The following is a 230,686-nucleotide window of genomic DNA, read 5'->3' as shown; positions in this document are numbered from 1 at the left end:
GAGCGAGCGATGTAGACATCGCCAGAAGCTGTAAGAAACAGAGTTTCTAGGTTTGAGCAAGCAATTTTAATTGGCTTTAATGGTTGAGGGCTAGTAGGCCAGAAATTGAATATAAATTGCCGACTGTATTGTAATGTAAGTGCCTGAGGAGTGTTCACTTCCAATTGTTCCCTCCAAGGGATGAAACCACATCCGAACCATCTTCCAGATGAAAAATAGAAACTTGAATCAGGTCCAGCACTAATATCTGTTGTTAATGAATAGTCTGAATAGCGCTTTTGGTTGTCATGATAAGCTTGACTAAGATTCTTTATTGAACGCTCGCGGTGATTAAGTTCAACAGAGAGTGCTGCACTGCTGCGAAGGGCTATTGCTATGAATTTAGTCGCAGTATCGTAGTCAAGATAATTAAAAGCAAGATAAATTAATATCTCCAAAGGGAGTTTAAGTAAAATATGTGTATTTTGTTCTGAGACTAAATGAGAGCGGGGCATTTATATTATTCTAATCAAAAATTAAAAAGTGCGAAATATTATCATAGTGGATTATGGGGAATCAATTAAACCCGAGATAGGATATCTCATCGGGGTAACAGTTATTGAAAATTCGGTCCGCATTTGCGCTGCTTCTTAGAAAACCCGGATTACTTCGCAGTACCCGGGTAACATAGGAAATAGCAATTATTCAGATTTGGAATGTCCTAAACTAAGGACGGAGGGTAACATCTCTCGTATTTGCTCGACGGGTTGTTTTACTTTTGCCATTAAAAGCTCTCGGAAATGAACGTCTGTTGCAAAATAACGAATTGCTCCTTCCACGCCCTTATACACTCCAACATCAAGCTCTCGTCGCTCGACGCTAGCCTTTAGATCCTGAAGACGATTGAGATCAACATCGGATTTAGGCGATGAGAAGAGAGAATAAGCATAGGAGAAACCACTCCAAATAGAGCTTTTAGTTTCTTCTGCTGCAGTTATTTTTTTCCATACCAATATAAACTCAGTTGTACATAAGGGAGCCATTAATTTAATCATACGTTGAATATTGGGATTAGAGAGTATTGCTGTATTATCTGTTGCCCCATCATATTCTGGTTGATTTTTTTTCAAGCACCAGTTGTAAATAACTTTCATTTCATCAAGTTGGTTATGGAAATCTGCAAGACTGAAATTTTGAAGAATATAGCCTGCAGCCCCACAATAAAGAAACATACTTAGAAAGTAATTGGCAAACTCAGGAATTGGCAAAAGAAATCCTGCAAGCCAGGTGCCACCCCAAGCTGTTAAACCAGTACTCATTCCTTGAAAAAGATACATTAGATTTGCATTGTACTCGAAATCATTAATATATTTTTTAAGTGCAGCTTGTTGTTCCTCATCATTTAAGTTAAATGGCTTGGAAGTTAATGTTTTTAAAGCATCAGCTCGGTCTTTTTTTGCTCTTTCAACTGCGGTCATTCCATCAACAGTAAGTTTGCCCACGATACTCTCCTTGAAATAATTACAATAAAAACCCTATTCATCCTACCTGAAAAAACAGGATTTATGCTATTGCTTTTTATAAAAAATATATTTACCGCAAATAATCTATGCGATATTGTTTATGAATCATAAGTATCAATATATTATTGTAATGTTCCTATGAATTTTCAGCTTTTGAATTGTGTATTTTATTAAGAAAAATACACTAAAAATAAAAACAGGTAATACGTTTAAACCTATGGGAATTATTTTTATTTGACAAATCAACTGATTATAACTAATCTTTGAATTGTGCAATGCAACATAAGGAGATGCGAATGAAACCCGAATTTTTTGAGCCAAAAATGTTTAACAATTTAGAGGGGCCAATGCAAAAACTAATGGAACTCAATGTTAAAATGATGCAAAACTTATCCTTAATGAAGCCAATGGATTTATTAAGCTTGAAGAAACCAGAAGATATTTTTGAACGAAATATGGAGCTATTTATCCAAAATAGTAATATGACTCTGAATTATATGAGAGAAACGTTCAATATCCTTGAGCATCATTGGTTCAATGTACCTCGAAATATGGATCAAAGCACTAAAAAAGCAATGAACGAAGCTTCATCTGCCATGAAAAAAAGTATAAAAAAAGCAACTACTACGGCTAAGACTGCTGCAAAAAAGGCTGCATCTACTGCTAAAAAAGCATCACCTGCTGCTAAAAAAGCATCACCTGCTGCTAAAAAAGCATCACCTGTTGCTAAAAAAGCGTCACCTGCTGCTAAAAAAGCGTCACCTGCTGCTAAAAAAGCGTCACCTGCTGCTAAAAAAGCGTCACCTGCTGCTAAAAAAGCAAGCCTTAAAAAGAGTTCTAAAGCAGCCGCACCAGGCAAAACATCTGCTGCTTCAAAGGGAAAAGCAGAGGTTAAAAGTGCTCCAGCAAAACCAACTATGATGCACTCTAACGTACCCACCAATCAGAATGCTCCAAAACCGAGTATGACTACTGATAGCGGTATGCCTAAAACGGGTGGTATGTCTGAAAAAAGAGGTGCTATCAAAGACCTCGGCATTCAAAATATGAATAAAAATAATCCGATGTCAAACGAATTCCGCAAATAGCAATTGAATCTTCTAAAGCCTCCTTCCCTGGGGGCTTTAAAATTATCAAAACCACATCAATACTGAGGTATTGACATATTAATCAACTTACAGAATATTCTATTGGCTATTCCTCTCTATTAAAACGGATAACTAAGGAATTAGAAACGCAGGATCCCAAATTATCAGAAGAGGTTAAAGAAGGACTTAGAAATAAATTTAAAGCCGAAGCTAAAGGTGTCACTCGTAGTTCAGCTTATACTAGTTATAGAGCAGGGCCTGGACCTTTCAGGGTTGAGAAATTTGAAAAAAGACTGGAAAAAATTTACAGGGGCTGATGCAAATATATTTCAAAAAGCTGCAAAAAAATTCACGCAATTCTTTAAAGATGATAATACATCAATAGGCCCCCCTTAGATTAAATGAGCTTGTACAGGCAACCTCCAAAATTACTTCTTAAGTTCAGTGCTTGTGACTTTACAATAAAGACGTGACTATTTTACAAGAAAGTTGATCGCCGGCTTTGTTGAAAGCCCACATCTCCCTTGGGTTTGGATTTCATCTTTAAAATATTTAATAAAAAATGTTTTTGTCAGTTTGGGATTTTTTATATTTTTCCTGATAAATTCTATTTCAAAACCACATTTTTTATAAAAATCAGGAGATTGGAATGCACTGGTTACCAAATTTATATTGTTAAAACCTTTTCCTTGAAATTGCTCTTCAAGTGCATGCAGCAGCATTCTCCCATACCCTTTATTACGATGGTGTTGATGCACCCACATATCATCAATATAAATCTCGGCAAATGCAGTAAATGCATTCAGCACACCATATATCTCTTGATTTTTCCCTCTTAAAACAAGACAGAAAGGTTTATAATTCACATCAATTCCATGAGTGGTCTCATAAGCCACAAGATCCTCTCTCATTATTTCTTCTACATCATGAGGTAGAGAATCATAAAACTCTATCATGGTATTTCGATTCTTTTGCATGGGTTAACTCATTATTTACGATACTATGTTTGGATTAAAATTTGGTAACATAGTGTGTAGTTCTTTTGCCAGGGAGTATAGCAGCAAGTCATTTCCTTGAGCAGCCCCCAATTGTATTGATACCGGAAGTTGATTATGCATCATAACAGGAAGCGTCATTGCGGGTAGGCCCGCTTGATTAAATACCGAAGTAAATGGAGAAAACTCTACGTTTTTTTGTAAATAGCTCTCGAATGCATCATCAGTTCTTAATTCATTTATAAATAAAGGCAGTTGAGCTAAAGCTGGGGTTAATATTACATCATTTTGAGTGAGCAAGTGATGTAATGGCTGAGTAAGTTGGTATAACCTGCTTTTTGCAATGAGATATTCATATGAAGTAAGGGCTTGTCCACGTTGATAAAATTCCCAGGTAACTGGTTCGAGCTCTTCAGGGGTTGCTCTCCTTCCTAATTGAATTTCTTGAAACTTAATCACAGTATATGTATTTGCTGCAATAAGAGTAATTACACAATCACCAATCGCATTAAGATCCAGCGCTAAGTATTTCTTCTGAATTGTATGGCCTGCTTTTTTAAAGAGCTCTTCAACTTTGCTTACTGCTTCAAGGCAAGGTATTGCAACAGGTACCGATGCGAAAATTCCCTCTAAGTAAAGAATATTCAATGATCTTTTATCAGCGGGAAGAGGACGCACACGGAATTGATCCGCTAATTGAGTAAATAATACTTCTGAATCTCTAAGAGAGCGTGTTAAGACAAAGTTTACAGCTAAACCAGACCATAATTCATTAGTCAAAGGGCCTGTTGGCGTTAAACCCGCGCTCGGTTTAAATCCTAATAATCCGCAACACGCAGCAGGGATTCGAATAGAACCACCCCCATCGCTTGCTGTGGCAACAGGGGCAATACCTGCTGCAACTGCAGCTGCTGAACCACCAGAAGAGCCTCCAGAGGTTCTATTGGGGTCATAAGGATTACGGCAGGGGCCCAATAAAACAGATTCTGTAACATAAGAGAGACCCAGTTCTGGCGTATTTGTTTTTGCAATAGGTATAAAACCTAATGAAAGCATTTTATTCACGAAATCACTGGTAAACGGGGCAATATTCCTAGCAAAAAAACGAGATCCTTCTGTACTGCGTATTCCTGTAATGGAATGTCCCAAATCTTTAATTAATAAAGGAACGCCATAATAGGGCTCGTTGCCACTAAGTTTTGCGAGACATTTTTTTGCGAAATCAGAGCAATCAGTAACAATTGCATTGAGGGCAGGGTTGACTTCCTGTATTCGTAAAAGAGCACAATTCATGGCTTCATCAGGGCTTATTTCACCTGTTTTGATTCTTTTTGCCAGCTCAATCCCGTCACACTGAAGATATTCGTTTAATAACATTAAGTACCTGCTTCATTGAAAATCCAGGAACAAAAAAAATTGCTCCTGGATTGAAATCAGACAACTCTTATTCTTCATGACATTTTTTAAATTTTTCTGCCATTCTTTCTTTCACTTTGTTCATTTTATTTTGTAGCTCTGTTTTTTGTTCTGGCTTAAGGACTGCATATATTTGATTTTTTGCTGCTACCTTAGCTTTAATCATATCACCAATCAGTTTTGTTTTTTTATCAATTAAACCGTCAACTGTGGATTGATCCATAGATGCGGATTCAGCTTGTTGATTGATTTGTTTACTTAAATCCTTCATTTGCTCTGCATTATTTTTCATTGTTGTTTTAAGTTGTTCTAAGATGGGTTCTATTTTAGATTTTTGGCTTTCATCAAGTTTGAGCGACTCAACCATGCTTTTCAGTCCTTCTCTACATTCACCGGAATGAGCTAAGACTAGTGGACTGAGCGCTATAGTAATTGCAAATGCAGCAGTCTGTACCATTTTTTTATACATGATGTTTCCCTTCATAGTGTTAAATCATAATTTAGTATAGATGTTCTATATGATTTTTGGGAAAATATTTTTATAATAAATGAGATTGATACACCTTCGGGAGTTAAAAGAAACAGACAAAAAAGCTTCTGATTTTTGCCTGCTTTCTTTCACTTAAAACATTTAGGAATAGATATCGGTATTTCAGTCTCTACGTTTCTACAGCGTCTAAACTCACATTATCAACAGCATATGAATGCGCCCCTGTTCCAGCAAATCTGCCTTTATCGACAATAAGATAAACATCACGAATAGGGCGTCCTTCTAACCAACACTCCAAAATTTCACGCGTCCCCGCAGCATACCGCGCTTGTGCAGATAGAGAACTTCCAGAAACATGTGGGGTCATACCATGATGAGGCATTGTTCGCCATGGATGGTCTTTTGGGGCGGGTTGTGGAAACCATACATCCCCTGCATAGCCAGCAAGTTGACCATTTTCACATGCTTTCACCACTGCTTCGCGATCACATATTTTCCCTCGAGCAGTGTTGATTAAATAAGATCCTCGCTTCATTTTATTAATCAAGTGTTCATCAAATAAATTTTCAGTTTCTGGAGTTAAAGGGCAATTTATAGTAACTACATCACACGTTTGTACCAGTGATTCAACATGATGATGGAAAACAAGACCTAATTCTTTTTCGGTTTTTTCAGGTAAGCGATGGCGATCTGTATAATGCAACTTCACATCAAAAGGTTTTAAACGTTTCATCACTGCCAAGCCAATTCGTCCACATGCAATAGAACCTACTGTCATTCCCTCCAGATCGTAGGAGCGTACAACGCAGTCAGCAATATTCCATCCTTTTTGAATAACCCATTGATTAGACGGCAGATAATTGCGTACCAAAGAAAGGATCATCATGACCACATGCTCCGCGACACTGATACTGTTTGAATAGGTTACTTCAGCTACTGTAATGTTATTTTCTTTTGCTGCTTGCAAGTCCACATGATCAGAACCAATACCTGCGGTAATTACCAATTTTAATTTTTTTGCTTTAGCAATTCGTTCAGAGGTTAAATATGCTGGCCAAAAGGGTTGAGAAATAACAACATCAGCATCAAGTAATTCTTTTTCAAAAACTGAATTTGGACCTTCCTTATCTGAGGTCACCACAAATTGATGTCCCTGTGCCTCAAGAAACTGACGTAATCCCAACTCACCAGATACGGAACCAAGTAAAGCACCTGGTTTAAAATCAAGAGTCCTAGGTGTAGGTGTATTTTGTCCATCAGGGTAGTGTTCTATTTTGGGAAGCGAATCCCGTGCATAGTATTTTGGATACCCATTAATTGGATCAGCATAGAGAACACAAAGAATTTTAGCCATACATTTTTCCTTAAATAAAATGGTTAAATTGAGTTTCAACGTTCAAGTCTCTAGCACGTGCAAGCGATACAAATGATAGAAACACTAAATTTAGCCTTGAAGGTCCTAATCAATACTAATCTTCGGCTTAAGATAATGAATTTATTCTGTTAATTTGTAAACTATTATCGCTAAATAAATTTTTTTGATGATGCTGCTGCATGAAAAAAGGCTCATAGCCTAGGAGCTTATGAGCCTCTCATATAATCATTGCTGATTAGGGAACATACTGTTTTTCTTGCTCCAGATCAGGACGCTCACCCTTTATTTCTAATCCTGGATACTCCTTTTTTAGTACTGCAATAGCCTCTTGCGCAAACTCCGGACTGATGGTAATTTTCAATCTCTCTGAATGTAATTGACCAATTGATTCTACAGAAAATTGCTTACCGTTTTCAAATGTATGCTTCTTTTTACTTTGATCGCCGCAAATTGCTACAAGTGCATGATATCCAAAAATCATATCTCCATTTTTCTCTAATGTTCCATCTCTCATAATTAAAGAACCATTACCTTGCAGTTCCACGGTTGTTTTATATTTCATGATTGCCTCACTATATGACCTACTTGAATATTATTTTAGCACTTTAAAAAATAAATTAGGCTTATTTTTCGGCAAAAGACTTTATTTTGGACAAAATATGAATTTAAGACGTTGATTTTTATTAAAAACTGATGAACAACAAAAAAATAGTGCTGAAAAATTTTGTTGCAAATAATTTCAGATAAGAACGGATAATGGTCAAGTAAATCAGGGTGAGATACAATATCTTATTGATTTGAATAAAAAATCTAAGAGTGAATATATCTATGGTGTATGTTAATAATCTAAGAAAAGGGCGTTCAGGTCTTCGTTTATGAGTGAAATTTTACACGCTAATATCAAGATCGAATTTGCAAATACTTTACGAGGTCTTGCAGCATTATTTGTTCTACTCTCTCATTTTTTAAGTACTTTTTGGTATAAGAGGGACTCTATTGCTTATCTGATTCATGCACCCTTACTCTCTCCCGAAACACATGCAACCCCGTTTTATGTAGTATGGCTTAACCTGTTTCCGCTATTTGATTGGGGAGCTTATGGAGTAGGTTTATTTTTTATTATCAGTGGTTTTGTTATTCCTTTTTCACTCCAAAGAGCAAATAGCGTAGGTTTTTGCGTCAATCGTTTCTTTCGTATTATTCCGACCTACGTAATAGGATTTAGTATTACTTTATTCGCTCTTTTTTTATGCGGAAAATATTTTTTATCGGTTTGGCCTTATTCCTTTCAGGAAGTATTAATACACTATATTCCTGGAGCTCGAGATATTCTTGAGTCAAGAAATATAGATATAATTATATGGACTCTTGAAGTAGAAATGAAATTTTATCTTATTGTAGCTTTATCAATGAATTGGTTTCGCAATGACTCACTCAAGGTTTTTTTTATTCCCGCAGTTTTATTTCTAGTTAGTTGTTACATGTCGCACATGCTCCCCATGTGGGCGATAAAAAATTTACCTGCCTTTATCAGAGCAGAAATTTATATGATGTCATCGCCATATATTATTTTTATGTTTATTGGTGTAACGTTCCACTATTTATACTGCCATAAAATTGCAACCGATACAGGATATTTTTTAATAGGCATTTTTTTTATCAGCTTTTGCATTGCATGGTGGGTTGGACCTTATTCAGAAAACTTGATATTGGCTTGGAGTTACGCTTTTTCTTTACTGACTTTTATGTTTGCCTACACATTTCCTCATTTTTTTAAAGCAAATCCCATAGTTAATTTTTTAGCTGATATTAGTTATCCTTTGTATGTCGTGCATAGTATTGCAGGATATGTTGCTCTTCGGGTGATGCTCGATATGAATTTTAAAATTTCGACTGCACTTGCTTTGGTTTGTATTGGCTCTCTATTGTTGTCTTGGCTTCTACATGTATTTATTGAGCGGCCTACACAGAAGTTGGGACGAAAATATGCTACAAAACCAACTACGCATTCTTTAAAGTTATTGCGCTTAAAACAATCATGAGAATTAACCTAGGAATTTTATGCCAGCTTACGAAACCATTTTAAGCAAACAAGAGAAAAAATGGCTTTTAGACCGACGCGTCACAAGACTCTCTGACGATAAAGAGGTTCAAATATATCCCATGGGAGCTGAGCGTTATTTATCATCCGCTTTGGCTGAGCACCAAAAAAATCGATATGATATTCGAGCCGATATTGAAGGAAAAAATGTCTTGATCATTCCTGGATATGGGAACAGTAGTTTTTTATTTGCATTAGCTGGTGCAAAATCAATTACTGCCTATGACAAAGATCCCATTACGGTTGCCTGGATGAAAGCATTTAAAAAGTATTACCTTTATCGTGAATACGATGCCCAAGGAAATCCATTGCCATCAATTGGTGAATTATTTGCTGCACTTACATGCTGGTATCCACCGCTTGTGACTCTATCTAGCGGAAAATTGGCTCATTTTTTGTTCTGGGTCATTCATCCTAATTCATTAAGACGTGCTTATATCCATTACATGGTGTCGCTGGTTCAACGTGCTATTCAATCTAAAACCCAAAGTAATTTTGAATTGGATAAAAACATCCAGTTTCATGTGGGCACTGTAGATAATATACTTATGAGTGATAAAAAGCAGACTTTTGACACTGCTTTTGTTCCTTATCTTTTAGGTGTTGAAAATGGGATAGAAAAAGAAAAAGATATAGGTCACTTTATGGAACAATTAGTCAAAATTGTTCCTGATGGACATATACTGGTTACCCCGTCTAGAGATATTAAAGAGCATTACATTATGGGGAAAAGTTATTTTGTAACAACAGGCTATCCAGATATTCAAGCAATTCCTGAATTAAAAAAGTATGTTATTGGAGAGGATAAACACTGGTTTCGTACTCAAGGCTTGGCATTATTTGGCCCCCCCCGCTAATTTTGACTTCCCCATCCTCGATAAGGAGCGTGTCTGGAGGATTCTTGACGTGCTCCGAGCTATTGCGCAAAAACATAATAGTAGTGTCGTTGGGATTTCATTAGCATGGTTGCTCACATGACCTGCTGTAACCTCTGTAATTATTGGTGCCAAACGCATAGAACAATTAGAAGATTTAGCAGCCCTGACATTAAAATTATCTGCGGATGAAATAAAAGAGTTAGATGAAGTAAGTGCCTTACCTCCTGAATATCCAGGTTGGATGCTTCCTTTCCAAGCTTTAGATCGATTGGACCCATCAGTACATCGTTTTGATGAATTCAATAAAAAATAATTCCAGTGTTCAGAGTTCTAACAGTAGGGCTCCAAAAATAAATCTATTTTGAGAATAAAAATGTCCCCAAAAAGGATCTTTTTAAATTTTCTTATTTTTTTGTGTACATCTGCAGCGATCTTATTTCATTTAGTAAAAACTTGATGTTGTGGTATGAAGAACAAATCATTTGATATTGAAGAAATGAGGCAGCTTGCAAAGCCACCAGAATATTCTAAATAAGCTATCTTTTTAGAAGATAGGGCATTTGCAGACAATTAAGTAATAGCTGATATAAAAATAGTATTTTAGATCATGCCGATTTTATTGGCATGATTCCTAGACCTGCTGTAAGCGCGAAAATCTGAAGCAATTTGATTAACTACTGCAACTTCATTTGATGATCATCAGGAACTTCACTATCTCTTAAATTATTAAGCACTGTTTTCATTAGGCCTACTTGATGATACGTTGTATCAATTGATAATGGATTCACCACATTCCAGTTTCCTGCAAGCAAGTTGCTAAAATCTAATGTACAAAGGAGATAAAGGCAATTAAGTAATGAACTAATTACGTCTTTCGCGCCGCTCTGTTTTTGCAACTCTACTGTGGTATTTGCGTCTGATAGTATGGCTTTACATGATTCTGCAAACGTTTCTCTTGTAATCTGAGAGTCTTTGGCAAGATAATTTTCTTTCTCTATCTTCAACTTTTTATGAAGTGTGTATAATTCGTCACTTAATGGTTTATCTTTCTGTTCCAGATCTTGGGCTTCTTCAAATAGCTGTTGTAAATAAGCGTTAAATCCTACTATATCTAAGAGATCATTTCTTAAAATGCGCTCACTTTTTATTGAGTGAAAATTAGAATCAATTAAAGATAGCCAATGGACGTTAGCTGAATTATTTAAAATCATATCAGGGGTCTCATCCACGTTTTCGTCATTCTCAGGAGGTTGGCCATCGTGATAAACCTTTAAGGTTATAGGGGTATCATAGCGAATTTCCACACGACCTACTTCATCAATAGGCACTCGTACCTCGTGTTGAAGACTACAGTGCATTAAGAAAAGGGTTTCTTCTGTTCCCCACCTGTAATTAGTATTTAAATGGTCAATATAGGCATGAAGATTTCTTGAGCCATTTTGCGTAAAGAACGCCACAGTCATCTCACCTATCACCTCTTCTAGATGTTGTTTTGCAAGACGGATATATGTTCCAAATTCATCAAAATTTTCAGGTCGTGGATTCCCAGAAAGCCATGCATTAAAGACCTCAATAATAGTTCCGTAGTTTTCGACCATAAAACGCTCCATTTCATCACACATATGTGGTTGCTTTTTCTTTCTTGGTCTTTTTTCCGCTTCCAGATCTTTTTCTACTTCATCCAGATCTTTTTCTACTTCATCCAGATCTTTTTCTACTTCATCCAGGCCTTTTTCTACTTCATCCAGGCCTTTTTCTACTTCATCGTTTTCATCTACACCCACATTTTTGACCGTAAATATTTCTGCCTCTGTATAATCTTCATCATCAAAATTATTTGATTGAAACAGCAAATAAGCAGAAGGATGGTTGTTTTGCTCAAGCATTTTTTTGAAGAGATAGATCATCGCATAATTAGTTGCAGCAAATAACGATGAACCTTTTGGATTATCTTCAAAATTTCGCAAAGTCGAATTTGCAGCAAATTGCCTTAATGCAGGGCCAAGTATGGGCTCAATTATTCTTTTTATATGAGCGGATGTAAAAGGCTTATTTTTTTCACTTTCCAATAAATAAAAAAGTTTTGCTTTTTCTTCAGCACCTAATCCCAGCCTGGTAAATATTTTATCCGCTGTTTCTCTATTTCCATTTTTACGCAAATAATACATCAGCGATATACCATAAGCATAATACAGGCAGTTTCCATCGCTGCTGTTATCCACAGTGTTAAATTGAGCTCGGGACATAAATTTAGCTTGAGACATAATAAATACTTCTCGTTATCTATATGCTTAAGTATAAAATGATAACATAATAAGTGTTATCAACATGAGCATTTTATATAATTATTCATCTTTATTTAACATATTAGAATTAAATAAGAACTTATTGATTAATTATACATCAATCTCTGGAAATAGGGAATCCTTTAAGAAGCGTCTTATGAATGGCTCCGATGTTCTATAATATTTTGTTGCATAAAGAAATTAATTTATTTGATGTATAAGACAAGGATTACTTCAGTTTTTCATTCTTTTTTCCCGTATTACATGTTTTGCCATTAACAACATATGTTGTCCTAATTTTCTTTTTCTAACTTTTATGCCATAAATTAAAACGAAGCGAGCAATTTAACCAAAACATGATCTCCTTACAGTTACGGTTTTATGAAGAGTTAAATGATTTTATTCCTCCAGAGAGGCGCAAAGTGTGCTTTGTTCATAGCGTAGCTCAAAAAACTTCAATTAAGGACTTAATCGAATCTCTTGGGGTTCCACATACTGAAATTGAAGTAATCTTAGTTAATGGAAAATCCGTTGATTTTAACTACTTGGTTCAAGACCAGGATTATATTTCCGTATATCCGGTTTTCGAAACCTTTGATGTGAGTGAATTGATTCGACTTCGACCACAGGCTTTAAGAACGTCTCGCTTTATTCTCGATGTGCATCTTGGAAAACTTGCTCGTTATTTGCGTTTACTTGGATTTGATGTGGTTTATGAAAACAATTTAACTGATGAAATCATAATCCAGCGGAGTAAAAAAGAACACCGAATTGTGTTAACACGGGATATAGGTATTTTGAAAAATAAAAGCATCACCCATGGTCACTGGATGCACAATACCAATCCAGAAAAACAAGTGGAAGAGGTTTTAATGCGATTCCAATTAAGCAACCAGTGCAAACCATTTACTCGTTGTCTCACGTGTAATGGGTTACTAAAAAAAGTTGATCAATCAAAAATTATTAAGGATGTTCCTAAATTAGCAAAAAAAATACTATTCAACTTTTATGCAGTGTCAAGCCTGTAAAAAAATTTATTGGGAAGGCTCACACTATATTAAATTAAAAAATTGGATTATAAAAATTTTACATCATTGAGAAAATGAACAATTTACACATCAATTAAGAATGCAACGTGTCAGTTTTTTTGTACTTCGACTCCCCTCTATACATGTCTTGAACCCTTACTTACGCGCCAAATATTATCTCTTTGGTTTCAATTTAATCAGCCCTTAATAAATTTCGTTTAGAATGGGACGCACTGAGGAATCTTTTCCAGGAGGTTTAATAAAAAATAGTGATATAACATTATGTTTAGAAATATTTCATTTTTCGGATTTGGAAAAAAATCAGCTTTTAGCACGCCTTCAATTTATAGCGATTACAAATTATTAACAGAGATTGATGTACCCGCAACTGGTGTAGTATGGCATCGAATTCATGGGGAAGCCCCGGAGGTAGTTGGCAAAGAAGGTTTTGGTGGTAGAGAAGATTTCCCTACAGATAATTTAAAATCTTATATAGCATTCAATACAGCATTCGGTGGATTTGGTGGAACAGTCAGCGCTGACAAAGCCATTGAGTTTGCTAAAAAAGGGGCGAATAATTCAAAAAATTATCTTTATTCTTCTGTAAATCCTAATGTAAAAATTAGCATACCAGCCTTTATTCGAGAAACAACGGATGAACTTTCAGAGTCAGCTACTGCTTCAAAAATAAATGAAATGGAAGTTATGGTACTAAAAGATGTAGCTCCAGAATTCATTTTTTATGCTACCGATGATCTTGAAAAATTTGCTCGAGGTGAAGAAGTAGAAAACTTAATGCATCGTATTAATCCCGAACTACCCCGCACCTATAAAAGCAGCGATGTAGTTACACCTTCATCTATCTTATTGCACTTGGCAAAAACTGGATGCACGACCATTATTGCAGAGGGGATAAAGAAGCAAGTATTTAATATGAAGGACATGTTGCAACTTGCGAAACAGCCAGAATATGCTGCATTATCTGAGTACTTAGAAGATGAATCACTTACAGAACACTTTGGCACATTACAAGCAAGCACTATGTAATTAATAAACCTGACTATAATCTGCTACGGCAGTCACACTAGAGAACTTGATGTTTACGAAAGCTGTCGAGAAAATGGATTTAGATAAATAAAAATGCTTTCGTTAAACATACGTTTTGATAATTAGTAGAAAATCATGAAAAAAACAGTTGAAGTTCTTCCTTATGACCCTCTATGGCCTGAGCTGTTTATAGCTGAGGCTCATCAAATAAAGCAAGCACTAGGTGCAAATTGCATTGAAATCCACCATATTGGTTCTACTTCGGTACCAGGATTAAGTGCAAAACCTATTATTGATATTCTTCCTGTTGTTGAGAATATTTTACTGGTAGATAAAGCATTAGAATCTATGGAAAAAATTGGATATGCAACAATGGGTGAGTATGGCATTCCTTTTCGTCGTTATTTTCAAAAAGGGGCAACCAAAAGAACTCACAATGTTCATGTTTTTGAAAAGGGAAACTCGGAAATTGAAAGGCATTTGTATTTCCGTGATTGGATGAGATCTCATCCCCATGATCGCGATGCTTATGCCACCCTGAAAATAGCTTTGGCAAAACAGTTTCCTAATGATATTAATTCCTATTGTCTGGGGAAAGAGGAGTTTATTTCCAATATTGATGTTAAAACTGGTTTTACCAAACTTCGTATTGTCAAAGCCTTAACAAACCGCGAATGGCAATCGGCACGTACTTTTCGGCAAAAGTATTTCTTTGATAAAGTACCCATTTCAGATCCCTATACATGGACGTTCGAGCATAAAGACCATATACATTTTATTCTTTACCAAGGAGCGGAGCGGGTTGGCTATGCCCATATTCAATTATGGCCAAATCAAAGAGCAGCACTTAGAATTTTTGTTATTGATGAAGCATGTCGTAATAAAGGTTTAGGCGGGTATTTTTTGAATATCATTGAAAAGTGGTTAAAAAATACAGGAGTTCTCCAGCTACACATCCAATCCTCGCCAGAAGCCTTAAATTTTTATCTTCATTATCAGTATGTCAATATACCTTTTGATGATCCTGATCGTCATGAACGTGATCCACGAGATATTGAGCTTGGTAAGATGTTACGATTATCAAATTGATAACAATAAAAATGCAAAAAATTATCATGAATCCCTATTCATTGCTAAACTAAATAAATAACAAATCACTTAAACGCAAATAGCATGATAAATCATCAAATTGAAACATTTTTCCAATCAAAAGCTTTTGCTGTAATTGGCGCATCATCGAATCGAGAAAAATATGGAAATAAAGTTTTGCGATGTTATATGGCGAATGGTAAAAAAGTTTATCCTGTAAACCCTAAAGAAGATTCAATTGAAGGAATAAAGGTAATACATTCAGTAAGTGAATTGCCAAATGATATTGAAAGTATTTCTATTATAACCCCGCCTGCTGTTACTGAAAAAATCGTTGAAGAAGCGATTAAAAAAGGAGTTAAGAATATTTGGATGCAACCCGGAGCAGAGAGCAACTCAGCCATTCAGAACTGCAAACAGCATAAAATCAATATCATCGCTGAAGGGCCTTGTATTTTAGTCGTTTTAAATTATACAGAGCACTAGAATTTGTTCGATCATTCAATTTATATTTAAAGAAATCGTTTGGTCATTTTATGGATAATCATTTAAAGGCTGTAGTTATGAGGGACAAATATGTACATGTGGCTTGAACTCTTAGTAATGTTGATTCTTATCTTAATCTCAGCACAATTATTTTCTAATGCGCTAGAGCATTTTGGTGAAAGATTGGATATTTCAGCCGGTGTCACGGGCTCAATATTCGCAGCTGTATCTACCGCACTTCCAGAAACTACGGTACCAATCTTGGCAATAATTGCTGGAACCGCCGATCGACAAGTTAATGAAGAAATTAGTGTAGGAGCAATTTTAGGCGCTCCCTTAATGTTATCCACTTTGTCAACCTTTATTATGGCTTCTTCAGTAATTAAAAAGCGAGGGATTAATGGATGGATCACTCCAGAAATTACCGGCTTTAAACGGGATATGAATTTTTTCTTAATGGCATTCACACTTGCTGCTTTAGCAATGTTTCTCCCCTTAGAGCCAAATCACTCTATCCGTATTTTATTTTGCATCATACTTATTTTTCTATATTTTCTTTATATACTGCTAACGTTCAGTGCTTCTAAAGCTTTGGTAGAAAACGGCCATGCAGTAATAACAAATGAACCTTTATTGATAACCAAACTGGGCTTAAAAAACAATCTCAAAACAATTTTAATCCAATTAATTTTGGGTTTAATCCTATTGGTATTTAGTGCAAAGGGATTCATTCATGGAGTACAAGGAGCTGCAAACTTTATCGGTATACCTGTGTTGCTCTTATCACTACTAATCATTCCCATTGCAACAGAATTACCCGAAAAAGTGAATAGCGTGATATGGGTAAGAAAAGGTCAAGATACTCTTGGTTTTGGCAATATCACCGGTGCAATGGTCTTTCAGGGCACTTTACTTCCTGCATTAGGAATACTTTTAACACCTTGGGCGCCATCTAGAATTGTACTCACCGGTATTCTAGTAACTTACATTGCTTCGGCATGGCTAAGGTTCAATATTTCAGCAGATGGAATTAAGATTAAGGCTCTGTTTTTTAATGGAATTTTTTACTTAACCTATCTAGGGATAGTGCTTTCATAAATATGCCATGCGATAAACTGAAATATGCTGCTGCACCACGTTTTTAATGGGTTGTAAGCTCGTCTAATAAACACAATAATAAGGGACTGATCCTAAATTCTTTGAGTAAACGGAGTGGATGCTTTATGAAATTTGATGTTGTTGTCCTTGGAGGGGGAATTATTGGAGTATCCGTTGCAATTCATTTGCAAAGGCGAGGGCGGTCAGTGGCATTAGTCGATGCGAAGTCCCCAGGAAGTGAAACCTCATATGGCAATGCAGGGTTAATTCAGCGTGAAGGGGTGTATCCTTATGCATTTCCAAGAGATATTTTCTCTTTAATTAAATATGCATTAAATAGCTCTCCTGATGTCAGATATCACCCAAAAGCAATTTTGAGGCTTGCGCCGTTTCTATGGAAATACTGGGTTAATTCTCATTCATTACGTCATGCAGAGATTGCTCGTTCCTATGCAAATTTGATTCAACACAGTATAACGGAACATCATTTTCTAGCCGAGGCTGCAGGAGTAAAACACTTATTTCGTTCCGGCGGATGGCTCAAAGTATTCCGAACCGCAAAAAAGCAAGATATTGAAACACGATTTGCTGAAAAGTGTAAAACTGAGTACGGCATTCAGTTTGAAGCTCTTGACCCGAATTCATTAAGTCAAATGGAGCCCGATCTGGATAAATCATTACTGGGGGCTCTTCAATATGTCGATTCTGAAACGGTAAGTGATCCCGGAGCACTGGTTGCCGCGTATGCCAATTATTTTGAACATCTTGGGGGTCGCTTTTTTTTCGGAGATGCATTCTCTTTATCCAATCAATGGACAGTCAAAACGGAGCAGGGCCAGATCAAGGCGGATTCTGCCGTGGTTGCGTTAGGACCTTGGTCAGATATTTTATGCTCTCAACTAGGATATCACTTTCCGCTAGCAGTGAAACGTGGGTATCATATGCATTATGGTATAAGACAAAACACACAACTCAATCACCCAGTACTCGATGTTGAGAATGGATTCCTGTTGGCTCCAATGACTCGCGGAATTCGGCTTACTACCGGGGCGGAATTTGCACGGCTTGATTCACAGAAAACCCCAGTACAGCTTGATCTGGTAGAGCCTATTGCACGCACGCTTTTTCCAATTACCACACGACTTGATGAATATCCCTGGATGGGATGCAGACCCTGTACACCCGATATGCTTCCAATTATCGGACAAGCGCCTCGACATAAAGGGCTATGGTTCGCATTCGGACATGCACATCACGGTTTGACTCTCGGGCCAGTTACGGGACGTTTGCTCGCGGAAATGGTAACAGAAGGGGACTTAATCACCGACCCATTACCGTTTAGAGCAAACCGATTTACTTTGTGAGGAAGGTTTCAGAATGGCTCACGAAATCAAGGTATTAGATTACTCTAATACCTATTAAAAGTGTTCCTAATTTGAGGGATTAATTGCAGGGGAAGCAGTGGAGCCTGTTTTATAGACTTTTTCTACAGAAGACTTAAACATACTATTGGTTATTACGCTAATTTCAGTAGATTTGCGGCTCCCAGGCATAGTTTGAGTTAATCCATCCGCTTCTGGTGCGAGATCGTCTTCTGATGTGGATTCGAGCAGCTGTTTAAGATCATCCCGAGTAAAACCATCTATACCATATTTGTTCGTCTCACCTGCTATCCTACCCAATCTTTTTTGTGCTTTGACCAAACTTTCGAATTTGTATCTACTCACTGTCATATCCTCATTTTCAATTTTAACGCATAAATTACGCCCGGAGTTGTACAATAATTAACCCAACAATTGTGCAATTATCAATCTTAAACTCACATTAAATTACCGCGGCCTTTTTGAAAAACTATGGACTAATTCAAAAAATCAGGCCAAGATTTGGAAATTTAAGTAATATGATTAAGTACTTATGGCGTTACAACATCAATGTAGACCCTGGAGTTAGCGAGTGGGAGAGATAATGAGTGATCCAGTAAACATTATTACTGATTTTAAAGAAAATGAAGTTATTTCTAAAATCATTTATGGAAATTTAAAAAAATTTAATGAGTCGATCATCGGCGGTTATGAAGCAAAACCTTTTATTATCTACGCAAAAAACGATACCTCTGAAATTCTTGGGGGTATTAAAGGAGATGTATTTGGTACGTTATGTAGAGTATTTACCGTCTGGATCCACGAAAAACAGCGCCGTAAAGGACTAGGTCGAGAACTCTTTATGACACTCGATGATTTTGCAAAGGGAAACAATTGCAAAATGATCCAACTTGATACCGCGGAATTCCAAGCAAAAGGGTTTTATGAGAAACTGGGTTACCAAGTGATAGCCACATTGCCAGATAATTTTATGGGTTATACCAGCTATATTTTAAGGAAATATTTGACTCAGGCGAGGCAATGCTAAGAAATAATATTTTTAATAAAAACTTAAACTTAGATAATCTGGATTTGGAATATTTTCCTAATGGCTTAGCTAACTTCGACTTTTTAGAATGTATCAGTTTTTATAACAACCGATTGAAAGAGCTGCCTGCCGAGCTATGGTCAATAAAATCATTGCGGCATTTAAATGCATCAGCAAATGAGATCACCTTCATACCCAAAGAAATTGAACGTCTGGAAAATTTACATATTTTAGATATGAATGGGAATAAATTATCTGCCTTGCCCGAAAGCTTATATCAAATTCCATTATCCAAGTACTTATATATGGCAGATAATAGGTTTTCAGCGATTCCAGAAGTGGTTACCAAGTTAAATCAATTAAACTATTTAAATTTTTCGGGTAATAAAATAACACAATTACCTGAAAATATTGGCTGCTTGGAGAGTCTCATTGAGCTTCGAGTTTATCATAATTTAATTGGCGAGATCCCTTATTCGATAGGGCAGTGTAATCAACTGAGAGAACTGCATTGTATGAAAAACCAGATTAGAAGGCTTCCTGATGAAATGGGCAATTTATCAGAATTAAGAATTCTTGATTGTTCTGATAATCAGATTGAAAAAATTCCCGACAGACTGGGTTTATTAAAATCACTTAAGATTCTAAACTTCCGTAATAATCATTTAAATTCACTTGCTGATGAGATTGGCAGCTTATCTGATCTCCTTTATTTGGACTTAAGAAATAATAACTTGAAAGAACTTCCTATGAGTTTACTTAAGCTGAAGCAATTAGAAAAATTAGATTTAAGGTGTAATAAATATTTGAAATATCCAAACTGGTTAGTTGAATTGGAAAAAAATGGTTGCATCATTTTGCATTAGTTATGCCCCATAAAATCCTAACTCCAATAATCTGCCTACTGATTAATCTAAGTTGTCTTTTGAAGAAACTGAAAATATTCATTAAAGACATGGACAATTTGTTTCGGATTTTCAATCCAGGGAAAATGCCCAGCATCTTTAATAGCATGAAAAATAATATTTTTCCGGATAAATTTTCTTGAATTCATGAAAAATTTTAAGGGAATAATTCGATCGTGCTCTCCAGCAAGTATTAATGTAGGAATCTTTTGGGGCACCCATTTTGCCTTGTACGTTGAATCAAAATATTTTCCAGACCACTCACACGTCTTATAATTAAATGGCAGTGTTTCTAAAAGCGATATTCCTTTTTGCAAACCTTTTTTTGTAAATGAATAAGGAGCTGCCGCAATTGTTACTTGCTTTAAAAGGGAGTTACTTGGTTTTTTAGCATATTGTTCTTGTAATTCTTGGGCTTGGCTTATTGGTTGCGTTTGAACATACTCCATGAATTCCTTTTGCCACGCTGCATCAGGGGCGGAGTCCATTAAAACCAACCCAACAATTTTTTTTTCAAGATTTGGTGTTGCCAATACATACATTCCACCAGTTGAATGTGCTACTAAAATGACATTATCTAATGTACTAACCACTTCATATAGCGCATCAGACCAATGCGAAAAATACTCCTCATCATTCGATGTTTTATTCGATCCGTCTCCTGGAAGATCAAGATGCCAAAGTGTTCCAGGTAGTTTTAAAATTTGAGTTAACATACCTAGTGATTCTGATCCTAAACCCGGTCCACCAGGAAGAAATAACCAATTAAAATGTGCACCTTCTGTTGACTTAATCAATTGTAGACGTGCGCTTAAACTGGTCCAAAGAGATGTTTTTATTTTGTTGGTCATTTCCAAGTAAACTTTTTTAAAATACAATAAGAAATATAATATAAGTTCTTTACACAGTGAATGCACGTTCAAAGTCAATCCAATAAAGAAAACCTTTATGAGCATAAACATTGAGCAAATACTACCGGAGCAAGCTGCAACTTTATGTGAGCAAATTACAAAAGATTTACCTGAATACTTTGGTTTACCAGAATGCAATGAACACTATATTGAAGGAGTCTACTCGCATATTAACTTTGCTGCGAAAACTGATGATAAGTATGTAGGACTTCTTAGTCTTGATTTCCCATATCCCAATACCAGTTCGATTTATTGGATGGCAGTATTTTCTCAATGGCAGGGCAAAAATATAGGCTCAATGCTTATAAATAATGCAACCAGGTATGCCAAAAAGCAAAAAGCATCGACGATGACAGTTGAGACATTATCCCCCCAAGAATCAGATGAAAATTATCTTAAAACCTATCATTTTTATGAAAAGCAAGGATTTCAGCCTTTATTTAATCTCAAACCAGAGGGATATATTTGGAATATGGTCTATATGGTTAAGTATTTGTATTAAAGGATTGAATTGATATCTCCATAATTACATCATCAGCATGATTTTTCGAATTACGCCAAGCATGGATACAAATGGAAGAGAACAATTCCTTCAAGGATTGCAATGAATATAACTTATGATAAATTTGAAACACCTTAGGTGACTACAGTTACTTCCAAAGTACCTAATAAAAAAAAGATTTATTTAAAATGAGTAAAAAATGAAAATTGTCATTAAAGTCGGAACTCAAAGCATTTTATCAAGTGATGGAACGCCATTTGAACCTATCATGCTCCATTTAGTTGAACAGATTGTTGCGCTACAAAAAGCTAGCCATCAAGTTGTATTAGTAAGCTCAGGTGCGGTTGCTTCAGGTCGAAAAGTCGCAAGCCAATTTCTTGGCCGTCAGTATGGGAGTTCGATAGGAGAAAAACAAGTTCTAGCGTCATTGGGCCAATATGAACTGATGCATGTTTACGCATCGATGTTAAAAGAGCATAACATGCTTGCATCTCAACTGTTGCTTACGAAACAAGATTTTCAAACAAGGCAGCACTATTTGAATATTTCAAGATTACTTCATGAAATTCTAGGCAATAAGAAGATTGTCCCTATTATCAATGAGAATGATAGCGTAGCTATTGAAGAGCTAATGTTTACTGATAACGATGAGTTATCAGGCCTTATAGCCGCAATGATAAACGCTGATAAACTAATTATTTTGAGTAATGTTGAAGGTGTTTATACAAAGCATCCTAATGAAACGGGCTCCGAATTAATTTCAACTATTGATCCCAAAAGTACTTGGCCTGAAGTTTCTGCTATAAAAAGTCTTCATGGCCGAGGGGGAATGATTAGCAAACTTGGAACAGCCCGAAAAATGTCAAATCTTGGCATAACAACTCACATAGCCAGTATCAATCATTCTTCAGTAATTATGCGCATTCTCAATGATGAAGCTTTGGGAACAACCATTCTTCCCACTAAGAAAAGATCTAATATAAAAAGATGGATTGCTTATAGTGAAAAAAAGACAGGATCAATTACTATAAATTCCTGTTTAGTAAAAATTATAAAAGAAAACAAGCGAATTATAAGTATCTTACCCGTTGGGATAGAAAAATTTAGTGGCGAGTTTAAGCGAGGCGATCTTATAGAAATACTGACTCCAGATAATGAAAAAATAGGGATTGGCCTTGCAAAGTACGATGCGATTAAATTAAATGAATATTTAGGTCACTCATCAAAACCGGAATTTATTCATTATGATCATTTACATATTTTTTAAGGTATTTTCATGATTGAAGAAATCACTAACCAGCTTAATGCAACTAAAAAAGCCAGTTATAGCTTAAGATTTATTGGTGAAGAAAAACAGAACAAAATATTATTAGAGCTTGCTCATCGATTACGAAATTCTGTCAATAAAATAATTGATGAAAATAAAAAAGACTTGGAATTGATTCGTGAAGAAGATCCTAAGTACGATCGCTTGCTCTTATCTAAAGAACGAATTGAAACGATGGCTGCTGACATTGCAACAGTAGCTTCTTTACCCCATTCAATGACAAAGATTTTGGATCAAAAAAAACTTCCTAATGGCTTAGTCATTCAAAAAGTTTCTGTTCCATTAGGGGTTGTTGCTATTATTTATGAATCACGACCTAATGTAACCATCGATGCTTTTGCTTTATGCTTTAAAACAGGTAATGCGTGTGTTTTGAAAGGTGGAAAAGAAGCCTATCATACTAATCTATTTTTAGTTTCATTGATACACCAAGTCCTGCATGATCATGGTCTCAATGAAGCACTTGTTTATTTATTACCCTTAGAGCGAGAAGCGACTCATATTCTTTTGAAAGCCAATGACTTCGTGGATGTTTGTATTCCAAGGGGAAGTCAGTCATTAATAAATTTTGTACGTGAAAATGCAAGAATACCTTTTATTGAAACAGGTGCTGGTATTGTCCATATTTATTTCGATCAGAGTGGCGATATAGAGAAAGGTCGTTTAATCATTGATAATGCAAAAACAAGAAGAGTTAGTGTTTGCAATGCTCTCGATATATTGGTTATTCATAAAGATCGATTGGTTGATTTACCATTAATAGTAAAATCACTTAGTAACAAACAGGTTGAAATTTTTGCAGATAAGTTGAGTTATCAGGCAATTAAATCTTTTTATCCTGAAAAATTACTCCACAAAGCGACAGCTGATGATTTTGGTCGGGAATTTTTATCCTATAAAATGGCAATAAAAACAGTTGCGTCAGTAGAGGAGGCAGTTAATCATATTATTGATTACAGTTCAGGTCATAGCGAAGCGATTATTGCCGAAGATCAAGCCACTATTAGTTATTTTCTAGAACATATTGATGTTGCTGCTGTTTATGTCAATGCTTCGACGGCATTTACTGATGGTGGACAATTTGGAATGGGCGCTGAAATAGGAATTAGTACGCAAAAATTGCACGCTCGCGGACCTATGTCTTTAGACGCTTTAACAAGTTATAAATGGGTTGTCTTTGGTGAAGGTCATATCAGATCTTAATTTATTGAAGTTTTGAATCAATAATAAGATTTGATTTTTGTAATATCAGCGGGAATCTTTGATATAAACCCCTTAAGTCTGATTATCAAAATAATCAGACTTAACTCCATTTGGCCCGCTAGGATAAATTTGTATGCACCCCTGATTCTATTTAATGACCCTTTATCCTTAGGATCTTAACCTTTCAGAAAAAATGATATCCTTCTTAGATACTCTAGTTCCCCTTCTTGTTAGTTTCAATGCTACTAGATAGTTCAAACCTCGATGAAAAAAAACAGAACCATCAAAAATCTCTATTAATTGAGTGTAAAAAATACTTTGAGGTTATTCATAGTTGACCAAGCTTGCGAATACAGGCTTACTTTGACGAAATTATATTATATATATACAAATTGATTTCATTTTGTTAAAATCCTGGCTCTTAAAAACTAACTAATACTATGCCTTCTTCTAACCCCATCCCATTGCAAAGTCATAAAAATATCCTTCTATTGGCTCTATTAATTGCTGTGTTAATTTACCTTTTAGAAGGGCCATTAGCGTCGGGGGCTTTTCTTTCGACGATAACAATAACTGCTATTCAGAGTAGGAAAAAATGGGATTCTCTACTTAGAAAAGCAGTAGAAGCAGAAGATAGCTCTGCTTTATCTGAATTAAAAAAACAGCAAATAGAGCTAACCTTTGAGCAAAAATTAAAAATGCTTTGTAACGCATATCATCTTGACAAAAAGGAGTTCATCTACTGGCTTGAACAACAACAATTTAAAGTTAGCATATCCGAGATTTTCTCTATTTTTAAGCAAAATAAGGACAAAAATTTTTTACGACTTTGTATCGAAAGATTCTCTTCCTTGCCATCGCAAGCCTCCCTAAGAATCGTGTTAAAAGAGCTTCTCGTTAGCAATGACCATATTCCTATTGACAGTTTATTGAATATCTATCCCAAGGAGGTTCTTAAAGGACTAAGTAAACTCTCTCAATATAGAAAAGAATTATTAGATTTTATTGTTAGGAATAAACATTGGCTAACAAAAAATAGCGATATTGTATGGGGGATTTTTCCTAATCTTTCCTCACCATTTCCATATGATCTATATAGAATATGTTATCCAGAGGATAGGAGAGAGGTTGCAATCCTTTTATATGAACTCAAAAAATCTCAACCTAATAAAGCATTTTGCTTAATATTAGTGGATGAACTGGACACAAATATAACTGCCATTACTGACTTAGAAAAAATAATTAAAAAGGCACTTAAGAATAAACAGGAAGAGATCGCGATATATTTGATCAATAGAATGGGACCTATTTTAAAGAGAACACCAGAATTAGCTAATTCTTTATTATTCGAAAATGTCCGTAATCCGATGATAGCGGAATTACTCATCGCGAATGGAGCTGATGTTAATTCTATGAAGGATGGAGTTAGTGTAGGAGAGCGTGCTATTAGCTGGCCCAGAAAAAGGCGAGAGAGTCAAAATGCACTTAACCTTTTACTAAAGCACAGAATCAATCTGGCTCAGGAAGTAAACGATAAACCACACACCGCTACCCGCATGACTTTGTTAGGATTTTTGCCTTTTACGAATTTAAAGATTAAATCTAGCTTAGAACCAGAACTGCATAAGGCAGTGGAAGCAAATCGTTATCAAAAATTCATAAGTCTTTTTTTAGAAATACCTGGAGAAAGCCGTTCAAATGAAAACCTATGTCATCATTCTTACATGCAAGATTCCTATGTTTTTTGGAATTTTTTATTAAATTTATACTTTAAGATGGAGGGGCAACCACATGGAGTTGCTCCTGCTTCAAAAAATCAATTTTTAGATTGCTTGAATAATTGCTTAAAAAGACTCTATACCAAAGAAGGTGATTTTGACTCGGTAATTACTTATGACTGTTATCAACAATTTCAGCCAGTCGTACTTCCCGTCATCCTTTCGGGACGGTCGCATATTGCAACCGTAGGATTTATGAAAGTTTCACCTAATTTTCACGTAAGTGTTGAAGCAGATCGTAGTGACGAAAGGCACGATTTTTCAGTGTTTATAAGTCGTCCTCATGACCCTGCCCAATTCAGCAAATATACTGCTACTTATTCTAGGCCTCTCCCGATTGCATTCTGGCAAACTCATAGCTCTCCATCTATCTTTTATAAAGATTTAGCTCCTCAAACAGGAGCCTTTTGTCCAGCTATATCGGCAAAACATGCGTTCTTTATTGCTCATTTTTTATCTGTTGTTAAACAACAAATAGCTGGATTAGAGGAATCCACAATTGAGCGTAAATTATCCGAGATTTTGAACAATAGCTATAAAGTGACTACTGAGTGGTTCAATCAATTTTTTATCTCGGTCAAAAGAATGTTGCTAGAGGGTTATCAGCAACTTGACTCTAAATACATTAATTATGATTTTTTAGCTTTAGCTGAAAAGGCAACAAATATGGAAGAAGAAAAATTAATTTCTGAGCAGTCTCCATTAAGTATAAAATTGAGTTAAAGAATTCACTCGCCCCACCCTTCTGTTAACCAATCGGAAATCAATAAAATTATTGAGGAAGATGTCAACAAAGTTATGAAGGCCTTGGGAAAATAAGGAGAATATGATGAATCTTTGTTTGATTTACGTTCAAATATCATACAAGGTGAAATTTATCCGCTATGCTTCTTATTTTTCATAATACATTTTTTAGATACCGTTGCCATACACTCAATCTCAACACGTGCATTTAATGCGAGTCCAGTGGCACCAAATGCACTCCGGGCTGGGTACTCTCCATTCTCAAAATAAGAAGCATAGATTTCATTCATAATAGGCCACTCACTCATATCTGCCATCATTACGGTACATTTAAAAACATTGCTTAAAGAAGAACAATTGGCCGTCAATATTTGTTTTATATTTTCCATTGCTTGACGAGTCTCAGGTTCAACTCCTCCTTCCACTAGCGGAGGCTCACCTGGTTTTACACTTCCAGTTTGTCCAGAGAGATATAAAATGTCGCCAACTTTTTTTACATTGGAAAATGGAGGATTAGCTGCTTGGGCAACAGACAGTAATAAAGCTAATAAAAAATATAATGTACCTTTCATTTAAAAATCCTTTTATTTAAAAGAATCATACATGCTTTGTATGCATAGAGTTTACTATTGGCAAATTTTGCATTGTTATCTTATCTGTAATATTTAAGTCATCGTAAATCGCTTGACTAAGTCAAGTAAATGTAAAATGACTACTGGTTAATGCAATCACCTCACTGGTCATCCGAAATAAAAATACACGCGGAATCATAGAGCATCTGCAGTAAAGACGCGGAAAATTATAGGCCACCAATGTTAGTACAATGCCCACTAAAAGACAAGCCATCGGGGACGAAACGCCGATTTCTCAAAAAGAGTTTCGGCAAGCGCATTCCATTGCTTGTCACACCCCAAAGTAAGGTGGTTCAGATATTTGGATAGCAAAATATCAACCTACGAGCATGTTGAATTAACCTCAAGTTTGCTTAATGAATTTCTCTATCTTTAAATTCCTGATAACCAAAACCAGCCAAGAGTGTTTGTACCGCGGTTTTGCCCATTTCTTCTTTTGGACAAAAGTCCATAGCCACAGCAAAACCTATCTCTTTCATTGATTCATTCCACAGAGGCTCGTTATTTAAAATAGGTTTTATCTTTCCAATAAGAGAGTCCAAAAACGTATCATCTACCGAAAGCAATTGCTGTTTTTGGGGATTTTTGATCAGCATTTCTTTTATCGTTACATAAAGTGCGTAGTTTAATATGTATAAAGCAAATTCCTGTGACTCGTTTTCTTCATCCAGACAAATCTTCTGCTCTGGATTGTAAAAATGAGTGAAACGATAATTATCGGGATAAAATTCATGTTCAATAAAGTCCGTTTGTTGTGAATAACTTACTTCGCTGCGAAAAATGAAGTACTGTTCGCTCTGGGAATGAAGAGCGGAAATTTTAAAGCAACCTTGAAAAATACAAGGTTGTTGATCCCAAATAGTAACCAATATTAATGTTTCAATATTTATATCAATACTACTCATTTCTAATATTTTATTTCCAAATCTAAAATTAAAAAAATGCAACTTTAAAAGGGATTTTTATACATCGTATCCTTTTATATTTAGCATTTCACTATCAATTTAGTCTTCATTAATTGGCACGACTTGTTGTATTTTACCACTGAAGCGTGCACCCAAGGTTAAAATATTAGGAAATTGTTTGATTATAGGTAACAATAAAAATCGAGTCCGGGGGTTCATCATGGCTAATTGTGCAAAAAATGAAGCAGCATGGATACGACCGCTAAAATATTTACGCCATTGTTTCGTATAATATGCACCAGCATCATCAAAATAATTCATCCCTTTTAGATTGTTCCGTTTAAATTTAATGAAACAGTGTGCAAGTAACCATGCAGATTGCATGGCCATACTAATTCCTTCAGCTACAATAGGATGTGCTTCACCGGCACTATTACCAACGAAAAAAACACCATCCTGATAACAGTTACGCATGCCAGGTTTAATTGGTCCCGCGGCCAGCCAGCTTCCCTCGCGCTCAGCACACCGAAGCACTTCCCTAACCCCGCGACATTGCTCCAATAGGTATTCATAAACTGTCTCCCCTGCTTGTATACCTGGATTTTTCAAGCGCAAATTATGCAAAACATCACGACGAATGCAACACGAAAGCGTTACTTTTTGCTCCGTACTATGAACCATTCCGCCATATCCACCAGGGAACGCCAGTAAAGGCATCAGATTAATAGGTAAATTGGAATTTTTAAAATGTGCTTTAAATGCCAATAGATCAGAGGGCTTATGTATTTTATCTTCAGATTGGCCAATTCGTTTTTCCCATGAGCCATTTGCAACTACAACCAGAGAAGCTATTATCTCTATTGTTTTATTATTTTCTTTTACAGAACAGATAAATGATCCCTCTGTAGAACGATGTAATGACAGTGCTTCACAAGGTTGCCAAACATGGACTCCCTTTAATTTGGCTTTATTCATAAGTTCTGTATCAAGATACTCTCTGGCGAGCGCCCTTCCCCATAAATTTTTTGATGTTTTAGATGGTGGCATATTCGCAGTTAATCTCACATCTGCAGCGTATAAGCCGACTTTTTGTATGTCAGGACCACCATGTGTCAAATAGAACTCTTCCATTCCAAGTTTTTGCAGTAGAGATAAGCTTGAAACGGATATAAATTCACCACAGACCTTTCTACGAGGAAATTCTTTTTTTTCGACCAGCCCAACTGACCAACCTGCTTCAGCAAGTAATAATGCAGTAGTTACGCCGGAAGGCCCTCCTCCAATGATAAGCGCATCCAGAGTCATAGGTTTTAATCCATACTATTTTAAAATAAGAATACTCCACCAAAATGGGAAGCGCCATTTGATTTGATAATTTTTAATGCGTGCTTGTTGCAATAAAAACTCTAATTCTTTTCTGGTAAAACTCTTTTGAATCGAAAGCAAACCATCATGGGTGATAAGTCGGTTACGAAATAAAGGGCTGACCATTTTATAAAGCCAATAAGCAATAAAATTGCGATGCAGATCATTGATTATCACAGCCTTACGCGTTGTCTCTTGGGCTTTGATTAAGAGCGTGATTAGTTCCTCATCATCCAGATGGTGACAAACCAAATTGAGCAAAATGATATCTATATTTTCATTGATTTCGAGTTCTGGCTGCAGCTGCAAATGAAACTCGACCAAGGTACTTCCATTCTTTAGTTGCCATTCCTGTGCTTCTTTTTCTGCGAGTTTAATCGCTTCTGTAGAAATATCTAACCCCAACATACGCATGTTAGGGTAATATTTACTAAGATTTAGTAAGAATAAGCCACCGCCACATCCAACATCCGTCAATACTGAATTAGAGGGAAATTGTTGAAGCAAGGTGACTGTACTTTTAAAAATACCCATCAACTTATTAATTTTAAATAATTTTTTTAGAGATTGTGTGTATTCTTGGGGTGTATAAAAATCAGGACCTAGATCAATGATTTCCTTTTCCTTTGATCGTATTTTAAATTGGGTCATTTCATTTTGATAATTAATAAATTTTTATTTTGCATTGTATACTTAAATATTGCAATTAATGCTTTAATGCTTTAAATAAATTCGTAAGCGATAGCAAATTTGTTTATATTGAAGGAGATATTTTAAAAAAGGGAAAAAATGCAATCAAAAATTACTGCAATTGGAATAGCAACCCCTCCATTTATGCGAACACAAGATGAGATCGCGGATCTTATTTCTATAGGATTTCATCTTGATGTACTACAAAAAAAAGTGTTGAAAAGAATTTATAGATCCTCCGGAATTGAAACCCGATATAGTGTATTAACAGACTATTGTAAACAACCAGGAGAATTTGAATTTTTTCCTAATACTCCAAATGAAAATTTTCCATCCACCTCACAACGAATGAATTTATATAAGGATAATGCCCTTAATTTAGCCATAATTTCCATCGAAAATTGCTTAAATAGTATTGAGTTTGACAGGAGAAAAATTACTCATTTAATTACAGTCAGTTGTACAGGGATGTATGCTCCAGGAATTGACATTGAAATTGTACAAAAACTTAATCTATCCACATCTGTAAAACGCACGGCAATTAATTTTATGGGCTGCTATGGAGCATTTAATGGTTTAAAAGTAGCCGATGCATTTTGTCAAACAGAACCCAACTCCAATGTACTTTTAGTATGCGTCGAGCTTTGTACAATACATTTTCAAGATACCTTTAATATAGAGAATATCATTTCAAACGCTATTTTTGCTGATGGAGCCGCAGCAGCCTTGATTCAGGGACAAACCAATTTACCCAAATGTTTTAATATAGAGTCCTTTTATTGTGATTTAGTCCCACAAACCAGCCAGGATATGGCATGGACCATTACAGACTATGGATTTGACATCATATTAAGCTCATACGTACCTGAAGCAATTGAATCTGGCATTTTGATGTTTACGGAAAAACTGTTAAAGCAATCTAATTATTCTTTTAATGATATAGATTATTACGCAATTCACCCAGGTGGTATCAAGATTCTACAAGCCTGTGAAAAAGCCTTAAAGATTACCTCTCAAGACAATCAACATTCTTACGATGTATTAAGAAACTATGGGAATATGTCCTCGGCAACAGTATTATTTGTTTTAAAAAATATTTGGAATAAGTTAAATAGACAGGATGAGGCGAAGCATATTTTTAGTTGTGCTTTTGGACCGGGCTTAACCTTAGAATCCATGATGCTGAAAATACAGTATAATTAGTTTTTATTCAAAATACCTCCATCTAAATCGTCTGAAAAAGATAAGAGAGAGTTCAATGACAGCCCAGAAGCTATGGAGTCTATTTGTTTTAATCTGTTTTTTCATCTATAGCTACTCAGGTTATACCAAGTCAAATAGCATTCAATTTTTCTATTCAAACAACAACCAAATTATGGATATTAAAACTGCTTATCAGCGCTTAACCGGTAAAGTGCAGCATGAACTCAAAAAAATGCCATTCGCATATTACAACAGCAGCATATGGAATTAGGCGAATTTAAAAATGCGCTTGGAACATATATCATGCAAGGGACCCAACAGTTTACGGCAGAAAATGCCGAATTTTTTTTTGTTTCGCCATTACAGAAACTGTCTCTCCCAAAAACCATTTTCATCGCTTCAATTTTAGCAAAGCAACTTGATCAGGAAAGTGTCGCTGTTTTTATTCCAAACAATACACACACCACTTCTCATATTAAGCTCATTTTTATTTGCAATAATCTCCCCATTATTGAGGTGGCTCAGTTAATTCATAAGCTCCCTGCTTCATTTACTCAGACATTTACCCTGAACTTAAAGCATATACATTCTGGTTTTGATTCAGCTGAAGTACACTCCTCAATCGAATGGCTTGGTAGTAATCTCAATAGTTCGGTGATTAAAAATATTTTTCCTTGCGATAAAGTACTATCTAATCATGGTGAAGCATCCATGGTTTTTAATACAGGGAAATATCAGAAGTTGTAAAAAAAGATATCGAAAAAATTCAAATAGATAATTATTCAAACATCTATTCAAGCTTGCATATGCTATTTTTTTGACTATTCCTATTAAATAGCCATTGAATTAAATTATAAGTTCATTTCTTAGCTTTGCTGTTGATGTTACATATTGGTTTGTTACAAATGATTTTTAACTTTTTGAGGAGAAAAATCATGAAAAAAATAGTATCAATTTTATTTTTAACAGCTGCTTGTTCTTCAGTCTATGCTTTGAGCACTATAAGCACTATTGTTTCATCTTCCGGCGGTTCAGGAACAAGTACCAGTGTCACGGGAACGAACACCGGAGTTAGCACGGGAACGAACACCGGAGTTAGCACGGGAACGAACACCGGAGTTAGCACGGGAACGAACACCGGAGTTAGCACGGGAACGAACACCGGAGTTAGCACGGGAACGAACACCGGGGTTAGCACGGGAACGAACACCGGGGTTAGCACGGGAACGAACACCAATAGCAGTACGAGTACAGATTTGAATAATGGCACTAACACTGGTAGTGGTACTGATAATACAAGTACTACCTATTAAATTGCTGGTGAGGGAAATAGTGTAACTCGGGGAAAATTGCAAACCTCCCCGAGTTACAATATCTCTATTTCGATGTATGAAATAGGATGTTCTTTCTTCTGATAGGCATTGACATATTAACCCTGCGGTTTTTCATCTTTGCTTATATTTTCATGATATTGTAAAGCACAGTCAGGACGGCAATGTTCTTTATATTTTTGATAAATAGTAGAAAAGATCTCATTTTCCATATTATTCTTAAAATATTCAATTGCATCCTCATCACCATAATGTACTGCAAGATCAAGCCAATCAAAGCCAGCCTGCCAATCACGCTTTAATGATTTAGGGAGCTCTACCTCAATATCATCATCCATTTCTTGTTTTAAGGTTTTAAGATCAGCAAAACCAATAAGTGCCAGTTCAAATTGAGCACTCGTGTAACGCTGTTTCCCTGGAGAAATCTCTATAATTCGCTTTGCTGTGATTAAGGTATTTTGTATATACTCATTAAAAGTAATACGTTGTTTAGCAGGTTTAAAAAATCGTTTCATTTTGAATTTAAAAAAAAGAATTAATTATGTACACAACATTTTCAATTGTAAAACACTTTTTGTTCAAATTTACTATAAAAGAAACTACCCAACATTTTTAGGGAGATAAACGTGACAAAAAAAGTATGTGTTATTGTTGGAGTTGGGCCAGGAAACGGTGCTGCGTTCGCATCTCGTTTTTCCAAAGAAGGTTACCACTTGGCTTTATTAGCACGTTCCAAAACCTTTACTAATGAGCTCGCAGATAAACTGGGAAATGCATACTCTTACGAATGCGATGTGGGCCATAGTGATTCCGTAGAGAAAACTTTTAAGCAAATTCAACAGGATTTAGGAGCAATCGATGTCATCGTCTACAACGCAGGCTTAGGCTTATGGGGCAATATAGAAGAAATTAAGCCCAAAGATTTTGAAGCAAGTTGGCGTGTGAATGCATTAGGGTTACTGCTCGTGAGTCAGTGTGTCATCCCAAAAATGAAGCAAAATGGCCGCGGCAAACTGATTATCATTGGTGCAACTGCGTCAAAACGTGGAGCGGTTAAAACTGCAGCATTTGCACCAGCTAAAGCAGCACAGCGAAGTCTTGCAGAATCAATGGCTAAATATTTAGGCCCCATGGGAATTCATGTTGCTCTGGTTATTATTGACGGTATTGTTGATCTGCCTAAGGCCAGAGAATATATGCCAAATAAACCTGATAGTTTTTTTGTTAAATCAGATGATGTTGCAGATACGGTATTTTGGTTAACACAACAAGCTCCTTCTACTTGGTCATTTGAAGTAGAGATTCGTCCTTTTGGTGAAGCTTGGTAGTGCATGGGCAAAAAAAAATTGCCAATTTTTATAGGCTATTTATCCGTATTCTTTTGCACTGGCTTCTGCCTCATGATTTTCTATCTACTCGTATTATTTGTTGCTGATTATAAAATTGTACGAGACGAATAATGGCGGTTATCGTCACCAGTAAAGTAAATAAGCAAGCAAGAAAAATAAATGCATGGGGCCATATCATCATAGCAATAAAAAAAGAAAACGCTTCAGCACGCTCCATAAGACCGGGACTATAATGAAAACTTTTTTGAGATTGATTCTCTGTAAAAATACCAACTACTAAAAAACTGGTGATGCATAAAAGCATACTGCCTAACATCAACATACACCAGAATCCTCGCTCTTGAGGCGCAACAAACCATAAGGCTAAAACAACCACAAATTCTACTAATCGATCGATCATAATATCTAATACCGATCCCCAATTTGATGCCTGCTGATTAAAACGTGCTAATGTCCCATCTAACGTATCGCAATATCCAGATAAAAGCAGTAAGCAAATTGCCACAATTTCTTGATGAGTGATTAAAGCAGGGAGAATAAGCATACCTAATAAACCTGATAGCAAAGTAATTTGATTGGGAGTTATATGATGTTGCAAATGATTTGCTATTGGATCAACCAATATTTGCTGATAATGCTTCCTTACATACTGTTCAATCATAATTATCCCAATTTTTGTAACCATCGAACTAATGTTCGTGTTTTATTAGAAAATAATTTAGGAGTATAAAACGCTCCAGCAACCCGTTTACTTATTTCACTTAATGTAGGATATGGAATGATTGAATCTGTAAAAGTACGTAATGTCTTTCGTTCCCGTATTGCCATAACCCAAGGTAAAATAAGTTCTCCTGCATGAGGACCTACAATAGTTACACCTAAAATTTTTGCTTTTTTATCGGTAATAATTTTAATTTTACCCTGTATATTTCGTTCTGTTTGCGCGCGATCATTATCAACAAAAGACCATTCAGTAATTTTAAGATCCGGGTGTTTTAATGCATCCGCTGCAAGCATCCCTACATGCGCTAATTCCGGTTGGGTATAAGTAACCCAGGGAACTGCCCGATAATCAACTTTAGCTGGTATTTTGAATGCAAGATGACGCAGAACAATTCCTGCCTGGTATTCTGCCATATGGGTAAATTGATAGGTACCTATCACATCTCCAAGGGCATAAATTTTTTTATTGGTGGTTTGCAAACGCTTATTAACTTCAATACCTTTAGATGTATATTTTATCTGAGCTTTATCCAAATCCAGGTCGGCAACATTAGCTTGGCGTCCGGTAGCGATCAGCAAATGGCTCCCAGTAATTTCTATATGCTCCTTTTGATAGCTAAAAGATACAGTAATCCTGGAGTTCGAATGAGATTTTATCCGCAATTCTTTAATTTGCTCATAAATGGAAATATTCATCGCCTCCAATTGACTACGGACTACCTCAACACAATCAGCATCATCTTTTGGAAGAATCTTTAATTCCTCTAAAAGCGTCACCTCAGACTCGAGCATGGCAAAAGCTTGAGCTAACTCACAACCGATTGGTCCGCCGCCAACTACAATTAAGTGTTTTGGTTTTTCTTTTATAGAAAATATTGTTTCATTAGTAAGGTAAGACACTTTATCCAATCCTGGAATAGGAGGTATTAAGGGAGAAGATCCCGTTGCAATTACAAAGTACTTACTTTGAATCACTATATCTCCTACTTGTAACGTATTAATGCTCAAGAATTTCCCAGCATCTTGTATTACTTTTACGCCCAAAGCTTCAAAACGCTGTACAGAATCATGTTCAGCAATATTGGCAATGACTTGATGCACGTGGTTCATTACTTGATGAAAATTAATAGTCAACTCTTTACACTTTATTCCTAAAGATTCCGCGTGCTTTGCATAATAAAAAGCTTTCGCTGCAGCCAATAAAGATTTGGATGGAACACAGCCATAATTCAAGCAATCCCCACCCATTTTATTCGATTCAAGTAACGCAACCTTGAGGCCCAATTGAGCACAACCCGACGCAAGGCTCAAACCAGCTGCCCCACCGCCAATAATGGTCAAATCATAGTTTATGATCTTATTTTTATTGGTACTTTTCTGTTTATGAGGGCTATGAGTAAAAAATTTATAGATCGGTGCTATTAGAGAAAGAGCAGCTAATGCCAATAAAGATCCCAATATTTGCGGCTCAAAAATAATATGAAGGTTAGGAGTTTGATTTGCAGCAAATACATGACTTAATCCATTGCCGACCATTACATAAACTACAGTTCCAGGAATGATGCCAATCAGTGTTGCCCCTATAAAAGTTTTAATATTGACATCCAAAAGCGCAGGCACAATGTTAACGACCCAAAAAGGAAATAAAGGAATTAAACGCAAAGTAAGTAGATAAGAAAAAGCATTGTGCTGAAATCCTTCCCGCATGCGGCCTACCCACCCTGATGCCCTTTGAGCCAACCACTCACCTAAAGAGGTACGGACAGCCAAAAAAATAAGCGTGGCTCCTATTGTAGCACTGATGACGACAAAAATAGTTCCCCAAAACACTCCAAATAAAAAACCACCAATCAAAGTAAGATAAATCGCTCCAGGTATAGAAATTGCAACAGACAATGTATAACACGCAATAAAAAGGAAGGAAGCTAAAAAATAATGTTTGGTAGTCCATGAAGCGAGTAAGGCACGATTTTCTTTTAATGCTTCAAAACTTAAATATTTATCGAGGCGAAAGCTGAAAAAAAGGATCAATAATCCAAGCAGAATAGTTAAAGGTAACCAATGACGAACACTTATTTTTTTCATGAATGCTTTCCTTAGCACACCGCCTCTTACGTAGCCTGCAGCGTGATATTACTGCCAAATGACTATCGACCTCTATCTTACGTTCCGCGGTTTATCCGCGGAATCCAGGAATCCCACGAAACCACTGGAACCGGGAACAATCGCAGAGCTTAGAAAAGACACTTAATTTCTTTACTTATTGGTATGAAACAAATGCATAACCCGAAACTATTCGAATCATTACATTGCCCAGTTTCTGCCACGCCCAGGTTCTAACATCTATAAAATTTCTTTATAATAATATATACCTTTTATCTATTTAAGCCACGGTCTAATCAACTATCCAATTGAATATTAATATCCCGTGCATCGGATTGACCATGATCATCCACGATTCTAACAACAAATTTTCCAGGCTTTGCTTTCCATAAATAAGGCTCACCGGCTTTAGTTTTTGCTATAAATGTTTCATTGATAAACCAGTATACATGAGCAACACCGGCGTCAGTCACTGCAGTAAGGGGAATGGTATTATTTTGTTGCGAATCAACACGAACAATATAGCTTATACCATTTTGTGGTGAAGTAATATGTGGATGAATACCAGGATTGCCAGATAAGATGCAATCAGGTTCATAAAATGGTGGGACATGCCTTTGTATGCCGGCCTTCTTAAAAATGCTCAACAAATCAGAGGGCCAAAACTCGAAAATTTCAAAACGTGTATTTTCATCAATATGACACGTTCGTAAACCTGTTTTACTATTAATAGCGACTTCTCGGTAAATTGTATCGGCAGTTATTGGGGATTTTCCAGGAATAAACCAGCTCCACTCAGTATCCTGGCAATAACGCGTAGGCAACATTCCGGAAGCTTTACATACCTCTACTTTTTTCAGATTCATCTGTTCAGGGTGTTTTTCTAAAGCATGTATTGGACCTCGCTCATGTTTTAATGCGTCAACCAATTCAAAAAATAAGGGGGCAGCAATGTCTTTGCCAATAAATGCAGGATTCGCTTTATTATCAAAATTTCCTATCCATACTGATAATACATAAGGACCAAATACTCCAACTGTCCATGCATCACGATAACCTGATGAAGTTCCAGTTTTCCAAGCCACTGGCAAACGAGACCATGCTTTGGAAACATCATCCAGGCGAGGTGTATTTTTTAGCATATCTAATACAAGATAGCTTGCCTCTGGACTTAGCAAACGAATACCTTTAGGTTTTATTTCATTTTTTAATGTTCGAATAGGATACCAAATCCCATCATTAGCTAACATGGCGTATAGACCAACAAGCTCCTTCATTGTTAATTCCACACCTCCCAAACTCAATGACAATCCATAATACGACTCAGATCGTAATTGACTGATTTGAGCCTTTTCCAATAACTGATGCAATGTTGGATTAGTTAATTGGCTGGCAAGATAAATTGCGGGAATATTCCGGCTCAAGACTAGAGCATCTCTGGCTTTAATGGGCCCCATAAACTCATAATCAAAATTCTCCGGGTTATAACCATTAAAACCATGAGGGACATCTTTTAAAACAGTATCAGGGTGAATTAACCCTTGATCCAATGCCAGTCCATAGATAAATGGCTTCAATGTAGAGCCAGGCGAGCGTTTCGTTTCTGAGCCATTAATTTGTCCACTAATATTTTGATTGAAAAAATCGGCCGATCCTAACATTCCTTTAATGCCCATATCTCGAGTATCTATGAGTAAAACAGCTGCATTATTTACTCCTATGCCTTTTTTTCTAGCGAGATAATGATGTGTAATCCGCTCAATAATTATTTGGATACGAGAATCCAATGTTGTATCAATGCTTTGCTTTTTCGTTTTTGAATCAGACAAAATTTCGTTTGTAAAATGTGGTGCATCAAAAGGAAGCATATGCGTATTTTGCATTACCAAAGGTAAAGCAAACATGCCTTTTTTATTGAAGTCTTCTGGATGTTTATTTAACCATCTTCCTAATAAGTGCTCCCTAATTTTTTTTAATTCTTTATTATTAGGAGTTCTTTTACCAGGATTTTGCGGAATGATGCTTAACGTCAAAGATTGTGGCAGCGTAATTTTATTTACAGATGTACCAAAATAAACCAAACTTGCAGCCCCTACTCCTTCAACATTTCCGCCATAAGGTGCCAAATTTAGATAGGCTTCCAAAATTTCCTTTTTGCTGTAGTGCATTTCAATTTGTATGGCACGAATAATTTGTAATAACTTCCCTGATATTTTTTTTGAATTCATTCCATAGCGCATCCGGGCAACTTGCATGGTAATTGTTGAGGCACCTATTCTCCGTGATTGTGCTCCATAAGTTTGCCATACTGCTTTTAGTGTTGCCCAAGGATTAATACCATAATGCCAATAAAAGTATTGATCTTCTTGTAATAAAGTTGCTTCAATAAGCTGCTTAGATATCTGCGATAGAGGAGTAAATAGTCGATATTTCTCATCCTTGCTTAATGTCAACCTTAAAAGCTTATGATGCTCATCGTAAACCGCTTTAGAAAAGCTTGTCCCTTCTAATAATATAGGTTTGGGTAAAAAAAATAATATTAAATAGGCACTGACAAGGAGTGTAATAAGAATTATGCTTAGTTTTTTAAATATTTTGTTCATAGTCGCTATTATGCACTAAATAGAATAAAATATACGCAAAAAATTTTCTCCCAATTCACCATCTGAGATAAATGATGACTAAAAACCCGCTCTCTTTATTACTCAAAGCATTTTCATCTGTATTTGGCAAATTAAATTGGCGTAGTCCGCCATGGGTGAATTACTTATGCACTAAATCAAAATCGTCTCCCAAAATGTTTTGGGGAAGCGGTCTTTTCATCTTTCTCATTTTAATTGCCGCAGGCTATTCTGTCTATTGGTATAAAAATTTACCAAAACCAATTTATACCACTGCCCAAATTACAGTTCCAGATATAACACCGAATACTGAAGAACAATTAGTTCCTAACAATTTAATTATTGATTTTGGGATAAAAAATAACGGCTTTATCAATCAATCAGTCGCCCCACTGAGCCAAGTCGGGAAAACCATAACTGAAGGCATAGAAATGACTCCTGAAATGCCTGGGACATGGACGTGGAATTCCGACAGCCAATTAGTCTTTACACCTTCAGAAGATTGGCCTGCAGGACAAAAATTTACAATTCATTTTGCTCCTGAGTTCTTTGCCCCCAGTGCAAATATGGAAAGCAATGTATATTCTTTTTCCACCCATCCTTTTATTGGAAAAATCACTGAATTTAAGCTTTATCAAGATCCAGTCCATGCTGAAATAAGAAATGCCGTAGCCACAGTAGAGTTTAATTATCCAGTTAATCCTAAAAGCTTGGAAAAAAACACCTCGTTAGCATATCAAACAAAATCGGGTTCAGCGGGTGAAAAACTTCCAATTACGTTTACTTATGATAAAAATAAACGTGTTGCTTACCTGAATTCTGAAACAGTAAAAATAAACGATGTAGCCCGTTATTTACGTTTAACCTTAGACAAAAACGTTACTTCATCTACGGATTCTAACCATTTGCAACACGAATTATCAAAAAATCTGTTGATCCCTAGTGCGCAGGATTTTCTTAAAGTGATTTCTGCTTCTGCCGCAATTGTTCGCAATGATAGAGATAGGCCTGAGCAAGTCCTTACTGTCGAAACTTCGCTGGGAATAAAAGAGAATGAATTTAATAGGTCAGTACATGTTTTTTTATTGCCCAAAGATCGCCCAGCAACTGTAGCTGAAGCTGCCAAAGAAAATTATCAATGGCAAAATCCAGGAGAAGTGACCCAAACAGTCCTTTCTCTAGCCTCACCCTTGACAAAAGAAGCCATTCCCACTGAGCAAAATTATTCCACACTGCACAGCTTTAAATTTAAAGCTGACACTCCTCGATATCTATACATTAAAATTGATAAAGGATTGCAAGGTTTTGGCGATTTTACTTTAGGGAATGATTATGCAGCAGTGATTCCTGTCCCAGCGATACCTAGAGAGATCGGGTTCTTACATAAAGGTTCGCTGCTTGCTTTAAGCGGTGAGAAAAAGCTTTCTGTACTGGTTCGAGGCGTCCCGGCAGTGAAGTTCGATTTCGCACGCGTATTGCCTGAAAATATCAACCAATTAATAACTCAAACCCAAGGGGATTTTAATAATCCCTATTTTATTAATCCCACATTTAATCAACAAAATATCAGCCAAATCTCTTCAGAGATTCAAGAGTTTGATATTTCGGATTTAGCAAAGCAGCAATATACTGCACTTGATTTCAGCAAGTATCTGACCATGAATACGAATACTCTTGGCCCACAAGGATTATTTTTATTACAAGCTACTGGCTGGGATGTCCCGAACAAAACTGCATTGGATGTAAAAGCAAGCCGTATGATATTGATTACTGATCTGGCTTTGTTAGTAAAAGATAATCAAGACGGTAGCCACGATGTATTCGTAAATTCCATAACCCAAGGAACTCCAGTTGCAAATACAATAGTAACTATTTTAGGTAAAAATGGGTTGCCCATTTTATCACGTACCAGTGATGCCCAAGGGCGTGTTAGTTTCCCGCCTTTAAAAGACTTTGTTGACGATAGAGAGCCTACTGTGTATTTGGCCCAATTGAATAATGACGTTTCATTTATTCCGTTCAACAATGCCAATCGACAATTAAATTTCTCTAAGTTTGACATTGGTGGTCTTTATACTACCAATCAAGAATTACATAGTTTAAGCGCGTATCTTTTCTCAGATAGAGGAATTTACAGACCAGGAGATGCCGTTCATGTCGGTATGATAGTCAAGCAAGCTTATGCCCAGCCACAACCAGGAGGATTACCTCTGCAGGTAACTGTAGTTGATTCAAGAGGGACAACAATTAAAGACGAAAAAATTACGCTCAATGATCTCGGCTACATGGACCTTGATTTCACAACAAGCGCCAATTCTCCTACTGGTCAGTACATGATTAATTTGTATTTAGTAAAAGATGGATACCCTCAAAACTTTCTGGGTTCTACTACGATTCGCGTTTCTGAGTTTTTACCTGATAGGATGCGAATCACGAGCAGCCTGTCACCAAAGCCATATGCTGGCTGGAGCTCACCGTCTGGGTTAAAAGGTGAAGTAAATCTCTGGAATTTATATGGGGCTCCTGCTGCCGATAGAAAAGTTAGCGCTAAAATCCTGTTAGTACCACAAAAAGTGGAATTCGATAAATATCCTGACTATAGCTTTGTTGACCCTTTGTTGGATCCCAAAAAACCACCCAAAGTGTTCACTGAAACACTTAATGATGCTGTAACAAATGATAATGGCGAGGCAGAGTTTGATTTAAATCTTCACCGTTTTGAACAGGCAACTTATCAACTAACATTTTTTGCTGAGGGTTTTGAGTCTGAAGGCGGTCGTAGTGTAACAACTCAAACCAAAACCTTGATCAGTCCTCTACCCTTTTTTGTAGGATACAAACCTGATGGTGACTTATCATTTATTAAGCAAAACAGTGCCAGAAGTGTTAATTATATTGCTATTAATCCTGAATTGAATAAAGAAAAAGTAGAGGAATTAAAGATCCAGCTGGTTTCATTACATCCAGTCACAACTCTAGTTAAAAAAGCTGATGGTACTTATCAATATCAATCAGTTATTCAATCTACAATAGTTAGCACCACCCCATTGAGTATTTCGGAGCAAGGAACTGATTACACTTTGCCCACAGACCAAATTGGTGATTTTTCATTAAGCATCCTTGGGAAAGATAATACAGTACTGAATCAGTTAAAATTCAGTGTCGTAGGTGCAAGCCAACAACCTTTAGCTAAGAACGCTGAATTATCGATTAAACTCAATAAAACTAAATACCAGGCTAATGAGGATATCGAAATACAAATCACTGCTCCCTATACCGGCTCAGGTTTAATCACAATAGAACGTGATAAGGTTTATGCATCACAATGGTTTAAAACAGAGACAACTAATTCGGTACAAACCATTCATATACCTGCTGATTTTCAAGGGGATGGATACATCAATGTCGCCTTTATACGCGATTGGAGCTCCCCTGAAATCTTCATAAGTCCACTCAGTTATAGTGTTGCTCCATTTACTGTCAACCATGAGAACCATAACATAAAAATTGATCTGCAAACCGCAGCAGTCTCACGTCCAGGCGAACCGTTCACTATAGATTATCATACGGATAAGCCCGGCAAAATTATTGTCTTTGCAGTGGATGAAGGCATTCTACAAGTTGCACGCTATGAAACCCCAGATCCTTTATCTTTCTTCTTCCAAAAGCATGCTCTTGAGGTTTTGACTCAACAAACTGTAGATCAAATCATGCCGAAATTTATTCAAGACCGGGAGCTTTCTGCGATTGGAGGAGATGGCGGTGAAGAAGGAATGGCAAGTCGGCTTAATCCTTTTAAACGAAAAACTGAATTACCCGTAGCTTATTGGTCTGGAGTTATTGATACCGATTCAAACAATCGTCAATTAGTATATCAAGTTCCTGATTACTTTAATGGAACATTGCGTGTCATGGCAGTAGCAGTATCACCTGATTCAGTAGGTTCGCGTGAAGCATCTGCTGAAATTCGTGGTGATTTCATTATTAATCCCAATGTTCCAACATTTGTTGCGCCAGGTGATGAATTTCAAATATCTGCATCTGTAGCAAATAACATTAAAGGTTCTGGGGAGAATGCACTGATTAATATACATTTAAAAGCTTCTCCTGAAATCGAAATTATCGGCTCACCAACCCAAGCTCTGGAAATTGCTGAAGGCCACGAACAAACAGTTCATTTTAAATTAAAAGCCAAATCACTTTTAGGGGCAGCCAAGTTAAACTTTAAAGCCAGTTTAGGAGATAAAGCCAGTACAATGAGTGCGACACTCAGTGTCAGGCCCGCTACACCTCTTAGCACCTACATCAATAGTGGCAAATCAGCAGAAGCTCAAAAAACTTTAGATATTATGCAAACATTCTATCCAGAGTATCGTAAAGTAACAGCAACTCTTTCTACTAGCCCGATGATTCTGGTATTTGGTTTACAACGTTATCTGGATAATTATCCTTACGGTTGTACCGAACAATTAACAAGTAAAGCCCTCCCCTTGTTGGCAATGAACAATCAAACTGGTTTTGGTGAAGAAACGAAACAAGTTCATGAAAAAGTAAATGCTGCAATTCAAATGCTGAGTCAACGGCAAATGTCTAATGGCGGATTTAGTTATTGGCCAGGGCTAAGTGATAATCAGGCTAATGATTTTGCATCGGTTTATGCAATGCATTTCCTGACCGAGGCGAAAAACCAAGGGTTTAATGTCCCTAGTGATCTGTTCTTTAATGGTATTAACTATCTTAAAACCTTAGCAGGTCAAAATGTAGCGGATATGGATGCAGCAAGAGTTCAAGCTTATGCCATTTATATTTTAACCCGCAATGAAGTAGTAACAACCAATTATCTGGCGAACCTGCAATTGTACCTGGAAAAAGATAAAACAAAAGTATGGCAAACAGACATTACCACAGCGTATATTGCTGCTTCCTATCAGTTACTACAAAGTCATGATGAAGCAAATCAATTAATTGGTTTGTACAAGCCACAAAATAAGCAGGCTTATGTCACTGATTTTTATAGTAGTGCGATTGCTGATGCTCAGTACTTATATCTTGTCGCCAAACATTTCCCTAATTTGTTGCCACAGGTAGGTGATGAACTGCTGAAGCGCTTAATTCAGGCTATCAATGATAATGAAATCAATACCGTGTTATCCGGATTTACTAGCTTGGCTTTAGGAGCATATCATCCGAATCTGCCCAGTGAGTCAACATCAGCTTTGTCAATGACAAAAATCATGGCCAATAATAAGGAAATCAATGTCCCTTCTACAAATCCAAACTACCAAAAAACTGATATTGATCCTGATGTCCAAAAAATACGCTTTAACAATCCTGATAAAAAAACATTTTTCTATCAACTTATGCAATCAGGTTTTAATCGCACAAGTGCAAAAGCTCCATTAAAACAAGGATTAGAAATCTTCCGAGAATATAAAGATGCGAAAGGAAATGTGATTCATTCAACAACCTTGGGTAGTGAAATTGAAGTACATATTCAAATTCGTGCATTAGGTAGTGATTATTTATCGAATATTGCTATTGAAGATCTATTGCCTGGTGGTTTTGAAGTGGTAAACGACTCTGTAAAAAATAATACAATGGATTTTGTCGATGTGCGCGAGGATAGAGTCAATTTCTTTGGTGGGGTTGAGTCTGCTGCCAAAGAAATAGTTTATAAAATCAAAGCAGTAAATATAGGAAAATACATTGTTCCACCAGCTTATGCAGAAGCCATGTACAATCCGAATACGAAAGCACAAGGTGTTCCCTCAGAAATTACAGTTACTGAAACACCATAATACTTTCAGTATCAGTTTAGCAAATGATGCTTGATTGCAAGCAACTGTTTCTTGGGCATCTCTTCGTCTACGCCCCACGGCTTGTCCGCGGGGTTCATTATTTTAGCGAAGAGCTTCTGGATCACACAACCCCGCGAAAAAGTAGTGATAGACGGAACGTTAGATAAGAGCTGGCTGCTTTTCAGAGACGTGTCTAATATTCAGTACCAGAGTCGTTGTGGCATTCAGATAACGGTAAAAACTCTGTTCTATCTCCAAGGCCATGCTATTTTTTATAAAAATCGGAATCAAAGCGCCTAAAAAATGGTAGCAATAATAAAAACTTTAGCGGATTTAATTGCATTTATAAATGGATCTGTTTAGATTTAGCACTTCCGTAAATAACGCACACAAATCGTTTGATGTGGCCAGATAAGAATTGTTTCTATTTGAATGGTGTATTTCATGAATAATTTAAAAAAAGGCATTAGTAGGTTAATCTTTATGGGAAGATGGCTGCAGCTTCCGCTCTATTTTGGCCTTATTTTAATACTGGCTGTTTATGTTTATCGCTTTATTCATGAACTGTTTGAGCTGGTAATTCATCTCAACAAGATTAATGATACGCTCATCATGTTAGGTGTGCTCGATCTGATTGATGTGGTTATGATTGCAAATCTTCTGATTATGGTAGTTATGGGAGGATATGAAACTTTTATCTCTCCTCTTGCTCTGGACTCCCATCCAGATCAACCTGAATGGCTTGATCATCTTGATGCGGGCGCTATGAAAGTGAAACTTGCTCTTTCATTAATTGGAATATCCTCGATTCACTTGTTAAGAACATTTATTGATCCAAATAAACTCAGTAACTTTTCTGTAATGTGGCAAGTAATAATTCATTTGACCTTGCTCATTTCAGCTTTGGCAATTGCATTTACTAATAAAATGCTTGTACAAAGTAAAACGCATTAAAGGTTGGACCTGCATGTATGCAAAGCAAATCTTAATTCACGTGGTACGCATCAAATTCTTTATATAGCGAAAGTGCATTTATAGATAAATGCTTTTTCCAGTTCTAAATCATGTACTTTTGCCTAAAGTACCTCTAAAAAAATATGTTGAAAATATTTTTCTGCTGCGTTCCTTGGGCAAACCAAACTCCCTTTATTCAAAAAGATATAGAATGGATCTTAAGCTTTTTGACAAAAGACTCTAAAGGCATCATGCGATTGATATGCGTTCTTTTTCAATACCGCTGTAAATTCAAGTATATTAAAACATGCATCACTGAGCACTTCCTTTAACTCCTCTTCCTCATAGAGTGATAAAAATTTCTTAAAATCCCCCTCATAACGAGTATCTTTTTCTAGTACCTCACCTTCGCCTTTTTTAATAGTAAGATAGAAACAGCCTTTTTCCTTTAAAATAAAATGAATTTTATCGAGTACCTTAGGGAAAGATTTTTTGGCAATATGTCCCAATGAGCAGGCAGCCCATGCACCATCAAAAGATAATGAAGGTAAAGTAATTGATTCAATATCCATTAGGTGGAACTCTGCACAAGGTGCAGTACGTTTGGCAATCTCAAGTAAGTTTTCACAATAATCAATTCCCAAAACACGTGCACCTTTATTTGTAAAAAGAACTGCATCTCTTCCAGAACCACAGCCTATATCAATAATGTGCGGATGAGGCGGCAGTAATTCAATAAACTTTTCTATGGATGCAAGAGGAGCAAGTTCCGCCACACGATGCGCAAACACTTCAGCTGTTGCTTCATAACTCGCTTTGGTAATTTCTTTATTTGATAGCATCTCAGAATGCATTTTTACTCCTAAATTCACGCCTCTAGATAGATAGCTAATCATAGCAAAATTAATGAGCAGAATAATAGAATTCATTTTACGTTTCACCATTGTTCAGAATTTGCACAGAGTTTAATATTTTGTTAATGTTTGATCTTTATACTATCAATCAAAGTGAATTTGATAAACAGGGTATGGATGCCTCGTATGCTGTCTAAAATATGAGGTTATAAGATGCAATCTAAAAGCGAACCGTCTAAAAAAGAACCGTGTAAAAAAGAAGTAGAATATCAAATTAGTGTTTGTGTAAAAGATACAAATCAAGAAAACGGACCTGGGCATGTATCAGCCCTACTTATTAAGAAAAAAGGGAATTCAACTACTATTTCTCACACAAGTTTTTTTCCAGGCCCCTTTGGAAGTGTGATCAATGGATTAACTTTGGGCTCTGTACCTGTTAAAGGACAATTAGCACCAGATCATGTACAAGACATACAAGAAGCCGACCATGTTTTAGTGGCCTCTGTATCTAAAGAACAATATAAAAGTGCAAAAAAAGGACAACAAGAATTTCATCAGCAAGTAGAGACTGGTCAACGCGCCTACTCTGTTTTTGGCAAATCAAATCCAATAGCAAAAGGCTTGAATAGACTGGCTAACGGGTGTAAAGGTGCGCAGTTAATTACAGAAAAACATTTGAAAACCAGTGGGTCTCTTGCCCCAGAAGATATGTGTGGTGTCCCTGTATTTGATGATGATCATCCAAAATTTGAAAAAGTACGACTAGATAACTGCTCAAGTTCAGTTTCACTTGTAGTGAAAAAAGGCGGATTTGTTGATTTTAAGAATCCCAAGATACCATCTTTTTTTACTTCTGAGCTAGAAAAAAATGGTTTCCAAAAAGTAGATAAAGTGGACTTTGCGAAGAAACTTGAGATTAAGTTATAAAAATCACAGGGTGTACGTTGTATTTAATAAGATTAGATATGGCGTACAATCCATTGTTTGATTAAAAAATTAATAACTTGTTATAATCTATATGCTGTATAAGTAATTTCTCAAAGTAAAAGGATTGATATGTTTTCATTTTTAAAATCTAAAAAAAATAACGGAATTACTCCTACCGCTTCAAATTCAACTCCCAATCTTGATACTCCTGATTTACAAGAAAAAAAATCCCCTGAAACCGGAAAAGATACTTGGGTATTTATTTGGAATATGACCTCTGAGAAAGTGGGTCACGCAGCGATACAAGTAGGTGGATCTAAGCCAAAAATGAAAAACGAGGATCCGGGGGAATATGCAAGCATTCATCCCGATAAAATTCCATCCACAGGATTAACCTCAGTATTACCCTTACCAGCACACATTGCTACCAATTTATCTGAAGACATGCAAACATTAGGTGCTGCAGCGCCTATTTCTGTTACTGATATAGGTGAACCAATAAAGATAATACCTAAAGATACAGGTCCCCTACCCCCTGATCATGTTTATCATTATAAAAATCTGAACGCATCCGAAATGCATAAGCACATTGAGCAAGCTCATAAAAAAGTAAAAACGGGTAAGATGGGTTATCAGTTATTTCCAAATGTGAATCTCCTTGGACTTTTGAAAGACAGTTCCGCATTTATCGCCCAAGACCCCATTGATATCGAAATGCATCGAAGGGCATCTGAGAAAAAAACAAATAACCATGAGGTACATAATTGTACTTCATTTGTTACTGAAACGTTAAATAAGGGTGGATTGCCTGTCAAATCCTCAAAGACAAAACCTTGGGGAGTGACTCCGAATGGTTTATCTGATGAAATGGAAAATAACATGCCTAAAATTTAGGACTGTTTCCATTTCTACTATGGGTATGCTGCATGCTGTGCTTGGGTACTCGAAAATCAGGCTATTTTGACTCAGTAAAAGAACTTACCATGCGCTAAGTTAATTTTTAGAATATTAGGAACACACTGCATTAAAGTGCCTTTTCATTATTCGACTTTAATCGTGCAACATCATAAATAGTAATGGGTGACTGAACTCCTTTAACCTTTACCCGAAGATGTCCGTTAACCTCGATGTCTTTTGCAACTTCCTGATAAGTGGATTCGGAAATCAGTATCTGTCCTCCAAGACTTAGATCTTGAATTCGTGATGATAAATTCACTGGCGCTCCTATTGCACTATATTGCATTCGCTTCCTGGAGCCAATATTCCCAACTACAGCCAAGCCTGTATTAAGCCCTACGCCCATCTCGATATGCGGTAAATGTATTTTACTGTTGGTATGATTCAGTTTTTTTAATACCTTTTGCATTTCCAAAGCACAAGCTACTGCACGAAGTGAGTCATTTCCAGAGGAATATGGCGCACCAAAAATAGCCATGATGGCATCGCCAATATATGCATCAACAACGCCTTGATGCTTTTCGATTACAGGAACCATTTTACTGAAATAAGAGTTTAGAAGCGAAACAAGAGTTTCACCAGGAATTGATTCAGATAAAGGCGTAAAATTTCTTAAGTCACTAAACATAATGGTTATTTTATTTTCATATCCGCCTAATTTTTGATGATGAGGGGACTCAAGAATTGTATTGACTACTTCATCAGACATATAAAAGCTAAATATCTTATGAATTAACTTATTACGTGTTTCAAGTTGTTTTTTTACTTTTTTCAATACAAGATTGGTCTTTCGTAGGGTTAACTCATCTTTGATTATATTGGCCAAGCTTAATAAAAGTTCTAGTTGTCTTGAATCAAGCTCTTTTGGAGAGGTATCAGCCAAGCAAAAGGTACCTACATTATAGCCCTGGGGATCAGTCAAAGGAACGCCCGCATAAAACCGAAGATATGGATCTTGTTGTACGAAAGGACTATTTGCAAATCGTTTATCATGAAGCAAGTCATTAATGATTAAGGGATCATCCTTTTTTATTGTCTCATTACAAAAAGAAATCCGTCGTGGTATTTGTTTTAAATTTAAGCCATGAAGCGCTTTGAACCATTGTCTTTCTTCATTAAGAAAAGAGATAAAGCAAATGGGAATATTAAATAAATCAATCGCAAGCCGCACCAATCGCTCGTAGCTTTCTTCAGGATCTGTATCCATAATTTTCAATGATTGAAGTGCATCGAGTCTTTTCTGCTCTAACAGGTGGGAGGTTTCAATTTTTTTGGCTTTCATAATAGCTCGCTTATCCTGGCCTTCTAAATTAGCAAGAAAAACTAATAGCCAAGTATCCTTCATATATAGTCATTATAGATTAAATAAGCCGCTTCTTTTGCATCACGATTAACTCATGGTATTCTTTGTTTACTTTATGCTCTCTTGGCTTATAAAAATGTTTACATTAAAAAATGAAAAGATGCTCGCCAAACAATTAAGCAAGGTTGATGCGCATGGCAAGTATGCGCCATTTCCGGGAGTTACAGTAATATCGGCCTGCTATCCCAAGCAAAAGGAGTTTTGTGAAACGATATATCAATTCTTAGTAAATAATCCACTGATCGTGCATCATTTTTTACCCCTACCCGCAAAAAGTTATCACATGACTACAATGAGCCTGGAAACAGAACAACAAATAGGAAGCTCATGGAGTCAATTTATAACTAATAATTTGCCTCACTATAAAAGAATCCAGCAAGCACTACAGAAAAACCCTCTTTGTCCTTCAATTGAAAAAATGGAAGTCAGCATTGGCAGAACCATTTCACTCACTTTATCTTTACCAAAAGAACAAGAAGCACAAATTAAGAAAATAGCCACATTTTTAAATATCGAAGAAACAATACCTAAAGTTTTCCATATTACATTAGCTTATTCACGTTTCAAGAGAGCACCATACATAGAAATTTCAGAACAATTGCAGGCAGAAATTACCAAAGAACTCAATAAAATAATTGGAAAAATTAAATTTCCATTGGAAATTGCAGAATACACGCTTTGCTATTTTAATGACATGACCGCGTTCCCCTTATGGGATGCAGAAAATAACCCGTTTACCCAAACGCAATCGCCGCAACACGATCTACGTTTCATACAAGAAGATGGAACAGTTACAGATGAACGCCAAGAACATGATCACGAGACACTGCTTACCATTTAAGTCATTATTTCAGTTGAAATAAACATTTTGATCTTATATTGTTGCTTCTTAATCATGCATGAATTAGGGAGTTTTCATGAAAAACCATTCAGGGATATTTAGGTTAAGTGATTATAAGATTCTTGATTATCTGATTGAGCATATTGATTTGGAAATAGACCTTTCTAAAAAACCTGTTCAATCAAAAGCTTTATTGACTATTAAACCCAATCCAAAATCCAAATCTTATTCTACTGATTTGGAATTGGATGGCGAAAATATGATATTAGAATCCATTTCACTCGATGGCAAAAAGCTATCTCTAGAAGAATACGAAATAACAAAAGATTCTTTAATTATCAAAAATCTTCCTCAGGATCGGGCGTTTACACTCGAAACAACAACCCGTTTGGGTGAAAACACCGATTTATTTGGTTTATACGAAACAGAAGGAACCATTTTGGTGAAAGCTGAAACTGAAGGACTTCGCCGCGTTCTCTACTGCCATGACCGTCCTGATAATTTAGCTACCTACAAAACAACAATTATTGCTAAAAAAGAAGACTACCCTGTATTACTTTCCAATGGTTCACTAGCTGAGCAAAACGATCTAGGTGAAGGACTTCACTCTGTAACCTGGGTAGATAAAGTTCCTAAACCCAGTTATCTATTTGCATTAGTTGCTGGAAAGCTGCAAAAATCAGTAGCTTATTTCAAAACACGTTCAAAACGTGAATTGCCAATTGAATTTTATGTCCCTCCTGCAGCGACAGCAAAATGTGATTTCGCTAAAGAAGTTTTAAAAGAGGCGATGCGTTGGGAAGAGGAAACCTTTGACCTCGAATGTGAGCTGCCCCAGCATATGGTAGCCGGTGTTGATAAGTATGCCTCAGGTGCTTCTGAGCCGACAGGCTTAAATTTATTCAATACTGCAAACTTATTTACTACCCCTGAAACCCGGACTGATACTGATTTTTTACGAGTTTTGGAAGTGGTTGCCCATGAATACTTTCATTATTGGTCAGGTGATCGCGTTACGATTCGAGAATGGTTTAACTTGCCCTTTAAAGAAGGATTAACCACATTTAGGGCTGCAATGTTTCGTGAACGTTTATTTGGTACTGATTTAATTCGGATACTGGATGGTAAAAACCTTGATGAACGTGCTCCACGACAAGATACCTATACCAATGTTAGAAGCCTTTATACACCTGCAGCTTATGAAAAAAGTGCGGATATTTTTCGTATGATGATGCTTTTCCTTGGTGAAGAAGCGTTCTATAGGGGAATGCACCAATTTCTAAAAGAGAATGATGGCGGCGCAGTAACTTTAGAAGATGTATTGCGGTCATTAAGTAAATCAACAAAAAACGATATGAGTTCCTTTTTATATTGGTTTACTGAATCTGGTATTCCACAAATAACAGTTACTGATGAATATGATGCAGAAGCAAAACGTTATACTTTAAAGTTTAAAACTATAGACAGAAAAGAAAGACCCATACCCATTGTTGTTGGATTACTGAATAATAAAGGTCAGGAGATTCAAGGCGATACCATGATAATGGTTGATAAATCGAACATGGAGTTTCATTTTGATCATGTTGATACACGTCCTGTCCCTTCTTTATTACGTAGTTTTTCTGCTCCTGTAACTCTTGATTTTGCATACAATGCAGAACAATTACTGCTACTAATGCAACATGATAGTAATATCTATAACCGCTGCGAAGCAGCAAATAAACTGATCACCCAAAAGGTCAAGGATTATTGTTCAGGGAAGAGTATGACCCTTACGCATGAGTTTTTTAACGTATACCGAAGTATACTTAATGAGAAAAATTCTTCTTTAAACTATTGGTTACTTGCCGAACTCATAGCCATACCATCAGAAGAGGTCTTATTTTCCAGTATGCAAAATCAGGATTTTGAAAAAATAGCAGAAGCACGTCAATTGATTCAAAATCAACTAGCTAAAGAATTAAAAGAAGATCTTGTGCGCATACAAAAAAATCTGGATACACTGCCTATATCTCAGAGTTCCCCTTTTAAGTCGTTTGATATCTTATCTGCGGGTGCACGACGTTTAAGACAAGTTTGTCACGCTTTTTTGGTTTCGATACAGTCCGAAAAAACGGAGCAACAGTTAATTGAGCAATTCGCTAACTCATTAGGTAAAAATATGACTGACTGCATCTCAGCACTCAACCTGTTGCTAAGTAATAACTGCAGTCAATCAGGTAGATTATTGGCATCATTTTATGAGCTTTGGCAAAACGATCCAAGCGCTGTTAATTATTGGTTTAGTGTTCAGGCAGCAGCCCATTCAGAACATGTAGTAGAATTAGTAAAACAATTAATGCTACATCCTGCCTTTGATTTGTCTAATCCCAATAAGGTGAATGCTTTATTAGGAACATTCATTAAAAATCCTTACGGATTCCATTCTATATCAGGAAAAGGATATCAGTTAATTGTCGATGCAATTCTGAAATTAGAAAAAATCAATCCAACGTTGGCTGCGAATTTGACAGAAAAATTCAATAGTTGGGATAAATATGATGAGAAAAGACAAAAGCTGATGTTAAGCCAATTGGAATTTATGAGTACAAATGCCGCAACTGCTGATGTGAGAAACATGGCAAAAAAGGAGTTAGAGAAGAGGAAGCTTGATCGACCTCTTCTCATGCAACAAATGTTCTTTGGAACTCTTTCTCTGACAGATTCAGAAATTTTGGATAAAAAAGAAGAAAAAACTTATTCTTGCTATTAAAAACTATGATTTTCGCTGACACAAGATGAACAAAACTTGAGTGATTAAAAAGGCCGTAAGCTCCTGTTTAACATACGCTTTGCTCGTTCGAGCAAAGCGTATGCGTTCACTAACAACTTAACGGCCTGCATTAAGATTCATTCTACATCCTTTCATCTGCCTACCCTATCGTGCTCTTCCCCTCCCGGGTTCCAGCATTCCTTGACGGGCAGGGGATGTCTGAATTTGACCTTTAATATATACGCCAGCCGGTTTTAAGTTGCTGTCAACCCATGCACCACTAGCACACGTGTTGGTTTTCCAAATAGCCCCGGAACGGTAGTCATCTGAATAGTTCCAGTTAGCCCAGCTAATCTTTTTAACTGCCATCAGTTGCATATAACGATCTGACATAACGAAATCATTAGCTCCGTCTCCTGTATATGTTTGAGTACCGAATTCTGTAACGAAAATCGGTAATACCTGTGATGCACTATCTAAAGCACTCAGATAATTCTCGCGGTGTGACGCTGCATAAAAATGGAATGCATACATGATGTTAGAGAACTGCACTGGATTATTAACTATTTCCTGATAAGAGCTGCCATCCGACACACCAAGAGAACTCCATCCACGTGTACCGATAATGATGGGCGCTTTGGGATCAATTGCCCTAATTACAGGAATAATTTCATTGGCATAACTTTTAATGGTATTCCACCCTACTCCATTAGGTTCATTGGCAATTTCATAAAGAATATTATTTTTATTCTTATGGATGCTAGCAATATCTGTAAAGAATTTTTTAGCCGAGTTCAAATTATAATTAGGATCGCCGGGGTTTAATATATGCCAATCAACGATGACATAAACGCCACGTTCAGATGCTTCATCAATCAATTGACTGACATCATTGGTGAATTTAGTCGGGTTAGTCTCATATCCCCCTTCCTGAACATATAAAGAGAGCCGGATTACATTTGCTTTAAAATTATTGGTTAAGAAATCCAAGGAAGCAGGAGTGGCACATTGGGCAAACCATTGTAAACCATGAGTACTCATTCCTTTTAATTGAATGGCAGTGCCATGTTCATTACATAATTTGGTGCCACAAACAGTTAATTGTCCATTCAAGCCTACCGGTGTATTGGCATCGATCGGTACCATGGTAATTGTTTCTACGGCACTGGCTGTTGCAGTCAACGGCTGTGGAGAAAAGTTAATGGAATACCCACTAACCGCCTCAGCAGCAAATGTATAAATAACCCCATCGGTTAACTGCACAGTACTTGACCCATTGCCATTATTTAAATCAATCACCTTAGAAATAACATTGGAACCATCATTAGGTGTCATGACGACCGTCAAAGTATTTAAATGAGCTGGTGCACCACTAACGTTAATAGTAACCGTATCTTGAACCACCTGAACGCACTGATAAGTTAAATTCGTGCTTGGGGTTGTTGCAGAACTGGCGACGAGACTTGTTGGTGAAAAACTGGGAACACAGTTATAGCCATTATAATTGATTGATGGTGTGGAAAAAGTATAAGCTTCTCCCTCTTTTAAATGAGGAACTGTAGTTAATGTATTCCAGGTTAAGGGCTGCGTCACGGAGCTACCAGTTTGGCTCTGTGTAATCAAAGCGGTTGGATTACTCCCATAACCGGACAGTTCGCTAGGTAAAGCCTGTAAATTAATTGCTAATTTTCCAGTCGGCTGCATCAAGGTGTAATTTACAGCAGCATTCACCGTTTGATTCGCGGTTAGAGTAAACGTACTTGGAACGGCACTACCCTGATAAATATCACCATTACTTCCAGAGACACTCTCTGGAGCAAGTGAATAATTACCAGCAGCCAATCCTGTAAGCGTTGTCGCCGTAGCCCAGGGTAATTGTATATTATTAATTATCTGCCCATTGAATGATAAATGAACCAAAGCATAATTTTGGGAAACATTCGCGGGTTTGGAAGAAGCATTATTAAGGATTAGAATACCTGATTCAATCACTGAGCCCGTGTAAACATTAACGCTACTCTCTATGTGGTTATCCGAACTGACACCGTATTTGATTTGAAATGAACTACCTACCGGTAATTTAGAATTGGCGCCAGGATAAGATGGAAAATGTAAAGTAAATGTCGCCAAAAAAGCGCCATCAGTTTGTAGCTGCGAGGCAATATTTAAAGCATTATCGGGATAAGATAACGGCGAAAAATCACCCCAAAATGATGTGGAAATCGACGTTTTGCTTTTAAATGTAATCGTCGAATTTTGGAAATCTACCGCCTGGCTGCAGTTATTGGTCAACTTCAAAGTGACTGTTTTCCAATGCTGATCGCCGATAGCACTAAATTGCGAAGTAATACATGCTGTTGGTTGTGCCATTGCCGCCATTTTAACTGGCTGGGCAATAACTCCCTGCGTTATTGTTATAAACGAGATCAAACCCAGCAGAGGGTATTTCATGTTGTTGTTTCCTTTCTTTACCATGATTAATTGGGAAAACTACAGCATTGAAAAAATCTGAGTTTGAAGATTTTTCCATTTCCCAAAATATACCAAAAAAGCTAGAATGTAAAATTTAATTAACTGATTATTAACAATAAAAAATAAAGAGGTCAGGTTAAGAACTGCACAGAACCCTATCCCTTTTTTCTCTAGGTTCCAAGTTTATGAATCGATATTGTTTTTTTGATGTCCCTATAATTTTAAAAGAACCTCGGCGCAACACTCTGAAGCAGTCTTCTTACTCAAACCCAGTTCTTCTTTACTCCGTGCTTCCTGCCGTTTTTCGGTAAAAAAAGCCGCCATATTGCGTGAAAAATACTTTTCTGGGAGATAAGCTTTTCCAAAGTGAGTATAAGCAGGTTTTCCTTCCAATATGCCTTGATTTAATAAAGCGCCAGGTACAGCCTGGGTAACACGATCGGCTGCTGCAGACGCCTCATTACCACTGACATTCACCCGTATAAATACGTGTTTAAACTCCGCATTAGTAGCTGTTAACTCTGGTTTTTTAAGTTTTGCAAATAAGTCATCAGTCAAAATAATTTTAAATTGATTCTTACATGCATCTTGATGTTCTTTATAAACTGCAAGTAGTTCAATTAAATAAGCATCAAGATTTTCAATGCCGGGATGAAGGCCAAGACGAACATCAATATTGGGATGCTGGGGGAGTGCATCGAGTACACAATTTAAAAAAGTACTATCAACAGAAACAGGTTGGGTAGTACTGCTTACAAAAGCAAAAGATTTGTCTTCAGCAATTTGCAAGTTTTTTCTTGTTTTACCTGACCTATCTTGTTCTGCTTTTAAGATTTTTGCCAATTCTTCATCACTTGCAGCTGCTGGAGGTTTGGCTGCAAAAGCATTATCAATACTCAGATGTCCAATAATGTGCAATTTACTTTTGTCTATAACTCCAAAATCAATTGCTGCTTGGCTTAATGGCAATACCCACCGGATGTTAGATTTGTTCTTTAAAGTAGATAAATGATCCCATAACTTATGATTATCAGGCTTAAACATAAATTCATAAGCCATAAGTACAGGAATATCTTCTAGTGCTGCAGCGATTTGGAACGGAATGTTACTGCTTACCGACGGGATGCCGCAATAGACTTGATCAATCTTTTCCTTTTGTAAATATTTCATTAGGTTATCGAGCTGTTCTTTACTACAAAAACCCTCCGTTAAAGATTTGCTTTCATCGGCAAGTAGCTCTGGCAATGTTATCTTAGTCGTCTTTAATGTCGAATTAAAACTCGCTATACGATCTTGGGCTGTTTTAGTTAATGAAATTAGAAGAATCTCATGTTGACCATGAGCCTCTATCGCTTTAATCGAGCTTAATGCTAAATCCGTATCCCCAGCACTACTAATAAAAAAAGCCAATTTCATGAAATACATCCAAATTAAGTAATTAAATGGACAATGATAGCAAAAATAAAACTAAAAGTCCGTCACCTTTTTCGGCATAACGCTCAATTGCATGTTAAACGTTTCGCCAACGAATCGGCTCTCTATGTAAATTCTATTTAGATCATATTTATAATCGACTGATAAAAATATTAAAGGAGGGATTTACTATCATTTGATTTCTTTGTTAAAAAACCAAGTGCTTTTGCTATTTTCTTATTCAAAAAACGTTTGGGCAATAACCTCGGTAGTATCCAGTCGGAGAAGAGATTAGGAACTAGAACATAACGTGTTTTGGGATGAGGATGAGATAAGATCAGATATACAAGTTCTCCTACTTTTTTTGCGGGTAAAGCAGATTGAGCAACCTTATAGTAAATATAACTTTTAAATTTAAGTAGAGACTTCATATAAACTGATTGACGCAGTTTCTCCTCACTCACTTGATCCTCATTCTTATGCCAAATCTCTGTATTAACCATTCCTGGGCCAACAAGCACTACATCAATGCCGTACATCATCAATTCAATGCGTAACGTATCTGAGAATGCTTCTAAGCCATGTTTTGAAATGGAATAGGGACCAAAAAATGGTTTACAGATTTTACCCGAAACAGAACCTATATTAATGATTTTCCCTGGGGAGCCTTTCAGATTCTTATCCGCACCAAGCAAGGGTAAAAAAGCTTGGGTTACCTGAATTTGTCCAATAACATTTACCTCAAATTGACGACGAAATTCCTCAATCGGCACTTCCATTAATGGACCTACAACAGCAACCCCTGCATTATTAACCAATCCCCATAGTGTTTTTCCCTGTAATTTTTCACCTACTTCTTGTGCTGCACGTCTCACTGCAATTTCATCAGTTATATCAAAAATAAGAGGAGAAAAAAGTGGGCCGAGTTCATAAGTTACACGGAGTGCATCTTTTTGATTACGCACACTGCCGAAAACTTGAATGCCATGCACAATCAATTCCTTTGCAATGGCATATCCAATTCCTGATGAAACACCAGTAACCACTACAGATCGCATTCTAAGCTCCTTGCATACTCATCAAAATCAAATCCATTTCATCGTGTTGACAATTTCATCCCCATCCTACGTGGCGCGACTTGTGTTCGCGGCATCCAGCCTCTCTTACTCAACGGCAAATCTCTTCATATAGATCACCCATTCTGGATTAAGATCCCCAATCAAATTTAACTTCTACTGCCTGCAACAATTTTGGAAAAGTTTTTCACGCTGAGCAGCTTCTACATAGGTTTCATGAACTCCATATAATAAACCAATTTATGTAATACTTGGCTGTAAATCCTGGAATTATGTTAAATTAAATCTGAAGCTGAACCGGCATATAGTGTACCATTCTGCTAACTTGCCATAATATAGATGTAAAATGATTTCATCTCGCTTCCTTGTTTTGAGTAGCATATTGGACTCAATATGATGATATCACTTAAGTTGCGCTGATTACATAGGCAGCCAAATATAGGAACATGGCATAGATTAGAGTAATATCCTTAGGTTTATTTTTAACTTTGACCATCTCATGGATGCCGCGAACAAGTCGCGGCACGTAGGCGGTGGGGATAAATAAAAATAACTGTACTATTCATGCTCAGGATGCACCACAAAAATACCTGGTGCATTTCTTAAATATTCGTTGTAGTCCATTCCATAACCAAATATATAATGATCTTCTACTTGTAAACCTACAAAATCAGCTTTCCGCAATCCGTTAGGAACACGTTTTCGATATTTATCAACCAAAACAGCGCTGTATACCTTTTCTGCTCCCAAAGTTTTCATAGCATCAATAATAGCTGCCAATGTAACACCTCCATCCAGGATATCATCGACAACAAGAACCGTTCTTCCTTTCAAATTAGCTGACGGCTTCACTTTCCAAACAATCTCTCCACCTGTGATATCACCTCGATAACGAGTTGCGTGGACATAGTCTACTTCCAATGGAAAGTCCAAGCGGGGTAGTAAATTACCTAGAAGGACTAAGCCCCCTACCATTACACAGACAAGTACTGGATTTTGATCTTGCAATTCCTTATGTATATTAATTGCCATTCGATCAAGAGCGGCTTCAACTTCATTAGTAGTAAACAAGCAAGTTGATTTTTCGTAAACTTCTTTGATTTTATCTGGAATAGTCATTGTAAATCCTCGGGACTAAGGAGTGGGTTATAGGGGAACATTCATTTAATCTTTTATTTTTCCTGTTCCAGGAAAAGGACTAACTTTACTTCCATAGCCCGGATTATCTTTTACTTTAGCTGTTCCTTGTTTTGTGACTTCATCAATACGGTATATTGAATGCATGGGAATAAATGTCCGCTTTACTCCATTAAACTCAAGCTTTAATCGCTCTTCAGAGGGATCTACAACCAATGCAGTTTGCTCACCAAACACCAGTTCTTCAACTTCGAGAAATCCAAAAATATCACTTTCTTTGACAGAACGTGCATAAATCTCATAAATTGCTTCTTGATTGGCAAAAGTGATTCTGAATATCGTTTTTTTATTCATAAAATTAAACCTGTTCTTATGGCGAAACAAAGTATACAAAAACAATGGGTATCTATTCAAATTAAATTGGTATGAATTGCTTTATAACTCGCATTTCATGTCATAAATGCTAATCTTTAAACTATTAGGGTTTGTTGGTATTCATACCCTGTTCAAATTTAGTTAATGAGGAAATGTATCATGTCACAAAATAAACAGGAACAAGCTCCTATCCAATTAGGTAAAATGATTTTTTTTCAAAATCTGGTTCCCGGTTTGCAAGAATCTCCATTAGTTAATCGCTTTAGGTCAGAATGTCTTGATAAAGAAAATGATGAATCGCTTAAAAAGCAACGTGAAGCCTTGCTCATGGAATTCCCACCTATTCTTTCTTTTGTGAGTAAAAAACAAAAAGAGCAATTTTATGAACAGGAAGCGATGAACTGTAAACAATTTTGTTGTGGCGGAATGACACCTATTAGTTCTTCATTTGTGAGCGATATTATTTTTACACCTAAAGACGACTATGTATTTTCTCCGGGGAATGGTCAGCTTTATGAAGGAAGCCAAAAAGCGATTGGTAACACCATAAAAGAAGATATGAATCAAGAACAATTCGGCAGCCCAAGCCAAAAAGCCTTAATGGATGGCTTAGCCGGCTTTGATAAAACCGTTACCGAACGAACCCGATCATCAGCTACTGTTGAAATAGAATCTCCCTCGTTAACAGAAGTTAAAAGCCCTAATCCATTTGATATGACATTCAAACCCAAGGATCAGTAAGAACAATCGTGGGGAAAACATCCTGATTTGATGTGCTCCTCTACTTCGGTACTCGAAAATCAGGCGAGATTGACTCAAACTAGTGAATTGAAGACAAACCCTAATATCTATTATTTTTTATTTTATCGGATGAATGCAGTTCATGGCTTTGAGAAGAAAAAATAACCGGTTGCAATGGCGCTTCATAATCTTTTATTGACTCATCGGGGTTAATGTTCAGGTTGGGTTCTATAATTTGATACTTTTGGGCAATGTAACAGTAAAAACCAGAAGGAAAAGGCCAAAGCATCTTGCCTATTTCATCCAGAAAAGTAAATTTTTTAATTAATGATGAATTATTTACTGGAGGTATATAGCAAAAACTGCTAAGAGAATGCTGTCTATAACCTCTTTGCAAAAAGATTCGATTTAAATTGAAGGGAGTACGCATTTTAACCTTTTGATCACTATAGCAATGCAACAGCCCGATTTTCATTGCTCCTCCCCAAAGACTCCAGGGATTAATGCTTAACAAAATAACAAAACCCATGGGATTAAGAACGCGATCGATCTCGTCAATCAAACTAAAACTGTTAGCAAAAGGTTCCAATGTGAGGGGGGCTACAATACAATCCACACTGTTGCGATCCAGTGGAAGTTGGTTTAAAGCACATTTAATGTGAATTTTATTGGCTAAAGAAAAAGGAGATGCAATCCATTTATGGACATAATTAAATTTTTTTAACCAAATATTATCACCGCAATTACCTAATTGCAGCAGTGTCTTGCCATGTAGATTCTTGCTTTCAAGTTCAAGATTAACTAAAAATTCATGCGCAGCAAAAAGCCCCAGGGGCGATTGAAACCATTTATTCAGGGCGCGATATTGTTTTAATTGCCGTTCAATCAACAAAATAATACCTTTAAAATAGTTAATCCTGAATTAAACTACAATACAACGAGTTTCACATACATACAATCCATTTTTTGAGTTTAAATAGCTTAGAATTTCTAAATAAAAGAATTTGAGATCATTGTATTACATAAACCCCTTCGGTCTAAAATGAAAAAATAACACGATAGAAATTCTGATGTGCATAAAACACGTGATTTTATGCATTAGATTAACTATAGTTACTATTATGCTCAAAAGCTGATTGGAACTTATGTTAGGAAGCAATGAATTCAAATTACATGGGATAGGACAGTTGTTTGTTCTTGAAAAGCTTTTGGATAAAACAGAGGCGCTTGAATTCTGCAAGAATGCTTCCGCGGAAAAAATATCCTTAGTTCAATACCTTGTCAAAAATAACATTTTATCAGCCACACAAATTGCATTTACAGCAGCACATAATTTCGGCGTTCCTATGCTTGATTTGGACTGTATTGATATCGATTCCATACCTATCAATTTGGTCAATGAAAAGCTAATTCGTCGCCACTCCATGGTTCCTTTATTTTATCGTGGAAATAATTTATATCTTGCAACAGAAGACCCAAGCAAACAAGCTTCTTTAAAAGAAATCCAATTCCATACCGGACTCAATACCCATGCAATTATAGTTGAAGCAGATAAACTTAGCACATTAATTGATCATTTACTTACAGTACAAGAAACTCAGGGCTTATCTGAATTTGTTGGGGATACTACTGAATTTGATGGAATTATTATTAATGAGGAAGAAGACCATGAAACAAGTATTGCTCCCTCAATAACAGAAGATGCTCCTATAGTTAAATTCGTTAATAAAATACTTCTTGATGCGATTAAACAAGGAGCTTCAGACATCCATTTTGAACCCTATGAAAAAGAATATCGTATACGGTATCGACAAGATGGTATTTTGCATGAAATCGCAACGCCTCCTGGAAGCTTATCCACACGCATTACCGCACGAATAAAAATCATGTCCAGTCTGGATATTTCAGAAAGACGAATTCCACAAGATGGTGGTTTTAAGATGAAAATATCCAAAACCCGATCCATTGATTTTCGTGTAAGCACCTGCCCTACTACTTCAGGTGAAAAAGTCGTGATGCGGATATTAGATCCAGGTTCAGCAAAATTGGGTATTGAAGCCTTAGGTTTCAGTTCACTTCAAAAAGAACAATTTGTCCATGCAATTGAACGTCCCCAAGGAATGATCCTGGTCACTGGACCAACAGGCAGTGGTAAAACCGTGACCTTATACACTGCATTGAATATCCTCAATACTAAAGAAGTAAATATTTCCACTGCTGAAGACCCTGTTGAAATTAAAGTACCAGGAATCAATCAGGTTAATATCAATCCCAAAGCGGGACTCACTTTTTCCAATGCATTACGGTCATTTTTACGGCAAGACCCTGACATCATAATGGTTGGGGAAATACGTGATTTGGAAACAGCTGAAATAGCAGTTAAAGCCGCACAAACAGGACATTTGGTACTCTCAACGTTACATACGAATAGCGCTGCTGATACATTAAACCGTTTGGTCAATATGGGACTCGCAACCTTTAATGTCGCAAGCTCAGTAACGCTTATTATCGCACAACGCTTAGCCCGAAAACTATGTGAACATTGTAAAGTCTTAAGAGATGATTTCAACAAACCGGGTTTGTTGGAATTAGGCTTTGCAGAAGCTGATTTAAAGGAAATTAAATTATATAAAGCTGGAGGATGCGCCAAGTGTACCAATGGATACCGTGGGAGAATAGGATTGTTTGAGGTATTGCCTATGACTAAAAAACTGGGTCAAATCATCATGTCGGGAGGAAATTCTTTGGATATATTAAGAATTGCCAAAGAAGAAGGCATGATTACTATTTATCAATCGGGACTTGAGAAAGTGAAACAAGGCATTACCACTATAGAGGAAGTCAATCGGGTAACCGTTGATTAACCACGAAAAAATGAAAAAAAATGCCAATACTACTTTAACCTTTCATTACACAGGCGTTAATAAAGCGGCTCAAAAAATAAATGGGGATATTGAAGCCAGAAGTCTTGCTTTAGCTAAAGTTGAGTTGCGCAGACAAGGAATTACCGTTAATAAAATTGCTAAAAAACGTGCACCTCTTGTCAGTTTAAAGAGCAAAAAAGTGAAGTCTGGAGATATTACGGTATTTAGTCGTCAATTAGCGACAATGATTGAATCTGGGATACCTTTAGTGCAATCCTTTGATATCGTTGCGAAAGGACAATCGAATAAACGGTTTAAAGAATTAATTGAACATATTAAAAGTGATGTTGAAACAGGATTAACACTTTCTGAGGCACTGAAGAAATATCCTGCACATTTTAATGATTTATTCTGCAATTTAGTGGAAGCTGGTGAAAAATCAGGCTCTCTTGATATTATGTTGGATAAGATCGCTACGTATAAAGAAAAAATAGAAACAATAAAAAAGAAAATTAAAAAAGCTTTAACCTATCCTATGGCGGTAATGGTTGTTGCTTTCATCGTTACAATTGGCTTACTTATGTTCGTTGTCCCACAATTTGAGTCTTTATTTAAGGGCTTTGGCGCGGAGTTGCCTGCTATGACTCAAGCAGTTGTGAGTATGTCAAAATTTGTCCAATCCTATTGGTATTTAATTTTTGGAGCCTTGGCTGGTGGTATATATGCGTTTATTTATGCATTAAAACACTCGCCTCAATTTGCGCAAAGTGTTGATAAAACGTTGTTAAAACTACCTGTAATAGGTCCTATTATTGAGAAAGCTGCGATCGCTCGTTTTGCAAGGACGCTATCAATTACTTTTGCTGCTGGCTTGCCTCTAGTTGAGGCACTTAAATCTGTAGCAGGCGCTACAGGAAACATTATTTTTGCTAAAGCCACTGACACAATTAGGGAAGAGGTATCTACAGGTCAACAAATGAATAAGGCGATGGAGAATACCCAATTATTTCCAAATATGGTGGTCCAGATGGTTTCAATTGGTGAGGAATCAGGTTCATTAGAGAAAATGTTAAGTAAGGTTGCTGATTTTTATGAAGAAGATGTTGATAACGCAGTCGACTCACTCAGCAGTTTATTAGAACCTGTTATTATGAGTATTTTAGGTATCTTGGTAGGCGGACTTGTCGTTGCAATGTATCTGCCTATCTTTAAACTGGGAACGGCAATATAAATACTTACATTTTTCAGCAGGATCATTGAATGATAAACGACCTCATCACGAATCATATTTGGTTTATGTACACTGCAATCGCTCTATTTTCGCTTGCGGTGGGCAGTTTACTTAATGTTATTATTTACCGCCTGCCTATTATGTTGGAAGGAGAATGGAAGCAGCAATACAATGATTTGATTGGAATCAAGGAAGACACGCAACAACCAATTAATTTATTTTTTCCAAGATCATTTTGCCCATCGTGTAACACAACAGTTAAGGCTTGGCAAAATATTCCAATTTTAAGTTATTTGTTTTTACGTGGACGCTGCTACCAATGCAAAGCCCCTATTTCTATTCGCTATCCTTTAATTGAATTAATCACAATGCTCCTGTCATTATATGCGAGTTGGCATTTTGGTTTCACGGTACAATTGATTTTTGCGTTGATTGCGATTTGGATTTTAATTTGCTTAATTTTCATTGACTTAGATCATCAAATTTTACCTGACTGCCTCACTTTAAGTTTATTATGGATAGGCCTTATTGCAAATACCGAAAATCTCTTCACTCCTTTGCCTCAAGCGGTACTAAGTGCTGCAGGAGCTTATATGGGATTATGGATGTTTATTAAAATATTTTATTTATTCACGGGTAAAATTGGTATGGGCAATGGCGATTTTAAATTGTTTGCTGCATTTGGAGCTTGGTTTGGTTGGATATTTTTACCATTAATTCTCCTTCTTTCTTCAATTAGTGGTACAATTATTGGCCTATTGTATTTACGTTTACACGATAAATCCAAAGATACCACGATTCCTTTCGGCCCTTTTTTATGCATAAGCGGACTCATTTCTTTATTTTGGGGCCATTATATAGTGAATTGGTACTTGCGTTTTTGGATATAAATTGAACAACGGGACTCATAAATGCCCTATCAAGTTATTTTATTTGACCTCGATGATACGCTAATCGATTTTGCTTATTCCCAACGGATGGGTTTAAAAAATATTTATAAAAAATTTTACTCCACAATTGAATACGCTATTTTTGAGCAGATTTATAAGGAAATTAACAATCATCTATGGAGCCACGTTGGGGCTAAAGAAAACACACTCAGGCCTAGCGAAGTGAGATTGCTACGATTTGTGCAATTAAATCAAAAACTTTCGTGCACTGCATCTGCGGAAGAGGTAGCAAATGAGTACGATATCAACCTTTGTATCCATGCTCATTGGATACCTAATGTGAAAACCGCCATTGAATTTTTACATCAAAAAGGACATATTTTAGGTATTATTACTAATGGTTTTGTCGAAGTTCAGGGAAAAAAACAGCATCGGCTGCAGTTAAATGATTGGTTTGATTGTTATATTGTTTCTGATGAGGTCGGTGTAGCAAAACCCAATGTAGAAATTTTTAATATTGCCGTGCAGGAAATTTCGAACAGGCGCAAACAATCTATTGAGAAGCATTCGATGTTAATGGTAGGCGACTCCATTATTAATGACGGTTATGGAGCAAGAGATTTTGGCATCGATTACTGCTTTGTTAATACCCAAGCATTAAATGGTGTATCCTCAGAGACTCCTATTAAATACAGCATTAGCTCTGTTGCCCATTTACCTGCTTGCATAGGCTATAAAACTGAATACATCCATTTTTTAAAATCATACAAACGTGAAGAGGTGACTTAATCACATAATAGTAAAAAGATGGAGTTAAAAAATGGAACAATTGAACATAGAGCAAATTAGAAATGAAACTCCTGGATGCGAGCATGTTTTGCATTTTAATAATGCAGGAGCCGCATTACCTCCCCTACCCGTTCTCCAAGCAATGAAAAATCATCTTGATTTAGAAGCTGCAATTGGAGGGTATGAAGCAGCGCAATACGCTTTAGATAAAACACAGAAATTTTATGAAACTGCCGCACATTTGATTCATTGCCTGCCAGAAGAAATCGCTTTTCTTGAAAATGCAACTCGGGCATGGGATATGGCTTTTTACAGTTTTAAATTTAATCCAGGAGATAAAATACTTACGTGCATTTCCGAATATGCAAGCAATTATTTAGCCTTTTTACATCGGGCAAAGCATACAGGGGTTACCATTGAAATAATTCAAAATGACCCGTCTGGCCAACTGGATCTGGAAGATCTCAAAAGAAAAATAGATCATCATGTCAAATTAATTGCCATAACCCACATACCAACGCAAGGAGGTTTAATTAATCCTGCCGTAGAGGTAGGTAAAATAGCCAATGCCCACCACATTCCTTATCTTCTTGATACTACGCAATCTTTAGGACAACTACCCGTTAATGTACAGGAAATAGGCTGTGATTTTCTATGTGCAACCGGTCGAAAATTTTTGCGTGGTCCTAGAGGGACTGGCTTTTTATATGCAAAAAAAGAAATTTTAGAACGCTGCGATCCTCCCTTTATTGATTTACACTCTGCGCGGTGGGTGGCGGATAATGACTATATAATAAGACCTGATGCATTACGATTTGAAACATGGGAACAAAATATTGCAGCAAAAATTGGGCTTGGAACTGCTATTGAATATGCTTTAGAACTTGGCTTACCTTTAATTTGGCAACGCATCAACTATTTGGCAACTCAACTACGCCAAAACTTGTGTACCATTAATTCAATAAAATTACATGACTTGGGTACGCATCAATGCGGTATCGTCACGTTTACCTCTTTGGCAAAAGAACCACATGAAATTCAAAAACACTTAGCCAGCAAACACATTAATATTTCAGTATCGTTGCAAGAATATGCCCGACTTGATCTGGCGAAAAGAAATTTACCTGCTTTGGTGCGTGCCTCAGTACACTATTACAATACTGAAACTGAAATTGATATTTTTTGCTTAGAGCTTCGCAAGTTCTTGAGCTCATAGCAAAAATACTTAGCTCTCACGCTTAATACTTTAAAATATTGGTAAATATTAATTTCAGCATTTACAATCTAAATATAATTGAAACAAAATAAAGAATGTTTTTATTTAGCTCACATTAAGCTAAAGGATTGATATGGAAATTAGTTTAATCGTATTTGCTGCGCCTATATTTTTGATTTTAATAGGTATTGAATGGACCTTTGCCTATTATAAAAAATCAAATGTATATCAATTCAATGATTCTATTAATAATTTCACTACGGGTATATTTGAGGAAATTGCCGCTCTGCCGGTAAGAGGGCTAATAATATTCGGGTATTATTATTTATACGAGCACTTCGCTTTTTTTTCTATTAACCCTCATTCGATTAGTTCCTGGCTTATGCTGTGGCTTAGTGCTGATTTTTGTTATTACTGGTATCATCGGGCAAGTCACCGGTGTAATTTTTTTTGGATAGGACATTCTGTTCATCACCAAAGTGAATGTTTTAATCTATCGGTCGCATTAAGACAGGGGTATTGGCAAACGCTAACGTCTTGGATTTTTTATCTGCCCCTGGCCTTAATTGGTTTTCCAACTTGGATGTTTGTCATAGTTTCCTCGTTAAATACTATTTATCAATTTTGGATCCATACCGAATCGATTAACCGAATGGGATGGTTTGAAAAAATATTTAACACACCTTCTCATCATAGAGTACATCACGGTAAAAACCCACAATATATAGATAAAAACTACGCAGGAAGTTTAATTATTTGGGATAAACTTTTTGGAACCTTCGAACCAGAAAATGCTCCTGTAGAATACGGAGTAACCGAGCCCTTAGACTCATGGAATCCCTTTTATGCCAATATTAAAGTGATTAAAGATGTAGTGTATTATGGAAAAAATCTAAAGAAACTGGATGTAATTAAAGCGTTTTTTATGCCTCCAGAATGGATAATTCATCATCTGCAAAACCAAAATCAACACCTCCCAAAAAGAATTGTTAATGCCAAAAACAGAACATCTCCTAAGCTCTATATGCTATTAAACATAGCACTTGCAATCAGTTTATATGCTTATCTCTCATTTACATTCACATCAAGCGCTTTAAGTTCTTGGTTTATTGGAGTATTTATTCTATTTACTCTTTATATACTTGGCTCAATCGCCAATGGCAAACAGAAAATCTTAATTCCTGAGTTGATACGCTCAATTTTAGCCTTATCTATTCTTATCCTGTTAGGAAGTAATTTGTTTTTTTCTTTGGGTTTGACGCTATTATTTTTACTGGTTAATCTTTACTTGTTTCATTATAAATTTCTCAAGAATCAACCGCATATTTCCTCTATATCAGCTTAAATAAAGACTAATTCGCTTGAATCAACCCGGGTTCGGGTTTTATATACTATACTAAAAACAGATAATAAATTATTTAACTTTTCGTTTTCCCTGCGGTCAATTCGTAGTTCGACGTAGTGATTATGAAGTACTTTTCTGCTTGGTAAAGTACTTTATTTACGAAGAAAAACTAATACAACTATTATTTTGGGAGACCTTTATGAGAGTTGGCGAATACTGTAACCGGAATGTAGTTGTTATCAACGGCAATGAATCAGTAAAAAATGCTGCAGAACTCATGCGCTCCTATCATGTTGGTGACTTGATTTTACTTGAAGAACAAAAGAACAAAAAAGTACCCATAGGCATCGTTACTGATCGTGATTTGGTTATTGAAGTCATGGCAGCAGGAGTGAAGCCTGACTCATTGTTAGTCCGAGATATTCTCACAGAACCTTTTACCTATGTCTATGAAAATGACAGTCTTTTTGATGCGCTTGAAATGATGCATTCAAAAAAAATCCGCCGCTTACCAGTTGTTGATAATGATAAAACCCTCATAGGTATAATTACTCTGGATGATTTTATTGAAATTCTGGCTGAAACAATGGTCAACGTAGTTGATGTGGTTAAGCTTCAACAAAAAAAAGAAGCAAGACAAAGAACATAGCTTTAAAAACGATATTGATGTATACGATATAAGGAGCACACAATGAAGAATTCAGTACATTTTCCTATACAAATAGTATTTAATAATCTAAGGCACTCTCAAGCTATTGAGGATAATGCACGCAAACATGCCGAAAAATTAGGGAAGTATTTTGATGGAATTATAAATTGTAATGTAAGTATTGAAACACATAAGCATCATAATAAAGGGAAAATTTATCATGTACGTATTGATCTTATGGTTCCCAATGCAGAGTTGGTAGTCAATCGAGATCTTGCAGAAAATCATGCTCATGAAGACGTATATGTTGCAATAAGAGATAAATTTCTTGCTATGACACGTCAACTTAAAAAATACGTTCATAAACAACGGGGTGAAGTAAAACATCACGAACAACCTCCTGAGGGATTTATTCGCGAAATCGCCCCTATTGCTGACTATGGTTTTATTGAAACAATTGATGGTCGAAGACTTCGTTTTACCAGTAAAAGTGTCATCGACTATGATTTTAATAAATTGGAGGTTGGAAAAAGAGTTTCTTTTGTTGAAGCAAAAAGTAATGATGGCCCGGCCGCAAGTACTGTGTATGTAGAATAAATAACGTTTGATGAAAAAGACTCATTGTCTTTTTCATCAGCATCGTATCTGATAGATCTTTAATTCATCCTATCTAAATTTTAAAATCCTCCCTGTAGGGATATACTGGTTACATCGAATAAGAAATAAAGCGAAAATTTAATATGTCATTCATCCAATTATCAAGGCATGGAACAACTCCTTTTGAACGTCTTTTGGGGCACGCTCCTGAGATACTGAATCAATGGGAGAAATTGGAGGCCGCTTTTTGTCAAAGTAAGACATTCGAAGCTGATTTTTTAGAGCAAGTGAGACGGGTCCTAGCCTTTAATAATCAATGTCATTATTGTATGGCAAAGGCGGGACCACCTGATCAAAACCCAAAAGGTGAGCGCCTCATTGAAGCATTAAGGTTTGCAAATCTATTTTCAATAGCTCATGAGTCTGTCGATAAAAACGAGATAACACGATTAAAAAATTTTTTTTCTGAAGCTGAAATTGCGGAATTAATCGCTTTTTGCAGTTTCATTTCTGCCGCCCAAAAATTGGGCGCAGCCTTAGGTCTTCAGGCCATGACCTATTATGGAGAACTCTGATAATAAACAATTAAAAAACATATAATTAGTTAGTTTATGGCATGTATTATAGCAGAAAAGTAGGCTGGTTGTTCAGATCTTGGATACCAAGCTAATGAAATAGGATTAAGGTACGATTTACCCTCATTAATAACAAGTAGCTCCCCTGACTTAATATAGGAAGCAGCAAACTCTTTGGAAAGAACACCATAACCCAATTCATTAATAAATAATTGCGCAATACTTTCTGTATTATTGATAAAATGTCGCTCTGTTTGAATGTATTTTAATAATTTATATTTTTTCAAATAAGAAAAAGTCATTTGGTCGTCTTGTCCGAAATCAATTATTTTTTCATTCGAGATTATATCAATTAACTTACGATGCTCCCATTGCACCGAGCAGACCAATAAATAGTGTTCTGGTTGTAACGGTTTGCTTACCATTTCCTGGGTCACTTGTTCTGGGGATAAAATAACTAGATCAAAGGCTCCAGACTTGAGCTGATGACTTATATCCATATGGTCATCAATTAGAAATGTCATATGTAACTTAGGAAATTCTTTCATTATTTCCTTACATTGAGGAATAATGCGTGAGCGCATTACACTTGCTGGACCTGCAATTTTGATCCGCAAATTCGATAAAGTTCCAGCTCCCTGAATACTTGTTAATACAGCACTGCTCATTTCTGTTACACGTTGACAATAACGATGCAACTGCTCTCCCTCTGCAGTTAATAGCATACCGCGTCGACTACGAATAAATAATGTGGTCTTTAGCTTTTGCTCTAACTGACGTAACCGCTGAGTGACTGCTGTTTGGGTTAGAAAAAGCGATTCTGCAGCAGCATGCACTGTACCCTCACGAACAATTGCTTCAAAAGCTACTAATTGCGGATCAAGTAATATCAAAATTATTTATCAATTTATTAAAATAATGAATTATACATATCAAAAAACTCAAATTACAATAACGGCTTAAACTAGTGGAGATTTAAAATGCCTCAATTGAGCTATGCTACGTGTTATGATTATGAAAAGGCTAAAGCTGTAATTTTTGGTGTCAATACCCAAAGCGCTGGGACCGCCCCTACCTTTTCCGGTACATCAACTCAAGACGAATTTTCAGCAGATTTTATTCGTAGAGTGGATAATCGCTTGTACTCCTTTCCAGAAAATTTCAAACCAGGAGATGAACTGTTGGATGCAGGAAATCTGGAAGTAGCAAACCATAACTTAGCAAATGAAATAGAAATTGTATCAACCCATTTTTATAAATTAATAAAAAACAACAAAAAACCCATTTGTCTGGGTGGCGATCATGTAATTAAATATGCTGCACTCAAAGCCTTAGATCAAGCAATACCTGGTGAGTATGGGGTAATCTATCTTGATGCGCATCCTGATTGTGAAGCGCAAGACATACTCTCATACAGCTCTATATTACATCATGGTTTCCTACTGCCCTCATTAATTCCTCGTCAAATTATGTTATTGGGTATCCGGCAATTTACTGAAAGTGAGGTGTCTGGGTTATCCCGTTATCATCCCGACATAGGTATTATCATGGGGAGCGAATTTTGCAATACCAATATGGAAATAATGGCTCAAAAAATTATCACTCAATTTTATGGACTTAAATACCTCTATTTTTCTATTGATCTTGATGGGTTAAATCCTGCATGTGCACCCGCAGTAGAAAGTCCTTATCCTGGAGGTCCTGATGTTAATCAGATCATTTGCTTACTGCATCTCCTCCAGCACCATTTTACTTTTATTGGAATGGATATAAGTGAACTGATTCCATCGCTGGATCGCAGTCATAGCACGGCATTATCAGCAGCACGAATCTTAAAGGAATTTTATAGTGTTATTTAGAACATACCACCATCGATTCCAAGCACTTTTCCAGTAATGTAAGATGCCTTATCTGAAGCCAAAAAGACAATGCTTTGAGCCACTTCTTCAGGATGACCTGCCCGTTTTAAAGGCACCATTTCAAGAAAAGCGGCTTTATTTTCCTCAGTGCCTGTAAAACGCTCGAACATATCCGTACTAATTGGACCAGGAGCTACTGCGTTGACTCGAACATTGCCTGCAGCTGCTTCGAGCGCAGCAACTTTTGTAAATCCTTCAACCGCATGTTTCGAGGCACAATAAATTGATGCCCCAGGCACCCCCTTTTGACCGGCGATGGATGAGAGATTAATGATACATCCAGAGCCTTGCGACATCATCGCTTTGAGCTCATACTTAATGCATAAAAAAACGCCAAATACATTTGTATCAAAAATGGAATGATAATTTTCTATGGTCTGCTCTATAAATGGCCCAGTTATTCCTTCTGTTCCTGCATTATTAACAGCTACATCCAAATGACCAAAACGTTTTACTGTGTCATCTATAAGCGCTTTCACTTCATCATCGTAACGTACATCAGTCCGAATAAATACCACATCTACGCCAAGCGTGCGCAGTTCCTTTGCTAAAGACTCCCCAACTTCTTGTTTACGTCCAGAAATTACAATATTTGCACCTTCATGGGCAAAAGCAAAAGCAACTGCTTTACCAATTCCAGTAAGAGCCCCTGTAATAAGAACAGTCTTTTTTTCCATTATTAATTCCCTTTATTGGTCAGCATTATAATTTTATTCAGTATAGTACAAACTCTATTTACCATACTATTATTTTTAACTGCATAGGACTCGTTTCCCATGAGCTCATAATGGTAAGATCGCCTCTTTTAACAAAATTTAGGCATCCGAACTTATGGAAAAAAAAATTGCTGCTGTGTATGTGTCCAAACCTGAGTTTCTTTCCCTTCTTTCAGAAGAATTGGACGATGTTTTATATAAAACAGAAGATTTAATTTTTTCATCCCATAAAAGACTGGATGTATGCTTTGCACAAGATATTTGGTTAGAACCACAAAAAGTAAGTTTTCAATCCATTTCAGAAGCAGTAAGAATTTTGCGCCAAGCTGGGAAATTCTGGTACTTACATCCTATTTCTCATATAAGACGTTCTCGATTAATCGAAGAGCAATTGCGTAAGCTTCCCCCGCTCGAACGTCATTTTCCTTTTGAGTCTGAAATTCCGTCAATAGGTGCCTTTGCTCTGTTAGATAATAATACATTGATTTATAGTGTAAAACGTCAGAAAAAATGGCCTCAAGGAAAATGCTATTTTATCGAAGATAAAATAAATCCTCCCAATCGGGCTTACTTAAAACTTTGGGAGGCGCTCACGCTTTTAGGAAAATATCCCAAACCAGGCGATGAAGCCCTGGATTTAGGGGCTTCACCAGGAGGATGGACTTATGTTATGCACTCATTAGGCGCGTCCGTAACTGCTGTTGATAAAGCGTTATTAGATCCTAAAATTGCACAATTACCCCGCGTTACTTCCTTGCAACAAAGTGCTTTTGCTCTCGAACCAGCGCAATTGGAACAAAACTATGATTGGGTTTTATCTGATGTAGCCTGCTATCCCGATCGCGCTTATGCACTCATTATGAAATGGATAGAGTCTGGGAAGGCAAAACAAATGATTTTTACCATAAAATTGCAAGGTAAAATTGAGTTATCTACACTAAAGCAATTTCAAAAAATACCCAACTCTTTTCTCACCAACATGTTTTATAACAAACATGAGGCAACATTTGTTTATCCTTTCGTGCAGGCTCATGAAGAGTCACATGTGGTCATTAAGTGAAACTGGGGCAGAGATACCTTCCTTAACTGGCCTGTTTCCCTGCACCTAAAATAATGAGTTATTTATACACTATAAACGACAGTTTTTTTTGATTCCTGCAAACTCTCAACAGTCTCAGCAACTTTTTCCAAATCTTTACCTGGATCAACATAGCTAAAATGGGGATGGTCATATGCCTTGATAGTATTTAAAAAAGAAATAACATGATCCTCTTTATCTATTTTAAGTTTTTTCAATGCATACTTGAGTGTATCAGGATGCTCTGTACATTTTGAAGACATTGATGGGGCAAATAAAATTTGTTCACTCTCACTCCACTTATCATCACTAATAACTGCAGTTTCTGGAATTAACTTTGGGAGTTGTGACAAAATATAATATAAATGAGAGTAATTTGTGTGCGACACTAGAACAAATTTAACACCATCATGTTCCTCTAAAAATCCTTTAAACTTTGCTACTCGATCTAAGGATGCTTTATCCAGAGTGCACATGGAGTTAAAAATCTTACTGAATTCAGTAAATGTCATATTCACTTGAAAATGTTCATTGAATTTATCACAAAATTGCTTGAGGGTTATTTCTCCCACTCTTAAAGGCGCCAAATTATCAGCCATCCATTTCCAAACAATCTCACCAGAAACATCTTCTTTTTTCTGTGTTTTAAACCATTCCTGAAATCCTAACTTTAACAAATCCAGTTTTGAAGAAATGAATTGCCCTAAAGAAAATACTGCAATAATCATAGTTACTCCGCCAATTTTTAAGACAGGAGATGATTTATCACAAGTGAGTAATGAACACAATAAACTTTACTGCTAAGACATATTAACACCAATATAGACAGCACATTGTTCTTGCCCCAAATACACTTCAAAATCTGTCTCATATACCCTGGAAATATCGGATTGAGTATCAAAAAAATGCCAAATTGCTTGCCAGGTTTCGATGATTGCTTTGGGCATTGGACCTGAGTTTTTAAAAACAAGATAATTCCCTTTATTTATAATGACAGTATAAAAAGAATTTATTATTTCCGAATTCCTAGTCTCAATTCCAGCAGTTACGGTATAAAACCCTTTAGTATTTGATTCATAATTAGAATATACCCCATAGATCGGTGAATCAGGTTTGTTCATGGCTATTTGTGAAGCATAAAATTTTTGCCAAAGAGTTGGTAATTTTGCTGTTTGAGGATTAAATTCATTGGCATTTTTGGTTCGTTCGCATAATCCTGATACTTGAAACACTTCGACTTTAATAAGTTCTGGTGTAATTTGCATTATAATACTCTCTCTTGTTAGGTTATAACCATTGAGTCTGCATGGCAGACTATAATTAACTTATCGTGTTCACTCATCTGAATTAATCCATACCGCAATTGATAACCCCAATTTTTATTATTTCTGGTGAAATCAAGATAATTGAGTAAAGGAGCAATGGGTATTTCAAGCGCTTTAGCCCAATGTACATGGCGCCGGAAAGGACGAAAATCTGGATTCGTTGTGACTTGATATGGCTCACCAGGGCTAACAATTCCTATAGCTGTAAACGAGCGCAAAGTGTCTTTGCCCTGAAAACTGGTTGTTGGTGAGTAATAAATAATAACGTCATTTGGTTTTATTCGCTTTAATGGCGCAAGCTTGCCATGACAAACTTGCATAACACCTATGTATTTGCCTAAACGAACATGTTCTACACAAGCTACAGCGAGCCAATTTTTACTCATCATTCTTTATCAATTCATTAAATGAGTTACAAGTTTAATCCAGCTTAGTGACAGTTTCTGTCAGTAGAGGGAGTATCACATGCTGATTTCTTCAATGAGTTTTAATGAATCGGATGAAAGTTCAAATGAATCCAAATCTAAATCTTCTTTCATATGCTGCTGATTGCTTGTACCCGTCAAAGGCACTATCCCAATTTGCAATGCAAATCGAAAAATAATTTGGGGTATTGATTTCTTATATTGTTTAGCCAGTTCATAAATCGTGTTAGACAGTAAATAAGATTGATTTGCTGTCAATAAGGAAAATCCCTGATAAAGTATGTCATGCTTTTTGCAAAATAATCGGATTGAGTAATCCCAGTGACTGCTTGCAAAACATCGATTTTGCACCAGTGAGGGCTTGATAACAGCTGCATTATAAAGAGTTTCCAATTGTTTCAGATCCACATTTGAAATACCAAGCAACCTGATTTTTCCTTCATAATACAACTGCTCCATAGCGTTCCAAATATCTAAATCATCTTGTACAAACCCAGAATTATAGGTGGGTCCATGGAGAATATACGAATCAATATAATCTGTTTGCAAGTGCTCTAAAGAACTTAAAAACGACTGTCTCACCTGATTTTCATAAGAAGCTTTTTCATCGTAAGGTTTGTTGTGATCTTGACTATGAGCTGGAGTAAACTTTGTTTGCAAAAATAAATCACTACGACTTTTCCCTGTATTTTTTAAGAATTGCTGGATCCCAAGTCCAACACCCTCTTCAAAATAATGTTTCAGTTGATTTGCTGTATCAATTCCAATAAATCCGTTTTCCAATGCCTGAAGAGTTAGTATTTGGGTTTTCTCTTTTTTCCAGGCAGTACCATATATAAAAGGTGGAACGCTAACATGATTCAGGTTATGTTTAAATGCTTCAAGCATGATATTGGCCAATAAATGTATGATGATAAGAATAGTTTTATAGTATTCTTTTACAAATAAATCAATTAGTACTCACCTAATAAAAACAAGGAGTAGTCATGAATATTACGTTGATTGGTCTAGGCAAAATGGGTTCAGTTTTAGCTCAACGATTATTAGCAGCCGATTTTAATTTAACTGTATTTAATCGTACAGCCGAAAAAATGATACCGTTAGTTAAAGCGGGCGCTAAAGGAGCAAACACCATTGAAGACGCTGTAAAAGATGCAAAAATTATTATTACTTGCCTTCTTGATGATCATGCAGTTTTAGAAACTACTAAAAGTTTTATTCCTAAGTTGCATCCTGAGGCTATTCATGTGGGCACATCGACTATATTGCCGGAAACATCAAAAAAATTAAGTGAGTTGCATAAAAAGCAAGGCAGTATCTACCTTGCTGCGAATGTTTTAGGTGTTCCAAAAGTGGCTGCACGGGGCGAACTCACTACGCTTGTTGCAGGTCAGAAAGAAATAATTGAACAATGTAAATCCGTATTTGCCGCATACTCCATCAAAGTAATTTCTGTAGGTTCACAACCTTTTCAAGCAAATGTAATTAAAATATGCATGAATTATTTTCTTGTAACCGCAATAGAAGCTATGGGAGAGCTCTATGCATTTGCTGAAAAAAGCGAAGTTGATACATCTATTCTTAATACATTGTTTCATTCTGTATTTGCTCACCCCGCCTTTCAACTTTATGTCGATAAAATCAAAGAACGTGACTTTGATGATGTAAATTTTGATATGAAAGGAGGGTTGAAAGACTTAAATTTATTTCAACAAGCTTTTACTCAGGTAGGAGTTGTTCCTGATATAGCCAACATTATCAAAGATAAATTTATTATCGCCGTAGCTCATCATATGGAAAACAAAGATTGGAGCGGAATCACTGAAATAACACGTTTGCAATCGAATATTTAATACCAACCTTATGGCTCCTCCAATGAAAATATATAATGTAGCCTGGGTACAGCGCAGCGGAACCCGGGATCTTGGCTTGATTACTTCTCGATCCCGGGTTCCGCTGCGCTGCAATAAACGTCCATTTAATGAGGCTTGTTTATAGTCAGTGCCTTCCATTTTTTTAAAAGGGTTTGGCGACGTTCAGGATAATTCGTTTCTGTGAGATTTAATTCAATAATGCGATCTGTTCGAAAATGTCGAAAATCCTGCCTTAGCTCGCACCATGTAATAAGAATACGGACCTGATCAAAAAATCCCAGAGCCAATGGCCAAATCATTCGTTGTGACGCGTTTTCATTGACATCCTGGTAGGTCAATTGAAGTTTCTTCTCCAATCGTATTGCTTTTCGAATCAAAATTAAATCAGAATCCTTGCTTTCAGCGATGTGTCCCGGAGCAATAAGGAGTCCAGAGATTTCTAACTGTTCACGCAATTCATTTGGAAGCACCGCTGCGATTTTAGCCAGGGCATTTTGTGCTGCAGATTTAAGTTGGGTGTCTGTTCTATCCGCAACCCAACGTGAGCCAAGAACTATAGCTTCGATTTCATCCGCAGTAAACATGAGCGGAGGGAGAGTAAATCCTGAGCGTAAAACATATCCCATACCCGCTTCTCCCTCAATTGGAGCTCCCTGCCCTTTCAACGTTGAAATATCGCGATACAAAGTACGAAGGCTAATCCCTAATTCTTGCGCAAGAGATACTCCGCTTACTGGAAAACGATGACATCTTAATAGCTGAATTAAATCCAATAATCGTTCAGTTCGTGACATTATTATTGCAGCGAACCTGCAGGAATCGAATTTTTATCAGCAACATCATCGTTCAATACTTCTTCAGAATTGAATTTTTGTATGATGTTATCCGCTATTTCTTTTGCTTTTGTGTAGAGTGAAGAGGTAACATAATTCATGGGTAAATCACTAAGCTCAGCCAAATAGGACTTGGCTGCGGTTAAACTTGTCAATCCAGCTGAGCTTAAGATTGAATTGACAGACTGACCTTGATAAGCATTATTAATCATGGCATCAGAGAATGGCATTAGTTTTTCTGCGACGAGTAAATTCAATAAAGCTTCTTTATAGTTATCAGCCTTATAATAGATGAGACAACAAAGTAAATAGCCTGGCGTCCAGTATAACGCTGCAAGTTGTGTTGCATAAATCAAAGCCTCAGCTAGTTTATTCCTCTGAAAAGCATTTTTATACAAAGCATTAAGCGCTGGGAAATAACCAAGTTGCGCAGCACATTTCAAATAAGCAGGAGCATATGACATGTAGATGGGATTCCCTGATGATTGATGAAAGTTACATTGAGCATAAATAAAAATTCCTTTGAGTAATTCAAAAGTATGTAATGTTACTTGTGGTTTATACTCATGAGTTTTTGCTCGCACTTCAGCTTTTTTATCATTTTCATCTACGGGGTTATGGGCATGACCGCATAAACGCCATCGTTCATTCCAAAAGGGGATTAGCTCTGACTGTTTGCATAAGGCATCAAGTTTTGGATAAGTAAAAGTCGCTCTGATTAATAAACCCAAATCAATATTTTCAATTAGGCTTACCAGAGTTGATGTAGCTGGGGCAACAGACATCTTGCTAGGCTGAAGTTGCTCAATTAATACCAACAAAGGATTCAGAGTCCTAAGCTCTTCTTTATTTAGCTTTAAAAACTCAGTGAACGGCATATAATTCATAACATACCTTTGCGTTTAAATTCCATCGATTATAAAAAAAAGGGATATTTATTTCCAGATTGTTTGTAATTTTTACCTGAATAAATAAATATCTCTTTATGCAAATTGGATCAATATCCAATTATATAGTTTGCACTGTAATGAGAGATGGACTTGTTTCTTCAACTTTATTTCTGCTCGCTAGGGCTTCTGATTTTTTAACAATAACAGGTAAACTGATATTTTCGTCAACCCTTGGAAGAAATCGCATCGCCTCGCTAAATGAGTCCTTTTTAACTGAAGGGGTCTTTTGGGAATGAGGTTTATTAAAAAATCCAAATAACTGGCTTTTCTTGAGTGACTCAACTGTTTCAGGTAAAAAAGCATTGTCCTCAATTTTATTCACTTTTTCTCTTTTGGGCTCGGTTGGAATTTCTTCGACTGTTATTTTAGGCGCGCTAATTGGAGCTCTTGCGTCTATTGCTTCAGGCTTATTAATTTTTTGGGTCATCATCTGACAACGCTCAGGATTTGGTAGTGAGCCAAAATGCTCATGGAGAAACTCTTCAAATCGTTTTGGTGATAAGCCAAAATCTGTATTCGAGCGCTCTTTTATCAGATCTTCAACGGCTTTATTTATCTTTTCAGGAGGAACACCAAGGTAGTTAACTGTAAAAAAGACCGCAAGTTGAGTTGCATTCATCACATTGACATTAAGACTGGATACAATAGCTTTTCCTGTAACTGGATCTTGAGAAATTGGCATATAGTTTGTCAATGCACATACAGACGAAACAACTCCACCGATAGTAATAGGTACCTGACCGCTTCGAGGCAAAAAGCTAGAAACAGTTGGAGCCGCTTCAGCAGTTGGAGCAGTTGAATCACTTGGCACAGTTGGACCAGTTTTACTTTTATTATAATATGTACCCTGCGCTGCCCCGATAATAAATAAATCATTTTTTGCAGTAGACCATCCTAATTTACAACTTTCTTTAGTACCTGTAACATGATTTTTATCGAAATAAGGAATGATTTCTTCTTTAAGGCTGTCACTTAGAATTTCCGGAAGTCCACCTAACTCATAAGGTTCTTGCCCAATACAATTGAACAGATAATCCACTGTAAAGTTATATTTCGGCGGTTCATTTTCTTTTTCCGAAACACCAATCAAAAGTTTCCCTTCCTCCCCATTTTCACCATGAACATAAGAAATAGAGGTGATCGATCCCTTCAGTTGGACTGATCGACTGTTCACTATAATTGCATTAACTCGGGGACCTGCCTCGATTGCTAATTCAAAACCACTTCGGCCCACCCAGGCTACTGGTTTCGCAGTAAGAGCAGCCACTTCCATTGCCCATGCAGCAGTTGCACCTCCTCCATAAACAAGAACAGTTTTATCTTTGCACTTTTCAACGACCGGTGTAAGAATATCGGTATAGTTTAAAACCTTGGCTTGTGCATCTGGTGAACTCAAACCTTTTTTTAAATTTTCTTCAAGTGTTCTTGCAGGACCAGCCCCAGTTGCAACGATAATTTTATCTACAGGAAAAGAGTGGCCACTAGCAGTTTCTATTTTTAAATGACCATTATCTTTTGATCTATCGATTCTTTTCACGCGTTCTTTGTCGGCAATGAATACCTCTTTTCCTTGAGTGTGCAGCGAGTCTACTGTCGCTTTCTCCAACTCGATCAATCTGGACTGATAATTATGGGAGTGTACATAAGCTGAACTAGGTTGGTGTGGTAAGATTCCATGTGTTTGATCATGTTCAGCAGGATCAATAAATTCGTAACTAGGCTCATGTGGCATAGCGAAAATATGATGAGGTTGAGCTAATCTGTGCGCTGCTATACCCCAGTAACCGCGATCGCCTAATACCAAAACATGAGAATACTCTTTTCCTATATCTTGTGTATAGAGATAGGTCAGTGCAGCAGTGCCTCCACCTATGACGGCTAATATCTTGCCCGTTTTAGCAGACGTCTGAAACTCATCTATAGAGCCTATTATTTTGCTGTTTGTGTTACCTGCCTTACTATCTTTTAAAACAGTAGGTTTGTCAGTAGAAAGAAGGGATTTAATTTGTTCTTTACTTTGCATATATACTATCCTAGAAAACAAGGAATGCACAAAATAAATACATTTTGACATAAAATTATTAACAAATTATTAAGTCAATCTCTTTTATGTGAATTTTTGTCTGATGTGTTTATCATGGAACAATGAAGTGGTTAAAAATAGAAAATCCAGTGCATGACAAGTAGATTACGAATGCTGTTCAGAAGATTGCTATAAAAATTCGCAAAATAATTTCGATATCTCTGGTATCAATTCACATCTCCTCTATTTTCCTTATAACGCTAATGGTATTGTACAAGTCTATAAAACTTAGGACTGCATTAAGTTCATCAAGCTTATCTTAAGGGAAGACGAGATGATAAAAAATGTTCATGAGATACAGATGAAAAAGTATCATTTTATTACTTTATTATACCTTACTTCACTTTTACTCTCTTTTCCTGCATCCGCAATAAATAAAGTCATTAATTTAGATATTGCTTATAAAACAGTCTATTTCGCTAATAGGCCCGCTAAAGCGATTGCTGTAAACAATCAAATACCTGCACCTACCTTACATTTTAAAGAAGGGGATCAGGTAACGATTAATGTGTACAACCACCTCGATAAAGGAACGGCCATACATTGGCATGGTGTCTTGGTTCCTTGGCAAATGGATGGTGTAGAAGGTGTATCTCAAACTGAAATTCCACCGGGTGGTGTTTTTCACTATCAATTTACTTTAAAGCAATCCGGTACTTATTGGTACCATGCCCACGCGGGCTTACAAGAGCAACAGGGTTTGTATGGAGCATTTTTGATTGATCCCAAGAAACCATCTCCTTATGCTTATACTAAAGATTATGTGATTGTTTTATCAGATTGGATTAATACCAAACCCGAGCATGTTTTAGCCAATCTTAAAAAAGATGGGGATTATTATGCTCCTCGCTTTCCACTACAACCATCGCTGGTAAAATTTATTCATGATTATCAAAAAGCATCTAAAAAAGAACGACAAAGCCTTCTTGATGATTATAAAAGCATGCAACAAATGCGTATGAGTCTTTATGATATAAGTGATGTCGCTTTCGATGCGTTTTTAATGAATGGTCATCCTAACGCAGATCCATGGACCGCACCCGTGAAAGTAGGTGATGTCGTTCGCTTGCGCTTTATTGATGCAGGTAGCAGTACGATTTTCCGAGTCAAAATACCTGGTTCGATAATGAGAGTCGTGCAAGCTGATGGAAACGATGTAAAGCCCTATTCCCTTAAAGAATTAACAATTTCACCTGCTGAGACCTATGATGTTTTAGTTAAAATAGAAAAAAATGAGCCCTACATTATTTATGCAGGTTCAAAAGATACTGTAGGAACTGTCTATGGTGCTTTAAAAACAGGAGCAAATCAAAGCGTTGACTACAGTCAAGTAAAACCATTCCCAGAACCCATTCCGGTCACAAGAGAAATGATGAATATTATGATGGGTGGCATGCATCACGGCACTCTACCTATGACGCAAAAAGGGCAAAATACAGCAAAATCTTCAATGAAACCAATGCAGTCCATGAAAATGGACCATAGAATGCATAAGAATCACTCCATGAATATGAAAATGGACCATAATATGAATATGAGTCATTCCATGAGCATGAAAATGGACCATAGTATGAATATGAGTCATTCCATGAACATGAAAATGCCCACTGAGCCCACTCGATTTAAAGATACCATAGCCCCTTCTGATTCATCCTATATGACTTCACTGGAAACAAATTATCGTGATTTAACTGCCGCAATCCCAACCAATAATCCCAATAAACCTGTAGAAGGAGTAATTAATTTGGAATTATTTGGCTACATGGGCCAATTTATTTGGTTTATTAATGGAGTTCCTGGTTATAAGGCGAAGCCCATACACTTAAAACCTGGCAAACGGTATCGTTTTGTATTTACAAATACATCCATGATGCATCACCCAATGCACATTCATGGCCATTGGTTTATTCTACGCACGGGAAAGGATGCCTTTGATCCTTTGAAACATACACTTGATGTTCCCCCTGGAGGTACCATAACTGCTGATGTAGACACTGATGCAAGCGGCCAATGGTTCTTCCATTGCCATATGCTTTATCACATGATGACTGGAATGAATCGAGTCTTTCAATATACAACCATAGTTGAAATCGCTGAACACAAAGCCAAACCAGAAGACATTGAGAAAAATACTGATTATTATAACCGCCCCATTATACGGGTCGATGAAGCAATGAGGCCGATTAATTTGCATTTACTAAAGCATCCCATGGCCCATGGAGGAGGTTTTTGGTTTGCAACTTTAGTCGATGTAAGTGCCGATCCTTTGCATAATGCGCAACAGCTTACTTACAAGGGTATGTATGGTCCTGACTACAATAAATTAGAATTATTCATCAATGACGCTGAAATTTATAAGGACACAGTCGAAAACGCTGATGTTGATATATTTTACTGGCATCTAATCAGTCAATTTTGGGCAGTAAAAGGGGGTGTGAACTATTTTAATCAACCTGCCACGCGACCTTATTGGCAAGCAGGCCTTGGTCTTGAAGGGTTAATGCCATTTTTTATTGATACAGATATAAGAACTTATTTTTATGGTGGCAGCGCTAAATTTGATATTGAGTTATCGCGGGATACCCAAATTACCAATAATTTCTTGATCAGAGCAGGTATTCGCAGCATTTTAGCAACCAAAACGGTAGTTAACGCCCAAATTGGCAGTGGCTTGAATCAAATGCGTTATACTGTAAGGCCCTATTACCGTCTTATCCCCGGTATCAATTTATATGTTGAATATGAAAATGAGCATGATTACGGTGCATTTAAAACCCTTGAAGATACAAGTACTTCTCCAGATATCTCCAATACAGTTTCATTAGGAGCCTCTTTCCTCTTTTAATTCTCAGTCTCTTAGCTCAAGTAAAGAATCTTGGGAGAGAGACATATTTAGCTGAAAATAGCTTTTCGGTGAATTGTGTAGAAGATTGAGAGCAGCTAAACTACGTTTAAAAAATTGGAACTATGGATGTCTACATTGAGGAATACACAAGGAATACTCATTGAAACTACAAATAAATTATTTGATGTGTTCAGTAAGTTTATCCTGTTGCTTATTATCGTATGTATTTTTGTTCCCTTCTCCCCCAAAATGCCAGCTCCGGGAATTGACCCTTCATGGGCACTGGGTTTAAATCAAGCAGTTGCTCAAGGGTTAGCTTTCGGCAAAGAGATAATATTTACTCTAGGCCCTTATTCATCTCTTTATACAAAAACCTATCACCCAGCAACTGATTTTTTGATGATTACTGGATGTCTTTACTTAGCTCTATCCTACTGGGTATATCTCCTTTTTTTAATGAAACCAAGTCGATGGTACTGGACTCTAATTTATTGTGTGCCTTTTTTAGGTATGATGTATGCTCGAGATTCTCTATTTTTTTCTTACCCCTTACTTGCAGGATTAGTCAGCTTTAAGATCCTCTTTTTTTTAAAGAATAAAATTGAAAATCATTATCTTTTTGTATTTACTTTTTTTCTATTTGCCCCATTTGGCTTAATGACATTAATCAAAGGCTCAATGCTCATTATTTGCCTTCTTACGCTTATTATTTGCTTTATCTTTTTTCTTGCGCACAATAAAAAAGAACTGGCTTTGAGTTGCCTGGTCGCCCCTGCAGTTTCAACCGTTATATTTTGGCTTGTAGCAGGACAACCTTTATCCTCTTTACCTAAGTATCTCACCAGTTCCTTCTTTATTGCATCAGGATTTACTGAAGCAATGTCTTCCGATGGAAATATAAATGAGGTCATTTTCTATTTGCTTACTTGTTTATTAATTTTCTTAGCCATTTCATGGCGGAAACAAATGCCACGAGGAACAAAAATATTCTTACTGAGCATGTATTTTGTTTTTTTATTTGTTTCTTTTAAAACAGGTTTTACGCGTCATTCTGGCCATGCATTTATACCTGGAACCTCTATCTTGCTTGCAGGCCTTTTTTTACTCTTTATTTTTAATTCATGGCCCAGTTATTTACTTATTTTTGTATCATTAAGCAGCTGGTATTATATTAATAGTCAGTATACCCACATATCAATTCACGATAATTTCATTTCTACTTACTCCACTGCCTGGCATGGTTTAAAAAGCAGAATACAAGACCCTTACTGGCTAGAAAAGAACTTTACTTTCACGATGAATTTCTTGCGGGAGCAAGCCGGCTTCCCCATTTTACAGGGAACTACTGACATTTACTCATACAATCAAACCTACCTAATATCCTCACAAAATATTTGGTCGCCGCGTCCAATCTTTCAGAGTTACTCGGTGTTCAGTCGAGGCTTAGCTGAAGACAATAAAAAACATCTTCAAGGAGAACATAAACCCGATAATATCATTTTTAAGATTGAACCCATTGACCAACGAATTCCCTCACTGGAGGATGGTGCAAGCTGGCCCTTATTACTAACTGCTTATCAGCCCACTCATTCAACTAATCATTTTTTGTTTCTCCGTAAAAAGGATCATCCTCATCACACAAACCTCACTTTATTAAAAAGAGAGTCCCATGTCCTTGGGGAACAAGTTGATATACCCGACAAACAGCTGCTGTTTGCTGAAATTGAATTAAAACCAACGGTATTGGGGGTTGTGGCAGCTATTCTCTTTAAACCACAACAATTGCAAATCACTCTGAAGTTAGGCAATGGCACCTCAAACCACTACCGTCTTGTTTCCAACATGGCTAAATCAACTTTTCTGCTCTCACCCCTTATTGAAAATACTGTTGAATTCTCATTACTTTATAAGGAAAATAATAAATTAGAGACAAAAAGAGTAAGATCCATGGTTATTACCACATGTCAGAGAAACAATTGGCATTGGAATAATACTTATGCCATCAATTTTAAGCATATTCCTGCCCATTAAGGAAATATATTCAAGAGAAAAGCCCTCTCATGAGAGGGCTAGGATTTACTCGTCTCCATACTGAATCAAAGTAGCCAAGGCTCATTTATTTGTGTAAAGAATACCCTTCATCAAGCCAGCCTTGTAAACCGGTTTCCAATGAGGAAACATTCGTGTAGCCCATTTTTTGTAAGTTGTCTGCAACCAGTGCACTTCGAAAACCGCCACTACAATACACAATCACTTGAGTATTCAAATCAGGAATTTTCTTTTCAATATCTCGTTCAATAACGCCTTTACTTAAGTGCATTGCAGTTGAAATATAACCTGTTTCCCATTCATTCATCTCGCGCACATCAACAAGCTGCATGGACTCATGGCGATCAATTTTTTCTTTTAATTTTTTGGGGGCTATTTCTTTAATATGTTTTTTTGCTTCTGTTACCAATGCTAAAAATCCCTGTGAATGTTGTTTCATTTGCTTCTCCTGGCGCTTTAGTTATATCACATTATCAATTTCCAGAAACTGGTCATTATGATAAACAACTTAATTATTAGGATGGGTTACTTGCGGATTCGTTTAAACCAACTTTTTAACTCAGGCCAAAAAGCAATTACACTTATAATAAGGGTAAACAAAATAACCGCAACTACCATTTGAACAACAGGAAACTTCAGTTCCTCACGTCCCACAAACCAACTTGCAATAGCTCCTGATATCACAAAAAACAATCTTAAAAGCCCCTGAAGCATACATCATTCTCCAAATAATTCATGTGCTTAAAATTACACTCCATGTAAGTTTAAAATATTATTCATTTGTCTTAATAAGCCTCAAAAACTCTGTTTTAAGAATGTTTGAAAAATTGATTCATTTTTATTATTTTTTTCTTCGTACGTATAATAAAGCCATAACACATGATGCTTTACGCGATAATTCATCACTGCCTCGGCTGGTCAGAATAATAGGAACATGGGCTCCTAATACCATACCAGCAGCTTCAATATGGGATAAATAAGTCATTTGTTTGTAAAGCATATTACCTGACTCAACATCAGGGACTACTAAAATGTCCGCATTACCAGCAACTGGTGAAAAAATACCTTTTTCACGTGCTGAATCCATAGAAATAGCATTATCAAATGCTAATGGACCATCTAAGATACCCCCAGTTATCTGACCACGCTCCGCCATTTTACATAGAGCAGTAGCATCAAGTGTAGATGGAATTTTTTCATTTACAGTTTCCACTGCTGAAAGAATTGCAACATTAGGAGTACCTAATTCGAGTGCATGGAAAAGATCAATTGCATTTTGCACTATGTCACGCTTCTCACTGAGATTGGGGAATAGATTGATTGCCGCATCGGTTAAAAAAATAGGCTTTGGATAATTCGGTACTTCGAGAGAGAATACATGGCTCATACGGCGCCCAGTGCGCAAACCATTTTCCTTGGCGACAATTGGCTTCATCAATTCTTCGGTATGAAGTTTGCCTTTCATTATCGCCTCAACTTTTTGTGTTATAGCCAATTTTACTGCTTTTTCTGCTGCTTCAGTGCTGTGTTCTGTTGCAATGAGTTCATATGACGAAATATCAATATTGGCTTCTTTTGCAGCATCAAGAATCTTTTGCTTCGGACCAATAAGAACAGGAATAATTAAACCCTCTTCGGCAGAAGCAATTGCACCTTTAAGTGACAATACATCTACAGGATGTACTACAGCTGTTTTAAGGGGTTTTAGTGAGTTTTTTGCATTAATTAAGCGATGATACCAATGCTCCCGTCTTGGTTTCAGCTCTACTGTGGATAGCTCGATACGTTTTCTCTTTATTTTAATTGTTGGTGCAATAACTGTTGCAAGGCCACGAATCACTATTTTTCCCAATTGATTGACACACTTACAATCAAGCTCAACAATATTGTTTTTTGGTATTTTCTTCACCACTTCCAGTGTTACGGTAATTGTATCGCCAGGACTCACTGGATGTTCAAATTTTAAAGTTTGATCTAAATAAATGGTTCCAGGCCCAGGTAGTTCAGTTCCTAAAACAGTAGATAAAAGTGATGCCCCCCACATTCCATGAGCAATAATTTTATGAAACATGTGACTTTTAGCATATTCTGCATCAACATGTTCCGGGTTCACATCCCCTGACACGATAGCAAAAAGCTCAATATCTTCTAGGGTTAATGTGCGTATGAGTTGCGCTGATTTGCCGATTTTAAGCTCGTCAAAGACATGATTTTCAATATAGCTCATCTGTTTGCCTGCACTATGTAAAAGTTGATGCAACAATTTAAAAAAATTATTGCATTTAAATGAAAGGAGCGTGCCTCATATTTGGCTTGAGGCACAATTTACAGATTTATTTTATATGTTCGATTTTTATGTCTCGAGATTTTCCCTTAGCTTCTGCTTTTTTAGGCAGATCAATCCAAAGCATTCCTTTTTTGAAAGTAGCCTTAGTCTTATCAATATCTACTGTAGAAGGTAATGAGACCGAGCGTTCATATTTACCATAACCAATTTCTCGAGAAATATATTTTTTATTTTCATTTTTTTTAGAAGTAGATTTTTCACCTGTAATCGTAAGTACATTCCCGCTAAAAGACACTTTTATGTCTTTTTCATCCATACCGGGCATTTCCATTTGAATGGTAAAATGATCCTTATCCTCAACAACATCCATTGACGGCATAAGATTCAGACTCTCAAATTGTGATAAATTCTTATTTGACGCAAACACATCATAAAAATCATGAAATGCTTTATCAATTTCCTGTTGAAGATTTAAAAAAGGATTATGGGGATTTTCGATTAAAAAAGGGCTTCCTTTTTTCCATTTTAGTAGCGTATTCATGGTATGCTCCGTCGAATGTAATTTTTATCCATTAATAAAATTTGAAAATACACCAACGTATAGTTTGATATACAAAAGTAAATTGTCAAGTCAAATCATTTCCAATATTTAGTCTACATTATAATCAATATAATTTTATTTTATTGTTCAAAATGATTTAAGGAAGAGATGATTATGATGCATGCTATGGTTATGGAAAAATCAGGACAAAATTTAATCTATAAGGAAGTAAAAAAACCTGAACCCAAAGAAAATGAAGTGCTCATTAAAGTGCGAACCTGCGGTATTTGTCGAACGGATCTTCACGTTGTCGATGGAGAACTAAATAATCCCAAACTACCTCTTATTCCCGGTCATCAAATCGTAGGCATCATTGAAAAAGTTGGTGCTTCAGTCAGTCAGTTTGCAATTGGACAGCGAATCGGAGTTCCCTGGTTAGGTGGAAGTTGTCAAAAATGTGCATTTTGTTTATCAGGGCGTGAAAACTTATGTGATGAGGCTCGTTTTACGGGTTATCAAATTGATGGCGGATTTGCAGAATATTGTGTGGCAAACCACCAATTTTGTTTTCCTATACCCGATGGTTATTCCGACGATCAAGCCGCCCCTCTTTTCTGTGCTGGATTAATTGGGTATCGCGCTTTAATGAAAACAAACAAGGCCAAACATTTGGGATTATATGGTTTTGGCGCAGCAGCTCATATTCTTATTCAGGTAGCACAAAAACAAGATCGAAAGATATATGCCTTTACCAGTCCAGGAGACAGACAAGCCCAGGAATTTGCTTACAAATTAGGTGCAACTTGGGCAGGTGACTCAGATAAGCCCTCGCCAAATTTACTGGATGCCGCAATCATTTTTGCTCCTGTAGGGGCTCTTGTTCCTCTTGCTCTTCGTAACACAATCAAAGGTGGAGTCGTAGTCTGCGCTGGAATCCATATGAGCGACATCCCTAGTTTTCCTTATAGTATTCTTTGGGGGGAGCGAACTCTATGTTCTGTCGCGAACCTTACCAGAAAGGATGGCGAAGAGTTTTTGTCATTAGCTCCGAAAATCCCCGTTAAAACGGAAGTTCATACGTATCCATTAGCTGAAGTGAATCAAGCACTTGCAGATCTACGTCACGGACGGTTTACTGGAGCAGCAGTTATTACGCTCTAAAACGAGTTCTGGCTAAGGAATGAATAGAATCGATGTAGGTTGAAGCAGAGTGTAGCGCCCTTCAATCAAAATATCATTCGACTTAAAAAACAGACATATTTCTTGATTTGATTGATAAGATTTGGGACTATCCAAATGCAGTGCTCTCTATTTTTTATTAAAGGGAATTATTATGTTTCAACAAGCAATAGTGCGAAAACCATCACCTAATTTGATTCATGGGTTAACCTCTACAACGGAGTTAGGTCAACCTGACTATTCAAAAGCTCTGAACCAACATCAACATTACATTAATACATTGATCCAGTGTGGTCTAGAAGTAACTGTTTTACCTGTAGCAGATACGTTCCCTGATTCATGTTTTGTTGAAGATGCTGCACTTCTTACAGATCGATTCGCACTGCTTACGCGCCCTGGAGCCCTATCAAGACAAGGAGAGGTTAATCTAATTGAACCATGTATCCAAACCTTTTATAAAGAACGAATCCATATAATAGAAGCTCCTGGAACATTGGAAGCAGGAGATGTCTTGCAAGTTGAAGATCATTTTTATATAGGTATTTCACAACGTACCAACAGAGAGGGGGCAAGCCAACTGTCTGCCTTGCTGACTCAGTATGGCTATAAAAGTACATTCGTAGAACTTAAAAAATTTCTGCATTTAAAAACAGGAATTTCCTATCTGGGTAATGGATGCTTGCTGGTCCATGGTGAATTAGTGAATCATTCTGCTTTTACCTCATATGAACAATTAATTGTTGAGGAAAGTGAAGCTTATGCAGCCAATTGCATTAGAGTTAATAACAGCGTCATTATGCCTCAAGGTTTCCCTCGATCCATAGAAATGGTTCGGAGTTCAGGTTTTCAAATTAGCCTCGTAGATGTGAGTGAGTTTCGTAAAATTGATGGTGGTTTAAGCTGTTTATCATTGAGATTCTAATGAATAAAAAGCTGACCATTTTTAGTTTGACCCTAATGACTGTCGGCTCAGTAGACAGCATTCGTAATTTGCCTGCTGCAGCATTAGTTGGCACAGAAATTTTTTGGTATTTTGGTCTGGCATTTTTTTTCTTTTTATTACCCAGTGCCATTGTTTCAGGATGGTTTTCCTCTAAGTCTCATGAAGGAATTTATGGGTGGGTAAAAAATAGTCTGGGCAGAAAACCGGGCTTTATCGCCATTTGGTTTCAATGGATGCAAAACATTCTTATTTACCCTACATTTTTCAGCTTTATAGCAGGGACATTTTTGTTTTGCATTGACCCCAGTCTTATTGGAAATAAAACGCTTCTTTTTATTATGATCAATCTTCTTATTTGGTGCTTAACTTGGATTAACATAAAAGGACTTCATTTATCCAATCGATTAACAGTTTTTTGCTCCATAGTTGGACTTTTACTTCCATTCCTTTTAATTTTGGGTATAGGACTTATTTGGATCATTTACCATCCTCAATCCCTAAAACTTATCACACCTTCTCATCAAGATTCATGGGCTTCTTTAACCGCAATCATTCTTTCTTTTTGCGGTATTGAAATTGCTTGTGTTCATGCTCAAGATTGCAAACCCGGTGCTTTGCCTAAAGCCATTGCAATCTCGGTGATTATTATTTTTGTTACAATGCTTTTTGGCTCATTAACTTTAGCGTTATTGCTTTCCCCGCAGCAACTGAATTTTATTAGCGGCATACCTGAGTTATTTCAAGTTTTTTTTACCCAAATCCAATTTGCAAAACTGAGTTTGGTTGTCAATTTCTTAATCGTTCTCGGGTGTATTGGTTGCGCGAATAACTGGCTTATTGCGCCCCTTAAAGGTCTTTTATTTGCGAGCAATGAACTCGATAACTCAACAAATCAATCTTCTACTAAATTCCTGGTTATGCAAGCATGTGGTGTATCCCTTATTAGTACTTTTTTTTTGCTATTTCCCAGTATTAATACCTCCTATTGGTTCATGATTACTCTGGCCACACAAATGTATTTATTTATGTATGGACTCCTGTTTGCAGGGGCAATACGTTTAGCATGGAAAGAAAAAAAGCAGTTTTATAAGTTCATTATTTTATTTTCTATTATGGGTTTTATTGGGATCATCATTTCGCTTACAGTAAGTTTTACCCCCCCTGCTTCATTAAAATATGGATCACTACTTCAGTATGATTCATTAATTATTGGGTGTTTGGTGTTTATTACTCTCTTATCTATTTTATGGAAGAAACTTCTTTTTCAAAGGGATATAGAAAAATCGCTGGAAAATGCAACCAGCTTTCGCTAATTATGTATCAATAAATTAACATCTTGATTTCTCTGGTTATTACTAAAGCAAGTGCTTTACTTTAAGTTCAAAAAAGTTTATAATTTGAACAGGCTTATATACTGGAGTTCCTCGTGGCAACTACATCCTCACCCACTCAATCTTCCCCAATGGCGTTGACTTCAAGCCAGCTTGAACAATGGTTTGCAAACATAGAAAAAGGCAATAGGTCCACTACAGAAACAACTTCTTCTTTAGCAGCTCAATTTCTTGCTCGTTTTGGACTAAAAGATGCCGCCCAGGTACTTGAATTTCTTAAAACAGCTGGCGGTAACGAAACCATAAATATGATCGCTCAAGAAATCATGAAAGAAGAGGCACAAATTCAATTTATCAGGGAAAAAAATGCAGAAGAACTGCTCCGTCAGCAAAGTTTACTTTTCCTTCTTATGTCATTAATTGCTAAGAGTAAAGCACAAACAGAACATGTGAGCGAACAAACACAACAACAAATCGATCAAAAGCTTAAGGAAGCAAGAGCCGAAGGGAAAAAAGGCAACAACTCCATTGCTACGAATATGGTTGACGCCAACATACGTGCCAATAAGATTCAAGAGCTTGATAAAGAGCTAAGAAAATTAGAAGAAGACTTACTTGAAGTAGAAGCAGAGTTAGAAGCCCTTGAAGAAGAAGTGTTGTTAATGGAAGAAAATCATGCTTATCTCACGGACGATCTGGATCAGCTTAACGCCTATCTGCTAGTACCTCTATTCAATAATCAGCCAATGACTCACTATGTTGCCCATGCAAATCAACAAATAGCAAGCTTGACAACACAACTTGCCGCTCTTAGAGTACAGCAAACAGCACTAATTCCTCCCACTTCACGTGATACCACAGAAGTACAGCTGACTAAAGAACGTATTGATAGAAGAATTCGCATGTTGGAAGATCGGCTTTCCTTTCATCAAACTCAACTCCAGCAGCCTCCTCAGACTTCTGAACAATTATTCCAACAATTACTTGAGCGGGTCAGGGTTCGATTAAATGAACCGGAACAGATACATGAATCACCCACATACCATGCACGTGAAATAGAAGCTTTAAGATTACAAGAACGCGGCTTTTCCCAAGCGCTGCAAGTTTTGAGAAATGAAAAAATTCTTCTTAACCCAGAGGGGAGGCAGGTTTACGATTTCAGTGAGGCGGAACACATTATAGATCCGCGTCATATGTCTCGTTTTCGACGGTATGGAGATTCATATGCCTATTTTTCGGAAGATATAACTCCTGAACGCCAATTAAGTGAAGATGACTGGTTGCAAGCAAAGCTAAACTATGAGCAGTCGCGATCTAATATTTGTACCGTTAACTTTTTCTACAACGATCAAATGAAACGTGATGTAGAATCAATTAGAGAACGAACACACTCTTGCCAAAGTCGTGCACAAGCGTTGCTGAATCGCATAGATCAAGTTCAAACAACTAAATTGCAACTTCTGCCAGAAAAAACACCCTTTAGCATGACGCCAAAACCACAACCCAAAAGCAGTTATTCACTCATGTTAGAGCGTTTAGTACCATCTCAGGCTCCGGCTCCACGTCCACAAGATATTCTCAACGCGCGTCATGAACTTGAGGCAGTAGTTCCACCGGAGAGAAAAGGTGCATTAGAAGAACTAATCAATGAAGTCAGACCTGGTGAAATTATGGCTCCAGAGAGAAGATATAGTTGGTTCAACAAATTCAGAATGCTAATGCCTGATATTCCAGTGCCAGAAGAAGATTCAAAGTTAAAATATAAAAAGTAATCCCAGTTGAGTCCACCATGTTCAGATTAATCCGAGGCATTGATGTCTCGGATACCATTCATTTATTCTTATGTTGTAATCTCAATCAACCAATACATTCTTACTTTGTCAGTGGTTACTCCCTTCTTTTTTGATAATTTATTTGACACGAATTAATACTAATTGGTATCATCAGGATAATTAACAATTTATCTCTCACTCTGCAATATATATGAACAATAACTCGAGACATCCAATTTTTTTAAGCAGCTCTGCTGGGTTGGTGCGTGCTATTGTTTCTATCGTTTCAGTTGTAGTGGTGGTCGTGGTGTTCCTCTCCTCGCCCTAGAGTCGCGTCTTTGATTGTTCAGCTTCTCTAGGGAGAAGGCCGAATAATCAAGTGATACGATTTAACAATATTGAGGAGATTCACCATGGGAAATGCACTTGATGCAGACGCATCGCAGCAACAAAAAACAATAACCTACCGCGCTCTTTTTATCATTAGTTTATGCGCTGCATTTTTATTTTATAAGTACATCCTCCAAAATTTTCCAAGTGTAATGCCTCAACAATTGATGGATACATTTAATCTACAGGGATTAGGTCTTGGTGTTTTATCCGGAGCTTATTTCTGGACTTATCTCATCGTACCTTTATTTGTAGGAATCGTTCTCGATCGCTACGGCACACGATGGGTTACCACAGGAGCAATTTTTTGTTGTGCCTTTGGAATTTATATTTTTTCTCAGGCTCAGGAATTAAACACCGCTATTTGGGGGCGTACCTTGACCGGGGTTGGCGTTTCTTTTGCTTCCATCGCCTATTTCAAATTAGCGGCAGTATGGTTTCCCAAAAAACATTATGCACTACTAACCTCATTACTTGTTACGGCCGCAATGGTCGGAGCAATTTTTGGACAAATGCCGCTCGCATGGTTGATTAGTCAGGTAGGATGGAGGACCAGTTTAGTTTATATGGCCTGGATGGGTATCATACTGGCCTTCTTGTTCTTTTTTATTGTTAAAGACAAACCTTCTTTCTCCATTGAGTCTTTAGAATCCAATACTCGGCATGCTTCTAAAAACCCACATTTATGGCAAGATATTTTATTAATTGTAAAAAATAAACAAAACTGGTTGTTAACAGGATATAGTGGTTTGGCATTTTCTCCCATAGTTATTTTTTGTGGTTTATGGGGGAATCCCTTTTTACAAAAAGCGTATCATTTAGATAAATTAGTTGCCCCATCTCTTATTTCTTTAGTATTTGTGGGACTGGCAATTGCATGCCCCGTATTTGCTTTATTTATTAATCGCATACAAAATCGCTGTGCGTTTATATTTTACAGCACAATAATTTCTGCTTTATCTATTAGTTTGGTCATTTATGCCCACCCCATGCCCATTTGGCTATTGAGCGTATTACTTTTTCTATTTGGTTTTAGTTTGGGAGCATTTCCAATAGTTTTTGTAATCGGGAAAGAATCCAATCCATTATATCTGGCTGGTACAGTAACCTCTTTAATCAATGCAAGTGACGCCTTCCTGGATGCAATTACTGAACCTGCAATAGGGAAACTTCTCGATACATTTAGTAATGTAGATGTCTCTCACGATTTTTCTCTATTTAGTTATCATATTGGCTTGGCTGTTTTACCTTTATACCAAATCATCGGTGCATTTTTGATGAGGTGGGTTAAAGATGAATATCGTGCAGTTCATTAAAAAAGGGTTCATTAAGCCTTAATTGAGGCTTAATGAACCCTCAATGATTTCTACGCTTTCAGCATGAACATATACCCAGGCAAATACACCTGAAGCTAACTTTACTTTGACTCGTTTATAATCTTCAACCTCGTAAGAATCTGCTTTCTTTAACTCTTCGATACTCACATCAAATACCATCCCTTCTATGCTGTCTGTAAATTTTCCAGTATATGTAATAATGGGGTGTTCCTCTTCACCGCTTGTAGCAATCACATCCACATCTTTAATTTTTATTTTAGACATGCCGAATCCGGGAAGAACATCTGCTGTTCCATGTAATTTTCGTCCAAAATTACTCAGCTGCACTGCATCATAACGTAACGTGCCATAGGAAAATAATTTTTCAGTATTCATTACTTCTACTCATCAAAATAATTAGCGATTATCCAGATTTTTTTAGCAATGACAAGACGGAGAAGAACATACGGAGTAAGCACATCTATTTTTGTCTACTTGCCCTGCTTCATGCACGCATCCAGCGGATCGCGGATAAATACTTAACCACCACAAATGTTAATTCTGAGTTATCCCCTTAAAATCTGAATAATATAGGGTATTGGATTTGCATTATCATTCGTTAAAACTATTTATTTTAGTTATAAGATTGATGGAGGTATTCTCTTCTACGTTAGATTTAAAAAAAGTAGCCCCTGTATCTTGCAAACGATTCAGAAGACGACTTAAATCGTCCTGCAAAATACATGGTGTTTCCTTGATTAAGGGCAACCATCGTTTGTCGTCCAGCGAAAAAACTCTGTTTGGCCCCAAACCATCACGAACCATTTGGTAAATTAAATTTTCAAGAAAACGTGCACCTAAAGTATCACAAGTTTTGCTCTTGATTAATTCATTAATTTTTACAGAGCAATTGAAAAGCGCAGAAGATACTCTTTCCCTTTTTTCTGTATTGGCAATTTTGGCTGTTATTAAACTTTGAGCATCAGTAATATTAAAGAAGCTATATTCTACCCCTAATTCATTTTTAAACCCTTCTTTATCATCATAATATGAAGCGATTGTTTCGCCACGAACAAAAAAACCAGTGTTTTGACATAATTCAGCTACCGCAGGTTCAGCCGTAAATAGCTCTACTTTTTTTACACGATTTTCTTGCAGAATATCTGTGAGAATTTTTTGCAAAGCTTGAGTAGCTTCTGCCTGATGTTCCGGCATATGGAGCTGGATTGACATGAAGCCAATGTGTCGAATTACAGAGTTATCCGGTTCAACATCAAGAGTTAGTAAGGGTTTTTCTTGAAAATAGGCAGTATATTGACTGTTCACCCGTTTAACTGTAATAGCGTTGTTATTTGCCGACTGCAATGGTGGAATAACTTCCTCATATTTTAAGCTTGGTAATTTAGAAGCGGCTTTAACTAATTCATCATCCAAAAAACGACAAATATAGCGCTCAATGAGATAAAAATTCCCCTCGTTATTGCGCCGCTGCAACCAATCAGGAAAAACAGCTTCCTCAGAAAAATCTTTGTCTGCTATATGAAAAGCTGCTAAATTTCCACCACTTTGAGTCAACTGTATTCTTTTAATACCTGCTAAACGCACGATTTTTTCAAATTCCTGATAAAAGAATTTTGCATATCCTTTGCCCTGATAATCCTTGTCAATGCCCATTGAGCAATATTCTGCGATATGTTGATGCTGATTTTTACCAAACTTAATTCGTCTTACTCCAACAATTTTCTCTACATCATCGATTTTATCAATAAGCACATAGATATCGCTCGTTTTTGCCATATGCGCATAATGCGACCTAAACTCTTCTTGGGTCTGCTTGGTGAAGGACATCCATTGGATAACGTGATCTTGCATCCATATTTTCCATATCGCCTCATAATCATCGGGTTCAGCTTTACGAATATAGGGGTGCGGCATATTTTTTCTCATTAACCATGACATAAATATTCATTTATTATATCAAGCGGCATTGAATTGATCAATTTTTAGTCATTTTGCACCTTGTATTTTGGTTTCTTAAAGGGAGCTGCCATGAATGAATAGAAAGGTGTTAGAATGAATAATAAGACAATACCATAAAAAATAACCTCTTGACCTGAGCCTATAATAGCAAATAAAACATAAACACAAGCTAAAATAAAAATAACCATCGCTTTGATAAAGTCACTCTTTGTATCCGTTTTTTTAAATTGGCGAAAGGACACCATAGCAGCAACGGTAGTGTAAAGATAGGGGACTAAAATACATAGATTAGACAAGGTGACAAGCAAGGTAAACTGAGAAGTCAGCAGTTTGGAGTAGTTCATTCCCAATAAAATCGTCATAATTAACGATGAAATAATAATTGACCAATAAGGCGTCTGATATCGCGATAATTTTGCAAGAAAACTTGGTAATAACCCATCTCTTGCTGTCGCCATAGCGGCCTGACTTGTAATGAATAAAAAACCAATAATTGTACATAAACAGGAAATAATAGCTGCTAAAGCAAAGATTTGATTTGTTAACTCACCAAAAATCACCCTACCTGCTGCAGCAAAAGGGGCTGGGTTATTCACTAAAAATTTCGACGAAAACATCCCCATAATTGCTATTGTACTTAATATGTAAATAAGTGCAGTAATAAAAGTTCCTAGCACGGTAGCCCGATAAATAGTTCTTTCTGGGTTTTTAACATTTTCTGCAGGAATTGTAGCTGACTCCAATCCTGCAAAAGCAAAAAAAGTTAACATAGCAACATTAGCTAATGTAGTAATATTAGACTGTCCTGAAACATTAAAATCAGAAAGATTAGCGACTTGCACATGAAATAAACCTGCAATTGAAACAAGCACAATAGGAACTAATTTAATAATTGTGGTGGCAACCTGAACAATCTTGACTTCCTTTATACCAATAATATTAAGTAAAGCTATGCACCAAATAATTGCGCTCCCAACTAGAAATGCTAAAAAATGATTAGCCTGAATTGCCGGCCAAAAGATAGTAAGATAGGCCAATAGAGCAACAACAGTGGCTGCGTCACCAATGATATTACCCAGTAAATAAGCAATGCTGACTTGATATCCAGCAAAATCACCTAACTGATGTCGACAATAAGCATAGAGACCTCCGACTAAAGGCATCCGCTGACTTAATTTACCAAAAATGATTGCTAATAAAATAGAACCCAAAGCGGTAATTACCCAACCTAACAGGCTTATACTGCCAAAAGATGCAAGAGAAGATGGCAAAAGAAAAATTCCAGATCCAACCATATTGCCAATAACAAGTGAAGTACTAGCGGGTAACCCCAATATACGTCGTTGTTCCATCTTATCCTCATTTATGATTTATTTTAAATAAAGTTAGTTGCGCAACTAGTTTGCTTTTACTCAAGACTTAGAATTCGCAATTTTGTCATAGATCCATGTCAAACGACCGCATATAATCCCATTAAATGCTCAAAATTTAATTAATGATTTTTATTTTGATGCATCCTTGAGCTTGCTACGACTTTATTACGGCCCATTTTTTTTGCTTGATAAAGTGCTTCATCAGCTTTTGATATTAAGTCATCTATTTTTTTACCATCATAGGGATAAAAGGCAATTCCAATTGATATGGTAACCGAAATAGGTTTTTCCTGATTGATTTCAACTGAAAACTTTTCAATAGATTCACGAATTGCTTCTGCTTTTGATTTGGCCGCATCCATGTTAGCAATTCGTAAAAAAATCATAAATTCTTCACCACCCCAGCGGGATATTAAATCATCTTGTCGACATATTTGACGTATTTTTGCGGCAAACTCAAGAAGAACCTGGTCGCCTACCAAGTGGCCATAGGTATCATTTACTTTTTTAAAATAATCAATATCAATTAATAAAAGAGCAAATGTGAATGGATGATTTTTAGTTTTTAAAATTTCTTTTTGCAAGTACTCTTCAAAAAAGCGTCGGTTATAGACACCAGTTAGACTATCTTGAGTGGATTGGGTTTTTAGAACATCACGCAGCTTAATATTGTATATACTTAATGCAGACTGTTCGGAGATAATTTGTGCCAACGCAATCAATCGTTGGTTATCTGTATTTAAGCCAAATTCAACATAAAATAATCCTAGCATTTCATTTTGCGCAAATAAAGGCAAACAGACATAGCTTATAGGTTTTTTTTCACCTTTTTTAATATGGTTACACAAAACACCTTCCGTTGTATCAGAAATATAATAAGATTGATGTCGTAGTAAAGAGAGGCAATCCTTAGGTATAAAAAGGAATAAATTAGAAACCGGTTCCCCCCAGCTCAGTACCCTGCTAATCAGGTTTAAATTGTCTGAAGAAATAAGATAAACAATCCCCGAAGTTCCTGATAAAATTCGCTTACTGTAATTTTTAATTATTTCAATCGCATCGTCCATAGAAAGACTTGATTGCAATAAACTCATTAGCTCTTTCAATAACTCCAGCTCTTTATTTTGAATTTCAAGACTTTTAACTACATTTTCCAGTTCTACTTTAGACTCTTCAAGTTTTCTTTCATTATGAATACGTTGATGAACATTGATTGCAAAATGGCTCACACCAATAAGTTCGCCCTCCGAATCATGGATAGGATTGTAATGTATTTCAAAATCTAGCCCTTCATATCGTTTGTCTTTAAATGACTCAATTACTGTGAATCCAGTACCTTTCATTGCTCTTTCCCAAAGCGACATAACTTTTGTTTGATTTTCAACACTCATTTTCTGTAAAAGCGATCTGAAATTCATACCAATTTCCAAATCAACTTTAAAAATACGATAAACTTCACATTTATACATTGTATTAAATGCAATAAAATCATAATTCAAATCAATTGCGGCAACCAAATCACTGCTTCCTTCAATAATTCCTTGCAAACGCTCGCGTGCATTTGCGAGTTCAGTTTGCGTTCGTTTTAATTTTTCAGAGTTCCCCTTTATAAACTGCAGTGTATGAATTAAAAATCCAGAAAGCAGAGCCATAACTATTCCAATGATCAAGATCATAGTGGGAAAAAAGGAAGTAATAACCTGATTTTGAAGGGCAATGGAAGGCCAAAGAATGATCCTCCACTTTTGTCCATATAAGGGAAGTGTAATACTGTGTTTCCAACTTTTGTAAAGCTTATGATCTCGAGGGGCATTGGTATATAAAAGCCCGGAAGTATCATAGATACTCAAATTATATCCTTGAATATCCATTTTTTTTAAAATATCTTTTAAAAATGCCGTTGTATTTAGAATCCCCACCATAAATCCCTGGAAATAGTTTTCTTTCAGCATGGGGCTAAATAGTAAAATCACTTTGTTTCCCTCAACCAAATCAAACTGGGAGCTTATTTGTAACTCGTTTTTTGCTACACTTTTTAGCATTTCCCCACGTCGATCAGGATTATTAAAAAGCCCATATTCTTTTATGAATTCATTACCTTCTTCGGGAACTATCCAACGTATCGTATATTTGTTATCAACCCATCCGATTGCTCTGTAACCCGGCTGATCATGAATATAGCGCATCAGATCCGCTCGCCATTCACTTTCAGGGGTAATTTGCCGATGTAGCCAACGATAAGTAATTCTTGAAAATGAAGAAGCGAGCTCTGCTGTATGCGACTCAACCACATCCTCTACATTTTCAACTTTCAACTGTAATAACATATTTAACGAGTTTTCCTGATTTTTTTTAGTGAACTGCCATCCCAAAACAGTGATGTTTAAAATCACGAAAACTGTTATTAAAGGAAGGGATACGAATGAATGCTTTACATTCTTTGAATTAATATAGGAAATGATTGCCAAACTTAAAAAGATCAAACCCAAAGAAGTATAAATTGAAATCCTCATCCATCGTCCAACGCCAAAATGTGTTGCGAACTCAATAAAGTGATTGGTAGTTGCAATAAATCCTAAACTTAAGGTAAAAAAAACACCCAATAAACACAACCAAAGCCAGTAATTGGAAAAATGAAATGAAATAATGAGGAAACACAGAGCAATAATTATAAAACTTAAAGCAATACTTGATGCCATATTGCCTGGGTAGTTATGAGAATCCAGTGAAAAGACTTTCATAAAGAATGTATCAATCCCTAGATTAACCTTTAAAATGTACTCACATAGAATAACCCCGGAAAATAATAAAAGAATACTACTTAAGACTCGGCTAAATTGAATAAATCTCCTATTTAAACAAATTAATGATGAGCCTGCCAAAATAAAGCCAAAAGCCGTAGTCGGCCTCATAAAGATATATCCAGGAAACTCAACTGATAAATGAGCATTGAAATACCTGATGAATAAATCAAAAATACCAGTAAGAAAACAGATTATCCCAGTTAAATTCGTGAAAGCTTTATAATATGTGCTTTTCATCCATACTCTTTTCCTTGGCTATAAATTTAGTATAAGCCAGAAAACGATATGATTAAAACACCTATTTTATTAGGTACTTAAAGGTACAATATTGAGGTTTTAGCTAGGGCTCGCCTCTAAACTGTATTCATCTAAAGCTAATAATATTTTTTCCTCAAGTGACTTGGCTTTTACTAGAGGTTTATTCACTCCGTTGACAATAATGGAAAAAATGAAGGTCTTGTCATGTGGATTAATGATAAAACCAGATAATGAAGAGATATCATGCATTGAACCCGTTTTGGCATAAACTTTTTTCTCGAGCATGGTTTTCTTCATTCTATCCTTTAGAGTTCCTGAAACACCTGCTTGCGGTAAGGCTTTAAAGAAAATAGTTTTCATATTTTTATCATGATAAAGGTCATTAAGCAAAATCACCATTTGTTCTGGAGTCACCAAATTGTAGCGCGTTCCTTCACCATCAACGATTTCCATTTGCGACAAATCCAGATGCGTATGCTCAGATAATATTTTTTTAATAGCATATGCTCCTTCTTTATGAGTTCCTTTTCCAGTTAAAGTAAAGCCTAATTTTTTAGTAAGGCTGTTTGCATAAAGATTATCGGACTGTTGCAGCATATGCATAATCAATTTACTGAGCGTTTTTGATTGAAAGCTGGCAACAAAATGAGTATCCGTTGGCGATACTCCTGAAATAATTTTTCCTTTCAAAATAATACTATTTTTATCGAAAGTTTTTTGGATCACTTGTTTGGCAAATAACAAAGGAGCAGGAATAGCAAGCTCTATTAATTTGGGGTTTTTATCCTGCATCTTGCAGCCATATAAGCGAATAGTATTATTAGGTTTCACTTCAAGATTCAGGCTGCAATGCTCCTTTTCCTCTTCTTTACTCACTGTGACCACTTCATTAACAAGCGTCAGTGCTTTAGGCTGGTTTTTCTTTAGTGTGATCGTTACAGGTTTGTCTAATTCTTTTGCACTAATCAATTCATAGGCTACTTTGTTTTCATTTAATATTGCCGCTGTATCTGGAGCAGCATAATACCATCCTAAATCATCATACGATGTACCACTTGGATAATATGGAGCCTGGTATTGTGAGCTATCAATTATCACATTTCCTTTTATCGTGTTCGAATTATTTTTTTTCAAATTAAGCAATAAAGAAGCTAAATTATCTACCGTAAAAGACGGTGAACCGGTAAAATGAATATAATAATCGTGTTCTTTTTGAGAAAGCGTTGTTCTAAAACGATAGTCTGGCTTTAATTGATACAGCGCTGCTGCTGCAGTAAGCAACTTCATGCCGCTGGCTGGAGCAAGTAATTTATCTGCATTTCGACTGTAAACCACTTTCCCTGTCTCTGCTTCTTTAATGACAATACCAACGGTTGCATGAGGCAATTTCTGCGCAATAATCCCATCTATTTTCTCTGAAAGCGTTTGAGAACTTCCTATTTGACTCATGAAAAGAGCGGCAAAGAAACATAAATAATTAGAATAGCACACGGCATTTATCCTAAAAAGAAACATAAAACATAGCTTTACCCATTCAGAACCGAAGTGCAACCCCTAATTTCCCTAATTAAAGTATTTTGACCCACATCAGTTATCTGGATTCCGCCTTATTTTCCTTAAGAAAACTTACCTGATATGAGAATATAAGGATGCTTATCTTTATCCAACCAATGAAGTAGTTTTAATAGATGGGGTTCATCCATAGCAATGCATCCATAAGTTCCAGAATGAATTGATCGCCATAAATGTATAAAAATAGCACTTCCTGCTCCGGGGATTACAGGATTCATGTTGTAATTAACTATCGCACCTATTCTATATGCATCAATGAGCATCGTTTCATAACTTTTGGCGTTTGTATTTCCTTTTACCCAGGTATTATAACCACTATGGGATACATCATCTATAAATTTATCATCAGCAGTAATGTATTTAAAATCCATTTTAAGTGCTAGAGGCTCTGATCCAAAAGCATCGCCCAAAGGGTATAAACCAGCAGGTGTCTTCATATCACCTTCCCTTTTCTCTCCTAAAGGAGCTACTCCACTCTTACCTACTACTGCTGGAAAAGAGCTCCATACTTGCTTCCATGCATGACCATGTTTTTTACAAGCAGTTACCTCAGCTTCAAAACCTTTTATATGATTTACCAGAATCACTTGGGATGAACAATCAGGAAGATTTTGTAAATGAGCAACCATACAAAGGTCAGTAGAACTTTTAGCTATTGGTAGATATCGATAAATTAAAAAGACAAGTAATACCAAAAAAATATATGCTAACTTAGATTTTATCATTTTATAAAATTGAATGAGGGCCATCAGGTTTTATAAAGCTTCGTGAAAACGCTTCCGGTGTAGTGCTTCTAGTACTAAGCTCATCAAGATAAATCATCTTAAAGTAAGATTTATTCGCCAGCGAACTTACATCTGGATTTTCCGGATAATACTTAAGCAACGGAAAAAACAATGATTGTCCAATGATATAACGTTTATCTTTGGTTTCAGGAGAAAGTCCCCAAACATTCTGATAGGTCATTGCAGCCATTTCATGATTGTTTATGGACTTATTCCCTAAGTAAAGCATCACATGACCACCAATGTAAATAAGTGTCATCAGGGGATGTCCTTGTACTTTCAAGGCGCTGATTCGTTCATCAACTGTATTTTGGGTGAGATCAATACCCGAAGCTATTTTTGCCTGTTGAGCCGAATTTCGCGGTAGCCAAATACCAAACGGAGTAAATATACTCTTTAATTCTTGTGAGCAATCATTAAAAAAATAAGCCCCTCCCCATCCATAAGGACGGTTTAGTAATTGTTTCATAATATTAGCCATATTTTTTTTCGAGGCTTCAAGAGGCATCAGACTTGCAGATTGCGATTTCACAAATCCAGTTTGAATCACTGCTTGATGATGTGCATTTTTTATTGGGATCAAGATAGAAATATAATTTTCATTACGATTAAGAAGTGGAAATACTGCACCTATATAGCCTGCAAATTGAAAATTCTGATGTTGATTCACGATGCTTGCTTCTGTTTCAGTGATTGCCACAAGGCCCTTTTTAGCGGTGCGCTTCCACTCTTCAATAAATCCGCCTGAAGCATAAGCAATATCGGAACTTTTTACCCAGGCAAAGTAAGCATCTGGGGTTAGTACTAATGACCAAGATTTATCGTGTGAGACAGTGAAAACATAGAGGGGGGTTCCCGCCCAAACAACTGATTCTTGTAAATTATCGAACGGGAAACCTTGGCCCGGCATAGTGAAGTGAAAGAAGTCCGGAGCATGATCCGGAAGCGCACGTGCAAAAGTATTATTTACTGCAATAGCTCGATTCCTTTCGTTAAATCTTAATCCCTCAATGGCAGGTAAATCCATATTGTTTTTGATATGATTTAGCCAGACTGCATCATGTTCTTTAAAATTTTCCGCAAAGTGACGCTCTTCATCGGATTTATTTTGGTTGTCATATTCGTCTAATAATTCCAGCTCAATTTTTTTAACTACAGGGAGAACGGAATTTACCATCTTCTCGTTCCAAGGAGAAAGCCCTTCACCATGATCAGAATAATAATGATTATAGAATTGTTGCAGTTGCTCCTCTTGATACTCTCGCTTTAACAGAGGAGTATCATAGTCGTTACTGTCTGAGGGAAAATAATCATTGATATTTTGGGAATAAGATTTTATCGAAAAATCATAAATTGGCACTTCAGTTGCAAAAGAAACTGATAGAAAGCAAATCCCTAAAAATAAAAAAACTCGCTTGCTTAAATCTCTGAAGTCAAATAATCCCAAGCACATAAAAAAATCCAACAAAACCCAAATTCCGAGCAATTATATCATTAAATAACCTTTATGTAAGAATTTTATCCTCTAAAACTTTAGTCGACTCCTCTAATATAGAGGTAACATGCTCATGTCGCATGGGACTGAGTAATCGTTGGGACGAAGTGAGAATAAAAATACTCAAGGGCAGCAAACTTAAGAGATCAAAAGGAAACTTTAAAATACCTATACCCCCAAAAACACCTATATAGGAAACAATAAGTACGGTAACCATATAAAATAAAAACCAGTATAAAAGCGCGCTATTATCCCAGGAGTTTTTACGATGATAAACACAATAAATCAGAATACCCATAAGTAAGGCAATATCCAACTTCCATATAATTGAAAACCCACACCAATACAGCATTAAATTACAAAAATAAAATGCGATATGCGAACAAACTATCGCTCCTGAAAGTCTAAAAGGTCTTGGGGTTAATGGCTGTAATTTCCGCATCGCCAAGAGACATATGGGCCCAATACTGTAAGAAAGAATACTAGCAGAAGAGAGAAAGGCGACTAACTTCTGCCATCCAGGAAAAGGAAGAAAAGATAACATTCCAACTAATAAGTTTGCATAAAGAGTTACATAAGGAATTTTATGACGATTTACCTTTAAAAAGATTTTGGGTAAATGATCATTTAAGGCCATTCCATATAAAATTCTGGAAGTTGCCGCTGTATAAACCAGAGTTGTCCCAAAAGGAGAAAAAGCAGCATCAATCATCAGTAATGTTGCCACTACACCTAGACCTAAAAGTAATGTCAAGCCCACTAAAGGCCCGCTATCTCCTGGGTAACTTAAGGCATGCCAGCCCTGAGCTACATACTTCTGAGGCATTGCAGCGATGAAACTCAATTCCAACATGAAATACAAAACAAATCCAATCAGCACAGCACCTAAAATAGCAATAGGAATATTTCGTTGTGGATTTTTTACTTCTCCTGCCAGCACCAAACCGTTTTGAAATCCAGTAAAAGCAAAAGCAATACCCCCAGCAGAAAGTGCCGTAAAAATATTTACCCAACTGTCTTTATCAGACAAACTAATTTTGACATTATCCATGGTCGGTGCGACATGCAGCAATGAAACAATCGCAATACCTGGTAATATGAATTTAATAATGCTTGCATATTTATTGCATTCAACAAGCAATTTAATTCCATAAGAGTTCAATATGACGACGAAAAGCATGATACCCATTGCTGCAACATAACCATATCCTGAAAGAGTGAATGTTGTTGAATCTTTGGCAATTAATATTGGGAAAAAATGACTTGAATATTGCAGAATTGCTTGTATTTCTATTGGGGTCATAACAACATAAGACAGCCAAGATGTCCACGCGAATAAAAAACCAACCTCTTTTCCATGGGTAAAAGTTGGATAATTAGACATGCCTCCAGAAATTGGAAACATTGTACCCAGTTCACATAGCGGCAGAGCAATAAAAATCATAAAAACAGCAGCAATAATCCAAGAAATCAATGAATTGCTGCCCGCCATTTGCGCACTAATAAACGGGCTAAACAACCACCCCGATCCAATCATTCCCCCTGCAGAAACGATAAGAATGTTAGTCGTTGAAATATCGCGTTTTAACATGAAAAAACCCTTTGATTAGGCGTTACTTTTATTTAGCCAGAAAGTGGTTAATTATACAAGTTTAATAAATCCATAGGTGCAAACACCCTTAAAATTTTTTTTACAAGTGAATTCAGCTATTTCTAATTGACTGTATTGTAAGCACAAAGAAGAGGTTTTTAGCGATTTTTATGCTCTATTGCTTCAATTTCCTTGATAACCTCCTCACCCTCTACATCGGTTTTAGTATTAAACCAGGAATCTAAAATTTCTTTTGCTAAGTCCTGAGTTAACAGCCGGTTGGATAAAGCCAAAACATTCGCCCGATTCCATATTCTTGCACCTTTTGCCGTTTGGGCATCCGTACATAAAGCGGCTCTTATACCAGGTATTTTATTTGCTACAATTGAAATCCCCGTTCCGGTCCAGCAAAAGAAAATGCCTTCGTCACATTCGCCTTGGCGAATTGCCTCAGCGGCAATTTGAGCTGTTTGAATCCACGATTCATTTTGTCGTGATTTAATTGCACCAAATGGAATAACCTCATGCCCTAAGCGCTTTAGTTCTTCCACAATATAATCATTAACGGGATAGAGTGCATCGCTGCATACTGCGATTTTCATCAACTTACTGCTCCTTTCATAATAAAAAAATCAAATTCCCATATAACTTATATTAAGAATTCACCCAGACTAAAAACTCACTACTGAATACCAAACCAACCTCCGGTATCGCCCCCTGCCCAACATGTGTTATTTTGACAGTCCTTAAATTTCTCGGAGCAGAGCAGTTTGAATTTGTCTGCCTTACTGATGTCCATTCCCTTATAACCTTCAGGCTGGCAAATTCGTGCTACATATTCTCCCCTTACACGAATTTGTCCCATTACGTAAATATCATCAGCAACAGGATAAATACCATGGTTATTATGCGAATAGCATGCGATATAGCATCCAGGAGCCAGGGTGTAGCTGTTATCTGTTGGTAAAAGAGCACGTTCTGAACCGGGATAAGGGTGATTAATGACTCCTTTATTCCCTAAAATATAAACAGGGAAAGGGGATGGTAACAAGGATTTATTTTCATCTGAATTCACCATGGGTGCGGTAAGTGCTAGAGTTTGTGTAGCCAATAAGAATCCAATACTACTTAATAGTATTTTTTTCATTTTTGATTTCCTTAAAGGTTAGCTATTTAAAGTATAGGCAAATAAAACAATTTCCCAGTTTTAAGTTTAATGTCCCTCTTTAGCAAAAAACAAAATGATTCGCGATAAAGTTTATTTCGACAGATTTTCAATTCCATTAAAATCAATGTCATAAGTTGATGCAGGATAAAACCCCTTCTTCACTCTGATTGCTCTACAAAGCACATTAAGCATCATCAATGTACTTTTTAATCTAAGCCAAGGATAAGCTTTATGCTTCAGTACATCATGTGCTCTTAGATAATCTTTAATAAATTGACGTGGATTTTTGGATATATATTTCAAACAATGAAGCATCATTCCTTGACCCAGCATGTAAGGCTGCATATGTTGCATATTGGGTATATCATATTGCCTTTGGCCACTTAGAATACTATGCCAATCAATTTTATCTGTAAGTAAATGAAAACCGCTGGTTACTCTTGGGTTACATTCTAATACATAAGCTTTATCATTCACCAAAATAAAATCAAAGGCAATTTGGCCGCTGAATTGCAACCGTTTGCAAAAAGTCTTAATAAATTCAGTGATTGGTTTAATTTCCGCAGGCTCAAAATAAATTCCAGTTGAACGACCCGCTTGATATTTAGAGTGATAGCACGACTGAATCAGTACTTCACCTTGATGGGTGATAGCATAAGCACTGTATTCTTTTCCTTGAATAAATTGTTGCGCAATATAAGGCTCATTAATAGTAAGCTCTGAAATGATTTTTTGCGAAGGTTTAATCAGCGAACCAAAACGAGAAAAAACCGGCTTTAAAACAAACACTCCATCCTTAGGAAGAATGTGTTTATCCTTATCAGTACTTATTAACCAACCTTGAGGTGCGATCAAACCATACTCCCTGACAAGTTGATTAAACGTATATTTATTATGTAATTGATTCAAGCGCTCAAAAGGCTCGCATAACAACTTAGTATGCGTAGATAATTCTTCATGGCCCTGGCTTATATAAAAAATCTCTTCACAAGAAGGAATAAGCAGATCAATTTTATATTGAATCACTATTTCTTTAATTGCTTTTAAAAATGCAGTCAAATCATGATTCGGTTTAGGAATAACGAAATGCTTTTTTACTCCTTTGACAAATCGTGCAAGTGGATAAAGCATACTCTCAGCACTATAAACCTGATATCCCTGATTAATGAGACTACGCATAATATCCATAGTAGCAGGCGCCCTACCTCCAGTAACTAAAATGTTCATTTACCTATTCCTTAAAAACCAAGTACCCACTTTTAAAATCATGCAATTACTAAGAACAAAATTTTCTGCTTGCCTTAAATAATTTTTGAAACATGCACATAAAAACTATGCGGTGTTGCACTAACTAATTGTCGTTCCAATCCATTAGTAAAAGAAAAAATGGGACTCAGCAGAAATCATTATAAGCATTTCATTAATCATGTAATGCATTTTCAGGGAGTCGCCTCCCATCCGCCAAAAATAACATGATTATCAATAACTTCAAGGGGTAATGATAATACGCCTGCAAATAATTGACGGGTTGGGGTTAATAAATCATCATGCTAAGAAAGGTCGATTCAAAACTAGGTTTTGTTAGTTTTTTATAATCGACTTTCCCATTAACAGTGAGAAGGGTGGCATAAAGCAAGCTTAAGAGATTTTTTGAGCAATAATTACACTTAAAGGCCATTTTAAATGGCCACATGCTGCTCCTCACCCTATCCAGCTGCTTGGATAGCTGTAGTTTAACAAGCAAAAAGCAGATAGAAAAATGCGCGACATTCGCCCGAGCATTGCTTTTACTGTATACCCAAGGCTATAAGGTGCATAGAATTTAATATTTATGATGATTTTCTACGCTGCATAATTTGTGAAAAAAACTCAGGTTTATTGAGACCCATGGATGCAAAAATTTGAGGCACTCTATCCCATGATCCCTCTTCCTCAATGCTTGCGACAATTAACTCAAAACCAGTTTTCTTATCTGCTTCCAATCCCCAACCATTAATGAAACTAAGTCCTCTTAATCGTTTTGCAGCAATATGATTTAATGCGATTGCGGCTAATAAATAAGCATGCGCTTCTTCAAAAAGCTGATTACATTTTTTCAAATTAGCTTCGCTTTTAAAAACACCTTCTTTTTCCAAATTCTGTCTGAATTTAGCTTCCTCAAGAATCATTTGCCCTAATTGATAATTCGCTTCTGCATTATCAAGCATTGCCGCTGCTCTGTAACATTCCATGTACATAAGGTGTGCAAAAGGAAACTTTTTATTTCCTTTCAATTTGTTGTAAATAGCTGCCAATTCGAAATAATAGGCAATTTCTTTTTTGAGCATCTCATCTCCGGGTTGATTATTTACCCGATTCGCTTGCATGGCTTTTATTTTCTTAACAATTCTTCTAATTTGCCAACGTTTTAAATAGGCCATAAACTCTCCTGCCACTTATTATGATGTTGATTGGATAAGATATTGTAATAAAAAAATCACGATTACAATGAGGATCATTAAACCAAGAATTTTTAGTCCAAAACCAGCGGACTCTTTTATTTCTTTACTAATTTGTTTGCTGGGAGGATTTTCTGCCTCTCCCTCCACATTCAATTCAGACTTATAAAGATTGTTATCAATATAATTGGATACAAAATAGGAAACCAGCCCAGTTATCACGCAGGGAACAAAAAATATTAACCAAACTATAAGTTTGCTTGCCCCCACAGTATAGTTATAATCATCCTGCAATGAACTCAGCATGGTCAAAACCATATCCGGAACATTATAGTTCAATCCCCAAACAAGATAAGGCAAAATATATAAACTATAAAAAAACAAGCCCAGGGAAAGAACCAAGCAAATCATGCCTAAAATATAGAGCTTACTATTACTGCCGAATCGATCTTGTTCCATATTACCCTTAAAATATCCTTTTCTTTAATTTAAGATAGCAGATGGATTTAAATAAGTACACTTACTGGTGATATTAACTAATTCATTTTAAAATAGAATATAGAACATTTTTCTTATAAGGCAACCCATGAAACGTTATGTTTTTATGATCTCTGATGGTACAGGGATTACCGCTGAAACTTTAGGCCATAGTTTGATTACTCAATTTGAAAATACAAAATTTGAACGACTCACGATTCCCTATGTTGATTCTTTAAAAAAAGCAGAACATGCCCTTCTACAAATTAACCAGGCCTTTGAAGAACATAGAATCAAACCACTAGTATTTATGACGTTAATTGATCCCGAAATCAGAAATTACTTTAAAAAAGCAAATGCTCGCGTATTTGACTTATTTAGTACTTTTATTGGTCCCATGGAAGAAGAACTTAATGAAAAATCTTCTTATACAGTTGGAAGAACTCATGGTGTGGGTAACAGTAAACTTTATTTGCATCGACTTGAAGCAATAGACTTTGCTTTATCTCATGATGATGGCGTGAAAACTCGCGGTTATGACAAAGCAGATATTATTCTCATTGGTGTTTCACGTTGCGGAAAAACACCCAGCTGCTTGTATATGGCACTTCAATATGGAATTTTGGCTGCTAATTATCCTTTTACTGAAGAAGATATTATTGGCTTTAGATTACCTGAGGTTTTAAAACCTTATAAACATAAACTGTTTGGATTAACCATTGATCCTCAGCGCCTCCAACAAATCAGAGCGGAACGTAGACCCCATAGTAAATATGCTTCACCAGAACAATGTCGCTTGGAAGTAAATGAAGTTGAAGCCATGTACCAAAAGGAAAAAATTCCTTATATTAATTCGACAAAATATTCTATTGAGGAAATATCAACAAAAATACTGGCCGCGTCAGGTTTACACCGTAAAATATAGGAAAGTGTGAGAATAATTTTGCTGTTACATCATATAACACTATTTACGTATCGCGCTTTATGCACAATACGTAGTAGCGCCCGCAGCGCTCTTATATCACAATTCATTAAAATATTAACTAATTAGCAGTACTAGGAAAATCCGCATCACAATCATAGCGGCTATCATTAGCTAAAAAAGTTTTGCAACTTTGACGAATGGTATATTTTACAGTAGTGGCATCAGGTACAGCCGCATTTTGCTTAGAATACATTTGCCAAATAATAACTCCGTCACTGTCTTTTTGCTGCTCGAGGATTTCATCAACCAATTGATTTGTCAGTTGCAGTTGACCACTAATATTTTTTGGAAAGGCTGGTTGATTTACTTCGAAACCAAATTGTATTTTTGCGTTAATATGATATTTGGCCGGTAAAAAAGTCACTTTTCCGATGCTATCAATTGTTAACTTGGGTTTGCTAACCATTTCTGCTTTCAGCCAATTGGTATAATCTTTCATATACGCACTGACCTGGCCAGGTAAATCCAAAGGCCCATTAGCATAGGGAGCACATTCAGCTGGATTATCTCCGCATAAGTCATAGGTCATCAAACCCAGGCTATCAAAGCGCGACACTATTGCTTCATCTTTATTCGCAAGGTTATACCATAACCCTTTCAAATTCCCTCTCCACCAAAGCCCACCCTTGGTATATATCTCAGGATATGTGTCTCCAGTTACAAAACCTGTGATGGGACGAGCACCCACCGGAGGTGCAGCTGTAGCAAATTTGAGATATTTTGCTCCAGGGTCATCCATTATTGCACGCAAAATTGCATCTACTTTATCAATTGTTTTAGGCATAACAGAAGAAGAACCCGAGCCTATCCCATACTTCATGAGATTTGTATATGTTGGCCCCCCTGCATTCAGTATGCTTTGTGCAATATCTGTTGACCATTCACCATTTGCACTAGGTCCCCAAGAAACTGCATATTGATCAGCATGCCAAAACTCTTCATAGTCAAAATCAATCCCATCTACCCCTAAATCATTCGCTAATTTGACTAGATTTGCATAGGAAGTTTTTGCTTTGGACGCCTGTTCCCTTTCGGGGTCATTTGGGTCAGGAAACCAATCGTAAAAAACTTGATTTATGCTTGAGGATGCAGGTCCACACGCCCCATGCGCTTCCGCAAAATTACAACTGTAATTCCAACCGCCTACGGAAAGGAATGTTTGAATATTTTTCTCTTCGGATAATTTGATTGCCGCTTTTAACTGATTAAAAGCATGAGCACCTTTGCCATCATGATCCGTAAAATAACCAAGTATGCCGGTTTTAGCGAGATTTCCAGTCTGATAATCGATCAATGATGGTCTAACAAATGAAAAAATAACACGATTAAAATTCGGTTTTTTGAGTTTAAGCAAATCGTTAACATACTGCTGAAGCTGCTTAGAATTATCAATAAGCAAATATACAGAAACAATTTTTTCATTCGCAGCAGGACTGGCTTGCACTACAGAAAATGAACTATCGAGCATCCATAGGGTACATAACACAGAGAGACATGTTTGTTTTAATTTCATTGCTTCTCCCTAGCTACTTATTCGCCACCTGATTAAATTATATACATTTAATGGAGATAAGCAAACGGCCGAACATACGTAGGGGAATCCGGAGATTAGTAATCCAGCAGTCCACTACGTTGCTCAGACCATTGGAGAACTACGATACAACCCACAGTTGCATAAAATCATGCACTTTCATTGCTGCAAGTGTATTTGTATCACTCATTGCCTGCATGATTCGTTCGGCATGTTCTCCAGAAAACTGGGTACTTAAGTTCTTCTTAAATTTGGATAATAGAACAGGAATGCCTTCTTCACGCCTGCGTTTGTGACCAATCGGGTACTCTACGGTAATCAAATCACTTTCAGTACCATCCTTGAAAACTATTTTGATGCTGTTTGCAATTGAACGCTTTTCTGGATCAAGGTAATCACGAGAAAAACGCTCATTTTCAGTAACATGCATTTTTTCGCGTAGTAAGTCTATTCTGGGATCTGCTGCAACATCATTTTCATAATGTTCGGCTTTTAAATCTCCAAACAATAAGCCTATAGCAACCATATACTGTAAACAATGATCCCGATCGGCAGGATTATGCAGCGCACCTTGTTTACTAATAATTCGAATTGCCGACTCATGGGTTACTAAATCAATTCGTGCTATATCATCAAATCTGTGTTTCACAATAGGATGCAACACCACAGCACATTCAACCGCAGTTTGTGCATGAAACTCAGCAGGATAAGATAACTTAAACAAAACGTTTTCCATCACATAACTGCCGTAAGGACGCTGAAATTTAAATATTTTTTTATCAAAAAGAACATCATAGAAACCCCAGGTTGGAGCACTTAATGCGCTTGGATAACCCATTTCTCCTGTTTGAGCAATTAATGCTAAACGCACTGCTCTTGAAGTGGCATCCCCAGCCGCCCATGATTTTCTTGATCCCGCATTAGGTGCATGCCTATACGTTCGCAAACTTTGACCATCTACAAAAACTTGAGATAAAGTTCTTAACATCATGTCTTTATCAGCGCCAAAAAGCTGGGCTGCAACAGCAGCACTGGCAACTTTCACTAAAAAGACATGATCCAACCCTACTCGGTTAAAACTGTTTTCCAAAGCGAGGCAACCTTGAATTTCATGTGCCTTAATCATAGCGGTAAGCACATCTTGCATTAAAATTGGCGCATTACCCTTGGCGTAATTTTGTCGGGACATATAATCTGCTACAGCAAGGATAGCACCTAAATTATCAGAAGGATGTCCCCACTCTGCCGCAAGCCAGGTATCATTGAAATCCAGCCAGCGTATCATAGCACCTATATTGAAGGCTGCCTGTACTGGATCTAATTCATATGCTGTGCCTGGAACTCGTGCCCCACCTGAAAGAGTAGCACCAGGAACAACCGGACCTAGGAGCTTGGTACATTCAGCAAAATTTAATGCCAAAATACCACAACCTAGTGTATCCATAAGGCATAAACGTGCTGTCTCATAAGCTAAAGCGCTATCAATTTTCTTGTTTAGCACGTAATCCGCAATATCAATCATCACCTGATCGTAATCAGGTTTAATATTATCTTCTACATAGCTGTGCATAATAACCTCTTGTATTTATTTATCTGGGTACTGTTGCTCATCAGATTTACTTGCTCAATGAGAACACTATATCGTTAACCAGTTTACACGTGCTCTGCACTTGCATTAAATTAATTTCTTATCCTACCTCCTGCGACTTGTTCGTGAACCGTCTACCATTCCAGCTCTACTCCGACTTCCCGCGGCTTGTCCGCGGGATCCAGAAGATCTTCGCGAAAACACTGGACCCCGCGGACAAGCCCTGAACGATCGTCAGTTTTTTTAAATTTATCATGTACCACTTAAGTTTCTCTACGTACTGCTTTAAATTTCTCTACGTACCGCGCTTATGCCTGAGAGATGGTCACTTTTTGTGACCATCTCTCAGGGACAAGCCGCGGGGCGTAGGCAGAGATCAAGAGACAGCGGCTTTTTTGTGGGACATGGGTGACGCTTGGTCCCTTAATACAGTGTCGCTGTGCTCATAAATTAAGCAATTACCCTCTCGTCTCAATAGCTGGGAATTTTTGAGGTTCAGGCCCAGTATATTCAGAAGTAGGTCGAATCAACTTATTATTCTCTCTTTGTTCAAATACATGTGCTGACCATCCTGTAATACGCGACATAACAAAAACTGGTGTGAATAAGAATGTAGGAATGCCACAATAGTGGTATGCCGAAGCACTATAAAAATCTAGATTTGGAAATAATTTTTTTTCATTCCACATGACTTCTTCAATGCGTTCTGAAATATGATATAAAAGAAGATCATCCTTGTCCTCACCCAAACGGAATGACCATTTTTTGATAATATCAGAACGTGGATCACTGGTCGTATAGACCCGATGTCCGAAACCCATAATGAGTGCTTTATTAAGCAACATTTTCCTTAGCTCAGTTTCAGCTTGATCGGGACTTTCAAAACGTTCTATAAGCTCCATCGCCGCTTCATTAGCCCCTCCATGCAAAGGACCTCTTAAAGTACCAATAGCACTTGTAATCGCAGAATAAAAATCAGCCAATGTTGCAGCGGTAACTCGTGCAGCAAAGGTTGAAGCATTAAATTCATGCTCAGCATATAAAATCAATGATACATTCATCATTTGAGCTTCTAATTTGCTTGGCTTACGCCCATGTAATAATGCAAGAAAATGTGCCCCGGTTGTTTGTTCATCACTTAAGCCAGAAATTTCTTTATTATGAAAATGCCATGCATACCAGTAGCACATTATTCCTGGGAATAAAGCAAGTAATCTATCTGCGATGTCATATTGCTGTGAAAAACTATCTTCTGGTTCGATTGTTCCCAAGAATGAACAGCCCGTTCTCAGCACATCCATCGGATGTGTGTTTTTAGGAATTAGTTTAAGTACGGTCTTTAACGTATCGGGTAATGTTCTAAGACTAACCAGCTTTTTTGTATATTCATCCAATTCTTTTTGGGTAGGTAATCGCCCATAAAGTAATAAATAAGCTACCTCCTCAAAAGTAGCATACTCTGCTAAATCATCAATTGAGTAGCCTCTATAATTCAAACCTTTACCTGCTAGTCCAACTGTACAAATTGCTGATTGGCCAGCAACTACACCGGCTAAACCGCCGCTTTTAACACTCATTGTCTTCCTCCATCAATTGGTCTAGTTTTTGTTCGTATTGATAATAACCAAGTACTTCATAAAGTTCTTCCCGGGTCTGCATTTTATCGACCATGGATTGTTGCGTTCCATCTTGAAGAATTGCTCTATAGGTATTTAACGCTGATTGAGACATAGCTCTAAATGCACTCAATGGGTACAAAATTAGCGATACACCCACGTGTTTCAGTTCTTCGCGATTAAATAAAGGGGTTTTGCCGAACTCAGTAATATTCGCCAATACAGGCACAGGAATTGCCTGAGTAAATGTTTGATACTCCTCCAGACGAGTCATCGCCTCAGGAAATATCATATCAGCCCCTAATTCGACGCAAAGCAATGCTCTTTCTATAGCTGCATTCATTCCTTCAACAGCATAGGCATCCGTTCTTGCCATGATGACAAAATCAGGATCCTGACGTGCATCAACTGCTGATTTAATCCGATCACCCATTTCTTGCAAAGACACAATAGCTTTATTGGGTCTGTGGCCACATCGTTTTGCCAGTACCTGATCTTCAATATGAATGGCCGCTACACCTGTTTTCTCCATAAGCTTTATGGTTCTAGCGATATTAAACGCATGGCCCCATCCTGTATCCACGTCAACAAGCAGTGGTAAAGGACAAGCTTCGGTAATTCGGCGCGCATCCTCAAGAACTTGTGATAGATTGGTCATGCCAAGATCGGGTATACCATAAGAGGCATTCGCAACACCAGCTCCTGAAAGATATATTGCCTTAGCTCCAGAAAATTGCGCGAGCATAGCAGAATAAGCATTTATGGTTCCCAATATGGGTAGTGGTTTATTTTCTTTGACTGTCTGTTTGAAGGCTTTGCCCATGGAACTCGCCATTAGCTGTCACTCCTTGATCTTAATATGATATAAACTAACGTAGTCTGAGTGCAGAGAAGCAGAACTTGAATTCCCTGTGTGGATTCAAGTATTTTACTTCGCTCAAACTACAGGTTTAATATTATGCTCTAATGAGAATTTCATCTCAATCGATTTTAATATCACCCCGAATTATATTTTTACGTAAGAAACGCGCGGGTGATAAAGCATAATGTAAATTTCTAGGCAAACAGCTCATTTCGTGATTGATTACCGAGGCGAGCCATTCTGCGCACAAGGGAATTGTTGTAAGGCCTCGAGAACCAAAGCCAGCACAGGCATAAAGTCCAGGATAATACGGCCCGGGTTGAGCTATCCAACGTTTTGCATTCGTTTCCAATCGAGCAAATTGCTCCACAAATTGTTCTGCTTCTGCAATTTTTCCAACTAAAGGAAGATAATCAGGAGTTGATGCCCTGACCCCTGCCCAATGAGTACTGACCTCATCAGACCATAAAATCTCTGGAGCCAATTGTTTAAGCTTAGCCAAATTACTCCGATCGTCGTGGGACTTTATTTGGGATTCTGCTGATTTTAACTCATAGGTAGCACCTAAGTGATGAATCCCCTGTATTGCAGGAAGCACATGCCCCTGACCACATAAGGGCAATTTTAAACAAGCGCTTTGTTCTGTTGATAAAATTGCTGTCATTTGTCCCCGAATGGGTTTAACAGGCAAATGCTTTGTCTCTTTAAACGAATTGATTTTATGACCATTAGCTAAAATGAGAACATCCGTTTCCAAATCATTCACCAACCATCGCCTATCAAAAATCAATTGGTTTATTACCGTATCAGTCAATAAGGAAATTCCTTCCGAATTAATTAAAAATTGACATAATTCTGGAGAGTTAATCCATCCTGATAGAGGAATATACAGACCGGGCTTATCTAACGAAAATCCTGCTAATTGCGAAGCCTGTTCTACATCTACGAGTGTACCTAACTCTGGATAATGAGCCAGCCAAGAACGTAAGCTGGATTGAGCCGCTTTTTCCTTATCAGAATAAGAAAGTAATAAAGAACCATTTAACTCACCAATTTTTGTTTGCTTTAAGATGTATTGATAAGTTCGTACTGCATATAAAAATGCAGCTAACATAAATTGAGTCAAAGGAGAACTATAAGCAGATAGTTTAGGAAATAAAACCGCTTGCTGATTTGCTGATCCACCCCTCCCTATTTGACTTAATTCATCAATAATTGTTACCTTCCACCCTCGCTTATTAAGAGCATGTGCTGTAAAACAACCTGCCAGGCCAGCACCTATAATCACAGCTGATTTACTGGGGTGTTTTTCCGCTTTCCCTACATGCCACGGAGTGTGACGTTTTGCAGCATTTAGTGGTGATATTTTAACTAAACGAGCGCAAACCATATGACGTTTTGGTCCAAACCCTTTTCTTTTTTTAACAATAAATCCATGCTGGCTTAAACTTGTTTTAACCGAACCGGAAGCTGTATAAGTTGCTAAGGTTGTTCCTTCTTTAGACAACATGGCAATTACTTTCATTAAAGCATCAGACCACATACTTTGATTTTTGGCTGGAGCAAAACCATCAAGAAACCATGCGTCAATAAAAGCTGTTCTGAGTTGACTCTCAAGCAAAGGCTCGCCACAAATTAATAGCTGTTCATAGCATTCCAGTGCATCTCCTAACATTAATGTCAAAGTCACTCTACCGTCACAAAATGAAAGATGGTGATATCCGGGAGTTAATACAGGATAACTTGCTATAAATTGCTGGGCTTGCTTTTCCAATTGTGGCCAGAAAGCAAGACTTTTCGTTATGTCTGCAAGAGACAAAGGATACTTTTCACAGGAAATAAAATGTAATTGACATGACTTAGGAGCATATTGTTCCCACAAATTCCAACTTACAAGGAAATTCAAGCCAATTCCAAAACCAGTTTCTGCTATGGTAAATCGTTGCGGCTCATCAGTGGAAAAAGATTGCCAACGCTTGGTTAAGTCATTTCCATCAATGAATACATAAAGTGCTTGATCAATCCCACCTTCGGAAGAGTGATAAATATCATCATATTGTGTCGAGAAAGGCAAAGTTCCATGCCACTCCAACTCTGCCTTATTAATCGGTACAAAAAAATTACTCACATACAACCACTCGATTCGTAGCCATCCCTTTGGCTTCTTGTAATTCAGTTGGCTTTTTTTCCTGGATTAACTCCCGTAGCTTGGGAACCATGACAAAAAGGACAATTGAAGATCCAATTGCAAATAAACCTAACATTAAAAACACGTGGCTGTAACCATCATTAGTTATTAGAGGTGAAACACTCTCTTGTCCTTCAATCATCATGTTTGAACTGTAGCTCGACAAGGCCGCACCCACGCCCGTATTTAACATCCACATTCCCATCATCACACCTTGTAATGATGGAGGCGCTAAATATCCTATCATAGCATAACCAATAGGGGATATTAAAAGTTCACCAATGCTCTGCAAAGTATAACTCAAAACAATCCAACCGGGATTCACTAACCCTTCATAATTGGCATAAGCGATACCAATAGGTAATATTGCAAAAGCAATACCAATAAAAAGCAATGCCAATGCAAATTGAGTAGGAATATTAATTTGTACCCCATTTTTGCGCATCTTATGCAGCAAAATGCCTAATAATGGCCCTCCAATAACAATAGCTACTGTATTAATATTTTGGAACCATTGCGGTGGAATTACCCAGCTTGCATAATCACGCTGTACATTATGGTCAATAAAGACCGTAAGACCCATGGGTGCTATTTGATAAAGCATCCAAAAGACAGTCCCCACAATCATAAGTACAGCAAAAGCAACTATTTTATCTCGTGCTTCTTTTGATGGTTGTTGTCTTGCCAAATACAAAATTACACCCAGCATTACTATTCCTGTTACCAATACCAATTTTTTAGCCCAATCTGCATATTGAAGCATTTCGCTTAAAAGGAATGGGAGTATCATTATCAGAAGAATACCTAAAAGAATGGCTTTTTTTTGAGACATCTTGTCTTTTCTAGAAAAAATCGTTTCTTTATCTGATAATTGCTGCCAACAATACAAACAAATAATTAATGCAATCAAATTCCCCAAGCTACTAAGAAGGAAAAGTCGTTCATAATTCTGAGTAAGCTGAAATAATCCACTTAAACTAAAGCCCACAAAAAAACCAATATTCATACCCGCATAATTCATGAGAAATGCTGTTTCACGCCGAGTATCCTCTGGAGTGAAACGTTGAGTTAGCATGCAATTTAAACACGTAACATTCAAGCCAGAACCCGTTAAGAAAGCCGCCAAGCCATAATAAAGAAATGAAATATCACCAAATGACAATAGGATACAACCTATGATTTGCGCCACCATCCCTGCGCAAAACAATGCGCGATTAGAAAGCAAACGCCCTCCCCAAAAACCACCAAGCAAATGCAAACCGTAATTAAAAGCAATAAAAACACCCATGATGCTGTTCGCACTACTGATTTGAAGCCCTAACCGCCCTTCCATGTACAAAACAAGCGTTGAATAAAGAACACTGAAGCTTAACGTAGAAACAATCTGAATAAAAAAAAGAGGAACAATTCCTTGCGGCATTGATTGTATAAATTCCTTTTTGTTTGCCATGCTCGACATCATTTTACTTCCTTGTTAAAGAACGTCTTTGAATATGACATGTGAAAAAATTACTGTCTAGGCATTTTAAAAATTTATTTTTTTCTCATTTTTTTGCTCCATATTGTAGCCTGGGTGCAGCGCAGCGTAGCCCGATTTTCTCCATATAAATAACGCTATCAAACCCCGGGTTACGCTGCACTGCACTAGGCTACAAACACCCTCAGACCTATTGTCTTTTTAATTGCTGGAGAACTTCCTCTGCGGCCATTTGTGTTTTAATAATTTCGTTTTCTCCATGTGCGCTGGAAACAAATCCCGCCTCATACATGGAAGGAGCAAAATAAACACCTTTTCCTAACATTCCATGATAAAACTTTTTAAATAAAACCTCATCTGATGCAGCAATGTCCGCATAATCAGCAATATGTTTTTTTCCCGTAAAACAAAAGCCAAACATTCCACCTAATGAAGCACTAAAAAATGGGATATTTAGTGTTTCAGCGACAGAAGCCAATGCAAGAGTTAACGCTTGAGTTCTCTCACCTAATTTGGTAAAAAATCCTGGCTTTTCAATTTCAGATAAAGTTGCAAGACCCGCAGCCATGGCTAATGGATTACCTGATAGTGTACCTGCTTGATAAACAGGCCCCTCGGGAGCCAAAAAGGACATGATCTCTGCTCTCCCCCCTAACGCCCCGACAGGCATGCCCCCACCAATCACTTTACCAAGAGTAGTAATATCAGGAATAACTCCGAAGATCCCTTGGGCCCCTGTTAGCCCTACTCTAAAGCCAGTCATTACCTCATCAAAAATCAATAATGTTTTGTATTGATCACATAATTGACGCAATCCTTTCAGGAATTCGGGCTCAGGTAAAACAAATCCCATGTTTCCAGCTACAGGCTCCAATATTACTGCAGCAATATCATCAGGAAATTTTTCAAATAATTGTTCTGTTTGTTTTAGATCATTAAAATTTGCGGTTAGAGTATGCTCAGTAACACTTTGTGGAATTCCAGGAGTTGAAGGGATACCTAAGGTAAGGAGACCAGAACCTGCTTTAACTAACAAACTGTCGCTATGCCCATGATAACAACCATTAAATTTAATAAATTTATTTTTCTTGGTTACTCCACGAGCCAGCCTGATCGCAGTCATTGTTGCTTCAGTACCGGAATTCACCATGCGTACTTTCTCAATTGAAGGAATTAAAGAGATAATTTTTTCAGCCAATTGGACTTCAAGTTCAGTAGGTGCTCCAAAACTCATACCGCTATGCAGCACTTTATTCACTGCTTCTATTACAGCTGGATGGCAATGTCCAAGTATTAATGGTCCCCAAGAGCCAACATAATCGATATATTCATTATTATCTACATCAACAAGATAAGCGCCTTTACCTTGTTTAAAAAAAATAGGATCGCCGCCGACACCTTTAAAGGCTCGCACTGGTGAATTAACACCACCGGGGATAAGCTTTTGGGCTTGACGAAATAAATCTGTTGAACGAATCATAAAAATCTCCATAATTATGCGGTATAATATTACAGTCATTCTTAAAAATTGGCAAAGAAACACTTTATCTTTACATCGAAGCCCACAATAGATAAATTATGCGCTTTTAAACGAGTATTATTATGCAAGAATATAAAAAATACATTTGTGTCATCTGTGGCTTTATTTATGACGAAGCCGAAGGATGGCCTGAAGATGGAATTGAACCTGGTACGCGATGGGAAGATGTACCTGAAAACTGGTTCTGCCCAGATTGCGGTGCAGGTAAAGAAGATTTTGACATGGTTGAAATGGAATAAATCCTTGGCCAAGCACCTGACTCCTACCAGTTACATCTCTGAAAAACCAGTCCAACTCTGCTCCGACGTCCCACGGCTTGTCCGCGGGATCTAGGAGATCTACGTTAAATCACTGGACCCCGCGGACAAGCCGTGGCGCGTAGGCAAAGATGTGAGCAAGAGTTAGCTACAATACTGCGACACGGCACCCAGGGTATTCCTACGGCTTTACCACAACTAAGATCACAATCCCTATCAATAACAAAGTCGGCAATTCATTATAAATACGAAAAAAACGGGGGCTTTTTTGATTTTTATTCTGTGCAAATGCCTTTAAATAATGTCCACATAACAAATGATAAATCCATAAAATAACTACAAGACTCAATTTGGCATGCATCCATCCTGCCTTTAAGTAATAAGATGGATTATAACTAAGGAGCCATAACCCCAATAAAGTTGTCACTATTGCAGCAGGCCAAGTTATGCCATAGTAAAGTCTTTTTTCCATTATTTTAAAACGATTAAGACTTTTCTCATCTTGAGTATCGGCGTGATAAACAAATAATCTGGGTAAATAAAATAATCCAGCAAACCAGGCAACCATAGCAATAATATGAAACGCTTTAATATACAGCATAGTTAATTTCCTGAGCGATGCTTTCGTTTTTTCCGGGCATGTTTTACCAAATTCAGAGCCTCAACTCCCAGCGAAAAACCCATAGCAAAATATATATATCCCCGGGGAATATGGAAAGAAAATCCATCAGCAACGAGCACCATCCCAATTAGAATTAAGTAACTTAGTGCAAGCATTTTGATTGTGGGATATTCTTTAATAAATGCACTTACTGCTTCACTGGCAAAAACCATAATGAGAATAGCGCACGTAATTGCGACAGCCATTACCCAAAAGTGTGACGTTAATCCCACTGCAGTTAAGACGCTATCTAAAGAAAATATAATATCCATTAATGCAATTTGGAAAATAACCGCTTTAAAGGTTGTTTTAAATGCCGCTGTCTTCGGCTCACCCGTTAAAGCAGGCTCTGAAGTCACATCCTGATGAATCTCTTCTGTTGCTTTCCAAATTAGAAAAGCACCACCGCCTATGAGAAACAAATCACGCGCAGAAAACGACATATGAGCCACAGAAAGTAACGGCTTGGTCAATTTGATTAGATCAACTGCTACTCCTAACAAAATCAAACGCATGACCCAGGAAAGTGTAAGTCCCCAACGCCTTGCTTTTTTTCTCTGTTTGGGAGGTAATCTTTCAGACAAAATAGATAAAATAACCAGATTGTCAATTCCCAAAACAATTTCCAATATGATTAAAATGATTAAGCCTACTGTAACATCAATAAAATCCATCAAATCCTCTGATATCAGAAATTGAAAAAACATATAATATACTCTTAATCTGATATTTACCTATATTTTTCTGCAAAATCTACAGCATAAACTTTATTGAAAGCATGATGTTTATAAAGACAAAAGATTCACTTTATTCTTTTGCTTCGATATAATATCCACGTTATATTAATCTTGTGAGATACAGCGATCATCAAATTTATCAAAAAGCTGCTAAAAAGAAACAGAGCTCATGTGCAACCTGTTGCTTCAGCTTATATAATCCCAAGGAATAAACATTCCATTTCTAAAGCGGACATTAGTAGCAATGCGCTCAAGGTGCTTAACCGCTTAATTGGTGCTGGATTCCAAGCATACATCGTAGGAGGTAGTGTCAGGGATTTGCTGCTGCATAAAGCTCCGAAAGATTTTGATGTGGCTACGGATGCTACACCCAATCAAGTTAAAAGTTTATTTAGAAATGGACGAATTATAGGTCGGCGGTTCAAGCTGGTTCATATATTATTCCATCGCGAAATTATTGAAGTCGCTACCTTTAGAAGTCATGTAGCTATTGATGAAAGTCAACTAACAAATGAACGAGGTATGTTAGTTCGGGATAATGCTTATGGCTCACTTGATGAAGATGCTTGGAGACGTGATTTCACAATTAACTCACTGTACTACAATGTTAACGATTCATCGATTATTGATTTTACTGGTGGTGTACACGACGTTGAAGAAAAGCTCATTCGTATGATTGGTGATCCAATAAAACGTTATCAGGAAGACCCTGTACGCATGCTACGCGCCATTCGTTTTAGCGCAAAATTAAATTTCAAACTGGCACGAGAAACTGAAGCACCTTTTCCTGAGATTAGTCATCTTATTACTCATGTTTCCAACTCACGTTTATTTGATGAAATGACTAAGCTGTACCAATGTGGTAATGCAGTAGCAGTGCAAGGATTGCTCATAAAATATGGCTTATTTCAATATTTATGTCCTCAAACTCATGTTCTATTAAACAGTACCTATCCCGTAAATGCGTTATTAACAATCTCTCTCGAGAATACAGATACTCGTATTCATGAGGAAAAGCCAGTAACACCAGCATTTTTATTTGCAGTTCTTTTATGGTTTCCTATGATTGAGTGTGCAAAGGAGTTACAAGAATCCGGAATAGATCCACTTCCTTCTATAGAAAAGGCGATGTCAATTGTCCTTGCAGAGCAAAACAAAATAATTTCGATTCCTAAGCGCTATACCCAAATTATTCGTGAAATCTGGTTGTTGCAGTACCGTTTTGCCAAGAGACTAGGAGGAAGAGCCTTTAACCTTTTACAACATCCACGTTTTAGAGCAGCTTATGATTTTATGGCATTACGTGCTCTTGCAGGTGACGAATCCATGGAACTTGCACAATGGTGGACAGCATTTCAGGATGCAGACGAGGCAGAACAAACTGCAATGGTTGCGCAGCTCACACCTGACTTAACGAAACGAAAACGCCGTCGTAAAAAACCTAAAAGCATTAAAGCCAGTGATGACTCACAATGAATATTTGTTATTTAGGATTGGGATCTAATCAGTTCGTTCCCGAGCGTCAACTCCGAAAAGCAATTAAATCAATCAAAGCTTTGCACTCTACTGTTGTTACCAAAGTTTCATCCTTTTATTGGAACAAAGCCTGGGGATTAAAAGGCCAACAAGACTTTTGCAATGCAGTGATTGAGCTTTTTACTCTTTTATCTCCCTTAGAATTACTGAATGCATGCCAGAGAATTGAAAAAAAACAAGGACGTATTCGAAAAAAGCGTTGGGGGCCCAGAGTTATTGATATTGATATTCTCCTATATGCGAATCAAGTTATTCACTCCAAGAAATTGGTAATACCCCACCCATATATACAATCTAGAAATTTTGTTTTAATTCCTCTAATTGAAATAAATCCTAATTATAAGTTAAAGCCAACATCGGAATTCCATAAATAATCTTTTACTAATTAGCAAATCAGTTAATGCATAGGTCCGTTATCTAGAAGAAATACTTAATAATGCCATAATGGCAAACTAAATTATTTCAAATTTTATGAGGTAAAATAGGTACTTATATCAAGGAATCGACTATTATTTAGAATAATAAACTCAATTGTGAGGCTGCTATGTATAAGAATATTTTATTTGCTACGGATTTGCTTAAAGAACATAATCATCTCACAGAAAAAGCAATCGCGATTGCAAAACAATTTGACGCTAAATTATACCTGTTACATGTTATTGAACTGCCTGCAAGTTTTCAGTTGGCCCAAGGACTTGGTTTTACAGAATTAGCCAACCCAGCCAAAGATGATGCACAGACTGTATTATCTTTAATAGGAGAAAATTTTAATATTCCACGTGAGCAACAATTTGTTGAGGTAGGCTCGGTTAAAGAGCATATTTTTAGCAAAGTGAAAGAGCTAAATTGTCAACTTATTATTATTGGGAGTCATTCTTCTATAGGTTTGCACTCATTTTTGGGCAGTACAGCACATGCTGCAGTCAATCATGCTCCATGTGATGTAGTAACTTTACGGATTTAAAAAATAAGTTTTCTGTACTGTTAGTAATTATGCCAATACCCTTTCTTGATGCCTTTAACAGGCTCCAAATATATTTTGTCCACAAAAAATATTTTTGATGGATTTGGGGTCTTTTCAAGGCCAATCATATGCTAATGATTTCAGCTAGACTAATTAACGTTCTTTTTAATTTAATTCTTACCATATAGATGATATAATTATCCAATAGTGTAAAAATATGTTACTTTGGTTTTAGGTATATGCGATATAAATACGATCAAGATAGTTTTACTTGCAAAAAACCTGAATTTTTCATGGCAGTGTGTGGCTATAAAAATCACTCTTATATGATAATAGGTGTTAAGGATTCTGAAACACAAGAACAATTTGTAATTGGAATGTTTGGTCGTAGGGGTGGGCTTCTAGGAACATATTTAACTAATGAACGAATGCCAAAAAAAAGTCAAAGTCTTATTGACATCCAAGCGTTTTCTATTTCACAAAGTCAATATAGAAGTCTTATTAAATTCCTGCAGGAGATGAAAATATCTCATAAAGCCAATGCCGCAGCCTTCGCTGTCCCTTCAAATTGGGTGAATGATACCGGAGATCCTTCAGAGCAAGATGAAATAAGATTTACCTGGTTAGACCATATAGCAACCTCAAAAAAAAATAGAATCCAAGATCTTGATCTATCCGATTTAGATGGAAATACTCATTATGATCCAGAACAAATCAGACAAGGAATTGCATTAGATAATAACTGCAGAACAGCTGCAAAACATCTAACTCAAGCCACGATGAGCGCAGAATCATTACCTAATGTCTCTTCATTTTTTCTTAGATCGCTTCCATTTAAAGCGCACTTAAGTAACGGCAAGATAAGTGACAAATTATTTATATATCCCCCACCCCCTCCAGTGTTAAAAAATCCAGAAAACAAGCAAGAGTGGGAAATTTTGAACCGCATGTATAAAAGGATGGATAAAATAGCGAAGTCTGGTTCAAGTAAGGGCATGGACGAAAGTTATAAAAAATTTGAATTATTAAAAATTCTTTATCAACAACAATACGATAAATTAACAGGTGGTAAACATAATTTACACGATTTAATGGATGATATTAAACAGTACATTGAGCACGAAGCAAATGCTCAAATTATTGATACGCCACGAAACAGCTTTTTCCATTTCAAAACGTCTACAAGAAAAATGTTTGAGCAAATTCAAAAAGAAAATCCCGTTTCAGATCTAGGTCCTGCTAAGAAATAGCGATACTAACGCAAATAGCACTTATTTTTTTCCTTTTGATCGCTTTTTAACATGACTCATTAATCTTCTTTTCTTATTCACCTGGCGCTGTGATAATTTAACTTTTTTATTGGCAAAAGGATTTGTTCCGCCTTTAAACTCCAATTTTAAAGGCGTTCCGATTAATCCCAGATGTTTAATAAATTCATTATTCAGATAACGTTTGTAGCTATCCGGTAAATCAGCCAATTGATTCCCATGAATTACAATTACTGGTGGGTTGTGGCCTCCAAGATGGGCATACCTCAATTTTATCCTGCGACCATTCACACAAGGAGGGGTATGTTTCGTGCTGATATCTTGAAGTAAACGAGTTAACCGTGGCGTTGAAAAAGATTGAATGGCTGAAGCATAAGCTTCATTTATATCTTTAAATAATCCCCCAACACCACTGCCATGCAAGGCCGAAATAAACCTAATTTTGGCAAAATTCGCAAAATGCAATCTTCTGGACAATTCGCTTTTTACATTTTCCTTATGCTCTTCATCCAAGCCATCCCATTTATTCACTGCAATAACCAGTGCTTTACCTGATTCAATAATAAACCCAAGCAAATTCATATCCTGATCAGTAATTCCTTCTCTAGCATCCAGAACTTGCAAGCATACATTGGATTCTTCAATAGCTTGAAGCGTTTTGATCACAGAGAATTTTTCTATTTTTTCATCAACTCGGGATTTTCTACGAACGCCTGCAGTGTCAATCAAAATGTAGTTCTGTTCATCCCTGATAAAAGGAATTGCAATACTGTCTCTGGTTGTACCAGGCATATCATAAACAACGACTCGTTCCTCACCCAGAATTCGATTAATTAAAGTTGATTTTCCAACATTAGGGCGGCCAGCAAAGGCAATTTTAATTACATTATCTTCTTCATTTTTATCTGCTTGTGCTGCAAATGGCGATAAAACATCATCCAGCAATGCGCTTATACCACTGCCATGTGATGAAGAAATAGAGTGAGTATCAGCAATTCCTAACCCATGGAAATCGGCACAAGCAACATCATCATCCAGCCCTTCGGTTTTATTAACAACAAGGTGGACTTTTTTATTTAATTTACGCAAATTGCTAGCAATTTTTTCATCTATTCCAGTCAAACCAGCTCGTCCATCAACCAAAAAAAGCACAATATCAGCCTCACTAAGCGCTATCTCCGATTGTTTGGACATTAAATTATCAACAGCAATATCATCAACACCTATGCCGCCAGTGTCAACAACGATATAGTGTTTGTTTTCATGTTGAGCTTGACCATACTGTCTGTCACGAGTTAAACCAGGAAAGTCCGCAACAAGTGCGTCTTGAGTCTTGGTAAGTCTATTAAATAAAGTAGACTTACCAACATTAGGGCGTCCAACAAGTGCAATCACAGGGATCATTTATTAACTCACAGATAATTGATTAAGCATTCCGTTGTCTGTTGACACAAATAACTTTCTTCCAACTACGCTTGGAGAAATACTGACACCTGCAGAAACCTTTGTGCGAGCTATAATTTCACCTGTTTGAGCATCAATAAAATGTAGATAACCGGTTTTATCACCTACTACTAAATCATTTTTTATTAACGCAGGTTCAGTTAATATTCTTGCCTTTAGACCAGTCTGTTTCCAATTAACTTGACCATTACGTTTATCAATGGACCAAATGACATCATGACTGTCTGTTACATATAAGGTATTACCGCTTAAAACCATATTCTTATATACGGAACTTGGTTTTCTCCAAATAAATTGTCCATCTGACAAAGACAGTGCCCCTATATAACCTTGATAGCTGGCGAGATAAACCACATTATTTTCTACAATTGGATCAGCATCAATATCAACCAATCGTTCCACGTCGCTTGGACCTGATGCATAAGCAATGCTGCGTTGCCACATAACACGGCCTGTTTTTACATCCAGGGCATCTAATTTTCCATCAGAAAAACCAATCAACACCAAATTTCCCATGCCAACGGGTGATGAGCTTGCCTTCAAGATTAAACTGGGTGAACCATGTTCTGCCATCCATATTTGTTTTCCGTCTGCTGCATTAAATGCGTAAACTTTGCCGTCAATCGTCTTCACGATAACTTTTCCACCTAAGATAGCCGGTGGTGATAAAATTTCACCAGTAACCTTTTTGTGCCATAATTTATTACCGTTGTTTTTATTTAATACAACCAATGACGAGTTATTGGTACCCAAAACGATATATCCACTGGCTACAGCAGGGCCGCTAACCAAACCATGTTTCAATGCCGTAGTCCATTTCACCTCGCCATTATGCTTATTAATAGCACGAACTAATCCACTGGCATCAGCGGTATAAATAACTCCGCTCTTAACTACTGGTTTCAGCCTTAAATATTCTTTATTTTTTGATGATTTACCAGCAGACACCGCCCAATTTTGCTCAACTTTAATTTTATCCTTTATTAGCTTGAGTTCTTTGGGTTTTGGCGTGTTGTCTTTGCCCAACATATAGTCATCAAGTTTTGAACATCCTTGAACTAAGGCACAGAGAATTAAAATAAATAATTTCATTTTCATGAAAATTAAACCTCAACTTTTACAAAATGTATCAATAAAAAATCATCTATTACGTCCACAAGTAGGACTAATAGTAGTTATACAGACTTTACCTTTTTATCTCCAGAAATCATTGAGTGCGATTTACTGGCTATCTCATTAGTTTTCATTTCTAAAAATAGATTACCCATTCCATTATTTTTTACTTCATCTAAAGCCAGTTTATAGGAGCTCATAGCTTCCTGATATTGGCCTGTAGATCCATAAATGTCGCCTTTTAATTCATTAATAACTGGTAAATAAGTTTTATCATCGATGCTGCTTAATTCATTAAGAGCATTTGTATAAGACTTCTCAGCTGCAAAGATACGCGCCATACGAATTTTAGCAATTTGCTTTAAAGCCGGCATTTTACTATTTGCAGCAACCGCCTTCAGCTCATCTGTAGCTTTATCCAGTTTATTTTTTGAGACATAGATTTTTGCAAGTGTCAGATGCGCCGCATCAGCGTAAACTGTACTACTATGCTGATGAATCAACTCATTAGCATAGGCTCTTACCCCTTTGATATTTTGGTTTGAAAGAGCAACCATCATTTGCTCATAGGCCACAGAAGCTTGTTGAGTAATCTTTGCTTGATGCCAATGCAAATATCGATAGCCGGCAATACCAAAGAGTATAAGCGATAATACTACGGTGACAAGATTACCGTATTGCTTCCACCATTTCTTTATCGATTCTAGTTGTTCCTCTTCAGTCATATACACTGACATAACATTCTCCCGCACTCACTCTAAATAATCTTTCAAGACCTGATTAATCATATTTTGATCCACTGTAATTTGCTCAGTCTCATTACGTAGATCTTTAATACTAATTTGTTCTTTAGCCAATTCATCTTCACCTAAAATTAACGCCAAGCGCGCACCGCTTTTATCTGCTTTTTTGAATTGGCTTTTAAAACTTCCACCCGCAGTATTTACTGACACTTCTATTGTTGGATAAGCCTTGCGTATCCGTTCGGAAATCACAAGACCACGCACCACAGCCTGATCATTCGTAGCAATAAGATATAATGCATTCTTTTTACTCTCTTGTTGCAGAAGACTCAAGGTTTCCAAAAGCAGGTATATTCTTTCGATACCTAATGCAAAACCTACTGCAGGGGTTGGATTGCCGCCTAATTGTTCGATTAATATATCGTATCGTCCTCCAGCACATACCGTAGATTGACTGCCTAATTTATCAGTAACCCATTCAAACACTGTATGTCCGTAATAATCCAGACCTCTCACCAAAACGGGATTAATTACGTAAGGGATCTTTAATGCATCCAAGCCATCGCAAAAAGACCGGAAATGTGCACGACTTTCTTCACCAAGAACATCAATCAGTTTAGGTGCATTTGCCAGTAACTGTTGCATTTCTGGGTTTTTACTGTCCAAAATACGCAATGGATTTCGAGTTAACCTGCGTTTGCTGTCTTCATCCAACTGATTTTCATGATCTGTCAAATACTCAACGAGAATTTTTTTATAATGATGGCGCTCGGTTAACTCACCTAAGGTATTCACTTGTAATTGAACAATATCTGCAAATCCTAATTCCTCCCAAAACTTACGGCATATAGAAATTAATTCCAACTCAACCATCGCACCTGCCATACCAAATGCTTCAACACCTAATTGATTGAACTGTCTATACCGTCCTTTCTGTGGTCTTTCATGACGAAACATTGGTCCCATATACCACAATTTTTGTTGCTGATTATGCAAAAGCCCATTTTGCAGGCAGGCACGAACACAGCCAGCTGTTCCTTCCGGCCTTAAAGTAATACTATCCCCGTTTAAGTCATTAAAAGTATACATTTCTTTTTCGACTATATCAGTTACCTCACCTATAGTCCGCTTAAATAGCTGGGTACTTTCAATAAGTGGGAAACGTATTTCCTGATAACCATAACTGGACAATACACTCACGAAAATCTGTTCGATGGAACGCCAAAAAACTGTTGTCTCAGGCAAAATATCATTCATTCCACGTATTGCTTGAATTCGTTCAGTCACCTAACTTCTCCATAGGAGACATTTCCGGTTTTGGATCTAACATAGATTGCATTTTTGAGATATCAGTGAGTTTAAGTTCTTTAGTTTCAATTGTTGGTGTTTGATTTAATGATAAATCAACAGGGGCTGTCTTTGTCGGAAATATCTGTTGCGTATCTCTATTTTTTTGCCACCACATTCCTACAGCCACAATCACACCTAAGGCAAACAAAATTGTAAACCAACGAATAATATGTTCTGCTTTATGCGATTCACGCTTGCTTTGCTGCCATAAGAGGGCTCGATCAGATTTTTTTTCGACAACAAACTGAGCATTAAATATTGCCAGATAAGGCTCTGGAGATGTGCCGAGTAACTTAGCATACGCACGCAAATATCCTTTAACAAAAACAGGCTCAGGTAATAAATGAAATTCATTATTTTCAATTAATTCAATAATACGAGCCCTTAAATGCAATTTATTGGCAACATACTCAACTGTGTACCCTTTTTGTTCGCGTATACTGGCAAGTTGCTCGCCTGGATTCTTATCATGCTCTACTATATTCTCATCCAGTGTGGTGGTTGTTATAGTCATTATTTACTCCACTATTATCGATATTGGAATTCAAATTATTCATGTTTTGTTCATATTCTGCAGCTAAAGTGTGTTGCCCAACTTTATCACAAACCTCTTTGGCTAAAGATAATAATACCCTGTCATTCAAAACTAAATCAGAATGCTTTTGTATTAGCGCAAATGCCTCTGCATCTCGTTTGGCCTTAATTTCAAGTTTTAGTAATTCATAAAAAGATACTTTCCGTAAAGGATCCTGATTTAATGCTTTTGCAAAATAAAGCTTTGCCTTATCCTCATTAGGGGTTGATAAAGCGCAAAGGCCTGCATTTTCATAGGCTCCTGCAGTATGCAAATACTTTAAATCATTAACGGCTTTTAAAAAGTAAGTCTCAGCTTTTTTATAATCACCTTGTCGACATAAAAAGGCACCGTAATTGTTAAGTTGCGAGCCTCCATTTTTTGCTAGTGATATGGCTTTCAAATAATATTTCTCTGCCTGATCTAATTCTTTGGTTTGTTCAAAATAATAAGCCATTGCCGAATTAACATCAGGTGAGGTGGGCTCTTGCTCCAATGCAGTAAGGATCTTTTTTTTCGCTCTTGGCCTATCACCCTGCTTTAAATACCCTAATCCTAACTGAACATTGTATGACGCAGCCTTACTGAGATCCGGTTTTTTAAAATTTTGTTCTTCGCTTTCTCCATCATGTGCGCATGCCTGCAAAAATAGGCAAGTCATAACAAGCAAGAGATAAACCTTTTTCAACACAGTATTTTCACACTAAGGTTAGAAATGATAGCGCATTATAACCGCTTACAACTAAATTAAAAATAATTTGTCACAAATAATGATTTTATTGTGATTCCCGAATTAATTGCTTTGTTAAACCCAAGGCATTTTTCACTATTCTGCTGCGTGCTGTTCTTGGTTTGCTTTAGGTATAAAATGCAATTTTTGCCATCTTTGAGAACGACTTGTTCTATCCTTAACCTCTCCCGCTAATTGCCCGCATGCTGCATCAATATCGTCACCCCGTGTTTTTCGAGTAATCGTATTAATACCATGAGCGATTAACCTATCTCTAAATGCATCAATTGTTTCTTGGGATGAGCGCTCATATTGAGTCATTGGAAAAGGATTAAAAGGGATTAAATTGACTTTTGCGGGAACATTTCGCAACAACTTTATCAATTGATTAGCATGCTCTGGTTGATCATTAACTCCCTTGAGCATCACATATTCGAAAGTTACTTTTCTTCTAGGTTCATTCTTAAAATAGTTTTTGCATAAAGCCATTAACTGAGTCAACGGATATTTCTTATTTATTGGAACAAGCTCATTTCTTAACTCATCATTTGGGGCATGCAGCGAAACGGCCAAAGCAACAGGACTAATTTCTCTTAAACGCTCGAGATCAGGTAAAACCCCTGAGGTACTTAAAGTAACACGGCGTTTCGATAATCCATAAGCAAAGTCATCCATCATAATATTCATTGCGGACACCACATTATCAAAATTAAGTAATGGCTCTCCCATGCCCATCATGACTACATTTGTTATTTTTTTGTCATGAATTCCTTCTTGTTGTGATAATTCTCGGACTGCCAACCAAACTTGGCCGATAATTTCGGCGGTAGATAAATTGCGATTAAAACCTTGTTTTGCAGTAGAACAAAAGGAACAATTCAAAGCACATCCCACTTGTGAAGAAACACACAAAGTTCCGCGATTGCTTTCCGGAATAAAAACCGTTTCGATACAATTACCACATTCCAGTTTCAAGAGCCATTTATGGGTGCCATCATTAGATTTTTGACACGCAACAATTTCTGGTAATTTAACACATGACAGCTGTGCCAGTTTTTCTCTTAAGGCTTTGCTAAGATTTGACATTTTTGTGAACTCAGTAAACCCGGCCTGATGAATCCATTGGATTATCTGCTGAGCTCGATAAGGTTGTTCTCCCCAGCTATGTAGCAGTTCACGCATTTGTTGATAATTGTAATCAAGCAGATTTACTTTTTGTGTCATTCTTGCTCCAAATTTAATGACATAAGTTAAATAGTCCTGGGCACAACGAACTGAATCTTCTACACATCGCTAAAATCCAGTACAGCTCTATTCCGATGTACCGCGGCTTGTCCGCGGGATCCAGAAGAGCCGCCCTAAAACACTGAACCCCACGGACAAGCCGTGGGGCGTAGGCAGAGATGTGATCAAGAGACAGGTGCTTCACCCACAGGCTTAACCAACTAATTTAACTTAATATCATTAACTCTTCTTATCTTTCACAAATTTCGTGTGGTTCAAAGAAAAAGGCAATTTCACGAGCTGCGTTTTCAAGGCTGTCTGAACCATGTACTGCATTAGCATCAATACTATCAGCAAAATCAGCACGTATGGTTCCAGGTGCAGCTTCTTTGGGGTTTGTTGCACCCATAATTTCTCTATTTTTCATTACAGCGCTTTCGCCTTGTAATGCCTGAACCATTACAGGGCCAGAAATCATGAACTCAACTAAATCTTTAAAGAAAGGACGTGCACGATGAATATCATAAAAATTTTCTGCTTGTTCACGAGAAAGTTGCATCATTTTTGCAGCGATTATGTTTAGGCCCGCATTTTCAAAACGAGAATAAATTTGTCCAATAACCGATTTAGCTACTGCATCAGGTTTAATAATTGACAACGTTGTTTCTTTTGCCATCACGCACTCCATAGGAATTTAGTTAAAGTGCAATATTATACATGAAATGCAGGCTATATGGCTAATATAAATTCATTTTTCTATCAATTATAATCTCAACGATCAAAATAGAACTCATAATGCGCCAATGTTCTTATCAAAGTATAAAGGCTCTCTATTTATGGCATCTTGCTCAGGATCAATTTTGTACTCAGGCAATGATTTTAACAATTCAACAACGCGAAGGATTGTCTCATAAAATTGAGTGCGGTAGGAATTAGCCGACCTGCTTAATTCTTCAGTTTGTGCAACAAAATCACTTATCTGCTCATCAAAATCCATATCCATTTGCAAAATTTCGGACAAAATACTTATAATTTTCTCCTTTAAATCTTCCGATAATGATGCATTGAGAACCTCATTCATTTTATCTATAAAAATATATTTATTGTTTTGGACTTCTGCCATATTGCAATAGATCAAAGCATGATTAATTGCCTGTCGGATTTTACTTTTTTTCTCTGAAAAGCCAGAACTCTTAAGTTCGCTCTTTAATGTGGTGATCGCCTTTTCCAATTCCGTATTGAACACTTGAGCTATTTTTATCAAAACAGCCTGACTGGCAGCAATGAAATGGGCATGTTCTCCTTGCACATTATTAAACTCATCACCTAGCGCTACTAATTGCTGTCGTTCTTTTTCTATAACTTCACGTGTTGCAGCACCTTGGGCTTCTTCATCTTTAGAATTTTCTCCAGACAATAAATAATCAATAAATAATTTTTGTACATACACATGATAATCATTTGCTTGTTGCAAAATGATTCCATTAAGTACACTTTTTAGTGGAACCTGCAGCATTCGATGATAAAAACTAAATGGACTTTTAATAGCTACAACTAATTCGGTTTGTGCTAGATTGACTTGGTACCTACCTAATATACGTTCAGCTGTTATTATTCCGTAAGTTGAAAACCAATTGCTTAATTCATTATCAATTTCTTCCCCGTTCATTTTTCATCCAATTCAAATTTTTCAAAGTATAGAGCCTGTCTGCAATTCGCTAGATTGAACCACATGGCTTTGATTTTTCGCAGCGCACAAAATCAGATCATAAAAATCAAAGCTTGAGGGCCAAAATAGTAGAATTGTAAAAAGATCCTATGATATAAGACATTTTATTTGATAAGTATAGTGTATTTCACAGATGTTAAAACGATTAGATATTGATTTACAATTATTAAATGATTTTCTCCAAATAACAACACCGCAAGTATGGTTGGATTTCGCTGCGGAGCATATTCCTTTATTATTAATTGATCATGCACATTGTGAACGTAAAGCTGCAGCAACTGCAATTAATTTTATCAGCAAGTATCCGGAAAAAAAGGAACTGGTTGAGGTAATGTCGCCTTTAGCTCGGGAGGAGTTACTTCATTTTGAAAAAGTCATTAACCTGATGACCCAAAAAGGTATTCAATTTTGTCCCTTGCAACCATCAGGATATGCGACTCACATGCATAAGCAGGTTACCAGCAGGAATGTCCTTCAGCGCTTATGCGATCAGCTGATAATTGGTGCCATTATTGAGGCCCGTTCTTGTGAGCGTTTTCATGCACTCATCCCCTATCTTGAGGATCAGGACTTAGTAAAGTTTTACGCTACTTTAATTCGATCAGAAGCCCGTCATTTTGAAGACTATCTGCGCTTGGCAAAATTATATGGCGGGGATATAGAGCAACGTCTGAATTTGTTTTTATCTTTAGAAAATGATTTTATTTTAGCAACTGATACGGTATTTCGCTTTCATAGCGGAATACCGCAATCTCATTAAAGGATTAGCTTAATAAAGATTAACTATGAGTCAGCCCTGATTGCAAGCTCTCTTGTTCCTCAAATTTAAAGGAAGCGGTTTCTTTTAAAAACTTACCTAAACCCTTATGTAATTCATCAAAATCTTTTTGAGTTAATGGCGTACCATCCGGATAATGCTTATAAATTTTTGTTTGAGAGTCCATTACATAATCGTTTTCTTGTAACCAAAGATCAACCAATTTTTTAAATGCTTTATCTGCTTCATTTTCGGTTTCTCTTCCATACTGGTCGCGTTGCTTGGGTAAGGGATTACCATTCTTATCAGTTAAAGGAGCGATGTCAACTTTCCCATCCTTAAACGTAACTTTCTGTTTAAAGCCATCTACGCTTATATCTTTGTCGCCTTTAATTTTATGAAGTATGGCTGATTTAAGTCCTTCATATATAAACTCTTTAGGATGTGTTATTGATCTAACTATAGGTATTTCGTGGGTAGCCTTCTTTATACGATCTACTGCTTCACCAGCAACCTGGGTTGACGATGTATTCATTGCTTTATTAAGTCTCGAAAAGAAATTTAGCAAGGACATCATATTAGAGCGCCAGTCATTGATGGAGGTTTGTTCTGAATTAATCACATCGTCAGCTTCCGCCATTACGTCTTCCCAAAGAGTTGATTCTTTACCTGTTTTCTTGCTTATGCTTTTATGTTTTTCTCTCAACTCATCCATAACCTTAGCCCACTCTTGCTGATGTTTAAATCGTGCAGCTTCAAGTGATTCGTCTTGCTTTTTCTTACTTTCTTCTTTATTGATCCGATCTATGTCTTCTTCAAGCTCTTTATTCGCCTCTTCTTTTTTTCTTTCAAGTTCATCTTTTTTACTTTGAGTCATAGCCAGCCTCTCTAAAAAAATTACAAATGAGCAAAATAGAGCCCCTTTGTATTATGATAACACAACAGATGGGGTTTGTCATCCCAATCACTCAGGACATAACGCTTTGAGTTTTGAGAATTATTTTGATAAGAAGTTATGCCCGGTTTATGAGTATGACCATGGATTAATTGGGTCACTTGGTAGTATGACATATGCTTTATAATTTCCTCAGCAACCACATCCATTTCTTCCATGGATTTGTTGCTATTCATCTGGCTACGATAACGTATTTGATTTACCAACCGCTCACGGTATTTCAGCGGTAAACTTAAAAAAAGAGTAGTAAATATCCTGTTTCTAGTTAACCGTCTAAAACGCTGATGTGCTAAATCTTTAGTACAATACCGGTCACCATGCACTAACAATATTTTTTCCGACCCCAATTGGAGTACAGTCGGCTCAGATAAAATGGACCATCCCGCCAGACGTGCAAAGGTTTTTCCCAATAAGAAATCACGATTACCATGCATGTAAAATAAGTTAATCCCTTGTTTTTTTAAAGAAAATAACTGATGCGCAATGCCCCTGCTCCAATCATCAATAGCATCATCACCTGCCCACACATGAAAAAAATCACCCAGGATATAAATATTTCTAACAGAAACTCGAGCCCATTCAAGAAAATGATTAAAGCGTTCCTGAATGGCCTGATCTTCAGGATGCAAATGAAGATCAGAAATAAAAACAACATCTATCATAAGGGCTCTATTTGTATGTGTTCATCGATTAAATAAATTTGACAAGGACCATTATAAGGTTCGATCGCATCACTTAAGCGATAAAATCCAGCAATTGATACCAATTCCGCCTCCAGGGAGTGACAAAAAATTCGTGCCTCTTTATCTCCAGAGATTCCTGCCAAAGCTCTGCCCCTTAAAGCGCCATAGACATGGATACAACCGTCCGCCAGTAATTCAGCGCCATGGCTTACTGAAGAGGTCACCACCAGATCGGCACCTTTTGCCACTACTTGCTGCCCCGAACGTACAGGTGCAGTAATTAATTTTGTTATTGATTTTGTTGTTTCGTAATGATTATTATTTTCAATCGGCTGTTCAATAATAGGTTTATCTTGTGTTGAAGACGCATGCAATACAGCTAAATCATGACATTGAGCCAGAGTATTATGCAATACACTCCCTCCTTGAATGGCAACAGGAATCATACCATGCGCACGCGCACTCTGGAGTAAAGACTGTAAATCAAATTCTAATTGGTGTACTGCAGACAGGTCAAAAACAACAGGTGTATGCTCAAATAACTTAGGTGCTTTGGCAATAGTATCATCAAGTTGTTGCGAAAAAACATCAGCGTTCGTATTTAACACCTGTAATACAGTAAATGTATAAAGACGACCTTTTAACTTAAATGCTTGAGTTTGTGTTGTATTTTCACCCATGAGTATGATATCCATAACCGATATTTTTGTTTATACTAACATGTGAAAACCAATAACAGAAGGATATTAAGGTGGATAAACGGTGGTTTGAACAATATCAGAAAGGAGTCCCACATGAAATTGACGCAAGTCAGTATTCTTCCCTCGTAGATTTGTTTAAAGAATCCTGCTCGCGTTATGCTAAAAAAACCGCGTATACCAATTTAGGGAGTGGTATTACGTTTGGCGAATTGGATGAGTTAAGTCGAGATTTTGCTGCTTATCTTCAACAGCTCAAACTGGAGAAAGGAGCTCGGATAGCAATCATGCTTCCCAATGTTCTTCAATACCCAGTAGCCTTATTCGGCATCTTACGCGCAGGTTATATTGTTGTTAATACAAATCCACTTTACACCACAGATGAGCTTATTCATCAGATGAATGACTCAGGTGCTGAAGCAATTATTGTGCTTGCTAATTTTGCAAAAACTGTAGAAAAGGCGTTAAGCTCCATTCCTACATTAAAACATGTCATTGTGACTGAAATAGCAGATCTATTTCCAACTCCGAAACGAATTATTATCAATTCGATAATTAAATACATAAAAAAAATGGTACCTGCTTATAATATCCCTCATGCGGTAGCTTTTAATTATACTTTGCTTGAAGGGAAACAATCGACGTTACATCATGTAGCGTTAGGTCATGACGATATTGCCTTTTTGCAATATACCGGTGGTACGACAGGTGTAGCAAAAGGCGCTATTTTAACTCATAGAAATATGATCTCCAATGTCCTGCAAGCTGAAGCGTGGATTAAGCCTATAGTAGGATTAAATGGTGACGAAACGATTATTACAGCGATACCTCTCTATCATATTTTCTCTCTTACAGCGAATTGTTTGACCTTTTTAAAACAAGGAGCAAAAAATGTCCTGATTACAAATCCCCGTGATATGAAGCACTTTGTTAAAGAAATCAAAAAAGTGCGTTTTTCAGCAATTACGGGAGTTAATACTCTGTTTAATGGTTTACTAAACCAGCCTGATTTTAAAGAAGTTGATTTCAGCAACCTAAAAATTTCACTTGCAGGTGGTATGGCATTGCAAAAAAGTGTGGCACTTAAATGGCATGAAGTCACCAAAACACCTGTATTAGAAGCTTATGGATTAACTGAAACCAGTCCTGCTGCCATTATGAATCCTATGAATCTGACTGAATATAATGGAAGTATAGGAGTGCCTGTTCCCTCTACAGATGTCATTATTCTTGATGATGATGAACATGAAGTACCTATAGGAACAAGCGGGGAAATTTGCGTTAAAGGACCTCAAGTCACCCCAGGATATTGGAAACGACCTGATGAAACCGCATTGGTGTTCACTAAAAATGGTTATTTAAAAACCGGGGACATTGGTAAAATGGATGAAGAAGGCTTTATTTATCTAGTCGATCGAAAAAAAGACATGTTACTTGTCTCAGGATTTAACGTTTATCCAAATGAAGTAGAACAAGTAATTGCAATGCATCCTGGCGTTTTGGAGGTGGGCGTTGTTGGTGTGGTGGACAATGAATCGGGGGAACGTGTTAAAGCATGCATTGTAAAAAAAGATCCCGATTTAACCGAAGAACAAGTGATTGCTTATTGTCGAGAACACCTAACAGCTTATAAAGTTCCAAGGCTAGTTGAATTTTACGATGAGCTTCCTAAAACAAATGTGGGAAAAATTCTTCGTCGAGCACTTAAAGATTCTCATGCTGCATCACCAAGTCTCCCGGAAGAAAAACCAGCCGTTACTATATAAATTCAATACTTGCTTACTACGTCCCGCGGCTTGTCCGCGGGATCCAGAACGATCTGCAGCTAAAACACTGGACCCCACGGACAAGCCGCGGGGCGTAGGCAGAGATGTGAGAAAGAGAAAGCAGGTCCGAGAGCAAAAGCGAAACTTATTTCCTGGATTCGTTCCAATTTACCACAGGATATTCTTCATCAAAAATCAAAATAAAGATACTCTTTCTAGCACGTGTTATTTTACCAATTGTCTCATTATGCGAGCGGTCGCACCCCACACCCAATCTTTATTTCCAGTGAATTCACAAGTAGCATAACGACGGCCATTTCGTTCAACTATAAAATCTTTATAATTTTGGGCATCTTGGACTAATGCCATTGGAATCGATATTAAACGAGTTACTTCTTGATCATTTAATTGGTAAGGATGAACCGTTTCAATACGTGCAAACCAAGGATGAATAATCTTCCCTAAAAGGGTTTTTTGAATATTTAATTCTTTTATCAAAGTGATACGATCCTGGGTAATTCCTAACTCTTCATACAACTCTCTAAGTGCAGTAGCATAATAGTTTTCATCTCCTTCTTCCCAGGTACCTCCTGGGAAACAAATTTCTCCTGGATGCGCACGCAATTTATCGCTACGTTGTGTCAGAATCAATGAATCAGATAATTGCTCATACAAGACAACCACAGCCGAATGTGTCAGTTTTTTTCCTTTAATTTCATTTAAGTCCATTAATAACCGCTGCTATTTTGATAAAACATTCACGATATTCATCTTCCCAGTTTGAGTCAATCACTATTCCACCACCAGCAGCTAAATGTAACGTATTCTCTTTGGCTGTAACCGTGCGAATAGCAATGTTCGTATCAAAGCGCCCATGCCGGGAAAAATAACCTATGGAGCCACAATAAATGCCTCGTGCATAACACTCTTGTTCATGAATAATTCGTATTGACTCAGCTTTTGGCGCTCCTGTAATAGAACCACCAGGAAAACAAGATAAAAATGCATCAAATGGCAGAATTGCAGCGGAGCATTGAGCTTCAATTGTACTTACTAAATGATGTACTGAATTATAGCTTTGCACCTCACATAAACTCGTTACGTGTACTGAACCTGGTTGAGCAATTTTACCTAAGTCATTTCTCGACAAATCAACTATCATGACATTCTCAGCTCGATTTTTTTCACATGATGCCAATTTACTTTTTAATTCTTCATCTTCCATACGGTTAGTGGAGCGCCCTATTGTCCCTTTAATAGGAGATGTTACTAATTTACCCTCTTCATGCAATAGAAACCGTTCAGGGGAGAAACTTAAAATATCAGCATGGGCTGTTCGTAAAAAAGCAGCATAAGGAACAGGGTTTTTCAAACAAACTTTTTTATAAAAAGTCCAACTGTCCCCTTCATAACCAACGTGAAATGGCTGAGTCAGATTGACCTGATAGCTCCTTCCTTCTTTTAGAAATTGGTAAACTGAAGAAAATGCTTTGATGTAATTTTGTTTGCTCATCAAAGGAGTAAAATCACCTTTAATAGCTGCATTATCCTGTTGTTTCGCAGGGTTATTCCACAACTCCAATACTTCATCAACAATTATAGCTGTTGATTGATGTGTATTTGCCGCAAATACGGTTACGGTTTTATTATGATGGTCTACGATAATTGCCCAATCATACAAACCAAGATCTAACAAAGGCATATTTTCTAATGTAGGTTGTATGTAGGAATCTATTCCTAATAACTTTGCTCCAAGATCGTAAGAAATATAACCCAAAGCACCGCCTTGAAAAGGAAGATCCGCCACAGAGGATATTGGCGATAAGCGCAGACTTATTTTTTTTAATAAATTTGGTAAATCCTCAGCATTTTGATCGATTTGAATAAAATCATAAGGATAGGCACTGATAATATCATAACGCCCATAAGCGCGATCTGTACTTTCTAAAAGAACAAAACCAGGTAAATGAAATAATTTTTGGTAATACTCATGCAACGAATCATGATAGTCTAATGAATATAATACAAATTGGCTCAAAATGTTCCTCTTAGGTAATTTTATAAAAATTTATATTTGTAGCCTGCATAGCGGTACAAATACTTCATTCTGTAACACGAATTCAACACTAATTCTCTGGTTTTTGAATTAATTTGTGAGTATGCTATGCAAACGCTTTATTGACAAGGAGCCTTGTATGGCAACAGTTGCTCAATTTGACATTACATATACTCAATTTTTAAATGAACATGGAAAATTGGTCGGACAACTACCTTCTTTTGCCCGTGATCATTCTGTGCTCAAAGAACTTTATAAAATTATGGTTCTGACACGGACTTTTGATAAAAAAGCTATAGCTTTGCAAAGAACGGGGAAAATGGGAACTTATGCCCCGATTAATGGACAGGAAGCAATTTCAACCGCTATAGGTCATGCAATGCGCCCTGAGGATGTTCTTGTACCCTATTACCGCGATTATGCTGCGCAATTTCAACGCGGTGTAAAAATGTCTGAAATACTCGCTTTCTGGGGTGGTGACGAGCGTGGCAGTCAATTTTCCTGTAATTCAGAAGACTTACCCATCTGTGTTCCAATTGCCTCTCAATGCTTGCATGCAACAGGCGTTGCATTTGCCTTTAAATATAGAAATCAACCTCGTGTCGCTGTAGTGTGTCTCGGTGAAGGAGGTACTTCAGAAGGCGATTTCTATGAGGCAATGAATGTCGCAGGCACATGGAATTTACCTGTCGTTTTCGTAGTAAATAATAACCAATGGGCAATTTCTGTTCCTAGAGATCAACAGACAGGTACCCAAACTATTGCACAAAAGGCAATAGCCGCCGGCTTTACAGGCATGCAAATTGACGGTAACGACATTCTAGCAACAAGACAAGTTATTGGCGATGCGATTGAAAAGGCACGTCATGGTGAAGGGCCTACTTTAATTGAAGCCATGTCTTACCGTTTATCGGATCATACAACAGCTGACGATGCAACGCGCTATCAACCTGGCGATGAAGTTGAGAAAGCAAAACCTAAAGAACCCATATCACGATTTAAAGAATTTCTTATAGAACAAAAAATCTGGAATGCACAAGACGAAGAAAATTTGGTAATTCAATGTTCTGAAGAAGTAGAAAAAGCAGTTAATGAATACTTGAGTATGGAGCCGCAACCAATCAGCAGTATTTTTGATTATCATTATGCCGAATTACCTGAGTATTTAGTGGAACAACGTGCAATAGCTATGGAGGAAGCAACTCATGCCTGATATTACTTTAATCGAGGCAGTAACTCAGGCTTTGGCTTATGAGTTAGCTCATGATGAAAATGTTGTGGTTTTTGGAGAGGATGTTGGTAAAAATGGTGGCGTCTTTCGCGCCACGGTAGGATTACAAGACCGTTTTGGTGAAAAAAGAGTTTTTGATACACCATTGGCAGAGTCTATGATTGCTGGATTGGCAATTGGTATGTCCATACAAGGATTGAAACCGGTTGCTGAGTTTCAATTTATGGGATTTATCTATCCAGCAATGAATCAAATTATTTCTCATGCTGCCCGGATGCGTAATAGAACACGCGGACGACTGCATTGCCCTCTCGTTTTTCGTGCGCCTTTTGGCGGCGGTATTCGAGCTCCAGAACATCATTCTGAAAGCACTGAGGCGCTGTTTGCTCATATTCCTGGTTTACAAGTTGTGATTCCCTCCTCGCCACGGCGTGCTTATGGCTTGCTTTTAGCAGCCATGCGTAATCCTGATCCAGTTGTTTTTCTCGAACCTAAACGTATTTATCGTTTGGTCAAGCAACCTGTAGAAGATAATGGTGAGGCGCTTCCCTTAGGAAAGTGTTTTACTTTACAACAAGGTGAAGATGTCACCTTAGTAAGTTGGGGAGCCAGCATCCACGAAACGCAACAAGCAGCGAAACAACTAGGCAACGAAGGAATTTCTTGTGAAGTCATTGATGTAGCAACGATTAAACCACTGGATATTGAAACAATTTTAGCCTCCGTAGAGAAAACAGGACGGTGTATTATCGTTCATGAGGGAGCAAAAACTTGTGGAGTTGGTGCCGAAATTTCCGCACAGATTATGGAAAATTCTATGGCTGATTTAATGGCTCCAGTCCAACGGGTAACCGGATATGATACTGTAATGCCCTATTTCCAGCTGGAAAAACAGTACATCCCTAGCGTTGCACGGATTAAAAACAGTGTTATGAGCATAATGGAGTAATAATGAATATTTTCAATCTACCTGATTTGGGTGAAGGCTTGCCTGATGCTGAGATTCATGAATGGTTTGTTAAAGAGGGTGATACTGTAATAGCAGATCAACCATTGGTTTCTATGGAAACCGCAAAAGCTGTAGTTGATGTACCTTGTCCTCAGTCTGGAGTTATTAGTAAATTATACGGTAAACCTGGAGATGTAATTAAAACAGGTGAACCTTTGGTGGCTTTTAAATCAGCTAGTGCTAAAACCGAAGACAAAGGAACAGTGGTCGGTAATTTAGAAGAAAGCAGTGAAGTCTTTGAAGATAATTTTACTGTTGGCATCCAACATACGACTAAAAATCGTATCAAGGCAACCCCTGCGGTAAAAATGCTTGCTAAAAAATTTAATATCGATTTATCTACTGTTAAAGGAACTGGAGAGTTTGGCATCATCACTCGAGATGATGTTCAGGCGCAAGCAGACAAGAACTCAGAAATTCCTGCAGGTTTTGAACCTCTGCGCGGTGTAAGACGAGCAATGCTCAATAGTATGATTCAATCTCATGCGGAAGTAGTCCCTGTAAGTATTTTTGATGAAGCAGATATTAGTGCCTGGAAGCCAGGTACTGATATTACGATTCGCCTAATCCGGGCAATAGTCTACGCTGCTAAAAATGAACCCGCCCTAAATGCATGGTTTGATACAAAACATGGTGCGCGCCAGTGTTTTGATGAGGTGCATCTTGGTTTAGCTATGGATAATGAGGAAGGGTTATTTGTGCCTGTTATTCATAACGCTGCAAAACTTTCCGATGGTGATCTACGAAAAATGATCAATGAGTTTAAAGAGTCGGTGAGCAAACGAGAAATTACTGCAGATAAATTGAAGGGAGCTACTATAACACTTTCCAATTTCGGAAAATTTGCTGGCCGCTTTGCAAGTCCAATTATTGTTCCGCCGATGGTTGCTATCTTGGCGGTAGGCAGACTCTATCAAGGAGCTGTTGTCAACGCTCAAGGAACATTAGAAGCACATAATATACTCCCCTTATCATTAAGTTTTGACCACAGAGCAGTCACTGGTGGCGAGGCAACTCGTTTCTTAGGCGCTGTGATGGAGTCATTACAAAAGGAATGAGGTAAAAGTCCTCTCCCTGACGGGAGAGGACATGAATGTTATTGCTGCATTTTTTCTTGCATCTTACTTTTTATTTTCTCAGCTAACTTCATTTTGCATTGCTGCAATTGTTCTGGACTAAAATTAGTATTTGGTAATTGTTTCTTACCCATGGCTACAGGTAAAACACAGTCTTTGACTAATTCTTTACCTGCATTCTCCCCACCTTTAAAGTAACCATTTTGCATACAAGAGATTGCAATAGCTTTACAGGGTCCTGATTCTGCCCAACCAAATAAGGAAATGCTCATTAATAAGCTAACTATACCCATCTTTGCAAATAATTTGTTCATTTTTATAATTCCTTTTGTTGAGGACAATAATCCTATTTTTAGACAATTGCATCTAAAATATAGCATAGTATTTGTATTTTGCTTTTATGGGTATCTTGAAATTAAAATTCAGTAACTTACACAAAGTACCTGCTTCCAGAATGAGGCTATTTTGGCACAGGGCTATCAGGATTTCTCCTGTCGATCATTATGGATTGGAGTGCGTTATAATGCTTATAGACTTCCTTTATAGGAATTTTAGTAGAAATAAATAAAGAGCAATGCCCCCTCAAAAAGCGAAGTGAAGCAGCATCCTTACTTTATAGCTCCATCTTCTTAGTAGTTAGTGATAGCATAACAATAAAACACGGTTTACTGTTATTATTTTAGTCTATTGGTATTATTTTATTTCAATTAAATAAGTTTGCTCAATTGGTTTTTAAACGTGTGTTGGGATTTTAACCCTGCGGCCTACGTTGCAGGGCTGGTTCAGAAAGCCATCAATACTAGTTACCAAGCTCGTGCATCGGGTCAACAGGTTTCAGATTTTCACGCGACTGCGTGCGGTCTGCGGTTCTTACTTCATCAAGGCGCTCGACGGCCGCCAATTCAATACGCAGCCACTCCACTCCCGCCCCGCAACGCGCCGCTCCCCACGCCTTGCCTGTCACCCCGAACAAAGCAAAATCAACGCCCAGCCCCGAAGAAGCAGAAACAACCAATGGAAACAGCGTACTATCCATGTCTGTATTATAGTTATAGAATGATAACTCCCACGGCAATGTCTCTTCATTGAACTGATGCGTGGGGTCAAACGAGCGGTCTTTTCGGCAATATTCATTAATTACATGGACAGGAAGTTCACGCTGAGCTAGTCCCACTTGCATCCAGGCGTTTTCCATTGCCGTCCAATTTTTCGTGCTGTACCAGCTATCATATCCATCAATATAATTTCGCAGTGCGTTTTTAAGCGGCGTAAAGTCAAAATGCTTTGAACCCTTAACCAAGACTCCAGATTGCTTATACGTTAAGCCATTCTTCTCTATCGCTTCGCAGCATTTTAACATTCGGGCTTTGGTGGTCTCATCCATAAGCTGTTCCAACATGCGGCACATGTGCTTGTCCTTTGCCCAGTAGGCGTATTCGTAAGCGGTGCAATGGAATGTTCGACCTGAGTAGTCGGTGAATGTCCCCGGATTACGTAACAACGATTGTTGCTTTTCTTCCTGCTTGGGCATGAATTGTGAGAATTTTTTCTCTACTCTATCCCGTTCTCCATAGGCCACGTGCTGGAGGAAGTGAGATAAAATCCTGTCCGGTTGGAATAAGGTATACGTTCTCCTGTCTGTTGTTACAAGAGCATTTAGGTCTTTCGGATTATCCTTTATAAAATAGCCAATTTCCTTCAGTATGCAGTCAGGAAGCGTATTAAAATAGGGGAATTTCTTAACAACATCTTCCATCTCTTTGGGAAGGTTTTTAATCTGTGATAACTTCTTTATCAACTCAAGTTGCTCATTTTCAATCAAGTCATTCAAATTCAAAAAATCTTGCTTTAGCTCTTCTGGAATGGTGTTGAATTGAGGATTTTCTTCTTCAATCAGATTCATAGCCTGTTGATAGAGTGTTTCAAAATCGGAAATTGGGTTTGTGGCTTTACTTTGGAAAGAACCCATGTTAGATACCTCTTAAAAAAAATTTGAGCATATTTTAGATCAAATAATATCCAATTTAAACATATTTTTGCTTGGCAGCGCTATGCTGTTGTTTGAATGCCCACAGCATCAGACTAAGAAACAGGTTATTTGATAGATTAAATTATCTTATAGCTAGGCTTAGAAAATGGCTAAAGTCGAGATTAGAAAACTTATATTTAGGGCCCCATTTGGATGTGTAAGGATATAAAAACTTGACAAAAAATATCATTTTTAATAAATTTTACATATTTTGTTTTAAATTTCAACTAAACACGATCTGTCCTTCCCGTCCGGATGATAGAAGGACTGGTTTTCTTACCAAGTTTTAATGATTAAACGGGTTGGTCGCTGAGGTAAAGAACAGAGCAAACGGTAATTACCCATCCTCCTTCTAAGGTTAATTAGATAAAACAAAGTCCATTTCAGCTTCTTCAAAGACGGAGACGTAGGAATAGCGTTACCTCATCAACAGGGAGCACATGATGAAAATGAGCACGCTGAGTTTGACGAAATACTGTTGAAACAATTATTTCACATTTGGAGCATCTTGATATTGCTCTAGCGTGATATCTATGGCACCGCTGAAAACATATTATTTCACTCAACCTTGATAGTTGCATGAACGAACATCTCAAACCGGATTTCGTTGCCTGCCAAACTACAATTATCCTTTAGCAATTTTATTGAGTAACTCTGCCAGCCTGCATCCTGCATACATAACCTGTTTTTGGACTAATCGCTGCGCATTTTCTTGATATTTATCACTAGGGGTTTCATTAGGGTTCATCTGATAAACATTTTTTATGGCCAACTTATGGGACATTTTTGCCCATTTCATAGGTTTTATTTCTGTACCAATCATCGAGCAGGACATTTTTTGTTCCAATTGTTGTGCTGTATTTTTTATACGAGTCTCATCAAATTGTCCAAGAAAAAAGCCAGCTCCATTGTCCCAGTACTGATGCAAATTACTGCCTACTGGATTTTTCCCTAAGAAGAATAAATTGCCCCCTAAATCGCCCTTAGGATGTTGCGCACTGACTCGAGTTATAGCGTGTAATGGTTGGTGAATATCACCTGTTATATGAATTAACATGCGTAATGCAAGTTTTTTATCTGCTGGATTTGTCTTTTTAGAAGAAAGTACGGCGATTGCTTGTTTTATTGCTCTTGTTGCATTGGTATTTTCAACTGGAGGTAGGTGAGTTCCATCAATGGAGAAAGGAATATCGATATAATGCATGACATCATACCAATATACTTCCCTCCACCTAATTTCATCCATCCAGGTTGAGGAGCTAACAAAACTTGAATTGGGTGTGTTATGCGGGCGTGAACGAAGGTATTTATAACACATGGTCCTGGCTTTTGGGGATAAATTATCGTAGGCAATTTGGGCCACCACCTTGTGGCCTGCAGCATTCCAAGCATAGCTGTTTACAGTTACCAGGCAAAAAACAAGTGCATAAATAATTCGTGACATAATTAACCCAAATAGGGAGACCACGCAGGCTCTTGTACATCTCCTTCACGTGCGGGAAGTCTCATTCGTATTCTACCATCAAGAGAAACGATACCCAATACACCTTTATCCTGATTATGCGTCGCATAAAGAATTAAACGACCGTTTGGTGCAACAGATGGAGACTCATCACGACCAGAAAAAGTTAGACTGACAATTGGTCCACCACTTGCACTTTGTAATCCAATGTTAAATTGCTTGTCATCTCGATGCAACATAACAATATTTTTCATATCAGGTGTATAGGAAGCACGTGCATTATAATTGCCCTCAAAAGTGACACGACTCACTTGGCCATTGGCTAAAGATAGGCGATATATTTGTGGTGAACCCCCTCTTCCTGAAGTAAATAATAAGCTTTTGCCATCTGGGGCATAACGTGGTTCAGTGTCAATGGCATCACCAAAAGTCAATTGCTTCATGTTGCCAGTACCTATATCTACACTGTAAATTTTGGGTGTTCCACTTTTAGATAAAACTACAGCCAACTCTCTTCCGTCAGGAGCCCATGCAGGAGCACCGTTAATTCCCGGGAAACTGGTAATTAAACGTCTTTGACCTGTTTCAACTGAAACAGTAAATATTTGTGCTCTTTTTTTCTCGAAGGAAACATAAGAAATACTTTTACCATCTGGAGCCCAGGCTGGAGACATAATAGGCTCGGAGGAAATTAATAAGCTTTGCGGATTATGTCCATCTGCATCAGCAACCTCAAGTGAATAACGAGTACTTTTTACAGTTCTTTGAACAGAAATATAGGCAATACGAGTGGAGAAAACACCCTTCTCCCCTGTTAGTTTTTGGTATATCTCATCACTAATATGATGTGCCAGTGGTCTGACTTGATTCGCGTTAATTTGAAATGTTTTTGTCAATAAAATCGTCCCATTCGCTACCGCATCAGTTAAAGTAAAGCTCACTTCATAATGATTTCCTGCTCGAATGACATGTCCTGTTACCACACTGTCTGCGCCTAATTGCTTGAGCGTGCTTACTGACGATTGCGCATTGGCACCTTGTGGGCCAGAAACAATACGAAATTGTCCTGAGAAATTTAAATCGCCTTCAATAACTTGTCCGATTTCTTGAGCGGCACCATCTGAACCAAAAGAGTTAATCGCAATAGGCAAAGCTGAGTTAATCCCTTGGGTTAACTCTAAATCAAGAGCAAACATTTGCTGTGTAAAAAGCAATAAAAAAAGTGCAATAATTCGGTTAATCACGAGTTTTACCCCCTCACTTGTTCTGGTCGAACGGTTAAACTTATATCACGAAACAAATTAAATGTTTCTGCATCTGCAGGCACCGGTAGAGGCGATGCTTTATAAATAGCTGTTTGTGCTGAGCGGTCAAGCAATTGGTCGCCACTGCTGCGAGTTAAAGTAACTTCCAATACCATTCCATCAGGAGCAAGGCGTATTCTGAACTGACTCGACAAGCTACTGTCAACATTTTCTGGCAATATCCAGTTTCTACCAATGGCATTGACAATGAGCGCTTTATATTTATCAACTTCACCAGCGATACGTGCCTGCCTTTCAGCATTTTTTGCTGCTTGTGCTTGTTTTGCGGCAGCAGCAGCCTCCGCTTGTTTTTTTCTTTCCGCTTCTGCTTTTGCAAGTTCTGCTTTTTCTTTTTCAGCTTGAGCTTTTTCCACCATTTTTTTCTTATTCAAATCAGCAAGTTTTTTAGCTTCCAATTGCTGTTGCTTTACCAATTCTTCTTTTTGTTTTTTTAAATCTTCAATATGTTTCGCTTCCAGTGCTTTTTGCTCTTCAAGCTTCTTTAAACGCTTTCTTTCCTCTTCGGCTTGTTTTTTACGAGCAATAGCAATTTTATTCGCCTCTTCTTTAAGCCGAGCAAGTTGTTGCTGTTCTTTTATTCTCTGCTGTCTTGCCGTTTCCGCCTGTCGTTTGAGCTCGTTTTGTCGGTTAATCTCAGCTTTTTTTTGTTGTTCCCGCTCCTGTTTTAAGCGATTTACTGTTTCCATAACTTGCTTATTATCAACACTTACTGCTTTCACCACCTCAGTTTGAGGTGTAACAGCAATAGGTTGATCTACTCCAGGTGTATTTTTGGTTTCCGCGGTTAAAACAGGTCTCTGACTTGAATTATCTGTTAAAAGCATCACGATTAAAAAAAGATGTAAGCCAAGTGCGGCAAAAAAAGCGTTACGATAACTGGGATTACTTATCATGCTTGCCCCTCTGATTTTTCCTGAGATGAATCAGTCAATAATCCCACCTGCTCTGCCCCTGCTTGCTTGAGCAATGCCATTGCCTGAACCACTTTGCCGTAGGCAACCCCCTGGTCTCCTTTAACTAAAACATTAAGTTTTTGGTTTGATTGCTTTGCCAACTCCAATTCTGCAGCGACACGAACAACTAAAGATTGGGATTCTATAGGTTCTGCAGGGGTACTGCTAATATTGAGAAAGTAAGTGCCTTGCTGATTCACTGAAACAATAATGGGCTCTCTATCTGTAGGAGCCAATGTTTGGCTTGCAGCTTTAGGCAAGTCAACAGTTACTCCTTGGCTCAGCATAGGTGCTGTAATCATAAAAATTACAAGTAAAACCAACATCACATCGATATATGGTACAACATTAATTTCTGATATGGGACGCTCACGCTTGGTTTTTGCTCTGATCATTTCAAATTTTACCCTCTTACAGTATCACTGTTTTGTTGTTCTATAAGCGATATTAATTCTTCCTGAAATAAATCAAATCGATTTAGTAAATCATTAGCACGCGTTGTATATCGGTTATATGCAATAACTGCTGGTATTGCAGTAAATAAACCCAAAGCAGTAGCTACTAACGCTTCAGAAATGCCTGGAGCTACCATAGCAATTGTTGCTTGTTGGGCATGACCTAATGCCTGAAAAGAGGTCATTATACCCCAAACGGTACCAAATAGTCCTACATAAGGTGCAATAGAACCTACGGAAGCAAAAAAAGGTAAATGTTTTTCCAGTTTCTCTGCTTCTTTTGTATGAGTAATTTGCATTACTCGTTGTATTGGTTCAATAACTACATTACCTTGTTTTCTCGCCCGTACAAACTCCTTAAACCCCGCATGAAAAATAGCCGCCATACCTTGTCGCTCATCAGCATTACTATCAATATCGGCGTAAAGTCTGCTTAAATCACCACTATCCCAGAATCTTTGATTAAAAGCATCTGTGAGCTGTTTTTTGCGGTTAAAAAACCAGGCTCGTTGAAATATTAATGTCCAAGAAGTAATGGATGCAGCAGCCAGCAATATCATAACCGATTTAACCACCATACCTGCTTGCATAAAATACATTAATACATTTGCTTGATTACCCATCTATATTATCTCCAGTACCATTTTCGTGCTGTGCTTTTACCTACACAAATTACAATAACAATTCTTTTATTCAATGCGGAAATCGTTTTGGCTTCAAATTTCTATCCACGCATACCACCTGAATTTTGGCTTCACAAATTATTTTTTCCTGCTCATTTTGCATACTCTGATCAAATAAAAAACTACAAGCCCCTAATTGCTGTACTTGGGTTTTAATTGTTAGTAAATCATCCAATCGAGCTGGTGCTTTATAACGAAGATGCGCATCATATATGGCAAAAAGAGTATCCTGTTTCACCAGATCCGAGAGGATCAAATTATTTTTCCTTAGCATTTCTGTGCGAGCTCGCTCAAAATAACAAAGATAATTCGCATGGTAAACAATTCCCATATAATCTACATCTTCGGCGTAAACACGAAAGGAATGTTGATGCGTGATTGTGCCATCCATTGATTAATCCTGCTCTACTGTATTTAAACCAAAATGCTGATACGCTCTTGGGGTGGCTATTCTACCTCTTGGCGTGCGCATAAGGAATCCTTGTTGTATTAAAAATGGCTCCAAAACATCTTCAATTGTACCTTTTTCCTCACCGATTGCTGCCGCAATGCTATCAACCCCTACCGGCCCCCCATTAAATTGTTCAATTACCGCTAACAACAATTTTCTATCCATAAGATCAAATCCATGTCGATCTACCTCCAACATTTCCAAAGCTTTTTGCGCGATATCAACACTAATAATTCCGCTACCCTTAACTTCGGCATAATCTCGAACACGACGCAGTAAACGATTTGCAATACGTGGTGTTCCTCTTGATCGTAATGCAATTTCTCTTGCTCCTTCAGGTTTGGTTTTTACATTGAGTAATTGTGCGGAACGAGCAACGATCTGTGTTAATGAATCAACAGAGTAATATTCCAGACGCTGTACAATGCCAAATCGATCTCTAAGAGGAGAAGTAAGCAATCCAGCTCGTGTCGTTGCGCCAATTAGGGTAAAAGGAGGCAATTCCAGTTTAATAGAACGTGCAGCCGGCCCTTCGCCGATCATAATATCCAGTTTATAATCTTCCATGGCAGGGTAGAGTATTTCCTCTATTACAGGGCTAAGCCTATGAATTTCATCAATAAATAGAACGTCATTTGCTTGCAAGTTGGTAAGTATTGCCGCAATATCCCCTGCTCTCTCAATCACTGGCCCCGAGGTTTGACGCAGATTGACACCCATTTCGTGAGCAATGATATTTGCTAAAGTAGTTTTACCAAGGCCAGGAGGACCAAAGATTAAGACATGATCCAGAGCATCACTTCGCTTTTTTGCTGCATCGATAAAAATTTGCATCTGCGAACTGACTGCATCTTGCCCTATATATTCCCTAAGACTTAGAGGTCTAATAGCACGATCGATGGCCTCTTCTGAGGTAGTGCTTTGAGTACTGATTAAGCGGTCACTTTCCAGCATAAAGTTCTTTTAACAGTTCAGATGAATGGTAGCATTTTATCATATGTTTTTTGAATAGCAGCTTATTTGTTAACAGATATTTAAGCGGCATCACAGCGATGCTCTGAAAAGTAGTGCCTCATTGCCCCGGATTATAATTTAACCCATACCCGGGGACTCTTATTCACCAAAAAAATTATACCTAAATTGATGGAAAACATAATCCCTCATTTTGTTGGAACTCATCATGGTCAGAGACGATTGATGGAGTTACTTCAGGGGACGATACAGCAGGTTTAAAAAATAGTATTAAATTTTTTTCTCGCTCAAACTCTTCCTCAACTGGGGTTGACGATTTAAATTCATCAATGCAATTGAAAAAACGAACTATTGAGCATATTGCAGCCACACAGGAAACCGATAATACAGCAAGCGCAAAAAAAGGATTAACCGCTACTAATGGGGCAGCCATAAGAACACAATACGAGAAGAATGTACTTGAGACTGCGGCCCAGAATAATAATTCTAAGGAAGTAAGGATATTCTCAAGAACGATACCCGTTTTTCTTAACGACTTTATTTCTTCAATATCTTTTAAAACCTCTTCAGAGTTTAGCGTTCCATTTTTTACATTCTCAAGACCTAGGACAAGAAGTTCATAGAATTTAATGGATTCCTTTTCTAACTGAGCATCAAGGGCTTCAATATATAACTTGTGATAATAAGCTTTAAGCGCTTCTAACCTTCGTTTAATTTCCGCATTGAGTTCCACTCCTTGAAACAATGCATCAATTCTTTTATCGCATTCGTTTAAACGTTTTTCCATTGCACTCGACATAATTCATCCCTTAATAAAAGAATAATGGCTCGTTTTATAACATAATTGAAAAAGCAGTTAAAGCTAAGGTGGCTTGCCGCTTAATGATAATCTAACATCATAACCCCATTTTCAGAAAGTTGCTCAGTTGCAGGAGAATGCTCGGCGATTATGGAAAAAATGGGCGGTTTAAAAAATGACACCAAACTTCGTTCTCGTTCATTTTCTGCATTCAATCGAGTACATGATTTAAGATCATCAATACAATGAAATAAATTACTTATTGATTTAACCATTAGGGCAGCAAAAACAATAGTGAATCCGACTCCTAAAATTGGATTGGGTACTGTTGCTGTTGTTGCGCAAAGAAAAAAAAGGGTGGTTGCTGCAGACCAGAAAGCTATTTCCAGAACTTTCGCAATATTATAAAAAACAATCCCAAGTTTTCTGTCAAATGTAGTATCTTGAATTTTTTGTAATGCTTCATCAGCAGAAAGGTGACGATTTTTAACTTTAACAAGATTGTCAACAAACAATTCATAACTTTGCACAATCCTTTCGGCCATATAAGTCGATTTATTGAATGAGGAATTATAATATGCATCCACATCCTTTAATTGCTGCAGAAGACTTAGTGGATGTTCATTTTCTAGATACAATCGTAAAAATTTATCGCGGCAATTTACTAAACGTACCTCCAGAGTAATAGGCATAAATTCAACTCTTAGAAATTTTAAAAGAAGATAACTGACTATTTAATAAGTAAAAATTGCTTTTATATCATAATTGCGAAAAGAAAAAATGTCTATTTAAACAAATTGACCTATTGACTCCATAATTAATTTTCGAGCCCTGAAAATACGAGATCGTACCGTTCCCACGGGGCAATCCATTTTTCTTGCAATATCTTCATAGGATTGACCATCTAGGATATACATACCGTAACAAAGACGTAACTCCTCAGATAAAGTAGATAGAATGGTATCCAGTTGCTCGCCAAACTCGATATTAATCAATAGATATTCTGGGGATAGCTCAACCGAAGAATAATAATTATCAGCATATTCTGCTTCCATATCCATACGTAAATTAGCAGCACGATAATGATTTTTAATTGTATTTTGGGTAATTCGATACAACCAAGTAGAAAATTGACTTTTCTCTTTAAAATAATGTAAATAGCGATAAACTTTAATTAATACTTCTTGTGCCAGATCACTAACATTTGCCGTATCTTGAATATGTAAGTAAATAATTTGCTGTATTTTATTGTTATACCGTGACAACAACAGATTATAAGCTTCCATGTCCCCTTGTCTCGCCAAACTAATCAAGTCCTCATCACTATAAGAAGTTTCTTTATTCATCACTCCCTCATAATTCCATTATAAGAATGACTGTTATTTTATTGTGTCATATGTGTAATTATATACCACTTTGACTTATTTTGAGATGTAATAACCGTAATTGATAGCTTGTTATCTGATCAAGGAATAAAACGATATGCTTTTTTTGACTTGGACTCGCAAATTCAATAAGTTGAAAAAGAGGGTTATGAATAAGAATAACGGCTTGAGTATAAGTCTCCTTTTTATCCTGAGAGATTTCCAAAATCCACGCATTGCCTATAAATTGAATTTTTTTAATTGATGGGCATGGACTCTGATTAGTCCAATCAATTTTCAGCAAGAGAAAAATAAAGCCAAGTAAAATAGGTTTAATAAAAAGAGATATTGATGAATAAAGAATCAAAATGACGGTAATGAGGTATATCACTAAAATCAAACGCAAATAAGTTTTTGATTTCCCTGGCTTAATTACTATTTCGGATAATGGTGACAATTTTTTTTAACTCTTTATCTTGAGGATCCTCATGGCCCATTAGCCAAGCATACAACTCTGGATCAGTGCAATTTAACAGTGAATTAAACGCCTCAAGTTCTTTTGTAGACAAATGCACGAGATGATGCTCAAGAAAACGTTGCAAAATAAGATCCAATTCAAGCATTCCTCGGCGGCAATGCCATGCAAGTCTTGCTTTTTCCTTGGTTTCCAAATCCAACATGGGTAAATCTCTTTATGATCAGCTTACGGACACCATAATACACTACTGTCTATATAAACGGAAATCATTAAGCTCTATTTAAAGCACTACTATGGCGCGCTTAAAAAATCAGATAAACTCTGTAATATTTCAATTGATAGTTACCCCTCAAGTAGAAAGTAACTGTTTTTCAGGTTTAAAATAATGAGCACAACTTTTACACATTTAATCAATGACAGAACATTAACGACCTTCAAAGCATTAGAAGAGGAATTAGTACTCCTACCTAACAAAAATTATTTATTTGATTTATCTTATCTTGCAGTTATTGATGTAGAAGGTAATAAAGCCATTGATTTTCTTCAGGGTCAATTAACCTGCGACTTAAACTCCATGTCTGACATACAAATGATAGAAGGCGCTCAGTGCAATCTTAAAGGACGAATTCTTACGTTAATGGATATTATTAACTGGCAAGGGGTTAAGTTAGTACTACCCCAAGATTTGCAAGAGAGAACCATTAATTCATTAAGCAAATATGCATTACTGTCTCGCGTTATGCTCAAAGAAAATACCAAATTTCATATTTTTGGATTTTATTTACAAAATCATGAAGATATTATTCCTGATACAGAGTTTTTTCCTAATTCGGTATATGCACAAACATATACCAACCATTCTTGCTCCTATCATTTAGGTAATGGATTTTATGTTTTTCTAGTCCTGACTGACTATGCACATGCGATTCAAGAACGTTTTATGAAAAATGACCAATTGCTTGGCTCCTTAACCTGGCATACTTTAAGGTTATTCCAGCAGCAAATAGAAATTTATCCGGAATCTCGAGGCTTATTTTTACCTCATAGAATTGGTTTACAACAAACCTCATACATTAGTTTCAATAAAGGGTGCTATAAAGGGCAAGAAATTATTGCTCGGATGCACTATAAAGCTACTATAAAACATCAATTGAAAATTTATGAAATTGCAACTGAGCAAAAAATTTATTCCGGACAAAAATTATTAAACAAAACCGAAGGGTCAGAGGTTGGTGAATTAATTGATTTTTCTATTCTGACATCTGGACGGTATTTAATTGCTGTAAGTATATTGAAAGAAGTGGAGCCAACGGTGTTTTTTGAAGGGCATCATCAGTTAGTAGAATTGACCAATCCATCAGTTATATTAGCAAATCCACTCGCTTAATATGATCTTGCTTGGCGAACCAGTAGCTTGGGTCATTTTGACCTGAGGTAATGTCAGCTTTTTGATGAGAAACCTCCACTAATTTTCTCTCTATTCTGACATCTGGACGGTATTTAATTGCTGTAAGTATATTGAAAGAAGTGGAGCCAACGGTGTTTTTTGAAGGGCATCATCAGTTAGTAGAATTGACCAATCCATCAGTTATATTAGCAAATCCACTCGCTTAATATGATCTTGCTTGGCGAACCAGTAGCTTGGGTCATTTTGACCTGAGGTAATGTCAGCTTTTTGATGAGAAACCTCCACTAATTTTCTCGCCTACGTACCGTGCTTAAATTTTTCGCGTACGTACCGCGCTTTATGCGCGGTATCCAGGGATCTTGCTATAGAAATGCTCCGCGGCATCTTAGCATATCGTTCTGGATACCGCGCATAAAGCGCGGTACGTAGGGAAATTTAAGTGGCACGTAGAGAAATTTAAGTGGCCACGTAGAGAGAAATTTAAGCGGCACGTAGGGAAATTTAAGCGGCACGTAGGGAAATTTAAGCGGCACGTAGGGAAATTTAAGCGGCACGTAGAGAAATTTAAGTGGCTCGTAGGGAAATTTAAGTGGCACGTAGGGAAATTCAAGCAGTAGGTAGAGAAATTCAAGCGGCACATAGAGAAATTTAAAATGAAAAACTGACGTTACCTCGGGTCAAAATGACCCAAGCTACTGGTTCGCCGCCTTTATCATAAACTGATCGAAAAGGCGGAGATCTTTAACTAAGGCCCAACCAGCACAAACATACTCGTATTATGCTTCTTGCTCAACCAATGCGTAAGCTTGCAAAGTTGTTTGAGTCAAATCCAGTAACTCCCTGATTGCAACAAAAAACATAGTATAATTTAGAATTGTACTTGCTTTTAGATCTGCCAATATAAAGCGCCAACGCTGAATTAAAGCACGATGAGACTCTCCCCAGGAAGCAAGGCGCGCCTGCAAATCCGGGTTATCACCATCATAGTTAATCAGTCCAGAAGTGAGTTGGCGTTGTTGCCAATCTAAATCATCCCGCAATGCTTCTCTAGAGAGAGACTCCCAATGATTCTCACTTGGATGCATAATAATTTGCTTTCTTATCCAGGCAAGATCCAGAAACTCCCCAATTCCGAAATAAATCTCAGCTACCTGTGCTACCTTCATATTTCTCTTATAAGCAATTTCGATGATGTCAGTTGCCGCAAATAAACTTCGAGTTACCGTTAAATCATGTGCGAGCGCTGGTGGAATTCCTTCATCAACTAGCTCTTGATAATGTTCATTGTATTTTGTTCGTCGCTCTTCATTTAAAATCGCTGGGATGGACATTTTCAATTCAACAACACCTTGTGCATAGAGTTTGACAACCTCAGAAATATCCACAGCTCTGCGTTGACTACGCAAGAACCAACGAGTAAGGCGTCGAGCTAATCTGGAATAAAGCATCATCATTTCGATTTGCTTTTTAGCGCTTATTTTAGTACCCAACTCTTCGATTTGTTTCCAAACAGATTCTAAATTAAGCACAGAACGAGTAATGACGTATGCTCTTACGATTGCTGAAACAGGAGCTCCTGTTTCATCTTGTAATCTGTAAATGTAAGTAAAGCCCATCTCATTTACTATAATATTGCTTAATCGAGTCGCTATAATTTCTCTTTTTAATGGATGAGATTGCATTTGCTTGCTAAAGCGCTTTTGCAAAGGTTTGGGAAACGAACTAATTAAAAATTGTGTCATATACGCTTCTTCGGGAACAGCTGAAGCCAGGATTTGCTCCTTAAGAATTGTTTTACTGTAACACATTAATACAGCGATACTGGGACGCATCAAACCTTTACCCATTAATTTGCGTTCCAAAATAACCTTATCGTCAGGTAAGTACTCGAGATTGCGATCAATTTTTCCAGTGCGTTCCAATTCACTAATATAGCGACTTTGTAGATCCAATGCTTGAAGAGGTTGCGATGCAGTTAAACTAATCGCTCTCGTTTGCAAGAAATTGTCACGGAGTACCAGTTTGCTGACCTCGTCGGTCATTTCAATTAACAATTCATTACGTTGTTTGGGAGTCAAATCACCGACCGCTACAATGCCGTTCAACAGAATCTTAATATTTACTTCTTTGTCCGAACAATTCACACCACCCGAATTATCGATGAAATCGGTATATACCATTCCACCACTTAATGAGTATTCGACTCGCGCCAATTGGGTTAATCCCAAGTTGCCGCCCTCTCCCACAACTTTACAACGTAATTGTTTTGCATTGACTCGAGTTGCATCGTTGGTTCGGTCACCAACATTAGCGTTTGATTCAGTACTAGCCTTAACATAAGTACCAATTCCTGCACTCCAAAGTAAGTCAACCTTAGCTCTTAAAATTGCTTTAATTAACTCGTTTGGTTCAATTTCGGTTTGTTTAATTCCAAAAGCCGCTTGCATTTCCTTGCTGACAGGGATGGATTTGGCATTACGATTGAACACACCGCCACCTTTGGAAATAAGTTTTTTATCATAATCCGTCCAGTTTGAACGTGGTAAATGAAATAAACGCTCTCTTTCTTTGAAACTGACTTCTGCATCAGGCTCAGGATCGACAAAAATATGGATATGGTTAAATGCACCAATTAACTTGATGTGTTTTGACAACAGCATACCGTTACCAAATACATCTCCCGCCATATCTCCAATTCCAACAACAGTGAAATCGTTATTTTCAATGTCTATATCTAATTCATAGAAATGACGCTTCACTGATTCCCATGCACCCTTTGCTGTAATTCCCATTTTCTTATGGTCATAACCTATTGATCCACCAGATGCAAAAGCGTCACCTAACCAAAAGCCATATTCTAAAGAAATAGCATTAGCAAGGTCAGAGAAGGTTGCCGTACCTTTATCTGCAGCAACAACAAGGTAAGGATCATCTTCATCAAAACATATAACGTTCTTAGGTTTAACCACTCTACCTTCAACATAATTATCGGTGATATCGAGAAGACCACGAATAAATAATTGATAACAACCAATTCCCTCAGCCATTATTTCTTCCCGAGTACCGTTTACAGGTAAAAACTTGGGCACAAAACCACCTTTGGCACCACTAGGTACAATAACTGAATTTTTTACTTGTTGTGCTTTCATCAAACCTAGTATTTCCGTACGGAAATCTTCCCTTCGATCAGACCAACGCAAACCGCCGCGAGCAACCTTGCCGCAACGTAAATGAACCCCTTCAAAACGAGGAGAGTAAACAAAAATTTCAAACATCGGATGTGGTTTTGGCACACCGGGAATAATTTTACTATTTAGCTTAAGAGAAATATAAGGTTTATGATGTCCATCTTCATTTATTTGATAAAAATTAGTACGTAATGTCGCGCTAATGGCATGAATGTATTGTCTGATTATTTTGTCTTCATCTAGATTCGATACAGTATCAAGATCGCTTAATATTTCGATGGATAAATCAGCAAAACGATCCTCTCTATTAGTATCATCAGCAGGATTACAGCGAATTTCAAATAATCTCACTAATTTTTTAGCAATAGCAACATTATTATTTAATGCCGTTTCCATATAGTCTTGGCTAAAGGTAATACCAATTTGTTTAAAATACTTGGCATAGGTACGCAAAACAGCGACTTCACGCCAATTAAGTCCTGCGGCTAAAACTAACTGATTGAATCCATCATTTTCAGCTTGAGCAAACCAAACTTTAGCAAAAGCATTCTGGAATAATTCTTTAATCTCATCAAGATCAAACTCAATTGGTTTATTATATTGCATGGCAAAATCATTAATCCAAGATACTTTGCCATCCTCAAATTTTAATGGATAGGGACGTTCACTTATAGCACGCAAGCCCAATTTTTCTAATATCGGTAACACATCAGATAAAGGAATGGTGGTATCATGTTGATACACCTTTAATCTAAAACTATTTTCTGATTCATCCAAGGGTTTATAAAAATTAATACCCAGAGGTTGTTCCGCTGTGAGTTGTTCGATATGTTTAATATCATAAACTGCTGTCCTGGCTGGGAACATATCACTATAAGCAACAGGGAATGCATGCTTGTAACGAGCATAAAGGGTATTTGCTTGTTCTTCCCCATAAGCTTCATATAAATGTGTTTGTAAATCGTCGGTCCAAGAGCGCCCGGCTTCAATCAGTTTCCTTTCAATGTCTTTTAAATCATATTCAAGTGGTACACTCGGATTAATTTTAATAATAAAATGAACACGTGCCAGAACAGACTCAGTAAATTGAGTCGAATAAGTAGTCTCAATTGAGTTAAAACTCTCGTCAAGAATTTCCTTCATAGCCATTCTTAACTCGGTATTTATCCTGTCTTTAGGGACATATACGAGACAAGAGACAAAGCGTCGATAAACATCAACCCGCGCGAACAAACGAATACGCTTTCTGTCCTGCATGTAAAATATACCCATTGCAATTTCCAGAAGTTCATCTTCTGTTCCTTGAATCAAATCATCTCTGGGCAAAGTTTCAAGAATATTTAATAAAACCTTACCTGCATGGCTGCGTGGATTTAATCCGGAATTTTCCATAATGTGAGCTACTTTACGTCGCAAGAATGGAATTTGTTTCGGATTGGTATGATAAGCAGCAGAAGTATAAAGGCCAATAATTCTTCGTTCACCAATCACATTTCCTTGCTCATTAAATCGTTTGACTCCAATGTAATCGGTATAAGCATCACGATGAACACTTGCCAACGTATTTGTTTTTGAGGTAACCAAAATTCGTGGAGACAAGGTAAATTCACGTGCTTCAGGCGCCATTGCAGAAATGCTTCGCGCCATTGATTTAGTAACGCTTTCACGCAAAAGTCCTAATCCGGTTTTCGGAACAGCTTGTAAAACCGTTTCCTTACCTTTTTCTACCAATTCATAATCTCTCATCCCTAGGAAAGTAAAATGATGGTCTTCAATCCAATGTAAAAATGCCTTAGTTTCTTCCACTTCATCTAAATCAAGTACTGAAGATACTTTATCAATCTCTGCAATTGCTTCCCGAACTTCAGCACGCATTTTTTCCCAATCTTCAAAAACGACGCGATTATCTTCCAGGGCTCGCTCACATCCTTGATGCAGTTCTTCAAGTACCTTAGGATCAGTTTGCCGATCAATTTCTAGAAATATAGGCGCTTCATGGATCACCCCTTTTTCATCTAACAGTTGGCTACGGGGTAAGATCTGACAAACTCGATTGTCTTTATCTCTTTTAACTCGAATACCTCCCATATGAATGGTTAGATGAGAGGATAGGCCCATTCTATGGATTACCAAACGAATTGAATCAACCAAAAACGGCATATCATCACAAATTACTTCAATGACGGTATGAGTTGTTTGCCATCCATGACGTTCATAATCTGGGTTATAGACTCTAATTTTTGTCTCATGTGGTGCACGTTCACTAATTAAAGCCCAAAAATTTACTACAGCGCCGTAAAGATCATCGATAGTCCATGCATTAAGATCTTCCATTGCTACAGTGCCATATAGCTGTTTAGCAAATTCGGCGCAAAACTCGGTTTGATCACCAACCATAGAACTTCTAATTCTATTGACAATGGCTTCAATTAATACGTCTTTACCCTCTTCAAATTTATAAGACATTGTTGTTCTACCTCATCGATTTGCTCAGCCCTACAGCGAGAATTATTGTTTAAATATATAAATAACCAGCCACTCTTATCCCGGCAGGTTATTTACCGGCTGGATAAGAGTGGCCAAAAAATCATATTTTTTACTCAGCATGAGTTAATTATTAAGAATCACTAATGGCTATGGTTTTAGTATTAACAAACTCTAATATGCCTTCTTTTGATAATTCACGACCATACCCTGACTCTCTTATTCCACCAAATGGTAACCTGGGATCTGAAGCTACAAAAGCGTTAACAAAACAAGCACCAGCTTCTATCTCGTAAGTAGCTATATGCTCTCCTCTCTCCAAATCACGAGTAAACACCGCAGCACCCAAGCCATATTGGCTTTGATTTGCATATGCAAGGCCTTCTTTCTCATTATTGGCTGTAATAAGAGCAATAACAGGTCCAAATAACTCTTCATCGAAAGCTGGCATGCCAGGCGTCACCTGAGTTAATAAAGTTGGTGGATAATAAAAACCTTTTCCGGCGGGAATTATACCACCTACCAATAATTTAGCACCTTGTTTCAGTGATTTTTCTACTTGAATATGTAAGTTTTCGCGCAAGTCGGAACGGGCTAAAGGACCAAGGTTCATTTCCGAATCAAGTGGATTCCCCATTTTAAATGCAGCCATATGTTCCATTATTTTATGTGTCAATTCTTTTTCAACGGATTTTAAAACAATGATACGCTTAGCAGCAATACAGACTTGACCTGAGTTATTAAGTCTTGAATTAACAATACAGCGTGCAGCAAGATCAAGATCAGCGTCTTCAAGAACGACATAGGGATCGCTTCCACCAAGCTCTAACACTGATTTTTTTAAAAATTTTCCTGCATGACTTGCAACAGCACGTCCTGCTCGTCCGCTTCCTGTCAAGGTAACAGCAATAACATAAGGATGTTCTATAACTTTTGCCGCTCCATCATTATCGACGATCAAATGCTGAAAAACGTGTGCTGGAAATCCTGCCTCAAGAAATAATTCTTCTATTTTGTTGCCTGTTCCCGTTGAAATAGGTGCGTGCTTCAATACGGCAACGTTTCCAGCCATAAGTGTGGGAACAGCAAAACGGAAAACCTGCCAAAAAGGAAAATTCCAAGGCATGATGGCAAAAACAATTCCAAGAGGACGATAACATACTTTTGCTTTTTTCATTTCCGTTTGAATAACTTTTGGAGCAAGGTATTCTTCTGCATGCTCTGCAAAATACTCGCATAACCAGGCGCATTTATTAATTTCAGCTCTACCTGCAGTAATGGGTTTACCCATTTCAATTGCCATTAAATGAGCCAATTCATCTGCTTTTGTCTTTAAAAGTTGGGCAAGTTGCAACATTAATGACTTTCTGCGGCTAAAAGACGTTTTTTTCCATTCCAAATATGCTTTATGTGATTCGTTAAGTTTTTTATCAACTTCCTGCTCATTCATGCAATCGTAGCTTTGTATTATTTGTTCAGTTGCGGGATTTACCGTTTGAATTATCATGATGTCTCCATACAGAATAAAGTATATTTAATTAAAGTTATCAACTCTCCTTGCGCACTACTTTTGATTATTGATACTATTTTCATATTCTTAGATTTTCAGAAAAAGCAATAGTAATTTAAATCAATACATTAGTACAATTAATAAATATTTCGGAAAATCCATATTTTAAAAAACGCGCTATTAACACTAGGATAATTAATGAACTTAAGCAAACAGCAATTCCATCCATTACACTACGTAGCGGCTTGGTCAGTGCATCTCTTTACTGCGAGCGCAGCCTGTATCGGTGTCTTTTCATTAGTAAAGATATATCAGCACGAATACATTTTCGCTTTATGGCTTATGTTTATTACCGTTGCTATCGACGCCGTTGATGGAAGTCTAGCTCGCCTGGTTAATATTAAGGAAATTTTGCCCAAGATAGACGGTGCTTTGCTTGATAACATTGTTGACTATTTAAATTACGTTATTACGCCATGTTTTTTCTTACTCGTGAAACCAGGTATGCTCCCACCTGAATACTCTGTCTTTCTTATTGCTGCGGTTTCAATTACCTCTGCTTATCAATTTTGCCAATCTGATGCCAAGACTCCAGATCATTTCTTTAAAGGATTTCCTTGTTACTGGAATATTACCATTTTATATATGTTTATTTTTGATACTTCTGCTGCAACGAATGCCATTATATTAATCATACTCTCCATACTTATTTTTGTACCTGTAAAGTATGTATATCCCTCGAGACTGGACTATTTAACAGAATCCAGAGTATTAAAAATACTCATGCATATCTGTTCTATTATTTATGCCATTAGCTCGATTTGCGTACTTATTAGCTATCCTAATACAAATATCATTTGTCTTAGCCTGTCTTTGGCTTATGTTGGAATGTACTTATTTTTAAGTTTTTACAGAACTTATTACCCTATGATTAAGGCAAAAATTGCCGCACAAAAGGAATAGTTTGTATTGTGGGATAGACTTTGTATTTTTTATGATTAAAATAACCCACAAAATATACTTATTGAGGTAATTATGTCTTTATTTCACCAAATTAATAAATCAATTATTTTCTCTGCAGCTCTCATTAGTTCCGTTCAGGCAGAAAGTATTTTCCCACGTGGATGTGAAGTTACGGGGTTTGGATACAGTCAAAATTATTTGATTTTAAATGAAACAGGAAATCAATCGTACTATTTAATTCAAAATCATTCTGATTCTAAAATTGAATTAGAGCGTGTAAATACAGAAGAAGCCTTTATGAGTCCGCCCTTACATGCTACATTGGATTCAATGAGTTGGGGCGCATTTGCTTCTGATGTTAAAAACTTAAATTTTAAATGTTATAAACGTGTTGACGAAAATACTACTCTAGTGGACTGTCGTAATGTCTTAGAAGTATGTCAATATCCGAGAGTTAAGTTTGCTCTGAGCAATATGGGAAATTATTGGATTTCATTTAATAAACCCCAAGGTGCAATTATCCAGGAATCAGTGGCAAAAGGAATTTACTTAAAATGGTGATATGTGGCTAGAAAAATATTTATTCTTATAGGATGGATTGGTTCACTTATAATCCTGTGTGGTCTTTTGAAGTTTTTCGGGACCACCCTACCTAAACTTCATTCTCAACTTTATTATTTTATTGGCGCTATTGCATTACTTATAACTGCTATTTACTTTAGAATGCTTTATTTTATTGCGCTTCAATTAATACTTATTGCAGGGCATGCAGCAATTTTACTGGGTAGCGGACCTTATACTCAATTTTTCTTACCCATATTAATGTGCTGCCAATTACTCACTTTCTATTTGATGTTCGGTAAGGAAAACAGTGTGTTTTTAATATTGGGAGTTTTTGGTATCGCCTTACTTTCTATGGGATTTGCCTACAATGATAAATGGATATTTTTCTCGGGAAGTACATTAGTTGCTATATATGCTTACTACAGCGGATATAAAGGGTTATCTCCTTCTTATATTTGGGCTATCCTGAATACGATCATTGCACTACTTGCACTTTACCGAATTATCTTCGTATAAATCACATCAGCCCAGCGACCACTCAGATTTTTATATAAGAAAAAGCCTGGGTTGCGTGTTACGCTTCACCCCAGGCTATGAGAACTTCAGATAATTACTTGGATGGAACAATTTCAACATTCAATTTAGCAATAACATCGCTATGAACATGTATCTCAACCACAAAATTACCAATTGAATGCAGAGGACCTTCTGGCATTACAATTTCACGTTTGATCACATCAATACCTTTATCTGTCAAAGCATCCTTGATTTCATTAACACCAACAGAACCATATAGCTTACCTTCGTCACTCGCCATAGCGTTAATCACTAAAGTAGTATCATTCAATTTAGCCGCACGCTGCTCCGCAGTAGCCAAAGATTGTTGGGCTTTTTTCTCAAGCTCAACCCGGCGTTGCTCAAATAATTCTATATTTTTAGGTGTTGCAAAAACAGCTTTATTTTGTGGTATCAAGAAATTTCGACCATAACCCGCTTTGACATTTACTTTATCACCCAGGTTACCTAAATTTCTCACTTTTTCTAATAAGATAACTTCCATCTTAATAACCCCTTAAATTGACTCGCCAACCCCTGAAGGGAAATACGATCTAAAATTAACTAAACTATCTAATGAACCAAGGACCATGTAGGCACATAATACAAAAGTTGGTTTCAAAAATATTAACAACATTAATAAAATGAAGACCTTAACTTGTCTCTTACGAGAAAAAATAAAATAAACCAGACCAAATCCGGAAGCCAAGAAATAACAAAGCACTATGGGGAGTACATTAATAGCTAAAGGAATTTCATAAAAAGCTGCTAAAGAAACCCCCAAGAAAACTAAAAATGAAAGTCTGCCACTACGAAACGCCATTAACTCATTCCTGAGACCTCCAGGTAAAAATAATTTTGCTTGCATTGCTCGCGCAAACATTAAGGAAATTGTCGCAGAAACAAGAACACTTAATATCTGAATTCCAAAAAATAATTGCGCCAAAATTATTGAATTTATGTCATTAAGAGCAGGCCCAACCAGTTCCTGGTATTGTGTCAAAATCATTTTAAACAAATTAAATTGTTCGACAATAAAACCTGGAATCCAAAGTTGGATGAGTAGACACCCCAAAAAAGCCAGTACAAAAAATACTCCGGCGACTGCCTGCCATCGTTCAGTATTTCGCAAGCCCAATGCCGCAAAATAGCATGGAAGATAGGCAATAAGAGTATTAATTAGAGCTCCGGATAATGGTATTAACATCATCAATGGAACAGTATGAATAACAAGTGCAGGTAATAAAACATCAAAACCGGATTTTGCACCCCTCCTTAATGTCACCAAACATACTAAGGCAACTGAAAGCCAAGATGCAAAAGGCAATATTGAAAAAATCACAGCATAAATAATTGCTTGCTGTTTGCTTTCAAGTATCACCTTACATTGTTTTGTTATAAAATTACCTGCACGCATCATTATTATTTATTTATGGCTATCACAATATGGCAACAGACCAAGGAATCTGGCTTGCATAATTGCTCTTGCTAGTTGTCTTTGAAAACGAGTTTGAGTACCAGTAATACGGCTTGGTACAATTTTACCTGTTTCAGAAATATAATTTTTCAGTAAATTGATATCCTTATAATCAATTTCATTACCGCCCTCAGCACTAAAACGGCACATTTTTTTTCTACGGAAATAAGCTGACATAATTAAAACTCCTCTTAAGCAGATCTGGTTTCTTTTTCTTTCTTCATCAAAACAGATTCAGTAGTGATCGCTTGTTTTTGACGAGTAATTAAATTTCTAATAATTGCATCATTAAATTTGAATGCATTTTTAATTTCTTCCAGAGCTTCAAGGCTACATTCAATATTCATAAGAATGTAATGTGCTTTATGTACATCACAAATTGGATAAGCTAATTGACGACGACCCAAGTCTTCTTTACGGTGGATCGCCCCACTGTGCTTACTTATGATCCCTTCATAGCGCTCTACCATTGCTGGTACTTGTTCGCTCTGATCCGGGTGCACAAGAAACATAATTTCATAATGTCTCATGATTTCTCCTTATGGATTAAAGCCTTCTGTTATTTATAACAACAGTAAGGCAAGGTTTAAAAAAAGCTGCTAATTATAACCATTTTAATCGCATCATACAATTATCAAACAATTAAAAATAATTAAATAACTGAGTTAAGCTAAAATCAGATGTCCTATGTAAAATTTTTTATTAATTTATAGTGACAAATATCCATGAATTGAGTTACCGTGCATAAGTTAAATGTCTTTAATTTATAATCAACTTATTTGAAAGTTACAGAGGTAATTAATGGATATAATTTCTCTTCAATTTGAAGAACCTTTAATGATTCATATTGGTGATACAGCTATTAAGATTTTAGCTTTTAAAACACAAGAACATGGAAATATAAAATTTGGTGTCGATGCACCCAGATCCGTGAACGTGCATAGAGAAGAGATTTTTCATGCAATTAAACAAAAAAAACTTTTAGAAACTGTTGAATAATATATCTAAAATGGGGCAGGTATCATCGCGTTCGATTATTTTTCTTTCCGGTTTAATTCTGGCCTTATCCTCTATTATTCTTTTAATAAACCATTTTTTTTTCAAATATCCAGGAAATAACTATTTTCCTGAAGACATCCCATTTCTTGCTTTAGTCTTAATTCTTTTGAACCTTGGTCTCATCCTCTATTTTCCTCAGGACAATAAAATCAGGCAAATTGGACGAGAACTAATTTACTATTTTGCGATAATGAGTGTAATTGCCATCGCAACAAATGCAGTGCAATTAACTCCATTCCCAATCATTGATCCATTTATCGTCATATTCGAAGAGAAGTATATGAATGTCTATATGGAGTCAATAGTATCCTGGACCCATAATCATCCTCAATTTAAATATTTACTGGGTGTAATTTATGACAGCCTTCCATATCAAATGAGTATTTTGCCTATACTGATCATTATCACTCGTCGCTTCCATCTGATCAGAGAATATTATTTCTATATGTTATGCACGGTCCTAATTGGTTTTGGATTTTATTATTTTTTTCCTACTATTGCACCAGCAAGCGTCACCAATAGCCCATTCTTCATGCCTGAGCAAATTGCTACAGGCTTGAAATTCAATCAGATTCATAACCATGTTAATCCAACTACAAATGAAGGAGGATTAATAGCCCTTCCCTCTTTTCATGTGATTTGGGCAATCTTATGTGTAAATCTGCTTAGAGAATGGACCATTCCGTGTATTCTATTATCCATAATTAATGTTTTTCTTATTGCATCCTGTGTTTTATTAGGATGGCATTATTTAATTGATATTATCGGGGGATTTATTGTTTTATGGATTAGCTACTATATGTTGAAATACTGTTCTCAAGAAAAAATATAGCCCATTTGTAGACTGGATCCGTAAAAATTCGTCTTGTTCTAAATTTTTCTTAGTAAACCTGTAGGATGAACAAGTTCATTTTGAATTATTTTCTTATTGTTTAAGTTAAGTACGTGATGACTACTTAACAATTTTTGCAGGGAAGATTGCAGTGTTACACCGCTCTGTTCACTTAAAGGAGGATGTATTTGTACTACCCATCCGCCTTCATATTTTCCAATTTTTACTGGTTCATTAATTACCCTGACTGGAGTTCCGATGGGTACCATTCGAAATAAATACTCGATATCAGCAGGATACATGCGAATGCACCCAGCGCTGACACGCTTGCCAATTCCATCAAGCTTATTTGTCCCATGAATAAGAAACGTTGGCCACCCCAAACGCATAGCATGTTGGCCTAAGGGGTTATAGGGTCCTGAAGGAAACTCATCAGGAAGAAAATCTCCATTTTTTTCTGCTTCAGCGCGCAGATTTTCTGTTGGGCGCCATTTGGGATTTGCTTCTTTGGCTACAATTTTGGTGACCCCTAGTGGGGTATTCCACCCTTCCCGACCGATACCAACAGGAAAAGTAATCACTACGTTCTCATTTTCTGGAAAATAATACAGGCGGTATTCTGCTAAATTAATCACAATTCCCTTTCTAGGAACATTAGGCAATATATATTGTGTAGGAATAATAAGTCCTGAACTAATTGCTAAAGAGCGCCGTGGGTCGATTTGAGGGTTTGTTCTGAGTAGCTCATAATATCCAACATCGAAACGTTTTCCTATCTCATCAATCGTTTCATTTAACTCTGATTGTGCATATTGAACCTCTCCAACTACATCACCTGTTGCAGGGATAACCAAGGTGGTGGCATTAGAAATAGATACCCAAAAGAATTGTATAAAAATCAAGAAGAGCAACCTTTGTTTGATGAAGATCATTTTCAATGAATTATCCATAAACAGAGTCTGATGAAGATAAAGACGTAACCTGGGTTTCCGCTACATATCACCCAGGCTACATATTTCATAAAAATACCAAAAGCAAATTAAAAGCTTTCGTCTACTTTAAACCGCTCGCCATACTTGGACTCAAGGGTCTTAAATAAATTTTCCAAATTATTTGCTCCAAAATCCTTAGCATAGTTCATTGGACCGCCGCGGAACGGAGCAAATCCGGTGCCGAAAATCATACCTGCATCAAGCAAATCTGCATCAGCAACAACTCCCTCACGCAAACAAGCAGCTGATTCATTAACCATTCTTAGGATTAATCGATCTGCAATATGAGGAGGAATTGGCGTACTAGGTTGTTTTTTAATGGGTTTACCATTTTTGTACTGATATAACCCTTGACCTGTTTTCCGACCGAGTTTACCTTCTTTAACCATGTCACGCAGCCTTTGAGGTACAGTTCCACCAAAATGGGCTGTTAAATTTTCAGCAACAGCCAAACCGACATCTAACCCCACTGTATCTGCAAGTTCTACAGGTCCCATGAACATACCAAAAGATAAAGCTGCTTCATCAATAGTTTCAGCACTATATCCTTCATCCAGCAATTGGACACACTCCATGAGATAAGGCATTAATACGCGATTTACTAAAAATCCTGGGCTGGACTTAACCGGTAATGGGAGTTTGCCAATTTGATTGACAAAAGCGCAGGAATTAAGTTCAACTTTCTTGGAGGTTTGTGTGCTACTCACTACTTCAACCAGGTCCATCTTAGCAACTGGATTGAAAAAATGAATTCCAACAAGGCGATTAGGATTCACCATGACACTACTCATTTCATCCAATGGAATACTGGAAGTATTTGTAGCAATAATGGCATCTTTTTTAGCAAGTTTTTCAACTTTTCTCATAATTTCTTGCTTTACAGCAAGATTTTCGAATACCGCTTCAATAATTACATCAGCACGAGCAATACCATGTCCTTCAGGATCAGGAATTAAATTATCCATCGCTGCTTGTATAAGACGAGGCTTGCGCAATTTTTTCTTATATAGCGCATGTGCACGGCCAATTGCCGGAGCAATTTGAGTATAAGATTGATCTTGCAAAGTGACTCGCAGACCACGTAGAGCACACCATGCTGCAATATCGCCCCCCATGACGCCAGCACCTATAACGTGGACATGGTTTGCCTTAAAATCACTGCCTTTTGCAAAACCTTTCAAGCGTTCACGCAAGGTAAAAGCGCGGATTAAGTTTTTTGAAGTAATTCCAGTAGATACTAAACGTTCCACTGAGTCTATCTCTTTCAAATAAGCCCTATCCCCTATGCCGCCTTCTTTCTCCCATAAATCAACAATAGCATAAGGTGCAGGATAATGCTCTCGTCGCACTCGTTTCGCAATATTATGACGCATTAAAGCAGCAATAGGTTTTCTCAACCAAGCACTATTAGTCAGTCGTTGTACAAAGGAAGGTTTATGCTTTGGTGGTTTATTTTTAATGAAATAAACTGCTGCTCGTTTTAACTGACGAACAGGAACGACCTCATCAACCATACCTAAACTCTTAGCTTTTACCGCATGGACTGCATTTCCGGTAAGAATGATTTGTGATAAAGCGTTAAAACCACCGATCAATTGAGGTAATCGTACAGAGCCGCCCCAACCTGGATGGATACCTAACATCACTTCAGGCAAACCGATTCGAGTATCTTTTTCATCACTCGCAACTCGGTAGGTACAAGCCAAAGCCAATTCATAACCGCCGCCCATGCAAAAACCATCAATCATCGCAACGCTAGGAATTGTCAGAGCCTGTAATCGAGCAAATACAGCTTGTCCTTTTCGCAAGAAATCTACTGCTTGGGCTGGAGTCTCAAATTTTGAAAAAGCATTCACATCTGCGCCAGCTATAAATCCTTTTTCTTTGGCTGAATGCACAATTAAGCCTATAGCTTTTTTATCCTGTGAAATTTCATGCAGAAGGCTGTTGAGTTCATCTAATACTTCTTCATTAATGCTGTTTATGGATGTATCTTTTCTATCCAAGCCTAACCACAGAATATTGTCACTATCGCGTTTCAAGTCCCAATGTTTGTAATTATTCATGTCCTTTCACCTCAGTCACTCGTTCAAGATACATAGCCCCGCCCTGTCCTCCACCAATACAGATAGAAGCCATACCTCGAGACTCATTTCTCTGTTCTAATGATTTTAAAACGTGCAATACAATACGCGCACCACTTGCGCCTATAGGATGTCCTGCTGCAATTGCACCACCATCACGATTAAGCTTCTCGAGCGAAGGGCCTCCCCAGGCCTTTTCCAAACCTAACTGGGTGTGGCAATAATTCTCATCATTCCAAGCTGCAACGCAACCCAAAACTTGAGCAGCAAACGCTTCATTAATTTCCCAGCAATCCATGTCTTCAGGTTTTAATTTATGTCTTTGTAAGATAGGAGTTGCTGCATGTACGGGGCCAAGTCCCATTTGCGAAGGATCAAGTGCGGCCCATTGTGAATCCACTATTCTGCCTATAACCTGCAAACCATATTTTTTCACTGCATCAGCACTGGCCAGTAACAACAAACAAGCCCCATCAGTGATTTGCGAACTGTTACCAGGAGTTACCATGCCGTATTTTTTATCAAAAAATGGTTTTAGTTTCGCTAATTTTTCTACGGTTGAATCTGCTCGCAATCCATCATCTTGTGAATAAATATGTCCTTTAGAGCCAATAATCGGTGATACTTCCGACATCCTCTTTTCGTCATAGGCTTTTGCCAGTCTTAAATGGCTTTGATTGGCAAATTCATCCATTTGTTCACGAGTAATATTAAAGCGGTAAGCAACTTTTTCGGCGGTTTGTCCCATGTTCATACCCACTATAGGGTCAGTAAGGCCGCGCAGCAAAGCAATAACCGGAGCAAGATAGCTAGGTCTAAATTGTGTGATTAACCCTAATTTTTGGCCCATACTCTTAGCAGAGTACCAACTGGCCAACCAGGATGCCATTTTTTGATTGAACAATAACGGAGCATGGCTCATGGCATCTGTACCCCCTGCAAGTATCAAATCACTACGGCCACTTGCAATTTGGATGGCTGCATTATCCAATGCTTGCATCCCAGAAGCACAATTTCTCATCACTGTAAATGCAGGCACTTTATCACCACATCCCAGTCGCAAAGAAATTACTCGCGCAATATTTGCCTCATCGGGACTTGGCATTGCACAACCAATAATTACTTCATCCAACTCTGTTGGAGAAAAAGGCTGTCGATTTAATAATACCATCCCTGCAGCTACCGCTAAATCAGATCCAGAAAAAGGACCTATTCCCTTGGCCTTGAGAAATGGTGTTCGATTTCCATCAACAACATACACATCTCGACCATGTAAATTCGACTTCTGTTTCATCGATCCTCCTTATTTTTAAATTGCGGTTACATCACTGCAACGATGTTTCATTAAAAGAATAGATTACTCTCAATTATTCTTTACCAAATTGAGAAGCATACTTCCGTTGAGATACCCCGGATCCTTTAACTTAACGCCATACCTCTTCACTGATAGCAGCTCTGATTTATGAATGATAAAGAGTAGCAGTAATCATGAAAATTTGGAAATTTTTATAAAGCATTACATAAAAAATTATTAAACTAACTTGTTGAAAAAAATGAATACTCTAAGATTGACACAGCAATTTACCCTTCTTTGGATAATTATAGTTCATATTGCTGTATTTAAAGTTTCTTTCCTATGCATCCCATTTTAATTTATAGATAACGCATATTGACGGCATCAAAATACCTGATATACTGCGCAACCATTGATTGGAGAGATGGCCGAGTGGTCGAAGGCGCTCCCCTGCTAAGGGAGTATGGGAGAAATCCCATCGAGGGTTCGAATCCCTCTCTCTCCGCCAGTCAACGCGCCCGTAGCTCAGTTGGATAGAGTATCTGGCTACGAACCAGGGGGTCGGAGGTTCGAATCCTTCCGGGCGCGCCATTCCTAAGATCGAAGAACTAAATAAAAATCACTCCGAAATCTAGAACAAAGCCTCAATGTAATTGGCCCGGAAGGTTCGAACCGAACGAGGTTCGACAAAATGCGAAGCGAAGAGCACGGAGTGCGGCGAAGTATTTTGGACGCGCTTCAGCGCGCCGCGAAGCGGTGAGGAGCGAACAAAGTGAGCAACGAATCTATCCTTCCCTTGAATCTTGGAACTATGCAAATTTAATGCTGCAATTTATTCTTACGCAATAAATCCTTCCGGGCGCGCCATTCTCAATAAAAATCACAAAATAAGAATCACTCCGAAAACTATAACAAAACTCCAATATCATTGGCCCGGAAGTGTTCGAACCGAACGAGGTTCGACAAAATGCGAAGCGAAGAGCACGAAGTACGGCGAAGTATTTTGGATGCGCTTCAGCGCACCGCAAAGCGGTAAGGAGCGAACAAAGTATGCGACGAATCTATCCTTCCCTTGAATCTGGGAACTAATTAAATTTAATGCTGCAATTTAATCCTACGTAATAAAATCCTTCCGGGCGCGCCATTTAAAATCAAAGACTTAAGTTTTTTCCTACAGACTAAGCATCTGGTTTTTGAGAAATTGTGGACTCTTCCCCATTTCCGGGGGCAAATAACAAGAACACAAAACCTTAACTCTTAACCTATAATTTTCAAAGTTAAATAAAATTAAAGCGCCAGCAAGAACGCACCCTATCGAGCATCCATCCCGACTTACTACTTATCCAAGTTATCCTGATATGTCAATACGTGAATTTCACGGATGCAACCGCAAGACATATAAAGCACAATTTGTCATTAATTTTACCGAATAGAGAAATGCTTATGCCAGCAATTCATTATCCCGAGAGATTCGATTTCAAGAAAGAGGTACCAGCTGAATTGAAAATGAGGAGAACCTATTAATGTACGATCGAGCAACCCAAAAAGCCTTATTAATGATTAAAGAGGGAAATAACCTGGATGGTGTTTTAGCACTTTATGAAGCCTGGATGTCAGGAAGCATCTCTGCCGAACTTTTTTTTAAAAAAAATGAACCGCTTGACTCTATCCCATTGACGCAAGAGGTTCTTGAAGCCCGAACAAGATCGCGCGATAGCACGGAAGATATTAAATTAGGATTGTGCTATTTATTAGGTATTGGCATAGCCCAATCGGATAAAAAAGCACAGGAACTTTTTTCTACCCTAGCAGAAAAGCACCATGCTCCAGCACAAAACCTGATGGCATGGATGTATAGAAACAATCGTGCAGGCAAAGAATTAAGCCAGGATGAGCGTGATGACAAAGCAGTTCAATTATACCTACAAGCGGCAACAGCAGGATATGCTCCAGCAAAAAACAACTTGGCATGGATGTATGATGAAGGTCGTGCAGGCAAAGAATTACGCCAGGATGAGCGTGATGACAAAGCAGTTCAATTATACCTTCAAGTGGCAACAGCAGGATATGCCTTAGCCCAATACAACTTGGCATGGATGTATATCGAAGGTCGTGCAGGCAAAGAATTAAGCCAGGATGAGCGTGATGACAAAGCGGTTCAATTATACCTTCAAGCGGCAACAGCAGGAGATGTCCCAGCCCAAAGCAACTTGGCGTGGATGTATGAAAACATGAGCGTGATGACAAAGCAGTTCAATTATACCTTCAAGTGGCAACAGCAGGATATGCCTTAGCCCAATACAACTTGGCATGGATGTATATCGAAGGTCGTGCAGGCAAAGAATTAAGCCAGGATGAGCGTGATGACAAAGCGGTTCAATTATACCTTCAAGCGGCAACAGCAGGAGATGTCCCAGCCCAAAGCAACTTGGCGTGGATGTATCAAAACAATCGTGCAGGCAAAGAATTAAGCCAGAATGAGCGTGATGACAAAGCGGTTCAATTATACCTTCAAGCGATAAGGGCAGCGCATGCGAGTGCTGCATGGAACCTGGCTGTTTTCTATCGGAAAAATAACACCGGCTTAGCCCTTAAATATTTCTCGATTGCCGCGATTTTATATCGACCTGCGGACGTTGATGTCCAGCAGTGCATTACTCAAATAAAAAGCTTTCCTGCAGGCAAAGAATTAAGCCAGAATGAGCGTGATGACAAAGCGGTTCAATTATACCTTCAAGCGATAAGGGCAGCGCATGCGAGTGCTGCATGGAACCTGGCTGTTTTCTATCGGAAAAATAACACCGGCTTAGCCCTTAAATATTTCTCGATTGCCGCGATTTTATATCGACCTGCGGACGTTGATGTCCAGCAGTGCATTACTCAAATAAAAAGCTTTCCTGCATCGGCATTAAAAGACTATGCTTTGGCACGAATTCATCGGTTAGACAGCAAAGCCATAGCCACGCAATGTGCGGCATTCAAGGCGCTTCAGCGCCCCTCCGATTGCTTGTTGTTTATCAATGAAGATTTAGAGCGCCTGGGGGCTAACCATACCTATCTTCGGAGTGTTTTTGAAAAACTCAGCTCCTTTGCCCACGAATCGTCGGTCTTGGCACTGACCGAAAAGGTAGCGCTTGCAAAGTTGCTATTAAAAATGATGGCTCACTTATTTACTACGTTAACAGCTAGTTATCCAAAAATACTCCTGGGGGGGCGCCAATATCCTGAGCCAGTCGAATTCAAGGAAGGGAAAACACCTGAATTGAAGTAGCCTTTGTCGACAATGTTTCGGGAGTGCTGAGGTGCCATACGGTGTTTCTATTGACATCCCTGCCATTACAAAGCAAGTAATCCAACAGCAAACAACAAGGCCAGCAACACGCCAAAGCACCTCGGTAACTACGTTAACAGCTAGTTATCCAAAAATACTCCTGGGGGGGCGCCAATATCCTGAGCCAGTCGAATTCAAGGAAGGGAAAACACCTGAATTGAAGTAGCCTTTGTCGACAATGTTTCGGGAGTGCTGAGGTGCCGTAGTTGTCGACGGCATCCATACACGGTCGCTCATGCCCGTGCGTTTTTGACACTGCTCAACTACGCTATATTTTCAAAGTTAAATAAAATTAAAGCGCCAGCAAGAACGCACCCTATCGAGCATCCATCCCGACTTACTACTTATCCAAGTTATCCTGATATGTCAATACGTGAATTTCACGGATGCAACCGCAAGACATATAAAGCACAATTTGTCATTAATTTTACCGAATAGAGAAATGCTTATGCCAGCAATTCATTATCCCGAGAGATTCGATTTCAAGAAAGAGGTACCAGCTGAATTGAAAATGAGGAGAACCTATTAATGTACGATCGAGCAACCCAAAAAGCCTTATTAATGATTAAAGAGGGAAATAACCTGGATGGTGTTTTAGCACTTTATGAAGCCTGGGTATCAGGAAGCATCTCTGCCGCACTTTTTTTTAAAAAAAATGAACCGCTTGGTACGATCCCATTGACGCAAGAGGTTCTTGAAGCCCGAACAACATCGCACGATAGCACAGATTTTAAATTAGGATTGTGCTATTTATCAGGTATTGGCATAGCCCAATCGGATGAAAAAGCACAGGAACTTTTTTCTATACTGGCAGAAAAGCATCATGCTCCCGCCCAAAACCTGCTGGCATGGATGTATGGCGAAGGTCGTGCAGGCAAAGAATTAAGCCAGGATGGGCGTGATGACAAAGTAGTTAAATTATACCTTCAAGCGGCAACAGCAGGATATGCTCCAGCAAAAAACAACTTGGCATTGATGTATCAAAACAATCGTGCAGACAAAGAATTAAGCCAGAATGAGCGTGATGACAAAGTAGTTAAATTATACCTTCAAGCGGCAACAGCAGGATATGCCTTAGCCCAATACAACTTGGCATGGATGTATATCGAAGGTCGTGCAGGCAAAGAATTAAGCCAGGATGAGCGTGATGACAAAGCGGTTCAATTATACCTTCAAGCGGCAACAGCAGGATATGCCTTAGCCCAAGACAACTTGGCATGGATGTATGAAAACAATCGTGCAGGCAAAGAATTAAGCCAGGATGAGCGTGATGACAAAGTAGTTAAATTATACCTTCAAGCGGCAACAGCAGGACATGCTCCAGCCCAAAACAACTTGGCATGGATGTATCAAAACAATCGTGCAGGCAGAGAGTTAAGCCAGGATGAGTGTGATGACAAAGCAGTTAAATTATACCTTCAAGCGGCAACAGCAGGATATGCTCCAGCACAAAACAACTTGGCATGGATGCATATCGAAGGTCGTGCAGGCAAAGAATTAAGCCAGGATGAGCGTGATGACAAAGCAGTTAAATTATACCTTCAAGCGGCAACAGCAGGATATGCTCCAGCCCAAAACAACTTGGCATTGATGTATCAAAACAATCGTGCAGGCAAAGAATTAAGCCAGAATGAGCGTGATGACAAAGCAGTTAAATTATACCTTCAAGCTGCAACAGCAGGAGATGCCCCAGCCCAAAGCAACTTGGCATGGATGTATGAAAACAATCGTGCAGGCAAAGAATTAAGCCAGAATGAGCGTGATGACAAAGCGGTTCAATTATACCTTCAAGCGATAAGGGCAGCGCATGCGAGTGCTGCATGGAACCTGGCTGTTTTCTATCGGAAAAATAACACCGGCTTAGCCCTTAAATATTTCTCGATTGCCGCGATTTTATATCGAACTGCGGATGTTGATGTCCAGCGGTGCATTACTCAAATAAACAGCTTTCCTGCATCGGCATTAAAAGACTATGCTTTGGCACGAATTCACCGGTTAGACAGCAAAGCCATAGCCACGCAATGTGCGGCACTCAAGGCGCTTCAGCGCCCCTCCGATTGCTTGTTGTTTATCAATGAAGATTTAGAGCGCCTGGGGGCTAACCATACCTATCTTCGGAGTGTTTTTATGAAGCAATACGGTGTTTCTATTGACATCCCTGCCATTACAAAGCAAGTAATCCAACAGCAAACAACAAGGCCAGCAACACGCCAAAGCACCTCGGTAACTACGTTAACAGCTAGTTATCCAAAAATACTCCTGGGGGGGCGCCAATATCCTGAGCCAGTCGAATTCAAGAAAGAGGAACCAGTTGAATTGAAGATGAGGAGAACCTATTAATGTACGATCGAGCAACCCAAAAAGCTTTATTACTGATTAAAGAGGGAAATAACCTGGATGGTGTTTTAGCACTTTATGAAGCCTGGATGTCAGGAAGCCTCTCTGCCGCACTTTTTTTTAAAAAAAATGAATCGCTTGATACCATCCCATTGACGCAAGAGGTTCTTGAAGCCCGAACAAGATCGCGCGATAGCACAGAACTCCAGCACAAAACCTGATGGCATGGATGTATAGAAACAATCGTGCAGGCAAAGAATTAAGCCAGGATGAGCGTGATGACAAAGCAGTTCAATTATACCTACAAGCGGCAACAGCAGGATATGCCTTAGCCCAATACAACTTGGCATGGATGTATGACGAAGGTCGTGCAGGCAAAGAATTAAGCCAGGATGAGCGTGATGACAAAGCAGTTCAATTATACCTACAAGCGGCAACAGCAGGATATGCCTTAGCCCAAAACAACTTGGCATGGATGTATGACGAAGGTCGTGCAGGCAAAGAATTAAGCCAGGATGAGCGTGATGACAAAGCAGTTAAATTATACCTTCAAGCGGCAACAGCAGGATATGCCTTAGCCCAATACAACTTGGCATGGATGTATGAAAACAATCGTGCAGGCAAAGAATTAAGCCAGGATGAGCGTGATGACAAAGTGGTTCAATTATACCTTCAAGCGATAAGGGCAGCGCATGCGAGTGCCGCATGGAACCTGGCTGTTTTCTATCGGAAAAATAACACCGGCTTAGCCCTTAAATATTTCTCGATTGCCGCGATTTTATATCGAACTGCGGATGTTGATGTCCAGCGGTGCATTACTCAAATAAAAAGAGACGCTGCACTCGATGATGAACCGCCTGCTATCGATGAAGCAGGTCTGCAGATGATGAAGCAATACGGTGTTTCTATTGACATCCCTGCCATTACAAAGCAAGTAATCCAACAGCAAACAACAAGGCCAGCAACACGCCAAAGCACCTCGGTAACTACGTTAACAGCTAGTTATCCAAAAATACTCCTGGGGGAGCGCCAATATCCTGAGCCAGTCGAATTCAAGAAAGAGGAACCAGCTGAATTGAAGATGAGGAGAACCTATTAATGTACGATCGAGCAACCCAAAAAGCTTTATTACTGATTAAAGAGGGAAATAACCTGGATGGTGTTTTAGCACTTTATGAAGCCTGGATGTCAGGAAGCCTCTCTGCCGCACTTTTTTTTAAAAAAAATGAATCGCTTGATACCATCCCATTGACGCAAGAGGTCCTGGAGTGTTTTAGCACTTTATGAAGCCTGGATGTCAGGAAGCCTCTCTGCCGCACTTTTTTTTAAAAAAAATGAATCGCTTGATACCATCCCATTGACGCAAGAGGTTCTTGAAGCCCGAACAAGATCGCGCGATAGCACAGAAGATTTTAAATTAGGATTGTGCTATTTATCAGGTATTGGCATAGCCCAATCGGATGAAAAAGCACAGGAACTTTTTTCTATACTGGCAGAAAAGCACCATGCTCCAGCCCAAAACCTGCTGGCATGGATGTATAGAAACAATCGTGCAGGCAAAGAATTAAGCCAGGATGAGCGTGATGACAAAGCAGTTAAATTATACCTTCAAGCGGCAACAGCAGGATATGCTCCAGCCCAAAACAACTTGGCATTGATGTATCAAAACAATCGTGCAGGCAAAGAATTAAGCCAGAATGAGCGTGATGACAAAGCAGTTAAATTATACCTTCAAGCGGCAACAGCAGGAGATGCCCCAGCCCAAAGCTACCTTCAAGCGGCAACAGCAGGATATGCTCCAGCCCAAAACAACTTGGCATTGATGTATCAAAACAATCGTGCAGGCAAAGAATTAAGCCAGAATGAGCGTGATGACAAAGCAGTTAAATTATACCTTCAAGCGGCAACAGCAGGAGATGCCCCAGCCCAAAGCAACTTGGCATGGATGTATGAAAACAATCGTGCAGGCAAAGAATTAAGCCAGAATGAGCGTGATGACAAAGTGGTTCAATTATACCTTCAAGCGATAAGGGCAGCGCATGCGAGTGCTGCATGGAACCTGGCTGTTTTCTATCGGAAAAATAACACCGGCTTAGCCCTTAAATAATAAACAGCTTTCCTGCATCGGCATTAAAAGACTATGCTTTGGCACGAATTCACCGGTTAGACAGCAAAGCCATAGCCACGCAATGTGCGGCACTCAAGGCGCTTCAGCGCCCCTCCGATTGCTTGTTGTTTATCAATGAAGATTTAGAGCGCCTGGGGGCTAACCATACCTATCTTCGGAGTGTTTTTGAAAAACTCAGCTCCTTTGCCCACGAATCGTCGGTCTTGGCACTGACCGAAAAGGTAGCGCTTGCAAAGTTGCTATTAAAAATGATGGCTCACTTATCTCAAGGCGACAACAGCAAAGTGCTAACGGTAGAAGCACAATTAGAAACCATCCAGCCCTATTGTACCTTACTCGTTAAACATCAGCTCGAGGTATTGCTTCACTTGGATAACGAAGCCAAATCTGACTTGGAGGCACTTGCCACCCAATTATTATCCTACGTCATGCTCTTAGATACCAGGCAACATCGTGAGTTCATCCATATGTTTGCCAAGTTACTTGTAGCCATTCCTGATGATTCTGCATTTTGGCAAGAAAACAATAATAATCTAATTCGCTTCTTAATTGCGGCATTTAGTCATGGTGCGCAACCAATGCTCATCAAAAAACAGTGTAGCCCGCTCCAATTTAAAGCGCTGCTCATACATATTATCCAGGCACCATTAGACGCTGCACTCGATGATGAACCGCCTGCTATCGATGAAGCAGGTCTGCAGATGATGAAGCAATACGGTGTTTCTATTGACATCCCTGCCATTACAAAGCAAGTAATCCAACAGCAAACAACAAGGCCAGCAACACGCCAAAGCACCTCGGTAACTACGTTAACAGCTAGTTATCCAAAAATACTCCTGGGGGAGCGCCAATATCCTGAGCCAGTCGAATTCAAGGAAGGGGAACCAGCTGAATTGAAGAGCCTGCTATCGATGAAGCAGGTCTGCAGATGATGAAGCAATACGGTGTTTCTATTGACATCCCTGCCATTACAAAGCAAGTAATCCAACAGCAAACAACAAGGCCAGCAACACGCCAAAGCACCTCGGTAACTACGTTAACAGCTAGTTATCCAAAAATACTCCTGGGGGAGCGCCAATATCCTGAGCCAGTCGAATTCAAGGAAGGGAAAACACCTGAATTGAAGTAGCCTTTGTCGACAATGTTTCGGGAGTGCTGAGGTGCCGTAGTTGTCGACGGCATCCATACACGGTCGCTCACGCCGCTGCCCCTTATTTTTTATAAGGGGCTTCTCTCTTGATTGCCATGATACAAATTTTTTAACTTACAATACTAATAACACCAGCACGTACTAATCCATATAGCGCTTGAAAAACTCTGACTTTTAATCCCTTGATGTGGCTCAACGTATAATTGTTCTGATATCGATTGATGAATGATACGTCGTTTAGCTCCGACTAATCCAGTTTTAGCATCCATATAAGGCCTAATTCCCATTAGATAGGTCAGGCGCAAACAGCCTATAAAAAAATGCAACGCACGTATGTTTTTGTGAGCCGAACTGAGATATATCACCTTGTTGAAAATTACCCTGTAGCAGATTTGTAACAAAGTTAAATATAATCTCTTTTATTTCGGGCAGTTCCATGCAGTAGTTGTTATATTTGTTACATCACAACTCACTGATTTTATTATAATTTATTCTCAATCAATCTGGCTACGAACCAGGGGGTCGATAAAATATTAAAGTATCCTCTATTTAAATAGATTATAGCTTATATTGAAGCATCAAATAATAGTGTTTTTTAAAAGTTTAGGTGATACGATTATAACAAATTAGGAAGAATCACTTACTTCAAAATAAAAGCCCAAATAATCATCTTACTTAGGCTTTTAAAAGTTTAAAATCATTTTTTCTTTCCACCTTTATCTTGTTTGTTAACCGTACGCCAAGCTCGTTCTTCTGCTTCTTTCTTAGATATACCTTTTCATAAGAATCCTCAATGTGTTTTGCCTGTTCGCTTTTGTTTATCTGTATAACTTGATTTATCTCCTTCGCTCATAACGATCTCCTTTTAACTGTATGTCAATTCAAATTTTGAGAACGACACCATCTACAATGCAAGTATAGATATAAAAAATAATTATGAGCTTTCTGAATATTTTATAACTCACTACTTTTTGTATAAATCCAATTATTTTCCCTGGGAAATATTCCTTATAACTTAAAGCACTTTCTAACCGGCTATTGTATTTCCCCCTAAAATAGGAAGAATGAGACCACTGATGTATCCCGAATCCGCATTAGAAGCGAGAAACACATAAGCTGGGGCAATCTCTTCAGGTTGCGCGGGTCGCCCCATAGGAGTGTTTCCACCAAAATTTTTTATACTCTCGCTTGTTCTTTCTGCTGGATTTAAAGGAGTCCAAACAGGCCCTGGTGCTACGCAATTTACGCGAATCCCCTTGTCTATTAAATTTTTAGCTAGAGATTTGGTAAAGGCATGAATGGCTCCTTTTGTGGAAGAATAGTCCAAAAGCTCTTTACTTCCCTCTAATCCCGTAATTGAACCAGTATTGATAATGACACTTCCGGGCTGCATATGTGGTACTGCAAATTTACAAAGATAATAATAGTTATAAATGTTACTGGTAAAGGTAATATTCCATTGGTCCATGCTCACCGCATCCAGATTAGGTTGATGTTTTTGAAAAGCCGCATTATTAACCAAAATGTCTATCTTTTCGAAAAAAGCCAAAGTATCCGTCACTGCTTTTTTGCAAAAATCTGCTTGTTTCAAATCTCCTGCAATAAGCAAAACTTTTCGATCCAAAGATTCAATTTCCTGCTTAATTTTATCTGCATCCCGCTTTTCTTCGGGTAAAAAAACCAGGGCCACATCTGCACCTTCGCGAGCAAAAAGTAACGCAACAGAACGACCTATTCCTGAATCTCCTCCACTTATCAAAGCGACTTTATTTTTTAATTTTCCAGCAGGATGATAGGACTCTGCTTCATAATGAGGCTTTGGGTCCATTTCTTCTTCAATTCCAGGTGGGGTAATGGGTTGCTCCGGAAATGGAGGCTTCGGTTTTTGAGTCATAATAGTATCCTTTCTTTTAATTCATACAAATATATAATAGTACCCTTCCCAGGAATTTAAAGTTGAAAGACAGTAGCTTTAAAAAGCCTGGATCATACCAGCTTGCTTTTTGGGGTATAACTAGAGCGGAAACTCGATTGGTTGTATTCGCATACATTGAATGCGTTTTCCTCAGCGATTGCATTCAACATGCAATATGGCACTCAATTAGTTTGGATTAGCCTGCTAAAAAGGATGTCCGGAATTTCGAGGTAAGATGAAATGGCGAAAAGTAAATTTATAAATATAATGTTTTCCATAAATTGGAAAATATAATCGTGCGAGCTTATATTTAACTAACAAAGCGTAAACGGGTTAATAAATGACTAAAAAAAAGAATAATATAAAAGTGCTGTTTCAAAAATTTTCCGATGTGGTGAGCAAAATTACCGGTAGTGTATGGGCTTTTTTAACCGCACTTTTTTTGATTTTTTTGTGGGTTATTTCTGGACCTGTGTTTAAATTTTCAGACACATGGCAACTCGTAATCAATACAGGCACTACCATTGTGACGTTTCTAATGGTTTTTTTGATTCAACATACTCAAAATCGCGATACTAAAATTATAAACTTGAAATTGGATGAGCTCATTAAATCGATTCAAGCTGCAAGTAATATTACTCTCGATTTAGATGAGTTAAGTGATGAAGAGCTTCAAATCCTAGAAAACAAATATAAAAAAATGTGCGACCAAATTTCTAAGAAAAGAAGTAAATAAATTGTATATCACACAGAAGCAACATTTATTATAGCTAGTACTCTTTTATTTGCTTCTTGTTTAAAGAAAGAAAAAATTTCTATTCCCATATATATAGTTATTTTTCTTGAAGCTTTTATTGGCGTACTAAGTGTTAGTTTGATCTTCAGAACACAGTATCTTTTGATAGAATATATTTATGTAAAACCATCAGACTTTACATTAGACTTCCGTCATTCATCAATTTTATAAGAATTTATTGTTTGCTCAAGCTCTGCAACCACATCAAGGACATCTGAAAATTTAGGCACTTGACCAAAAATCATACCTGCCATTGCCTGATAATCACGATTAAGCAGCTGCCTCATTTTTTGTGTTGGTATTAAAGCAAACGATCCTAAACGTGCATGTTTCAAATTTAGATCGGCACTATTAAAAAATAATTGTGCATGACGAGCGCAGTCTATTGCTAGCCCGTGATCTTTTTTGGACTTCATTTCCTATTTCTGAATGCATTAATTGATAAATGTCATAATAATGACGAGATACTCGATGGCCATTCTGTCGTAACTCTCCACGATTTTCATACCAACACCTAATACCGTGTAAAATGATCACCTTATCCCAAAAAGTCCTTGATGGTTCAATAGTTATAATATTTTCCCCAGAAGATTATTATGGGAAATTTCTGTAGCTACATAGGGTTGAAAAGTTACTGAGCAATGAGGATCTAGTGCTGATTTTGCTCCAGCCTCGATTTTTATCGATGGTTTCACATAATCATCTGAATGTACATCCACTGAAGGGTAATGTATTAATAAAGTTTGTTTCTGAGCATCAGAGGGATCAAGAATAATATATAGTTCTTTTAAATTTGCACCTATTTCTTGAAATACGGTTGGGTTATAAGAAGTCTAAATCTGTCTAGACTTTGGCTATTTTTAAACTAACAAAATGTGTCATAGATTATGACATAACTGTGACAGTACTATGCCGTTTAATACAGTTTTATGAAGTTTTTTAACTAATCGATACATCGCAACGCGTTGATTATTAAAGGTTTTAAACAAAAAGAAGAAGGCTACGAACCAGGGGGTCGGAGGTTCGACAAAATGTGAAGCGAAAAGCACGAAGTGCGGCGAAAGTGAGTGACGAATCTATCCTTCCCCAGAATCTTGTGAGCATTTAAATTTAATTCTATGTTCTAAATACTAAATAATATCTATCCTTCCGGGCGCGCCATTTCCAAATAAAAATTCCCTAATCATCTTTATGGAATATTTTGACTTTATCCCTTCCAGAATTTTTGGCGATGTATAGTGCTTCATCGGAAGCACCCAACAACTTTTCTACCTCGCTCCCATGCATAGGTGCTTGTGCAATTCCAACAGACAATGTTATTTTTGGTAAACGGATGCCCTGAAAATTCAAATGTATTTTTTTAACCTGTTGACAGATTGTTTCCATTAGGCGTTGAGCTTCAGAAATGTTACTATCCATTAAAATAACAACAAACTCTTCACCTCCAAATCGACAAACTATATCTTCGCTCCTAATGGATTGTTGCAGGATCTTGGCAAGAAATTTAAGTACCGTATCTCCGGCATCATGACCAAATTTATCATTAAAATTTTTGAAAAAATCAATATCGACCATGGCGATAGATAAAATGCTTTTATTTCGTTTTATTTCCTCGAGTTTTTGAGGTAGCGTCTCATCTAAATAGCGGCGATTGAACAACCCTGTTAAACCATCGCGTAATGCTTGATAGCTCAAGGCTTCCCGCAAATTAATATTTGCCAGAGCCAGCTTGATGCTTTCACTTAATGTTATTGCCAATTTTTTATCCTTATCGGTAATTGTTTCACCCGAAGCGCAATTAAGATCCAGCATACCTATAATTTCAGCACGGACTATAAAAGGTAAATTAATATAAGCACCCTTGGGTGGTGAAATATAGTGCTCACAAATTATGGCATTTTGAGGGTCATCGACAGTATATATATTACCATTGCGTAGTGCCCAGCAATCATCTGGAGTAAAAGAGAGTTTTAAAAGCTGATGCTTGCCCCATTGCCGCACTGTTTGTAATTTGTGTGAAGACTTGTTATAGATTGCCAGACCACCACTTAACGAAGGAAATAAGGCCTTTACTGTTAGCTGGATGATAGAGTGTCCTTCGTCCGCATTTTTACAGGTTTGGAGCATTTCATTCATTTTATAGAGCAATTCATTTTCATGCTCCCGTTGTTGAAGTTCAACTAATGTTGCTGACATTTTTTCATGAAGATTGGTCATTGCTATTTCATTGCTCCGGCGGGGCCCAATATCATAAACTTGCGAGATTAAATTTAAGGGATTACCTTCAGCATCATATACCAGTGCGGCGCTCAATGAAACCCATACGATTTTGCCGGACTTATGAATATAGCGGCTTTCGCATTGATAATTTTTATATGTACCACTTGCTAATTTCTTTTCTAACTCTTCTTCTTTGACTACATCATCAGGATGGGTAATTTGTTTTGGGCCTAGGCTTAGAATTTCTTCTCTGCTATAGCCTAGCATCTCACACAAAGCTTGATTAACCTGAATCCAATGCCCATCCAGGGATTTAATTGTCATGCCAATTGGCGCAAACTCAATTGCACTACGGAATTGCTCTTCACTCGCCTGAAGCAATTTGGTCAGATGCGCACGTTTACTTATATCTTTTTGAATGGAACCAGACATCTTATTTAATATTTTTCCGAGTGTTTCCAACTCATTTTTAACGGCAACATGATTACGCGCACTATAATCCCCATGGTCAATTTTCTCAGTTTGCTTAACAAGTTCAGCAATAGGTTGCATAACGCGACGATTAGCATAACGCCAACCAAAAAGGCATAGAAGGATGCCAAAAAGGATAAAAAACTGAAAAATATATAAAAGGTATTGTTGTTTTGTCTCTAAGTCTGTAAATTTTTTAGCGGTTCGTCGCTCAACAGCTAACTTAAATTCTTCAATAGCTTGCATGATGGCTACTTTTTCCCGGTGATATTCTTTACCATGCAATAACTGCCGGGCCAGTTCCAGGTCTTTTTTCCCCTGAATCGTATATCGCCCTTCTTTATCAGGGTATAAACCTTTTGTTAGTCCGAAAGCTCGCTTTTCGAGTGCGGTTAGATTTATCGAATTTTGCTCCGCTTTTTTTAGCATTGCCATTTCGAATTGGCTGAAATTTAATTGTTTTACGCGCGAGCTAAAACTGCTAATTTCACCGTTAGGATTGTGAATTATTTTACCCCCCACAACATAATGCCAATAAAATTGGGAGTAATCGTTAGGGCGACTTAGTCTCCCTTCCCGAATGGCGAGAATATCATTAAAGTAGCGTTTATATTTCTCATCTCCCGTTACTGTATAAAGTCGAGCCATCTTTGTTAAGTCATCAGAACTTTGCAATAGTTCTTGAGCAGTATTTATGGAGTTATAACGATTACTTTCACTTTTTAAAATCTGATTTTGAATATAATTCGCATATATAAGGATTGTGCTTAAAATTAGAAAAAAAATAACCACATTCGTAATAATCGTCTGATAAACCGTCTTAATTGACATAATCTTTATCTTATCCATATTGAGATGAATCTCCTGTGCTTTGCTCAACCCACCTTAAATTAATAATAATTTTTTAAGGTGGGCATAATCCATGATAAATAAAATAATTATAGATATAGATAAAAGATTTAACCCCTGAGTAGGCTAAAGAAACATTGGCAGAGGGCGTCATCGAGTCTAGATATAATATACATCTCCGATCATATAAAATGCCCGAGTGGGGCCACGATTTTGCCTGCACCATTTCAGTAGGCCTACGTATTGAGAATCCATATCATCCCATTGAGGTAGCTCGCAAAAATAAGCCATAAGAAATAAGGAGTTAATAATAGCGCGACCCATCTTTCCGTATTTTTAATTTTTAAGATAATTATTGCATTCAAACTAATCATTGCTACTATCCATAAAAAACTAAATCCTATCCAATGCAGTTGAAAGAAGATTGGGGTCCACACCCAATTCATGATGAGTTGTACTACATATAGATGCATTACTATTTTAATTTGGGGTTTGCTGCGATTTTGCCATAACCTAAACCCAACAATCGCGAGAAGGGCATATAATATGGACCAAACGACGGAAAAAACCCACCCTGGAGGAGTTAGAGTTGATTTATGAACCCCGTCATACCAAGAATAAATATTCCCTTGCGCTAATAAACCTAAGAAGAAACCTATTAATTCAAAAGATAAAATCCAAATAAACAATTTAATTCCGTTCGTTTTGTTCAAAATCTTCGCTCCATATTTTTTTAGTCCTTCACAAAATGAGGGATAGTGAAGAACAATATAAAGTTTTTTTTATTTTTACATTAGGGACGATGCATAAATAAAACTTTTGTTCCTGAATTACTTCCTTTTTAACTGATTGGGTTGGGGTGACTATCTGAAGAACCTAGTAAAAAGATTGGATAATGCAGTGATTACCTTTGCTGCTCTGGGTTCACGTCACAGCATCTTCTCATACGCATCTCCAGAATCTGTAAAAGCCGTAGAAAAAGCTGCAGAAGATTTAGCGATTAATTAAAAAAATACCCTTTCCTAGTAACGTCCCGGTTGTCTATGAATGGCGACCGGGAATACAAATAATGTGACAGATAAACGGTTTGAGTGAAACTAGTTATTTGATTTTATATATACTTTTTAAATAAGAAGGATATTGAGATATTAGACCAATCATTAGTAGTTATCATAGATCCAAAGCAAGAAAGTAAAGTGGATTCTGAATTAAAGAAAGCAAATCAAAACTTCATCAAAATAAAAGATGTATTAATGGCTATTTGTATTATGTAATGTCCCACAAGCACCCCATGATACTGTTTTTATATTTTGAGTTTTAATCCGAGATTGATTTATTAATAATCATTTAATATTATTAATATACAATGTATATTTTTGTGAATCACGGATTAAAAATGCCAGTTGTTATTATCGGTGCAGGTCCTAGCGGTCTTTATACAGCCCTTCAACTCAAAAAAGCAGGTGTTCAAGACATTGTTATTTATGATCCTCGTGCAGGTGAATATTTAAGGCCTGGACATATCAATAAGTCAGTAATTGAACGTGCCGAAAGTGGTTTAGGCATCCAATTCAATTTTCCTGAAAAAACCGCCCATATTAAAGATATAGAGCGGCTTCTTTATATGGAAGCAATATCTCAACATATACGTATTGAAAAGCAAGCATTTGTTGGTTTTGATTCACAGGGAAAAGGGATTATTGTTCAGGATAAAGAAGGAAAAAATACAATTGCCCCTTGTGATTATGTGATAGATTGTACTGGCAGTAAGCGTTTGGTTGTTGAAGCATTAAACGAAGCTACCCCTTCGGAAACAAAACCATTTAGTACCTCTTTTGTGACTGACGATGTCGTTGTAAAAAATCATCTACTCGTTTACGTAAGAACTGATTGGCGAACTTTAAAAGTAACTACGGGTGCGCCAACCCCTCAAGATATCTCTGGGATTGGACCTATAGAATTTGTTGAAGGAATGGAACGTCTTCGCGAATTTGGTTGGCGTGAGTTTGCTATGCCTCGGAGTTATAATATGCCATTTGCAAAAGACAAGGTATGCTTTTATGTGGAGGCACCTGAAAATTTAGCCCCAGAGAAAAAAATGGAATGGTTCGAAGCGGTCATGAAAGCAAGAACTGGTGATGATGGCTTAAGCTTTGAGGAATTACCCAATAAGAAAAATAAACCTCGATTAACATATTTTCCTGTAAACCCAAAACAAATCACACCCCTCTCTTATCAAGGGGAGAGCCTGCCCATGGTCATCGCTCAGGGGGATGGGCAAATAGAACCTAATTATTTCTTAGCACATGGAATCATTGGCTCTTTTGAGCGTATTGATTTGATGGTAAAAAATATGACTGTTGTCAACGGAGAAATAAAAGATTTTAATCAACAAGGATATGAGTCAAATGTATCCCCCGAGGTAATAAAACATCGTGATGCGCTTATCGAGCATTACAAAGAAAGAAAAGATTATTTTGTTTCATGGTTGGAAAAAGCAAAGAAATATTATGAACTAGCCGCTTCAAGAACCAAAGATCCCCAGGAAAAGATACTGTATAACGACAGATTAAAAGAAATTAATGGCCGAATAGCTTACAACAATGCCTTAAAGATATTTAATCCCTTAGATTTAAAGGGGAAAGTATCGCTTTTAAATTTAATTGAAGCAAAAGACAGATTTATTCTATCCCTTACAGATCTCCCGGTTGATTGTAGAGAACGTAAAGATGCGTTCATTAAATTGGAGAAGATACTCACTGTTCTTGAAGAGCAAGGCAAAAGATTAAAAGAAGAGGGAGATTTTGATTTATCTTTGAGAGCATATCAAGAAGCCCTGAGTCTTGCTCATAGCATTCCTTCAGAAGGAGAGGTAAGGAGTCAAGAATGGGAATCAGCATTATGCGCTAAAATGATGGGTATTTATCGAAAACTCGATAGAATATCCGAGGGAATTCCTTTTGCGAAGGAAGTTTTAGCAAACCCAGATTTGCAGGTTGAAACAAAGAAAGAAATTTTATTCCATATTTTAAAAGCTTCAGCTGATGAATCAAAAGGAATGATCGATACTCCAAACCCTGTTTCAAAAAAACAATCGATTGATCAAGTGCTTGAAATATATGCTGAGCATAAAGAATTTATAATGAAGGAATTACATGGGGCGTTAAAATTTGAGCTTGATGCTTTAGATTCCCTATCTAAAACCAATGTGTCACAGGAAACGATTAATTCAATGACTTCACGTTGGTGAAATTTTTTTGACTGGTGTTATGTGCATCTGTCCTGATTTTTCTTAGATCCCGGTGGACTAACGAGCATCTTATCTGATAGACCCAAGCATCCGATAATATACCTTTTGGCCGAATGGTTTAGGGACTTTTATATTTCATGTTTTCAACATGGAGTTAAATCCCAAAAGACAAACAATCACATCCAGCAGAATATTTGCGGGCAATAATTCATTTTGACCCAACATCTCATTCATAAACTCAATTAATTAGCATTTAAATGATTAGTAAACTATAAATTATTGGGTTCAATAATATGTTTCGATAACTAATAGATTTAAAGTAAATGCTCACCTTTTATGCTCTTTTTGTGCCTCAAGGTCAGGACCTTCAATGAGGTGAGGTGTATATGTTTTTGCTATTGAAAAAAAACTGGGAACTTTAAATGGTTTTTCCGTAGGTCGATTCCAGAGAAATATTTTTTGATAATTACTATCGTAATTAATATTATTAAATATTATCGTTGCCATTTTATTCAATGTGCTATCCGAACACCAACTTGTTCCCAAATAGCTAATAATAGAAAATATAAGTTCAGTAGGAAGTAAAGTCAGCGGGCTAGCGATCTGCCCTCTACCCTGTGCGATAACACTTAAGATTATGGCTAATTTGCTAATTTTAGCTTGAAAATTTGCAGCTATTTTTTGATCCAGACGCTTCCGTGTAATAAAGGTAAAGGTATTGCCTTGTATATTTATAGCATCCAAATCGTTATTTTTTACAAAGGCTTTTATCCCTTCATCAGAAATATGATTGTAACTTACATTTAACTCACTAACCCGAAGCTGACTTGCCAACAAGCTAGCCCCTTCATCGCCAAATAAGTTATTTGCCAGATTTAATCGCACTAAATGGGTATTAAAAACAAGCGCGGTTAACAATGTTTTAATATCAGCTACAGTAAGTTGTTGATTACTAAGGTCCAAGGTGCTTAAATTTCTAGCATTACGAGTAAGACTGTGCAAAATTTCTTGCTTAATAGGCATGCCACTCCCTAGAGGTTGCCCTAATTAAACCATTATATACATTTTTTATACAATCATTCTATACTTAATCTATTATTAATTTAATAAGAAATAATATGTTTAAGAATTTTTTCAAGAAGCCCCCTCCAAAAAAAGCCCCTCAGAACATTGAGATGCCGCCTACCCTTCTACAGCAAAAAGAACTAATGGATCAAAATTCCCCCTTGCTTAGCGACGTTCAAATAAAAAAAATAAAACAAAATATAAAACAAAGTTCTAGCCCGCCACCTTTTTGTTTGAATAATACAAGCGATGTGCCTTTTAGAATATTATATGATGGCGCCAATATATATGTTTTATCTGATATCATTTTGGGTGAAGGCGGTGAAGGAATCATGAGGGCTGGACAAATTATTGAGCCAACTGGAAAATCCAGTTGGCTCGCAATTAAAGAATGTTTTTCTGGTAAGGAACTACGTGAGCTGGTTATAACACTTATTTCTGACGAAAATATGCTTATGGAAAATTATGAGCCCACATTAAGAGGGATGTACCTTGAAAAATATCCAGACTCAGATTATGACGAATTATCTCAAAAAGAATTAATAGAATTTTTTAAAAATCGATTATTAAAGGAAGTAATTCCTGAGACCCAAAAAAAATCATTAGAAGATGCCCTGAAAAACAAAACCATACTTAACGATTTTGGCATCCCGGCAACGGTCTTTGCTACCGATATGCTGGTCTATTCCACTATGCCATTGCTGCGGGGTAATGATTTAGTCATGCTTAGTGGAGCAAAAGAAGCAAACCCAACAGCCATATTCGACCAGATTATGGATTCTGCTAAAAATAATCCAGATGACTCAGTACAATGGGGTCCTTTTGTAACGGGTTATGCACGGGTTATAAATAATATCCTAGAACAAGTATCAGAATTCCATAGAAAAAATTATCTCCATCGGGACATTAAACCTCATAATTTGATGCTTATCGATACTGGAAAAGTACAATTAATCGATTTTGGCTCAGCAGTTAAGATGCAGGATGGAGTCTACACTGCTAATGACTCAACCATTTCTACACCTGCCTACACATCACCTGAACAAGCAAAATTTGCACAGGCCCATCCTAAAGATGATTATACCTTTACCCGAGCAGATGATATCTACAGTCTTGGGATCACCCTCCAAGAGCTGTATGCCCAAAAAGTGGTGGAAGTGATATTTAAATTGTATCCTGATTTAGAGGAGAAGTTTATTGGAATACAAGCCGCTTTAGCAGGCTTAAACGCTCCAGAGCCTAAGGAGCGCATGCACGCAATGGATTTCTTGAGTGAAAACTTCCAGCATCTTGTACAAGCTCTTGAGGTTAAGCAAGGGTTGATAGTACAACATGATGATAATTATGATAAATTGGTAGGGAGTATTGATCATTACCGCCTTGCTTGTTATGAAAGTAAAAGTCAAAGTAGCGACGTGAGTCTAATAATTGACGGTACTGAATTTTCATCAAAGTTTGCACATGATTTATTAATGAGAGATTTAAGTAGTGAAACTATTGCGAAGAACTTATTAATTATAAAACAACAATATCAAGCAAATCCTGACATTACAGCCGATGATGTTATCACATCGATAGATAGAAGTAGTTCACTAACACTATAATTCGGAAAAATACTCGGCAAATTGAAAATTATGCCACTATGAACTGTATTGATCTGTTTAATCTATTAATAATCTACAAGCACAAATTGATTATTCTTATGTGGTCTCAGACTCAATAAAATTCCTTCTCTAATAGATGTAGTTTATTCTAAATTTCTTGATATACATCGCAAACTCAATAGTCGTGTAGTGGAGAACTAACTGTTAATTTAGATAAAAATGAAAAGGAATTAACCAGCCCCTGGTACACCTTCTGCAATAAAAAGCTTTCTAATTAAACTCAATCCGGTACTATATGCTTTCCTTGCAGCCAACGGTATTTTATATGCCCAAGTTAACAGACGACCAGATTAAAAAACAAACTATAGCGTGGATACGTTCCTTTATTATTCAATTTAAAATCTGCCCGTTTGCTGAATATACCGTTAATCAAGAAACACTTGTTATCGATATTGTTCGACCGAAAAACTTAGAACAAGCCCTTGAAATGATGATGTCTACAATGGTGCGCATGGACAAAGACATTAAAATAGAAACAGTTTTATTACTCTTCCCCTCTTCACTTTCGGATTTTGATAATTATTTAGACTTTGTCTCTTTAGCAGAAGAGATGTTAACAGGGAGCGGTTATGAAGGCATTTATCAACTAGCGACATTTCATCCTGATTATTGCTTTGCTGATGTTTTGACAACAGATGTATCCAATTATACCAATCGTAGTCCCTACCCTATGCTGCATATTTTAAGAGAAAGCAGTATTGAAAAAGCGATTGATTATTACGGTGATACCAGTAAAATTCCAGATTATAATATTGAAACAATGCATAAACTGGGTCTCGACAAGATTCTCACACTATTAAAAAATCTAACTTGATTGTTAAAATCTCAGGGTTTAAGCCACCTATTTTTCAAATATAGAGAGAGGCAAAGGGCCTAAGTGTATTTAATTTAAATTAATTGTTTAAAATGAGGTCGATCAATGTTAAGATAGTCTTCATTTTATTACCCTTTTGCTGTATATAAGTGAACAATTTTCATGGCGTGTTGTTCCAGAAACTGGAAGGGCTTTCATTTCACACCTTATTCTTCTGTCGCAAAGGGGCAAAGCCAGGGCGATAAGTTTTATAAATATTTAAAAATGGGAAGGTCGGAAAGAAAGTGTTCGACGGCTGCCATACATTTCGTAGCAAGGAATCAAATAATGCAAACAGGTACAGTAAAGCGTTTTAATAAAATTAAGGGCTATGGTTTCATTACACCCGATGCAGAAGATAAAGAGGTGTTTGTTCATTTTTCTGAAGTTCAGACCGACGGTTACAAAGAATTAATTGAAGGGCAACGCGTTCGTTATACCTTGGCCGAGGGTGAGCGAGGCGAATATGCCAAACAAGTTGAAATCATGTAGTAAAGTAAATGCCTAGTTTGAGGTTGCTCATATGTTAGAAGTAAGAAGTATTGGGATGGATTTTGGAAAAAAATCCCTATTTCAAAATGTTGATTTGATTTTATTGCCGACTAAGCGCTATGGCATAGTTGGAGCAAATGGGACAGGAAAATCCACCTTTTTAAAAATTTTAGCGGGTGAAGAATCCTCGACCAGTGGCAGTGTTGAAAAGGCGAAGAGTCTGAATGTGGGAATATTGAAGCAAGATCACTTTCGATACGAAGACGATTCGCTGCTGGATGTGGTGATTCAAGGAAATGCGATCCTATGGGATGCGCTCACCGAAAAGAATAAAATCTATGCCAGTGAGCACTTTAGCGAAGAAGACGGCTATCGCGTGAGTGAGCTTGAAGAGCTTATCATGCAACAAGGAGGCTATGAGGCCGAATCCACTGCCAAAAATTTATTACTTGGTTTAGGCATCGCAGAAAAATTCCATAACGGACCACTAAGCGCCTTATCTGGCGGGTATAAGCTGCGCGTTTTACTGGCGCAAGTTTTGTATCAGAATCCAGATATCATGCTGCTCGACGAGCCGACTAACCACTTGGATATTTTATCGATAGCATGGCTTGAGTCATTCTTAAAAACGTCTTTTACAGGGTTGCTCATTTTCATTTCGCATGACCGTGGTTTCCTCAACAACGTGTCAACCAATATTTTAGATATTGATTACGATACCATTCAAAATTACCATGGTAATTATGATCAATTTGTTGCCGCTAAGGAAGAAAGACTTATCCTGAAAAAAAGTGAATTAAAAAATCAACAAAAGAAAATTGATGAAATGCAATCCTTCGTCGATCGATTTGGAGCAAAGGCAAGTAAAGCTACTCAAGCAGCTTCTCGTCAAAAAATGATTGATCGCATCGAATTGGTTGAGATAAAAGATTCTAATATTTTTAAACCGTATTTTAATTTTCAACAACAAAAACCATCCGGTAAATCCGTTATTAAAGTTGATAACATTCATAAACAATTTAATGAAAGAATTTTATTAAAAGAGGTCGCGTTTCATGTTAATCGCGGCGACAAATGCGCGATTATTGGCCCTAATGGCATCGGTAAATCGACCTTATTAAAAATTTTATTGCGTGAACTTCAACCGGATCAAGGTTATTTTGAATGGAGCGATACCGTAAAAGTTGGGTATTTTTCGCAGGACTATAGAGTGCAGTTGGATCCGGCTCAAACTGTATTGGAGTGGATGGAAGAGCAGGTTGTCGCCACATCTCAGGAGATCAGGAAAATACTAGGGCAGGTTTTATTCCGCGGCTCAGACGTTGATAAGAAGATTGGACTGTTAAGTGGTGGCGAATCGGCAAGATTAGTTATGGCCAAACTGATTTTAGAAAAAAACAACGTTCTTATTCTTGATGAGCCAACCAATCACCTCGATCTTGAATCAATTGATGCCTTAGTAGAGTCCATTCAAGCTTTTCCCGGAGCTGTTTTATTCGTAAGTCACAATCGCCATTTTATCGACAGCATCTCAACCCGGGTCCTGGTCTTAACCGAGCGATATGGGGCTCAAAATTACCTGGGAAATTATAAAGATTATCTTGATCAGTTTGGAACCGACTATCTCGCAACAGCTTAAATTAATATCATTGGAGCTAGCCAGCCTGATGGAACATTTTGTAGCTCAAGTTTTATTTATCTAAATCACCAACCTTTAGATGAAGTCTTATCATCATTTCTCATGATGCAAATTGGTGGGACACATAAAAATAGTGATGATATTGCCGGGAGAATGAAAATCTTGATTACTCGCTGCTCCATCAAGGCTACGCTTGCTCCTCAGGCATTGATTGGAGAGATGGCCGAGTGAGCGAAGGTAGATAGTTAAATGTACCCGCAGCTACAATAAATCTGAATATTTGTATCATATTAGAACAACATGCAGATTGCTCTATTCCAGTTTTTATTCACTTCTGATTCTGTACTTTGCTCTTTAGCAAAAAAATTGTCTCTAAGCATTAAAGTTTTTTCTTTAGAGTGATCAATATCGTATCTTTCAATACATTGATCTTTATCCCTCTGATTCGACTCTTGATGATTCTCTAGTGCATCCACTATATCTTGATGTCCCTTGTACTTAGCAATATCTATAGGTTTGATGCCATCTTTTTGGGCTTTATTTATTTTAATTTGGGGATGTTCCAATAAAGCCTGAAGAATGTCCAACCTCCCGTTGCATGCTGCTACCCACAAGGGTGTTACTCCATTCTTGTTAGGCTGGTTTACGTCAATAGTTGGATGTAAAAGTAACTCAAGGACTATATCCAAGTGGCCACGCTGAGTAGCTATCCATAGCGCTGAAATTTCATCATCATTCCTAGTTAAATTTACAAGAATATCACTATGAGCCTGTAAAATCTTAACTATATTGAGATGACCATTCTGTACTGCGATCCATAAGGGTGTGCATCCAGCCTGATTTGTTAGGTTCACTTTAATATTAGGATGATTTACTAAGACTTGAACTACATCAAAATGACCCTTATATGCAGCCATCCATAAAGGAGTAACCCCATCCTTATCGGAGAGGTTAACGTCAATATCTGGATGCTTCAACAATGCCTTAACAACATCTAAATGACTAGAGGCTACTGCTATAAGTAATGGAGTAATATCATTTTTATCACCTTCATTAACTAAAATATCTGGGTGCTTCAAAAAAGTCTCTACAACATCTAAATGGCCTTTTCGTGCTGCTATTGCTAAGGGAGTTACACATCCTCTCTTTCTTTTATTTACTAGTATATCTGGATGTGTAAGTAAAGCTTTAACTACGCCCAAATAACCTCCATTTGCCGCAGACCACAATGGAGGGTATCCGTTTGAATTACCTTTATTTACTAAAATATCAGGATGCAATAATAAGACCTCTGTAGCATTTTTATTGCCATTTTGTGCCGCTAACCCCAAAGGGGTTTTTCCTGTTCCATCGACTAAATTTATATTAACATTGGGGTTGTTCAATAAATTTTCTATGACAAGGTAATGATCATTTAGAGCTGCATTTGATAATGCTGTGAACCAATTAGTGTCAAAACGATGGGGATTATCACTTTCTTTTAATTGCTGCACCGAATCCATACTCAATTGATTGAGTTTTTTTAGTAGTTCTTGTTTATCCGGAGATTCTTCAGCAAATACTTGAATCGATAAGTTAGTTACTCCATTGTCTGTGAATACATCAATGAGCGGTTTCAATAATTCGTCAACTCTTTCATAATTGGATAACCGCGAGTGATCAGTTAAATACCATTTGCTTTGTTTTTTATCGTAGTAAAGATGTACCATATGGTCGGGACAAGCAATTAATAAACCGCACTCCTCATACTCTTGAATGACATGCAAGAATTGAGTTAAAAATCTTCCTTGGTCGTATGTTCCGTCATCTTCTGGTTCTGTGCTGAGGAAAAACCTATCAGATTTCGCTAATAAAAAATCCTGGTGAATTAATTTTTCTACTCTTCGAATATCGTCCTGTTTAAAATGATGTCCGCTAATTTGAAAAAACTTTTGAACTGCTCTCGGTTTAAAATAACACCATATTTGAAAAAAGAAAGGCTCAATGGATAATAGAATTTTTTCCTCCTGTGTGAGTACTTCGTTTCTCTTAGCCGTTTCTTTTGCGTCGCATAGAAGTGATTTGAGCGTACCATTGTTTAGTCCCTCAAGATACTCCATTCTCTCCTTAAATTGCTCATATTGACCACAATGGCGAGCTCTTTCTGCCATTACAGCCAAACCCAGGCATACTCCTTCTTCGTTGGTCGGGTATTCTAATTCCTTCATCAAATCGATTATATCTGCCATAAATATCTCTCTCAGGTTCAAACCACTCATAAAGTGAATTTGTTATTGAAAGTCTTTCAATCAGTAATTCTCTTAATCTTCTAAAAGTTTTTTGAAATATAAATATACTTTATGGTAAGAAATTATTATTAAATGAACATTAGATTGTGTATGGGTAGATATACCCAAACAGTATTTATCATGAAAATTTCATCATGGATTTAAGTTGGATTCCTGAGCTTAAGGAAGTTATTATTGCTCGCTTGAAAGAAGGCTGGTCTCCTCAACAAATTTCAAGTCGGCTTAAAAGGGTTAGCCGGACAATGTATTATCTTTCATGAAACCATTTATGCTTATATCTATAGTCCAGCAGGTATAGCAGGGAAGCTTGACCAATTATTGCATAAAAAGAGCCGTTTTCGTTGTTCGCGCGTTCAACGCAAACGACAAAAATCGACATCGGTATCGCACAACGTAGTGAGGAAATAAATCACCTCCATCTCGAATCAATTGACGCCTTAGTAGAGTCTATTCAAGCTTTTCCCGGAGCTGTTTTATTCGTAAGTCACAATCGCCATTTTATCGACAGCATCTCAACTTTGGAACAGACTATCTCGCAACAGCTTAAATCAATATCATTGTAGCTAGCGCCTGGCTACACTTACTCATCTGCATAGCTTGCTGAGATATAAATGAAGATTGAAAAATGATGAAAAATACATTGAAATTTCACTTAAATGTCCCTATAGATTAATCAAAATGCATTTTATAAGGAGGATCACTAACAACTACCAAAGAAGTAATATATGAATCATATCTCTTATCATTAAATTGAAAATTTTTTGTTTTATTTTTAAAAATTAATTTAAAATTAAGAGGATTTAGCTATGTCATCAGTTCAAATAACATTTCGTTCTGTTTCATACTCATCGGCAATTGAATGCCATATCGATAAATATTATAACAAACTCAAGAGAATCTATAGAAAAATAAATCATTGTCGAGTAGTCATCGATAGGGAACAAAATAATCGACTTAAAGGGATAATGTTTAGTGTAAACATTAACATGACTTTACTTGGCAAGGAAATCAGCAGTAGAAAGCAAAGCCGAAATTTATATATTGCTCTACGTGATGGTTTTGCAGCTATTGAAAAATTATTAGAAAAACAGTTTAAAAGGAAAAATACAACCAGAAGATATCCTTTCTCTCTTGGTGAGCATCATATGCATGGAGAGATACAAATCCCTTAAGAATAAATAATATTTTCCTTTCAATTGCTAGTGGGGTAACTATATTAACACTACCCCACTAGTAAACATAAAAGTTCTTTTTTAAGTTTATTTTGTCTTCCTACATAGATTAAAAAAGTTCCCTTTATCCCTTGATAATATAATTTGTTAGGAAGTTATTTTCCTGCAAATAACATTGTAGGAAGTTTATTAGAACAATTTTTTTCTAATATAATAGTCATATAAATTCCAAGCGGGAAGCAATGGTCAAATTTATGAATTTATCTAATAAATTCATAGAAATGATATGAGTGGAATAACGCCACAAAAACTGGCGTTACTATGAAAAAGCTTGAGGTCATAATTTCTTAGAGTACTGAAGATGTCGCAATGGATTTTTTGAAAATAACAATCAAATTTGAATCTTTCATTTTTGTGGTCATAGTGTTCGGATCATAACCCTCGGGTAATTGAAATGCTTGACTGTAATTGCTTTGAGAGTAACTTACACTTTTGCTATTATCTTGTTCTCGCGTAATTTTTTGCGTTACATTTGAGCTCACTCTCAATTGTCCCTCTTTAACAGAGACATCGACTTTACCATCAGCACCTTTTGGTAATTTTATTTTATAGATAATCTCATTTTTACTTTCTTTAATTTCAATGGTATTTGTACTACCAAATGGCATTTGATTGGGTTGATTCACCAAGTTATGTTGCATTTGTAAAAATTGACTTTTCATAAATTGATCCATAGCTCGTTGCGTTTGATCCATTTGCTTCAAAATATCATTAGGTGATTGAAAGAAGGCATCGTTATCAAAGGGATCCGAGGTTACTTGTTGATTGTTCTTTTGCACTTGATTATTTTGTTTCACTTCAAGTGCTATGGCTCCTGCTGATATCATAGTGATAAGAGGAACAGAGATTAAAATAGGAAGTAGTTTCTTTTTCATCTAAATCTCCTTTCTAAACTGGGATATCAAAAATTCAAGCTAGTAGATGTTGTTAATTCTCCTCATCAAAAAGTATCGTGATTGTTCATAAGGATTATCGGTTCTTATTTCAGGATAATTTCTAGGAAAAATTAGCACTCTATCGAACCTGTAAACCCTTAGGCTCTAAATCATGGAGCAACGTAGGCTTTACCAAACCTACGTTGCTTGGACAATCAGTCTTCTAAGGTAACTGCTATTTTTTTCTCAGCAGCTGTTTCTTTTTTAGGAATTGAAATTTCAAGTACTCCATACGCATAACGTGCTGTAATTTTTGAATCATCAGCGGTTTGAGGCAAACTAAACCGTCGGTAGAACTGTCCTTGAGCCCGCTCTCTGCGTGTGTAACCATTGCGCTCTTCTGACTTTTCAAAATGACGCTCTCCTCTTAAAGTCAATACATGTTGTTCCAAAGAAATATCGATGTCTTCTTTTTTTACACCAGGAATATCAGCAAGCACAACAAAACGGTCCTTTTCTTCTTTGATGTCCACAAGAGGAGACCACGTACTTGTTTCGATAAAAGAGGCATCATCTCGTTGAGGATTAAAAAAGTTTTCCAGTAAGCTATTCATTTCTTGATACATAGGTAAGCTTCTTCGTAAAGTATTCATAGTATCTCCTTGATTAGTGTTTTTGGATAATCTGAAAATAGGGTCGTGATGGGTTCATTTCAAGGGTTCAATAAAATTTTCTTTTTGTTCTCTTAGAGATGAATCAATTTAACAAGCATTTCAGAGTGTGTGCGATAATATTCCAGAGCGCCGGATGATTCATCAGATGAATTTAATTCTCAGGATTGTGCTAATTTATCGTTTACTCCCAGCTAAGCTTAAATTGGATCTGAGTTGCCTTTTTTTAAGTGAGCAAGGTCTATTGAAAACCGGCGATTTCTCGCCGGCTTGGAAGACTTTGAATAGGGGTAATCAAATGTAAACGTTTACAGCTTAAACTCCAGCTATATCTATAGTTTTCATCTGTAAATCCATTTGCTTATTACCACGCACAATGGAAACAGTCACTTGCTCCCCTACTTTTATTTCCGTAAGCATATTATATAACATATCATAGTTACGAACTACGTGACCATTAAGCGCTATAATAACATCTCCTAGTATGATTCGTCCCCAAGCATCTCGATGAGTACCTCTTAAATGAGCTTCAGCAGCTGGGGTATTGGGGAGAACATCTGCAACCAAGATCCCTTTATGTATGCCCAATTGACGTGCAATAGTAGGTGGAACGCTTTGGATACCTATTCCAGACAATACCACTCGCCCATTTTGAATAATTTGCGTTACGATACGCTCAATATCATCAGCAGGAACAGCAAAACCAATTCCAGCAGATGAACCTGAGGGAGAGTAAATCATGGTGTTCATGCCAATTAACTGCCCTGCACTGTTCAATAAGGGTCCGCCAGAGTTACCAGGATTAATTGGAGTATCTGTTTGAATCATATTCCGAATCGTCACCCCACCGATCCCTGGAACTTTTCTACCCAAAGCAGAAACAACTCCTTTAGATAAGCTATGATCCAAGCCATAAGGATTACCTATTGCAATCGCTTTTTGCCCCACTATGAGATCATTAAGATGTACTATTTGGAATGGTGTAAATTGCTTTAATAAAACCAAGGCTTCTGGTGCTTCGATCTTTAATACTGCAATATCTTTACGCGGCTCTGCTCCAACCACTTTTGCCGGGACTGTCATTTTACCCAAAGTAATTGCCAACTTATCCGCTCCCTTAATAACGTGATAATTCGTGACAATATACCCACTGTTATTCCAGATAATTCCAGAACCGGCACCCTCCTTAACTTGCATTTTCTCAAAAGAGGGATTGGTAACTGTTGCCAATCTGTGAACATAAACTACTTTAGGGGATGAATCATGAAAAACTTTTACTGTATTTTGTTCATCAGGGAGAAGAGAGTCTAGATTTAAACTATACCCAGGGAAAACCAGAAGAAAGTATAAAATAAAAGAAATAAAATATATAAACCTTTGTTTTGCCATCGATATATCTCCACTAATTAGGTTAAAACCTAGGGGTCTTGCATAACCAGCTTGGAAAGACAAGATAGAAGAAAAACACCTAAAAAGTGAACTGCCCTAGGACTTCGAAAATATTTTGCAACCTATTGAACATACTGTCAATTACTCGAATAATCACAATTTTGTTACTCATTAACCCTTATTGGTGTATTAGCATTATCATTGCAGCAATGAGTGCTGTTACAGGAATGGTCAATATCCATGTTAAAAAGATTGTTCGCATCATTGACCACTGTGTTCCCCAAAAACTTTGCGAGATACCCACGCCCGCAATAGATCCCGTTACAATGAGGGTAGTAGAAACAGGCACACCAAAATCTGTTGCGGCAAAGATAACCATAGCGGCTCCTGTTTCAGCGCATAATTTGAAAATTAAAAATGCGATAAAATTAAAAAAAGCGGCCCACATTACCGCTTGTAAAGGCGTTAAAATACCAGTAGCCACAATGTAGCAATAGAATTGCCTGCATCATGAAATCCATTAGTAAAATCAAACACGGAAGCCAATAAAATCACGAATAAAATAAATAAAGAACTGGTTTCTATAAGCTTCGTGTTTAATCCTGTGTTGACACCATTAGTCTGCTGTTTTTTCCTGCTCAATTTTATTGACCATAACGAAGGCAACTCGTCGATCATCCATTTCTACTACCTCGAACCGAAAACCTTCAAATTCCAGAACATCGCCTACCTCAGGAATCCTATTAAATCGTGTTACTAAAAAGCCAGCGAGAGATACATATTCCTCATCATCGCTAAGAAAATCGACTCCTAACGTTTGCTCCAGATGATAAAGATCGACAGCACCGTCGACCTTCCAGATCCCTGTATCTAATTGCTGGATGGTTAGTTGCTCATCCTCATCAGGAAACTCACCAGCAATCGCCTCCAAAACATCAATGGGTGTTAAAAGCCCTTTCACCTCACCGTATTCATCCACTACTACCAATAACTGTCCATAAGAACGTTTTAATATATCCATTGCTCTTATGACACTCCAGTTTTCATGTAAAACAATGGGTTTTTTTAAACTGCCTTTTTCATCAATGCTACCCTTTGAAATAGCATCAGCCATTAAATCTTTTGCTCGCGCAATCCCAATCATATTATCAAGGTTGTCGCGGCAAACTAATAGAAAGCTATGTGGTGTTTCTAATAATTGTTGATGAATCACATCAATCTTATCGCTTAGATTAATCCAGGAAATATCCGAACGTAGCGTCATGATGGATTTGATTGTTCGTTCCGCTAAGGTCAGTGCACCACGTACCATATTGCGTTCTTCTTCAACAAAAACAGGTCCTTGTTCTAAATTGGCCGTAGTTTCAGTTTCGTCCGTAATTTCAATCGGAGAACCTCCCAGCAGATGAAGTACTGCATCTGCTGTTCGTTCACGAAAACTGATACCTGGTTCATTTTTAATTAGGTTTCGACGTGCCAACTGATTAAAAAATTCAATCAATATCGAAAATCCAATAGCGGCATAGAGATAACCTTTGGGAATTTTAAAACCAAACCCTTCAGCAACAAGACTAAAGCCAATCATTAATAAAAAACTTAAGCAAAGAACAATCACTGTTTGATGAGCATTCACAAAACGAGTTAGTGGTTTTGAGGCTAATATCATAACGGCAATGGAAAGGACAACAGCTGCTATCATTAGAGCAAGTTCATCAACCATCCCTACCGCAGTAATAACTGCATCGATAGAAAATACTGCATCGAGCACAACAATTTGCGTAATAACTAATCCAAAACTGACATAGACCTTACTTCCTTTACGAACTGGAGAGACCCCTTCTAGTCGTTCATGTAATTCAAAAGTTGCCTTAAACAATAAAAACAGTCCTCCAAGCAGAAGAATTAAATCACGACCTGAAAATGAAAATGGACCTATAGAGAATAACGGTTTGGTCAGTTTAACCAGCCCGAAAACAAGGGACAACAAGATAAGACGCATAAACATTGCAAGAGTTAGCCCAATCACTCTTGCTTTATTACGTTGTTGGGGAGGGAGTTTATCGGTAAGAATTGCAATAAAAATAAGATTATCAATACCTAAAACAATTTCCAAGGTTACGAGTGTAAGCAATCCTATCCAAATGGCGGGATCAAAGAACCATTCCATCATGTAACTCCCTTAATTTATATCCTAGCATGGCCAAAATTGAAGCCATAGTTGTTATTGATGAAAGCATACAAGAAATTCATCATTGGTTAAATAATAAGTAACCAATCTTCTTTATCCTTGATTCTCCACAGGTTTATCCCCAGAATTTGTGGGTAACTTGACACTGTCGCGAAATAGGATTTATTTCTGGAAGTAATAATTACGCAGGATTATGTCTGCTTCTTATAAAATAAGAAGATTATTCATTTTAGAAAAAGGTAGATACTTCGTTACTGGGTCACGACGACAAAAGGCCAAATGAAGAGCGCAAAGCGATGAAAAACGAATAAAGTAAGCGACGAACTATTCCTTCACCTGAATTTTGGGAGCATTTAAATTTAATTCTATGTTCTAAAATACTAAATAATATCTAGCTTCCGGACGCGCTATTTTTTTTGTCCATTTCCTTTTTGGAAAAACTAGTTTCAAAATAAGAGTATTCTCAGACGACACTGATTCGCTTAAAATAAGTACTATTGGTTCACTTATTCAACTTATCTGATTTATATACACATCTAAAGCGAGGAAATATTTTATATTGGGAGCAACCGGAGCAGCTTAACAGTAGTTTTGGGTTCATTCGTCCTGAGGGATCCTCAGTTTTTTGATGAGAAACCCACTAATTTTTTCGGCTACGTACCGCGCTTTATGCGCGGTATCTAGGGGATCTTTCTATGGAAATGTTCAGCGACATCTTAAAATATCGTTCTGGTTACCGCGCATAAAGCGCGGTACGTAGAGAAATTTAAAATGAAAAACTGACGGTCCGTCAGGTCATTGACCAACAATTTCAAAGTTGGTTGCTCTTAAATTGAAAGTTTTCTTAATCTTAATTATTGAGAACTTAGCTCCACATTCTCTTCTACTTTAGATTTCGTTGAATTCGAAGGACTAAGAGGATGAGCCTTTAGAGAATTGAATATAGATACTCATCAAATTAAAAAGTTGGACTATAATATAAATCCTTGCTGATTGAAATAACATCGAGATGACCTAAATCGATATCACTCCTAGTGAAATTCCTGCTCTTTAGTAATGAAAAAGGAACGAGGTAACAAGCCCTCTAAAAATTTTATTTAAAAATTACAAAAATAAATTGCTCAAAGCCGCATTAGAAGAGCGCAAAGCGTGGCGAGTATTTTTGACGCGCTTCAGCGAGCCGCTAAGAAGTGAGGGCGAACAAAGTGAGTAACGAATCTATCCTTCTCCTGAATCTTGGGAGCTGTTAAATTTAATTCTTTGTTCTAAATACTAAATAATAGCTAGCGCCATTTCCCAATAAAAATCATAAAAGGAGAATCACTCCGAATAACCGCCATGTCATTCCATGTCTTTCGCCAGAAGTTTTATTAAAATTAGAAAGAACTCCATAGGGCATAACCATTGGGCTCTTTCTAATAGAGCTGCGACATCTATAATTTATTACTGGAAGAGCCCCAAATACTCCTCTTCAGTAAACGTTTTTAAAGGCTCGTCTGAATGAGAAGCAAAAAACATTGATTGAGCTCTTGGAGCAACCATTTTCTGAGTTGTTACAGAATTTTGACTCCCATGCATAAAAGGATACGGTAGAGGAGCAGGCGTGGGAACAATAGTTTTTTCCTCAGTAGAAATGCCAGGATATGGCATAGGATCAGGTTTTGGAACAATAGTCATTTCGCCATTAATCGATGAAGATGCGAATAGAAGATTTCTATGCTTTCCAGTTGGAGTCAATTGGGACGCGAAGAACGTTGGAGTTGTTCTGCTTTGTAGCTTTAAAGGATAAGTCTGACTCCTTAATTGAGTTTTTTCATTCCATTCGGCATAAATTTTATCTACTACAGTTGCTCGTTGTTTAGCCTGTTTATCTGCAAGACCTTGCTTTACTAAATCATTGACTAGAGGCACATGAATTGGTTTACCATAAATTTGTTCTAAATACTCCCCTGAAGCCAGTAAGATAGGTCCAACACACACCATAGTCATATGTTCCCTATTACTTACCAGTGGAGTTACTTTTTGTTTCTTATTTTCATCCTCTCTAATTTTTGTTTCCAGTATTTTAGCCACCCTATGACTCGAACATCCATAGGCAGTAAACATAGCGTGTCCTTGATAAGGTTTGGCAGGTAACCAAAGTACACTAAAATTATCATCAGGTAAAAATAGTCCATTAAAATTATACGCTTCTTTTATTTGAGCAGTACTTCCCTTATTCCTCTTAGTATATAAAGTAACACCCAGGTATTCTTCCGCAAAATCGATTAGATCTGGTTCCTCTATTTGTTCCGGTACTATATGTTTAATTATTATTGAGTTTTCACTGGTATTTACTACAATCAAACGGGAACGTAAGTTCTTATCCTCGTCCTCCATTAACTTGCCTATCAAGAAAAATTGATTTCTGAATTTGTTTTCCTGATGAACTTCCTCAACTTTCCCGTCGAAATACCTCTCTAAAAACTTCATTGATGCAACAACATAATTACCATGTGTTTCTAGATAATAATCCAATAATGGAGATTCTTGTTCTCCTATATCCAAATCCATAGAATCCTTTACGAATGCTGACTTTATATTTTCCATCATCTGCTCAGCCTCTTCTGGTTTGGTGCATTCATAAACACACAGGGTATCTTCTTCATCAAATGGAGATTTGGATTCACTAACTATCCATTTTGTTATTCCAAGGTTAATACCAATAACAGACATCAGTTTCATGTTTGATCCTCGCTTATTTATTTGGATTTTAATTCATAGTTAACCTTTAAAAACTGGACTTAAGGGTAAAATGAATTAATACATTAATTGAACAAAAGATTTGCATTTGAACACTAGAAACACAAATATACCAGACCAGGTATTTTATGGACAATAAATTAGAATACTTAGATCGAAGATTTTGCAAGAGCGCACATATCATTACCCTGAATACAGTTTTCTTGCTTATTTATTGGCAAACGCCCTCTAATTGTGTTATAAAATGAAATAATAATGCCTTGGAAATGTGCAATGTACGCGAAAAACTTACAGATAGAACAGTTAGAAAATAAAAAACTGGCGGCAAAAGTTGATGTTTTTCTTTCTAATATGTCCAGGATGCAGAGTAACGATATTATTCAACAAGCTGATAATTTAGAGCATCTAATCTACCGGCGTATTGATCAAACTTTAGCGTTATTTGATAGAAACCAAGACGTAAAAACAGGTATTGTTTTTACAGATTTATTTCAAGAAGTCAGTCAGCTGAATCAAAAACTCAATGCACTACATAATGTACATTTACATAACCCACTTTTATATTTTCATGCGTTCAACATAGAATTAATCCCGAAAGATAAACAATCACATCCCGCAGAATATTTGCGTGAGCAATATAATTACTTTATGGATAATTTCTTGGTATTTGATAAAAAAAGCAAACAGAAAGAACATATTGCGGTATTTGTGCGTCAACTATTATCTCAACCTACCGGACAGAGATTGATCATCAAATTAAACCAACTTGCATATCAGCATGGTTGTCGCATTTCAGTTGAAGAAAAAAATACCCCTATGCTATCTGTTACTCCTGTGGCAACCTCAGGTGTTGGTGAATCCGCGGCAATGACTGATGCTACTACAAAGCCAGTATTAAAATTTTTTAATTATCCCAGAACGATATGGAAGCAAATGCAGCTTTTATATCCTCCTAATTTTTGGGAAGACCCGCGCTTTACATTCCAAGCTTTAACGTTTGGCAAAGAAACAAGTTTAGCTTTCAAACCTCCATTTATCTCCATTGGACATGAGTTTACACATACGTTACATTTTTTTAGAGGCAAAGATAGACGTAAAATGGCTTTTTTGGACAGCGAAAAAATGTATATAGAAAGATTGTTCTCAAAAAGCATAGAAGAGCTATGGACAATTGATCGCGGGAATATCAATGAGAATAAGCTAAGGGCTGAGCATGGGATTAATCCTTGTTTTAGTCATGTGAGAGCCGGATTATTCGTTGACCCTACCGATGAGCTTTCACTAGAGCGTATCAAAGAAACCATGTCCAAAGTGCAATCACAACTTCAGGAATCACATACGAAATCCAATCAAGATAAACAGAAACACACTCAACATGAAAAGGCATCCGGCGGTTTTGCCACATTGGCGTTACAGGATGAAAAACCAGAGCGTTGTCTTGTTCAATAGGTTTAAACAACTGCAGATCTCAAAGGACTGGTTCAACCAAGATTAGCACAACGGTTTATTACTAATAAAGTGATTAAATAAGTCAAATAACCTTGCCGGTTGATCTATAGGGGCAAGATGTCCTGCATTTCGAATCTTAACTTGGGTTAGGCCACCTGACATTTTAGCATAACCAGCTACTTTGCCATCTGTATGCCATACACAGGAAGTTGTATGAACAAATTTATTTTTGAATGGCCATTTAAGTGCGGATAGCCATAATTCAGTGCTCATAAAGTTTGAGTCCTTTCCATCTTCCAGACCATTATAAATCAATACTCGAATATCTGCTGCAAGGATTTTAGGATATAAATCGGCAACAGAATCCTGTTCACCAATTTCAAGCCGACGAGCTACTTGTTTACTAAAATTGTTAAATTGTGGAATACGCTTATCTATATGCAAAGCTTGACGAACTTCAGATTTATTTAAATAATTAATCATGGGTGTATCATCAGGTTCTGTACCTTTGGCAATATTTGCCATATTAAGTCCGCCACTTTCTTTCTCTATTAATTCCTGCATTTTTTTACAAACCTGGTTTGCTTTGCGACTTGATGGGATTGTTTTGTCTATCTCTTTAGTACATAAATAATATAATTTTAATACTTTGTCTCGAACTTGATGATCAATAAGACCATGTGAATAAGCAAAATCAGCATTTGCACGTTGTTGCAGACGAGGATTAACCCAGGCATCACCAATTAACAGTCCTTTTAAATTAATTTTGGGAGTAGTCCCTGTTTCAGAAATAATTCGAATAGCTAATTGAGGTAAATATTTTCCAGCATAAGATTCACCAGCCAAATAAAATGGTTTCGACTCTAGCTCCGGATGCTGCTGAAAAAAAGTCTTAAGTGCAACATATAATTGATCTATTGCTTCTGACTCATTTGAGAATGTATTATGTTCCCCATAAGAAAATCCAACCCCAGCTGGTTGATCAATTACTAAATAATTGGCTTTTCGGCTCCAAGAATAATGACGTTCTGACAAAGTCCCATCTTGATTAATTGCATAAGGCCCGTTTTCCATAAAAAAACCATACATTGACGCGAATCCGGGACCACCATTTAACCATAACACCAAAGGAGCATTCGTATAATGCTCTCGATTTTCAACATACCAATAGAATAAATTACCTTGTGTATTACATTTTTGCTTTAAACAAACAGAAGTCGAAAGAGGAAGATAGCCTGCATACTCTAAATTCTTAAGCCTACCAAAGCCTGGTAAGGATACAATTCTATCTTGTGAACTATCAGGAATATTAGACGAGGAGGCGAAGGCTACTAAAGTAGCCCCAAAGAATAAAAACCAAAAGACAATATGCATAGTACTTCCTTTATTGAATGATTAGGCATCTCAAATGGCAACCACAGGAATTTTTACGGCTGATAATGATACTCATAAAGATAATGCCTTGAGTCAAGTTCTTGACAAAGCTTAATTCTGAAAAATAATTCTTAAAAATATTAGAGCCTCATAGATAAAATGTTAAATAGATATTGCTTCATCAAGGCTACACTTTCTTCGTTAATTAACCAGCTTACTGTTCTTCCGAAGATTGATCAGTATTAGTCTCATGGATTTAAAAAATAACCTTGATTTCGCTGCTGATCAATCAAGCTAAAATTGATATGCTTGCTATAATAACGGTGATTAATATTCAGCCAGGAGGAAAAAATGTTTATTAAACCGGTACTTGCTTTGTTTGGTTTCGCCTTGTATTTGAGTCCTTTTTTAGCCTTAGCAGATGAAACGAAAATGTGCAATGCCACTCAGCAAGGAAATTGTGGCCGCTTTTGTCAAGCCCATCAGGGGATGAAATCTTGCATCATTGATATCTCCACAAAAAGCGGAACGTGTACTTGTGAAGATGGCGTCAGTCATACTAAGTCAAAGTAAAGCGGCTAATAATATAAAAGTAACCATTTGCTTGCTTTATTCTAGCGCTCCATTTCTGAATGAAAATCACATAAAGCAGAGTCACTCCGAAATAGCTGCCAAAGCATCCCATGTCTTTGGCACGGAAATGTTCGAACCAAAAGAGGTTCGCCAAAATGCAGAGCGAAGAGCATTGCCTCTTATATCCAAACTATTTATGTTTAAAAAGCTGATTTATATCTGGCTCCGCTTCAGCCATATTATCTAAACTATTGATAGTTTCTTCCTTATCCTTAACTGTTTCTTTTTCTTCTGAGTTCTTTAAACTTTTGTCTTCATCCAAAACTCGTTTAGACGTATCTAAAAAAGACCATTTTTTTGAAACATCGCCTGGTTTTTTTACACCGTCAGTCTTTTTCATCATCATGTTTACTCCTTGTGATTAAATTATAAACATTAAACCACGATATATTAAATTTAACAAATATGGGTAATTTAATTATACTTTAAATGTCATAGTAGCCTCTTCCCCCGGATACTCAAGTTCGAACCCATTCTCAATCAAAGGCGCAAAATATTCGGTAATTGAGCGAACAGGCTTTTCTAAATATAAAGATTCCCCTGACTTTGCTTTAGGATTAATATTTTCTTTCTTAATCCAATTTTCCATCATTTCCTCGTTATAAATAATAATCTCTTTCGTTTTCATATTAACTGAAGCAAACATGGTCAATTCTCTTGTGGGACTATTATTATCAAACATCGCCACAGATACATTAGAACCTATTAATTCCTTTTGATTTAACGATTTCATCATTTCTCCAGGTACTGCTTGATGCGATCCAAGTAAACCTTCTGTATGTTCATATCGTTGTGTTGTTTTCCCTCGTCCATATGCTCGCTCGATAGCAGCAGCTACATCCGTAGAGATCGCAACAATATCTACTTCACCATAGCGGTGATTCGCTTCTCGAAGCTCATCAGGTTTTAATTTGGTTTGGTCATGGAGAAAACTGGGGTATCTCTCTCCACTTAATTCATTGCTGTTTTTTGCAATAACTTGCATTACCCTTTCTTTAACTAACAAGGCTTCTTCATAAGTAAATTGAGAGTATTTCAGTGGATGTACTTCTGGTTTTTGTAGAAAAGGCTTAAGCCTATCAGCATTATGATGAACAAGTTGATTCCATTCAACAGGTTCGGGTTTATATTGTCCAATAACTTTTGAAACGAGTTTAAGACAACTCCCTTTTCCGGAAGCAACACCTCCAGTAGTAAATATGGCTACAGATCGTTCTTTTTCAACATACTCTAATCGTTCAAGAATACGTTGTTTACAAAGCTCATTTATAGATCCTGTCACCACAGGTTCAATTATTGCTCGTGCTCTCTGAGTATAAATCAATGCCATGGCTCGCTGGACGCATACCGCTTTAAGTAATTCTTTATTAGAACTCCAGGGCTCTTTTCCTGAAATCGACGCATAAAATGATCCTAGAGTTCCTAACTCCTCAGAGGAAAAAGGATACACCTTTTTTGTTTTACCATTATCTAAGTCATTGAAAAATTCGATAATATCAATTTTGGTATTGGCATGCATTAAACTGATCTTAGACACCATTCCCTCAAACAAATCCCCTTCTAGTGTTTTTTGTACCAGGGTAAAAGCATGCCCGAATGTATCCATCTCATCATCAACATGCTTATCCAATTTCATGGTCGCTTGTAACTGAGCAAGTATCTCATGTTCAACAAGTCGTCCAGGATACAAACATACCAAATTTCTAACCATTTCTTTGGGAAAGGCAGTCGTAGTTTGTTCTAATAAATCTATAGCATCTTCACTGCCACCAGAACTTGAGTAAGCTATTATCGTAAAATCTTCCGGGCTAACTTCGTGTTTTGATTTTATTCTTTCTTTTAATTCCACTGTTGGCACAAAGAATCGACCTTCATATGATATTTTGTCCACCTTTACTAGCATTAAGCACCCTATGAAATAATTAAAGAGATCATATAGTACAATATATAGATTAAGTGAGCATTAAGAGGGCACTAAGTAATTTTTTGGATAGGTAAGCGTGAGTATAAACAGGATACGACTTGATGATTTTATAATGAAAATTTTATTCTTACACCGGAATACCTGTGACAATACACTCCCGTTTTAAGCTGTTTTTTTTTATGATGCATTTTTGATTGTTAAAGATTGTAATTAACAAGGTGACAACAAACCAGGGAAGACTATATAGTCTAACTTATTTTTATGGCCGGCATAGATAATTCAAATTTCCCTCTTGAAATTCAGCAGTTGGTTGATAGCTTGGCTGATAGCCTTCAGGATATTTTTCTCCGGATGGAGTTTGATGGCAGTACATGATTTCATCTGTATCTGTTTTATCTATACAAGGTATAAGTTGTTCTTCAAATTGATCTATCTCTTCCTGGATAGAGGGCATTTGCCAAAGCACAGCTAATGCGGATAACCAATAGTTATAATGGAAGCGATTATATCTTAAGGTAGCCCATGCTCCTGTTAATCCTGAGAGACGTTGTTGCGTGAACTCTTTATATAAATTTTCTTTTCCACCAGCTGCTTGATAAATAATTTGGGAAAAATCCATGCATGAAAAAGTGAATAAAGAGTAAGATATTTCTCCCTTTTCGATTTGAGAGTAAATACTGCGGATTTGTTTTAAGACATTAACTGCTTCTTCATCAGAAATCAATTTTTTGAAAAATTTTCCGCGGTAATGCTTTGTTGTCTTATAGTCATCTCTGAGCGTTCCTATAATCGGACCATATATACTATGCCTATCAAAGTAAAAATTTCCCTCATCACAATTGCTGCATAGTAATTCTGTAAAAAAATGATTGCTCGAGCCGTATATAGTTAACGAATTATTTAAGATAAACTCATTAGGATTTAAACATAATCCATTATGGGTCAAGTTTTTAAATTGGTAGGGATTACTACAATTATATTCTGCCCTGAATAGTGGTGCTATCAAGTAAGCACTTCCTAATAAGCAGATACCACCAATATATTTTTTATAATTTTTCCATAAATGAAGGCTAGTACGATGATAAAAGTATGATAAGTTTTCAGACCAAGTCGCTTTATTTGCGGGAGGTGCTATATAAAAGTCGAAAAGTGCATTTAGTTTTTTAAAATGCGGTGATTCTTGAACCATATAGCAAAAGAACAAATTTTTTCTTTTATAACGATTGTTATGAGGGATAGAATGAATTTCTTTTTGAAACATTTTCAAAGTATAAATGAAATTAGATTGATTATGATTGAGATCTAAAAACGCTTTAAATACCTCTATCATTTTATCATCAATAGGTGAAAACAAATATAACATTACAAATTTTAACATTAATGATTTATTTATTAATTGGCTCATTATAACTTTTTATTAATTGTCACACGAAAATCGGTTGAACATTCTGACACAGTATGGAGAAAGCTAACAACCAATTATAAAGAAATGCAAAATCTTCAAATTCCCTTCTGAATTTAGCTCATATAAGTTTTAACTTAAAAATAACTCTTTGATTGTTTCTATTTTACCTTATTTGCAGTTTTAGACCACATTTCCAATAGATCAACTCTTCTCCTTTTGACGAAACCTAAAACGAAAAGTCATTGTTTCCAAAATGGAAATCTGATGGAGGATCTTCTATAAGCTTATGATTATATTGATAAAAATCTGAAAATATCTTATTTAGGAAAATCACTCTTTCCAAAATAGAATTTAACTTGAGATGTCGCTCTAACCTCATGATTACATTGAATTTATGTAGAAACCCATTTGATTGCTTAATATTTATTTAATATTTAAATAATAATCCCTTAATGTTCAAGTTTTACACTAAAAAACATTACATTTGTAGGAGAAAATTATGTGGTCTCGTGTTTCAACTAATGGTGGTATGTTTGCTAAAAGTAGATTGATGACAGCCGGTGCTGTTGGAGGATACTTGATTGTAGAAACGTATCAATATGAACAATTTAGTAAAGAAATGGCTTCCCTTTCAACAACTGAAGCGTCTTCAGAAAGACCTCTGGTACAAGCCGAACATAAAGAATATTTGATATTTGGCCGTCAAAGTCCTGGATATGTCCGTGATGATCATAAATCGTCAAAAAATTATATTTTAGAACAAATTAAAATTAGTTCTATAAGTATAGCAAAAATTGGAACGCATTTAGATAATGAAAGTCATTATGACTTACTTAAATCTAGCCCTTTTATTACAGAACCATTAAGTCACAACTCTAACGACCCGAGAGTTATTATTCAACCGGAGCAAATGATTGATATTGAGCTTAAAGAAATCCCGGATGAGCAGCGATATGAGATAAGTTTTGCAAGAAAGCAAGCGTTTGCTACTACGACTGATGAACGGTCTCCTTTTTATCACTCTTCATTCGCATTGAGAGCTGTTTCTGAACACAGGCCGGCCAATTCGAATGCTGTAGTAATATCGGGTAAAGAAGCTAAAGAGTTAATCAGCGATATTAATAAAACAATTTGTGAGGCTCAACACTGCACTATGTATACTTCAAATTGCTATTCTGCGTCCATTTATGGTCTGGGAGTTTTAGCGACTATTATTGACCAACGAGATTGTGATGAAGAAAGAAAGAAATTGGATATACAAGCAATAGCAAATGTAGCATCAAAATTTTCGACAGATAATTTCGCTCGTGGAGTCAGCAATAATGCAGTAGTAAATGCACAAATGACCTCTGTGCTGCCCAAAATTATGAGTAAATATGACCTATTAGAGCGTGAAACAGACGAACAAATATTGCGTACTGCCACCCATTTATAATGGTCTTTTCTCGGAAATTATCCCTGTTATCATAGGAGTACTTAAAATGAACAACCCAAAAGAAATGTTAGTTGATGAAAATATTATGAAAACGCTAGGTGCTCAAACAGCAAAAAATATCAGAATAAAAAGTGCTCGAATGGAAGCAGCAATAGCTGCAAAATTAGAGGAACTTGAGCTCCTGGTTGTTGAAGGATTTTCAACAAATGGATTTGCAAAAGCTAAAGTGGATGGAAATCATAATTTGTTGGAACTTCATATCGAGGCTTCTTATGGAGATTGGGATAATAGAATTAATACGTGTAAATTGCTGATGGAAGCGGTTAATGATGCATTATATAAATTGGCACTCGCTATTGAAACAGAAATTTCAACAATTAAATATAGTTTTTTAGGTGACGTCATCAGGGGTATTGAAAAGAAAAACTAATTTTCACTAAATATTTAATTTCATCAAAACAGTTGTTTTAATATAGCTCTGAATAAAAACAGCTGTTTTCTTTTTAACTTTAAAAATTCATTGTATCGTATTTAGTGACAGGGACATTTCTTCTAGCGTCTCTTTCTCACAAAGAAAATTTAACAGTAAATTCACTTTACGCTCATTAACCAGGTGTATAGGATAAATTGAGTAAAGGCTAATTTCTGGTGATCCATCTTGAGGTAATATTTGCACTAACTCCCCCTTTTTAATTTCTTCATGTACGGAAAAATAAGGAGCCCATAAAATCCCTATCCCTGCGACAGCGGCTTGTTTTAAAGCGTAAGCACTATTGCTCTTAAAAGGTCCTGATACGTGTATAATTCTTTGATTAAATACCCATTTGTTCTGCAGGCCATAAAGAGTATTAATTAAACACTGATGGTTGCGTAACTCATCAATTGTCTGAGGTTGGCCATACTGAGCAATATAAGCAGGAGAAACAAATACATTTCGATGAACTGAAAATAATTTGTTACAAACAAGTTTTGGATGTTTGATTTCATCAAATGAGATTGCTAAGTCAAAAGTAGCGGAAAAGATATCTTTAGTGTCAGCCCCCACTACAATATCCATTTCAATCTGAGGATATTTCTGCATGAATTCAATACACAATGAAGTTAAATAAGGTGTTGCCGGAGGAACAATAAGATAGAGTTTAATAACACCTTTAAATTCGATTGTTTCAGGATTGGCAATCAGTTTAACCCTTTCTAATTGCTCAAAAAGCTCCAGACTTTTTTCATACAATATTTGCCCAGGTTCGGTAATAATTAATCTTTTTGAAGAGCGTATAAAAAGAACTACTTTTAACTCTTGCTCCAACCACGTGATTTGTTTGCTTAGTTTGGATGGAGAGATATACAACCTTTGCGCTGCCTTCGAAAAGCTTTTAGACTCAATCGTAGCAATAAAACCTTTTAAGCAAGATAACAGGTTCATGTGAGTATTTTTTAATAGGGCCTTTTAAATATATAGATTTATGTGTAAGTTTTGTAAACCTTAATATATTGCTTATGAGCTTAAAAAGCCTAAATTTACAGAAGTAATTAATAAATTACAGTGGATTGTCAATCTGAGATTAATCTTGCATTTGCTCTTTTAAGATAGGTTCACAATGTGTGATTGATAGTTCAGGATCTTTACCACGTCAATCAAAAAATTCTTGATTCTTATATTCTATACTAAATATAGACTATATTAATACCCGGAATACTCTATTCTTACTGCGCAAATAATGCTTTTTGATTCTCTTATAAAACGATATTATTATCACCATTAGATTCCACCTTATTTACAGAACAACTAGATGAACTGGAGATAGCTGTTATATAAAATTTATGGCTTTTACTAAATCACTGAGAAAATGGATGGACACTCCAACTTCATAAAGAAGAATCCGGATAATATGATTCATTTTTTGATCCAAATAAAGGAGAACAGCTAAATCTCACTGCTCAGGAGCTTTGCGCTAAATTAAATAAGGCAATGAAGCTTTATAATGCAACTCATGTTGCTTTTCTTGACGGTTTAAAATATATAAAAAGCCTAAACCAATCAACCTCTGATGAAAGTTCCGCCTTTACTTCAAGAGCGCATCTGAATGTTATGAGAATTGACCCGTTAGATCGACAGACTAATATAAATACAGTTTTCCATCTATTATCAAATTCTTTATTTCGCAATACAGAGGACTCTCCTCCTCGTTATATTAAAGAGATAATAAGTATTCTTAGACAGATAGATTATAATAACGAATTAAATATTGTAAAAAATATAATAGAAATTAAACGTATTTCTAAAATGGAACCGGCTCCAGATGAAAACAGTCATGTGCTTGCATTACGAGCGGTATTTAATAGTTCTACGTCAACAACCTTTGCAAGTATTGTAGCAAATTTAAATAAAGAACCGCAGATACAACAGGTTCTGGATGAGCTTGCCTCTCAGAAACAAATATCACATGGCCAAAATTAAAGAAATTAAACACGAATATCACAAAAGTGTTTATTCTGTATCATAAACTGTGCCCCTGCCGTTTTAAGCAGTTATGGGCTAGGATCTACCCTGGTTGGAATAAGTCACTTTGTTTTTGCATAATTTGCTTATTTTCTTGAATATAACCTACAGTACTTAAGAGAACATGGGCAATACAATAAAATTTTTGGATTTCAGGATCTCGTGAACGGAAAAAAGGTAGTGCACCATCAGGGCTGATTCCTTCAATCTTATTTGCAAACTTACTATAAGTACTTTCATCACTGCTATCTAATCGATTTAATTTATTGATCCCATCATTGTTTTTTCGACCAAAAAATCCCTGTCCTTTCTTAGAGTATTTTTCTTTATGTTCCTGAACCTCATATTTTAATGCATCCATCACATCCCGAGTATTAAAAATTTCTTTAAATTTTTCTGGAGTTAGCGATTTTTTAGCTGTGAAAAAAAGAGAAAGATTCTTGCCAAGTTCCTCTTTATATTCCTGACATAATCGCTCCACTATATTTTCTCCAGGTCTAAAAACAATAGTTTTGGGATTCTCTCGAATAAGAGGAGATATAGCTTTTATAAATTCAATATTATCAAAGATCTGATTCAGGCCAATATCCTCTTTAATTGCCATGCTTAAAACAGGTGCAATCAAATGTCTTGTTTGGGAGTCACATTGCAAATAAGCTAATAACGGATGTTGCTCTGATGTATTTAAATTAAGATTTGGACTCAGTATTTGCTCAACAAGCTTTAATTGAGCATCCTTATCGATTAAATGCATGATTGGGGCGAGCTCCGCCAAGCAGCTTATTGCCATCTCATTAGTTAAAAATGATTCAGCATTAAATTCTTGAGTGGAAATGTATCCGGATTGGTAGACAATATTCAAAGCAGAAATTGCTTCTTGGTTGTTCTTATAGTCTTCAAAAAGTTGTTTGCATTGAAGCCGAGTTAAAATTAATAAAAATGCTATTTGCTCAGGACTGCTGTCTTTAGGTAATTTACCATTGGATGTATCAAACCATTCTCTAAGCCGAAATTGTTCAATACATTCATCGTCTAATAGAGAAATATTATCTGAATTAAATGCTTCTTTTCTTTGTTTGGGATTCCCAAGTCTATCATTAAACATCTGGGGCATATAAATTGTTCTAAGCAGGGCAAAATTATCTACTTCCCTTCGAGTATAGTTTCTGCAGGATGGTGATAAATAGTCAAATGACCCTGAATCATTTCCGTGCTTTTCCTCTAATCTGTTATTTGCACAACCAAAATCGACCAAGGATAATTGATTTTGAGCATCAATGACGAGCTGATCGGGTTTTAAATCACCATGTACATAGGGGATCCCTGATCGCGATAGATAACCTTGATGCAATAAATGACATTGCCAAGCTGCCTGAATCGCCATGTCCAATCTTTGCTCTGGAGTTAAATCGGATTTTATGATTTTTTTCTTGACACTATCCCCCCTGAACTCCATTAATACATAAGTTTGTTCTGGAATACCTGGCTCATTGTATTCCGTACTTTCTCCTCCTTTTTGACTTGAGGCAATGATTAGCCTAACATCCTTCCCAATCGATATTTCCTCCTCCATTGAATCTTGCGGAACGTCTTCTGCTCCTAATTCTTCTTTAATTTTAGTGCGTCTACGAATAATAGACTTTTTCTCAACTTTAATTAAAAAAACATGTCCATATTCGTCCATTGCAAGACGCCCCTTGCCATAATTACCTGAACCAATAGTTCCTTCCGCCCCAGGTAGAGTACAAACCAATTTACCATTAAAATTAAAAAAACTATGCTCTGTCTCAGGAGGCTTTGCTTGCGCCCCATGTTTAATAGCATATCTTTCTCTGAATTTTACTTTATCTGTTCTTCCTAATTTAAAAACATCTTGATTGTTTCTAAAATATTCAGAAGCATTATGAAACTCTTTTCTTAACCTAAAAGGTAAATGAATTGGCTGTTCCAGTGGATCAACACCCATCGCACGCAAAAACTCAAAAGCTGGATTTGGCATAATCAAATATTAATTGCTACATATAGCTGGATTATAGTTCAAATATGCGTCGAAATGAATAAATTTTGGATTTTAACTAATGAAGTATCTTCTATGTAATTTTATAAACTTATGGTTGTCATGGAGACTGGGGTTGCATTGATTCTTGTGGTTGTCCAGGAGCTTGAAGTGACATGGGTTCCTGGGATTGGATGGGCATCTGCGGTTGTATCGATGGCGCCTGAGGCTGTAGTTGTATCTGAGGTTGTGTTGGTTCCTGGGGCTGTGTTTGTATCTGAGGTTGTATTGGTTCCTGGGGCTGTGTTGGTGCCTGAGGTTGTATTTGCTCCTGGGGCTGTGTTTGTATCTGAGGTTGTATTGGTTCCTGGGGTTGTGGTGGTACCTGAGGTTGTATTTGCTCCTGGGGCTGTGTTGGTGCCTGAGGTTGTATTTGTTCCTGGGGTTGCGTTGGTTCCTGAGGTTGTATTTGTTCCTGGGGTTGCGTTGGTTCCTGGGGTTGCGTTGGCTCCTGAGACAGCGTTGGCTCCTGAGGCTGCGTTGGTTCCTGAGGTTGTATTTGTTCCTGGGGTTGCGTTGGTTCCTGGGGTTGCGTTGGTTCCTGAGGCTGTGTTGGTTCCTGAGGCTGTGTTGGTTCCTGAGGTTGTATTTGTTCCTGAGGTTGTATTTGTTCCTGAGGTTGTATTTGTTCCTGAGGTTGTATTTGTTCCTGAGGTTGTATTTGTTCCTGAGGTTGCGTTTGTTCCTGAGGTTGTATTTGTTCCTGAGGTTGTATTTGTTCCTGAGGTTGCGTTTGTTCCTGAGGTTGTATTTGTTCCTGAGGTTGTATTTGTTCCTGAGGTTGTATTTGTTCCTGAGGTTGTATTTGTTCCTGAGGTTGTATTTGTTCCTGAGGTTGTATTTGTTCCTGAGGTTGTATTTGTTCCTGGGGTTGCGTAGGTTCCTGGGGTTGCGTAGGTTCCTGGGGTTGCGTAGGTTCCTGGGGTTGCGTAGGTTCCTGGGGTTGCGTAGGTTCCTGAGGCTGTGTTGGTTCCTGAGCAGGCTGCGTTGGTTCCTGAGCAGGTTGCGTTGGTTCCTGAGCAGGTTGCGTTGGTTCCTGAGCAGGTTGCGTTGGTTCCTGCGGCTGCGTTGGTTCCTGAGGTTGTGTTTGTTCCTGAGGTTTAATCAATTCTGGATCAGGTACTGGGGCTTGATCGATAATTTTTTCAGTAATGGGAGTAGACGTTTGTGTTGGATTAACTACATCTAATTTTTCGGCTGATTCAGTTGGCAATGGTTTTAAAGATTGTGTTTCCTGTGTAGATAAAGGAGATCCGGGATTTTTTTCCAGTAGTTTTTTCTCTTCAGAAAAAGGTACAGGAGGTGTTGGAGGAGCAACAGTTACTACTCCCGTTTGCTCTAAAATTTCTTTTGGCGGTTGAGACTGCGCAGAACTTCCTCCTAATACGCTGGCAGTGTCAGGCGCGATCGCTGCAATAGGGGTTTTAGGCGCTTGTTGTATTATTTGAGAAGGGACATTTACCACTGCCTGGTTAACTGGTTGCGAATTAACAAATGTTTGCGTTGGCACCGCAGTTATTGCGGGTGCTACATTTACATTTTGATAGAAGATATTGGTATTTCTATTAATGAAAATATTATTTACGTAGGTATTATTAATCTGGGTATTACTTGTATTGACATTGATGAAATAATTACGTCCCAGGTGGGCTGGAGGAATATAGATTTCTCCTGGGGCTAGAGGAAACCAAGCTATTCCTGGTACCCCAGTACTCAGTCTCAGGTTAAAATTGTTACCTCCTACAAATGCCACCAATGCAGGTGCATAAACAGGTCGGGCATATCTTGGTCCAGGGACCCAACTCCACCTTCTTTCAAGATAAGCCCATCTACCATAATGGAATGGAGCAAATCCCCAGGGCTCTTCATCCACCCAGGTCCAACCCCATTGGCGCACCCACAACCACTTACCTGTACGATAAGGGGCCCAATTTGGGTTCACCTTATTAGGTATCCATACATGACCATATTTAGGGGTTTTTTTCCAACTTCCATAGAGTTGAAGATCTTCTTCGCCAATCATTTCAGTAGATACATATTGGGTAATACCTTTTCCTATACGATCTCGCATACGGCTCCAACGCTCAAAACTATCAGGCGCAGGGATACCAGTGGGTTTAAATAGTTTGAGATTTACTCCAAAAGGGTAGGATTTTCCTTGATTAACAATATAAGAAACTTTTGGACCATACACCTTTCCTCTTCCTTTTATTACACTTATGAGTGTTATTTTTGCTTGATTGTTGACAAAAATTCGATAATAACCTGGCTTTGTTACTATAAAAGCAAGAGTGGGCGTACTGATTTCAATTGTTTGCCCAGGATTCAAACGGGTTACTTTGACAATTAAGGTCCCACTGGAAAGTTGTAATTGGGAAATTTTTTGGTTAAGGTTTAGAATTTTAAGGCTGGTTTGATTACCCATACGCACCGTTGTAGAACCCAGCTGTAATTCGAGAAATGATTTATTACTTGACCATATGCGATCACCGGGGATTAATGGACGGTTGACAAGGCCTTTTACCCATTGGGTTTCCCCTCCGGGCAGCAAACTTGCAGAGCCATTGATAGAACTTAATCGAGCAACCCGAGGGGGTTCGCCTCCATCTTCAGCATAGGCAGGACCAAAGATAAAGAATAAAAAAATAAGAACTGAATAGATACAACTCATTATATTTTTTTTCATCAACTTTACCTCTGTTTGAAGATAAGGTCCGAAAAACTTTATATAATTATAGTACATTATAAGTTCATATTGAATGATAATTTTACAAACAGAAAAACTGATTAAAGGAAACTCATGGCCACGATTCTACAAAAAATTTTAGGTCTTTGAATTTCCATTAGAATTGTTTCTGATAAAGTATGCCTGCTGCTAACTCTTCATAAAGACTGATAACACTAATTAACTGTTCTAATTTGCTTACGGTCAGTTCATAGTCTTTTTGGCTAATATCTATACTGCTGTATAATAAGTCGTTATGACTAATAAGACCTTTGCGATAGAGTTCCTGTTGCAATTGATATTTTTTCTTTAATGATGCTAAAGAGAGAGCGTCTTCCTGGTATTTAGCCATAAGCTTTTGATTGGCAGCGATACTGTTTGCGATCAGACGTAATGCATTTTGGATGACATTATTATACTCTGCCAAACTCCTATTAAAAATCGCCTCACTGGTGATAATTTGTCCAAATAGAGAGGGGGATAAGTTAAATGTTGCATATATATCGCCATATGATGCTGAATGTGTTGGACTATTAAATGTCCCGTTCAAACTCGCCCTTCCCCAAAAATAATCCAGGGTTACGGCTGGGAATAATTGTGATTCTGCTATATTGACTCCACTGCACGCCGCAAGAAGAGATGTTAAAGCAACCATTACATCGGGACGACGTAGAATAACTTGAGTATTAATTTTATTTA

General features: G+C 37.2%; 204 protein-coding genes, 2 tRNA genes and 2 pseudogenes (2 of these 208 cut by a window edge). 87 read left to right on the top strand and 121 right to left on the bottom strand.

Annotation, left to right across the window (positions count from 1 at the left end; all coding sequences use genetic code 11):
- Both LXO92_RS11280 and LXO92_RS11275 read right to left on the bottom strand, forming a co-directional pair.
- A protein-coding gene (locus LXO92_RS11280; protein ID WP_232891004.1) for an RCC1 domain-containing protein crosses the window boundary here: on the bottom strand, positions 1 to 494 show its 5' portion. The gene continues 877 nt to the left of window position 1, outside the view; 494 of the gene's 1,371 nt are visible here — the first part of the coding sequence; the start codon lies at positions 492 to 494; the stop codon falls past the left edge of the window.
- 186 nt (positions 495 to 680) lie between these two features.
- Positions 681 to 1,481 carry a hypothetical protein gene (locus tag LXO92_RS11275; RefSeq protein ID WP_182349688.1) on the bottom strand — a complete coding sequence of 267 codons (801 nt, stop codon included), beginning with the start codon at positions 1,479 to 1,481 and terminating at the stop codon, positions 681 to 683.
- 317 nt (positions 1,482 to 1,798) lie between these two features.
- Between LXO92_RS11275 and LXO92_RS11270 the strand changes: the two genes are divergently transcribed.
- Positions 1,799 to 2,590: a hypothetical protein gene (locus tag LXO92_RS11270; protein WP_232891003.1), complete on the top strand. Its 792-nt coding sequence runs from the start codon at positions 1,799 to 1,801 to the stop codon at positions 2,588 to 2,590.
- A 473-nt stretch (positions 2,591 to 3,063) separates the two neighbouring features.
- Here LXO92_RS11270 and LXO92_RS11265 read toward each other — a convergent pair whose 3' ends face one another.
- From LXO92_RS11265 to LXO92_RS11245, 5 genes are all read right to left on the bottom strand, one after another.
- Complete coding sequence (locus LXO92_RS11265) at positions 3,064 to 3,567, bottom strand: GNAT family N-acetyltransferase (RefSeq protein ID WP_232891002.1); 504 nt, start codon at positions 3,565 to 3,567, stop codon at positions 3,064 to 3,066.
- Positions 3,568 to 3,582: 15 nt separating this feature from the next.
- Entirely contained in the window at positions 3,583 to 4,962 is a 1,380-nt protein-coding gene (locus LXO92_RS11260; RefSeq protein ID WP_232891001.1) for an amidase, read from the bottom strand.
- Positions 4,963 to 5,029: 67 nt separating this feature from the next.
- Positions 5,030 to 5,470, bottom strand: coding sequence for a Spy/CpxP family protein refolding chaperone (locus LXO92_RS11255; RefSeq protein WP_182349684.1), 441 nt, complete (start codon positions 5,468 to 5,470; stop codon positions 5,030 to 5,032).
- Between the two features lie 190 nt (positions 5,471 to 5,660).
- On the bottom strand, positions 5,661 to 6,845 hold the full coding sequence (locus LXO92_RS11250) for an NAD-dependent formate dehydrogenase (protein WP_182349683.1): 1,185 nt from the start codon (positions 6,843 to 6,845) through the stop codon (positions 5,661 to 5,663).
- Between the two features lie 256 nt (positions 6,846 to 7,101).
- Positions 7,102 to 7,428 carry a hypothetical protein gene (locus LXO92_RS11245; protein ID WP_182349682.1) on the bottom strand — a complete coding sequence of 109 codons (327 nt, stop codon included), beginning with the start codon at positions 7,426 to 7,428 and terminating at the stop codon, positions 7,102 to 7,104.
- 313 nt (positions 7,429 to 7,741) lie between these two features.
- On the opposite strand from LXO92_RS11245, the gene LXO92_RS11240 reads away from it, so the two are divergent.
- Both LXO92_RS11240 and LXO92_RS11235 read left to right on the top strand, forming a co-directional pair.
- A complete protein-coding gene (locus tag LXO92_RS11240) occupies positions 7,742 to 8,908 on the top strand; it encodes an acyltransferase family protein (protein WP_232891000.1) in 1,167 nt (388 codons plus the stop codon).
- Positions 8,909 to 8,927: 19 nt separating this feature from the next.
- A complete protein-coding gene (locus LXO92_RS11235) occupies positions 8,928 to 9,824 on the top strand; it encodes an ABC transporter permease (protein ID WP_182349680.1) in 897 nt (298 codons plus the stop codon).
- Positions 9,825 to 10,519: 695 nt separating this feature from the next.
- Here LXO92_RS11235 and LXO92_RS11230 read toward each other — a convergent pair.
- Positions 10,520 to 12,109: a hypothetical protein gene (locus LXO92_RS11230; protein WP_232890999.1), complete on the bottom strand. Its 1,590-nt coding sequence runs from the start codon at positions 12,107 to 12,109 to the stop codon at positions 10,520 to 10,522.
- Between the two features lie 377 nt (positions 12,110 to 12,486).
- Between LXO92_RS11230 and LXO92_RS11225 the strand changes: the two genes are divergently transcribed.
- The 7 genes from LXO92_RS11225 (at position 12,487) to LXO92_RS11200 (ending at position 18,242) form a co-directional block, all read left to right on the top strand.
- Positions 12,487 to 13,158, top strand: coding sequence for a Mut7-C ubiquitin/RNAse domain-containing protein (locus LXO92_RS11225; RefSeq protein ID WP_232890998.1), 672 nt, complete (start codon positions 12,487 to 12,489; stop codon positions 13,156 to 13,158).
- Positions 13,139 to 13,228 carry a Mut7-C RNAse domain-containing protein gene (locus LXO92_RS17220; protein ID WP_340163003.1) on the top strand — a complete coding sequence of 30 codons (90 nt, stop codon included), beginning with the start codon at positions 13,139 to 13,141 and terminating at the stop codon, positions 13,226 to 13,228. The genes LXO92_RS11225 and LXO92_RS17220 overlap by 20 nt, the downstream gene beginning before the upstream one ends.
- 212 nt (positions 13,229 to 13,440) lie before the next feature.
- The gene (locus tag LXO92_RS11220) at positions 13,441 to 14,205 is read left to right on the top strand and encodes a hypothetical protein (protein WP_232890997.1); all 765 of its coding nucleotides are present in this window, start codon (positions 13,441 to 13,443) and stop codon (positions 14,203 to 14,205) included.
- Positions 14,206 to 14,340: 135 nt separating this feature from the next.
- Positions 14,341 to 15,294 (top strand): bifunctional GrpB family protein/GNAT family N-acetyltransferase, encoded by a 954-nt coding sequence (locus tag LXO92_RS11215; protein ID WP_182349675.1) that lies wholly within the window; start codon positions 14,341 to 14,343, stop codon positions 15,292 to 15,294.
- 84 nt (positions 15,295 to 15,378) lie between these two features.
- Positions 15,379 to 15,780, top strand: coding sequence for a CoA-binding protein (locus LXO92_RS11210; protein ID WP_182349674.1), 402 nt, complete (start codon positions 15,379 to 15,381; stop codon positions 15,778 to 15,780).
- A 96-nt stretch (positions 15,781 to 15,876) separates the two neighbouring features.
- On the top strand, positions 15,877 to 16,878 hold the full coding sequence (locus tag LXO92_RS11205; RefSeq protein ID WP_232890996.1) for a sodium:calcium antiporter: 1,002 nt from the start codon (positions 15,877 to 15,879) through the stop codon (positions 16,876 to 16,878).
- A gap of 125 nt (positions 16,879 to 17,003) precedes the next feature.
- Complete coding sequence (locus tag LXO92_RS11200) at positions 17,004 to 18,242, top strand: NAD(P)/FAD-dependent oxidoreductase (RefSeq protein WP_182349672.1); 1,239 nt, start codon at positions 17,004 to 17,006, stop codon at positions 18,240 to 18,242.
- Between the two features lie 66 nt (positions 18,243 to 18,308).
- On the opposite strand, the gene LXO92_RS11195 is transcribed toward LXO92_RS11200, so the two are convergent.
- The gene (locus LXO92_RS11195) at positions 18,309 to 18,605 is read right to left on the bottom strand and encodes a hypothetical protein (RefSeq protein ID WP_232890995.1); all 297 of its coding nucleotides are present in this window, start codon (positions 18,603 to 18,605) and stop codon (positions 18,309 to 18,311) included.
- Between the two features lie 238 nt (positions 18,606 to 18,843).
- Between LXO92_RS11195 and LXO92_RS11190 the strand changes: the two genes are divergently transcribed.
- Together LXO92_RS11190 and LXO92_RS11185 are read left to right on the top strand one after the other, a co-directional pair.
- A complete protein-coding gene (locus LXO92_RS11190; RefSeq protein WP_182349670.1) occupies positions 18,844 to 19,287 on the top strand; it encodes a GNAT family N-acetyltransferase in 444 nt (147 codons plus the stop codon).
- Positions 19,281 to 20,153 carry a leucine-rich repeat domain-containing protein gene (locus tag LXO92_RS11185; protein ID WP_182349669.1) on the top strand — a complete coding sequence of 291 codons (873 nt, stop codon included), beginning with the start codon at positions 19,281 to 19,283 and terminating at the stop codon, positions 20,151 to 20,153. The genes LXO92_RS11190 and LXO92_RS11185 overlap by 7 nt, the downstream gene beginning before the upstream one ends.
- Positions 20,154 to 20,200: 47 nt before the next feature.
- Here the strand turns inward: LXO92_RS11185 and LXO92_RS11180 are convergent, their stop codons facing one another.
- Positions 20,201 to 21,043, bottom strand: coding sequence for an alpha/beta fold hydrolase (locus LXO92_RS11180; RefSeq protein WP_232890994.1), 843 nt, complete (start codon positions 21,041 to 21,043; stop codon positions 20,201 to 20,203).
- Positions 21,044 to 21,140: 97 nt separating this feature from the next.
- Between LXO92_RS11180 and LXO92_RS11175 the strand changes: the two genes are divergently transcribed.
- The 4 genes from LXO92_RS11175 (at position 21,141) to LXO92_RS11160 (ending at position 26,636) form a co-directional block, all read left to right on the top strand.
- Positions 21,141 to 21,605, top strand: a complete 465-nt coding sequence (locus LXO92_RS11175; protein ID WP_182349668.1) for a GNAT family N-acetyltransferase — start codon at positions 21,141 to 21,143, stop codon at positions 21,603 to 21,605.
- 199 nt (positions 21,606 to 21,804) lie between these two features.
- A complete protein-coding gene (gene proB / locus LXO92_RS11170; RefSeq protein ID WP_182349667.1) occupies positions 21,805 to 22,872 on the top strand; it encodes a glutamate 5-kinase in 1,068 nt (355 codons plus the stop codon).
- Positions 22,873 to 22,881: 9 nt separating this feature from the next.
- Positions 22,882 to 24,135, top strand: a complete 1,254-nt coding sequence (locus LXO92_RS11165) for a glutamate-5-semialdehyde dehydrogenase (protein ID WP_182349666.1) — start codon at positions 22,882 to 22,884, stop codon at positions 24,133 to 24,135.
- 440 nt (positions 24,136 to 24,575) lie between these two features.
- Positions 24,576 to 26,636: a hypothetical protein gene (locus LXO92_RS11160; RefSeq protein WP_232890993.1), complete on the top strand. Its 2,061-nt coding sequence runs from the start codon at positions 24,576 to 24,578 to the stop codon at positions 26,634 to 26,636.
- 152 nt (positions 26,637 to 26,788) lie between these two features.
- On the opposite strand, the gene LXO92_RS11155 is transcribed toward LXO92_RS11160, so the two are convergent.
- The 4 genes from LXO92_RS11155 to LXO92_RS11140 all read right to left on the bottom strand — a co-directional run bounded on the left by LXO92_RS11155 (position 26,789) and on the right by LXO92_RS11140 (position 30,210).
- The gene (locus LXO92_RS11155; protein ID WP_182349664.1) at positions 26,789 to 27,229 is read right to left on the bottom strand and encodes a RidA family protein; all 441 of its coding nucleotides are present in this window, start codon (positions 27,227 to 27,229) and stop codon (positions 26,789 to 26,791) included.
- Positions 27,230 to 27,642: 413 nt separating this feature from the next.
- Complete coding sequence (locus LXO92_RS11150) at positions 27,643 to 28,194, bottom strand: hypothetical protein (protein ID WP_182352817.1); 552 nt, start codon at positions 28,192 to 28,194, stop codon at positions 27,643 to 27,645.
- A 99-nt stretch (positions 28,195 to 28,293) separates the two neighbouring features.
- Positions 28,294 to 29,499 (bottom strand): NAD(P)/FAD-dependent oxidoreductase, encoded by a 1,206-nt coding sequence (locus LXO92_RS11145; protein WP_232890992.1) that lies wholly within the window; start codon positions 29,497 to 29,499, stop codon positions 28,294 to 28,296.
- A gap of 15 nt (positions 29,500 to 29,514) precedes the next feature.
- Positions 29,515 to 30,210 (bottom strand): methyltransferase domain-containing protein, encoded by a 696-nt coding sequence (locus LXO92_RS11140; RefSeq protein WP_182349662.1) that lies wholly within the window; start codon positions 30,208 to 30,210, stop codon positions 29,515 to 29,517.
- Between the two features lie 138 nt (positions 30,211 to 30,348).
- On the opposite strand from LXO92_RS11140, the gene LXO92_RS11135 reads away from it, so the two are divergent.
- The 3 genes from LXO92_RS11135 (at position 30,349) to LXO92_RS11125 (ending at position 32,712) form a co-directional block, all read left to right on the top strand.
- On the top strand, positions 30,349 to 31,452 hold the full coding sequence (locus tag LXO92_RS11135) for a type III polyketide synthase (protein WP_232890991.1): 1,104 nt from the start codon (positions 30,349 to 30,351) through the stop codon (positions 31,450 to 31,452).
- A gap of 261 nt (positions 31,453 to 31,713) precedes the next feature.
- Positions 31,714 to 32,199, top strand: a complete 486-nt coding sequence (locus tag LXO92_RS11130) for a hypothetical protein (protein WP_232890990.1) — start codon at positions 31,714 to 31,716, stop codon at positions 32,197 to 32,199.
- A 300-nt stretch (positions 32,200 to 32,499) separates the two neighbouring features.
- Complete coding sequence (locus LXO92_RS11125; protein WP_232890989.1) at positions 32,500 to 32,712, top strand: hypothetical protein; 213 nt, start codon at positions 32,500 to 32,502, stop codon at positions 32,710 to 32,712.
- Positions 32,713 to 32,881: 169 nt separating this feature from the next.
- Here LXO92_RS11125 and LXO92_RS11120 read toward each other — a convergent pair whose 3' ends face one another.
- A complete protein-coding gene (locus tag LXO92_RS11120) occupies positions 32,882 to 33,298 on the bottom strand; it encodes a hypothetical protein (RefSeq protein WP_232890988.1) in 417 nt (138 codons plus the stop codon).
- Positions 33,299 to 33,409: 111 nt separating this feature from the next.
- Here LXO92_RS11120 and LXO92_RS11115 point away from each other — a divergent pair, with 111 nt between their 5' ends.
- Complete coding sequence (locus tag LXO92_RS11115; RefSeq protein WP_182349658.1) at positions 33,410 to 34,111, top strand: SDR family NAD(P)-dependent oxidoreductase; 702 nt, start codon at positions 33,410 to 33,412, stop codon at positions 34,109 to 34,111.
- A gap of 70 nt (positions 34,112 to 34,181) precedes the next feature.
- Here the strand turns inward: LXO92_RS11115 and LXO92_RS11110 are convergent, their stop codons facing one another.
- From LXO92_RS11110 to pbpC, 3 genes are all read right to left on the bottom strand, one after another.
- Positions 34,182 to 34,793, bottom strand: a complete 612-nt coding sequence (locus LXO92_RS11110) for a CDP-alcohol phosphatidyltransferase family protein (RefSeq protein WP_232890987.1) — start codon at positions 34,791 to 34,793, stop codon at positions 34,182 to 34,184.
- A gap of 2 nt (positions 34,794 to 34,795) precedes the next feature.
- Positions 34,796 to 36,940: an FAD-dependent oxidoreductase gene (locus LXO92_RS11105; RefSeq protein ID WP_232890986.1), complete on the bottom strand. Its 2,145-nt coding sequence runs from the start codon at positions 36,938 to 36,940 to the stop codon at positions 34,796 to 34,798.
- 314 nt (positions 36,941 to 37,254) lie between these two features.
- Positions 37,255 to 39,561, bottom strand: coding sequence for a penicillin-binding protein 1C (gene pbpC, locus LXO92_RS11100; RefSeq protein ID WP_232890985.1), 2,307 nt, complete (start codon positions 39,559 to 39,561; stop codon positions 37,255 to 37,257).
- Positions 39,562 to 39,635: 74 nt separating this feature from the next.
- Between pbpC and LXO92_RS11095 the strand changes: the two genes are divergently transcribed.
- Both LXO92_RS11095 and LXO92_RS11090 read left to right on the top strand, forming a co-directional pair.
- A complete protein-coding gene (locus LXO92_RS11095) occupies positions 39,636 to 45,377 on the top strand; it encodes an alpha-2-macroglobulin (protein ID WP_232891098.1) in 5,742 nt (1,913 codons plus the stop codon).
- A 444-nt stretch (positions 45,378 to 45,821) separates the two neighbouring features.
- A complete protein-coding gene (locus LXO92_RS11090) occupies positions 45,822 to 46,331 on the top strand; it encodes a TIGR00645 family protein (protein WP_182349654.1) in 510 nt (169 codons plus the stop codon).
- 218 nt (positions 46,332 to 46,549) lie between these two features.
- On the opposite strand, the gene LXO92_RS11085 is transcribed toward LXO92_RS11090, so the two are convergent.
- Positions 46,550 to 47,185, bottom strand: a complete 636-nt coding sequence (locus LXO92_RS11085) for a class I SAM-dependent DNA methyltransferase (RefSeq protein WP_232890984.1) — start codon at positions 47,183 to 47,185, stop codon at positions 46,550 to 46,552.
- Between the two features lie 213 nt (positions 47,186 to 47,398).
- On the opposite strand from LXO92_RS11085, the gene LXO92_RS11080 reads away from it, so the two are divergent.
- Both LXO92_RS11080 and LXO92_RS11075 read left to right on the top strand, forming a co-directional pair.
- Complete coding sequence (locus LXO92_RS11080; protein ID WP_182349652.1) at positions 47,399 to 48,112, top strand: hypothetical protein; 714 nt, start codon at positions 47,399 to 47,401, stop codon at positions 48,110 to 48,112.
- A gap of 129 nt (positions 48,113 to 48,241) precedes the next feature.
- On the top strand, positions 48,242 to 49,006 hold the full coding sequence (locus tag LXO92_RS11075) for a hypothetical protein (RefSeq protein WP_232890983.1): 765 nt from the start codon (positions 48,242 to 48,244) through the stop codon (positions 49,004 to 49,006).
- 130 nt (positions 49,007 to 49,136) lie between these two features.
- Here LXO92_RS11075 and LXO92_RS11070 read toward each other — a convergent pair whose 3' ends face one another.
- A complete protein-coding gene (locus LXO92_RS11070; protein ID WP_232890982.1) occupies positions 49,137 to 50,414 on the bottom strand; it encodes an adenylate/guanylate cyclase domain-containing protein in 1,278 nt (425 codons plus the stop codon).
- Positions 50,415 to 50,508: 94 nt separating this feature from the next.
- Between LXO92_RS11070 and LXO92_RS11065 the strand changes: the two genes are divergently transcribed.
- Together LXO92_RS11065 and pepN are read left to right on the top strand one after the other, a co-directional pair.
- Positions 50,509 to 51,273 carry a DUF1868 domain-containing protein gene (locus LXO92_RS11065; RefSeq protein ID WP_232890981.1) on the top strand — a complete coding sequence of 255 codons (765 nt, stop codon included), beginning with the start codon at positions 50,509 to 50,511 and terminating at the stop codon, positions 51,271 to 51,273.
- 76 nt (positions 51,274 to 51,349) lie between these two features.
- Entirely contained in the window at positions 51,350 to 54,025 is a 2,676-nt protein-coding gene (gene pepN, locus LXO92_RS11060; RefSeq protein ID WP_232890980.1) for an aminopeptidase N, read from the top strand.
- A gap of 165 nt (positions 54,026 to 54,190) precedes the next feature.
- On the opposite strand, the gene LXO92_RS11055 is transcribed toward pepN, so the two are convergent.
- From LXO92_RS11055 to LXO92_RS11035, 5 genes are all read right to left on the bottom strand, one after another.
- The gene (locus LXO92_RS11055) at positions 54,191 to 56,476 is read right to left on the bottom strand and encodes a glycoside hydrolase family 5 protein (RefSeq protein WP_232890979.1); all 2,286 of its coding nucleotides are present in this window, start codon (positions 56,474 to 56,476) and stop codon (positions 54,191 to 54,193) included.
- Between the two features lie 234 nt (positions 56,477 to 56,710).
- A complete protein-coding gene (locus LXO92_RS11050) occupies positions 56,711 to 57,913 on the bottom strand; it encodes a hypothetical protein (RefSeq protein WP_232890978.1) in 1,203 nt (400 codons plus the stop codon).
- Positions 57,914 to 58,083: 170 nt separating this feature from the next.
- Positions 58,084 to 58,968 (bottom strand): SDR family oxidoreductase, encoded by an 885-nt coding sequence (locus tag LXO92_RS11045; RefSeq protein WP_182349647.1) that lies wholly within the window; start codon positions 58,966 to 58,968, stop codon positions 58,084 to 58,086.
- Positions 58,969 to 59,544: 576 nt separating this feature from the next.
- Positions 59,545 to 60,105 (bottom strand): hypoxanthine-guanine phosphoribosyltransferase, encoded by a 561-nt coding sequence (locus LXO92_RS11040; RefSeq protein ID WP_182349646.1) that lies wholly within the window; start codon positions 60,103 to 60,105, stop codon positions 59,545 to 59,547.
- A 45-nt stretch (positions 60,106 to 60,150) separates the two neighbouring features.
- Positions 60,151 to 60,477: a DUF1820 family protein gene (locus LXO92_RS11035; RefSeq protein ID WP_182349645.1), complete on the bottom strand. Its 327-nt coding sequence runs from the start codon at positions 60,475 to 60,477 to the stop codon at positions 60,151 to 60,153.
- 180 nt (positions 60,478 to 60,657) lie between these two features.
- On the opposite strand from LXO92_RS11035, the gene LXO92_RS11030 reads away from it, so the two are divergent.
- A complete protein-coding gene (locus tag LXO92_RS11030; RefSeq protein WP_182349644.1) occupies positions 60,658 to 61,239 on the top strand; it encodes a hypothetical protein in 582 nt (193 codons plus the stop codon).
- Positions 61,240 to 61,339: 100 nt separating this feature from the next.
- Here the strand turns inward: LXO92_RS11030 and LXO92_RS11025 are convergent, their stop codons facing one another.
- Entirely contained in the window at positions 61,340 to 62,131 is a 792-nt protein-coding gene (locus LXO92_RS11025) for a methyltransferase domain-containing protein (RefSeq protein WP_182349643.1), read from the bottom strand.
- A 253-nt stretch (positions 62,132 to 62,384) separates the two neighbouring features.
- Here LXO92_RS11025 and pilB point away from each other — a divergent pair, with 253 nt between their 5' ends.
- The 9 genes from pilB to LXO92_RS10980 all read left to right on the top strand — a co-directional run bounded on the left by pilB (position 62,385) and on the right by LXO92_RS10980 (position 71,395).
- Positions 62,385 to 64,103 (top strand): type IV-A pilus assembly ATPase PilB, encoded by a 1,719-nt coding sequence (pilB, locus tag LXO92_RS11020; RefSeq protein ID WP_182349642.1) that lies wholly within the window; start codon positions 62,385 to 62,387, stop codon positions 64,101 to 64,103.
- Positions 64,104 to 64,113: 10 nt separating this feature from the next.
- A complete protein-coding gene (locus LXO92_RS11015; protein WP_182349641.1) occupies positions 64,114 to 65,334 on the top strand; it encodes a type II secretion system F family protein in 1,221 nt (406 codons plus the stop codon).
- Positions 65,335 to 65,363: 29 nt separating this feature from the next.
- Complete coding sequence (locus LXO92_RS11010; RefSeq protein WP_182349640.1) at positions 65,364 to 66,224, top strand: prepilin peptidase; 861 nt, start codon at positions 65,364 to 65,366, stop codon at positions 66,222 to 66,224.
- A 21-nt stretch (positions 66,225 to 66,245) separates the two neighbouring features.
- Positions 66,246 to 67,013 (top strand): HAD family hydrolase, encoded by a 768-nt coding sequence (locus LXO92_RS11005; protein ID WP_182349639.1) that lies wholly within the window; start codon positions 66,246 to 66,248, stop codon positions 67,011 to 67,013.
- A gap of 31 nt (positions 67,014 to 67,044) precedes the next feature.
- Positions 67,045 to 68,229, top strand: a complete 1,185-nt coding sequence (locus LXO92_RS11000) for an aminotransferase class V-fold PLP-dependent enzyme (protein WP_182349638.1) — start codon at positions 67,045 to 67,047, stop codon at positions 68,227 to 68,229.
- A gap of 133 nt (positions 68,230 to 68,362) precedes the next feature.
- Positions 68,363 to 69,574 carry a sterol desaturase family protein gene (locus tag LXO92_RS10995; RefSeq protein ID WP_182349637.1) on the top strand — a complete coding sequence of 404 codons (1,212 nt, stop codon included), beginning with the start codon at positions 68,363 to 68,365 and terminating at the stop codon, positions 69,572 to 69,574.
- 199 nt (positions 69,575 to 69,773) lie between these two features.
- Positions 69,774 to 70,223: a CBS domain-containing protein gene (locus tag LXO92_RS10990; RefSeq protein WP_182349636.1), complete on the top strand. Its 450-nt coding sequence runs from the start codon at positions 69,774 to 69,776 to the stop codon at positions 70,221 to 70,223.
- Positions 70,224 to 70,265: 42 nt separating this feature from the next.
- Positions 70,266 to 70,820, top strand: a complete 555-nt coding sequence (locus tag LXO92_RS10985) for an HPF/RaiA family ribosome-associated protein (RefSeq protein WP_182349635.1) — start codon at positions 70,266 to 70,268, stop codon at positions 70,818 to 70,820.
- A 143-nt stretch (positions 70,821 to 70,963) separates the two neighbouring features.
- A complete protein-coding gene (locus tag LXO92_RS10980) occupies positions 70,964 to 71,395 on the top strand; it encodes a carboxymuconolactone decarboxylase family protein (protein ID WP_182349634.1) in 432 nt (143 codons plus the stop codon).
- A gap of 29 nt (positions 71,396 to 71,424) precedes the next feature.
- On the opposite strand, the gene LXO92_RS10975 is transcribed toward LXO92_RS10980, so the two are convergent.
- Complete coding sequence (locus LXO92_RS10975) at positions 71,425 to 72,288, bottom strand: LysR family transcriptional regulator (RefSeq protein WP_182349633.1); 864 nt, start codon at positions 72,286 to 72,288, stop codon at positions 71,425 to 71,427.
- Positions 72,289 to 72,375: 87 nt separating this feature from the next.
- Between LXO92_RS10975 and LXO92_RS10970 the strand changes: the two genes are divergently transcribed.
- Positions 72,376 to 73,254 (top strand): arginase family protein, encoded by an 879-nt coding sequence (locus tag LXO92_RS10970; protein ID WP_232890977.1) that lies wholly within the window; start codon positions 72,376 to 72,378, stop codon positions 73,252 to 73,254.
- On the opposite strand, the gene LXO92_RS10965 is transcribed toward LXO92_RS10970, so the two are convergent.
- Positions 73,251 to 73,991, bottom strand: coding sequence for an SDR family NAD(P)-dependent oxidoreductase (locus tag LXO92_RS10965; RefSeq protein WP_182349631.1), 741 nt, complete (start codon positions 73,989 to 73,991; stop codon positions 73,251 to 73,253). The two genes, LXO92_RS10970 and LXO92_RS10965, sit on opposite strands and share 4 nt — an antisense overlap.
- A gap of 154 nt (positions 73,992 to 74,145) precedes the next feature.
- On the opposite strand from LXO92_RS10965, the gene LXO92_RS10960 reads away from it, so the two are divergent.
- Complete coding sequence (locus tag LXO92_RS10960; RefSeq protein WP_182349630.1) at positions 74,146 to 75,090, top strand: SAM-dependent methyltransferase; 945 nt, start codon at positions 74,146 to 74,148, stop codon at positions 75,088 to 75,090.
- 62 nt (positions 75,091 to 75,152) lie between these two features.
- Here LXO92_RS10960 and LXO92_RS10955 read toward each other — a convergent pair whose 3' ends face one another.
- The 4 genes from LXO92_RS10955 to LXO92_RS10940 form a co-directional block, all read right to left on the bottom strand.
- Positions 75,153 to 75,836: a hypothetical protein gene (locus LXO92_RS10955; RefSeq protein WP_182349629.1), complete on the bottom strand. Its 684-nt coding sequence runs from the start codon at positions 75,834 to 75,836 to the stop codon at positions 75,153 to 75,155.
- Between the two features lie 72 nt (positions 75,837 to 75,908).
- Positions 75,909 to 76,373, bottom strand: a complete 465-nt coding sequence (locus tag LXO92_RS10950; protein ID WP_232890976.1) for a GyrI-like domain-containing protein — start codon at positions 76,371 to 76,373, stop codon at positions 75,909 to 75,911.
- A 17-nt stretch (positions 76,374 to 76,390) separates the two neighbouring features.
- Positions 76,391 to 76,822: an EVE domain-containing protein gene (locus LXO92_RS10945; protein WP_232890975.1), complete on the bottom strand. Its 432-nt coding sequence runs from the start codon at positions 76,820 to 76,822 to the stop codon at positions 76,391 to 76,393.
- Between the two features lie 72 nt (positions 76,823 to 76,894).
- Positions 76,895 to 77,746 carry an aldo/keto reductase family protein gene (locus LXO92_RS10940; RefSeq protein WP_182349627.1) on the bottom strand — a complete coding sequence of 284 codons (852 nt, stop codon included), beginning with the start codon at positions 77,744 to 77,746 and terminating at the stop codon, positions 76,895 to 76,897.
- A gap of 98 nt (positions 77,747 to 77,844) precedes the next feature.
- On the opposite strand from LXO92_RS10940, the gene LXO92_RS10935 reads away from it, so the two are divergent.
- Positions 77,845 to 78,711: an NAD(P)-dependent oxidoreductase gene (locus LXO92_RS10935; RefSeq protein WP_232890974.1), complete on the top strand. Its 867-nt coding sequence runs from the start codon at positions 77,845 to 77,847 to the stop codon at positions 78,709 to 78,711.
- A gap of 125 nt (positions 78,712 to 78,836) precedes the next feature.
- On the opposite strand, the gene LXO92_RS10930 is transcribed toward LXO92_RS10935, so the two are convergent.
- The 3 genes from LXO92_RS10930 to LXO92_RS10920 all read right to left on the bottom strand — a co-directional run bounded on the left by LXO92_RS10930 (position 78,837) and on the right by LXO92_RS10920 (position 82,538).
- The gene (locus tag LXO92_RS10930) at positions 78,837 to 79,526 is read right to left on the bottom strand and encodes a helix-turn-helix transcriptional regulator (protein WP_232890973.1); all 690 of its coding nucleotides are present in this window, start codon (positions 79,524 to 79,526) and stop codon (positions 78,837 to 78,839) included.
- A 2-nt stretch (positions 79,527 to 79,528) separates the two neighbouring features.
- Positions 79,529 to 80,452, bottom strand: coding sequence for a DUF5630 domain-containing protein (locus LXO92_RS10925; protein ID WP_232890972.1), 924 nt, complete (start codon positions 80,450 to 80,452; stop codon positions 79,529 to 79,531).
- Between the two features lie 121 nt (positions 80,453 to 80,573).
- A complete protein-coding gene (locus LXO92_RS10920; RefSeq protein WP_232890971.1) occupies positions 80,574 to 82,538 on the bottom strand; it encodes an FAD-dependent oxidoreductase in 1,965 nt (654 codons plus the stop codon).
- Between the two features lie 334 nt (positions 82,539 to 82,872).
- On the opposite strand from LXO92_RS10920, the gene LXO92_RS10915 reads away from it, so the two are divergent.
- Together LXO92_RS10915 and LXO92_RS10910 are read left to right on the top strand one after the other, a co-directional pair.
- Entirely contained in the window at positions 82,873 to 85,443 is a 2,571-nt protein-coding gene (locus LXO92_RS10915) for a copper resistance system multicopper oxidase (protein WP_232890970.1), read from the top strand.
- Between the two features lie 126 nt (positions 85,444 to 85,569).
- Complete coding sequence (locus LXO92_RS10910; RefSeq protein ID WP_182349620.1) at positions 85,570 to 87,474, top strand: hypothetical protein; 1,905 nt, start codon at positions 85,570 to 85,572, stop codon at positions 87,472 to 87,474.
- 85 nt (positions 87,475 to 87,559) lie between these two features.
- Here LXO92_RS10910 and LXO92_RS10905 read toward each other — a convergent pair whose 3' ends face one another.
- The 4 genes from LXO92_RS10905 to LXO92_RS10890 all read right to left on the bottom strand — a co-directional run bounded on the left by LXO92_RS10905 (position 87,560) and on the right by LXO92_RS10890 (position 90,320).
- Complete coding sequence (locus LXO92_RS10905) at positions 87,560 to 87,931, bottom strand: rhodanese-like domain-containing protein (protein ID WP_182349619.1); 372 nt, start codon at positions 87,929 to 87,931, stop codon at positions 87,560 to 87,562.
- An 86-nt stretch (positions 87,932 to 88,017) separates the two neighbouring features.
- Positions 88,018 to 88,206: a hypothetical protein gene (locus tag LXO92_RS10900; RefSeq protein ID WP_182349618.1), complete on the bottom strand. Its 189-nt coding sequence runs from the start codon at positions 88,204 to 88,206 to the stop codon at positions 88,018 to 88,020.
- Between the two features lie 127 nt (positions 88,207 to 88,333).
- A complete protein-coding gene (locus tag LXO92_RS10895; protein ID WP_182349617.1) occupies positions 88,334 to 89,719 on the bottom strand; it encodes a bifunctional enoyl-CoA hydratase/phosphate acetyltransferase in 1,386 nt (461 codons plus the stop codon).
- 106 nt (positions 89,720 to 89,825) lie between these two features.
- Positions 89,826 to 90,320, bottom strand: coding sequence for an Hsp20/alpha crystallin family protein (locus LXO92_RS10890; protein WP_182349616.1), 495 nt, complete (start codon positions 90,318 to 90,320; stop codon positions 89,826 to 89,828).
- 177 nt (positions 90,321 to 90,497) lie between these two features.
- Between LXO92_RS10890 and LXO92_RS10885 the strand changes: the two genes are divergently transcribed.
- The 5 genes from LXO92_RS10885 to LXO92_RS10865 all read left to right on the top strand — a co-directional run bounded on the left by LXO92_RS10885 (position 90,498) and on the right by LXO92_RS10865 (position 97,251).
- Positions 90,498 to 91,481, top strand: a complete 984-nt coding sequence (locus LXO92_RS10885; RefSeq protein ID WP_182352812.1) for a zinc-dependent alcohol dehydrogenase family protein — start codon at positions 90,498 to 90,500, stop codon at positions 91,479 to 91,481.
- Between the two features lie 172 nt (positions 91,482 to 91,653).
- Positions 91,654 to 92,421: a dimethylarginine dimethylaminohydrolase family protein gene (locus LXO92_RS10880; protein ID WP_232890969.1), complete on the top strand. Its 768-nt coding sequence runs from the start codon at positions 91,654 to 91,656 to the stop codon at positions 92,419 to 92,421.
- The gene (locus LXO92_RS10875; protein WP_182349614.1) at positions 92,421 to 93,755 is read left to right on the top strand and encodes an APC family permease; all 1,335 of its coding nucleotides are present in this window, start codon (positions 92,421 to 92,423) and stop codon (positions 93,753 to 93,755) included. Before LXO92_RS10880 ends, LXO92_RS10875 begins: the two co-directional genes overlap by 1 nt.
- 113 nt (positions 93,756 to 93,868) lie before the next feature.
- Positions 93,869 to 95,545 carry a hypothetical protein gene (locus LXO92_RS17215; RefSeq protein WP_182349613.1) on the top strand — a complete coding sequence of 559 codons (1,677 nt, stop codon included), beginning with the start codon at positions 93,869 to 93,871 and terminating at the stop codon, positions 95,543 to 95,545.
- 413 nt (positions 95,546 to 95,958) lie between these two features.
- Complete coding sequence (locus LXO92_RS10865) at positions 95,959 to 97,251, top strand: MFS transporter (RefSeq protein ID WP_232890968.1); 1,293 nt, start codon at positions 95,959 to 95,961, stop codon at positions 97,249 to 97,251.
- A gap of 18 nt (positions 97,252 to 97,269) precedes the next feature.
- Here the strand turns inward: LXO92_RS10865 and LXO92_RS10860 are convergent, their stop codons facing one another.
- The 13 genes from LXO92_RS10860 to LXO92_RS10800 form a co-directional block, all read right to left on the bottom strand.
- Positions 97,270 to 97,647, bottom strand: coding sequence for a gamma-glutamylcyclotransferase family protein (locus tag LXO92_RS10860; protein ID WP_182349611.1), 378 nt, complete (start codon positions 97,645 to 97,647; stop codon positions 97,270 to 97,272).
- Positions 97,648 to 97,863: 216 nt separating this feature from the next.
- Positions 97,864 to 99,123, bottom strand: coding sequence for a GNAT family N-acetyltransferase (locus LXO92_RS10855; RefSeq protein ID WP_232891097.1), 1,260 nt, complete (start codon positions 99,121 to 99,123; stop codon positions 97,864 to 97,866).
- A gap of 131 nt (positions 99,124 to 99,254) precedes the next feature.
- Positions 99,255 to 100,583, bottom strand: coding sequence for an amino acid permease (locus LXO92_RS10850; protein ID WP_182349609.1), 1,329 nt, complete (start codon positions 100,581 to 100,583; stop codon positions 99,255 to 99,257).
- A gap of 140 nt (positions 100,584 to 100,723) precedes the next feature.
- The gene (locus tag LXO92_RS10845; protein ID WP_232890967.1) at positions 100,724 to 103,645 is read right to left on the bottom strand and encodes a diguanylate cyclase; all 2,922 of its coding nucleotides are present in this window, start codon (positions 103,643 to 103,645) and stop codon (positions 100,724 to 100,726) included.
- A gap of 99 nt (positions 103,646 to 103,744) precedes the next feature.
- On the bottom strand, positions 103,745 to 105,115 hold the full coding sequence (gene dacB / locus LXO92_RS10840) for a D-alanyl-D-alanine carboxypeptidase/D-alanyl-D-alanine endopeptidase (RefSeq protein WP_233291540.1): 1,371 nt from the start codon (positions 105,113 to 105,115) through the stop codon (positions 103,745 to 103,747).
- 167 nt (positions 105,116 to 105,282) lie between these two features.
- Positions 105,283 to 105,867 carry a L,D-transpeptidase family protein gene (locus LXO92_RS10835; protein WP_232890965.1) on the bottom strand — a complete coding sequence of 195 codons (585 nt, stop codon included), beginning with the start codon at positions 105,865 to 105,867 and terminating at the stop codon, positions 105,283 to 105,285.
- 97 nt (positions 105,868 to 105,964) lie between these two features.
- Positions 105,965 to 107,476: an SH3 domain-containing protein gene (locus LXO92_RS10830; RefSeq protein ID WP_232890964.1), complete on the bottom strand. Its 1,512-nt coding sequence runs from the start codon at positions 107,474 to 107,476 to the stop codon at positions 105,965 to 105,967.
- Between the two features lie 52 nt (positions 107,477 to 107,528).
- The gene (locus LXO92_RS10825; protein WP_182349605.1) at positions 107,529 to 109,109 is read right to left on the bottom strand and encodes an APC family permease; all 1,581 of its coding nucleotides are present in this window, start codon (positions 109,107 to 109,109) and stop codon (positions 107,529 to 107,531) included.
- A gap of 158 nt (positions 109,110 to 109,267) precedes the next feature.
- Positions 109,268 to 109,711, bottom strand: a complete 444-nt coding sequence (locus LXO92_RS10820) for an RpiB/LacA/LacB family sugar-phosphate isomerase (protein WP_182349604.1) — start codon at positions 109,709 to 109,711, stop codon at positions 109,268 to 109,270.
- Positions 109,712 to 109,791: 80 nt separating this feature from the next.
- Positions 109,792 to 110,256 carry a hypothetical protein gene (locus LXO92_RS10815; protein ID WP_182349603.1) on the bottom strand — a complete coding sequence of 155 codons (465 nt, stop codon included), beginning with the start codon at positions 110,254 to 110,256 and terminating at the stop codon, positions 109,792 to 109,794.
- 111 nt (positions 110,257 to 110,367) lie between these two features.
- Positions 110,368 to 111,504 carry an ATP-grasp domain-containing protein gene (locus LXO92_RS10810; RefSeq protein ID WP_182349602.1) on the bottom strand — a complete coding sequence of 379 codons (1,137 nt, stop codon included), beginning with the start codon at positions 111,502 to 111,504 and terminating at the stop codon, positions 110,368 to 110,370.
- Between the two features lie 602 nt (positions 111,505 to 112,106).
- Entirely contained in the window at positions 112,107 to 112,697 is a 591-nt protein-coding gene (locus tag LXO92_RS10805) for an SEL1-like repeat protein (protein WP_182349601.1), read from the bottom strand.
- Between the two features lie 18 nt (positions 112,698 to 112,715).
- Positions 112,716 to 113,174, bottom strand: coding sequence for a hypothetical protein (locus LXO92_RS10800; protein ID WP_182349600.1), 459 nt, complete (start codon positions 113,172 to 113,174; stop codon positions 112,716 to 112,718).
- Between the two features lie 127 nt (positions 113,175 to 113,301).
- Here LXO92_RS10800 and ppsR point away from each other — a divergent pair, with 127 nt between their 5' ends.
- Positions 113,302 to 114,117, top strand: a complete 816-nt coding sequence (ppsR, locus tag LXO92_RS10795) for a posphoenolpyruvate synthetase regulatory kinase/phosphorylase PpsR (protein WP_182349599.1) — start codon at positions 113,302 to 113,304, stop codon at positions 114,115 to 114,117.
- A gap of 118 nt (positions 114,118 to 114,235) precedes the next feature.
- Here ppsR and LXO92_RS10790 read toward each other — a convergent pair whose 3' ends face one another.
- From LXO92_RS10790 to hemL, 7 genes are all read right to left on the bottom strand, one after another.
- Positions 114,236 to 115,690, bottom strand: a complete 1,455-nt coding sequence (locus LXO92_RS10790) for a glycoside hydrolase family 18 protein (RefSeq protein ID WP_182349598.1) — start codon at positions 115,688 to 115,690, stop codon at positions 114,236 to 114,238.
- A gap of 139 nt (positions 115,691 to 115,829) precedes the next feature.
- The gene (locus tag LXO92_RS10785; protein ID WP_182349597.1) at positions 115,830 to 117,278 is read right to left on the bottom strand and encodes a bifunctional 2-methylcitrate dehydratase/aconitate hydratase; all 1,449 of its coding nucleotides are present in this window, start codon (positions 117,276 to 117,278) and stop codon (positions 115,830 to 115,832) included.
- 476 nt (positions 117,279 to 117,754) lie between these two features.
- Positions 117,755 to 118,873, bottom strand: coding sequence for a bifunctional 2-methylcitrate synthase/citrate synthase (prpC, locus tag LXO92_RS10780; protein ID WP_182349596.1), 1,119 nt, complete (start codon positions 118,871 to 118,873; stop codon positions 117,755 to 117,757).
- Positions 118,863 to 119,747, bottom strand: a complete 885-nt coding sequence (gene prpB, locus LXO92_RS10775) for a methylisocitrate lyase (RefSeq protein ID WP_182349595.1) — start codon at positions 119,745 to 119,747, stop codon at positions 118,863 to 118,865. Before prpB ends, prpC begins: the two co-directional genes overlap by 11 nt.
- Positions 119,748 to 119,892: 145 nt before the next feature.
- Positions 119,893 to 121,902 carry a bifunctional tRNA (5-methylaminomethyl-2-thiouridine)(34)-methyltransferase MnmC2/FAD-dependent 5-carboxymethylaminomethyl-2-thiouridine(34) oxidoreductase MnmC1 gene (gene mnmC, locus LXO92_RS10770; protein ID WP_232890963.1) on the bottom strand — a complete coding sequence of 670 codons (2,010 nt, stop codon included), beginning with the start codon at positions 121,900 to 121,902 and terminating at the stop codon, positions 119,893 to 119,895.
- Positions 121,895 to 123,421 carry a peptide MFS transporter gene (locus LXO92_RS10765; protein WP_232891096.1) on the bottom strand — a complete coding sequence of 509 codons (1,527 nt, stop codon included), beginning with the start codon at positions 123,419 to 123,421 and terminating at the stop codon, positions 121,895 to 121,897. Before LXO92_RS10765 ends, mnmC begins: the two co-directional genes overlap by 8 nt.
- Before the next feature lie 208 nt (positions 123,422 to 123,629).
- The gene (gene hemL, locus LXO92_RS10760) at positions 123,630 to 124,919 is read right to left on the bottom strand and encodes a glutamate-1-semialdehyde 2,1-aminomutase (protein ID WP_182352704.1); all 1,290 of its coding nucleotides are present in this window, start codon (positions 124,917 to 124,919) and stop codon (positions 123,630 to 123,632) included.
- Positions 124,920 to 125,041: 122 nt separating this feature from the next.
- Between hemL and LXO92_RS10755 the strand changes: the two genes are divergently transcribed.
- On the top strand, positions 125,042 to 125,218 hold the full coding sequence (locus tag LXO92_RS10755) for a rubredoxin (protein WP_019232400.1): 177 nt from the start codon (positions 125,042 to 125,044) through the stop codon (positions 125,216 to 125,218).
- 199 nt (positions 125,219 to 125,417) lie between these two features.
- Here LXO92_RS10755 and hemJ read toward each other — a convergent pair whose 3' ends face one another.
- Together hemJ and LXO92_RS10745 are read right to left on the bottom strand one after the other, a co-directional pair.
- A complete protein-coding gene (hemJ, locus tag LXO92_RS10750; protein ID WP_182352703.1) occupies positions 125,418 to 125,837 on the bottom strand; it encodes a protoporphyrinogen oxidase HemJ in 420 nt (139 codons plus the stop codon).
- Between the two features lie 2 nt (positions 125,838 to 125,839).
- Complete coding sequence (locus LXO92_RS10745; RefSeq protein ID WP_182352810.1) at positions 125,840 to 126,571, bottom strand: TerC family protein; 732 nt, start codon at positions 126,569 to 126,571, stop codon at positions 125,840 to 125,842.
- A 210-nt stretch (positions 126,572 to 126,781) separates the two neighbouring features.
- Here LXO92_RS10745 and pcnB point away from each other — a divergent pair, with 210 nt between their 5' ends.
- The 4 genes from pcnB (at position 126,782) to LXO92_RS10725 (ending at position 130,384) form a co-directional block, all read left to right on the top strand.
- Positions 126,782 to 128,110 carry a polynucleotide adenylyltransferase PcnB gene (gene pcnB, locus LXO92_RS10740; protein ID WP_182352809.1) on the top strand — a complete coding sequence of 443 codons (1,329 nt, stop codon included), beginning with the start codon at positions 126,782 to 126,784 and terminating at the stop codon, positions 128,108 to 128,110.
- Positions 128,107 to 128,544 carry a 2-amino-4-hydroxy-6-hydroxymethyldihydropteridine diphosphokinase gene (gene folK, locus LXO92_RS10735; protein WP_182352702.1) on the top strand — a complete coding sequence of 146 codons (438 nt, stop codon included), beginning with the start codon at positions 128,107 to 128,109 and terminating at the stop codon, positions 128,542 to 128,544. The genes pcnB and folK overlap by 4 nt, the downstream gene beginning before the upstream one ends.
- Positions 128,545 to 128,714: 170 nt before the next feature.
- Entirely contained in the window at positions 128,715 to 129,134 is a 420-nt protein-coding gene (locus LXO92_RS10730; RefSeq protein ID WP_182352701.1) for a universal stress protein, read from the top strand.
- 239 nt (positions 129,135 to 129,373) lie between these two features.
- The gene (locus LXO92_RS10725) at positions 129,374 to 130,384 is read left to right on the top strand and encodes a hypothetical protein (RefSeq protein ID WP_232890962.1); all 1,011 of its coding nucleotides are present in this window, start codon (positions 129,374 to 129,376) and stop codon (positions 130,382 to 130,384) included.
- Positions 130,385 to 130,405: 21 nt separating this feature from the next.
- Here LXO92_RS10725 and der read toward each other — a convergent pair whose 3' ends face one another.
- The 9 genes from der to LXO92_RS10680 all read right to left on the bottom strand — a co-directional run bounded on the left by der (position 130,406) and on the right by LXO92_RS10680 (position 139,269).
- On the bottom strand, positions 130,406 to 131,806 hold the full coding sequence (gene der / locus LXO92_RS10720) for a ribosome biogenesis GTPase Der (protein ID WP_182352699.1): 1,401 nt from the start codon (positions 131,804 to 131,806) through the stop codon (positions 130,406 to 130,408).
- A gap of 3 nt (positions 131,807 to 131,809) precedes the next feature.
- Positions 131,810 to 132,964, bottom strand: coding sequence for an outer membrane protein assembly factor BamB (gene bamB, locus LXO92_RS10715; RefSeq protein WP_182352698.1), 1,155 nt, complete (start codon positions 132,962 to 132,964; stop codon positions 131,810 to 131,812).
- Positions 132,965 to 133,041: 77 nt separating this feature from the next.
- A complete protein-coding gene (locus tag LXO92_RS10710; RefSeq protein ID WP_182352697.1) occupies positions 133,042 to 133,716 on the bottom strand; it encodes a YfgM family protein in 675 nt (224 codons plus the stop codon).
- Between the two features lie 15 nt (positions 133,717 to 133,731).
- Complete coding sequence (gene hisS / locus LXO92_RS10705; protein WP_182352696.1) at positions 133,732 to 135,009, bottom strand: histidine--tRNA ligase; 1,278 nt, start codon at positions 135,007 to 135,009, stop codon at positions 133,732 to 133,734.
- Positions 135,002 to 135,586 (bottom strand): helix-turn-helix domain-containing protein, encoded by a 585-nt coding sequence (locus LXO92_RS10700; RefSeq protein WP_182352695.1) that lies wholly within the window; start codon positions 135,584 to 135,586, stop codon positions 135,002 to 135,004. The genes hisS and LXO92_RS10700 overlap by 8 nt, the downstream gene beginning before the upstream one ends.
- Positions 135,558 to 136,337, bottom strand: a complete 780-nt coding sequence (pilW, locus tag LXO92_RS10695; protein WP_182352694.1) for a type IV pilus biogenesis/stability protein PilW — start codon at positions 136,335 to 136,337, stop codon at positions 135,558 to 135,560. Before pilW ends, LXO92_RS10700 begins: the two co-directional genes overlap by 29 nt.
- Before the next feature lie 135 nt (positions 136,338 to 136,472).
- Complete coding sequence (gene rlmN, locus LXO92_RS10690; protein ID WP_182352693.1) at positions 136,473 to 137,600, bottom strand: dual-specificity RNA methyltransferase RlmN; 1,128 nt, start codon at positions 137,598 to 137,600, stop codon at positions 136,473 to 136,475.
- Positions 137,601 to 137,850: 250 nt separating this feature from the next.
- A complete protein-coding gene (ndk, locus tag LXO92_RS10685; RefSeq protein WP_182352692.1) occupies positions 137,851 to 138,276 on the bottom strand; it encodes a nucleoside-diphosphate kinase in 426 nt (141 codons plus the stop codon).
- 114 nt (positions 138,277 to 138,390) lie between these two features.
- Complete coding sequence (locus LXO92_RS10680) at positions 138,391 to 139,269, bottom strand: hypothetical protein (protein ID WP_232890961.1); 879 nt, start codon at positions 139,267 to 139,269, stop codon at positions 138,391 to 138,393.
- Positions 139,270 to 139,462: 193 nt separating this feature from the next.
- Between LXO92_RS10680 and LXO92_RS10675 the strand changes: the two genes are divergently transcribed.
- Positions 139,463 to 140,089 (top strand): MiaE family protein, encoded by a 627-nt coding sequence (locus LXO92_RS10675; RefSeq protein WP_182352690.1) that lies wholly within the window; start codon positions 139,463 to 139,465, stop codon positions 140,087 to 140,089.
- Between the two features lie 19 nt (positions 140,090 to 140,108).
- On the opposite strand, the gene LXO92_RS10670 is transcribed toward LXO92_RS10675, so the two are convergent.
- Genes LXO92_RS10670 through minC form a run of 3 tightly spaced genes read right to left on the bottom strand, consistent with a single transcriptional unit; the run spans position 140,109 to position 142,404 of the window.
- On the bottom strand, positions 140,109 to 140,963 hold the full coding sequence (locus tag LXO92_RS10670; protein ID WP_182352689.1) for a hypothetical protein: 855 nt from the start codon (positions 140,961 to 140,963) through the stop codon (positions 140,109 to 140,111).
- Between the two features lie 20 nt (positions 140,964 to 140,983).
- Positions 140,984 to 141,703 (bottom strand): UDP-2,3-diacylglucosamine diphosphatase, encoded by a 720-nt coding sequence (locus LXO92_RS10665; protein ID WP_182352688.1) that lies wholly within the window; start codon positions 141,701 to 141,703, stop codon positions 140,984 to 140,986.
- Complete coding sequence (gene minC, locus LXO92_RS10660; RefSeq protein ID WP_182352687.1) at positions 141,700 to 142,404, bottom strand: septum site-determining protein MinC; 705 nt, start codon at positions 142,402 to 142,404, stop codon at positions 141,700 to 141,702. Before minC ends, LXO92_RS10665 begins: the two co-directional genes overlap by 4 nt.
- A 71-nt stretch (positions 142,405 to 142,475) precedes the next feature.
- Here minC and LXO92_RS10655 point away from each other — a divergent pair, with 71 nt between their 5' ends.
- The gene (locus tag LXO92_RS10655) at positions 142,476 to 144,188 is read left to right on the top strand and encodes an AMP-binding protein (RefSeq protein ID WP_232890960.1); all 1,713 of its coding nucleotides are present in this window, start codon (positions 142,476 to 142,478) and stop codon (positions 144,186 to 144,188) included.
- Between the two features lie 225 nt (positions 144,189 to 144,413).
- Here the strand turns inward: LXO92_RS10655 and LXO92_RS10650 are convergent, their stop codons facing one another.
- Together LXO92_RS10650 and pabB are read right to left on the bottom strand one after the other, a co-directional pair.
- The gene (locus LXO92_RS10650) at positions 144,414 to 144,917 is read right to left on the bottom strand and encodes an NUDIX hydrolase (RefSeq protein ID WP_232890959.1); all 504 of its coding nucleotides are present in this window, start codon (positions 144,915 to 144,917) and stop codon (positions 144,414 to 144,416) included.
- Complete coding sequence (gene pabB / locus LXO92_RS10645) at positions 144,904 to 146,226, bottom strand: aminodeoxychorismate synthase component I (protein ID WP_232890958.1); 1,323 nt, start codon at positions 146,224 to 146,226, stop codon at positions 144,904 to 144,906. Before pabB ends, LXO92_RS10650 begins: the two co-directional genes overlap by 14 nt.
- Positions 146,227 to 146,383: 157 nt before the next feature.
- Between pabB and pdhA the strand changes: the two genes are divergently transcribed.
- From pdhA to LXO92_RS10630, 3 genes are read left to right on the top strand one after another with little or no spacing between them, the layout of a single operon-like run.
- Positions 146,384 to 147,457: a pyruvate dehydrogenase (acetyl-transferring) E1 component subunit alpha gene (pdhA, locus tag LXO92_RS10640; protein WP_232890957.1), complete on the top strand. Its 1,074-nt coding sequence runs from the start codon at positions 146,384 to 146,386 to the stop codon at positions 147,455 to 147,457.
- Complete coding sequence (locus LXO92_RS10635) at positions 147,450 to 148,424, top strand: alpha-ketoacid dehydrogenase subunit beta (RefSeq protein ID WP_182352682.1); 975 nt, start codon at positions 147,450 to 147,452, stop codon at positions 148,422 to 148,424. The genes pdhA and LXO92_RS10635 overlap by 8 nt, the downstream gene beginning before the upstream one ends.
- Before the next feature lie 2 nt (positions 148,425 to 148,426).
- Positions 148,427 to 149,542 (top strand): dihydrolipoamide acetyltransferase family protein, encoded by a 1,116-nt coding sequence (locus tag LXO92_RS10630; RefSeq protein WP_232890956.1) that lies wholly within the window; start codon positions 148,427 to 148,429, stop codon positions 149,540 to 149,542.
- Positions 149,543 to 149,580: 38 nt separating this feature from the next.
- Here the strand turns inward: LXO92_RS10630 and LXO92_RS10625 are convergent, their stop codons facing one another.
- The 14 genes from LXO92_RS10625 to LXO92_RS10560 form a co-directional block, all read right to left on the bottom strand.
- Complete coding sequence (locus LXO92_RS10625; protein WP_232890955.1) at positions 149,581 to 149,874, bottom strand: hypothetical protein; 294 nt, start codon at positions 149,872 to 149,874, stop codon at positions 149,581 to 149,583.
- Between the two features lie 485 nt (positions 149,875 to 150,359).
- Positions 150,360 to 151,529, bottom strand: a complete 1,170-nt coding sequence (locus LXO92_RS10620) for a hypothetical protein (RefSeq protein ID WP_232890954.1) — start codon at positions 151,527 to 151,529, stop codon at positions 150,360 to 150,362.
- Between the two features lie 685 nt (positions 151,530 to 152,214).
- On the bottom strand, positions 152,215 to 153,033 hold the full coding sequence (locus LXO92_RS10615) for a S1/P1 nuclease (protein ID WP_232890953.1): 819 nt from the start codon (positions 153,031 to 153,033) through the stop codon (positions 152,215 to 152,217).
- Between the two features lie 2 nt (positions 153,034 to 153,035).
- The gene (gene tolB, locus LXO92_RS10610) at positions 153,036 to 154,295 is read right to left on the bottom strand and encodes a Tol-Pal system beta propeller repeat protein TolB (protein ID WP_232890952.1); all 1,260 of its coding nucleotides are present in this window, start codon (positions 154,293 to 154,295) and stop codon (positions 153,036 to 153,038) included.
- A 5-nt stretch (positions 154,296 to 154,300) separates the two neighbouring features.
- Positions 154,301 to 155,269 (bottom strand): cell envelope integrity protein TolA, encoded by a 969-nt coding sequence (gene tolA, locus LXO92_RS10605; RefSeq protein WP_182352677.1) that lies wholly within the window; start codon positions 155,267 to 155,269, stop codon positions 154,301 to 154,303.
- Positions 155,266 to 155,724 carry a protein TolR gene (tolR, locus tag LXO92_RS10600; RefSeq protein ID WP_182352676.1) on the bottom strand — a complete coding sequence of 153 codons (459 nt, stop codon included), beginning with the start codon at positions 155,722 to 155,724 and terminating at the stop codon, positions 155,266 to 155,268. Before tolR ends, tolA begins: the two co-directional genes overlap by 4 nt.
- Before the next feature lie 8 nt (positions 155,725 to 155,732).
- Positions 155,733 to 156,407 (bottom strand): protein TolQ, encoded by a 675-nt coding sequence (gene tolQ, locus LXO92_RS10595; protein ID WP_232890951.1) that lies wholly within the window; start codon positions 156,405 to 156,407, stop codon positions 155,733 to 155,735.
- 70 nt (positions 156,408 to 156,477) lie between these two features.
- Positions 156,478 to 156,858: a YbgC/FadM family acyl-CoA thioesterase gene (locus tag LXO92_RS10590; protein WP_182352675.1), complete on the bottom strand. Its 381-nt coding sequence runs from the start codon at positions 156,856 to 156,858 to the stop codon at positions 156,478 to 156,480.
- 3 nt (positions 156,859 to 156,861) lie between these two features.
- Positions 156,862 to 157,872, bottom strand: coding sequence for a Holliday junction branch migration DNA helicase RuvB (gene ruvB, locus LXO92_RS10585; RefSeq protein WP_182352674.1), 1,011 nt, complete (start codon positions 157,870 to 157,872; stop codon positions 156,862 to 156,864).
- Positions 157,873 to 158,053: 181 nt separating this feature from the next.
- Positions 158,054 to 158,689, bottom strand: coding sequence for a DUF5638 domain-containing protein (locus LXO92_RS10580; RefSeq protein ID WP_232890950.1), 636 nt, complete (start codon positions 158,687 to 158,689; stop codon positions 158,054 to 158,056).
- Between the two features lie 80 nt (positions 158,690 to 158,769).
- The gene (locus LXO92_RS10575) at positions 158,770 to 159,381 is read right to left on the bottom strand and encodes a DUF5638 domain-containing protein (protein ID WP_182352672.1); all 612 of its coding nucleotides are present in this window, start codon (positions 159,379 to 159,381) and stop codon (positions 158,770 to 158,772) included.
- Between the two features lie 96 nt (positions 159,382 to 159,477).
- Entirely contained in the window at positions 159,478 to 160,035 is a 558-nt protein-coding gene (locus LXO92_RS10570; RefSeq protein ID WP_182352671.1) for a sigma-70 family RNA polymerase sigma factor, read from the bottom strand.
- Positions 160,036 to 160,093: 58 nt separating this feature from the next.
- Positions 160,094 to 160,510, bottom strand: coding sequence for a hypothetical protein (locus LXO92_RS10565; protein WP_232890949.1), 417 nt, complete (start codon positions 160,508 to 160,510; stop codon positions 160,094 to 160,096).
- Positions 160,482 to 160,733, bottom strand: a complete 252-nt coding sequence (locus LXO92_RS10560) for an FAD assembly factor SdhE (protein ID WP_220471059.1) — start codon at positions 160,731 to 160,733, stop codon at positions 160,482 to 160,484. The genes LXO92_RS10565 and LXO92_RS10560 overlap by 29 nt, the downstream gene beginning before the upstream one ends.
- A gap of 183 nt (positions 160,734 to 160,916) precedes the next feature.
- Here LXO92_RS10560 and ygfZ point away from each other — a divergent pair, with 183 nt between their 5' ends.
- Positions 160,917 to 161,918, top strand: coding sequence for a CAF17-like 4Fe-4S cluster assembly/insertion protein YgfZ (ygfZ, locus tag LXO92_RS10555; protein WP_232890948.1), 1,002 nt, complete (start codon positions 160,917 to 160,919; stop codon positions 161,916 to 161,918).
- A 797-nt stretch (positions 161,919 to 162,715) separates the two neighbouring features.
- Here ygfZ and LXO92_RS10550 read toward each other — a convergent pair.
- Both LXO92_RS10550 and LXO92_RS10545 read right to left on the bottom strand, forming a co-directional pair.
- A complete protein-coding gene (locus tag LXO92_RS10550; RefSeq protein ID WP_232890947.1) occupies positions 162,716 to 167,593 on the bottom strand; it encodes an NAD-glutamate dehydrogenase in 4,878 nt (1,625 codons plus the stop codon).
- A gap of 151 nt (positions 167,594 to 167,744) precedes the next feature.
- Complete coding sequence (locus LXO92_RS10545; protein WP_182352667.1) at positions 167,745 to 169,118, bottom strand: NAD-dependent succinate-semialdehyde dehydrogenase; 1,374 nt, start codon at positions 169,116 to 169,118, stop codon at positions 167,745 to 167,747.
- Positions 169,119 to 169,319: 201 nt separating this feature from the next.
- Between LXO92_RS10545 and pcsA the strand changes: the two genes are divergently transcribed.
- The 3 genes from pcsA (at position 169,320) to LXO92_RS10530 (ending at position 171,164) form a co-directional block, all read left to right on the top strand.
- Complete coding sequence (gene pcsA, locus LXO92_RS10540) at positions 169,320 to 170,084, top strand: phosphatidylcholine synthase (protein ID WP_182352666.1); 765 nt, start codon at positions 169,320 to 169,322, stop codon at positions 170,082 to 170,084.
- Positions 170,085 to 170,156: 72 nt separating this feature from the next.
- Entirely contained in the window at positions 170,157 to 170,645 is a 489-nt protein-coding gene (locus LXO92_RS10535) for an enhanced entry protein EnhB (RefSeq protein ID WP_182352665.1), read from the top strand.
- A gap of 3 nt (positions 170,646 to 170,648) precedes the next feature.
- A complete protein-coding gene (locus tag LXO92_RS10530) occupies positions 170,649 to 171,164 on the top strand; it encodes a hypothetical protein (RefSeq protein ID WP_182352664.1) in 516 nt (171 codons plus the stop codon).
- Positions 171,165 to 171,258: 94 nt separating this feature from the next.
- On the opposite strand, the gene rplI is transcribed toward LXO92_RS10530, so the two are convergent.
- Genes rplI through rpsF form a run of 4 tightly spaced genes read right to left on the bottom strand, consistent with a single transcriptional unit; the run spans position 171,259 to position 173,210 of the window.
- Positions 171,259 to 171,708 (bottom strand): 50S ribosomal protein L9, encoded by a 450-nt coding sequence (gene rplI / locus LXO92_RS10525; protein WP_182352663.1) that lies wholly within the window; start codon positions 171,706 to 171,708, stop codon positions 171,259 to 171,261.
- A gap of 12 nt (positions 171,709 to 171,720) precedes the next feature.
- Positions 171,721 to 172,623, bottom strand: coding sequence for a hypothetical protein (locus LXO92_RS10520; RefSeq protein WP_182352662.1), 903 nt, complete (start codon positions 172,621 to 172,623; stop codon positions 171,721 to 171,723).
- Positions 172,624 to 172,629: 6 nt separating this feature from the next.
- On the bottom strand, positions 172,630 to 172,857 hold the full coding sequence (rpsR, locus tag LXO92_RS10515; RefSeq protein ID WP_010653600.1) for a 30S ribosomal protein S18: 228 nt from the start codon (positions 172,855 to 172,857) through the stop codon (positions 172,630 to 172,632).
- A 14-nt stretch (positions 172,858 to 172,871) separates the two neighbouring features.
- Positions 172,872 to 173,210, bottom strand: coding sequence for a 30S ribosomal protein S6 (gene rpsF, locus LXO92_RS10510; RefSeq protein WP_182352661.1), 339 nt, complete (start codon positions 173,208 to 173,210; stop codon positions 172,872 to 172,874).
- A 271-nt stretch (positions 173,211 to 173,481) separates the two neighbouring features.
- On the opposite strand from rpsF, the gene LXO92_RS10505 reads away from it, so the two are divergent.
- A complete protein-coding gene (locus tag LXO92_RS10505; protein WP_182352660.1) occupies positions 173,482 to 173,679 on the top strand; it encodes a carbon storage regulator in 198 nt (65 codons plus the stop codon).
- Positions 173,680 to 173,689: 10 nt separating this feature from the next.
- Positions 173,690 to 174,571: a phosphatase PAP2 family protein gene (locus LXO92_RS10500; protein ID WP_232890946.1), complete on the top strand. Its 882-nt coding sequence runs from the start codon at positions 173,690 to 173,692 to the stop codon at positions 174,569 to 174,571.
- A 38-nt stretch (positions 174,572 to 174,609) separates the two neighbouring features.
- On the opposite strand, the gene LXO92_RS10495 is transcribed toward LXO92_RS10500, so the two are convergent.
- The 3 genes from LXO92_RS10495 to LXO92_RS10485 all read right to left on the bottom strand — a co-directional run bounded on the left by LXO92_RS10495 (position 174,610) and on the right by LXO92_RS10485 (position 178,941).
- The gene (locus LXO92_RS10495; RefSeq protein ID WP_232890945.1) at positions 174,610 to 175,473 is read right to left on the bottom strand and encodes a L,D-transpeptidase family protein; all 864 of its coding nucleotides are present in this window, start codon (positions 175,471 to 175,473) and stop codon (positions 174,610 to 174,612) included.
- 137 nt (positions 175,474 to 175,610) lie between these two features.
- Entirely contained in the window at positions 175,611 to 177,629 is a 2,019-nt protein-coding gene (locus LXO92_RS10490) for a 3-hydroxyacyl-CoA dehydrogenase NAD-binding domain-containing protein (protein WP_182352658.1), read from the bottom strand.
- Entirely contained in the window at positions 177,622 to 178,941 is a 1,320-nt protein-coding gene (locus tag LXO92_RS10485; protein WP_182352657.1) for an acetyl-CoA C-acetyltransferase, read from the bottom strand. The genes LXO92_RS10490 and LXO92_RS10485 overlap by 8 nt, the downstream gene beginning before the upstream one ends.
- Before the next feature lie 418 nt (positions 178,942 to 179,359).
- Between LXO92_RS10485 and LXO92_RS10480 the strand changes: the two genes are divergently transcribed.
- From LXO92_RS10480 to LXO92_RS10425, 12 genes are all read left to right on the top strand, one after another.
- Positions 179,360 to 179,449, top strand: a tRNA-Ser gene (locus LXO92_RS10480).
- Positions 179,450 to 179,455: 6 nt separating this feature from the next.
- A tRNA-Arg gene (locus LXO92_RS10475) sits at positions 179,456 to 179,532 on the top strand.
- Between the two features lie 932 nt (positions 179,533 to 180,464).
- A complete protein-coding gene (locus tag LXO92_RS10470; protein ID WP_233291539.1) occupies positions 180,465 to 181,235 on the top strand; it encodes a tetratricopeptide repeat protein in 771 nt (256 codons plus the stop codon).
- The gene (locus LXO92_RS10465; RefSeq protein WP_233291538.1) at positions 181,211 to 182,212 is read left to right on the top strand and encodes a tetratricopeptide repeat protein; all 1,002 of its coding nucleotides are present in this window, start codon (positions 181,211 to 181,213) and stop codon (positions 182,210 to 182,212) included. The genes LXO92_RS10470 and LXO92_RS10465 overlap by 25 nt, the downstream gene beginning before the upstream one ends.
- 31 nt (positions 182,213 to 182,243) lie before the next feature.
- Complete coding sequence (locus LXO92_RS10460; RefSeq protein WP_233291537.1) at positions 182,244 to 182,438, top strand: hypothetical protein; 195 nt, start codon at positions 182,244 to 182,246, stop codon at positions 182,436 to 182,438.
- Positions 182,439 to 182,800: 362 nt separating this feature from the next.
- Positions 182,801 to 184,612, top strand: coding sequence for a tetratricopeptide repeat protein (locus tag LXO92_RS10455; protein WP_233291536.1), 1,812 nt, complete (start codon positions 182,801 to 182,803; stop codon positions 184,610 to 184,612).
- Positions 184,612 to 184,830, top strand: coding sequence for a hypothetical protein (locus tag LXO92_RS10450; protein WP_233291535.1), 219 nt, complete (start codon positions 184,612 to 184,614; stop codon positions 184,828 to 184,830). The genes LXO92_RS10455 and LXO92_RS10450 overlap by 1 nt, the downstream gene beginning before the upstream one ends.
- Before the next feature lie 8 nt (positions 184,831 to 184,838).
- Positions 184,839 to 185,708 carry a tetratricopeptide repeat protein gene (locus tag LXO92_RS10445; protein WP_233291534.1) on the top strand — a complete coding sequence of 290 codons (870 nt, stop codon included), beginning with the start codon at positions 184,839 to 184,841 and terminating at the stop codon, positions 185,706 to 185,708.
- Positions 185,708 to 185,896 carry a hypothetical protein gene (locus tag LXO92_RS10440; protein ID WP_233291533.1) on the top strand — a complete coding sequence of 63 codons (189 nt, stop codon included), beginning with the start codon at positions 185,708 to 185,710 and terminating at the stop codon, positions 185,894 to 185,896. Before LXO92_RS10445 ends, LXO92_RS10440 begins: the two co-directional genes overlap by 1 nt.
- A gap of 7 nt (positions 185,897 to 185,903) precedes the next feature.
- Complete coding sequence (locus tag LXO92_RS10435) at positions 185,904 to 186,716, top strand: tetratricopeptide repeat protein (protein WP_233291532.1); 813 nt, start codon at positions 185,904 to 185,906, stop codon at positions 186,714 to 186,716.
- A gap of 38 nt (positions 186,717 to 186,754) precedes the next feature.
- Entirely contained in the window at positions 186,755 to 187,669 is a 915-nt protein-coding gene (locus tag LXO92_RS10430; protein WP_233291531.1) for a hypothetical protein, read from the top strand.
- Positions 187,666 to 187,866: a hypothetical protein gene (locus LXO92_RS10425; protein ID WP_232890935.1), complete on the top strand. Its 201-nt coding sequence runs from the start codon at positions 187,666 to 187,668 to the stop codon at positions 187,864 to 187,866. Before LXO92_RS10430 ends, LXO92_RS10425 begins: the two co-directional genes overlap by 4 nt.
- Positions 187,867 to 187,999: 133 nt before the next feature.
- Here LXO92_RS10425 and LXO92_RS10420 read toward each other — a convergent pair.
- Positions 188,000 to 188,222, bottom strand: a pseudogene (locus tag LXO92_RS10420) (hypothetical protein); the annotation flags it as partial.
- Positions 188,223 to 188,914: 692 nt separating this feature from the next.
- A complete protein-coding gene (locus LXO92_RS10415) occupies positions 188,915 to 189,781 on the bottom strand; it encodes an SDR family oxidoreductase (protein ID WP_182352603.1) in 867 nt (288 codons plus the stop codon).
- Positions 189,782 to 190,142: 361 nt separating this feature from the next.
- Here LXO92_RS10415 and LXO92_RS10410 point away from each other — a divergent pair, with 361 nt between their 5' ends.
- The gene (locus tag LXO92_RS10410; RefSeq protein ID WP_182352602.1) at positions 190,143 to 190,538 is read left to right on the top strand and encodes a low affinity iron permease family protein; all 396 of its coding nucleotides are present in this window, start codon (positions 190,143 to 190,145) and stop codon (positions 190,536 to 190,538) included.
- Positions 190,539 to 190,750: 212 nt separating this feature from the next.
- On the opposite strand, the gene LXO92_RS10405 is transcribed toward LXO92_RS10410, so the two are convergent.
- The 4 genes from LXO92_RS10405 to LXO92_RS10395 form a co-directional block, all read right to left on the bottom strand.
- The gene (locus LXO92_RS10405) at positions 190,751 to 191,014 is read right to left on the bottom strand and encodes a hypothetical protein (protein ID WP_182352909.1); all 264 of its coding nucleotides are present in this window, start codon (positions 191,012 to 191,014) and stop codon (positions 190,751 to 190,753) included.
- A complete protein-coding gene (locus tag LXO92_RS17295) occupies positions 190,950 to 191,135 on the bottom strand; it encodes a hypothetical protein (protein WP_182352601.1) in 186 nt (61 codons plus the stop codon). The genes LXO92_RS10405 and LXO92_RS17295 overlap by 65 nt, the downstream gene beginning before the upstream one ends.
- Positions 191,136 to 191,777: 642 nt before the next feature.
- Positions 191,778 to 194,138 (bottom strand): sensor domain-containing diguanylate cyclase, encoded by a 2,361-nt coding sequence (locus tag LXO92_RS10400; RefSeq protein WP_232890934.1) that lies wholly within the window; start codon positions 194,136 to 194,138, stop codon positions 191,778 to 191,780.
- Positions 194,139 to 194,374: 236 nt separating this feature from the next.
- Positions 194,375 to 194,851: a TspO/MBR family protein gene (locus tag LXO92_RS10395; protein ID WP_182352598.1), complete on the bottom strand. Its 477-nt coding sequence runs from the start codon at positions 194,849 to 194,851 to the stop codon at positions 194,375 to 194,377.
- A 683-nt stretch (positions 194,852 to 195,534) separates the two neighbouring features.
- Between LXO92_RS10395 and LXO92_RS10385 the strand changes: the two genes are divergently transcribed.
- Positions 195,535 to 197,388, top strand: coding sequence for an FAD-dependent monooxygenase (locus tag LXO92_RS10385; protein WP_232890933.1), 1,854 nt, complete (start codon positions 195,535 to 195,537; stop codon positions 197,386 to 197,388).
- A 327-nt stretch (positions 197,389 to 197,715) separates the two neighbouring features.
- Here LXO92_RS10385 and LXO92_RS10380 read toward each other — a convergent pair whose 3' ends face one another.
- Entirely contained in the window at positions 197,716 to 198,411 is a 696-nt protein-coding gene (locus tag LXO92_RS10380) for a hypothetical protein (RefSeq protein ID WP_182352596.1), read from the bottom strand.
- Between the two features lie 95 nt (positions 198,412 to 198,506).
- On the opposite strand from LXO92_RS10380, the gene LXO92_RS10375 reads away from it, so the two are divergent.
- The 4 genes from LXO92_RS10375 to LXO92_RS10360 all read left to right on the top strand — a co-directional run bounded on the left by LXO92_RS10375 (position 198,507) and on the right by LXO92_RS10360 (position 203,101).
- Complete coding sequence (locus tag LXO92_RS10375) at positions 198,507 to 200,057, top strand: protein kinase domain-containing protein (protein WP_232890932.1); 1,551 nt, start codon at positions 198,507 to 198,509, stop codon at positions 200,055 to 200,057.
- A 325-nt stretch (positions 200,058 to 200,382) separates the two neighbouring features.
- Positions 200,383 to 200,931 carry a DUF1415 domain-containing protein gene (locus LXO92_RS10370; protein ID WP_182352594.1) on the top strand — a complete coding sequence of 183 codons (549 nt, stop codon included), beginning with the start codon at positions 200,383 to 200,385 and terminating at the stop codon, positions 200,929 to 200,931.
- A 327-nt stretch (positions 200,932 to 201,258) separates the two neighbouring features.
- Positions 201,259 to 201,462, top strand: coding sequence for a cold-shock protein (locus LXO92_RS10365; RefSeq protein ID WP_182352593.1), 204 nt, complete (start codon positions 201,259 to 201,261; stop codon positions 201,460 to 201,462).
- 31 nt (positions 201,463 to 201,493) lie between these two features.
- Positions 201,494 to 203,101, top strand: coding sequence for an ABC-F family ATP-binding cassette domain-containing protein (locus LXO92_RS10360; protein ID WP_182352592.1), 1,608 nt, complete (start codon positions 201,494 to 201,496; stop codon positions 203,099 to 203,101).
- 290 nt (positions 203,102 to 203,391) lie between these two features.
- On the opposite strand, the gene LXO92_RS10355 is transcribed toward LXO92_RS10360, so the two are convergent.
- A complete protein-coding gene (locus tag LXO92_RS10355; protein ID WP_232890931.1) occupies positions 203,392 to 205,329 on the bottom strand; it encodes an ankyrin repeat domain-containing protein in 1,938 nt (645 codons plus the stop codon).
- 866 nt (positions 205,330 to 206,195) lie between these two features.
- On the opposite strand from LXO92_RS10355, the gene LXO92_RS10350 reads away from it, so the two are divergent.
- The gene (locus LXO92_RS10350; protein ID WP_232890930.1) at positions 206,196 to 206,561 is read left to right on the top strand and encodes an HPF/RaiA family ribosome-associated protein; all 366 of its coding nucleotides are present in this window, start codon (positions 206,196 to 206,198) and stop codon (positions 206,559 to 206,561) included.
- Between the two features lie 347 nt (positions 206,562 to 206,908).
- Here LXO92_RS10350 and LXO92_RS10345 read toward each other — a convergent pair whose 3' ends face one another.
- The 7 genes and pseudogenes from LXO92_RS10345 to LXO92_RS10320 form a co-directional block, all read right to left on the bottom strand.
- Complete coding sequence (locus LXO92_RS10345) at positions 206,909 to 207,496, bottom strand: Hsp20/alpha crystallin family protein (protein WP_182352588.1); 588 nt, start codon at positions 207,494 to 207,496, stop codon at positions 206,909 to 206,911.
- Positions 207,497 to 207,711: 215 nt separating this feature from the next.
- Entirely contained in the window at positions 207,712 to 208,149 is a 438-nt protein-coding gene (locus LXO92_RS10340; protein WP_232890929.1) for an Hsp20/alpha crystallin family protein, read from the bottom strand.
- A gap of 333 nt (positions 208,150 to 208,482) precedes the next feature.
- Positions 208,483 to 209,556 carry a S1C family serine protease gene (locus tag LXO92_RS10335; RefSeq protein ID WP_182352586.1) on the bottom strand — a complete coding sequence of 358 codons (1,074 nt, stop codon included), beginning with the start codon at positions 209,554 to 209,556 and terminating at the stop codon, positions 208,483 to 208,485.
- 178 nt (positions 209,557 to 209,734) lie between these two features.
- The gene (locus LXO92_RS10330; RefSeq protein ID WP_255666687.1) at positions 209,735 to 209,935 is read right to left on the bottom strand and encodes an inorganic phosphate transporter; all 201 of its coding nucleotides are present in this window, start codon (positions 209,933 to 209,935) and stop codon (positions 209,735 to 209,737) included.
- 21 nt (positions 209,936 to 209,956) lie between these two features.
- Positions 209,957 to 210,141: pseudogene (locus LXO92_RS17290) on the bottom strand (inorganic phosphate transporter); the annotation flags it as partial.
- Positions 210,142 to 210,172: 31 nt separating this feature from the next.
- Positions 210,173 to 211,726, bottom strand: coding sequence for a TerC family protein (locus tag LXO92_RS10325; RefSeq protein WP_232890927.1), 1,554 nt, complete (start codon positions 211,724 to 211,726; stop codon positions 210,173 to 210,175).
- Between the two features lie 1,461 nt (positions 211,727 to 213,187).
- Positions 213,188 to 214,468 carry a hypothetical protein gene (locus tag LXO92_RS10320; protein ID WP_182352585.1) on the bottom strand — a complete coding sequence of 427 codons (1,281 nt, stop codon included), beginning with the start codon at positions 214,466 to 214,468 and terminating at the stop codon, positions 213,188 to 213,190.
- 291 nt (positions 214,469 to 214,759) lie between these two features.
- On the opposite strand from LXO92_RS10320, the gene LXO92_RS10315 reads away from it, so the two are divergent.
- The gene (locus LXO92_RS10315) at positions 214,760 to 215,935 is read left to right on the top strand and encodes a hypothetical protein (protein WP_232890926.1); all 1,176 of its coding nucleotides are present in this window, start codon (positions 214,760 to 214,762) and stop codon (positions 215,933 to 215,935) included.
- Between the two features lie 42 nt (positions 215,936 to 215,977).
- Here LXO92_RS10315 and LXO92_RS10310 read toward each other — a convergent pair whose 3' ends face one another.
- Complete coding sequence (locus LXO92_RS10310; RefSeq protein ID WP_182352583.1) at positions 215,978 to 217,309, bottom strand: S10 family peptidase; 1,332 nt, start codon at positions 217,307 to 217,309, stop codon at positions 215,978 to 215,980.
- Positions 217,310 to 217,660: 351 nt separating this feature from the next.
- Between LXO92_RS10310 and LXO92_RS10305 the strand changes: the two genes are divergently transcribed.
- Positions 217,661 to 217,882, top strand: a complete 222-nt coding sequence (locus tag LXO92_RS10305; RefSeq protein ID WP_182352582.1) for a hypothetical protein — start codon at positions 217,661 to 217,663, stop codon at positions 217,880 to 217,882.
- A 190-nt stretch (positions 217,883 to 218,072) separates the two neighbouring features.
- On the opposite strand, the gene LXO92_RS10300 is transcribed toward LXO92_RS10305, so the two are convergent.
- The 3 genes from LXO92_RS10300 to LXO92_RS10290 form a co-directional block, all read right to left on the bottom strand.
- Entirely contained in the window at positions 218,073 to 218,288 is a 216-nt protein-coding gene (locus LXO92_RS10300; protein WP_232890925.1) for a hypothetical protein, read from the bottom strand.
- Between the two features lie 72 nt (positions 218,289 to 218,360).
- Positions 218,361 to 219,800, bottom strand: a complete 1,440-nt coding sequence (locus tag LXO92_RS10295; RefSeq protein WP_233291530.1) for a zeta toxin family protein — start codon at positions 219,798 to 219,800, stop codon at positions 218,361 to 218,363.
- A gap of 325 nt (positions 219,801 to 220,125) precedes the next feature.
- Positions 220,126 to 221,271, bottom strand: coding sequence for a hypothetical protein (locus LXO92_RS10290; protein WP_182352581.1), 1,146 nt, complete (start codon positions 221,269 to 221,271; stop codon positions 220,126 to 220,128).
- A 499-nt stretch (positions 221,272 to 221,770) separates the two neighbouring features.
- Here LXO92_RS10290 and LXO92_RS10285 point away from each other — a divergent pair, with 499 nt between their 5' ends.
- A complete protein-coding gene (locus tag LXO92_RS10285) occupies positions 221,771 to 222,706 on the top strand; it encodes a hypothetical protein (protein ID WP_182352580.1) in 936 nt (311 codons plus the stop codon).
- Between the two features lie 46 nt (positions 222,707 to 222,752).
- Positions 222,753 to 223,136: a YbaB/EbfC family nucleoid-associated protein gene (locus LXO92_RS10280; protein ID WP_182352579.1), complete on the top strand. Its 384-nt coding sequence runs from the start codon at positions 222,753 to 222,755 to the stop codon at positions 223,134 to 223,136.
- Positions 223,137 to 223,223: 87 nt separating this feature from the next.
- Here the strand turns inward: LXO92_RS10280 and LXO92_RS10275 are convergent, their stop codons facing one another.
- Entirely contained in the window at positions 223,224 to 224,129 is a 906-nt protein-coding gene (locus tag LXO92_RS10275; RefSeq protein ID WP_182352578.1) for a LysR family transcriptional regulator, read from the bottom strand.
- 546 nt (positions 224,130 to 224,675) lie between these two features.
- Here LXO92_RS10275 and LXO92_RS10270 point away from each other — a divergent pair.
- On the top strand, positions 224,676 to 225,164 hold the full coding sequence (locus LXO92_RS10270; protein ID WP_182352577.1) for a hypothetical protein: 489 nt from the start codon (positions 224,676 to 224,678) through the stop codon (positions 225,162 to 225,164).
- A gap of 85 nt (positions 225,165 to 225,249) precedes the next feature.
- On the opposite strand, the gene LXO92_RS10265 is transcribed toward LXO92_RS10270, so the two are convergent.
- From LXO92_RS10265 to LXO92_RS10255, 3 genes are all read right to left on the bottom strand, one after another.
- Entirely contained in the window at positions 225,250 to 227,205 is a 1,956-nt protein-coding gene (locus LXO92_RS10265; RefSeq protein WP_182352576.1) for a protein kinase domain-containing protein, read from the bottom strand.
- A gap of 118 nt (positions 227,206 to 227,323) precedes the next feature.
- A complete protein-coding gene (locus LXO92_RS10260) occupies positions 227,324 to 229,948 on the bottom strand; it encodes a DUF6600 domain-containing protein (RefSeq protein ID WP_233291529.1) in 2,625 nt (874 codons plus the stop codon).
- A 157-nt stretch (positions 229,949 to 230,105) separates the two neighbouring features.
- Positions 230,106 to 230,686: the 3' end of a TolC family protein gene (locus LXO92_RS10255; RefSeq protein WP_232890902.1), read on the bottom strand. 727 nt of this gene lie beyond the right edge of the window; the window shows 581 of its 1,308 coding nt (coding positions 728-1,308); the start codon falls outside the window, past its right edge; its stop codon occupies positions 230,106 to 230,108.

The organism is Legionella resiliens (assembly GCF_021344005.1).
GTDB lineage: Bacteria > Pseudomonadota > Gammaproteobacteria > Legionellales > Legionellaceae > Legionella > Legionella resiliens.
Note: the sequence above shows the minus strand (reverse complement) of the source record. Positions and strands in the feature narration are given on the sequence as shown.

Bases quoted from the DNA above. Each gene is read 5' to 3' on its own strand.
- LXO92_RS11270 (WP_232891003.1), top strand. From the start codon at position 1,799: ATGAAACCCGAATTTTTTGAGCCAAAAATGTTTAACAATTTAGAGGGG.
- LXO92_RS11265 (WP_232891002.1), bottom strand. From the start codon at position 3,567: ATGCAAAAGAATCGAAATACCATGATAGAGTTTTATGATTCTCTACCT.
- LXO92_RS11260 (WP_232891001.1), bottom strand. From the start codon at position 4,962: ATGTTATTAAACGAATATCTTCAGTGTGACGGGATTGAGCTGGCAAAA.
- LXO92_RS11255 (WP_182349684.1), bottom strand. From the start codon at position 5,470: ATGTATAAAAAAATGGTACAGACTGCTGCATTTGCAATTACTATAGCG.
- LXO92_RS11250 (WP_182349683.1), bottom strand. From the start codon at position 6,845: ATGGCTAAAATTCTTTGTGTTCTCTATGCTGATCCAATTAATGGGTAT.
- LXO92_RS11245 (WP_182349682.1), bottom strand. From the start codon at position 7,428: ATGAAATATAAAACAACCGTGGAACTGCAAGGTAATGGTTCTTTAATT.
- LXO92_RS11240 (WP_232891000.1), top strand. From the start codon at position 7,742: ATGAGTGAAATTTTACACGCTAATATCAAGATCGAATTTGCAAATACT.
- LXO92_RS11235 (WP_182349680.1), top strand. From the start codon at position 8,928: ATGCCAGCTTACGAAACCATTTTAAGCAAACAAGAGAAAAAATGGCTT.
- LXO92_RS11230 (WP_232890999.1), bottom strand. From the start codon at position 12,109: ATGTCTCAAGCTAAATTTATGTCCCGAGCTCAATTTAACACTGTGGAT.
- LXO92_RS11225 (WP_232890998.1), top strand. From the start codon at position 12,487: ATGATCTCCTTACAGTTACGGTTTTATGAAGAGTTAAATGATTTTATT.
- LXO92_RS17220 (WP_340163003.1), top strand. From the start codon at position 13,139: ATGCAGTGTCAAGCCTGTAAAAAAATTTATTGGGAAGGCTCACACTAT.
- LXO92_RS11220 (WP_232890997.1), top strand. From the start codon at position 13,441: ATGTTTAGAAATATTTCATTTTTCGGATTTGGAAAAAAATCAGCTTTT.
- LXO92_RS11215 (WP_182349675.1), top strand. From the start codon at position 14,341: ATGAAAAAAACAGTTGAAGTTCTTCCTTATGACCCTCTATGGCCTGAG.
- LXO92_RS11210 (WP_182349674.1), top strand. From the start codon at position 15,379: ATGATAAATCATCAAATTGAAACATTTTTCCAATCAAAAGCTTTTGCT.
- LXO92_RS11205 (WP_232890996.1), top strand. From the start codon at position 15,877: ATGTGGCTTGAACTCTTAGTAATGTTGATTCTTATCTTAATCTCAGCA.
- LXO92_RS11200 (WP_182349672.1), top strand. From the start codon at position 17,004: ATGAAATTTGATGTTGTTGTCCTTGGAGGGGGAATTATTGGAGTATCC.
- LXO92_RS11190 (WP_182349670.1), top strand. From the start codon at position 18,844: ATGAGTGATCCAGTAAACATTATTACTGATTTTAAAGAAAATGAAGTT.
- LXO92_RS11185 (WP_182349669.1), top strand. From the start codon at position 19,281: ATGCTAAGAAATAATATTTTTAATAAAAACTTAAACTTAGATAATCTG.
- LXO92_RS11180 (WP_232890994.1), bottom strand. From the start codon at position 21,043: ATGACCAACAAAATAAAAACATCTCTTTGGACCAGTTTAAGCGCACGT.
- LXO92_RS11175 (WP_182349668.1), top strand. From the start codon at position 21,141: ATGAGCATAAACATTGAGCAAATACTACCGGAGCAAGCTGCAACTTTA.
- proB (WP_182349667.1), top strand. From the start codon at position 21,805: ATGAAAATTGTCATTAAAGTCGGAACTCAAAGCATTTTATCAAGTGAT.
- LXO92_RS11165 (WP_182349666.1), top strand. From the start codon at position 22,882: ATGATTGAAGAAATCACTAACCAGCTTAATGCAACTAAAAAAGCCAGT.
- LXO92_RS11160 (WP_232890993.1), top strand. From the start codon at position 24,576: ATGCCTTCTTCTAACCCCATCCCATTGCAAAGTCATAAAAATATCCTT.
- LXO92_RS11155 (WP_182349664.1), bottom strand. From the start codon at position 27,229: ATGAAAGGTACATTATATTTTTTATTAGCTTTATTACTGTCTGTTGCC.
- LXO92_RS11150 (WP_182352817.1), bottom strand. From the start codon at position 28,194: ATGAGTAGTATTGATATAAATATTGAAACATTAATATTGGTTACTATT.
- LXO92_RS11145 (WP_232890992.1), bottom strand. From the start codon at position 29,499: ATGACTCTGGATGCGCTTATCATTGGAGGAGGGCCTTCCGGCGTAACT.
- LXO92_RS11140 (WP_182349662.1), bottom strand. From the start codon at position 30,210: ATGACCCAATTTAAAATACGATCAAAGGAAAAGGAAATCATTGATCTA.
- LXO92_RS11135 (WP_232890991.1), top strand. From the start codon at position 30,349: ATGCAATCAAAAATTACTGCAATTGGAATAGCAACCCCTCCATTTATG.
- LXO92_RS11130 (WP_232890990.1), top strand. From the start codon at position 31,714: ATGGAATTAGGCGAATTTAAAAATGCGCTTGGAACATATATCATGCAA.
- LXO92_RS11120 (WP_232890988.1), bottom strand. From the start codon at position 33,298: ATGAAACGATTTTTTAAACCTGCTAAACAACGTATTACTTTTAATGAG.
- LXO92_RS11110 (WP_232890987.1), bottom strand. From the start codon at position 34,793: ATGATTGAACAGTATGTAAGGAAGCATTATCAGCAAATATTGGTTGAT.
- LXO92_RS11105 (WP_232890986.1), bottom strand. From the start codon at position 36,940: ATGAAAAAAATAAGTGTTCGTCATTGGTTACCTTTAACTATTCTGCTT.
- pbpC (WP_232890985.1), bottom strand. From the start codon at position 39,561: ATGAACAAAATATTTAAAAAACTAAGCATAATTCTTATTACACTCCTT.
- LXO92_RS11095 (WP_232891098.1), top strand. From the start codon at position 39,636: ATGACTAAAAACCCGCTCTCTTTATTACTCAAAGCATTTTCATCTGTA.
- LXO92_RS11090 (WP_182349654.1), top strand. From the start codon at position 45,822: ATGAATAATTTAAAAAAAGGCATTAGTAGGTTAATCTTTATGGGAAGA.
- LXO92_RS11085 (WP_232890984.1), bottom strand. From the start codon at position 47,185: ATGCATTCTGAGATGCTATCAAATAAAGAAATTACCAAAGCGAGTTAT.
- LXO92_RS11080 (WP_182349652.1), top strand. From the start codon at position 47,399: ATGCAATCTAAAAGCGAACCGTCTAAAAAAGAACCGTGTAAAAAAGAA.
- LXO92_RS11075 (WP_232890983.1), top strand. From the start codon at position 48,242: ATGTTTTCATTTTTAAAATCTAAAAAAAATAACGGAATTACTCCTACC.
- LXO92_RS11070 (WP_232890982.1), bottom strand. From the start codon at position 50,414: ATGAAGGATACTTGGCTATTAGTTTTTCTTGCTAATTTAGAAGGCCAG.
- LXO92_RS11065 (WP_232890981.1), top strand. From the start codon at position 50,509: ATGTTTACATTAAAAAATGAAAAGATGCTCGCCAAACAATTAAGCAAG.
- pepN (WP_232890980.1), top strand. From the start codon at position 51,350: ATGAAAAACCATTCAGGGATATTTAGGTTAAGTGATTATAAGATTCTT.
- LXO92_RS11055 (WP_232890979.1), bottom strand. From the start codon at position 56,476: ATGAAATACCCTCTGCTGGGTTTGATCTCGTTTATAACAATAACGCAG.
- LXO92_RS11050 (WP_232890978.1), bottom strand. From the start codon at position 57,913: ATGAAATTGGCTTTTTTTATTAGTAGTGCTGGGGATACGGATTTAGCA.
- LXO92_RS11045 (WP_182349647.1), bottom strand. From the start codon at position 58,968: ATGCGATCTGTAGTGGTTACTGGTGTTTCATCAGGAATTGGATATGCC.
- LXO92_RS11040 (WP_182349646.1), bottom strand. From the start codon at position 60,105: ATGACTATTCCAGATAAAATCAAAGAAGTTTACGAAAAATCAACTTGC.
- LXO92_RS11035 (WP_182349645.1), bottom strand. From the start codon at position 60,477: ATGAATAAAAAAACGATATTCAGAATCACTTTTGCCAATCAAGAAGCA.
- LXO92_RS11030 (WP_182349644.1), top strand. From the start codon at position 60,658: ATGTCACAAAATAAACAGGAACAAGCTCCTATCCAATTAGGTAAAATG.
- pilB (WP_182349642.1), top strand. From the start codon at position 62,385: ATGTTAGGAAGCAATGAATTCAAATTACATGGGATAGGACAGTTGTTT.
- LXO92_RS11015 (WP_182349641.1), top strand. From the start codon at position 64,114: ATGAAAAAAAATGCCAATACTACTTTAACCTTTCATTACACAGGCGTT.
- LXO92_RS11010 (WP_182349640.1), top strand. From the start codon at position 65,364: ATGATAAACGACCTCATCACGAATCATATTTGGTTTATGTACACTGCA.
- LXO92_RS11005 (WP_182349639.1), top strand. From the start codon at position 66,246: ATGCCCTATCAAGTTATTTTATTTGACCTCGATGATACGCTAATCGAT.
- LXO92_RS11000 (WP_182349638.1), top strand. From the start codon at position 67,045: ATGGAACAATTGAACATAGAGCAAATTAGAAATGAAACTCCTGGATGC.
- LXO92_RS10995 (WP_182349637.1), top strand. From the start codon at position 68,363: ATGGAAATTAGTTTAATCGTATTTGCTGCGCCTATATTTTTGATTTTA.
- LXO92_RS10990 (WP_182349636.1), top strand. From the start codon at position 69,774: ATGAGAGTTGGCGAATACTGTAACCGGAATGTAGTTGTTATCAACGGC.
- LXO92_RS10985 (WP_182349635.1), top strand. From the start codon at position 70,266: ATGAAGAATTCAGTACATTTTCCTATACAAATAGTATTTAATAATCTA.
- LXO92_RS10980 (WP_182349634.1), top strand. From the start codon at position 70,964: ATGTCATTCATCCAATTATCAAGGCATGGAACAACTCCTTTTGAACGT.
- LXO92_RS10970 (WP_232890977.1), top strand. From the start codon at position 72,376: ATGCCTCAATTGAGCTATGCTACGTGTTATGATTATGAAAAGGCTAAA.
- LXO92_RS10965 (WP_182349631.1), bottom strand. From the start codon at position 73,991: ATGGAAAAAAAGACTGTTCTTATTACAGGGGCTCTTACTGGAATTGGT.
- LXO92_RS10960 (WP_182349630.1), top strand. From the start codon at position 74,146: ATGGAAAAAAAAATTGCTGCTGTGTATGTGTCCAAACCTGAGTTTCTT.
- LXO92_RS10955 (WP_182349629.1), bottom strand. From the start codon at position 75,836: ATGATTATTGCAGTATTTTCTTTAGGGCAATTCATTTCTTCAAAACTG.
- LXO92_RS10950 (WP_232890976.1), bottom strand. From the start codon at position 76,373: ATGCAAATTACACCAGAACTTATTAAAGTCGAAGTGTTTCAAGTATCA.
- LXO92_RS10945 (WP_232890975.1), bottom strand. From the start codon at position 76,822: ATGATGAGTAAAAATTGGCTCGCTGTAGCTTGTGTAGAACATGTTCGT.
- LXO92_RS10940 (WP_182349627.1), bottom strand. From the start codon at position 77,746: ATGCTTGAAGCATTTAAACATAACCTGAATCATGTTAGCGTTCCACCT.
- LXO92_RS10935 (WP_232890974.1), top strand. From the start codon at position 77,845: ATGAATATTACGTTGATTGGTCTAGGCAAAATGGGTTCAGTTTTAGCT.
- LXO92_RS10930 (WP_232890973.1), bottom strand. From the start codon at position 79,526: ATGTCACGAACTGAACGATTATTGGATTTAATTCAGCTATTAAGATGT.
- LXO92_RS10925 (WP_232890972.1), bottom strand. From the start codon at position 80,452: ATGAATTATATGCCGTTCACTGAGTTTTTAAAGCTAAATAAAGAAGAG.
- LXO92_RS10920 (WP_232890971.1), bottom strand. From the start codon at position 82,538: ATGCAAAGTAAAGAACAAATTAAATCCCTTCTTTCTACTGACAAACCT.
- LXO92_RS10915 (WP_232890970.1), top strand. From the start codon at position 82,873: ATGATAAAAAATGTTCATGAGATACAGATGAAAAAGTATCATTTTATT.
- LXO92_RS10910 (WP_182349620.1), top strand. From the start codon at position 85,570: ATGTCTACATTGAGGAATACACAAGGAATACTCATTGAAACTACAAAT.
- LXO92_RS10905 (WP_182349619.1), bottom strand. From the start codon at position 87,931: ATGAAACAACATTCACAGGGATTTTTAGCATTGGTAACAGAAGCAAAA.
- LXO92_RS10900 (WP_182349618.1), bottom strand. From the start codon at position 88,206: ATGCTTCAGGGGCTTTTAAGATTGTTTTTTGTGATATCAGGAGCTATT.
- LXO92_RS10895 (WP_182349617.1), bottom strand. From the start codon at position 89,719: ATGAGCTATATTGAAAATCATGTCTTTGACGAGCTTAAAATCGGCAAA.
- LXO92_RS10890 (WP_182349616.1), bottom strand. From the start codon at position 90,320: ATGAATACGCTACTAAAATGGAAAAAAGGAAGCCCTTTTTTAATCGAA.
- LXO92_RS10885 (WP_182352812.1), top strand. From the start codon at position 90,498: ATGCATGCTATGGTTATGGAAAAATCAGGACAAAATTTAATCTATAAG.
- LXO92_RS10880 (WP_232890969.1), top strand. From the start codon at position 91,654: ATGTTTCAACAAGCAATAGTGCGAAAACCATCACCTAATTTGATTCAT.
- LXO92_RS10875 (WP_182349614.1), top strand. From the start codon at position 92,421: ATGAATAAAAAGCTGACCATTTTTAGTTTGACCCTAATGACTGTCGGC.
- LXO92_RS10865 (WP_232890968.1), top strand. From the start codon at position 95,959: ATGGGAAATGCACTTGATGCAGACGCATCGCAGCAACAAAAAACAATA.
- LXO92_RS10860 (WP_182349611.1), bottom strand. From the start codon at position 97,647: ATGAATACTGAAAAATTATTTTCCTATGGCACGTTACGTTATGATGCA.
- LXO92_RS10855 (WP_232891097.1), bottom strand. From the start codon at position 99,123: ATGCAAGATCACGTTATCCAATGGATGTCCTTCACCAAGCAGACCCAA.
- LXO92_RS10850 (WP_182349609.1), bottom strand. From the start codon at position 100,583: ATGGAACAACGACGTATATTGGGGTTACCCGCTAGTACTTCACTTGTT.
- LXO92_RS10845 (WP_232890967.1), bottom strand. From the start codon at position 103,645: ATGAAAAGCACATATTATAAAGCTTTCACGAATTTAACTGGGATAATC.
- dacB (WP_233291540.1), bottom strand. From the start codon at position 105,115: ATGAGTCAAATAGGAAGTTCTCAAACGCTTTCAGAGAAAATAGATGGG.
- LXO92_RS10835 (WP_232890965.1), bottom strand. From the start codon at position 105,867: ATGGTTGCTCATTTACAAAATCTTCCTGATTGTTCATCCCAAGTGATT.
- LXO92_RS10830 (WP_232890964.1), bottom strand. From the start codon at position 107,476: ATGTGCTTGGGATTATTTGACTTCAGAGATTTAAGCAAGCGAGTTTTT.
- LXO92_RS10825 (WP_182349605.1), bottom strand. From the start codon at position 109,109: ATGTTAAAACGCGATATTTCAACGACTAACATTCTTATCGTTTCTGCA.
- LXO92_RS10820 (WP_182349604.1), bottom strand. From the start codon at position 109,711: ATGAAAATCGCAGTATGCAGCGATGCACTCTATCCCGTTAATGATTAT.
- LXO92_RS10815 (WP_182349603.1), bottom strand. From the start codon at position 110,256: ATGAAAAAAATACTATTAAGTAGTATTGGATTCTTATTGGCTACACAA.
- LXO92_RS10810 (WP_182349602.1), bottom strand. From the start codon at position 111,504: ATGAACATTTTAGTTACTGGAGGTAGGGCGCCTGCTACTATGGATATT.
- LXO92_RS10805 (WP_182349601.1), bottom strand. From the start codon at position 112,697: ATGGCCTATTTAAAACGTTGGCAAATTAGAAGAATTGTTAAGAAAATA.
- LXO92_RS10800 (WP_182349600.1), bottom strand. From the start codon at position 113,174: ATGGAACAAGATCGATTCGGCAGTAATAGTAAGCTCTATATTTTAGGC.
- ppsR (WP_182349599.1), top strand. From the start codon at position 113,302: ATGAAACGTTATGTTTTTATGATCTCTGATGGTACAGGGATTACCGCT.
- LXO92_RS10790 (WP_182349598.1), bottom strand. From the start codon at position 115,690: ATGAAATTAAAACAAACATGTCTCTCTGTGTTATGTACCCTATGGATG.
- LXO92_RS10785 (WP_182349597.1), bottom strand. From the start codon at position 117,278: ATGCACAGCTATGTAGAAGATAATATTAAACCTGATTACGATCAGGTG.
- prpC (WP_182349596.1), bottom strand. From the start codon at position 118,873: ATGAGTGTTAAAAGCGGCGGTTTAGCCGGTGTAGTTGCTGGCCAATCA.
- prpB (WP_182349595.1), bottom strand. From the start codon at position 119,747: ATGGCGAGTTCCATGGGCAAAGCCTTCAAACAGACAGTCAAAGAAAAT.
- LXO92_RS10765 (WP_232891096.1), bottom strand. From the start codon at position 123,421: ATGTCGAGCATGGCAAACAAAAAGGAATTTATACAATCAATGCCGCAA.
- hemL (WP_182352704.1), bottom strand. From the start codon at position 124,919: ATGATTCGTTCAACAGATTTATTTCGTCAAGCCCAAAAGCTTATCCCC.
- LXO92_RS10755 (WP_019232400.1), top strand. From the start codon at position 125,042: ATGCAAGAATATAAAAAATACATTTGTGTCATCTGTGGCTTTATTTAT.
- hemJ (WP_182352703.1), bottom strand. From the start codon at position 125,837: ATGCTGTATATTAAAGCGTTTCATATTATTGCTATGGTTGCCTGGTTT.
- LXO92_RS10745 (WP_182352810.1), bottom strand. From the start codon at position 126,571: ATGGATTTTATTGATGTTACAGTAGGCTTAATCATTTTAATCATATTG.
- folK (WP_182352702.1), top strand. From the start codon at position 128,107: ATGAATATTTGTTATTTAGGATTGGGATCTAATCAGTTCGTTCCCGAG.
- LXO92_RS10730 (WP_182352701.1), top strand. From the start codon at position 128,715: ATGTATAAGAATATTTTATTTGCTACGGATTTGCTTAAAGAACATAAT.
- LXO92_RS10725 (WP_232890962.1), top strand. From the start codon at position 129,374: ATGCGATATAAATACGATCAAGATAGTTTTACTTGCAAAAAACCTGAA.
- der (WP_182352699.1), bottom strand. From the start codon at position 131,806: ATGATCCCTGTGATTGCACTTGTTGGACGCCCTAATGTTGGTAAGTCT.
- bamB (WP_182352698.1), bottom strand. From the start codon at position 132,964: ATGAAAATGAAATTATTTATTTTAATTCTCTGTGCCTTAGTTCAAGGA.
- LXO92_RS10710 (WP_182352697.1), bottom strand. From the start codon at position 133,716: ATGTCAGTGTATATGACTGAAGAGGAACAACTAGAATCGATAAAGAAA.
- LXO92_RS10700 (WP_182352695.1), bottom strand. From the start codon at position 135,586: ATGACTATAACAACCACCACACTGGATGAGAATATAGTAGAGCATGAT.
- rlmN (WP_182352693.1), bottom strand. From the start codon at position 137,600: ATGACACAAAAAGTAAATCTGCTTGATTACAATTATCAACAAATGCGT.
- ndk (WP_182352692.1), bottom strand. From the start codon at position 138,276: ATGGCAAAAGAAACAACGTTGTCAATTATTAAACCTGATGCAGTAGCT.
- LXO92_RS10680 (WP_232890961.1), bottom strand. From the start codon at position 139,269: ATGAACGGGGAAGAAATTGATAATGAATTAAGCAATTGGTTTTCAACT.
- LXO92_RS10675 (WP_182352690.1), top strand. From the start codon at position 139,463: ATGTTAAAACGATTAGATATTGATTTACAATTATTAAATGATTTTCTC.
- LXO92_RS10670 (WP_182352689.1), bottom strand. From the start codon at position 140,963: ATGACTCAAAGTAAAAAAGATGAACTTGAAAGAAAAAAAGAAGAGGCG.
- LXO92_RS10665 (WP_182352688.1), bottom strand. From the start codon at position 141,703: ATGATAGATGTTGTTTTTATTTCTGATCTTCATTTGCATCCTGAAGAT.
- minC (WP_182352687.1), bottom strand. From the start codon at position 142,404: ATGGGTGAAAATACAACACAAACTCAAGCATTTAAGTTAAAAGGTCGT.
- LXO92_RS10650 (WP_232890959.1), bottom strand. From the start codon at position 144,917: ATGGACTTAAATGAAATTAAAGGAAAAAAACTGACACATTCGGCTGTG.
- pdhA (WP_232890957.1), top strand. From the start codon at position 146,384: ATGGCAACAGTTGCTCAATTTGACATTACATATACTCAATTTTTAAAT.
- LXO92_RS10635 (WP_182352682.1), top strand. From the start codon at position 147,450: ATGCCTGATATTACTTTAATCGAGGCAGTAACTCAGGCTTTGGCTTAT.
- LXO92_RS10630 (WP_232890956.1), top strand. From the start codon at position 148,427: ATGAATATTTTCAATCTACCTGATTTGGGTGAAGGCTTGCCTGATGCT.
- LXO92_RS10625 (WP_232890955.1), bottom strand. From the start codon at position 149,874: ATGAACAAATTATTTGCAAAGATGGGTATAGTTAGCTTATTAATGAGC.
- LXO92_RS10620 (WP_232890954.1), bottom strand. From the start codon at position 151,529: ATGGGTTCTTTCCAAAGTAAAGCCACAAACCCAATTTCCGATTTTGAA.
- LXO92_RS10615 (WP_232890953.1), bottom strand. From the start codon at position 153,033: ATGTCACGAATTATTTATGCACTTGTTTTTTGCCTGGTAACTGTAAAC.
- tolA (WP_182352677.1), bottom strand. From the start codon at position 155,269: ATGATAAGTAATCCCAGTTATCGTAACGCTTTTTTTGCCGCACTTGGC.
- tolR (WP_182352676.1), bottom strand. From the start codon at position 155,724: ATGATCAGAGCAAAAACCAAGCGTGAGCGTCCCATATCAGAAATTAAT.
- tolQ (WP_232890951.1), bottom strand. From the start codon at position 156,407: ATGGGTAATCAAGCAAATGTATTAATGTATTTTATGCAAGCAGGTATG.
- LXO92_RS10590 (WP_182352675.1), bottom strand. From the start codon at position 156,858: ATGGATGGCACAATCACGCATCAACATTCCTTTCGTGTTTACGCCGAA.
- ruvB (WP_182352674.1), bottom strand. From the start codon at position 157,872: ATGCTGGAAAGTGACCGCTTAATCAGTACTCAAAGCACTACCTCAGAA.
- LXO92_RS10580 (WP_232890950.1), bottom strand. From the start codon at position 158,689: ATGTCGAGTGCAATGGAAAAACGTTTAAACGAATGCGATAAAAGAATT.
- LXO92_RS10575 (WP_182352672.1), bottom strand. From the start codon at position 159,381: ATGCCTATTACTCTGGAGGTACGTTTAGTAAATTGCCGCGATAAATTT.
- LXO92_RS10570 (WP_182352671.1), bottom strand. From the start codon at position 160,035: ATGAATAAAGAAACTTCTTATAGTGATGAGGACTTGATTAGTTTGGCG.
- LXO92_RS10560 (WP_220471059.1), bottom strand. From the start codon at position 160,733: ATGTTGGATTTGGAAACCAAGGAAAAAGCAAGACTTGCATGGCATTGC.
- ygfZ (WP_232890948.1), top strand. From the start codon at position 160,917: ATGAGCACAACTTTTACACATTTAATCAATGACAGAACATTAACGACC.
- LXO92_RS10550 (WP_232890947.1), bottom strand. From the start codon at position 167,593: ATGTCTTATAAATTTGAAGAGGGTAAAGACGTATTAATTGAAGCCATT.
- LXO92_RS10545 (WP_182352667.1), bottom strand. From the start codon at position 169,118: ATGATAATTCAAACGGTAAATCCCGCAACTGAACAAATAATACAAAGC.
- pcsA (WP_182352666.1), top strand. From the start codon at position 169,320: ATGAACTTAAGCAAACAGCAATTCCATCCATTACACTACGTAGCGGCT.
- LXO92_RS10535 (WP_182352665.1), top strand. From the start codon at position 170,157: ATGTCTTTATTTCACCAAATTAATAAATCAATTATTTTCTCTGCAGCT.
- rplI (WP_182352663.1), bottom strand. From the start codon at position 171,708: ATGGAAGTTATCTTATTAGAAAAAGTGAGAAATTTAGGTAACCTGGGT.
- LXO92_RS10520 (WP_182352662.1), bottom strand. From the start codon at position 172,623: ATGATGCGTGCAGGTAATTTTATAACAAAACAATGTAAGGTGATACTT.
- rpsR (WP_010653600.1), bottom strand. From the start codon at position 172,857: ATGTCAGCTTATTTCCGTAGAAAAAAAATGTGCCGTTTTAGTGCTGAG.
- rpsF (WP_182352661.1), bottom strand. From the start codon at position 173,210: ATGAGACATTATGAAATTATGTTTCTTGTGCACCCGGATCAGAGCGAA.
- LXO92_RS10505 (WP_182352660.1), top strand. From the start codon at position 173,482: ATGGATATAATTTCTCTTCAATTTGAAGAACCTTTAATGATTCATATT.
- LXO92_RS10500 (WP_232890946.1), top strand. From the start codon at position 173,690: ATGGGGCAGGTATCATCGCGTTCGATTATTTTTCTTTCCGGTTTAATT.
- LXO92_RS10490 (WP_182352658.1), bottom strand. From the start codon at position 177,629: ATGAATAATTACAAACATTGGGACTTGAAACGCGATAGTGACAATATT.
- LXO92_RS10485 (WP_182352657.1), bottom strand. From the start codon at position 178,941: ATGAAACAGAAGTCGAATTTACATGGTCGAGATGTGTATGTTGTTGAT.
- LXO92_RS10470 (WP_233291539.1), top strand. From the start codon at position 180,465: ATGTACGATCGAGCAACCCAAAAAGCCTTATTAATGATTAAAGAGGGA.
- LXO92_RS10455 (WP_233291536.1), top strand. From the start codon at position 182,801: ATGTACGATCGAGCAACCCAAAAAGCCTTATTAATGATTAAAGAGGGA.
- LXO92_RS10450 (WP_233291535.1), top strand. From the start codon at position 184,612: ATGTACGATCGAGCAACCCAAAAAGCTTTATTACTGATTAAAGAGGGA.
- LXO92_RS10445 (WP_233291534.1), top strand. From the start codon at position 184,839: ATGTATAGAAACAATCGTGCAGGCAAAGAATTAAGCCAGGATGAGCGT.
- LXO92_RS10440 (WP_233291533.1), top strand. From the start codon at position 185,708: ATGTACGATCGAGCAACCCAAAAAGCTTTATTACTGATTAAAGAGGGA.
- LXO92_RS10435 (WP_233291532.1), top strand. From the start codon at position 185,904: ATGTCAGGAAGCCTCTCTGCCGCACTTTTTTTTAAAAAAAATGAATCG.
- LXO92_RS10425 (WP_232890935.1), top strand. From the start codon at position 187,666: ATGATGAAGCAATACGGTGTTTCTATTGACATCCCTGCCATTACAAAG.
- LXO92_RS10415 (WP_182352603.1), bottom strand. From the start codon at position 189,781: ATGACTCAAAAACCGAAGCCTCCATTTCCGGAGCAACCCATTACCCCA.
- LXO92_RS10410 (WP_182352602.1), top strand. From the start codon at position 190,143: ATGACTAAAAAAAAGAATAATATAAAAGTGCTGTTTCAAAAATTTTCC.
- LXO92_RS10405 (WP_182352909.1), bottom strand. From the start codon at position 191,014: ATGAAGTCCAAAAAAGATCACGGGCTAGCAATAGACTGCGCTCGTCAT.
- LXO92_RS10400 (WP_232890934.1), bottom strand. From the start codon at position 194,138: ATGGATAAGATAAAGATTATGTCAATTAAGACGGTTTATCAGACGATT.
- LXO92_RS10385 (WP_232890933.1), top strand. From the start codon at position 195,535: ATGCCAGTTGTTATTATCGGTGCAGGTCCTAGCGGTCTTTATACAGCC.
- LXO92_RS10380 (WP_182352596.1), bottom strand. From the start codon at position 198,411: ATGCCTATTAAGCAAGAAATTTTGCACAGTCTTACTCGTAATGCTAGA.
- LXO92_RS10375 (WP_232890932.1), top strand. From the start codon at position 198,507: ATGTTTAAGAATTTTTTCAAGAAGCCCCCTCCAAAAAAAGCCCCTCAG.
- LXO92_RS10370 (WP_182352594.1), top strand. From the start codon at position 200,383: ATGCCCAAGTTAACAGACGACCAGATTAAAAAACAAACTATAGCGTGG.
- LXO92_RS10365 (WP_182352593.1), top strand. From the start codon at position 201,259: ATGCAAACAGGTACAGTAAAGCGTTTTAATAAAATTAAGGGCTATGGT.
- LXO92_RS10360 (WP_182352592.1), top strand. From the start codon at position 201,494: ATGTTAGAAGTAAGAAGTATTGGGATGGATTTTGGAAAAAAATCCCTA.
- LXO92_RS10355 (WP_232890931.1), bottom strand. From the start codon at position 205,329: ATGGCAGATATAATCGATTTGATGAAGGAATTAGAATACCCGACCAAC.
- LXO92_RS10350 (WP_232890930.1), top strand. From the start codon at position 206,196: ATGTCATCAGTTCAAATAACATTTCGTTCTGTTTCATACTCATCGGCA.
- LXO92_RS10345 (WP_182352588.1), bottom strand. From the start codon at position 207,496: ATGAAAAAGAAACTACTTCCTATTTTAATCTCTGTTCCTCTTATCACT.
- LXO92_RS10340 (WP_232890929.1), bottom strand. From the start codon at position 208,149: ATGAATACTTTACGAAGAAGCTTACCTATGTATCAAGAAATGAATAGC.
- LXO92_RS10335 (WP_182352586.1), bottom strand. From the start codon at position 209,556: ATGGCAAAACAAAGGTTTATATATTTTATTTCTTTTATTTTATACTTT.
- LXO92_RS10330 (WP_255666687.1), bottom strand. From the start codon at position 209,935: ATGGTTATCTTTGCCGCAACAGATTTTGGTGTGCCTGTTTCTACTACC.
- LXO92_RS10325 (WP_232890927.1), bottom strand. From the start codon at position 211,726: ATGATGGAATGGTTCTTTGATCCCGCCATTTGGATAGGATTGCTTACA.
- LXO92_RS10320 (WP_182352585.1), bottom strand. From the start codon at position 214,468: ATGAAACTGATGTCTGTTATTGGTATTAACCTTGGAATAACAAAATGG.
- LXO92_RS10315 (WP_232890926.1), top strand. From the start codon at position 214,760: ATGTACGCGAAAAACTTACAGATAGAACAGTTAGAAAATAAAAAACTG.
- LXO92_RS10310 (WP_182352583.1), bottom strand. From the start codon at position 217,309: ATGCATATTGTCTTTTGGTTTTTATTCTTTGGGGCTACTTTAGTAGCC.
- LXO92_RS10305 (WP_182352582.1), top strand. From the start codon at position 217,661: ATGTTTATTAAACCGGTACTTGCTTTGTTTGGTTTCGCCTTGTATTTG.
- LXO92_RS10300 (WP_232890925.1), bottom strand. From the start codon at position 218,288: ATGATGATGAAAAAGACTGACGGTGTAAAAAAACCAGGCGATGTTTCA.
- LXO92_RS10290 (WP_182352581.1), bottom strand. From the start codon at position 221,271: ATGAGCCAATTAATAAATAAATCATTAATGTTAAAATTTGTAATGTTA.
- LXO92_RS10285 (WP_182352580.1), top strand. From the start codon at position 221,771: ATGTGGTCTCGTGTTTCAACTAATGGTGGTATGTTTGCTAAAAGTAGA.
- LXO92_RS10280 (WP_182352579.1), top strand. From the start codon at position 222,753: ATGAACAACCCAAAAGAAATGTTAGTTGATGAAAATATTATGAAAACG.
- LXO92_RS10275 (WP_182352578.1), bottom strand. From the start codon at position 224,129: ATGAACCTGTTATCTTGCTTAAAAGGTTTTATTGCTACGATTGAGTCT.
- LXO92_RS10270 (WP_182352577.1), top strand. From the start codon at position 224,676: ATGAAGCTTTATAATGCAACTCATGTTGCTTTTCTTGACGGTTTAAAA.
- LXO92_RS10265 (WP_182352576.1), bottom strand. From the start codon at position 227,205: ATGCCAAATCCAGCTTTTGAGTTTTTGCGTGCGATGGGTGTTGATCCA.
- LXO92_RS10260 (WP_233291529.1), bottom strand. From the start codon at position 229,948: ATGAAAAAAAATATAATGAGTTGTATCTATTCAGTTCTTATTTTTTTA.